Origin of the sequence: Crateriforma spongiae, from assembly GCF_012290005.1 — a bacterium.
Classification (GTDB): domain Bacteria; phylum Planctomycetota; class Planctomycetia; order Pirellulales; family Pirellulaceae; genus Crateriforma; species Crateriforma spongiae.
Genome location: NZ_JAAXMS010000003.1, coordinates 461,373 through 692,058, shown reverse-complemented (window position 1 = coordinate 692,058; position 230,686 = coordinate 461,373). Strand labels below are relative to the sequence as shown.

The window sequence follows — 230,686 nt, the reverse complement described above, 5'->3', positions numbered from 1 at the left end:
CCGAAGCAGTTGGCGGCGTGGTCGTGATGCGATACGGCGAAAATCCTCGAGTCGTCATCGACCGCGTGAAAGCCAAGATCGCCGCGATAACGCCATCGCTACAAGGAGTGACCATTCATGGCGTCTACGATCGCAGCGGACTGATCGACGAGACGATGGCGACGCTGACGCATGCGTTACGCGACGAGATCATCATCACGGCGATCATCATCCTCTTGTTTCTATTGCACATCCGCAGCAGTTTCGTTGTCGCGATCTGTTTGCCGGCAGCCGTGCTGATGTCGTTCATCGCGATGCGGTTCGTCGGCGTCGGAGCGAACATCATGTCGCTGGCGGGGATCGCGATCGCGATCGGCACGATGGTCGACATGGCGATCATTGTTTCGGAGAACATCTACCAGCATCTTTCGGATTGGGAGTCTGGTAGCGAAGAGGCTCGGATCAAACAACCTCGCACGGAAGTCGTCTACGAAGCGACGGTCGAAGTCGCACCGGCCGTCGTGACCGCCGTGGCGACAACCATTGTCAGTTTCTTGCCGGTCTTCTTTTTGACCGGTCGCGATTACAAGCTGTTCTCTCCGCTGGCTTACACCAAGACATTTGCGATCGCTGCAGCGATGATCGCGGCCGTCACGATTGTGCCCGCTTTGTGCCGATTGATGTTGCGGAGCAGCGTGCGTCGAAAATCGACCGCGATGGTTGCCGCGTTGTCGCTCTCCGGATTGCTCGGTGCCGCGTCCCATTTCTTGTGGGGGTCACGACTCGCAGAGCGATTCGGCTTGGAAACCTGGATCGTGACCACCGTCGCCGCAGTGATCGGATTCGTTGCCGGTTGGCAATTGCTGCGAGAACGAATTCGGCCAATCGAAGAGATTCCTTCCAGCCGCTTCGTTCGTTGGATTTACGCAGCCCGATTGCGATACGCCCTGAACCACAAAGCGGTTGCGCTTTCGTTTCCGTTGATGCTGTTGATCATCGGCGTGGGTGCCTACGTCGGAATGCCAACCGTGCTCCGTCCGGTCGAAAAGTTCGCCAACTTGTTCGGTGCCGATCTGAATGACTTTCCCGGCTACGTCGATGCCAAGCATGTTTTTACGGGGTTGCAGAGCGACGACTGGATCGCGCTCGACGAAGGAAGCTGGTTCTACATGCCGACGCTGTACCCGGCAGCCAGTTTCTCGCAAGCGATGCAAGTGTTGCAGACGCAAGATGTTTTGATCGGCCAGATTCCCGAAGTCAAAGATGTGCTTGGCAAGATCGGTCGCGTCGAATCGGCACTCGACCCCGCGCCGGCCGCGATGGTCGAAACCTATGTGATGCTCAAACCCGAAAGCGAGTGGCGAGAAGGCGTCACGGCTCGCGACGTGTGGGACGAAATCAACCGAGTCGCCACGTTGCCCGGTGTCACGCCCGCGTCGGCGTTACAACCGATCGAGGGCCGAGTCGTGATGTTGCAGTCTGGCATCAAGGCACCGATGGCCATTCGAGTTTACGGCAACGAACTCGACGAGTTGGCTGACGCGGCCATGAATGTCTCCGCTGAGCTGAAGAAGTCGCCGCTGATCAACGCCGGCACCGTCAATCCCGATATCGTGCTTGGCAAACCCTACGTCGAGTTCACCGTCGATCGTGAGGCGGCATCGCGGTACGGGATGAGTTCGTCGATGGTGAACCAAGTCATCGAGACCGCACTCGGCGGGATGAACTTAATCAAGACCGTTGAAGGACGTGAGCGTTATCCAGTGCGGCTCCGTTACAACCGCGACCTCCGCGAACAGATCGACGGCCTGAAACGCTTACCCGTCGTCACACATTCGGGGGCGGTCGTACCGCTCGAAGAACTCGCGACGCTGGAAACGACTTGGGGTCCGGGTGCGATCAACAGTGAGAATGGCCGACTGGTCGCTCACGTTTCTTTCATGACCAATGGCAGCAAGGGCGATTTGGAATCGGTCTCCGCCATCGAAGAACAGCTCCGCGCGGCACAGGCGCTGCCTCCGTCCGACACGAATCGGTTATCGCTGCCAGCGGGATACTCTCTCGAGGCCGTTGGTAGCTTCCGAAATCAGATCGAAGCCAACCGGCGTCTGATGTGGATCATTCCGATGGTGATCTGCATCAATCTGATGTTGCTTTACATGGAGTTCCGAAACCTCTCGATTTCGCTTGCCGTGTTCTCCGGTATCCCCGTCGCCTTCGCCGGCGGCATGATTGCAGTGGCAACGATGGGCGTCGAACTCAATACGGCAGTTTGGGTTGGCTTCATCGCGTTATTCGGACTAGCCGTCGACGATGGCGTGGTGATGGCGACCTACATCCATCAACTGCTGAAGAAACGTAAAGTCGAAACGGTCGAAGATATCCGCAACACAGTCTACGAAGCTGGACTGAAACGCATTCGACCTTGCATGATGACAACGGTGACGACGCTTGCCGCGTTGATTCCAGTGTTAATTGCGACAGGCCGTGGTGCTGACGTCGCCCGAGCGATGGCGATTCCCGTGTTCGGTGGCATGTTAGCTGAACCGTTCACGTCGTTTATTGTGCCGACGCTCTATTGCGGCTACCTGGAATTGAAAATGCGTTTCGGATTTCAAGACGAGCTTTGGGAAGGCACCGAAGCGATGCCGGAGGAGGAACTCATGAAAGCGGCATAAAACTTTTCGTTTGACCGTGAAGGAATTCACGACTCAGGCATCCAATCAATCAACCTCACCAAGATCGACGGACCCAACGGACGGTGTCCTGAAACTTTACAACGGAGTTCTCCCATGAAACGAACACTCATCATCACCGCTTTCTCACTCGCGATGTCCACATCGGGCGTGTTTGGGCAGACGATTCAATCGCAGCACAATCACGCAGGGCACAACCACGTGATGCCCGGCATGACGCAGGCTCGCGAAGCGACGCAAGCAGGGCCGCATGGCGGCAGTTTGAAACAAACCGGCAACCTGCAAATCGAAACGATTGTTTCACAAGGCGGGCTGCAAATGTTCGTCTATGACCGCGCTGGTCAGCCGGTTTCGGTTGACCGGGGACGCGGTGCCGTTTCGGTACGAGTCGAAGGCAATGCGAAACGCTATCGCTACGACCTGTTACCCGATGGCAAAGGAGCGTTGACTGCTCCTGTGAACTTGTCGCAAATCGCTGGTCGACAGATTGACGTCGATGTGCAATTGGTCGGTATTGCGGCCAGCACAATCTCTTTCAACGAAGTCGCCACCGTTCCGGCCAGCGAGCAACAACTGGCAGCCGCGGCGATCGCACGACAAAAAATCTGTCCCGTCAGCGGCAAACCGCTCGGCAGCATGGGTGATCCTGTCTCCGTCGATGTCAACGGACAGAAGCTCTACGTTTGCTGTGCAGGCTGTGTGAACGCGGTCAAGTCGGACCCGGCTAAGTATGCCGCCGGTCGCCCGCAGATCACGGTCACCACAGCGACCCAAGCCGATGCAGCAGCCATTGCCGCCCAGAAGGTTTGTCCCGTGATGGATGAACCGCTTGGTGGAATGGGAACGCCGATCAAGGTGATGGTTGGTGACAAGCCGATCTATCTGTGCTGCAAGGGATGCATCAAGAAGATTCAGGCCGAGCCAGCCAAGTATCTGGCGATGATTTATGGCAACGGCACGCAAAGCAGTGGCCAGCCTGCTGCCACGACGACGGCAAAGATCACTGTCTCGACCTCAACCCAAGCCGACGCAGCGGCCATTGCGGCCCAGAAGACCTGCCCCGTCATGGATGAACCACTTGGTGGCATGGGTATACCGATCAAGGTGATGGTCGGCGATAAGCCGATCTATCTGTGCTGCAAAGGATGCATCAAGAAGATTCAGGCCGAGCCAGCAAAGTATTTGGCAATGGTTTACGGAAGCGGTAATCAAGCGTCCGTTCCCGCAGGTACCGAACAAGTTCGGGAAGGCATTTTCAAAGTGGTTGCTGACGATGCACCTTTCATCGCGGCCCAAAAAAAGTGTCCCGTGATGGACGAGCCGCTTGATGCGATGGGTGGACCGTACAAAGTCAATGCGGATGGCAAAGCAATCTACATCTGTTGCCCTGGATGCGCGAAGAAGATTGCGGCCGAGCCGCAAAAGTGGTTGGCTGTTCTGAAGTCTCAAGGAGTCGATGCTCCATTGATTCGTTAACTAAGTCGGGAGCGAGAACTGCTCGCTTCCGATCTGACTCACGCGGGGGCGGTGTCGCGGCTGAATCACGCAAGTGATGACGTCACCACGCCGTCCCTGCCTTTTTGTTTTCAACTTACGACAAGGACGTCGTCATGAAATCGCTATGGAAATATTGCGCAACCGCAGCGCTCGTTTTGCCCCTCTCGCTATCCGCCGGATGCCATTCGCTGCCCTGGGTGGGCAATCGAAAAGACGAACCGGCAATGACCGCTCAGCAGTACGCCGAGCAAGCTGCCGCCAACATTCAATACGACACGGCGATTGATTTCGACACTGACTACCAACCGCCCGCAGCAAATGCGTTCACAACCGGTCCCACTTCAGTTTCGCAGCGTCCCTCATCAGGCGGCGAAAGCTGTTGCCACTAACGCGGGAGCGCGCTCTACCATGAAGTCTAACTCCACACGCTCGATACGTTGGTTGGCGTATCGAGTAGTCCGGCGTTTTGCGATCGCGAACGTCAGTCACTTCTATCAGTCGCCGATCGACACGATGCCGCGAACGCCAACGCCTGACAGCTACACGATTGGTTCGTGTTCATCCAAACGGCTACGAGAACACGCATCCGAGTTGGATTACGCAATCCCAGAGCGGGACTTGGAAATACTGGACGCCGGTGCAGCCAAATGCTTTGCAGCCTTTCAAGCCGAGTCACTCGCCGGGTTCGCTTGGGTCGCCTTTGGAAACATACCCGGTGAAATGAACCACGACGGCAAGCCCGAAACTGGTCTGCCAATCCAACTCTCCGACGAAGCCGCTTTCGTATTCCAAGTCCTGGTGCTTCCTGCCTACCGAGGACGACGACTGTACGCGGCGATCTTGAGTAGAATGGCCGACGAATTGCAACGCGACGGCATCCGACACCTGGTGCTGACGACCGAAGGATCGAACCACAACGCCCTGCGAGCGGTCGAGCGAATGCAATTCCAAAAAGTCGGCCAAGCATCGTTCTTTCGCATCGGACCACTCAGTCGATCAACCTACCCGACGCTTTCAAAAGATGTTGGATTCACAATCGGACGATATCTCGGCGACGATACCGCAGCCCATTCAAGTTAACTGAGCCACCAACAGCGTGGTGTCATCGAAGGCCTTGCGCCCCTTGCGGAACGTTTCGATGGACGACTCAAACGCTTCAACCAGTTCCCGAGCGTTGCAGCGTTTGACCGTGTTCATCAACTGCTCAATCCGCTCGGTTCCGTACTGTTCTTCACTCGGGTCAAACGCTTCAGTCACTCCGTCGCTAACAATGACTAAACGGGCCGCATCACCGAGCTGGATTGTATCTTCGTTGTATTGGGTATCCTCTTCGACGCCCAAGATCAGGTCGCCCACATTCAATCGCACCGGTGTTTCGCGTCCAATCTGCAAGAACGGAAATTCATGGCCTGCATTGGCGTAGGTCAGTTGTCGCCTTTTTGGGTCAACGACCAGTAGCGTCATCGTCGCAAAGTGTCCCATCATCACGTACTCGCAGTATCGCTCGTTGACATCTGTCAGAATCTGGGCAGGGCTGGACGATTTCTTTGCCGCTTCCGACACAAACGCCTTCAACAATGTCGCCGCCATCGCGGCCGGCACGCCATGACCCGACACATCCGCGACGCAAAGTAGATATTGTCCATCAGACAATGGAATCACGTCGTAGTAGTCACCGCCAACATCGTCGGCCGGCTCGAACAATTCGGCGACGTCGATTCCAACCAATCCATTCACCGTCGGTCGTAAGTTCTGTTGAATTTGACGCGCCTTTTCCATGTGAACGCGATGGTCGCGCTGAGCGTGATCCAAAGCCTCGGTCATCGAATTGATTTGATCGGCGAGATAACTCAGTTCTCGACAGCTTCGCGTACGAGCAATCACGCTTAGGTCTCCAGTGGCAACACTCTGCAACGCCGAAACAAAGCCTTGGATTGGTTTGGCGATCAATTGCCGTAATACCGCGCTGACCACGAAGGCCGTAATCCCTCCCAGCAATAGGACTCCGAACATTTGGATTAACAACGAGCGGCGTGTTGCGCCCACAACGGCTGAACGTTTCTCTGAAATGTAGACGGTGCCCGCTGGTCCAGTAAAAGACCCAACAACGAGCGCGCCGGTGGCATTTGATCTGGCGAGGGTTGAATCAGCAGCCGACCGCATTGCCAGGAGCATTTCGTCGGAAGCATGCCCATGCGAGACAGCCTGGTACGGAAGCCCTCGCCAATCCGCAGCAATATGGTGACCGGGCGAATCGTCGGTATTCATTCGAGCGCAGACATTGTCGACCAGATTTTGAATCGCCTCGCCGCCGTGGGATTCAGCGACCAACAGTGATTCGTACATCGTTTTAGCTTCTTCGGTCAGCGCGATTTGCTTCTCATGCAAATGCCGATCTATCCGCACGCGGTAGTCAACGACAAGAAACAGAACGACAAATCCAAAGAGAATCGCATTGACGAGGACAAGCAGTTGCCGGCTGATCGGCAACTGATGCCATCGGTATTTGAACGCTTCCATCACGGCAACCTAACAGAGAAAAGCCGGGCGAGTTTCTTAGGCTCGTCCGGCCGATATGGGATCGAACGGAATCAGAAGCGATTAGCTGAAATCAGCCGATTTTGCTTCCGTTGCACTTACCGATCCTTTTCCGCAGCAGGCCGCACCGACGCTGCAGCAGTACGCTCGCTTTGCACAACAGGCCGATTTACCCGTTGTGCTGGCGACGTCGCCGGTTGCTGCGTTCGTTCCAGCGTGCTTCCCACAGCATCGTGCGTTTACCGAACAGCAATAGGCACGCTTGGCACAGCAGGTGGGTTGAGAAGTTGCCCTTGTCACTTCGTCAGTGGTTGCTGTCGTTTCCGCTTGTTTTCCACAGCACGCCGCTTGGACGGTGCAGCAGTATGCATGCTTGGCACAACACGTCGGCTCAGCCGATGCGGCGGTGCCAACATCACCAGCAGGGACCAGCGAAACGGCAAACAAAACAGCAGAGAATACAGTCGCTAACATTTTGGAAACTCCAGGATTGATGGCGCGGCCGACATCGACATGCACCGATTGGGAAACAGAAACATCTTCGTTTTTTGAATTGGGTCTGGCTTCGCAGGTCGAAGCAGAGCCAACCGCTAAATCTGAAGACGAACGTGCCAATCAATCAGAGAGTTGGGACGGACAAAAGAATCCGGCCGACCAAAGGCGACCGATTCGGTCTTCCAACTGATCCGCGAGAAGTCGCTGCGATCCAAGCCGCGAGGCGACGGATCGTCGCCAGAAGTTCGCGGCGGCAACCAGACTGTCGTCTCACACGAAGCCATTGCAGGGCATTCGTGCAAAGGATCACTGTCACAGCAGCCGTGCCCGACCGGCCGCGGCTGGCAGCACACATGAGAGCAAGGCTTCGCGTCGTGTGATCCTGCCCGAGCGGCCGGCGAGGACGCCAACAGCACCGCGATTACTGCAAAAGCAGCAAACAATCGAGAGGCAGGGTTGGTGTGACGACGGTTCATGGCGGACAGTTCCAAGAGCTTTCAAAGGACTCCCACTGAGGGAATCTCTTCTTTGATGCTATTTGGATGCACGGTCCCGACGTTTCTTCACGACTTTCTGAAAAAGATGGGGAGTCTGGAAGGTGGGAGCCTAAACAAGGATGCGTCGCTTCTTCACTGACACCTCCGCCACGCCCAGCTTTCCCTCACTCGCCGTACTTCCGAAAGACCGTCATCAACTCTTCGATCTTCTCGTCGCGGTCCTTGGCACTGCCACTCTTGATCGCCTCGCTGACGCAGGATCGGATGTGCTGCTCCAAGACGATTTGGCCGACTTTGTTAAGTGCTCCCGTCGCGGCGGACAACTGCATCAGGATATCCACGCAGTATTCCTCATCCTCGATCATACGACCAACCGCTTCGACTTGTCCGATGACACGTCGAAGTCGGTTGTTGAGCTTCTTCTTCTCGTCGTCGGACAGCATTCGTGGAGACTTTTGGATAGGCTGGCTTTTCAAGAAGCCAGATTTTAGCGTGATAGGTCGATCGTCGTTAGATGGGTATTGATCGGCTCCTCTAGAAGCGAAAGCCTGCTTTGCAACAGGTTAGGTGAGTTTAGCGGCACGCAATCTCAACGCATTCGCGATCACGGACACACTGCTAAAACTCATCGCTGCCGCTGCAATCATGGGGCTGAGCAACACGCCGAAGATCGGATACAGCAACCCAGCTGCGACCGGAATTCCCAGGGTGTTGTAGATGAAAGCGAAAAACAAGTTCTGACGAATGTTGCTCATCGTTTTGCGGCTCAAGTTCGCCGCCGCAGCCACACCGCGAAGATCGCCACCGACGAGCGTGACACCAGCTGACTCAATCGCAACCCCCGTCCCGGTGCCCATCGCGATGCCAACGTTCGCTTCGGCAAGTGCAGGAGCGTCGTTGATCCCATCGCCACACATCGCAACTGTCTTGCCTTCCTGCTTTAGCTTGCGAACGAAATCATGCTTTTCCTCGGGCGAAACCCCAGCATGAAATTCGTCGATGCCCAGTTTCGACGCGACGGCTTTCGCGGTCGGTTCGGCATCGCCGGTCAACATCACCACTCTCAACCCCAGTTCATGCAACGTCTTTAGCGCTGCAGGCGTGCTTTGCTTGATCGGGTCAGTTATGGCGAGAATTGCCGCCAGTTTGTTGTCGATCGCCACGAACACAACCGTCGCACCTTCGGCCTGATGCGATCCCGCTTTGTCTCGCCCCGCATCGACGCCCTCGATGCCTTGTTCGTCCAACAAGTCAGCCTTGCCAATCAACACATCATGATCATCGACGCGAGCGCGAACGCCACCACCGGTGATACTATTGAATTCACTCGCCTCCACAAGCTGCAACTCATCCGCCTTCGCTCGGCGAACGACCGCCTGAGCCAACGGATGCTCGCTCTGTGCTTCGACAGCAGAAGCTAACGTCAATACATCGTTCTCATTCCAGTCAGCAAACGTCTCGACACCCGTCACTTCCGGTCGTCCCTGCGTCAGTGTGCCTGTCTTGTCGACAACAATCGTGTCAACCTTCTCCATGACTTCAAGAACTTCAGCGTTCTTGATCAGCACGCCTTCCTTCGCTCCTCGGCCGACACCCACCATCACGGACATCGGCGTCGCCAGTCCCAACGCACAAGGGCAAGCGATGATCAACACCGCAACGGCCGCTACGAACGCATGAGCCAGTTGCGGCTCTGGACCAAACACCGCCCAGCCGACGAACGCGAGAATCGAACAAACGATCACTGCCGGCACAAAGTATCGCGCGACCACATCGACCAGTTTCTGAATCGGGGCGCGACTTCGCTGAGCCTCGGCAACCATTTGCACGATTCGGTTCAGGACCGTGTCGCCGCCAACACCGACGGCTTCCATCACGAGCGCACCGGTCTGATTCAAAGTTCCGCCCGTGATTTCGTCACCTTCTACCTTCTTCACCGGCATCGGCTCGCCCGTCAACATTGACTCATCGACGCTGCTCGACCCGCTAAGAACTTTCCCATCGACCGGAACTTTCTCGCCAGGACGAACTCGCAGCCGATCGCCCTTGTGGACCGAATCGAGCGAGACATCTTCCTCGCCATCGTCCGTGATTCGGTGTGCCGTATCGGGAGCAAGCTTCATGAGTTCCCGAATCGCTCCGCCCGTCTGCTGTCGTGCTCGCAGTTCCAATACCTGCCCGAGCAACACCAAGGTGATGATCACTGCCGCCGCTTCAAAATAGAGAGGTGGAGCACCGTTCTCGAAGAAGGCTTCTGGAATCACACCAGGAAGCAGCACGACAACTAAACTGAACAGATACGCCGCCAATGTTCCCACGGCGATCAACGAGAACATGTTCAAGTTCATCGTGCGAAACGACTTGGCTCCGCGAACCAACAAGGGCCATCCGCACCAGAACACAACTGGCGTCGCCAGAGCTAACTGCACCCAGCCAAACACCGTCTGGCTCATCCAATCCGCGACCCGCAATCCGACCATCGGCCCCATCGCGATCACGAGCAATGGCACCGATAACGCAACGCCAACCCAAAAGCGACGTTTCATGTCGGCGTATTGTTTATCTTCACCCTCTTCATCCAACGAGACGACCTTCGGCTCCAAGTCCATCCCACAAATCGGGCAGTCGCCGGGGCCGACCTGCTCGATTTCAGGGTGCATAGGGCAGGTGTAGATCGCCGTCGGGTCTGCGGGCGCATCGCTCGCCTTGGTCGATGAGTGACCACTGCAGCACGAAGACGTGTCCGAGGTTTCCTCGATCTGTACCGCTGCGCCGCCACCGCAACAAGACGAACCGCCTGATGCCTCTTTCTGTGATCGCTTTGCCAGCACGCCTGCAGGATCATCTTGGAACTTTTTCAAGCATCCGTCGCTGCAAAAAACGTAGTTCTTGCCACCAACCTCAGCCGATCGTGGACTATCCGCCGAAACGGTCATTCCACAAACCGGGTCGATCTGCGTTGACGGATCGGCGACCGGCAAGGACGTCTCGTGTTTCTTGTCGTGGTCCATGATTTCTCCAGGCTGTCAAAAAGTCATCCTTCAATATACCCCATAGTGGTATGCAAGTTGCATACCGCTAATGCAGCGGCAAAGGGGCCGCATTAGCAAAATTCCAAAGGAGAAACGAATGAGTACCGCAACCGCATCCATGAAAGAGTGCATCGAAAACTGCCAAGAGTGCCAAACGACCTGTGCTGACATGCTGACCAGTCATTGCCTGTCCGAAGGTGGCGACCACGTCGAGCAAACGCACGTCAAGCTGATGCTCGACTGCATCGCGGCCTGTGTCGCCTGCGTCGACTTCATGAGCCGCCATAGCGATCACCATGCGCACTACTGCAAAGCTTGCGCAGCGATTTGCAAGGCCTGCGCCGACAGTTGCGACAAAGTTGGCAACATGGACAAATGCGTCCAATGCTGCCGCAAGTGCCACGAAAGCTGTTCGTCGATGGCATCGTAGCACCAGCCGAAATCCCAAAACGCAAAAACGCCGACTCCCCGATGTGGGACGCCGGCGTTTTGTTTATTGCCTTGGTAGAGTAACGCTATTCGTTTTCGTCAACGGTCGGCGGTCACTCGTCGAGGATGCCTGGATAGCTCGGCCAATCGTCGCCCCAGTCTCCGGGATGAACGACGGGATAATCGGGCATACCAGGATAGGCTTCGCCGGGGTGACCTGACTGAAGGTTGTCTGGCGCAGAGTAACCCGGCGGGACGTGATAGGGATGGTCCGGCGGCAGTCGCGGCCAGACGTGAATCGGCGGCGGTGACTCGATCACGACCGGTTCTTCGGGTGGCGGCGGCCAAGGGTAATCGTTCGGCCACCAAGGTGGGCGTGGGCCAGGGTCGGGAGTGCCTGGCGGATAGTCGTCGGGCCACACCGGCGGCGGTGGCGATGGCGGCGGAGTGAGAATGATTGGACCGTCGTCGTCTTCCTCGGGATCGTAGGGCGGTTCGCTGCCGGGCGGATCAAACGGCGGGACAAAGGGATACGGCGGCATTTCCGGATAGTCGGAAGGATACGTCATTGCAGGGCACTCCGTTGCAGAGGATCGGGATGGAAGAATGCGGTGCGTTTGCTGGGGCACAAGCCGCACTGCGGAATGGATTTGGTTTCGATGAAGGTTTGCAGTTCTTCATCCGTGGCAGTTGCTGAACACGCTTGGTAGTCGCGGAAGAGTTGCCACTGAGACAGATCGTGAAGGCGCAGTTTGGATTCGAGCTTGGCGAAGTAGGCGAGCGCAGGACATTTCCAAAGCTTGCCCTCGTAGAGCTGCGTGCAAGTTTTTTGCATGCAGACTTTGAACGCGGCGTTGGGCTTGGAGTTGAACGGCATTGGCTTGCCATTCGTCACCTTGTATTGACGCATCCAGCCGCGGTGCGATTGTCGTATCTTGATGCGAATGCCGGGGAACTGTTCTCGCCAGCGCCAAACGAGGTGTTTGACGTCGCGGAATCGTTTGACATATTCATCGTGTATTCCGTGCTGGCTGACTTCGAGTCGACAGTTCGTTTCCACGAGCACTTTCGGCAGTTCGGGAAACTGATGCAGGAAGAACCCGTTGGATACCAACATCAAGTCGCTGTCCCAATGCTGCCTAGCGAGCTTGATGTGTTCCAAAATGGCGGGATTCAATAGAGGCTCGCCGCCGAGCAACGCGAACCGAGTCGGCTTCAGCCGATGCGACCATTTCTGGTAGTCGGCATCGGCTTGCTCGATCGTGGGCATCGCGCCGGGCAAATGATGGTCGCTGTAGTGGCTGCATTGCTGGCAGGACAGATTGCAACCGTGGGCCAAGTGATACTCAAGTGCCGGCAAGTTGTGGCGTTGCATTGGCGTCCTCCTTAACGCGAAGTCGAAAGCGCCGGGCGTTGACGCCAAGCTGCAACAGAAAACGGGTTAGCACCAAATGCGACGAACCGGTCTCGGTATGACTGAACAACCGTCGATCCAATTGGTGTGGTTCGTCTGACCATTGACCAGTGACAATCAAATCTGGATAGATGGCCAGCAGGTTCGCGGCGAGTTGTGGAGTGAAGATCGGCCCGATGTCATATTCAGCCGGTGGATCATTTCCCCATCGTTGAATCAGATCTTGCGTTTCAGCATTGCCCGGAAATGGCAGTTCTGGTGGTACGCGACGTTGCCAATGACAGGCATCAATGTGAGCTTTTGAGCGACCAACAAAATGGTAGACGTAGGATTGCATGACCGGATTGATGGCCCAGGCAGGCGAGTAGACCATGCTGACGTTGAAATCGGGCGGCAAGAATTTGATGTAGCCCGGATGGTCGTTGTAAAGTTGGTTGACGATCAACGACTCGTCGGTGGCCTGATCGCTGGCACCCCACGTCGGAATCAAATGCCTAATGATGCGAGCGAACATCGGGCCATACATTTCTGAGCCATACAGATAGAGTCCACCGTTCGGATGAAGCCATGTCGGTGCCGGCGGCACACCGCATCGCTTCGCCCAAATCTCTTGCGCCCGCTGCTGCCAACCGCCATTGTCGATGCGATTGTTTGCAGACTGACGCTCGGCAACCATTCCAAATTGCTTCGGCGTCAACAAATCAAACGGCGAAGGACAGTCCGATCGGATCAACATGTCATTGTCGAGTTGCAGCACGTGCGCCGGCCCCGCTTTTTGATGCACGTGATCGCAGACAAACATCTTCTGCCAGAATGGATGCACCGGTTGAAGGTGCTCGTCAATCCAAAGCACTTCCGCATCCCATCGTTTCGCGGCAGCCTCACAGCTTTCGCGCACATTTTGCGATGCTCGCCGTGGTGGCAAGTCGAGGACCGCGATCACTCGTTTCATTTCCATATGACTTTCTCCAATCCGTGTTTGTCCAATCCGGCCTTCAGGAACTCCGGTCGCCGTCGTTGATAGCCGGGCGGGTCAACGTGCTCATGTTTGAACGAGTGATTTAGATCGACTGCGACGTTCATGCCGGCGATCTTTGCTCGCCAAAAGAAGTCCCAGTGCTCTTCGACCTTGAGTGACTCGTCCCAGCGGATCGCTTGCAGGATGTCGCGATAGGCGACAAAGCAGTTGCCGACGTAATGGCACCAGCGAATCGAACGCCGCTGTCGGTAGCTGCCGAAGGCAATCCGCAGCGTTCTGCCGTCGACACGCAACATGCGAGGACGTTCGTCGTTGTTGCTGAGCGCCGCCAGTAGATCGAGATCGTGATGTTTATTGAGCGTCGCGATCAGCTCTGGCAATCGCGTTTGATTCGTCACGAGATGATCGTCATCGGCGAAGACAACGACCGGCGTGTCGCCAGAATTGAGCAATCTGTTGCGACCGGCGGAAAGGCCGATGTCGTATTTGGTCTCGATCAGTCGATCGACCATGGCAGCTTCGTCTGGACAAACGGCCGAGAATCGCAGTTCCGGTTTACCGTCATCGAGGACGTGGATCAGCGGACGGTGATCACCATAGTGGTCGTAGATGCTGCGAACGAGCTCCGCACAGCAATGCGGGCGATGGATCGTCTTGATGCAGAAAGTGGCTTGATTACGCACGGACGATTTGACCTCCTGGATATCGCAATGAATGGAAACCGTGTTTGCGAAGGCCCATCGCACGGAACTTGGCTCTGCCCCGCAGGTCACGATAGCCAGTGCCGGCGACATGGGCGTGGACGACGGAGCAATCGGTGGCGACCGCGATTTGCAGATTGGCGAGGTGACTCGCTCGGTAGAAGAACTCCCAGTGCTCGTAGGTCTTCAGGGCTTCATCCCAACGGAGCGTAGCGATCGTTTCCTTGCGAGCGAGGAATGCGTTGCTGACCATGTCGCACCAGGCAACAGTGCCAACACGCTTCTTTTCGCCGCGGTGCATCCAGATGCGTTTGCCGTTCATCAGCGGCGAAAGCATCGTGGGTCGACCGCCTCCACCTTGTCGGACGGCGAGAATGTCGAGTTCGTTCGTCGTGAAGTACTCGCAAACGCGGTCGATGTGAAAATCCGCCGTAACGACGTGATCGTCGTCGAGCAGAAAGATGTACTCGGTCTGCGCAGCATCGATCGCCGCATTGCGTCCGACTCCGACGCCCACATCGTGCCGATCCAGGTTGATGACCGTGCAATGCTTGGCGGTTTCGGGATACTTCGCACTGAAGCGAAGCTCTGGGCGACCATCGTCGACGACGACGATCGTTGGGTCGACGATATGATCGCGCAGCGACTGGACCAGCCGATGGCACGACCAAGGCCGGTGAATCGTCTTGATGCAGAACGTGATGTCTGCCGTTGAAATACTTTTTGCCATGATGCTTACCCAAACTTCCGGAGATCTGGATTGACGTGTTCGATCGCAGACTGGATTTCATCCGGAGTCGGCGTGATGCCGAGAAACTCGATCAGATTGCCAATCACTTCCTCGGGATACGTCACCAACTCGGCAAACTCGATCTTGAACACCGGCACGTCGGGATGGTCTGCGATGAAGTTGTCTCGGTGGTCGCGGAGACTGCGTTGAAGTACCTCACAGTCCTCGTCGTTCGCCGCGAACCATTGGCCACGATGTTTCTCGCTACGATTCTGCAGCGAACGAATGGACGCTTCGATGTCTCGTTCGACGGAGATGATTCGCAGTGAATCGGCCAGCCCGGCGTGAAGGTGATTCACGAAGCGACATAGATGCGGATACTTCGCGCCGGCGACTGTCTTGTCGCGATTGGCTTCCGATTTGCGACTGACGATCCACGACTTGAGCATTTGAGTCAGTTGGTCGTCGCTAACATTCGGGTCCGTCGCCGGGAAACGCATCACCTTTTCACAAAGCTGTGCCAGCCCAACTGCCTCGCCGCCTCCGGTCGCCTCGTAGCCACCGAGTTGGTTACCCATGTGAACGCCCAGGTGATGCATCACCATTGCGACACACGACGTGCCGGCGCGGTGCGGTCCAAGCACCGCAAAGAACGGTGCGTCCGAATGGTCAGCGTTCTTGGCGTCATTGAAGAACCGAGTTTGACTCCACTTCCGTCCGCAGATGTTTGATTTGGTCGGTAGTTGTCCAACGAGCCAGCGATCGGGCGTGTAAACCGCGATAGATTCCTTTTGGATGTTCTTACCTTGCACGAGTGCTTGGTAGCGTCGCTGGATCAAACGACCGAGGTGGTGGTCGATGTGATGTTTGGTGTGCCAGTCGTTCCAAGTCAAATGGCGATAGAGTGTTTTCATCGCCTCGCGTCCTCGCACCATAAACGCGTGCGTGCGATTCACGTTGTAAGGTCGGTAGACGTGTTCGCTGACCTTGTGCGGCGGGTTCTTGCCGGCGTATAAATGTTGGCCGCCGAGATACGCCATGCCCCAGTCAGCCGGCAATTCCGCAGTGAACTGCTGCAGTCGTTCGCAAAAGTCATCGCCGAAACCGGCGTCGTCTTCAAAGACGACATACGAGTCGATGTGTTCGAGCAAACACTTTTCGAGAATCAGTAAGTGAGATCGGTAGCACCCCCACGCTCCGTTCCCAGCCCGCCACTGCGGGGGCGTGGCCACGCGCCGGCCGTCGATCGCGGCAAATCGTTCGGGTTCGGGGAAAGGCCACGGATCGGGAAGCTGCCGCATCCAGTCACGCAGCCGATCATCGCGTCGATCGAGGTTCATCAAGAAGCAACGTTCAACGATCGAATTCGTCCTCCGGATCGTCTTGGTCTGGTTCGGGTGCCCCTTCGGGGAACTTTCGCTCGTACTTGCGGATGGCAGTGCTGACGAGACTGCGGGCGACTGTTGATGTAAACCTTCCATGCGGGAGTCCTCTTGCTTGGGCTTCTTCGAGTAACCAATCGACGATCGTGTCAATGTTTCGGCGGCATCCATCGGCACCCCAGTCGTTCATCGTGTCGACGCGGGTTTCGCAGTTGCACGTTTCGCTCGGCTTGGCAAACCAAGCGATCATCTTTTTCAGTTCGTTGCCGGGGCCTGGCCGGTAGCTGCTCATCTTCAACGTCGCCGGCATCAGATCGTCGTCCGGCATGTAGTTGCGAAGCAGTGCTTCCAACTCGGTGATGTCTTGTTTGCGCCGCTTCTTGTTGACCAATGCCATGCCGATCGTGACGACGTTGATCGCGCACGGGTTGTCGTTGGTTTGGCATGCGTTACAGGCGGCCGGAGTCGTTTGCACGCGGCATCCAGCGAGTTGGCACGCCACTTCGCATTGGTTGTCAGGTGTCAGATGTGGGCAATGCATCATGCTGTCATCCCCGCTACTGCTCCATCGAATGAACCAGACGAACTCGGTGGATCGCCAGGGTCTTCACAATCACTGCTCACCAATTCCCAACCGCACGACCAAATCCAGGTGCTGTTGCAAGGTTCACTTGATCCACTGCTGTCTTCGGAAGGTTCCTCGGTTGAATCGCTTTCGCTCGGCCGATCGGAGCCGTCGCTGCTATCGGACGCACGTTCGCTGGGTCGATCGGAGCCGTCGCTGGGTGGGTCTGAGCCGGATGTCGAGTCGTTGCTTTCGGATGGTTGATCGCTATCGCTTCCAGATGAATCACCGACGCTAGGATCGTCGCTCGCACTTGGCCGATCACTGTCAGAGCCTTCTGAGCCCGAATCACTCGTCGACCGCGATGTTGAATCGGATTCAGAGACGCTGGATGATGTAGGCACGCTGGTGGAGTCATCACTTCGTGAGTCACTCCCGGATTCCGACCCGCTCGTTGATCGTGAATCGGAAGCAGATCCGCTGCGGCTATCTGATTCGGATGCACTTGTGCTGCCTGACCCTGATTCACTGCCTGATGCAGAACCACTTTGGCTTTCGCTGGCGGAGGCGCTGTCCGAGTACGATGCTGAAGCACTCGCTGAGTAGCTTTGTGAGTCCGAACTTCGGTCGATGCTTGATTCGCTTTGGGATTCACTTTGGGATTCGCTTCCCGACTCGCTTGCCGATTGCGATGTGGAATCGGACGTTGATTGCGATTGGGATTCCGATTCGGAACCGCTTGATTCAGAGTCGCTTTGGCTGCTTGTCGACGAATTCCAACTGTACGAAGGCGCACTCTCCGATCCGGACTCGCTACGTGATTCACTTTCGGATGTGCTTGATTCAGACTGGCTGGATTCAGATGTCGATGATTCGCTAGCGGAAGACACACTCTCGGATGCGGACGATTGCGAACTGCTAATGGATGGCGTGCTGGTTGATTCACTCGATTGTGAGGCGGACGAATCGCTCGACGAACCTGAGTCGCTTGAATGTGAATCGCTCGACGAAGACGCACTTGCCGATGAACTGGACGCGGACGCACTTGGCATGCTGATCGACGTACTGGAATCACTCGATTCGCTTGTCGATGAGTCGCTGGACTGGGAATTGGACGAACTATTTGACGAATCACTCGATCCGGACGACGACCCATCGGAGCTTGATGAACCACTGACGCTGGGCAGACTGGTCGAATCGCTCGAGTCACTGGACTCGCTGTTGGATGAATCGCTTGATTGAGAAATTGATGAACTTCCGGATGAATCGCTCGATGCTGACGATGAACCATCGGAGCTGGATGAACTGCTTACGCTCGGCAGACTTGTCGATGTGCTTGAATCGCTACTGTCCGACGAATCGCTCGATTGACTACTGCTGTCGCTGCTCGATGAAGACTTTGAACTGTCGCTCGATTCGCTGCTGCTAGACGTAGATGAACTGAGGGAGGAATCGCTGCTGTCGGATGACGACGAGTCGGAGGAAGAATCGCTGCTCGAAGATGACTTTGACGAAGACGACGAACTGCCGGAACTGCTGCTCGATGATGAACCACTGCTTGAAGACGACGAAGACGACGGGCTGCCGGTCGATGAGGAGGAGGATCCGCTGCTAGACGAACTAGTACCAGAGGAACTGCTGCCGGATGACGACAGTGAACTGCTGGAACTCGACGACATGCTCGATGAGCTTGAGCTGCTCATGCTCGAACTACTCGACGAGCCACTGCTGCTTGATGAGCTTCCCGATGACGAGGATGAAGATGATGACGAGGGCGACGATGAAGAACTGCTCGAAGAAGAATCGCTGCTAGAACTGCTGCTGGAACCTGAACTCGACGAACTGCTGGAGCTTGATGAGCTGCTCGAGCTACTGCTGCCATCGCAGCAACGGCAACCAATCGTCAAGTACGCCGATGTGTCTTCGTGAAAGTGGCAGACGATCTGTTGGCTCGCCAGCAACGCGTAGTCGCACACGTTGTAAACCGAGACGGCAGGGCCAATCGGTTTCCATCCGCCATCAAATCGAAGTTCACGAGCCGTTCCCCACGACTTTGCTTTGATACGTTTTGCGGGTTTGCAGAGAAGCGTTTGCTTTGGCGGGTCGATCACCCAGGATCGCTGACCGTCGAACTGAACTTCCAAGTATTGCTTTGGCGAATCGGCGATCGGTCCGCGAATACGCTGCGCCGAGTGATTCCGAGCGGTGATTCGTACTGTGCCCCCAGCCGGATCGGTGACCGCTTCGATCTCGCCCGCTTTATCGAGTTGATAGAGGTCGCAGTCCGCACTGCCCGTCCGCATTCCTCGGCGACCAGCGATACCGCCGGTCGGAACCTCGACAAGGTAAACCGGATCAGCAGGCCGCCCGACACGAACGACTGCCCATTGGTCACCGAGTTGGTTAAGGTCACGTCGCCACAGAATCTGTGCCGATCCATCTGGTTTCGATTGCAGCGTGTCACCGGCCGATTCGCCAACGTCTGCAAACTTATGCCAAGTCTTGACGACGTTGACTCGCGCGGCCACCACGCCATCGAACACCACGCGGCCGACCTTGTCTTCCGCGATCGGTTCGATGGCGACCCCAACGCGACCTGTGTGTTCATCCTCGGTCGGGCGCACGCACTCGATCGTTGCGTCGCGAACAAAGCGGGCCAGTTCCATTGGCCCGACGGTCGGATCGGTCAGCGGCGACTCAAAGCCGACGATTCCGCCAATCGGAACCGTGGTTGCCGATAGGTTGTGAACGCGAACGGTTGCGGCGTTTCGCAGATGCGTGCGAGGACCACCTCCTCCTGGCAGCCGATTGCGATGAGAGGCTTCGGCAGCAACAAGCAATCGGTTGTATTCAGCGGCGGTGATCGCAAACTGATCGCCTGGTTTTACGCGTCGGGTCACTAGCTGATCCCCAACACGTTGAAGTTTCCTCCGTGATAGACCTGTTCAACGTACGCTGCCTCAGGAACTTGCAGCACGCGATCGCCGACCACTTTCTCGCCGTGTTTAACCCACAAGTAGTCCCAACCCTGCTTGCTGATCCCGGAGATGTTTCCAACCGTCATCGCGAACTCGTTCGGACGAGCGGCGAAGTGGTAAGTCACATCGACCCAGTTCTGCTCATCCTCGCCTCCTTCGCCACCGAGAAACAACGCTTCGCCAGGAGAGAAGATTGACCACGCTGTCGAATTCACTCGGCCGGTCATCGACACCATCGCAAGCAGATAAGCCGTCGAGACGAACTCAAACTTCTTGCGAACGGAGAACTCAAACGCTGGAACCGTGATGTCGACTCCGGAAACGCCAGAATCGCTGACGCCGATCGCTCCGTGATAGACGGGAGCCGCGATCCCCGGCGCGGAGTAGATGCCTCGAGTCTGCAATGACTGATTCAGATGGGTTGTCGCTCCCGTTGTACTGAATGAAACCGGATCGAGCTTGGTCTTGTTGATCGTGACGCTGACCAGAGCATGCTTTTGGTTGATGAACTCCGAGTCGATTTGCAGATACGGGATCAGCTCCTTGTGATTCGCTTTGTAGTACTGATACAAAGCACTCGCAGCTGCGGCCGGATCGACAGCCCCGCCATTCGTCGCAACATAAGAAGTGAAGTCGGAGTGTGATTTACCGCGTGAGGCCTTTTCGGAAAGAGCCGCGACCTCGAAGTCGTATCCACCAGTAGATATTGACATCAGCTAAACACCAATCCTCCCGACTGCGAACGCTCAACAAGGCGTCGAGTGTTCTCAGCGGTTTGGATGATTGCACGTTTCATGTCCTCGCTAAATTCGCCACCGGACGTCGCAGGTAATTGCAATTGCGAAGTGCTGTTTGTGATCGCAGAGTCAAACGCCGCAAGTGAACGTCCAACGGAAGCGAATGCTTCGGTAATCGCGGCAACGTCCAGCGTCGGTGAGGATTCCAGATCAGTCGGCTCGGACTGATTCATAGGCTCTGGCAGATCGAACGGGACATCGACTGGGTTCTCGGCGATGACCTTGTTGTCTTGCTCGCCGCTCACGATCGGATCGTCGGCTTGTTCAGGCTCCAACCTCAACTGCGGCGCAACGATGACTTCTACGAAATCGTTCTCAGCGGCAATCGGCTCCAGCTTCTTGAGTGGCTCAGGAGCCCGTTGCGGAATCGTCGAAGCTCCACTGCCGAGCCCCAAACCTCTCGCATCAAAATTGCCGGCGACTTCGGTTCGATCAGTTTCGGGACCGTCAGCGAACTGATCCATCGCTGCCTGAGCGTTTGGGTTCAGGTCGAGACGTAGGTCTTTCGCGTTGGGGGGCTGCAACTCGGGATCGTCGATGCCGGGGAGATCGACCTTGGGAATGTCGACTGAACCGGGCTCAGGTATCTTGGGCGGAGCGACTGGTGGTTCCGGCGGAGCGGCCTCGTCGGGTTTCGGCTCAGCATCGGAAGGGGCCGTCGCGTTGTTGGCTCGTTGCACCGCAGCATCGAACTCGGCCTGCGCGGTTGCGATTTGATCGTCGCGTTCCTTGTTGCGATCTTCAAGGGTTGGTCGCCCAGCCTCGCGTGCCGCTTTCGCTTCCGCTCGCATTTGATCGAGCGTCCGTTGCACCCCGACGGTCGTGTCGTCGATGATTTGTTGGCGATTGTTCTGCGCCGCATCGTTTTCGCGGAGCTGTTGTTCCTTGGATTGATCGACAACCGCGTTCTTTGCGTCGGTCTCATCGTCGATCGCCCGCATGTCGGCGTCGATGTCTTGACCTTCGCGAGCCTTGCGTCGCGCTTCGAGTTGTGCGGCGATGCCCTTTTGCATTTCTACGCGGTTGGCTTCGATCTGCTCCTTGCGTTTGGACCGGCGACGCTGGCGCTCGATGATCGCCTGCTGGCGTTGTCGTTCCTCGGCAGAATCGGCCGCTCGAGTGTCAGCGTCAATTTTCGCCATTTCGACGTCGACATTGATGTCGTCGTCGAACAGGCCTTTGAGCTTGATCCAAGCTTTCTTCAAGAATCCGACGGTCGAGTTCCACATTGACTTCACTTGACCAACGAACACGGTCCATGTGTCGGCAAGATAATCGACGGTTTCAACCCAAGCGTTCTCAACGCCGGCCAATGCGTTGATGAGCACTCCGCCGATCTGCACCGATACGTCGCCGGCGATGTCAACGAGTTCGTGAAGTTTTAGGAATCCCTTCTTAAGAAACCCAATTGTGTTGTTCCAACCCTTCTGCACGGCGGACGTGAGGATCGTCCAACCGTCTGCCATGAATCCGAGCGTGCTGTTCCATACGCCAGCGAGCCCGGACAAGGCACCAATGAGAACATCCCCGATCGCATAGGCGGAGTCGGCCCACACGTCTGAGATATATTGAGTGAAGTCCGCCCAGATACCTTTGATGTAGCTCGTTCCTTTGACCCATTGGAGTTTCAAGTAGGTCCACAGCACATCGGTCGCCGCAGTGATGTCACCAGCAGCTAGCGCGTTGGCGATAGCACCAAAGGCGGCGAGCGTGTCGGCTTTGAGTGTTTCAAATAGACCTTTCAGATACTCGACTGCTTGGCCGGCGATTCCTGTGGAGTAGAGGAAGTAGCCACCAAGCGCTGCAACCGCCGCGACAACAAGGCCAAGCGGTGTGAACAACATTCCGACCGCCGAGACGATGACGCCGATGGCACCACCGATGAATGAGAAAATGGTTGCGAGCCCACCAACCGCGAACGACGCAACGGCAGCGAACGAACCAAGAGCGAACAATGCCGCGCCGATCGTGAAGATGGCGATGGCACTCGCAGCGGCAATCTTGACGATCTTCTGATTCTTGTTGATCCACTCGATCACACCTGACGCGGCGCGGCTGAAGGCTTGCACCATCGTGGTGACGCTGCCTTCGAGTGATTCACCGATCGCAATCGCCACGCCCTCGATGGAAGACTTCAGGATTCGGAACGCTCCGCCGAGTCCGCCTTCCATTTCCTCAGCAGTCTTGCCTGCGATCCCGCCAGCCTTTTGCAGCTCGGAATACAACTCGCGGGTATCGGCCACGCTCTTTCCAATCGAACTGGCAGCGGTGATGCCCAGCAGCCCGAACACCTCGTTCAGTTTCTCAGCCTTTTCGGCCGTTCCCATCTTCTCGGTTGCAGCAGCGACTTCGCCGAGAATGTCGACGAGTGATCGGGCATTGCCTTTCGCATCCTTGGTCGTGACGCCAAATGTGGTTTTGAATTTCTCCGATTCGGCGGCACTGATCGTCAGCAAACGACGCATCGCATTACCGGCCGATGAACCCTGGATACCCATATTGCCGAGCGTACCGAGGATCGCGAGTGTCTCTTCGAGACTCATGTTCGCATCGGCAGCGACGGGGCCGGCATAGGACAAAGCCTCGCCAAGAGATTCCACCGTGTTGAACGACTTGTTCGCCGCGGCGGTCAGGCCATCCGCAACCCGCGTTGCTTCGCCGGCTTCCATTCCGAACTGACGAATCGTCGCTGCCATGATGCCGGACGCCTGCGTCGCATCAGTTCCCGTCGCACGGGCCATGTTCATCACGGCCGCCGTCATCTTCTCGATCTGCTCCGGCTTGAATCCGGCGCGACCGAGTTCGGTCATCAGCGAGGCGACTTCGCTGGCAGAGTAACTGGTGGTTGCTCCGAGCTTCTTTGCCGTATTGCGAAGCGATTCAAGCTGCGATCCAGTCGCTTGTGTGATCGCGGCGACGCCTCGCATGGCATCGTCGAAGTTGGAGAAGATTGCGACGCTACCGGCCAATGGTGTTGCGGCAGCCGCGCCGAGTCCCATCAGTTTGGTGCCGAGCAACCGCGTTGACGCACCGAATGATTCCAATCGCTTTTGAGCGGATCGAAGACCTTTGACGAATGCTGAATCCTTGGTCAGCAATTCGACGTAGGCGGATCCGGCTCGGACTTGGGACATGGAGACTCGTTCTCACGGGGCTGGAAGACTGCGCCGAGTAGATGGGCGACTTGTTCAACAGTGGCTTTCACTGGAACCGGTCGAGTGACCGTGTAGGGATTGAAGTCATCGGGCTTAAACGGTTTTCGACGACGTTTGCGATCGCGATTGATCTCGGCCGTCAGTGCCATGACGCTCGATGCGATGTGCCAATCGTGCTGGCGTTTCGCTTCGGCCATTTGGACGAGTTGCCGAAGCGTCAGTGGTCCGGGGTCGACTCCGATGATGCCGGCGAGTCGGATGATGAGTCGCTCGATGTCTGCACCGCGAGCTTGCGTTCCAGGTCCTCCACAATCCGGTCCACCAGATTGGGATCGTCCAGTCGCTTCTCGATCGCTTCCAATCCCCGCGTCTCGATCATCTTCTGCTTGTCGGCCGCCTTCCGCAGAAGGCGGCGGCGGGACTCCGGGAAATACGCGACCAACGCATCCACCAATGCCTTGCAGGCTTCGTCGATCGAGTCGCCCGCCAGTCCCTCGGCGAACGCTTCGTCGTCAACGTCTTGTTGATCGGCTTGCGGTTTGCAGATCGCGAACAACACATCACCGAGCAACAACGGATCGCTGGAAAGTCGCGTGACAAGGTCGCCGTCGATCGCGTCCAGCAATCGCACGTCGGTGAGTGCCTTCACGCGGCGAAGCGTCGTATTGTCGATGTCAACGATCCAGACACGACCACGACGATCAATGAATTTCTGCATGGAGTTCCGTTCCGAGGATTACTTAGGGCGTTCCGCCACCAACGTTCATGCCGCTGCCAGACGAAGATTGGGTTGGCTTCAAGGTGACGTCGGCCGACACCACTTCTTCGAGGTTTTGATTGACATTGAAGTTCATGACTTCACAGGTCAGTGTCAGCGAACCACCAGCATCCGAAATGCCAACGTCAGTCGGCGTTCCGCTACTCCACAGTCCTTGCAGCATCCCAAACGCGGTGTCGCCGTTCTTGTTGAGCACCGTGAATTCGATCGACGCGTCTTTTAGAGTGCCGACTGTGGCTCGCCAGCCGTTGTTGTCACGAGTCGATGCGTCGGCTTCGGCCTTCTCGAGATTGACCGTCAAATCCTTGACGTTCTTGATCTCGGCACCGTCGATCGTCAGGACGGCATCGAGACCGAGTTTCACTTCTGCTGACATGTTTCGATTCCATCCGTGGTCGAGAGACTATTTGACCGAGTCACGCCAGAACTTTGGCAGGCGTGCTTGATTGGCAATGAGGGCAGGTTTCATGAACGGGCGTGCGGGATAGCGGCGTGGTTTACTGGCTCCGCGGCGTTCGTTCTCTTCTTCTATTAGTCGTGTGGCTCGGCTGGCTTGGGCGATCGTTAGCAGTTTGATGCGGGCAAACTTGCCGGGCTGTTTTGCACGGATCGGCCCGAATTCGCCAACGCGAAACCGATGGCGTTTCAGTTTGCGTCGCTTGGTGACAACGCCTCCGAACTCATGCAGGTTCCACAGCCGGCCGGCAATCTCGTTGACTGGGCCAATGACTGCCTCGCCGCGATCCCGATTGACTTCGTAGCGAAGCACACGACGTAGCATTCCAGTCGGTGAACTGGGCGGCGATCCTGGGTTGGATGGTTTCTTGCGTTTGCGGATCGATCGTTTGGCGGTCATCCGGATGGTGCCGGCCGCATGATTCATGCTTTTGAAGGTCGCTTGGTTGACCTTCTTTTTCAGTTGGGCCGGTGTGAATCGCACGCGAGCCCTGATGTGCATCATTTCGCCAGCTCAAACGTCAACGTCAGTAGGCTCGTGAATTGATTGAACTGGGTCCAGTGCTCGGAGGAGTACAGGACTGAGTTCTCGACCTTAACGCAGCGGGCTGCCACGAACGAATTGAGTCGTTTGAGCCTGAAGTAGTCGGCCAGTTCTTCGACAAAGAACACCAATGGGTCAATTTCCTTGGCATCGCCCTTGCTGAACTTCTTTTGGACGGCGACGTCGATCGTGGCATGGTATTTGTTCGATCCTCGATCGAGCGGGAGGTATTCCACCTCGCGAGGCACAACCGTGACTCGCAGTTCCTTCATGTCCTCGAGATCGAAGTTGGGAACGTAGAGTCGCTGAGCGGAGAGGTTGGTCTTGCTAAAGTCGCCGGTGTTGATTTCCGCGACGACGCTTTCGGCAATTTGAATGACGGTTGCAGGCGTTGCTGTCATGTGATCGTGTCAACCAGTTTGGTGTGGATGCGGAGTTTGACGCGGAATGGATCGCTGTATCGCCAAGGTGGCTCGTTGCCAATTGACATCAGCTCGTAAACGAATGTCGTGTCACCGTCGGTTTCGAGGATGCGATCGCCGCGGCGAGGCCAGGTGCCGATGTCGGATTGCAGCAAGTCCTTCGTGTTAATCAGAAAGTCTCGAACTTGAGCACGCGTGATGACGCCTTCGCCGTCGTCCTGTTCGTATTCTGATTTGCCAATCGTGGCGGACAGTTCGACGGAAACTTCGTCACGCTGGTACACCACGTCTCGCGAGGCATGTTTGGTCAGCTTTGCAGCTAACCAAGACTGGCCTCGATGCAGCATGTCACTCACGATTTACGGGGCTTCGATGCTGCTGTCGTTTTGGTCTGAAACAAGACGGTTGCCTTTGCGCCAAGCTCTTCACGCCAGGCTTCATCAGCTCGACGTTGATATTCGTCAGCGATCGCCTCTGCTTCTTCGCTAAGCTGCTGTTGCCGAAAGTTCGCTGGCCGTGTGAAGGACTGAACGAAGTTCGGGGTCGATGCGTCGCGATCTCGCTTTTTCGCCGGCAAAATCGCAAACGCGACCAAGACCAGGACGACGACGGTTGCAATTCCAAGAATCATGAGTTTTACAGGCCTCGTTTGATGAGAATGAATCCGAGCAACAGAACCGCCACAAAGATCAACGCGAGGGTGGCCAATTCACCGGCTCCCGCCCAAATCAATGCGTTGCGACCACTAGAGTCTCGGTCGAAGAGTCGATCGCGGTCGCCGTCACGATCCCGATCGAACGGCCGCCAAGTGTTGTCGACGGGTTCGATAGGGCAGTAACCATCGGGGCAGTCTTCGGACGAAAGCTGCATCGTTGGTGAGATCGCAGCGTCCCAGGAATAGCCTCGCGTCTTTAGCGCGCCGGTTCGTTGGGCCTGCCGCGTTTGTTGATAGAGTTCGTATCCGTGACGCAGATCGTCGAAGAGTTCACGAGCAGTTGACGGCAACATGGTGTGACCGGCCGCATGAACATGCCCGCCTGTCGAGTCCTGGAATAGCACCACAGGGAATTGATTTGCCGGGACAATGTCCGCATATCGCGTTCGATACAGTGCATTGGATTCAGTGTAGACCTGAAATGCACACTTCGATTTCAACTTCACCAGGTTTGGGTCCGTGTTGAACCAGTCAAGCAGACGCTGGCTTTTGGCGTCACTGGCAACGAACAAGGCGATTTGATAGCGATTCTTCGCTTGTTCGGGCGGCGTCACGGGTCGCGTGCTGCTCGACGCGGGGGTGACGATGATCGGAGCTGGAACCGTTGGAGCTGTTGGCACCACACGATAGGGCTGCACAATTCGATGCGGCTCCGCAGCGGGAATCGTGTTCGGCGGACAGGGCGGGCAGTAACCAGACTGCTGTTTCAGCTCGCCCTGTGCTTCCAAGTTGACACGCGAAGGTTGCGGCAACTGTTGGATTCGCGATCCAACCTCGCTTGTGGGCCGCGCCGGCGGCAAACGCCAGGAATCGCTCGTGTTAGCCGCCGGTGTTCGGTGCAACGCCGTGAACACCGCTCCGAGCATCACCGCATGCAGCACTGCGACTACAATCAGGCCGACGCTCAGCCGGATTCGGATTTCATCTTTCATCAATGACCTCGTAGCTTCGGTAGGGCAAGGAACTGGCGGGGTCTTCCATCACCGTCAGGGCGAACCCGCCGTAGCCGGCCCAAAGACGCACGAACTGTTCACGCGGTGTGAGTTCAAATCGGCCGGGATAGTTGTTGTCGAGAATGGCTGCGTATTGCCGGCCGTCGCGATTGACCCAGCCGACGAAGGTGCAGCAGTGAGCCGGCTTCCACCACAGAATCGCACCGCGCCGCGTCGCCGTTGCCCAGTCAAGGAAACGAGGATCCGCTTTGACGGTGTAGCTGTAGTCGATGTCCGCAGCATCAAGTCGGTTTCGCAATCGTGAATCCCATTCACCGTCGCTGTAGGTTGCTCGCCAACGCTCGCCGAGTTCAAACTCGTTGAGCCAACGAAGGTGATTCACCAGCGATGCGTGAACACAGCTACCTTGGTTGAGACGCCCCGTCCAATTTCGTTGATGCAACTGAGTGGGGAGATTGGCGATCGGTTGTTCGGGCGGAGGTGCCGGAAGCGAGCGGACTTGAACATCGCCCTCCGGCAAACAGCCCGTGCAAATCAGCAGCAAGCATGCGACGACAAGCGTGCGCAGTTTCGCTTCCATGCGAGGACCTCGTGTTGGGGTGGTTACTGAAGCAGTTTCACTTTGACGGTCAGTGAACTCGGTGGCGCGTCTTCAACCGCGATGCCGATCATCGAGTGTGCGTAAGCGTTTTTGATGACGTGGTGACTGATCTTGGACCAGTAAAGAATGGTGCCGGCGGGAATGTTGGTTGTCGGGTCTTTGACCACATCGAATACGCCAGCAACGGTGATGCTGCCGCGAGAGTTGGCACAGATGCCGAACTTGGCGACGCCGACCAGCTTGCCAAGGACAACGACATTGCCGGCCGGAATCTCAACGTCGGTGACGATCGGGACCGTCACGCCGTCGTGGACGTAGATCGCCCCGACGGGTGCGATGATGGGGTTGCTCACAGGTGGTCATCACTGGCTCAGGCGAACGCGAACGAAGTTGTCGGTCGGCGCGGCGTCAGCAATGACCTTGCCGAGCAACACCGATCCATCGGGCACTTCAGTGACGATGCCGTCGGTGGTTGCGTAAATCTTTTGTCCAGCGGTGTAGGTCTCCGCATCAGCCGGGTCCTTGGGCATGTCGAACACGCCTTCCACAGCGATCGAGCCGAGCACATCGGCTTTCAGATCACGTTTGGTGATGCCTACCAAATCACCTTGAATGACGATTGATCCAACAGGGACATCGACATCGGGTGTAAAGTCGACTTGTTTTCCGTCGTGAATGAATTGAGCTTGCATGGGACTTTGTGTTTACGGTGAAAGAAGAAGGTCAACGTCAGCAGGCGATTACTCGCCGGCGACTTTCACAGCGGCTCGGTGGTCTTGGCTGTTGACACCAAAGTCGATGTAAGACCGGAAGCCCATGCCAAGCGTGTTCGGAGGCATCTCGACTCGCTCGATGATCGGCGTTCGACGACCGTTCAGAAACACGATCTCGAACGCTGGCAGCACCTGCGGATTGGCGAAGAGATACCACGCGGCAGCACTGGCACCGGGGTAGTAGCTGTCCGACAGATGTGGCGTGCTGATGATCCGGTACTTGTTGCGGTGAGGGTTGTCGACAGGAATTTTCGTCGGCGACCCTTGCGCGTCGATCATTAACTGCGACGAACCCATCAATAGTTCAGCTTCAGTTTCCAACTCCACCGGCACAACCAAGTACTCAGGCCGGATGTTAATCGGCTTTTGATCTTTGGGCTTGCCGCCAGGACCAGCTTTCTGCTTGCGGAAGGTTGTCTTGGCAACGGTCAGTGCATCCGGGCCGAACTTAGTGTCCGCTCCCTGCAGCAAGTTGGCGTTGGCGGACGAGAAGAAGCCAGCGTTCTTGAGCAGCAGCGTGAAGAACAAGTCGTCGATGGACTCCGCACCCGATCGTCCCATTTGCCGCGGGATATCCATGAACGCTGACAGGTCATCGTTGATGATGTCGTGCCGGGTCAGCGTGAGGATCTGACCGTAGGTGTCAGCCTTGTTCGAGTACTTCTGTTCGGACAGTTTGCCGTGTTTCAATTCGCCATCGGGAGCAACCTGTTCAAAGCCGCCAGTGCCAAGCAAACGGTATCGAGCCACTTCCTTAAAGTCGGTGACCGTTCCGACGCTGCAAAGATCGAAGGCGGCGATCGGCGTGTTTTGATAGGCCGCCAGCAGCGTCTTGTTCATGACGTTTTCCATGATGCTGGGTAAGCTCATGGAACTGAAACCGGCACGAATGGTTGCCGTTCCGTCGCCAAAGACGCGAGGCACGTCGATGCCTTCCATGCGAGCGCACTCGGCGACGAGTTCACGTAAGCCAATGTGACGTAGCGGGTTGGCGGCGTCGAGCGTCTTTTCGCCATAGCTGGCCAGCAGCGTCTTCTCTTCGATGCCGACCGACAGGCAGGCGGCAGCCTCAAGGACCTCGCGACTGTATCGTCGTGAGTTTTGCGTCTGTTCGGGAGCCTTGGGGCGTTCGCTTCTCAGCACGGCGAGTTCCGTTTTGGTAGTGGACCAGCCTTGCTCAATCGCGTCGGCTTCAATATCGGCGTGATTGCCCGCACAGACTTTGCGAATGCCGGCGATGCGACGAGATTCCGCAGCGGCCTCGGCACGCATGTCGCTGACCGGTGAGGTGGTCGCTGTTTTGGTTTCGGTCTTTGGCTTCGTGCTCATATTCAAACTTGCGTTGACGGGTTCGAGATCGTCGGTGGGATCGGTTTCGGCATCGTCTGGCTCGTCGGCGTCAGCCAAGCCGGCCGCGACGCGAGCCTCGGTGTCGTCGTCAGCACCCAAAGCGACGAACGAAACCTCGCCCAGCGTGGACTTACGAGCGACATAGACCGGCCCTTTGAACTCGCGGCCGTTGGCGTTGGCTGTCTTGCCTTCAGGAATGAAAACAACCTTGTCGGCACTCGCCCCCAGCGATGCTTGCCATGGAAAACCGTTCTCACTAGTCGCGATTACTTCCTGAGCCGTCGCACCAACGCCCGAGATCACGCCGGCGACTTCGAGCGACTTGTCGGTGATCGCGATGTCGTCGGTGTGTCCGACAATGCTTCCCCGATCGTGGTCTTTCAAAATCGGTCGCGACTTGCGAGTCACTCGCATGCCAGCCAAGTCGACGACGACTGGATAAGGCCAGCCGCCCAATCGCATCGCGCCACCCGTGTAAGCCGTCATCGAGAACTTACGTAGCGAAGGCTTGCCTTCTTCCGGCGTTTCGGCCGCGGCGAGCGTGATCGTTGCCGCATCATCACAAACGATTCGCAACGAACTCGGGACGGATTCGGCGTCGGCTTCAAGCGGCGCGTGCTGTGTCTTCGGCATTGTCTTCCGTGACCTTGGTTGAGGGTTTGGGTTGAATTTCATCGCTGGCCGACAGACCAAGCTCACGCATCAGCGACACTTCTTTGGCACGCTGTTTGAGTTCCGTCTCCCAATCACGCCCCTGCCGCGCAAATTCGATGGCCAGAGTCGTCGTATGATTCGAGAGACGGATCTTTTGGGCGTTGGCTTCTTTGGCGGGATCGACGTGCTCGTGCCCGTCCCAAAACCATTGATGCTCGAACGTGGAGTCGAGCGTGCGAAGCGAATTGGGCAGATAGCCCTCGATGAGAATGGCTTCGCGAAGCCAAGCAATCAAAACGCGATCCAGAACGACGCGAGCAAGTTGCGTTTGCTCAACACGGATCGACTTGAAGTAGGTTTGGTGATCGAGACGCCCACTCGCGTAGTTGTATCCCGAGGAATTCCCTGCGGCGACATTGAACGGCATGTTCAAGCAACGAGCGATCTCATTGAGAATCTCTTTCTTGAACTCGGCGTAGGTGGTCGAAGGTTGCTCCGACTTCATTTGAGCCATCTTCCATCCGCCAGGCATCGTGAGCAGCATTCGCTTTTCAAGTTCGATTGGCTCGAACGGTTCGGCAGCGTCGGCTTCGCCATTGGCCGGCGCGTCGGTGTAGAGGATGCCGGCAAAGTCAGCCGCAGTTTCGGCAGCGGCAAGTACGGCAAGCGTGAAGCGGCGTAGTTGTGCGAATAGAGGCAGTGCCGGCGTGATGTCAGGGATGCCGCGAATCTGCCCCGGACGATCGCAGCGGAAGTAGTGAAGCACCGCGGATGCCGGCACCGTGTCGAATTCTTCGTCGATCGTGAACGTGACATCGCCAGGATGTTCGCGAAGCACGTCGTAGCTGAGCGGGTTTCCGTCGACATCAAACTGAATGCCGTCGATGTAGCGAGAGCGGTCTGCAACCAACGTCGGCGAAGCCACTTGGTCGGCTTCGATCAACCGCACGTCGAGCTTCACGGTTGAGTCAACTCGTTCGTTGCTGGTCAGCAAACCAAACGATTCGCCATCCGAAACGCGGGCGAGCCGCATCGTCCGCAGCTTTTCGGCCAATCCAACTGCTTCGGCCCAGGCGAAGAACTCTTGTTCAACAAAGCGATTTGCAGCGTCATCCGCTGTCAACATTTGCAAACGCGGCCCGGTGCCAACCACGTCATTGGCGAGGGTCAGCGTGATCCCGCGAGCGTAGCTGTTGTTGGCGACCTCGTATCGCGACCGATTGCGAAGGGTTCGCCTCACATCGGGGCTATTCGCTGCAGCTGACGACAAACCATCGGCTCGCGCCCAATGTTTCATGTTGTCGAGCGTGGTATTCGCGGCGTCGTACTTCGCACGAAGCCGCGAAAAGAAGGGCTGCCGGGGCGAGCGTCCCGGCGCGGATGAAGAGCGGGAAGCTCCGCCGCGCCATGCTTGCTCGATAATCCCTGACAACATCTTCAACATCCGTGTTGTAATCCTATTGCCGTCCCCGGCAGCCCTGTGCTCATCGCGAACCGAAAAGAAAGATCAGCCAGCCGAAGGCGGCACGATCTTGTTAAAACGCAAACCGCGATTGGGTTTGCGAACCGCGTCCTTGCCAGCGAGATGCTTGTCCGCAGCAATCTGCTCCGTCAGCTTGTGCTGCTCAACCGACCCCGCATCCCCCGAAGCCTTCGCAGGCCCCGCAGCGTTCTCACGGATTACATCTTTCAACTCTTCAGGCATGGCTTGCGTTTGATTAGAAACATTGCTTCATCCCTGGTTACCTATGCCGTGGGAGGCGAGACTTGTACGCGAATATTCAGAAAGGCTTGATTTAGTTCCGTTTTCGTTTTTGCAGCTCTTTGAAACTGACTCGCTCGCGTCGGCGGATTGGTTCCACATCGGTGCCAAACAACAGCGAGCCTTGCATCGAAGCGGCGACGGCACAACCAACGAGGCAGTCGAGCCAGTGGTTGTCGGGCTGTTCGGGTCGGGCTTTCCATTCGTCAACAGTCCGACCGCGGCCCTCGGTTTTGATGAAGTACTCTGCAGTAATTTGTTCGGCGAACATGCGATGCGTTTCGGCCTGGTTTCCGTAAACGGACAAGCAACCACGATCGCCCATTGCGACCGCGAGTCTCGCGTGAGTGAACGACTTCCACCAGTTCGTGTCGTAAATGATGTGTCGGATTGCACGTTTCCCGTGGACGCTGGGGATTCGCCAGTTCAAACCAACGCGGTCGCCGGGGCGGCGTTTGTATTCGCTGAATGGATTCGAGGACGCACCGACGAATCGACCATGCGAAGGCAATAGGATCGAAGCGTGTGGGCTTTGCCGGCAGAATTGATAGACCACATTCGTCGAGTGTCCCCAGTTGGCATCAATCAAGCACCTGCCAATCTTCATTGCCGCGCCATCGTCGCGTTGCCATTCACGGCCGAGTAAATCTTCGGTGAGTGATGCAAGGCCGGCGTAGATACTGCCTTCGAGTCCCGTGCCATCCGCGGCGGTTGCCAGCGTGTGGCGTGCATCGCGAAGCGTGTAATACGCTCGGCTTTGATCAGGGTACGCTCCATAGTCGAGAACGTAGCCCGTGAAATCGTCTTCCCAGGCGGCGACCACATAGAACAAAAGCTTTTGCTGCACGTCAATGAACGCGGTGAGATGGTTCGCCGAAATCGGAACGCAGCGTCGTTCGAGTCCGTTGATTTTGCCAGCGACCTGCTCGGCCGTGAGTTGGTCGGCATCGACGCGTTCTTCCGGCAATGGTTCGTTTTGATATTCGGCGAAGAAGGCGGCTTCGTCTTGTAGTTTCAAATTCATCGCGTGCTGAATCGCCGACAGTTCGTCGTGGTTGAAACGTTCCTTCCAGGCAACGTCGGCACCTTCGTCCATTGCATCGCGGTTTTGACGATAGAACTCGGTGCCGGCCGCGCCTCCGTCGCCGGCGCGCAAACCCTCGGCACGGATTTCTGCGTAGCGTTCCCATAGCGTTTCATTTGTTGGAAATGAGTTCACCATTCGCGTTCGCGCACCGTTCCATTCCGGATGTTTGTCGCGATCGAGAATGTTGTCGGCCATGTCGCCGGGACGAATGACCGTGCAGGGCATGATGCCCGAGATCTTTTTACCTGGGCCGGCGAGTCCGAGCACCGCGCCGGCGAGGATCGCTTCGCGGTTGGCACATTGCGAAAGCGAACGAGCCGACTCGTCCGTTTGCGGGTCATCGAGCACGACCAACGAAGGTCGAACCGTTCGTCCATCGGGCCGCTTGAACTTCATTCCACGAATGCGTCCGGTCAGGCCGGCAACTTTGATGATCGCACCGCTCGCTTTGCTGTTAGCGATGGTTGGCAGGACAACTTCTTTCGCCGTCCATCCAATTTGCGTGCGTTTGCCTTGATAGAGCTGCCCGTTGGCTCGGTTTGAGATTCCGTCCAACGCCTGAATTGGAAAGCAGACTTCCGGGTAGTCGGCCAACAAAATTTCATTGGCATCGAGTTCCGTTTTGATGGAGTCGAGCATGTCGCATGCGTGGCCTTCGTCGCTGCCGATCAAACATACGAAATCTCGGTAACCGTTTAGCACTGCCCAGATGCACGCAACCTCGGCCAGCGAACTTTTTCCACTACCGCGAGCCATCGCGAGTGAGAACAGACCACCACGAACGACCGCTTCTTCGATGCGCTCAATCACCTTCAAGTGATCCGGCGACCATTGCAGATGAAACGTCAGCGAGAAATAGGCTTCGCAAAAGTATCGAAAACTACTGGCGGCCTTCGCTTTTCGCCGCGGATCCTCGATCACTGGCAAGTCACCGATGTCGCGACCGGCCAATGCGATCGCTGCATTGCGGGCGCGGGCTTTGTCTTTGACCTTGCCGTACGGATCCTCGTCGGCCGGCGGTTTCGGACGGTGGCGTTCTTCGACTAGCCAAGCGGTAAACCGGAGAAGGTCAACGTGCGTTCCGTCTCCGATGCGATTGCCAGCTCGCGTTCGATAGCGATAGAGCTGGCGTTCGTTAATCACCTCACCGAGCGGCGTGCTATTGAGCGTTCGGCAGCACTCGCTCGGTTTCATTCGTCGCGGGTCAGTCGCCACGGTGTATCTCCTGTAAAAGCCAAGCGGTGTAGACGACCAAGTTGATCGTGCCGTCAACGTTTGTCGGTGCACCGGCTTCTAGGTCGGCGGCGATTTGTTTCTCTGGAACGCGCTGGCGGTACGCGTTGCTCAACAACTTTGAAAGTTGCTCGACCGAAAGTTTCGTGGGGTCAACATTCTCTCGTTTGCCTTCCATGACGGGATCCGTGGGTTGGTTCGCGACTCGCCGCACACGTCGGCGACTGTCGCGTTTGTTTGCATGTTTGGCATCGTCGGCCGCATGTTTGGGCCGGCGACGTTGGGCCAGAAGTGGCGGCGTGTGCGGGTGAAAAGAAACCTGGGAATTACTGAAACATTACTTCCGGACTTCGCTTGAGGTATCTCGAAACGCATGGCTCATGTGTGTCAACGAAACGAATTACACGCCTTTTGGAGACACACGAATGAACGCCAACGACATCGCCTTCGGTATCGAAATCGAAACCCACATGCCCGGCACCGACCGCACGCCGATCGGCGGATACCACAACGGGTTGCCGGTCGCTTGGCTGCCCGCGGGTTGGAAAGCAGAACGCGACGGCAGCATCCGCACGCCGGCCGGACGCAAACCATGCGAGTTCGTATCGCCGGTCCTTCGCGGCTACGAAGGACTCGCCAACGTAGAGACCGCGGTGGACGCGATCAAAGAACGCGGCGCGCGGGTCAACGAATCTTGCGGCCTGCACGTAACGGTTTCCTGGAACGGCGACGCCGCGGCTTTGGCCCGACTGATTTCGCTGATAGCGAACCACGAACGAGCCATTTACGCTTCGACCGGCACCAAGCGCCGCGAACGAACCCACTGGGCGAAACAAATCAAAAGCTACGGCAACAAGGACGCCGCGAAGACCCGCTGCGAACGAGACCGCTACCACCTTTTGAATTTGACGCACTTGGCCGCCGGCCGAAACCGGATCGAGATTCGCGCCTTCGCCGGAACGCTCAACAAAACGAAACTGATCGGATACATCCAGATGATTTTGGGCTTGGTAGAAATCGCCCTCAATACAAAACGCTGCAGCGGATGGGACTACGCCAAGAAGCCTGGCACGAAGAGTTGCTGGGACCGACCGGATGCCGGCCACGGCGAAACGGAACTCAACCGGCTCTTCTACCGCCTCGGTTGGACCAAGGGTTGGTACAAGGGCGAGCTTCGCAACAAACGCTTCGGCGAGCTTTCCTCCGCCGAACAAACATGCGATTGGAAGCCGGTCAAAAAGAAACTTCTTGAGTTGGCCCGCAAATACGACCAAGCGGTCTAACGGCTGACGACCTTCCACCCCACGAACGTCGCGATGTATCTCGCGGCGTTTCTTTGGTTTTACGGGGGCACGTGTACATCGTGTCGCGTCAACGGCGTATGTGACTAATAGCGGGCCACTGGTTTGCATCGCGACACACGCCGCAGTTTCGGGCCACGTCGGCGAGATCGAGAAACATTCAAAAGGACAGCGAATTACTGGCTGGATTCGCTTGATGTGTTTTGAAACGCACGGCTCATGTGTGGTCATACGAAACGGTTTTCCACTCACCCCAACGGAGACACAAACATGACCATCGACCAACTGATCGGATTGCTCGAAGAGTACCGCGACGTACATGGGCCGGACGCCGAAGTGCGTTTGATGACGCAAGAGAACTGGCCTTTTGAAAACCGCATTGCCGGAATCACCAGCGGCGCGGAGATGAACGAAGCGAGCGAAGACGACCCCAGCGAATACTTCGATGACCAAGACGTCGCCGAAGACGCGATCGTCTACATCGTCGAAGGAGGCCAGATCTGCTACGGCAGCAAACGGGCCTGGGAAACGTGCCGCGATTGCTAAACGCGGCAAGCGAAAGCGAGTTCGGGAAACATTCAAAGACTTTCCCGAACTCTGCTTGCTGTGTCTGAAACCGCATGGCTCATGTGTGTCAACGCAGACGCATTTCCCCTTTCCAACAACGGAGACCCAACCATGGCAAAGAACACCGCTCGAGCCGAAGACGCTTACACCACCGCGCATGTCCGGGCTTTGACCTTGCTCGAAGACCTTCACCAAATCGTCGAAGACATGCCTGCCCCCGATACCGACCATCCCATCAATTGGGAACACGTCGGTTCGCTGCAACACCTTTGCGAACGGCTCAAGGAATTGAAAGATTTCGTTGCTCCCGCCGGCGAATAGATTCCCACCCGCATCCTTTCGGCCTCGCTCGCCAGCGCGGCCGTTTCTCGTTGAATTGCCGCCGACGTTGGCCCGTGTCGCGCACCGTTGCCGACAAGCGGCAAACCATGCCGACATCTCTTTACGGCCAACAAACGCGAACGACGGCGAAGTTGGAAAACATCGTAAAAGACTGCGAATTGCTGCCGAACTTCGCTTGAGGTGTTTCCAAATGCATGGCTCATGTGTGTTAACGCCAAACGGCAAAACGATTTGAAACCCCTTTTCACGAGAGACAAGACCATGGCCATGAACGAAACGCAAAAAGCGAAAGTCGCCGCCCTTCGCACAGAGATGCGAAAGCTCGACCCCGAAACGTATCAGGAAATTCGCCAGTCGTACTACAAGATCGCCGAGGAGCTTCGCCCCTTGGTCGACGCCCTTGAAAAGGCCGACGCGGAACTGGGACCGGACGGCCCGCTTTTGGAAGAGCACTACATCTTTTGCGAGATGCTCGACCGGCTCAATAAGAGCCTTCTCGGCGGGGTGGTTAACCCGCCGGCCGCACAACGACCGCCGCGGACGGAACCGCGGCGCGACTCGCAAGGACGGAAGCCGAAACGCACACGGGCGTTGTCGCGGGTGGTTCCCGCGGCCTGACGATGGCAGCCAACCACGAACGAAACCCAAACGGAGAACGAACGATGCAGAAAACAGACGTAAAGATCGGCGGCGAGTATTTCGCTACTGTGACCAACAAAAAGGTGACCGTGCGAATCGACGCGGAAAACCGTAACGGAGGCTGGGACGCGACCAATCTTTCGACGGGTAAGAAAGTGCGAATCAAGACGGCCGGCCGGTTGAAGGGATCGGCGCGGGCTACTGAGACGCCGGCAACGGAAACGCGGGTCAGGAAACGAGTCGCGAAAAGGACGGAGGAAACCACTGGCGGCGAAAAGAAGCTCTCGTGCGTGAAAGCGGCGTTGAAGGTCCTGGCTGATAGCGGGGAACCGATGAACGCGCAAGAGATGATCGCCGCGATGACCGAAGCTGGGTTGTGGGAAAGCCCTGGCGGAAAGACGCCGCACGCGACGCTGTACTCCGCGATCCTCCGCGACATGAAACGCGGCGATGATAGCCGCTTCGTCAAAACAGAACGCGGTCGGTTCACGGCGAGAGCATAGGGCGAAGCGATGAAGTACATTTGCGACGTCCGCCAGGTCGCCGACTTGGCTGAAGGAGAAACCGCACCGCCGGAACCCGACATGGGTTACGAACTGCGGCCGATCGCCGGCGACAACTTTGAAGCCGGCGTCGTGGAATATTTGGTCCGCCGCGGAGACGCGATCTTGGCTAGGACGACGGCCGGCGAAGAGTTCGCGGTCACGGGCAAGAACGCCCACGTTTTGGTGCCGCTCGGCTTTTAGGCCGAACGCCGCCGACGACGCCCGACGTTGGCAACGTGCGGGCGTTTCGTCGTGACGGCCGTAACCACGCGGCGCACCCGAGTCACGCGAGACGCGGCAACGTCGTGGCCCAACGCACTCCGGCGAAAAACATGTTGAAGTTTTGGAATGTTTCGTGGACTTCGCTTGATGTGTCGGCAAACCCATGGCTCATGTGTGGTTGTACGAACGGTTTTCAAACAACACGAACGGAGAAACGAAATGAAGATGCAACCGCAGCGAATGCGATCGGTTGTCTTATTCGCCGATGAACGGCGAATCGAAGTCGAAGAACCACTACCAGTGCAAACGATCGTCACCGATGCGAAACGCGCCGGCGCGGCGAAGGTTGAACTCGAAAACGGCACCGAAATCTATCTCAACGAGAAAGGAGACCAACAATGAGCAAGGTTCAAACGCTTAACGCTCAGCCAATCCAACCCGCACCGGCTTACGAAAACGCTCACCAGATTGCCCGCGATCTCTTGCAACACATCGAGTTGCAACTCGACCGAATGATTCGGCCGGACAACAAGGCGTTGCGATGGACACACGTACGAGCGTTGAACTTGGTCAACGCTCAACTTTCGGAAGTCGCTGCTTTGCTCGACGAAACCAACAACGCTCGCAACTAGGAATCAAAACGATGAAAACAAATCTCAAGGCGGGCGATCGCGTGCGGCTGCTTTCGATGACCGACGACCCCGATCCGATTCCCGCCGGCACCACCGGAACGGTGGTCGGCGTCTATCCGCATAGCGATTGGACTCAAGTCGATGTTGATTGGGCGGGCGGCCGGTCGCTGATGCTTTCCATTCCTCCGGACGTCGTCGAGCGACTGCCGGCCGACACAACGAACTAAGGAGCAACCACCATGTCCACACGAGCGACGATCGCCGTCCACCGCCCCGACCGAACGTATGCAGCGGTCTACCTTCACTACGACGGTTACCCCGAACACACCGGAGAAATTCTGATGCAAAGCTACCAAACTCAAACCGCCGCCGAGGAACTCGTCTCCCATGGCGACTTGCGATGTCTGAATCGCGAGACCGGCGAGGCCGAACAATTCTCAGACGGCGATCCGCCGGCCAAGTTGCCGACCAATGACTCGCTGATTGATTTCGCGAGGAATTGCGGCGCTCGATTTGTCTATGTCTTTGACGACGGAGCTTGGTCCTGCAAGGAACTCTAGTCACCGCATGTTCTCCTCACGTTTGCCAACGGGGATCGGCGATTCGCCGGTCCGTTCGAGGATCGCTTTCTTGCCGGTGAAGCGTTGGTAGCGATCAACGATCACGTCGCAGTACGGCGGATCGAGTTCCATCAAGAATGCCTTGCGCCCCGTCTGCTCCGCGCCGATCAGCGTCGAGCCACTGCCGCCAAACAAGTCGAGCACGTTCTCGCGTTTCCGCGACGAGTATTGCATCGCCAAAACCGCGAGTTCGGCGGGCTTGCCAGTGAGGTGTTCGAGCTTCTGCGGAGCGATCTTCTTGACGTGCCACAGGTCCGTCGCGTTGTTTGGCCCAAAGAATTTGTGACCAGCACCTTCTTTCCATCCATAGAACGCCCATTCATGTGCCCCCATGAAGTCTTTGCGGGTCATCACGGGGTGTTGCTTGTCCCAGATGATGGCCTGGGAAAAATACAAACCGGCTGCGGCCAGGACCGGCGGGTAGTTGGCGATGTTGGAGAAGCCACCCCAGATGTAAAAGCAACGGCCGGGTTCGAGCACGCGAGTGATGTTGCCAAACCACGCTTTCAACAATCGGTCGAACTCTTCGTCGGACACAAAGTCATTCGCAAGCGGCCGATCCTTGGCCCGCATCTTCTTCGGGCCTTCCTTCGTCTGGCCCTTGCCAGCCTCGAACGACGAATTGCCGGCCGCGATCGCATTCTTGCTGCGAGGTTCCACCTTCACGTTGTACGGTGGATCGGTATTGCAAAGGTGAATCTTCGCGCCGGAGAGCAGACGATCGAGGTCTTCGACGCTGGTCGAGTCACCACACATCAGTCGATGGTCGCCGAGGATCCAAATGTCGCCGCGCTGCGTGATCGCTTCGTCTGGCGGTTCGGGGATGTCGTCTGGATCCGTCAAACCCTGCGTTACACCGGGATCGAGCAGCTTGGCGAGTTCATCATCGTCGAAACCGAGCAACTCAACATCAAAACCTGATTCTTGTAATCCGCCGATTTCAAAGGGCAACAGGTCGTAGTCCCACTGCGCGTTCTCGCCAGTCCGGTTGTCGGCGATCCGGTACGCTTTTACCGCTTCAGGTTCGAGGTCCGTCGCGATGTGAACGGGGACTTCGGCGAGTCCGAGTTTTTTCGCCGCCTTGAACCGTGTATGGCCGACGATAATGACACCGTCGGTATCGACCACGATCGGCTGGCGAAACCCGAACTCGTTGATCGAGAGGATGACGGCATCAACGGCGTCGTCATTGATGCGAGGATTGTTCTCGTAAGGCTTGATTCGATCAAGCGACCACATTTCGACCTGCATGTTTGCCCTTCCAAGGCGAGAGAATGAAACGGGAAGGGTTGGGTCGGTCGTTGGTTTGATGGGTGGTTGGTTGGGGATCCGATGCGTTCGGACGGACGTGAATTTTCGTTCGGACAGCCGAAACTAACTGTGCCTAATAAGGCTGCTGTTCCCGCGGCCCTGACCAGAGAACGGATCGGCCGGGAGTACCTACGCGTTGAGAAGCGTCATGAATGAATCCGTCAGACAGCCCCCTCATGCGTGCAAACGTGTATCGCGGGCGAGTGGGACTGACACGCTGACGCATTAGGAGAGAGAGTGTTTTTATTCGTATATCGTTGGGTTTCCGCGTACCAAAACCGTCAGCTAATCCGTCAGTTTGACTCTCTGACGTTTGCTGACAGATTCGATCATTCCAGGCCTAAATCGTTCGCATTGGTCGCCAACACGTCAGAATCGTCCGCATCATCGCTGACGGATTGGCTGACGGATTGTTTGGGCAGATCGGGCACCGTGGTGAGGCGATAGCCCGACGCCGGTTTGGTTCGCGTTTCGATCGTGACCGGTTCGATGTCTTCTTGCTGCATCAGCGTTTGTACGATTTGATCGAAGTCGCTTGCCTTCAACGTCATCGAACGCATCATTTCACGGCGAGCCATGGTGTAGTTGGGTCGGTCGGCGAGACGTTTTTTGAATTTCAAGCACTCGGCGTGAAACGGGTTCTCGGCGACGTGAACGGATGCGAGGTAGAGTTGCCGGCGGGTTTGGTGCAGTGAAAACTCGCTGGCCCAACGCACGGCATCAATCGAAATCATCGGCTGCAGATGGTTTTCGCTGACCGCGTAGATCAACGCCAGCTTTTTGGCATGCTCGCACGTCCGACTCCATGCGGCACGAGCCACCTCGTCCCCAGCGTCGTCGGCCTTGTCGTATTCCACCTCGGTTTGTTCACGCAACTGCGTAATCGCGTCCTCCGCTTCCGGCGTGAACGCTACACGCAGCGGTTTGGGATGGAACTTCATGAAATTGCCAGTGCCCGGCTCGAAATCCGCCCACCACTTCGCGATCTCCAAAACCTCCTCGGGAACGTCTCTTGCCGATCCGGGCGTTTGCCCTTTGCCACGCTTGCCGACGTCGATGATATTCAGCCGGGCAAAGAAGCCGTTGGTCAACATTCGCTTCGATAACGACTCGTAGAAGTATTGAGGCGTCGCAGTGCCGAACAACGTCAGGTGGGGCTGATCGACATGGATTGCCTCTTTCTGGTTTGCTTTCACGCGGATCGGATAGACATCGCCAGCGGATGTGTAGAGCGTCAACAAAATGTTCGGAATCGACTCGCGGCTGTTTTCTCGGTCGAGATTGATCTGCCGCAAAACACCGTCCATTTCATCGTTCTGAAACAACATGCGTCCGCTGCGAACCAGGGCGTCCTGGATTCCTTCGCCCGACGCGAACTTGTCACCGATCGAAGTCGCCTCGCCAATCTGGAAAAGGACTTGCGAGTTGACCTTTCGAGGGAATTCTTTACCGGTTCCGCTACCGGCGAGCGCGAGCAGGTAGAGATTCGTACGAAGATCACCGGCCGTGGCGACTTTGCGACCGGCCAGAAACGACTGCAACGCCATCGCGCCGCAAAAGGCAAGGCCGATATTCGGGTAAGGCGCGTTGGCGAGCGAGAAGTCCATGACGCGGCGAACGAATCCGGGAACTTCAAACAGCCGCTCGGGCAACATCCCAGGATCCGCGATTCCCGTGAACTTGGACGATGGCTTTGCGTCTTCGGAAACCGTCATCTTCGGTTTCGTCATGAACCCAGACAGATCGACTTCGCTTGCCGTTTCGATCGGACCGTCATCGCGGAGCCAACCAAACGGCCGGTCGTGAGATTTGATGGCGGCTTGGTTGATTTTGTGTTGGAGTTCGCGATCGGACCAGGGCGGCGAACATCGTGGGTTGTAGTCCGCAGCGAGAATCGCCAGGGCACGATCCGGTTCGATGCCAAAACCGTGAACCAGCGCGGTCGCGGCGGCGAACGTTTGCGAGTGACCGCTGCTGCCCGCAATCGCCGGCGGCATGGCGTTCAAGTAGGCAATGGCTCGGGTTTCGACATCGTTGCCCGCGTGGCGTAGGCTTCCAGCCTGCGATGTTACAGGGTTCACAAGCCGGATGCTTACGCCACGTTTGACGATCACGGCGTCAGCCAGAGCTTTCACGCACGCAGCCAACATGGGCGCAGGAACGGTTGCGGGTTCATTGTCGAGGACATCGTAAGGTTCGCCTTCGGGATGGATGCTGGGGCCGACAACGGTTTGAGTTCCGGTGGATCGCAGCTCGACGATCATCGAACCGTCGTTGGGGTCTTGGTGCTTTTCCGTGGTCGCGCCAGCCGCGATGTACCAACGGTGCGAACGGGGTGCCGACGGCCGGCCAGTTACTGCCACAGTCGGTGGCAGATATTGATCGGCCAGTTCGATCGCTTCGGGACAATCGAGATCGACGTCCACGATCCAACCGGATGGCTCGCCAAGAATGATGCCGATATTGCTGTTCTCGGGAAACGCTTCGGGCTTCAATCGCAACTTTGTCCAGTCACGGCGCGACGGCGACTTTGACCGAGGGCGCAGCGGCACGCAGTACCAGCCACGTTGTCGATAGATCGCAACTTGCTCCCGCGCATCGGCCATCAAAACGGTGCCTCTTCCAGTGCCGCGTTTGGAATGTCACCAAGGGTCTGCTTGATGATGCGGTCGTATTTCTGGCCTGAGATCGAGCGGACCGAGAGTGTTTCGGTCGCCGCGAGAAGCCCCGAGCCGGCAATATCAACCGCTTCGTCCGCATTCGATGGGCAGGGATCGAGACAGCGCTCACTCCACCAAGCTTCGGCTTTGCGACGTGCGTAGCCAGAGTGCTCGATACAGATGAACTCGCTTTGCCAACGTTCGAGGCCGATCATGTAGTCAACGCGCAGGCATCGTGGTGCGTCTTCGTCGGCGTCTCGCTTACGATGCACGCGATAGATGATGTCTTGAACGTCGTACTCGGTGTCGGTCACTTCGCCAGACAATACTCCGGCCTCGCTTGCCTCGGCATCATGAGCTTCTCGCTCGGGTGGCGGGAACGGATGACCGCACTCGGGACAATTCGCATAACCACATGCGACCAAGGCGTGACATTTCTCGCATTCTTTTGCAGGTGGGCATTGGTCCGGCCGTTTGGCTTTGTCTTTCGGCTTGATCTGGTCGATCGGTCCGTGGCGTTCAATGTTGCCGCCAAAGTCGAGGACCAGGCAGTTTTCCTTGCCGGGATGCAAGCGAAAGCCGCGGCCGACGCATTGATAAAGCAAGCCAGGCGACATCGTGGGACGCAGCATCACCACGCAATCGACTCGCGGTGCGTCGAAACCGGTGGTGAGCACGTTTACGTTGCAGAGAAAGCGTAGCGGTTCGGTTTCGATCAACGATGTTGGGGCATCGCCACGGAAGCGGGCCAACAGTTCGTCTCGTTCGCCCGCTGGTGTTTCGCCGGTCACGAAACCGCACTCGATGCCGTGATTTTCCCGCAACACTTCAACGACACGCCGCCCGTGTGCGACGGACGACGCAAAGATCAACACTGCCCGGCGATCGGCCGTCAGTTCAACGATCTCGCCACACGCGGCCGACACGAGGGCGTCGTCGTTGACCAAAGACTCCACTTCTTCGCTGACGAACTCGCCGGCCCGAAGATGCAGTCCGCCGAAGTCGGCACGATTTACGCCGGCCTTAGAAATGAGCGGACTCAGGTATCCGTCACGGATCAGTTCCTTGATACCGATCTCGTAACAGACTTGATTTAAGAAATGCTCAGGCGAGCAGATCATGCCGGAGTCGAGGCGGAATGGCGTGGCAGTCAGGCCAATAACGCGAACGTGCGGATTGATGACTTTGCAGTCGGCCAGGAACTGCCGGTACATGCCGTCGCCCTTCTTTGAGATCAGATGGGCTTCATCGACCACGATCAGATCAAACGGATCAAGGTCACACGCTCGCTTGTAGATACTTTGTATGCCGGCGACCAGAACGGGAGTGTTCGTGTCGCGTTTCTTGAGGCCGGCCGAATACAGTCCGACCTTAATATCGGGACACAACCGACGAACCTTGTCGGCATTCTGTTCGAGCAGCTCTTTGACGTGCGCCAAGATCAGTACGCGACCATTCCATTGCCCAACGGCATCAGATGCGATTTTGGCCAGCACGAGACTCTTGCCCGCACCCGTCGGCAAAACCGCGACGGGATTGTCGTCGCGGTTTCGCAGGTGATCGTAGACCGCATCGACGGCGGCTTGCTGATAGGACCGCAGTTTCATCACATCAACTCCCCGTTGTGCCGTTTGCTACCTCGTTCGATTGGCATCGCCGGTGGCAGCAGGTCATTGATGAAAGTGCAACTCTCGCAGATGCGATTGCCAGGCCCGGTGGAAACAAAGGCCTCGTCGCAACGCAAGCATGAGCGAAAGCCGGCTTTCCCGATCGGTGCCGGGATGCGTTGAATCACAACTTCGGCGTTGCCCGCTTTCGGTGCCGGTTCCCGTTTCTCGATCGTCAATCGCACGATCTGGCTATCGTCCTCGTACGCACCGCCCCACTGCATCGAGTCCAACATCGCCTTCAAACAGTTGTCGACATCACGCCGGCGTCGATCGGGCGGATGGACGACGATGTCGACGATCAAGTCGCCCGTCAGCGTTTCGATGTTCTTGCGATTCAGAAGCGAGCTGACGGCCGCTCGATACTTTCGGCCTTCCTTGCTGATCAACACGCGATTGCCAACGTGTCGCCAGTAATGATTGACCGAAGGCGGATAGGGCAACGTGAGTCGGATCATGGTGGCTTACTTCGATGTTCAATGAGCGAATAAAAACACCCAGCCAACAATCCAATGCTGACTGGGTGCCGTTCCTTGGAAGCTGTCGGGCGGTTAACGCTTCCAAGGCGGGGACGCGGACTGGTCATCCGAACCGCTGACTTGTGAGGCGGCGATCGGCTGGGCAACAGCGTCCTTCTTCGAGTATCCCTTCACTTCGTTCTGCAACTCGCCGGTGTCGTTACGGCGTTTGACTCGCACATGAATCACGCATGGCAAGTTGTGTAAGTCCGCCGAGTCGGTTGGCACCAAGACGCCAACCGACCGGCAGATCGCAGACAACTCCCGCCGGGCGATTTCCACCGCGGTCGCGTTGGGGTTGTCGAGGTTGAGACGCACCCAGAGAAGACGGTTTGCGTACTCGCCCTCCACGATCTGAAACGTCAACTGCAGATAGTTGCCCGTGCCAGATTTCGTGGGTTTCATTTCGCTGTCGGTGATGACGGCGACGTACTTGCCAGAAGGGATCGGTTCGAGATCGTCGGCTGGTTCGACGGTGTTGGCATCAAAGCCGTTGAGGTTTGCCATGGTAAGTCTGTGGTCCTTCGTTTGGAGTCTGTAGAAAGAGAATTGGTTGAGTCAATTACTTGGCCGACATCGCTGCCACGAACGCCGCCCACGAGAGCGGCAATTCTTCAGCGATGCCGTAACGATTCTTGGCAACGCAACTGGGCGATCCGTAAGCACGAACGACGCGTTCGCCACCGTCTTTGCCGATCGCGTGAGCGATGGTGCGTTTGCGGTTGAAACCTCCGTCTTCGCTCTGCGTGCGCATCTTTCGCGTCGCGAACAGCACGGCGTCGCACCACTCTTTCACGAGGGCAGCGGCGTGCTTGTGCAGTCGCGGCGAATAGCGGTCGTAGGGCGAGGATTCGGGATCCTCGAACCGCTCGACCTTGGAATGGGCGATCAAGACCGTCACCATGCCACGCGATCGCAGCACATTGAGCAGGTCGAGCACTTCACGCCACAGGGAGAGGGCGTGCATGTAACCGCGAGCGTACCCGCCATCGACCTTTTCAATCGACTCGACGGCGTACTGCTGACAGAGTTTGTCCCAGACGAGACGCTCCAGCCAATCGAGCGAGTCGATCACGACGGATTCGTAATCGTGCTTCTCGTTGACGAGCGTCTTCAGGGCTGCGATCACGTCATCGAATTTCGTCGCCAGCGGAAAGCGATCGCATTCGATTTCGTCGAGGCCGTCTTCAGTTTGAATGAAGATCGGCTTGGGGGCTTCGCTGCCGAAGGTCGACTTGCCGATGCCTTCGACACCGTAGAGCAAGACACGAGGCGGCTTCGATTGCCGGCCAGACTGAATGGTTTCGAGTAAGTTGGTCATGGGTTGGATGGTTCCTTCGCTAAATGTTTGGGATGGCTGGAATTACAGAGTTGGGATCGCTTCGATGTCGAAATTGCCATCGCGATCGCTGGTCACGAGGTAGTGTTTGAAATCAATCTGGGCGACGAATCGTTGGTTGGTGCCCAGTTGCTTGCGGAGCGATTTGCACGCCCCGGTGAAATCTCGTGACGCTTCGTTAAAGCGGTCGGCCGATCGCAAGTAACGGCCGACCGCCAATGAAAGCGCCACGCGGCGTTCGATGTCCAAATCACTCATTCGCTAACCTGGTGGATGGGAGGTTTGATGTTCCGACGACCCGTTGGCCGCCCCTGGTTACCTATGCCGTGAATTGGTCGCCCTGTACGCCAATCTCAGAAATTGGCCACGCCGTACTTCTTCAAATGCTTGGCGATCTCGGCACGCACCGTGTTGAACCGCCGACGCGGCAAACCAAACTTTTCCATCGTGCTGCTCATCGAATGACAACGCAGGTACTCGCAAACCCGCCGTAATTCCGCAGGCATTTTCTGCAGCGCGACCTCCATAGCGTCCGCTTCGTCGATCGCCGTGAATGGATCGCTGTAAGACGACTGGTTTCGCCGGACCTGGTCCTCGTCACAGATTTCGCCGCCCAGAGTCGCGAAAGTCTCATCCACCGTGTCGACGGGCGTCTCAAACGATTGCATTTGCACGCCATCTTCGATCGGATGCCGTTTGTGGCGTTTCCTCGATCGCAACAGCTCTCGCACGCCCGAGTTGATGACTCGATTGATGAACGTGTTCACCTTCGATCGCGACGGGTCGAAACAGTCAGCCTTTTGGATCAAGTACATCAGCAACTCTTGAGCGATGTCTTCGGCGTCACAGTCGCTGAATTCCGGTCGGCGATGGAGTTGCTCGGCCTTGATCCGCGCCGTCTTCATCGCAAAGTCGTTGAGAATCTCCTCGCCAAGCCGTTTGCCTTCCGCTTGAGTATTCGCACTCATGGTTGTCTCCGGCTGGAGGCATCCCGTGATGCGAGCGATTCGCACAGACCGCAAAGAAGCTGCGTCGCGACAAGCCATGTCACGAAAAAACCGCAGGCGGCCGGCGAGGTTCGTTCGTCACGTCCTCACAGCGAAGACGTGCCGCGACTTCTCAAGTCGCCGAGCGACATTTGGAGTCGCTAAGAAAAGTTTTTAGACACCGATACGGTTGTCGCCCTCTTGATCACGGTCCTCGCGCGATGACCGCGTTGATCCGGATCGCTGACGCTTTTGAACGTCGCGAAACGGACTGGGGTCGTCGTTCCACCAATGCTCCATGACAACTCTTCCGCCAGATGATTCAACCGCAGAAAACCCGACCGCTTGAAAAAACAGCAAGAGGCGAAGATTGGATTCCTCGACCGTGACTTTGATTCGCGTACGACGTTCTCGGGTCAATCTCGATCGCAGCTCGGAAATCAATTGCCGCCCAAATGAACCCAATTGAACCTCTGGTTTGATAATGATCCGTTCCAACTCGACATGCTGCTTGTGGAGTTGATAGACCATGGAACCGACAACCACGGGCTTGCGGCGGCCGACGCGAGGCAACTCAATCACCATGGCGACTGTATTTCGTTGGCTCAGGCGACTTTTGTAGTCGTCTTTGCTCCACGGAGCACAGGTTGCCGCAACATCAATCGCCACAACATCTTTCAAATCTCGATTGATCATCCAACGCACGTGCCCGTCGATCGGCGTTTTTGATGGTGACGGCTTGGACCGCCGTGCGATCATCGGTCGCGTCACCGGGAAATCAATATGCAACGCCGAAGCGATTCCTTGTACTTCCGCGGCCGATAGCCGGATTCCGCGTTCTTGCTTTAACGCTTTTTGGATTCGGTTTCTGAGAGTCATCGTTGTCCTAAGGCTTAAAGTGTTGTTTGTTAGCTCTTGTGGTTGCTTATGCAGCGAGCTTGTTTCCAGATAGTTCACACCAACCAGTCGATTTCGGACGGCGGTGAATAGATCGGACAAACACCGCGACTGAGGTGCGCTCGTAAATGATCTGCCAGCGGTTTCAATTCCGTGTCGAGTACATCAAGTGTTCGCTTGATACCGACCGAAACCGATTGGCTCACTTTCTTGATGTCGCCAACTTCGCGAGGTTTGCCACCCTTGCCCAATACCGATGCAAAGTGCAGGGCCAACTGGTCCTGTTCGGATTGCAGCTTTTCCAGCCATCCCAAGTCATGGTTCGCTTTCGCTTCGGCGATCTCGTCCAGCAGTTCGTGGTACCGACCCCGACACTCTTCCACCGCCGCTTCGTCCGTCAATTCGCCGGACGATCCAATCAGCTGTCGCTCGTCGATCCCGATGCGACTGGCCAACAACGTGACCGCCGGTACCGCTCGATGCGGCGTCGCCAACAGCCGAGCGATGTAGAGTGGTCCGACATTGTTCTCGAGGTAGGTCTCCTGCCCCTCGAACCGCACCACCCACATCTGGCCTTTGCGATAGAACGCATTTCCCAGCGGCACACTCGACAATGGCAAGACCTGTGCAAAACGCTCCGGTCGCGACTGGACCCGTTTCGAGCGAATAGCGAAAGCTTCAGTGATGCTCAGTCTTCCCGCGAAACCCTCGCCGGGAAGCTCATCGCCAATCAAAATCATTCGTGACGCACCACTCCGGTCTGCCAGACGCGATGCTGATCGGGTCGTCGTCAAAACAATCGGAAACGATTCACCACCAACTTGCACCTCGCCAATTCTCCACGCCACACCCGGTAACAGTGTTTCCGCCGGGCCGCCGTCCGGCATCGCCGAGGCAAACAATTCCGCGATCGCCCGACCGTCAATCGACCATTGCCGCAATCGCTCTTTCTCAACCAAGTCTGCGCCGTCGAAAGGGCACGCTTCGTAAAACTCAACCCCAGTTGGTCGCGGAACACGAACCACATCGTGGACATTGCATTGTCCGCAACTTGCATGCAGCGACATCGACGGCTCGGCCGGCACCAACACGCCGGATCGAACTAGGTCGTCGGGATCGCAACCGCCCAGTAATCGAAGCGTGTCGCAATCCACCAACGGTTCATCGCCTCGGTCAAGCAACCGAAACAGCGTCACAATCGCTCGCAAGGTCGATCCCCCACTGACGAAGGTACTTTTCAGCCAACAAGCGATCTCGCGTCGCCAACGATTTGATGGTGCTACGGTTGGGCCGCGTGATTGAGAGGTTGAACTCGTGACCGTTTTCCATCAGGAATCGCAGGTCGACGCGCTCGAGATGCATGATCGACCGCGGCAAGTTGTCTTGCCGGATGTATCGTTCGATCATGCGTTGAAAACTCGATGGTCCGAAGTCGACGTTCGGATTGAAGTGCAACTTTTCTTTTGAGCCGAGAATCAACACACGAGCCGCCGCAATCACGACCGAGCGAACAGCGTCCTCGGGATCAGTCGGAAACCGAAACTTCGGATCCAACAGGATCCCCAGCGAGAATGGCTCGGCGTTGGGATCTTCCGGCGGCAATTCGATCCCCAGGAACTCGCGAGCAAAGATCTTTTGCAGCGGACCGATTGTCGGTTTTCCACCGAGCGCGTACACGTCGAGAACGTGATTCGCTTCGTCGTAGGCAAATACGTTTTCAAACACATGCGTTTCACAAACCCGCTTGAACGCGTTGCCGCCGTCGATCAGCTTCATGAACGTTTTGCGATAGTCGTCCAGGCTCGCGAAGACATAGTGCAGGTTCTCGCAGCGCAGCAAGTACTCGGCCACGCATTGCCGGCCGCGACCCTGATGAGCCGAATAGAACGCTGACAAGGCACCAGAGAACGACTTCATGTGCTGGGGCGAGGTTCGAGGTTTCGCCGACGGAAGGTTGATTCGCCGCTGGGACGATCGCCCGCCAATCACGCGGTCGGCTGCCGCGAAGCGCGCGGCCACTTGCCAGACCTCCGGCTTCGACAGATAGGTCAGCATCGCGACGTCGTACCGGCTATCGAACCGTTCTAGTTCCGCAAGGAAATCGTCTTCGCCAATTTGGATGGCTTGTTGAAAGATCGAACGTTGTCCCGACTCCGTGGCCATCGAATGCAAGTCACGCAGTAGCAATTCGATCTTCTGTCTCGTCGGCTCCTCCAGCGACTGATACGCCTGAAAGATCGGTTCCACGTCCGTTTCGATCGCCTCGGACCAATTCACGTCGATCGGAATCTTCAGCCCGCCAAACATTTCCTCCAGCAAACCGTTGGAAGTCTGCCGCAGGACATTCCGCGGATTAAACCCAGCTAATGACATCGTCTTTTCACCCTCCCGGAAACATACCGTACACTACACACTAAACAATGAATCAAAAACGAATGCCTCCGATTAGGAGGCATGAACAAACCCTCAAAGCTGCCTACTCAGCGAACAAACCCAGATACTCCAATTGAATCCGCATCGCCTCGTCCGACACCGCGAATTGATCCGCCAGCGATTCACAGAACACCTCACGCATCAAACGGATCGGATCCGGCTGGACCTCGATCCCATCGGCGTCGATCAAGAAACGAATCGGCTCGATCGTCGGCACGAGTTCTCGAAGCCGGCAGTCGCAAATCGGATCATCGCTGCCGGTTAGCATTCGCCACGCCGGCCTGAGCAACCATTCGGGCATCAGTAAACAACCAGCGAACTCATCGGCTTGTCGTTCGATCAAGGGACGAGCGTGATCCTTGCGACAAATCACGTCCGGCATTTCCTCGTCACCGTACAAGACCGCATGTCCGGCTTCGTCCAGGAACAAAAACCGGTGTAACTGCCAGTGTGCGATTTCATGGCCGAGCGTGAAGTGATAGCGACCGAGAAGATCGGGAAAGCGATCTGGATTCAGCGCGTCGTCGATCAGGATGTGCTGTCGCGAGAACCAGATCGCACCATGAACGCGACCACCAAGTTGGCTCTGGAGATCCGAGAAGCCAAAAGTCAGCGGCAACACCGAGGTCGCGACATCTTCGATTTCGATGGGAGGTTTCGTGATCGGCCCGAATCGTTTCGCGTACTCCGCCAGCACCGCGTCGGCCTCGGCAGCGATCTGGCGAGACGACAGCGGCGGCACTTCGATTCCCTGTGCCCACAAATCAACGACCATCGTCACTTCCCCCGCTTTTTCATTTTACGAATCTGTTCTTTGATGATTTCAAATTGTTTCGGTGAAAGCCCAGTCGCCAACCGCATCAGCTCGGGCATGTCTTTTGGGTGTTGTCGGACCATGACATCCACGTCATCCGGCACGCGATCAGCCAGCCGAATCCATTCGTCGGGATCCTCGCCCAACAACTCGGCGATCTTCGTGACACGATCCGCCGTTGGCGGTGCAAAGTGATCCTGCTCGACCTGTGACAAATACGTCGCCGAAACGCCGATCATCTCCGCGAATTTGCGCAACGTGATCTTCTTCGCCGTTCGCTTCTCGCGCAGCACCGCGCCAAACGACTTCGCACCACGAGCCTTTTTCATCGCGCAGGCCTCCCTGCCGAATCGTCGCCCGAAATCCACTGCATCCAAAGCATGGCAATCTCCATCAACCACTTTCTCCTCCAGAAACCCGCAAAAACACGAGCCCCCAACCCTCAATGTATATCGTGAACTAAACCCTGCAATCATCATATCCCGTGTCCCCAAACCCGGACAATCCCCCAATTCGCAATTTTGCTAGCAAAAACGCCGGCCCGGATCATTGAAGTCAACGCGTGTGACACGTTTGGTCACGGCTAGGCATTTTTTACCTAGGACTACGGATTGCGTCTTTTAGCAACTCGTTGGCTTTTGCGTTTCGCACCAAGATCCGCCTTGCCCTTCTTGGACAGCCCACTTGGGCTCAATCGCTCGCCAGGGATCTTTACGATAAGGATCGAACGAGGTTGCGATTCATTTGCTCTTGTCATCTGAATCACTTTGAAGAGATCCGAAAGGTGCATAGCAGCACCACCGCGGTCAGTTTGGTCGAGAACCAGCATGAACCCGAGTCGAGATGACGTGTTCTGGTAGTCAAACGTTTGACCAGCATACGCTGCGGTGAGCCCATCAAACGAACAATCAATGGATTCACGCTTAACCTCCACAACTAGCTTTTCCGCACCAAGTTGAACGTAAACATCAGCGCGGCCACCGCCGACATTTGTTACCTCAATCTTTGTGCCGGGAACACAGGAAGTAAGAAATTGAACGAAGTCACGCTGCAACTCAAATTCGAGAGGCTTTTTCCCGTCGTCCGACTTGAACAGATATTTCAATGCGGGCTCATCCCCCTTGGTCCACTCCAAACGCGTTGATGCGAAACCCGTCAACCAGAGCGTGATACTGTTGCAAAGATCACGGACATCTGGATTTCCTTGATAGTCAGGATGAACCTCAATCGACTTAATGCAATTGCAAAGCACAGAAACTTGGGCAGAAGTGAAGCTTCGCTGCCACGTTCCCAACGTGCTCATAAAGACTTCGCCAAGCCGCTTCTGATCGTCGCATGAAAGACGAGTTTGAGCAAGAAAATTCGCAACAGCCTGACCCTGCATACGGGCAGAGTGCAAGACACGAGGCTGGTTGTTGCCTATCGCATCCGCTACCTGAGTTAACAATTCAGATACCGCGGCAGCATCCTTATGTGATTGATTTTGACGAAGCCACGTTTTGAGTACATGTGCAAAACTGGCGTTATCACTAATACAGCCGACGATTCGAGGCTGGATCAACGACTCAATTCCACCCAATTCATTTCGTCGAAGGATAGCTCGACTCGCCCGATAAATGGGCATTAGTTCATTCTCGATGATCGCCGCCGGCTCAAACCAACCAGGCTCGGAGAGCGACGTATCCAATGACATTAGCTTGTCTACCAGTTTCTGCCACAGAATTGATTCAGCGGTTCGCGCACGCAACCAGGGTGGGTCTGATTCAGAGCGGTGGTAGAGATTCAACGCGACTAAATGCTGAGCCAATTGGGTGGTTGCCGAGTCTGATTGTCGAACTTCCTGCAACTCGTAGAAGTCAATCAGAATTTGCAGGCAAAGTGCGTACATCACGGCATCCGGCCGCTCGCCGGGTGACTTCTCCGCTGCGACAAACAACTTACGTGCGTGAGTGAATTCATTTTTTGCATCGGTCGGCGACACACACGCCATTCCGCTCGCAAATGAAGACATTGCTAATTCAAACGTTGCCTCGTCCGCCGATTCTGGGATCGTGGAACATAATTCCAAAATCGATTTGAGTGACTCGTCAGGCCAAAACGAATGCACTACTCCAACGATCTTCGCAAACCATCGGGAGAAAACTGGTGACGCTAGAACATCGACTTTCAGCAGTGTGTCGATAAATCCGTGCCTGCGTCTCGGATCAACAGCAACCAATCGAAGACCACCATCCAACGCTGCCGCGCGACCGATCGCTTCAAGATCGACGTCGAGAACCTTCACTCGGTAACAGTCGAAGAGCGAATCTGCGAGCTCCGAATTTGGTTCCGTGCAAGCGTCGAGGACGTTCACACAGTCGCGAAGAACAACTCCGTTGGTGCAAGCCTTCACTGCATCAACGATCAACTTTTCTCCGTCACTGCTCTGGCAATAATCTGCGTCAGTTGCGACTGCAAAAACAACTTCCGCTAAGAAAGGGGACCTAGATAGGCTTTCTCTTGCACGAACCAAAGATTCGATTCCACCAATCGAAGCGAGGCTAGGCGTACGTCCAAGTTCGAGGTCCGCAACGATCGTTCGCTCGAAGGCGTGAAGCTGTTTTACCAAAGGTAATCATCTCCAAGAGCCTGCCGAACACGGCTTTCGTCTACTCGACTCCGAATCGCCTTTGACGCAACCGAAGCAACGAATACCTGAAGATGCTTAATTTCGTCAGCTAGATCCACCAGCCCACCAATCAATTGCTCCAAGTCCTCTAGCGCTATCTCTTGTGCAGCGGGAGAATCCACGAGCAACAATCCAGGATACCTTCCTACACCAAGCTCTTCGCCGACCTTGAGCATTGAGAGAATCGCTGCCACCTTAAGCCGCAGTTGTTCACCAGCTGTAACCTTGCTGTAAGACGTCGTTGACTCGCCCCGCTCAAGCAAGAGCGTCATGTTTCCTCTCAATGTTGCCGAGGTCAACGATGTCATGCCGAAGCGATTGGCATACTGGACGATGCCCTCACTAACCTTTGTCAAAACTTCTGCTTGAACTTCCTTGACTAGCTTTTCTGTCTCGTCAGCAACCGCATTCAATACCAACAGGTCCATATTCTCAGGTGAATCCTTCGGCAAATTTGCTGAAGCTTCTTCGATTCTGGCTTCTAGTATCGCGATCTCGGTCTTTAAATTGCCACGGTTGCTAGGTTTCGATAGCTTCCGGCTCTCCGACGCGATATCCGCTTCGCAAGCCTCAATGGAATGTTCTAGTTCCGTGCGCTGAGCTACCAGTTCTTTGGAGGACTTGCGTGCCACTGTGCGAGCCTTTTTCGACGCCGCCATTCGATCCTTGAGCTGTTTCTGAATCTCCGCGGTGGGAACATCCGCATGCACTTGCTCTCCGCAAACCGCACATTCATTGCTTTCATGCTCCTGCTTCTTCCGTGCATCGGGAATGGCATGATCGCATCTCGGGCAACAACTCGGGTCCAAAGACCGAAACACGAAATCTGCCGCATTGCCATCGACAAACAATTGATACTCGCGACGATCATCTGCAAACATTTGCTCCGCTTTTTCCAAAGTTGCCAGAGTTGCCTTGGCTTGAAGCGAAAGTTGCCGCAACTCTTCAACAAGATTTTCATGTTGATGCCGAAGCCTCCTAATCTTGTCGGTCGTTGTGTCTAAATCTGGAAGTTTTGACAGTTGCTTTTGTTTCGCCATCAGCTCGGACTCAAGGACCTCGATCCGATTTTGCGTTTCTTGTTTTGCATTCTTGAGAACTTGGTCGGAGGCAGCGACTTTACGGGTCATTTCGCTCTGCGCAGCCTTTGTGGCCGCTAATGTTGAAACCCAGGGAACACCGAGATACATCTGCATCATTCGGAATGGTAAGCCCGTTGCAGGGGGGATCTCACCGACCAGGGTTGTGTAGTCCGTGCCGATAAACATCGCGCTGCTCAAAGCTTGCCAGCCATGCAACACCGTTTTGCCACCGAACTCTCCGACCTTTCGGTGAACAGCAACGCTATCCATGCGGAATTCATGCATGAAAAAGCTGGCCATCACCGAACCAAACTCATCATCGCTCTGAAAGCCGTTTACACGTCGCTTTTTTCCTCCCTTGCTGTATCGGCTTAGCTTGCCATGAACACCTTCCGTGCACTTAACTTCAATCTCAAATAGAACATCGTCGAGCTCAAACTTGAGACTCGCCTCTGTAAGCCAGGATCGCACATCTGTCTGCAAGTTCGATGGCTCGCAACCTCTCAACAGCCAACGAACAACTTCCAGGATCGACGACTTGCCTCTCAGATTTTTCTCGGTGAGACAGGCGTAGATACCCGCATCCAGATCTCCCCACGCGAAGTCAATTTTTGCATGATTGTGCCTCTCATCTTTAACACCGACAAACCGGATTTCCTTCAGAACCAAGGTCTTTGGCGTCTGTAGAACTGGTGACGCTTCGATGCGGTACTCAGCTAAGACTTGTTCGACAACGGAAATTTCAACGTCAGCGCGGTTCGCTATCGCCTCCTTCCAAGCTTGAATCTTTACAGATTTCTTCATTTTGATCCCCCGGACGCTGGCGCACCCTGCAGAACATTCATGCGGCGACGAACATCGTCGGTGATGGATGGAATGACGCCTCCCTTTTTTGTCGTCGCATACTCCAATCGCTCATACTGGCGAGCCTTGAGCGCCGCGCCATTTCGTCCATTAGCAATCAGGCTCACCAACTCAGCACGCTGCCGATACCATTTTAAGGGTGGGGCGGTCTTTTCAATTGACCTACACAATGCGGTCGCGGCAGGCATGATCAGGTAGTCGGTTTCAAGTATTTTCTCGACTGTATTCCGACCACCGATAAGTATTAGGTCGCGAGAACGAAGTACGGACAGAGCATCGTCCATATTCTCGTAGGCTCCGAAATGCCAACGAATCATCGGGAAATTGCGGATGTCTGGCTCGTCGTTCTTAAATATTTCACGGGCCTTTTCCAGCCACTTCTCGTCACCATCGTTCTCGAATCGCTCCAAGAGTTCATCCGCCAGATAGTCCGGGTATCTCATCCAAAAGTCGAATGCGCATAACCGAGTGTTCCCGATGAAGACCAAGCTTTCGTTGGCAGACGATTTTTTGACAGGCACCTCGCCACCTGCCACGAGCAAATAGAGAAGCCGAATGGCATCCAGATGCGACTGACGATATTGAATGTCATTGACTCCGTAAGAATGGTGAGTTTGCGTCGGGTTAGTAGTATCGCGGATCGCGGATCGCCACGAAAGATGGCGAACGCTAGATCGCTAACGTCCGGCGATTGCACACGGAGACGCATGAGGTGAAAGGGCAGCGACGCCCTGGTGTGGAGTCGTGTGGCGAGCTGCTAGAATGGCGACCTTTGGCGATGTTGAACAACGACCACTTTCCGGAGCGTTAATCAGTTCGAGGCTCGCCGTTTCGATTTCCAATAGCGGCGATGTGCGGGGGCGCAATGACTCCAGACGATTTTGTTGAGCGATGGAAGAAATCTGGCGGGGCCGAGATGGCCAATTCGCAGCTCTTCCTGACCGAGCTGTGTGATCTGCTGGGCGTTCCCCATCCTGACGGAACCACCACCGACACGTCGGCGAACAATTACGTCTTTGAAAAGGCCGTCGAATTTAACAACGGCGACGGCACGGTCAGCAAGGGCCGCGTTGATCTATTTAAAGCCAGTTGCTTCGTGCTGGAATCCAAGCAGGGAAGCGAACGCAAAGCGGCCGAGGCTGCTGAAGCCTTGGCAACCAAGACAAGGACAATAAAGAAGCTCGCCGGCACGGCCGCACGCGGCACACCGGCATGGGACCGGGCCATGAAGGCCGCCTACAAGCAGGCCAAGGGTTACGCTGAAGCGATTCCCAACGAATGGCCACCCTTTTTGGTCGTCGTGGACGTCGGATTTTGCTTCGATATCTACGCTGACTTCTCCGGCACCGGCAAGAGCTACGTTCCGTTTCCCGATCCCCGCGGTTACCGCGTTCATTTGGATCGGCTACGGGACGAGCGAATTCGCGGGTTGCTGACCGCGATCTGGACCGATCCACACTCCCTGGATCCGAGCAAGATCTCGGCCAAGGTCACGCGAGAGATCGCCGAGCGACTGGCCAAGCTCGCCAAGAGTCTCGAGGCCGACCACGAACCCGAAGTCGTTGCCGGATTCTTGATGCGATGCCTGTTCACGATGTTTGCCGAGGACGTCGAACTGCTACGTCCCGACTCGTTCACGGAATTACTGCTCAGCCTTCGTACCGAACCACAGAACTTCAAGCCGATGGCCGAAGCGTTGTGGGAGTCGATGGACACAGGAACGTTTTCGACGATCCTGCGAGAGAAGGTCAAACAGTTCAACGGCAAGTTCTTCAAAGATAAGACCGCGTTACCGCTCAACCACGATCAAGTCGAGCTGTTGGTCGAAGCGGCCCAGTACCGCTGGGAAGAAGTCGAACCGGCGATCTTCGGCACCCTGCTCGAACGCGCCCTCGATCCGGTCGAGCGACACAAATTGGGCGCGCACTACACGCCACGGGCTTACGTCGAACGTTTGGTCATGCCCACGGTGATCGAGCCGCTGCGCCAGCAATGGGACGCGACCTACGCGGCGGCCAGCCAATTGGATGAAGAAGGCAAGCGGGCGGACGCTCGCAAGTTGCTGCGAGAATTTCATGGCCAGCTTTGCGAAACGCGAGTACTCGATCCGGCGTGTGGGAGCGGCAACTTTCTGTACGTCGCGATGGAACTGATGAAACGGCTCGAAGGCGAAGTGCTCAACACACTGCGCGAGTTTGACGAGGCGGTCTTGCCCGGACTGACGATCGACCCGCACCAATTCCTCGGTATCGAAGTTAATCCCCGAGCGGCGGCGCTGGCCGAGTTGGTGCTTTGGATCGGTTCGATCCAGTGGTACAAGCGAACCCGCGACACGGTGAACATCCCCGAGCCGATCTTGAAGGACTACGGCAACATCGAGTGCCGGGACGCGGTGATGGCATGGGACTCCATCGAACCGGTCGTCGATGATGATGGCAACCCCGTCACCCGCTGGGATGGACGAACGACCAAACCGCATCATGTCACGGGAGAAGAAGTCCCCGACGAGGACGCCCGAGTCCAAGAGGTACGATACATCAACCCGAAGAAAGCGGAGTGGCCGGAAACGGATTACATCGTCGGCAATCCACCATTTATTGGTGGTTGGAAATTGCGTGAGGCAAAGGGCGACGGATATGTCAAAGCGATTTGGGAAGTGTTCGAGGATATTCCTCCTAAGGCCGACTATGTAATGTTTTGGTGGGACATGTGCGGCGAGTTGGCATGCAAACGCTTAATTCGGCGTTTTGGACTTATTACAACTAACAGCATACGCCAGGTATTTCAAAGACGTGTTATCGAAAAGTTTACCCTGGCAAAGAATCCGGTTCATTTGCTCTTTGCGGTTCCCGACCACCCTTGGGTAGACAGCGAATCAAGTGCGGCCGTTCGCATCGCCATGACAATCGCTTCGCCGGACCAAGAACCTCCGCTACTAGCATCCGTTGATGAATCTGGTGAGATTGCGGAAATTTCCGTGCGTTCAGTCGACGCAATAAACTCAAACCTGACAGCTGGCGCAAACACATCGCTAGCAGTCCAGCTTGAGGCGAACGACAAGGTTTCATCACCGGGCGTTCAGCTCTACGGAGCTGGATTCATCTTGAAGCAGGAAGAGAGCGATCGGCTGTTGGCACAATCCAAGCAGAACGAGACCGTTATTCATCCCTATGTCAACGGCAAAGACTTGATGCAACGGTCGCGAGACGTAATGGTGATTGACTTTTTTGGTTTCGACAGCAAACAGGCTCGCGACCAATTTCCCGCAGTTCTGCAAATAGTTGTCGACCGCGTGAAACCAGACCGGGACCAAAACCGACGCCCCGCAATACGCGACAAGTGGTGGCGGTTTGGCTGGGAGCGGCCTGTCCTTAGAAAGGCGTTACAGGATCTGCCTCGATTCATAACGACGCCCGAAACATCAAAGCACCGGCTGTTCTTTTTTCTGTCTGCAGATGTTCGTCCTGACAACATGCTCATCAACATCGCGAGCGATGAACCCCATGTACTCGGTGTTTTATCAAGCAAAATTCACGTCTGCTGGGCACTCGCCGCTGGCGGCCGGCTTGGGGTAGGCAATGACCCACGCTACAACAAAACCCGCTGCTTCGAGACGTTCCCATTCCCAGTCACAGACGACGCCTCACGAAAACGCATCGGCGATCTTGCCGAGCAGCTTGACGCTCATCGGAAGCGACAACAGGAACAACATCCGAAGCTGACGATGACTGGCATGTACAACGTGCTGGAAAAGTTGCGGGCCGGTGAGACGCTGACGGCGAAAGAGAAAACGATTCACGAGCAAGGTATCGTGTCGGTGCTGAAGCAAATTCACGACGACTTGGACGCCGCCGTGTTCGACGCTTACGGATGGCCTCACGATTTAGACGACGAAGCAATCTTGCAGCGACTGGTCGACCTGAATCACGAGCGAGCCGACGAAGAATCACGAGGTATGGTCCGCTGGCTACGTCCGGACTTTCAAAATCCAGACGGCGCGACTCAAACCGCCTTCGCCGGCGATGGCAAAACGAAGCGAACCAAGAAGGCCACTGCCACCAAGGTCAAGAAACAGCCCTGGCCCAAAACGCTGCCTGACCGCATGGTGGCGATCCAGTCCGCGCTACAACAACACGCCGCCCCCGCGGATGCCAAAGAAGTCGCCGCCTACTACACCCGCGCCAACAAGTCCCAAGTCACCGAACTCCTCGAAACCCTCGCCGCCGTCGGCAACGTCCGCCAACTCGACGATGGACGCTACGTCGCAGCAAATTAAACGATGAGTGAAATCGAGAGGCGTATAAACATGACTGATCGCGAGTTGACTTGGATTGGCAAGGCGAAGCGTCTTATCGCAAGGTATCTCTTCGTCGTTCTATCGGTGCTGACCTTCTGTTTGATCGGATGGAAAGTCGATCAAATCCGTTTGCTGATCAAGGACACCCTCTCGACAAACCTCCTCATCGGAATCGCAACCGGCCTACTGATCATGTGGGGAGTGTTGTTGATCGTCCAGTTCTTGCTGCGTGCGCCGGAAATCTCGCCGGTTGACCGAGCAGTCGCGAAGATTCCTGAAGGTCTGCGGAAGCCCTTAATTTTTCCAACGCGGTGGGTTTTCGACGTTTCCACGCAGGGTTTGTTCTGGATGGCAAAACGCGGGCGAAAGTTCAGTGGAGGTTTTTGGGCATGGGCCATCAATCTGACCGTTTTATGTATTGGTCTCGTGGTCGCTTTCTTTTGCCCCCTTTCTCCGTCGTGGACGTGGTTCCTTGATTCAGTTTGGCCTATGCCTGGCGGATTCTTCCGCATGGTGGGCTTGCTAGCGGCGATGGTTGCGTTATGGCTTGGGTTCGGAACTCGGGTGGGATCCGACAAGGTCCTCGACAAGGATGAACACGCCAACGAGACGACGCAGCGTCGCGTTCGAGTTTGGCGAAGAACCGGCGAAGTCCTGTCCGTTTTGCTTATCCTGACCGTCATTCTCGAAGTGTTATGGATTGCCGTTGAGTTGTTCAGTAGCGTTTCCATGACGGTCTACACCGTTTGGGCTTTCTTCTCACTGGCATTCGCCGGCATTCTGATTGCGGCACTATTGGACTACTTGCATCGAAATACGCAATTGCCGTGGCGACTGATGGCGTTGGTACTAGCATTCGGAGTCGCCAGTTTGTCGAGTCAGGTAGACCTCGGTCCGGCAGACATCCCTGACAATGACGGAGCGTTACGATCAGCGGTGTCCGAACAATGGGTTGACGCGGCACTGGATCGCTTATCGCAAGAGCCTGATGGACCAGTAATTGTTGTCACCGCAAGCGGAGGTGGTTCACGCGCAGCGTTGGTCGCTGCCTTGTCACTGGAAATCATCGAGAACGAATTTCATCAGGACGGTCAAAAACCAGCCTGCCTATGGCTGGGCAGCGGGGTTTCCGGCGGTACCCTTGCGCTAGCTGCACACTACTATCCGTCGACTTGGCAATCCACGACTCAAGATGCCGTGACACGAGACTACCTTGGTCCGATCTTTCGCGGGTTTATCACGCCGTTCGCAAATCGTGGGGAATCGTTGACCGCCTACTGGGATCGAAGTTTCCCGTGGGCATCCATTGATCAAGCCGCCACCGACTCGACCAAGCCGTTGTTGGTGATGGGGGTGGCGGACATCGATACTGGACGCCGCGTGATGGTGGGTTTTCCGAGGCTACCTGACGACTGGTACCATCGCTACCGGCTGGTTGAAACGAAGGATGGCCCTCGCTGGCAGCTTTCGGAGGATGATCACGAACCTTACAGCCTATCAACGCTTCAAAGCGATGGGATTCATCCGAATGTTCGGTTGACCCGAGGCGTCCGAATGTCGTCGTCGTTTCCGTTTGGCTTTGAACCAACGCGACTTCCCGTCGATGTACCAGAACCCAATGACGAAGCGGTCGACCAAGTCCACTTTCTCGACGGAGGAATGGTCGACAACACCGGTGTCGATTCTGTACTCGCGATCCTGTCAAAGATCGATGACCTGGAGACTGAGAAAGGTCGAATGCTAAGGCAGGAACTACGACGCCGCGGCATCTTCCTGATCGAGATTGATGCGGGAGCGGGATCGGGCGATGTGACAAAGTCCGGTCCGGCAAGCCGAATCACTCAACCTTTTGGAGGATACAATCGCGGCGTGTACTCCGCAGCGAAACGAGCCCGAGATCGAAACGTCGCCGCGTTGAAGCTTCGCTTTGGAGACGCTTTTACGACCGAACCAATCAAGTCGTATCCAGAAAGCGATCAGGTTGATGAAATCATGACAACACTGGCGTTGCCTAAAAAGGACGTCCAGCGTTTGATTAACTCGTTTACAGAACCAAAAAAGATTGAGGAGATTCGCAAGGTACTTCTCCAGCGTTATTCGACGTTGGCAGGCCGCAATGAATAACATGAGGACAAATCTGTTTGGGCCTTTGGGCGCAAAGTCGCTCCGCAAATCTGTTGGAGTGCAGACAATCTTCGGTCAAGGTTGCGAGAGTAAGTGTTGAGAGTGCCGCATTGAAAAAAGAAATGAACCTCTGGTTTGAGAGACTAGGTGTCATATCGCTCTCGCTGCTGTTCATCGCTGCCGGCGTCAATCACTTTTTGTCGCCGAGCGTGTACTTGAAGATCATGCCGGACTATCTGCCTTGGCCGTTGGCTTTGGTTTTTGTCTCGGGGTTCTTTGAGGTGCTTGGTGGGGTTGGCTTGGCGGTGCCACGACTGCGGCGAGCGGCGGGGTGGGGATTGATTGCGCTGCTTGTTGCAGTTTTGCCAGCGAACGTGGACATGCTGATCCACGCGGACCAGTTTCCGGCGATCCCGGTTTGGGCGCTGGTTGCACGCTTGCCGTTGCAAGGTGTGCTGATCGCTTGGGTTTGGTGGGCGGCGGTGAAATCGCAATGAGATTCGTGTCTCCCAGTTATTCTCAGTGTCTCTAAATCACATGACCCGGCAAACGGTGTTTGGGCTCCGTTTCGGTGGGTCACTACGAAGTGGGTGATTGGAAACATCGCGTTTTGCAGGGGCAAACGCTGTTCTCAACTGGACCGAAAGGGAGGTCGCTACGGCTCCTAACCCAAACCGGCTAAGACACAGAGAACGTAAGAGTTCTGGCCCAGAAACCGAAATCCGGCCGCGAGTGCCGGCCAGAGTGTTCTCAGGATTCTGAGACGACTAAGAAACCGCCGCCGCGAACATTGACGCAAGTGGTTGCGGGATAACGGGATAAAACGAAAAAAGCCGATGCGGAGCACGCATCGGCTTTTCGTTTACCGTTGGGTCGGAAAGTGTTCCAACCTTTCAGAGAAGTTGCGGGAGCCGGATTCGAACCGACGACCTCGAGGTTATGAGCCTCGCGAGCTACCGGGCTGCTCCATCCCGCACAAGGAATATCGCAGGATCTTCACGGTTTGCCAAGGGCCGCCGAAGCCGTCGAAGCCAACTAGCTGGGAAAAAGTTTTAACCCTTCAAAGTCAGCCACCGACCGATCGCCGATGAAGCATCCGTCGCATGCAAACGAGAGTCACCTAGCGCTTGCAACGGTCGGTTGATGGAGCGATGCACAGTGCAGTGCACCCAACCCCCAAGCCAGGTCAAAACAGTCCACCGGATCGATTTGGCAAGTCGGCAAAGCGCCGCGCAGGATGTCCAACGCATGAGCGTCGGCTTCGCGGTCACGGAACGTCGGCATCAAGATTCGGTCGGGGCCGAGTCGCAAAAAGTTGCAGTAGCTTTGCGGCACCGCTTGCCCATCGATGAAACGAGGAGCAGGCATCGGTAGATCGATCACCGTCACGGCGGGTTCGGTTTGGCGCCCCCAAGTGATCAGTTGCCGGCGGATCTTTTGCAGCGACAACTGACTGGGGCCATGCCGATGATCGGCCGTCGCGACAACCACCGTGTGCGGATCCAAGAAGCGAGCCAATTGATCGATATGACCATCGGTATCGTCACCGGAAATCGGGGGAGCGATTGCGTCTTCGCCCGAAGATTCTTTGCGGCCGATTTCGCCCGATCCACATTCGCTGGGATCAGCTTCGCCCAGCCAAACGATTTCGGTCACGCCGAGGGTTCGATAAAGTTCTTCGGCGATCGCTTCCTTCGACATGCCGGGGTTACGCGTCGGCCCGACCAGAGTGGTTTCGCACACCAACAACCGACCGTTGCCATCGGTTTCCAACGCGCCGCCTTCGGCGCACAACGTCGATTCGATCAAACGCGCCGACACTTGGTCGGCGATTCGGGGACCGGCGGCGGCGTCGCGTCGAAAGTGTTCGTATTTACCGCCCCACGCGTTGAACCGAAAACGGACGGCGGCTAGCGGGACCGCAGCATCGCGAGTGTCGCCGCTTGGTGGCGTTGCCGAGTCATTGCCTGATGTCGCGGCGGAGGGATTAGGAGGCAAGACAAAGACGGGTCCGTAATCGCGAATCCAGCAATCGTCGGTGGGCGTTTCCAGAAACCGGATCTCCTTCAACGTCTGAGATTCCGACGAAGTATCTTGGTCGACTTGTCGGCGGATCAAGCCAGAGGCCGAGGGCACCAACGACTTGTCAGCAACGATCCACACCGGATGGGTGCGAGCAATTTCGACGGCCAAGCGGGCAAAGAAGGGCGGAACGTTTTCAAAACGCCCCGGCCAAGTGTCCGTTTTGTGTGGCCACGCCAGCCAGATCGCTGACGCGGGGTGCCATTCGGCGGGCATGCGCCCGGGCAGTTGCACCGCGGTCTACTCCATCGCGATTTCTTCTTTGACTCGTTGGATGAAGTGGGGCGACTTACCGCCCTTGCTGAGTTCTTCGGCGCGTTTTTCGGCTTCGTCCCGCTGGTCGAATTCGAACACGGCGACCCGTTTCAGGTTTTGGCTGAAGACGCCCCAGTACAGCTTCATGCGGACATCGGCCGCGGCCTTCTTCGTTTTCCGCGAGCTGCTTTTTTTCTTTTGTCTCTTTTCAGCAGTTTCCTGCTCCGTGGCGAGTGCTCGGGCGGCGAGTTCTTGGCGGCTTACGACCGAACGTGGCATCGAGAGGGGTCGGGGTTAAAAGGGAAGAAGGCGTTGGGGGACAAACCGCAGAAAATAGCACTTCAGGCGAACGTTTGTCACGGGGGAGAATCGCCTCGGGCGGGCAACAAGACGGTAAAAACGCGGTTTCGGGTCGACTTTCGGAGCCGATCCCGGGGACCACGGGCGGTCGGCCGGTGGCGGCGGATGTGGGGAATCGGGGGGCGTGGGGATCGATTCCCGGTCGATTGGCGAAAAAGGATCGCTATTCGCGGCGGCCAATTCCCTTTATGCTTGGGATACCTCAAAGAGAGTTAAGCTGCTGGCGGATGGAGAGATGTCAGCGGCCGCCGACGTGTTCGGCGTGCTGGGTATTCCCAGTGCAGCCGGAATTTGCCCCGATGGGGGCCCGATTCCGGCCGGCGATCACGGGTCCATCGCGTCCCGTGGTGAAAGCACTGTGACGGTCGGCACGGCGGGCGCTGAAAACGGTCGCGGGCCCGTCGATCGGCGGAACGAAGCATTTCGTCATTTCTTCGTCCGGGGCCCCGTGCGTCGGCGGGATCGTCCAGTGGTGCAGGATACATTCGTCGGAGCGATCACAGCATGCAAATCAGCGTATCGGCACGTCATGGGAGTCTTCAGCCGGGCGATCAGGAATTGATCGAAGAAAAGGCCGGCCGCCTGCGTCGACTTTACGACCGTGTCAGCGCGATCGAGGTGACCGTCGAACTGGTCAACCTGGACAAGCCCGCTATCGAAATCCGTGCCTCGGTCGAACAAGCTGACGACTGCGTGGCAACCGCCGAAGCCAGCAACGTCTTGGCGGCATTGGATTTGGTGATCCCCAAGGTGGAACAGCAGCTGAGGAAACTGAAAGACAAACGCACCGGTCATCGAGCCACCGGACACAAACACATCGAAAACCCTTCCACCGCAGCGGAAGACTGATCGTCCGGCCCCGTCCCGTCCCAGTGATGTGGCGGTGCCTACCTTCAATTTTTCAGTCGCGTCGGTCACCCCTGGTCGACCGACGCCCTGCGATCCGCTGCCGTGAATCACCTTCCATAAAGGAACCCGCTTTCCATGAAGTTCTCTGACTTTATCAAGACATCCGCGATCCGCGCGGAGTTGGCCAGCGAAACCAAGCAAACCGTCATTGAGGAATTGGTTCAATCGCTGCAAGAGGCCGGCGAAATCGACGCCGACCAACGCGACGACATCATCGCCGCGATCATGAAACGTGAAGAATTGGGCAGCACCGGCATCGGCCGCGGCGTTGCCGTCCCGCACACCAAGCACCCCAGCGTGCAAAAGCTGGTCGGAACCGTCGGCGTCAGCCCCGGTGGTGTCGATTTCGATTCACTGGACGGCGAACCCGTTCAACTTTTCTTTCTGCTGATCAGCCCGCCCGAACGCCCCGGCGATCACTTGCGTGCCTTGGAGAACATCTCTCGACAATTGCGTGATGAAACCTTCTGTCGTTTCCTGAAGCAAAGCAAGACTGCCGAAGATATCCAGCAACTGCTGCAGGAAGCAGACGACAATCAATTTGCCGCAGGCTAATGAATACCAGCCCTTTGGAGCGGACCGTCACCGTCGTCAATCCGCAAGGTTTGCACGCTCGTCCGGCCGACATGATTGTTCGTGCGGCCAACAAGTACACGTGCAATATCTTGATCGGCAAGTCGGGTGAATTGGTGGACTGCAAGAGCATCTTGTCGCTGTTGACCTTGGGCGCCACCCAGGGCACCGAGTTGTCGATTTCGGCACAAGGCGACGATGCCGCTGCGGCGATCCAAGAGATCAGTGCTCTGTTCGAAAACGGCTTCGAAGAAATGAAGCAGTTGCAGGACGCTGAGCATCCCGCCGAACCTTGAATGGTCGAACCTTGAAAAGCCGAGCCATCAAACGCCGGATCGTAGACCGTCCCGGAACGCGTGCCGCGCCGAACGCCCACATGCCGAGCCACTAGGAATCGAACCCTGGAACTACGACTGTTTGCCCGGCGACGGATCGCCGTACGAGCTGTTGCACCGGAGTCGGGGCACGGTTCACACTTTGCCGCCGGCCTTGGGAGTCTCCGATCCGACGTCAACGCAGCATTCCGCGTGGAGCGATCGATTCGGCACGTTGGTTTCCTTCGCGGCCGATACCCGATCAACTTCCAGACGCGGGCCGACTTTTCAGACGACGACCAACGCCCGAAGCCGAACATTCAAACACCGCGGCCGAGCCTCAGCGGCGTCGATCGTCAACGAGGCGAATGGAGCGTTGACCGGCAAGACGTAAGAAATCGGAATGTCGAACTTCGTTGCCGACCCAAGTTGCCCCCATCGCCCCACCAAGAACGTCCGATCCGACGAAGCAATGCCGCGGTTCAATCCGACCGGTAGCGTCACCAACAAAACAAGACACCGGGCCCTGGCCCGGACCAAACAACCAACCAATACAAGCCAAAACGAGCCTACGGAATGAGCCGCTGATGGTGCGAATCGAATCGTTCACGCAGTGAACGGCGGTGACGTGCGGGTCCATTGATCTGCATCGCCTTCGGACACCAACGTTGTGAACGTGTTCGCCGACGGAAAAACCCGTCACGCACCCGTCACGGCTTGTCGACTGATGATGGTCGAGCTGCAAGGAATTCCCGTTGCGCCGGGTGTTGCCATCGGACCAGCCTTGGTGCTGAACGCCGAAGGATACAGCATCCCGCGTTGTCATATCGCGGCCAGCGACGCGGCTGCCGAACAGATGCGGCTGCGCGTGGCCATCGAGGAGGTTTCGAAACAAATCGAAGCCAATCGAATGCAGACTGCTGCCGTTGCGGGTGAAGAAACCGGTGACATCTTTTCGGCCCAACTGCAGATGCTGCATGATCCGCGGCTGAACGCCGAACTGACCAAGCGGATCGCGTTCCAACGTCACAGCGCCGCTTATGCGGTCAGTCGCGTGCTGCATAATTACGCGACCGCACTGCGACGGCTGGACAACCCACTGTTGGCCGAACGAGCGCAAGATGTGTTGGACATCGAACGCCAATTGTTGACCGAGTTGGGAGCGGCAACGCGTCGGCCGTTGGAGGACCTAAGCGAATCGGCCATCGTGTTGTGCCACATGCTGACGCCCAGCGAAACGGCCAGCCTGGATCGCCAACACGTGTTGGGTTTCTGTACCGAAACCGGTGGCCCCGGCGGGCACACGGCAATCGTGGCCAAGGGATTGGAATTACCCGCGGTGGTCGGCATCGGACCTTTCTTGGACAAGATCAGCGACCAAAGCTTGGTGATCGTCGACGGCGACCATGGCCGCTTGATCGTCGATCCCGACGAAGAAACCGTCGCTCGTTATCGCCGCCGCAACGAAGAACGTCGGGACTTGGCCCAGCGTTTGTCAGAACTGCGGTCGCTGCCGGCCGAGACGTCCGACGGCGTCCGAATCCGCTTGAGTGCGAACATTGAATTTCCGCACGAGGCCGCATCGTGTTTGGAACGTGGGGCCGATGGCATCGGTTTGTACCGGACGGAGTTTCTGTACCTATCCAGTGCCGAAGAACCCAGCGAAGAAGATCACTACGAGGCGTACAGCCAGGTGATCCGCGAAATGGATGGCCGCCCGGTCGTCATTCGCACCTTGGACTTGGGTGCGGACAAAATGGGGCGGCACCCGCAAGTGGATCGTGAAAACAATCCCTTCCTGGGGCTCCGCAGCATCCGTTTGTCACTGCGTCACCTGGACCTTTTTCGCCCACAGTTGCGGGCGATTCTTCGTGCCGCGGTCCACGGCGATGTCCGCGTGATGTTCCCGTTGATCACGACTTTGGCAGAACTGCGGCAAGCCAAAATGCTGCTCAGTACGGTCGCCGAAGACTTGGCCGTATCCGGCGTCCCGTTCCGCAGCGACATTCCGATCGGCATGATGGTCGAAGTGCCCGCGGCCGTTTTGATGCTGGACCGATTTGTCCGCGAAGTCGATTTCCTAAGCATCGGCACCAACGATCTGGCACAGTACACCTTGGCCGTCGATCGCAGCAACGAATACGTGGCCGAACTGTATCAATCGACCGATCCTTCGGTCTTGTCGCTGATTCGCCGCAGCGTCGAAATCGCCAACGCCAACGACACCCCGTTGGCCGTGTGCGGTGAAATGAGCAGCAACCCCGCGCGGGCGTTGCTGTTGTTGGGCCTGGGCATCCGAAACCTGAGCGTTCCGCCGTCGTCGTTGCCGCGGGTCAAAAAGGCGATCCGCAGCGTGTCGATCGAAGAATGCCAAGCGATCGCCGAACGCGTGATGACGTTCGAAGCGGCCCGGGACGTCGATCTGTATTTGATCGGCCGTTTGCGTGAACTCGTTCCGGAATTGGTGGTCAGTTGATGCGCGTCCGCTATCGCATTCGTTTCGCCAAAGTCGGCTTGCTGCGTTGGATCAGCCATCGGGACTTGGCAACCTTGTGGGAACGGTTGGCCCGCCGTGTGCGTTTGCCGCTGTCGATGACCGAGGGCTTTCACCCCAAACCGCGGATCGGATTCCCATCGGCTTTGGCGTTGGGCATCGAAAGCCTGGACGAAGTCGTTGAAATCGAATTGACCGAATCTCCGGCACCGACCGATTTGTTGGCGGTGCTGGCCGGCGACCGGCAACCGGGTTTGCTGATCCGCAGCGTCGCGCGGCTTCCCGAAGGTTTCGGCAAGGCGCGTCTGCAGAGTGCCGATTATGTGATCACGATTCCCGCCGATGCCGATCTGGCGGCGGTCGAATCATCGATCCAGCGTTTGAAAGACGAGCCTCATGTTTCGGTCCAGCGGAAACAGAAAACCGTGACCGCGGATCTGTCCCAACAAGTCCCCGTGATGCAGCTGTGCGATGCAAGTGAATCACACGACCGCGTGGCAGCCGATCCCCAATTCGAACACCAACAGCGTTTGCACTTGTCGATGAACAGCGTCGACGGCGCCGCGTTGAAACCAGGCGATGTCCTGGAATTGATGAATGTCCAACACTGGATCCCCGCCGGATCCACCATCACCCGCACGCGAGTCGTGCTGGTCAAAGACTTTACACCCGACGATCCCGACCAATACGCGGTGGCCACACCGCCGGGATCCGACCACGAAACACTGAAACCGTCGGCGTCCATGTAAGCATTCGTTGACCCCAAAGTTTTTCTTTGGCGATTCGCCTTGGCGGTTGAATCAAACACGAATGCCGACATCCAGCCGGCCCAACACCGAACGAGGTGAACCAACGATGACGACCAAAATGTTGATCAACGTTTTGCAGCCCGAAGAAAGCCGCATTGCCATTTTGAAGGACAATCGGCTGGAAGAGCTGTACATGGAACGCAAGAGCGTCGAAGCATTTGCGGGCAACATCTATCGGGGCAAAATCGTCAACCTTGAACCCAGCATCCAAGCGGCCTTCGTCGACTTTGGCGTCGGACGCAACGGCTTTCTGCACATCAGCGATGTCGAACCGCAATACTTTCGCCAAGGCGGTTACGACCCCGAAGAAATCATGCGGGAATCGGACGAAATGGCCGAAGCGTCCGCACGCCGCGCACGTGAATCGGGCCGTGGCGGCAAACGAGTCTTCAAGGGTGGTCGCCCCCGCGTGAAGCCGCCGATCCAAGAGATCTTCAAACGTGGCGACGAAGTCCTGGTCCAGGTGATCAAGGAAGGCATCGGAACCAAAGGCCCCACGCTTAGCACCTACATCAGCATCCCCGGCCGCTATCTGGTGTTGATGCCGGCGCTCGGCCGCGTCGGTGTCAGCCGCAAAATCGAAGACGAAGACGATCGCAAACGATTGAAGCGATGCCTGTTGTCACTGAACCCGCCCAAAGGCCTGGGCTTCATCGTCCGGACCGCCGGCGCGGGACGCAAGGAACAGGAACTGCAACGCGACTTGGAATACCTGTTGCGATTGTGGAAAGCGATCGTCCGCCGCGTGAAGAACAAGAAGGATCCCGGTGAGATTTACGCCGAAAGTGATCTGATCATTCGTACCATCCGCGACATTTTCAGTGACGAGATCGACGAAATCGTCATCGACGAAAAAGAAAGCTACGACCAAGCACGTGACTTTCTAAAGATGGTGATGCCGCGGGTGGCCGATCGGCTGAGCCTGTACGAGGGACGGGAACCGTTGTTCCACAAGTACAAGCTGGAAGAGGAGATTGTCCAAATCAATCAGCGGCAGGTTCCGTTGCCCGACGGCGGTAGCATCGTGATCGATCCCACCGAAGCGTTGGTGGCGATCGACGTGAACAGCGGTAATTTTCGTGGCAACGATTCGGCCGAAGAAAACGCGTTCCGCTTGAACTTGTCAGCGGCCAAGGAAATCGCTCGCCAATTGCGTTTGCGTGACCTTGGTGGTGTGATCGTCAACGACTTCATCGACATGCGAAAGGAAAGCCATCGCCGCAAAGTCGAACGCGCTTTGCGTGACGCGATGTCCGAGGACAAGGCGCGGACCAAAATCTTACGAACCAGCCCGTTCGGTTTGATCGAAATGACACGCCAGCGGATTCGTCCGGGCTTGAAGCGAACCATCTATCAAGATTGCCCGTGTTGCCAGGGACGCGGATTGGTCAAAACCGCCGAAAGCATGTCGATCGAAGTCATCCGCATGTTGGCCCTGGCCGTCAAGAACGAGCACATCAACCGTGTCACCGTTCGGGTGAACGATACCGTTGCTGCGTACTTGAACAACAAGAAACGTCGCGAAGTGACCGAGATGGAAGATTCCGGCAAGATGACCGTGCAAATCTTGGGCAGCGAAGGCCTGTTCCCCGAACACTTGGAACTGGACTGCCGCGACGAACACGGCAACCGCGTCGAAATCGACGCTTAGAAATTCTTTCGACGTCGATGTCTCGGTCACAGGTTTGGATTCGACCAAGTTCACAGCCAGGTCGATTCCCCGTGACCGAGACGATCACGGCGTGCTGCTAAAACAACCGATTGACACCGTTCAGGGCCGCCACGCGATACGCTTCGGCCATCGTCGGATAGTTGAACGTCGTTTCGATGAAGTAGTTGATCGTGTTGTGTTCACCCGGCTGATTCATGATCGCTTGGCCGATGTGAATGATTTCCGAAGCGTTGGCACCGAAGCAGTGCACGCCCAGGATTTCACGCGTGTCGCGATGGAACAACAGTTTCAACATGCCGGTGGTGCTGCCGGTGATCTGGGCCCTTGCCAGGCTGCGGAACTGTGCTTGGCCGACTTCATAGGGAATACAAGCTTCGGTCAACTCACGCTCATTTCGTCCGACCGAACTGATTTCCGGGCTGGTATAGATTCCCGTCGGAATGTCGTGAACCCGCAGGTTTCCGTCCGCGGTTCCCAACAAATGCATCGCGGCGGCACGGCCTTGGGTGTACGCGGCGCTGGCCAGTGACGGCATTCCGATCACATCACCGACGGCATAGATGTGCGGCAGCACGGTCTGGAACTGTTCATTCACATCGATTTGGCCACGGCGGTTGGCTTCGATCGGAATGTTGTCCAGTCCCAAGTCATCGGTATTGCCTTGGCGGCCGTTGGCCCACAGCAAGACGTCGGTCTTCAAACGCTTGCCACTTTTCAGGGTCAAGATCACGCCATCGTCTTGCGGATCGATCGAATCCATGGACTCGTTGTGACGGATGATGACGCCCTGGTCACGCAAGTGATAGGAAAGTGCATCGATGATTTCGTCGTCCAAGAATTCCAGCAATTTGGAACGCGAGTTGACCAGGTTGACTTTGATTCCTAGGTTCCGAAACATCGACGCGTATTCGGTGCCGATGACACCGGCACCGTAGACCGTGATCGAATCGGGACGTTCTTCCAGATCCAAAATCGTGTCGCTGTCAAAGACGCGCGGGTGATCAAAATCGACGCCCGGCGGACGCCAGGGTCGGGTGCCGGTGGCGACGACAAAAAACTTGGATCGGATCAGTTCGCCGTCATCGACTTGCACGGTGTGTTCGTCGACGAACCGGCATTGGCCACGGTGTACCGGAACGTGATTGCGGTCGTAAAACGACTGCCGCATGCTGACCTGTTTGCCGATGATCGACTGGGTGCCCCGTTGCAATTGGGCCATCGACGGGCTGACGTTCACCCCCATTTCCCGCAGCACCGGGTTGCGCAACGATCGCATCGTGCTGGTCACCGCGTAACGCAGGGCTTTGCTGGGGATGGTGCCCCAGTGGGTGCAGCCGCCGCCGATCTGTCGGTACCGTTCGGCCACGCCGACCCGCAAACCGCCCTTGGCCGCCTGCATCGCGGCGCCCTCGCCGCCGGGGCCGGTCCCGATCACAAACAGATCGTAGTGAAAGTTCGATGTAGTCATTGTGTCGGTCGATCCCTGCTTTCATCGCCAAAAGTCCAAACGAGTCGACGTACTGGGTACGCCGGTGCCCAAGGTTTTACGATACCCCGAGACAGCGTCCAGACCGTGCTGCGGCATCGCCCGGGGTCCGCAACGGGCATCGGAACCACATTAATGCGATTTTGCGGGCCCGTGGGACCAAAGAATCCCCCAACAGTTCGCTGTTTCGATCATCCTGGCGTTTGCGGTACGATCTGCCGGTAATCGTACCGCTGGTGACCCTACCGTTCTGACCGCCTGATTTTTGGCCGAGCCCCAAAGCCTTGCTACAAATCCAAGACCTGCGAAAGTCGTTCGGTTCGACCCGCGCGGTCGACGGGGTGACGTTTACGATGGGCGAAGGCCGGCGGGTCGCGTTATTGGGACCCAACGGTGCGGGCAAAACCACCACGATACGCTGTATCTCCGGTCGGACCCGGCCCGATTCGGGTTCGATCACGCTTTCAGGTCGACCAATCGACGAAGCCGGAGTCCGCGACGGGATCGGATTGGTTCCTCAAGACATCGCCGTGTATGGCGATCTGTCCGCGAAGCAGAACTTCTACACGTTCGGTCGATTCCACGGACTGCGTGGTGACAAACTGGCCGACCGGATTGACTGGGCACTCCACTGGACAGGCCTGGACGGCCGCGCCGACGAATTGGTGGCGGGATTTTCCGGTGGCATGAAACGACGTGTCAATCTGGCGTGCGGTGTGTTGCATCGGCCGCACCTGATTCTTCTGGACGAACCGACCGTGGGCGTGGATCCGCAAAGTCGTCATCGAATATTTTCAATGCTGAACGATTTGAATGCGGCCGGAACGTCGATTTTGTTGACGACCCATCATTTGGACGAAGCCCAGTCACAAAGCGACAAAATCGTCATCGTCGACCAGGGCCGCGTCGTCGCCGAAGGCAATTTTGATCAACTGGTGGCTCAAACCGTCGGTCCCCAGCGTCTGGTCCGTCTGCGTGTCGACCAGGCATCGCAATCACCGCCACCGCCGCACCACAGGGACCTGGGAAGCGGACCGCAGCATCAACGGGAAACGGTGACCGCCGGTGCACGCCGATTCGCAACGTTGACCGCAAAGATTGATGATGTCGGCCGTGAATTGCCCGGCGTTCTTGAATCCGCAAGGCAACAAGGCTTTGCCATTCACGACGTCGAAGTCCAAGCCCCGACTCTGCACGACGTTTTTTTGCATCTGACCGGACACGATTTGCGAGATTGACACGCGGCCATGATTTGGACGGTCATCCAAACCGGTTTTCGTCGACTGGTCCACAACCGTGTGGAACTGGTGATGACGTTCATCGTGCCGATCGCATTCTTCAGCATCTTCGCTGTGATTTTCGGACGCGGCATGGGCACCACGCCAAGAATCAAGGCGGTGGTGGTCGATGAAGTCGAATCCGAGACAAGTCAGGCCATTGCATCGGAGATCCGTGATAGCCCAGGACTTCGCTTGATGCAACAAGGCGAACAAGTCCTGACCCGACAGGATGCGCAGGACTTGGTACGCGGCGGCAGCGTCACGATTGCGATCGTCCTGACCGGAACCGACGCCGAGATCCGTGCGGATTTATTGGCCGACACTTCAGATCAAGTGGCACCACAAGTTGTCAACGCCTTGGTCACCCGAACGCTGATGGTCCATGCGGCCGGATCATCCGGCATGTCCGTGATGGCCGCATCAGCCATGGGATCCGCGTCCAGCGACGATGTGGATGAAAGTGCCGAACAAAGCACGACGTGGGTCAGTGACGTCAACGCCAAGCCGGCCGCCGCCATGGCCGACGTTCAAGTCGTGGACGTAATGAAATCAGGAAAATCCAATCCGGTCGTCAGCATGTACGCGGCAGGCATCGCGGTGATGTTTTTGCTGTTCGGTGCCGCGGGCGCCGGCGGTGCGATGCTGGAAGAGAAGGAAAACCAAACCCTTGATCGTTTGCTAAGCACACGTTTGTCGATGGACCAATTGTTGCTGGGCAAGTGGTTCTATCAAACGATGCTGGGAATGGTCCAAGTCAGCGTGATGTTTATCTGGGCAATGATCGTCTTCGGCGTCGACCTTTGGCGTCACCTGGACGGATTCATCGTCATGACATGTGTGACCTCTGCCGCGGCCGCGGCCTTCGGTTTGGCTTTGGCAACACTTTGTCGTTCCCGAGGCCAACTGAATGGGTTGTCAGTCATCTTGATTCTGACGATGAGTGCGTTGGGCGGATCGATGGTGCCGCGTTACGTGATGAGCGATTCATTGCGTCAGGCCGGGTTGTGGACCTTCAATGCGTGGGCACTGGACGGTTTTGACAAGGTCTTTTGGCGTGACCTGCCGGTATCCACACTCGCCCCACAGTTGGTTGTTTTGTTGGCTTGCACCTTTGGTTTCTTAATGCTGGCTCGACTGTTGGCCATCCGCTGGGAAACGGAATAACGTTTGGCAACCGGCGGAGAATGTCGGTGGGCACACGTGCGGACTAGCGGTGACCGACCGATAGAGTGGCCACCTTCATCGCTTATGTTTGGATACGCCTGTGTTATCCTGGTGGACCGGCGTGGTGCGATTCACCGATGTCTGAATCGCGTCTTTTGAACCACGACCAAAGCAATCCGCCCAAAAACTTTGGCCCCCGAATCAGCATGAAAAACCAACTTGGTATCCACGTTGCCTTTGCTTGTTTGTTGTTGTCGCTGACGATCAATGTATCCGCTCGGGGCGATGAGCCTGCGTCTGTCGCCGATGCGACCAGCGAAGAAGGATTCGTCACCCTCTTCGATGGACAATCCTTGGACGGTTGGACCGGCGCGGTTGACGGTTACGAGGTGGTTGATGGGGCGATCCAGTGCAAAGCCAAGCACGGCGGAAACCTTTACACCAAGGAAGTGTACGGGGACTTTGTGGTCCGATTGGAATTCCAGTTGCCGCCACGGGGAAACAATGGTCTGGCCATTCGTTTTCCGGGAAAGGGTGATCCCGCCTACGTCGGCATGTGTGAATTGCAGGTACTGGACAACACGCATCCCGATTATGCCAACTTGGACGATCGACAGTTCCACGGCAGCGCCTATGGCATGGCGGCAGCCAAACGTGGCGCGTTGAAGCCGGTTGGTCAGTGGAACGAACAAGAAGTCACCGTGATCGGACCCACCATTCGTGTCGTGTTGAATGGCCAAGAGATCCTGAACACGGATTTGTCGAAGATCGATGAATACTTGGCCGACCGTCCGCACCCCGGCAAGGATCGTGTAGAGGGTCACTTTGGTTTTGCCGGCCACGGCGATGCGGTCAAGTTTCGAAACGTCCGTATCAAATCGCTGTAGGCCCAGGGGTCCCCATGTGTCCCGCAACGCTTAGGCGGGCCGCAGCCTTTGAACGTCGCCCGATCCCAACGTCAGAATCGTATCCTGAGTCTGGACACGAAGGTGGCCGGTGGGATCGATTCCCAAGCATCGGCCGGTCATCGGTTCATTACCGCGCGTGAACCGGATCAGTTGGCCGGACAGCCAGCATCGACTGCGAAATTCGCCCAGCACTGACTCCGGTGCATTCTCTAGTTCGGATAGCGTCGACAAGATTCCGGACACGATCGGAAACAGCACGTCATAGCGTTTGATGGGACGCCCGACGTGCTGGCTGAGCGAGATCGCGGGGGGAACATCAGGACCGACGAAATCCGGCGCACTGGACACGTTCAAGCCGACGCCCACGATGACGCGACGTTTGCCCGATGGTGTGGGCGTCGATTCCTGGACCGCTTCGCACAAAATGCCGCCCAGTTTGGAATCCCCAAGAATCAAATCATTGGGCCATTTCAAACGCAACATCAGGGGAGCGAATTCGAAATCGATCGCCCGTGCGATTCCGACACCCACCGCCAATGGCAATGTTTCCATCGTTCCCGCTTCGACGACCAGGCTGAACGTCAGCGTGCCATCATCGCTTTCCCACTGACGTCCCATTCGGCCGCGACCGCCGGTTTGCTGGTCAGCCAGCACCAAGCGAGGCAGTTGGGACGAATCCATCGCTTCGCTGCGGACTTGGTGAATGGCCAGCGTGTTGGTCGATGCCGTTTCCGGCAAATACACAGCCGTGGCGCAAACCTGTTCATCCAGCAAGCGTTTGACAGCGACTTTTCCAGACGGATCAATTTCCGATTGCATGGGCTTGGGCAAAAAACGAAGGACATAAAACACAGCGAGGCAGACGTCGCATCAAAACGAAGCGGCGACGACCACCGCCCATGATCGGGCGGTCGCCAAGCCAGTGGGTGGCCGGCCAAAGACAAGAGCATTCATCGATCACTGCCAAACGCTTGCCAGACTGATGCCAAGACTCCCAGCATCACGGCGCCCAGGATTGCCAATGTCGTGTACCGCCACAATGGGCGAATGGACGTGTTCCAGGATGCCGATTCAAGCGGACCGGTGCCGCCGTGGTTCGCGCGAACGTATTCGTCGTAATCGAAATCGTCGTCCCAATCTTCGGCCCCCCATTCTTCGCCTTCGACGGCATCGTCATCCCATGGGTCATCAAGATCATTCATCGAAATTTGGCGTGGCGCCAACCAACTGCTGGCTTGGGAGTATTCATCTCGACGGCCGCTTGGCCATCTTTCCAGAGACAAAACGAGATCGCTGGAGGGATCAGCGGCAAATTAACATCCCTGTGCCGTCGCGCGATGACAAAATGGCGCACTGCGGCGAGGGTTGAGCACACGGGTGTTCGACATGCCGAAAACCGCTTCGCGAAGTATAAAACGAAAGGAAAACAATCGAGATTTTTCCGTGTTTTTTTGACGCCCAGCCGTAATTTGGGGCCATGAATGGACGCTAATAGAAAGTGTGGATCATCCGTGCCAGCAGGCGGCAGCACTCCTGATCAACCAACATTTGAGGAAACAGGGCAACAAGACTTTCAACCGATCCAACGTATGGGCATCGTGCGGACCACTACTGTCCGGATGAATGGCGTTGGTCGGGTTAGGTGGCAAAGTGGGTACCAACACGTTGTTTTTGGTCGCAGCCGTTCGCGACCAAGCCGATGCAGTGGCGGCAAGCTGTGAATCGGCTCAGTGGGCGCTTCAATTCTGTACCGGGCCGAGTGAGTACGCGTGTGTTCGCGACGCATCGCACCCCAGTTGTGCGGTGATCTTTGAAAGCCAGGGGATCCCCCCAAGCTTCCTGTCGCTTCGTGACATCGCCGACGAAGTTCCGATCCCATGGCTGGTTCTGACCGACCGTCCCGATATGGCGGTGGCGACCAAGTGGATGCGGTGCGGTGCGATGGATGTCTTCCCAATCGACGTGGGAACATTGACTTTGCGAGCGGCAATTGAAAATGCGATGCGAGTCGACGCTGAAAAGGCAGGCCTGAATCGCCGCATGGCCGATGCCAAAGCCGCGTATGCAACGCTGTCTCCACGCCAACGCGAGATCGTTCACTTGGTGCTGGAAGGTCGGCAGAACAAATGGATCGCCAACAGTTTGGAAATCAGCAAGCGGACCGTCGAACTGGACCGGGCCACGGTGCTGGCCAAACTGAACGTGGAAAATGCTGTGGAATTGGCTCGACTGGTGACCGAATTGCGTTGCCATGAGCAATGGGGTGGCTGCGTGCATTGTCGGATCGACCCGGGCACCAGCAAGGTGGCCGGACCACATTGGCAACACACCTCTGACAATCAACCACAAGCGGTTGCCGAATCGCCCTATCGAAGCAGCAGTGATCCAACAGCGTAAGATCGCCACAGTGCGGTCCCGCGTGTGCCGACCACTTCGACCGACCGCGAGACATGCTCCATGCGCGATTGGCCGGCGAAAACTAGCCGGCCGCACAATGGGTGGCGTCTGCATTGCGACGCAGCGCCCGCAAGATGCGATGCTGTGCGACGCGCAATCCGCCCAGCGTCATTCCCAGGTCTTCTGCAACCACCGCCTGGGGTTCTTCGCACAGGACGACGCGGCGAAACGCATCCAGGTTGCGTTTGCTGAACCGATCGCCCAAGGCGTCCAAATACTGCTGGACCAACTCGGTTTCGTACTGTCGGTCCCACCGCGAAGACAACTCGCTGCGATGGTCTTCCAGCTGGTCAGCGATCGACGACAAATCCGCCACCAGTGCACAATCGTGTCGCCGATCGCGTGAGGCCCACAAACGTCGCATGCGATTGGCGGTCACCCGGCGCAGCCAACGTGGAAAACAGGTTTCATCGCCCGAATCAACGAAGGTCTCGATTTCCGAATGCACGGTCGTCAGAACTTCCTGACGGATGTCCAACGCGTCGGCGGACTGGACACCGGCTTGTTCCAACCAAGCCAGAATCATCCGGTCGTAGGTCTCGATGAACACCTGCCAAGCCAAGTCGCTGTCGTGGCGGAGCAGCCGCTGGATTTTTCGAAACTTCGTCTCCACAGACACACGCGGCCCCCGAATCATTCACAACCGTACACTTTGAACCAATGCTCAGACCCGACCAATGACCGGCATTCCGCCACTAGGGGCATGCAGGGTGCCATGGACACCCACACCTGAGCTTCAAGCAATTATCCCCAAGATTCAACGCTCATTTTGCACCTAACCGCATTTGGCAAACCTGCTTTCTCGTCCGATGTTTGGTCATGGGCAAGGCAAACAGACTGTTTGTGGGGTAACGATCTAATCATCGCGAGGTGGCAAGACTTGACCGGGGCACGTCAGGTCGATGATTCGCGATGGACGATTTCCCAGCCCGCGCGGGGCCACGGCGCGGGCTGGGATTTTTTTTGCGCCGGTGCCGTTCTTGATCGCAGCCCCCGCAGAGTTTTGCGCAGGCCCCGCAGCCAAGGTCCTCAACCGTTTGGCGAGTGCGTTTCGTCGGATCCGGTGATCGGATTGCGGTGAACGCGACGACGCCTAGACTGACGGAATGAAAATTCCTCAGTCGCGGCAACGTGGTTCGTTGGGCGCGAACATGACGCCGATGATCGACGTGGTCTTTCTGTTGATCATTTTCTTCCTCGTGTCCAGCCATTTGGCACGACGCGAAAGCCGTTTGCCGATGGACTTGCCCGGTGCGCAGACGTCGGCCGATGCCGATCCCCAGCGAGCCGCTCTGACCATCAATGTCGACCAAGCGGGCCGCGTCGTCGTCCACGGGGTCGCGGTCAACCCCGATGACCTGCTGGCAATTTTGAACGATCATCTTCGCCGCAATGAATCCGATGCCGCGGTCCGTATTCGAGCTCATCGCTTCGCCGCGTATCGTTCCGTCGAACCGGTGTTGCGGACTGTCGCCGACACAGGCATCCACGATGTGCGACTGTCAGTTCAAAAGTCACGTGTCGGGGGATCAGCGCGATGAAGGTTCCCGCCGCCAGCGAAGCAACATCATTGGAGGTCAAGATGACGCCGATGATCGATGTCGTGTTCTTGTTGCTGGTGTTTTTTGTCTGGACCAGCAGTTTCGAAAAGCCCGAATTCGATCTACCCAGTTCAATTGTTCAACCGCCGCAAGGAACCAGTGAAGTCCAAACCGCCGATCAACCGGTGGAATCCTTTGATGAAATCGTTGTCCGGTTGATCGAATCATCCGGCATCATGCAAATCCGCATGAACGGGCAAGCGATCGATTCCGCGGACCAATTGCATCAGCGATTGGCGGAAATTCTGGCACTGGACGTGGAACCGTCGGTGGTGATCGACCCGGACGGCAGCATCACCATGGACGATGCGGTGCATATCTATGACGTCGCGCGGTCGGCAGGAGCGGCAAGAGTACTGTTTGCCACCGATGACGCATCGGACAACGCCGTGTCGCCGCAGGTTGCACCGTGATTTCCAGCACACTGAATTGCACAAGTCACCTGTCGCACCACAACACTTTGCCAACTAGTCGTTGCACCGGAGCCTCCACTGGGTCCCGGGTGCGAATTTGGTGTGCGATGGTGCTGGCCACAATGATGGCTGTGGTTTCACCGTCGCTGTCCGCTGCCGCCCAAGACGGGCCGGTCGGTCGCTGGTCGACTGTTCGTTCGGCCGACGTTGCCGATCGAATGATCCAAGCGTCCGCGTTGGACGAGGCTCTTGGGTGGTGCATGCGAAATCGAGGCCAGTTGGCACCGCAAAGCGACGCGGGGGTCTGGTGGCTGGCCAAATCGATTGAGGTCCAAGCGTTGATCTTGCGCCGTGATGCGGAAGATCCGTCATCGATGATTCAAAGCGTGATTGAACCGGCCGAGTCGTTTCTGCGGGCATATCCAGATCATTCGCGACGCTGGTTCTTGCGGTGGTCCATCTGGACGGCTCGTCGAACCGTCGCGGAATCGACCGTTCTGGACGCGATCCAGCGGCGGGGTGACGAATCGTTGGTCGATCGTGCGATGCGATTGATGCTGGACGTCGAACGCGGGCTGGACGAATTGGCAAGCCGTGTCGACGACGCCGTCCAAGACCGGCGACAATTGCTGCAGCGGTTGACGCCGCCGGGCGACGATAGGCGTGACGCGATGATTCAAGATTTGTTGCAGTTGCGACAGCGAATCGGCATCGCGCGTGTCTCCGGTGCACTCCTGCGTACCGAGCTGTTTGATCCCCAGAGCCGAGATTTTGTGGGCAGTGCCGCCACCGCCGTGCGTTTGGCCGCCGACGCCGCCGCGGGCTTGCCCGAAGGCTCGGAGGCTCGAAACGCGATGGAACGATTATGGACAGAATCGCTATTGCGAGCCGGACGTTTGGACGAAGCCCGACGCCGACTGGAATCGATGGACGGTCGATCATCCGATCCACAATGGATGGCGTTGGACATTCGCCTGGCGATTGCCGAAGGCAACCTCAGCAGTGCCCTTGGCGACTTGAAAACGTTTTACGGCGGCACGCCAAGTTCCGCGTCATCGTCCATCGCAATGGATGGCGCACGCTTGCGATACTTGATGGCGTTGTCGGAGTCCTCCGATGCACCAACGGATTCGGCCGCCGCAATTACCTGGTGGGTCGATGCGATCGGACAGCGACACGGAAAGTTCGCACGCCGTCGAGCCGAATCCTTGTTGCTGGCCGATGCCGGTGACGATCCGGGGTCGATCGCCTCACGTGTCGAACTGTTGGCGATTTCTGGCCGCGATCACCTTCGGTCCGGGCGATATGGCGAAGCGGCCGAAAGCCTTCGTGCCGCGGCAACGCGAGCGCCGGCGGCCAAGCTGGCTTCGCAATACGCCATCCAAGCGGCCGTCGCCTATCAGCAAGCCGGTGACACAAACGCGGGTGCACGGTTGCTAGGCGACATCGCCGAGAAGCACCACGAGTACAGCCAGGCTCCCGCATTGGCGCTGCAGGCGATCGTGTTGCAAAGCGAAGCCGATCCCGCCATCGCTACGCAAACGTTGATCACGGAATTGCGGTCGATGGTGACGTCATGGCCTGGATCGTCACAGGCGGTGTCCGCCAAGCAGTGGGCACGCACGGTCCTTGAACGGAACGGGCAGCCTTGGCGGGCCGTCGATGTCCTGGCGTGGAATCCGCCGCAACACTGGGTGCCCGATGAAATCAGACAAGCCGCACAGATCGGCGTGCGTGCCCTTTCCAACGGCACGGAACCATCGAGCCCGACTCCGGTGCAAGACGTTGTTTCGAAACTTTTGGAATCAACCGATGCACCGGAGTGGTCCGACGAAGACGCTGTCGCGGCCTTGGCCGAATGTCTGGTCCTATTCGCCGACATGTCGGATCTGAGAAAGGTGACGCAGGAAACGAAGGTGTCGCTGGATGGTTTGCGGCCGCCCTTGGATGTTTTCCTGCGATTGCGACAAGGTGGAAAGTCCGCGTCCATGCCACCGCCGGATGACGCGGACTTGGCCAAAGCCATGGCGTGGCGACTGATGCGGGACGCCAAAGACCGTCGGGGAATGCGTCGGCATGTCGCGGGTCAGCTAATCCAGTGGCCGACACTATCGCCGGACGATTTCGCCGCCGCCGAACGATTGATCTGGCTCGGCCGCAGCGATGAAGCGATCGCACTGTACGACGCCATGCTGTCATCATCGCCGGGTGGAATCGCCGTACTGCGACGTGCCGCATCCGACTTGTCCGATAGCCGCCGGGGAGACGACTGGAAAGAGGCGGTCAAGCTTTGGGATCGGCTGGCCTCCGGCGTTCCTCAGGGAAGCGATGCTTGGTACCAAGCACGACTGAGGGCCGCCAAACTGTATCGGTTGTCCGGACGTGCGAGCGAGGCGGACAAGCGGGCACGCTATGTCTTACTGACTCGTCCGCCGAATGACTCAAAATTGAAACAAGCTTTCCGGGCTTTGGTGCTGACCGAAGCGTCCGACAAGGCAGACAAGTAGAAGGCGGTCGTGAAGCAAGCAGTGATGTCTGACCTGTTTCGATCTTTTGCCGACGAGGGACGGTTCGTGATTTTGTATCACGACGTCGGGCCGAATCTATCCCGAACCAACCGTTCGCACTTTGACTGGATGTTCGCCGGCGTCGACGGTTTGGTGACGTTCGCGGTCGTGCCCGAACCATGGGAACAGGCACTGGCCGAAAGAGTCGAACTTTCGCAGACCGACGTCGGTTCGGATCGTGGTGCGGTTCGACGAGGTCGGTGGACACCGGGAATGCGTCCGGTTCCCGACAAGCCACTGGCAATCACGGCGACCCGGTTACCCGACCATCGTGATAAGTACCTGGACTACGAGGGCTTGGTCTCGGGAAATCGCGGCAGCGTCCGCCGTGTCGATTCGGGATTCTTTCGTCAGCGTCCCGCTGGCGCATGCCTGGACATTGCGTTTGATGACTGTCCGTCAATGCGACACGCACATGCTCTTGCACCGGAGACGACGTACCGACGCCGCTTGTCGTTTTCGCCGTTGCCGCAAAGTCCGTCGTCGCTATTGGCGGAGGCAGCCGATCAGCGGATCTGCGACTTGGATTTTTCCGAGGGAATCAACAACGCCTGGCGTCTGGAATTGGGATCCGGCTGATAGGACACGAAACGGTGGATGCTGGTCTTAGGACGATAATCGGTCTTGGCCGATTCGCCCGAACGTCCGGCCAAGCTGATCTGCCCTTGTCCCAACTGGATCGATTCCACCAGAACCGGGCGGATGGCAAATTCGGGATGTTCACCGGGGATCGCCAGCAGGGCGACCGGGCCGGTTTCGGTCATGTCCCACTGAATATCAATGTCGCCGACGGCAGCCTCGCGGCTGATACGATCCAAGAAATGCCCCCAGGGGATCGACAGCGCACCGGCCCGCAAATCTTCCAGACGAATGGCCAACATGTTGGGTTGTTCGGTCAATTCCACGCTGACTTGGCAGGACACGACCGTGTCAATCCGCCGGTTTTTCAATCGTGCCGCGGCCAACATTCGTCCGTCTTCGATCGCAACACGAGGCTCTGACAGCCCCCGTTGTAACCAGTGCGGAAAACTCTTGGGCAGTTCCTCGGCCAGCCAAGCATTGATTTCTTCATTGGAAAACGTCGCGTGCCAGGCACCGGGTTGTTGAGCGGCGTCTTGCAAACGTTGAACGTTTTGGTTCATCCGCCTGGCGGCTTGCACCCGGTCCTGGGCCGCGACGCTTTCATCGCTGCGCTGAGTCGCCAAGCGATAAAATTCTGGGACCTGTTGGGTTTGGCGGATCGCCCACCACGCCCACGCGCCGGCCAGCACGGCGATGATCACACAAGCCGCGGCGAATCGCCGAAACCATTTTCGCATTCAACAAACTCCGCTGCGGACCGGTGCCGATCGCGTCGCCATCAACGACGCCTGACCATGTGCACTAGGGATGGATGTCGGTCGCCCCGATCCGCACCGCGGAATCAGAACCGTAATTGTTGTGGCAGCCAACTGCGAATCCGACCGGTCATGCCTTGATCAGATTCACTGGAATCGGCATCAACGGGACGAATCGCCTGGTCGCGTTTCGATGTGGACGATTTCATTTCCGATCCCGATCGCCCCCGCACAAATGCGGGCTCCAGCGAATCAGCATCCAAACGCAAACCGGCGTGGTCATCCAACAACAATTGGGACCACTGATTTTGTAGAAGTCGGGCGGCGTGTGTCAAATTTTCTTGACGGACTCCGTCGATGGCCAGGAACGCCAAACGCTGTAATTCGTCTCTTTCGGGCCGCAACGGAAACCACTGTTGCAGTTTCAGGTCGTCGATCCAGACTTTGCCGGAATCCAGTGAATCGATCGCCAATCGCAACTGCCGAGCGTCCCGTGGAATGTCCGCAACGGTCAACAAATGCTGTTGATGGCTCCACGCCGAATCGGCTTTCAATCGGATCGTTTGTGACCGACGGAACGCTTGGCCACCGGCGTGACCTTCCAACGTGGTACGCAATCGCAGCGGTGGTTGGTTCGATTTGCCTAGCCCGCGCAGCGACGCGGTGACCGTCAGGCGACCGGTCAAGGGTGCCGCGATCGCGTCGCTGATGACCCATGTCCGATTGTTCGATCCAGGTGGATTGGTCAGGCACAATGACCGATCGCCCCCCGCCGGATTCTTGTCATCCAACAGAACCGCGCCTTCGGGAAATTGGGAATGCACCCAGCCGATCAGCCCCAATTGGCCGACGGATTCGAAATCACCGTTTGCCAGACGACAATCACCCTGGGGATGAGTTTGATCGGCCAACTGATCCAGCAAGCCCATCCGCTGAATCACTCGAGTCACGTCGTGCTGAACCGCTTCGGCCAAAGATTTCCCGCCGACCGGAACGACGCGAACGAATCGTGGCACCGGAGACTTTGTTGACCAAGCGACCGCCGTCCACTGCCCGGGGCCCAACCGGAATCTCGTTCCTTCGGGTTCACGATCGCGAGATTCCTGAACAGCCGTGTCGTCGCTGTTTTTGGATTTCCCGGTCGCTTGGATGTACGCATCGACCGGCCAAGGAGCCAGATTGCCCAGCGTCAAAAAGTCGGGATGTTTGGTGGAAGCCACCGAAGGGGAATTTGCGCCAGTGTCGTCAATGGGTTCCTTGCCGCCGTGCATGCCACCGACGCTGTGTGCGCGTGCAATCACGTAATCATGATGCGAATCAGCGGCCGCCAGCAATGTTCCATCGCCGGTGGGCAGGGCAGTGAAACGCCGCAACGTGGCCCAAATGCGATCATCCGACGGCAAAAAATCGGGTGTCACGTGCAGCAAAACGACGTCGGGGTCCAGGCGAGCGATCCCCATCTGAAGGTCGCGCCACACCGCTTCACCCATCGCCGTGGGTTGCCCGAGGTCATGGGGCGGTTGCCCACACCACAGCGCGATCGGTCGGTCGTGTTGATGATCGACCCGTTCGCGGCGGGGACATCGCAACCGACTGGCAACCGTATAAGCATCTCGCCCCATCGCGTAGACATCCACCGTATGCAGTGATGCGGTTGACGATGTCTTTGACGACACCCAAGTCGCCCAACCGGAATCCTGAACAGGCTCCGGCGCAACCTGTTGTTCGCCCTGATCCACGGACGCCGGTGCTGGTGATTGCGTCGTCTGATGATCGGACGTCCTATCGGCCGTCAACAAATGACCTTCGGCGTATCGACACCCGCTGGATTCCAGCACGGAATTCAGGATTCGTCGGGGATGCGGCAACAGCGAATCCGAAACGACCACGCCATCGATGTTCATCGTGCGCACAAACTCGCGGCACCGCTGGGCGGCAACCCAGTCCTTTTGGGCCTGGCAGGTGGCATCGACAAATTCATCCTGCAGGGATCGCCAATCGACATCGCCGGTCCATCGCGCCGACCAGTCCGGGGACGATACCGCCAGATAGACTTGCCGACCGCCCCCGCTGTTCTTCGTACGATTCTGGTTGTTGGTCGCGGAAGGAATGTTGGTCGATTCCAATTCAACCGAGCGAATGAGCACGTCGCCCGGACCATCGTTGGTCACCGTCAAACGAAAGGTGTCACCGGCACCATGCACCAGCATGCTGGTTTCTTCCCACCGATCAGCATCGGGATCCAAACCATCGGCCGCGCGATCACCGCTGGCGATAACGCGACAAACCGCGGCATCGCTTGCGCCCGCCTGCTCCGCTGCAACCGTCAGCACGGATCCAATCGGTCCGGTGTGACGAATCCGAACACGATAAAGTCGGCGGCGTTCGGGTCCGTTTCGCCCCAACAACTGCCGAGGGTCCAGCTGCCGTGCATGAACCAGTTGCCGAGGATCGACCAACTGGCGAGGATCCAACCGATTGGACCCTGCGTACAGTTCCAGCTGAATTGACTGAGTGGCTTTCAACTTGGCCGCCAAGGAATCTCCCTTGCCCACCGCAGGCAAATTCAACAGCGGGTTGGGCGTCATCCCTGGCAAATGTGGCAAGGCCGAACCAGTGATGGGGTTGGACTTAGGCATCCAGCGGTTGAAAGGACGCAGGGGGTCGCCGCCCGCCCGAATCGCATCCTCGTTACGCCACGTCACCGCGGCAATCGCTTCATCGGAAAGCTTGTCGCCGTTCCATGCATCGGAGTGTTCGGTTTCAACATCGGACGCGTCGTCATTGGTTTCCGGCAACACGACCAAGGTCAGCCGCGTCATCGGCATCAACTCGGTCGCTTTGCGGAATCGATTCCAAGCCGAATCGACAATGTCGGTCAACTGAATCCGCAATTCGTAAACGCCGGCTAGTAAATCATCGGGCAGGTCCACGGTGATCGTTTCGGTGGATCCCTGATCATCCCAAACCGACGTCGCAGTTTGTCGATCCACGTCACGAGTCGGTTGAACCGACAGCAGTCGTGCGATGAAGCGAACCGCTTGTCCGGTGGTCGCATCACTTCGCGTTGCTTGAATTTGAATTTGGGATGCGGTGCCCGGCTTCAGAAACACAGGCGCCGCGATCGAAACGGGTGCGTCATCGATGACCAGCGACCAAGTCGGCCCGGGGGTCGGCCCTGGCGCAGGGGCATCGTCTTGAGACGATTCATCGGCCCCCACCGTGGACCACAGCAGGGTGCCCAGCAGCAGTGCACCGGCGCAGACGCCGCGCCCGATCGACATCCCAGACCACTCGGGTCGTCGGTTGTGATCAGTACAAGCGTTGCGATTCGGTTGGTTGGCCGAATGCGATCGGCGAAGACATCCTTGTCCGTTCATCCATCGCGCAGGTCGGTTCTCCGGCGGGCTTCCGTGAAAGCGGCCTGGGGCTGCCGGCGGGCTTCAGGCCATCACAAACGGTCGCAGGGTATCTGAACTTCTGTCTTCGGGTAAACAGCGAATCGGCGACGGTTGGCCTAAGATGTCGTGCCTTCTTGCGTCCCCCCTTCCTTGCACACGCGTTGCCGAGCCCCTCCGACATGCCGTTTTCCCGTTCCAGACGTCCCGCGCGCTTCATCGCGCCGCTGATCCTGTTTTATTGTTTCGTCGTCGCAGCGGCCCGCCCACTTGGCGCCCAATCGGCCACCGAATCGCAGGCGGACCGGTTGAATGTGGTGTTCATCCTGTGCGACGACCACCGCTTCGATTGTCTGGGCGCCGCCGGTCATCCGTTTTTACAAACGCCCCATTTGGACGCCCTGGCCGATTCGGGGACTCGATTGACGTCAGCGTACGTCACCACGTCGCTTTGTTCGCCCAGTCGGGCATCAATTCTGACCGGCCAGTACGCCCACAATCACCACGTGATCGACAACTATCACGAAGTCGATCCGAATCTGCGTTTTTTTCCCCAGGACCTGCAAGCCGCCGGGTACCAGACCGCCTTCATCGGCAAATGGCACATGGGTGGCGACGACGACCAGCCCCAACGCGGGTTCGACCACTGGGTTTCCTTCAAAGGGCAGGGGACTTACTGGCCGGACGGCCATGGCACGACACGTGAAGTGCCCCAGACGACCTATGACGGCCTGAACGTCAACGGCCAACGTGTGAAGCAAAACGGTTACATCACGGACGAACTGACTGATTACGCGGAAGATTGGTTGAATCAGTTGGATCCCGACCGGCCTTTCTTTCTGTACCTCAGTCACAAAGCGGTCCACGCGGACTTTGTGCCGGCGGATCGCCACCGTGGACGCTACGACGACCAACCCTTGCCGATCACCATCCCCAGTGACGAAACGTTGCACCGGGGTGGCATCCCAATGTGGGTGCGGAATCAACGCAACAGTCGGCACGGCGCGGACTTCGGATACAACCTGGCCGATTTTGATCCCGCGGTTTACTACCGGCGGTACTGCGAATCTCTATTGGCGGTGGACGATGGTGTCGGACGTTTGATGCAATGTTTGCGTTCCATCGACGCGGCAGACAACACCCTGGTGATTTACATGGGCGACAACGGATTTCAATTCGGCGACCACGGCCTGATCGACAAACGCACCGCGTACGAAGCGTCGGCGAAGGTTCCTCTGTTGTTCCATGCACCGGGACGTGTGCCGGCGGGCAAAGAGTTTGACGGGTTGGTCGCGGGCATTGATATCGCGCCGACGATTTTGGAAGCGACCGAATCGAAACCAATGACCTCGATCGACGGAACCAGTTTCTGGAAACCGTTGTGCCAAGCGGACGCTTCGCCTTTGGCCGACCGGACGTTGTTGTACGAGTACTATTGGGAACGCAACTATCCTCACACACCCACACTGCATGCGGTTTTTGGCGGCCGATACAAATACATCCGCTGTCATGGACTGTGGGACAAGGATGAACTGTATGACTTGCAAACGGACCCTGACGAACTGGTCAACCTAATTGATGCACCGGAGCACCAGAACCGCGTCGCGAAAATGAACCGACGCCTTTGGGAAATGCTGGAACAGACCGACGGGATGGAAGTTCCATTGCTGGAAGACCGGGGACCACGTTTCCCATGGCGTCATCCCGACAAGACGGACGCGGCCGAATTTCACGACGATTATTTTCACCGCAGCGAGCCGCCGCGCAGGCCTTGATGTCGGGCGTGAGCCGGTTCGGCCGTGCCGATGGCCGACCGTTTCTCGATTGAGTGGGAACCGAGCCCACCAGTGTCGGATCCCCCGATGGCGGACGGCTGTTTTGCATCGAATTGGCCCAACGCGAGGTCGGTGCCCAAAAACCGCACCCACGAAAATCGGATTTTACGGAAAAATCGCAACCTTTAGGCCAGATTCCCAAATGAAGAATCGCCGAGTTTCACGGACTCGGCGGCCATTTCGGGGGAGGCTTCAGCCGGGGATCAGGGAATTCGCCGATTGACACCCGGCCGGCTTCTCTGCAGTCTGTTCCGCCACTTGGCCCGCGAACGCCACTTGCGCCCCCGCACCATCGACACCGCCGATCGAACGACGGGATCTTGGAACGGGGTTTGCGAAATCGCCTTGGACGCCAGTCGCCCGACTGACACCATGGCATGGGGGATGCGGGCCTGGCGTCATCTTTTTCGTCCGGTGTCCGGCGGCATCACCGCCGGACCGATGGTCGGCGAAGGTGGCTTTGTGAACTCGACGCGAGAGACTGCATGTCTTCTGACGCCAACCGCAATCGATCTGAACGAATCCGCGTGTTTCGCGAGTCAACGCCGATGGTGTTGCCCAGCGTTTTGAACGCGGATTTTGGAGATCTGGGCGGTGAACTCCAGCGATTGACCGATGCCGGTGCCCGGGCGCTTCACCTGGACGTGATGGACGGTCACTTTGTGCCCAACCTGACCTTCGGGATGCCGATCGTCGAAGGCTTGCGACGCCACACCGATTTGCCGCTGGACGTGCATCTGATGATCAGCGATCCGCTGCGTTACGCAGCGCCGATGGTCGACGCGGGCGCGGACATGCTGACCTTTCACGTCGAAGCGGTCGACGATCCGGTGGCTGCGGCCCAGACCATTGCCGACCTTGGCGTCGCGGTCGGGGTCGCGATCAATCCGGACGCGTCGATGGACCAATTGGAACCGTGTTTGGACCACGTCGACATGGTTTTGATCATGAGCGTCCAAGCCGGCTTTGGCGGACAAGCCTTCAACCCCATCGCGTTGGAACGCCTTCGTTCGCTTCGCAACCGATACCCGGATTTGTTGCTGGAAGCCGACGGTGGCATCAAAGCGTCCAACATTGCCGAGGTTCGTGCGGCAGGTTGCGATTGCTTCGTCGTCGGATCGGCGATCTTGAAAAGCGACGACTATGGCAAAGCGATCGACGAACTGAATGACCAGATCGCTGCGGCAAATCCGTCCGGTGCAGACGTCAGTCCAGGACAGGAGGCCACACGATGATGTTGTTGTCACGCGCCCCGCAGCGGGCCCAAGTCCTGCTGATCCGCCCCGGTTCCACCGAATTTGATGAACAGGGTCGCATCAAAGGCAGCCTGGACATTCCGCTTAGCAAATCGGGCAAGCGAGAAGTGGCGTCGATGGCGTCCGAGTTGTCCAACCTGAACGTCGGTGTGATCTATGCATCACCCTGCCGGTCCGCTCAACAGACGGCAAAGCGGTTGGCCGAAGGCCGCGACGTGCGGGTCAAGACGATCGAATGCTTGCGTAACATCGACCACGGTTTGTGGCACGGAAAGTTGATCGAGGAAGTCCGCCGCAACCAACCGCGGGTCTATCGCGCCGGCCAGGAATCCCCTGACGATTTCTGTCCCCCGGAAGGCGAACCCATCTCGATGGCCAAGGAACGGGTTCGCAAGGGAATCCGAAAACTGATCCGTCGTCCCGGGGGCTGCGTGATCGCGATGATCGTCCCCGATCCGCTGGCGACGTTGGTCGAAAGTTGCCTGCGCGGCGAACAGTTGAGCAATCTGTGGCAAGCCGAAACGCGGGCCGCCGACTGGACGCTGATCGAAACCACCACCGCGTGACCCGGACCCGGCCCGGCACCGACGGGCCGAAAATCCGCTGGAACCGTTAAATCCGTTCCCTGGGGTGGGAATTCACTGGCCGACGGCATTGCTTGGTACCGGATTTGATCGGTCGCGGCCACGATCGTGTTTGCAGACCGAATACACTGCATCGCACGGTTCAACACCGCTGTTGGTTTCGTCGGTTCGATTCGGACCGATTCGACGGCCGCGGGTACTTTCGCCGCGGATCGGCGTTCGAACTGTGACAAGCCGCCGCACCTTTGACTTTTCGGGGTGACTCTTCTGGGGCCGAACGCGATGCGACAATCGTGGGGATGCCTTGGTGGACGTTACCAAGGGTTTCGCCGCCGATGATTCGATTGCCTTCATCACCGTTTTCACATCCATCCGCGCCAGGCGGCCGTCGTGTTTTGACGGCGGCGTCGATCTGTTTGGCTTGGTTTGTTTTCGCCAGCGTGGATGTTCAGGTTGTCCGGGCCGATGACGCCGATTCCATGCAGCGTCCGGAGATGTGTGACCGGATCGACGCCCGCATCGAATCGGTGTGGACCGATTGGGAAATGCGTCCTTCGGCCGAAGCGGATGACGCGACGTGGTGCCGTCGTGTGTTTCTGGATTTGATCGGCCGGATCCCTTCGGTCGCCGAACTGGAAGCTTTCACCGACGATCGATCACCGCAGAAGCACGTCGCACTGGTCCAACGGTTGTTGCACGACGATCGGTACACCGCGGAGTACGCGAATCACTGGGCAGGCATTTGGACCAACCTGCTGATCGGACGCAGCGGCGGGATGGACCGCCGATCGTTGACCGACCGCAGCGGCATGCAAAAGTACCTGCGTGATTCGTTCGCGGGAAACCGGACCTACGACAAGATCGTGTTCGACTTGATCACCGCGACCGGGACCACCAAGCCCGGCACCGAGAACTTCAACGGTGCGGTGAACTTTCTGGTTGATAAAGTCAACGCCGAAAAGGGAACGCTGGCAACCAGCAGCACGTCCCGCATCTTCCTTGGCCAACAAGTCCAGTGCACACAGTGCCACAATCACCCGTTCAATCAGTGGAAACAACAGAAGTTCTGGGAATTCAATTCCTTCTTTCGGCAAACGCGAGCCTTGCGGCGATTCCAGTCGGGAACCCGCGACATCGATCACGCCGAATTGATCGACCAAGACTTCGCCGGCGAAGCGGGTGATCCGGATGATGCGTTGGTGTTTTATGAATTGCGAAACGGCTTGACCAAGGTCGCGTATCCGGTGTTCACCGACGGGACCGAGGTGGACGTCAGCGGATTCGTCAGCGACGTGAATCGGCGACAGGAACTGGCGCGGCTGATGCTGCAAAGCGAGTTTCTGGACAAGATGATCGTCAATCGGATGTGGGCGCACTTCTTGGGCTACGGTTTCACTCGACCGATTGACGATCTTGGGCCGCACAACCCGCCGACCCATCCGGAGTTGCTGGATGAACTGGCTGCGGAATTTCGCCGAAGCAGTTACGACCTGAAGAAACTGCAGGCTTGGATCACACTCAGTCGGCCCTATCGCTTGTCGGCCACCAAGAACGCGACGAACGAATTGGACGATCCGTCGATCGGCGAGACGCCCAAGTTTTCGCGTTTCTATCTACGTCAGATGTCCGCCGAGCAACTGTATCAATCACTGTTGACGGCGACCGGTGCAACCCCCGAAGGCAGCTACGAAGAACAGGAACAACAACGACGACGTTGGCTGCAGCAATTCGTCGTTGCTTTCGGTACCGACGAAGGCGATGAAGCGACGACGTTCAACGGATCGATCCCGCAGGCGTTGATGTTGTTCAACGGTGAATTAACGCGGCGAGCCACCAAGACCGAGACGGGCGGATTTCTGGATCGGTTGACCCGCACATCGAAGTCACCGCGTGAATCGGTACGCCGATTGTTCTTGGCGGGTCTGGCACGACAACCGACTGCACCGGAGATCCGCATCGCGGCCAAGCTGATGGCGGCCCGGGGCGGCGACCAGAAAGAAATGCTGGGCGACATGTGGTGGGCCATTTTGAACAGCAACGAATTCATCATGCAACATTGACGACGACGCCCGCATATCAAAGCAACGTTTGACTTTTCTTCTTTTGGGAAACGGACCATGTTCTTCACCACTCCGACGGGAATGACACGGCGGCACTTCATCAGCCACCTGGCCGGCTCATCCGCTATGGCCGCTTCGGCGATGACGCTGGGAAGCGCGATCGGTGCCAACGCTGACAGCCTGCGGAAGAACCGCAAGTCGGCGATCCTGTTATGGATGGGTGGCGGTCCGTCGACGATCGACTTGTGGGACTTGAAACCCGGCGCACCGACCGGCGGTCCCTTCAAACCGATCGGAACGACCGGCGATGTGCAGATCTGTGAACACTTGCCCAAGGTCGCCCAGCAGATGCAGCATCTGTCGATCGTCCGCAGCATGTCCACCCGCGAAGCGGACCACAATCGCGGCCGGTATTACATGCACACCGGTTTCGTTCCCAACCCGAACATTGAACACCCGACCTATGGCAGCGTCATTTCACACGAATTGATGCACCAGAGACCGGAATTGGAAATCCCCCCCTTCGTTTCGGTCGGCGGCAGTAGCGGCGGTCCGGGATTTTTGGGCATGGCTTGGTCGCCGTTTTCAGTGACCAGCGATGGTCGCGTTAGGAACTTGGAAATGCGGCTGGACGACCAGCGTTTGCGCCAACGTGTCGCGGCGTTGGATTTGATCGAAAGCGGATTCATTCGACGAACTCGTGACACGCCGGCTGGTGAACACGCCAAGGTCTTGGACAAAACCGTCGCGTTGATGACCAGCGACCAGATGAAAGCGTTTGACGTCGACAGCGAACCCGAGGCGATGAAGGAACGCTACGGGACCAACCGTTTCGGCCAAGGCTGTTTGCTGGCCCGTCGGTTGGTCGAAGCCGGCGTGCCGTTTGTGGAGGTCGACTTGGGCGGCTGGGATAATCACCAGGGGATCCATGCGACCCTGCGCGATCAACGCTTGCCGGTGTTGGACCAGGCGATGAGTGCGTTGGTCGAAGACCTGAACCAGCGTGGCATGTGGCAAGACACGGTGGTCCTGTGGATGGGCGAATTCGGGCGAACGCCTCGGATCAATCAAAACGCCGGACGCGATCACTTTGCCAGGGCTTGGTCCTGTGTCGTCGGGGGCGGTTCGTTGCGAGGCGGTATCGCAGTCGGGCAAACGAATGCGGACGGAACCGCGGTGGACACCGAGCCGTATAGCAGCGAAGACTTAATGTCGACCGTTTGCCACGGCCTGGGAATTTCCACCGACAAGACCTTCACCAGCAAAAACGGCAGGCCGATGAAGATTGCCGGGGGTGGTAAACTGATTACCGAACTGACGGCTTAGCGAAGCGGATCGCCACTGCGGCACCACCGATGGGGCACGCAGACGATCGCCGCGGGGCCCTGACGGAAGGAAACGGTTTCGCCCAAGCCGCTTGGTAACGACTGACTTCGCCCCGCTGTGAAAGCTTGATGCCCGGATCGGATGACCCGCCCGCCGCGTCGACCGATCCGGATGGTCGCCCTGTGACGCCACAGGTCCCGTCCGACGAATCGGCCGACGACGCGAATTTGACGCCCGCCCAGCTGATCCAACGCCACCAACGTGGCGTCTGGCGGTACCTGCGCATGCTGGGGTGCGACGAAGCCACGGCGGATGATTTGACGCAGGACACATTCCTGCGAGTACTGCGGCGGAAAAACTTCGTTCAACACAATGATTCCGCGACCGCCGGCTATCTGCGTCGTACCGCCTACAACTTGCTGATTTCCCAGCATCGTAAGACCGGGCGGATGCGAACGGTGGGTGATTCGGTGGTTCTGGATGAGGCCTGGCAACGCTGGGCCGGAAAGGATTTGACCGGTGACGCCGCAACCGATGCGTTGCGGCAGTGTTTGAAACAATTGACCGATCGTGCCCAGATGGCGTTGAGGATGCGGTTTGCCGAACAGGCCAGCCGGATCGAAATCGGCGACGCCTTGGGGATCACCGATCACGGCGCGCGAAACTTGATGCAGCGGGCCAAGAAACAACTACGTGATTGCGTCGACCAACGTCTGAATCAGACCGAGTCCGACACCTGAACCATGAACGCGACGAACCCAAACGACCGCGAATTCGACGACGGCGACGAAGGCCAGGACTTGGTCTTGGACGGGTTGCTGCGCGAAATCCTGAACAACAGTGATCCGCCCGATCTGTCGTCAAAGATTCTGCGTCGACTGAGCCAGGAAACCGAAAACGTCCAACCACCTCCGGTCGTTCGGCGTGACCGAGTTTCAAAAGTAGAAAACGATGGCTCGGATGCGCCGCAAGATCCGCGCCCGGTGGTCCAGCCCTCTGGTGGGCCCGATGCGTCGGGTTCCAGAACAACGTTGGCCGTGGTGATGACCTTGGCCGCTTCGTTGTTGCTTGCCTTGGCCTGGTACGGCTGGGACACGCGACCGACCGGTGACGCCCCCTCGGTGGCAGAAAAGCCTGTGGGTCCCGACAGGGACACCGTGGCCGCCGATAACGAACCGGGGCAGGGCGATGCATTCAAACAGAATGATGCACCGGAGCCCCCCGATCAATTTGCGGCGACGCCGGATCGACCGACAGATTCGGCTTTGGCCGATGCGTCCCCCGACAACTTGCCGAGCGTCAAAACGCTTCACGACGGCAGCGATGGCTCCGGTGCAACCACCCGCAACAACCCAGGTAACACCGCGGTGGCGGTGCAGCGGATCGAACGTTGGTTGGAATCGCAACGACCGCCGGCGTTGAACGTCGCGGTGGTTGATGATCTGCTGGACGACCAGTTTGAACGCTACTGGACATCGCTTGGCGTCACACCGACGCCACAGCGAAGCGATCAACAATGGGCCCAATTTGTACGCGACCGCTTGAATGTGGATCTGGATCCTTCGTTACACGACGATGCGGACCGGATTCGACAGGTGCTGATGGGTTCCGACCAGTCCAGGACGGTCGCACGTCAATTGTTGGACGATTGGACCGATGGCGGCTTGCAAAGTGTGGGAACACAAAAGCGACAAGCGTTGATTCAGTCGCTGGCTGAAGTGATCCGCGACGGTGACAACGCGGCGGTGTGGTTGGCAGACCTGATGGGCGGACAGCATCCCGATTCGGCCGCATTCGCCAAAGCAATGTCACGGGGCGGCCCACACGCGATGGTGGGACGATTCGCATCGTTATCGATGGGTCGCGATGTCCGTTGTTTACGTTGTCATGACGCGTTGGTCGACACCGGTGCGGCGCAACAAGAATACTGGGCATTTGCCGGTCTGATTCGCAATCGTCCATCCAGCGACGCCGATTCGCCGGTCTTCTTCGACGCGACCGACGGACGACGGGTGATGACCCGACCAGGCGCAGTGATCCGCTGGGTGGTCGGTGACACTTGGCCGGCACCAACCGCTTCACGCGGCGGTGATGGCAATCGCGAAGTTCTTGATTTGGACGGTCGAATCGAACAACGAACGCGGTGGGCCCAATCGTTGACGCGTTCACCCGCGGTTGCCGATGGTCTGGTCAACGCGATCTGGGAATCGGTTTATCAACGTCCGCTGCAGGGCAGTTTGGTCGATGTCGACAGTGCACCGATGGACGCGACTTTGGGCCAGATCGAACAAACGTTGGTTGCCGATCTGTGGGCCAACCAGTTCGATTTGGCTCGTACCATCGCGCTGGTCGTCGCTTCGCCGCCGGCCGATCGGACCACTGCCGCGTCGTTATCGACCGACCAACCATGGACAATCGATCCGGCCGACGATCAAGCCTATGCGGCCTTTGCGGCTTCGCGGGCGGCGGTCAGTCGGATCTCGATGCGCAAGCGTGGCGAATTGGTGATGGCGACCGGCGGCGGATTGCTGCGGATCGAAAACGACCAAGTCGTCTTGGCACAGGGTCTTCACTCGGGTGCCGCCAACGATGACGGCCTTTCGGCGCGGGAACAGTTGCGTCAGTTACAGATGCGTGATTTTCCGGTTCGCGAAGACACGTATCCCGTCGCCTGGTTGGCCAGCGTGGCCGATGCCGATTCGCGTCTGGACCACCTGTGCTTCCTGGCGGGTTGGGACGACGTGCCGCCGCTGGTTTCCGAAGCAGATCGTTCAATGCGTGACGGCAAGATCCCGGAAAAGCTGCGTCTGCACCGTCTGTGGTGGATGATCCAGCCTTGATTCCTGATGGTCGTCAGCGGGCATCGGCCGGGTCAGTCCGTGGGGGACGAATCGCGGTGACGATTGCACTACACTGATGGTGCACGGCGCGGGGAAGTCCGCGCCAGAAACACCCCGCCGGATTGACACCGTTCGGCCCGCTTTTCGATCTGATCTTGACGCCATGGGAATCCGATTTGCCTGCCATCATTGTGGCAAGGGACTGAACATCAAGAACGAATTGGCGGGAAAACGAGGCGTTTGTCCGGAGTGCAAGAAGCGATTTCGGATCCCTTTGTCCGACGCTGATTTTTCGATCTCCGTTGATACCGGCGATGACGAGGCCAGCGACGACACCGGTCAAAAGCCACCGGTCCAGCCCGCCGTGACCGCGCCGATCGCGGATTCGTTGCTGGACGATCCGGACGCGGCTTGGTACGTACGTCCGGCCGAAGGAGGTCAGTACGGGCCGGCAACCAGCGAAACATTGGCCCAGTGGATCGACGATGGTCGCGTGGCTCATGACGCCTTGGTTTGGCGTGACGGTTGGCCCCAGTGGCGACCGGCCCCTGAAGCGTTTCCCGAACGAGTGGACAAATTGCCCCTGGCGTCGCAAGCAGTCGACGCCCGCACCGAGGCGGCCGCCGACGCAGGCAACGCAGAACCCGCGGCGATCGATACCGACCAAGTCGCCCCCATCGATGGCACCGGCGACGCGATCCAATTGGCCGGCGATCCCGCGATCGGCGCGACTCGTGGCAAACGGACGGACCGGCGTGGGGTTTCAATCGGCATGCTGGCCGGCGTGTGCGTGGCGCTGGTCGCCGTCTTGATCTATATCGTCACCCGCTAGTCACCATCATTCCGATCTGCTGGTCACCGCGCGACCACGATGAACCCGCCGATCTTTGACGGCAAACGTGGTCGTCTGGACAAAAAGCCCGTGCCATCGGCGGCGATTCGGTGCACCTGATCGACGGTCCAACCGGCCTGGTGAACGGCCGCCGTGATTTCAGTTTGTGAAAACCGGTGCAAGAACATCTGGCTGAGCCCGCGATAGGCATAAACGTGATCGCCGAACTCCAGATCCTTCCGGGTCCAGGACTTCACCGCCGAAGCCAGCCAGCGACGCATCCCACCGGGTTCGGCAAACCAAGCCGCACGATGGTGGACATGCACCACCAACCGGCCTCCGTCGCGGGTCATCCGGCGGGCATGCTTCAGTACGGCGTTTCGATTGGCGTGTCCCTGAATCATGCCCAGCGTGCTGAACATGCAGATGGTGTGGTCGACCGAATCGTCGGCCAGCGCCCCCATTTCGACCAGGTTGGCTTGGACCGGATCGATGCGTCCGATCGGTAAATCGGGCTGTGAATCCGTCGGAATCTCTTGTGCGACTCGCCGCATCAGGTTCTGCAGCATCGGTCGGCTCAGGTCGATCGCGACCACGTCGTAACCGCGTCGGGCCAGCGGAATCGCCGATCGGCCGGTCCCGCATCCCAAATCGGCGATCCGACAGCCTGCGGTTTCGCGTCGCGGGAACAATTCCGCCAGGAATTCATCATCTAAGTGGCACAGCGGTGTATCGGCCACAAACGCGTCGTAATGGTCGGCGATCGTCCGCTGATGAAGATACTGCCAGGTTCCCGGGGCCACGCCGCGCGGTCGTCGCCACTGTGGCGGCGTCGGATCGGGCGGGGGCTGTTTCAAGTCGGTCATGCTTTCCTATAATCCCGCTCCGTGAACGACGTGTCAGCGGTCTTCCTACGACCGTCTGCATCATGGTCCCCACAGAATCTATTCCACCGCCGGCCTGGGGTCTGTAGCGACTTTGGCTTGGCTGATGTCCCAAGAGAGAACAGAAAGAGACGAACCGTGGCAGTTAAAGTCGGAATCAATGGTTTTGGTCGTATCGGCCGGATGGTGTTTCGTTCGTCGGTCACCCGCGACGATATCGAAGTGGTCGCGATCAACGACTTGTTGGACGTTGATTACTTGGCCTACATGCTGCAATACGACTCGGTTCACGGCCCGTTCAAGGGCGAGGTCGCTGTCGACGGCGACGCCCTGGTCGTCAACGGCAAAAAGATCCGCATCACCGCCGAAACGGATCCCGCCCAACTGAAATGGGGCGACGCGGGTGTCGACGTCGTCGTCGAATCGACCGGTATTTTCTTGACCGCGGATTCCGCACAAGGCCACTTGGACGCTGGTGCCAAGAAGGTGGTGATGTCGGCACCGTCCAAGGACGACACCCCGATGTTCGTCATGGGCGTCAACGACGACAGCTATGCCGGCCAAAAGTTCGTTTCCAACGCTTCGTGCACGACCAACTGCTTGGCACCGCTGGCCAAGGTCTTGAACGACAGCTTCGGCATCAAGCGTGGTTTGATGACCACCGTTCACGCCGCCACCGCGACCCAAAAGACCGTCGACGGACCGTCGAAGAAAGACTGGCGCGGCGGCCGCGGCATCTTGGAAAACATCATCCCGTCCAGCACCGGTGCGGCCAAAGCCGTCGGCAAGGTCATTCCGGAATTGAACGGCAAGCTGACCGGCATGGCTTTCCGCGTTCCCACCAGCGACGTTTCGGTCGTCGACCTGACCGTCGAACTGGAAAAGGAAACCACCTATGAGGACATCTGCAAGGCAATGAAGGCAGCCGCCGATGGCCCGATGAAGGGTGTCCTGGGTTACACCGAAGACAAGGTCGTTTCGACCGACTTCCGTGGCGAAGCTCGCACTTCGGTCTTCGACGCCGGCGCCGGAATCCAACTGGATGGCACCTTCGTCAAGGTCGTCTCCTGGTACGACAACGAATGGGGCTACAGCAACAAGGTGCTGGACTTGGTCGCGAAGATCAGCGAGTAATCGCCGACCGGCCGGCGAGTGATTCGGACACGAATCGCTTCACCGCACCTTTGTCAAACATGCCACGCAGCGGGCCCGCCGAACCATCGGCGCGGCCCGCTGCTTTTTTTATGCCTTTCCCAGTCTTGCCCGCGGCCGGCAATGACACGTGTTTGCACAGCGGCGTCTCGGTTTCCTGTCGAGACCTGGCAATCTTCCTATCCAGACATGGCAATCTCGCATTGACCGCCGCGTCGGCTGCTTGGTAGTTGGACATGAGCGAAATTCAAAATTTTCTTTCATTCCAGCGCCGCACCCGGCAAATTGATCGCTAACACGCCGTCGCCGCCCCACCCGTTCACGCCGCCATCGAGCGCCGCGGCGTTTCGATTGTTGCCCATCGTGTTGCTGTCGATCTGCATCGCAACACTGGGCGGTTGCCGCAGCCGTGCGAAGCAGGACTTGTACGTCCAAAAGCTGACCAGCGAGGTCCGATTGCTGGAAGATCAGCTGTACCAGGCTGATTACGAGAACCAAGTTCTGGCCGAAAAGCTGAAGCGGGAACGAGAACGACGCGAACGAACACGATCGACTGCCAACGCCGAATCACGTTCGACCTACCGAAACCCACCAACCGAACTGGCCCAACCGCGGACGACCACGCCCCGCGTCGAATCGACGGATTCGCCGCCGGAGCCGATCGCCGACCAGCGACCGAATGCCGATCCGGTCCCCGATGCGATTGAACCGGCCGATACCGCTATTCCACCTGCCGATTCGCCCAAGGCCGATGCCACCAACCGCGTGTTGCCACCGGTGGGCGACGACAGCGGCATGCCCGATTTGGACGACCTGGATGATCCGAGTGCTTGGATTGACGAGGGCGAAGTCATTCCACCCGGTGTCGGCGATCTGGAAACCAACGGGGCACCCAATGAATTGCCGGCCCCGGCCGACGACACCGGTACACCCGACATCGGCGAGGCGATGCCGCCCAGCGAGCCGGAACCGCCGGGCAAGTTTGATCTGCAGATCCCGCCCATCGAACCCGGTGAAATCCTGCCGCCACCGACTCCAGGAACCCCCGCCGAAGATCCGCCGGGCAAGGTGCCGTTGCCCGATTCGCTGAAAGAACTGGGCGTTCGATCCGATGCCTCGCCGATCAAGCTGTCGCTTCACCGCGGCTTTTCCGGTCCACACCAGTTCGGCGACGAAGACCACCCGGCCGACCAACCTGCCAACGGCATGCTGCTGACGGTGACGGCCACTGACCTTTCGGACCGACCGCTGGATCTGGCCGAATTCGACATCGACGCCAAGTTAAACGTGGTTGCGATCGACCCGACCGAATCGGATGAGCTTTCCGTTTTGGCGAAATGGGAATTTGATCCTGCCGAAGTCCGCGGGCTGGTTAGTCGGGTTCCCGTCAGCGGCCTGCGAATCCCCGTCATGTGGGACGACGTCCCACCGTCGGTCAGCGAAGTGGTCATCCAAGCAACCCTGGCGACCAATGACGACAAACTGTCATGCGAAGGTGTCGTGCGTCTGGACAAGCCCGCCGGTGCGAACGGTTGGATGCCCCGGGGGGACGATGTCCAGCGTGTGAAGACGGCAATGGCCGACGAATCCGACGCAGATGCGGATTCAGCAAACTCAACGATTCGCTGAATCGGTCCAACGGTACAGACGCAGCGAATTCAAATCGCGCACGACGACCAGGTCGTCACGCACTGCCAGGTGAGCCCAAGCGTCGGTAGCGACTTGCGCTGTATCCACCACGCGAAACTCGTCCGACGTCGGTTCGATCAAACGCAGAACGCCGTCATTGGCAAGCGACAAGATTTGCCGATCATTGTGAACCAAGCTGCAGTAGTCGCCGATCGGACGCGACGTCCAACGAATGCTGCCGTCTTGTAAATCCAAGCAAGTGAACCGCTGGTTCTTCAAATGCAGATACACGTTGCCGTCAATCACGACGGGCGATGACATGTAACCCTGCGTCTTTTGACTCCAAACCTCGTTGACCGTCCAGCCGTCTGGATCATCGTTGGCGATCTGAAAAAGGTGGCTGCGTCCGCTGTGGGCGGCGGTAAAGATTCGGTCGCCGATCACAAGCGGCGTCAAGATATTCATTCCCCGAAACGCCTCCACCGGCGTCTTCCAAAGCACGGTCCCATCGTCGGGATCCACGCCGCACAACTCCAGTCGTGTTTGCACCACCAACTGTTTCTTGCCCGCGATCACCGCCATGACCGGACTGGAAAACGCGCCACTGGACATCATGTCCGACGAACCGCCCAAGACCGTCCACAGGACTCGCCCGGTGGCCAAGTCCACCTTAATCAGCCCACCGCCGGACTGCACATAAACGACGTCCCCGTCAATCAGTGGAGAGCAAACCGCACCGAAAGGTTGCAGGGGCGTACCCTCGCTGGCAGGCAAGTCGTTCCTCCAATTCTCTTGTCCGGTCTGCGGATCCAACGAAACCAACACGTCCCGCATCCCCAGAATCACCAAATGACCGGGAACGCACGCGGGGGTGGAACGAATCCAATCACCGTTCTTGGCGGCAAAGAACGGGACCGCCATATGACCTTCCCAGCGACGGTTCCAAACCATTTGCCCGTCGGACAACCGATACGCCGTGACCTGTTCATACTTGCGGTCAATGGTTTCGGTGGTGAAGACCAGATCATCCAGCAACACCGGCCCGCTGTAGCTGGGTGAATGATCTTTGGACCATTGCAATTGCAACCTGCCGTCCAGCTTGTCCGGCCACGACGATCCCGGGATGCGTCCATCGCGATCGGGGCCACGCCACTGGTTCCAGACGCTTGCACCGGAGCCCGTTTGATCCCCGGTTGTCGTGACAGCGGAGTCCGCCGCTGACGCCGAACCAGCGTCTCGCATCGAAGCAAACAACACGGCCCCCAAAACCAACGCAGCGTGAATGATTCGATTCAAAGCAGTCTTCTCCCCGATGCAGTGTCGGGCGACGCATGCGTCGCTCGACGCACTGTGATAACGACAGCCCAAAAGCTCGGTAACTCTAGCCGTCGGTCAATCCGCTCAGTTTGCATCCGAGACTTCGGGTGTACCGGTCGGCAATTCCTTCAAGCCCAAGTGGGTCTTTAGGAAATCGATGGTGTACGCCTGGACGTCGGGATCGTCCATGATGAATGAATGCAGCAGGGGAAACGTCTGGGTGTCGGCTGCCCCGGGCAAATAAGCTTCTTCGACGCTGACGACAAAGTCACCGGCGCCCTCGGTCAACGGGTTTTGGATGGCTTCATCGGACAAGTCTCCCGCGACGATTGCGAAGGGGAACGGCGGAATGGCCAAGTGCTTTTCTAGTTTTTCAAATTCCGGCCCCAACTCCATGCCGCCCTGGCCGGTCACGATGCCGAACACACCCGTTTGCGCCAATCGCTTGGCAATGATCGCGCCCTGGTTGGGCGGCCCCAGCATGACCATCGCCTTGCAGCGTGGCAGCAAATGGTCCGGATCGCCGGACGCTTGCAGATCGGCAATCAAGTGCCGCACAACAATGTTCCCCATGCTGTGGCCGACAAAGGCGATCGGCCGATCCTTGGGCAGCGACCGCAGCGTATCGGCCAATGCCGCGGCGTGTTCGGCGACGCCGCCCCGAGTGCTGGCGTAGCTGTAGGTCACCGCGTCCAACTGTTCGTCTTTCTCGATCGCGTCTTCCAAGCCCATCATCGACCGGTGGCTGCGAAACAATCCGTGCAGCAACATCACGACTGGTTTGCCGCCGGCGTCCGACGTGACCGCGGGCTTCAATGGGCACAGCTGATCCAAGACGGCTTCACAGGCCTCGCGGCTGCCCCAAGCCCGCCGAACGTCTTTCTGGTCCAACAGCCGCCAGTGCTTGGTCAACACGTTCTGCTGAATCCGGTATTCTTCCCGGTGAACGTGGTCGGTCCAAAATTGTGAACCCCCGGCCGTTTTCAATGGCACATTCCACATGGATTTGGGTGCCGGTTGGTCTTCGGATGACACCTCGGTCTCCTGAGCGTCGGAACGTACCTGCAAAACGCAATTTTGAATCACAGCGGCGGCCGTGATTGCGGCAGCAAATGATGCCAGCTGGACGGCTGATTTTATAGAACGCATGGCGAACGCGATGATGGGTGGCAAGTGATTTGCAACGTCGAATCCAGGGGGATCCACCGAAGCGAGAATTTCGGCAACTGAAACAGAACCGAACATCCCGCCGGAACATAGAGCCCGCCCGCGGCCCCGATCTTCGCCCCAGAACCGAAATTTTTGATTCGCGGCTTTGCATCCCCCCCTTAGCCCGAGGGCAGGGAAGCACCATTTTTGTAAAAGATCCATCACCATGAACAAGCCCGCCGACGCGATTGATCCCGTTTGCGGCATGACCGTTGATCCCGACGGAGCGCCGCACCGACATCATCAGGGCACCGATTATTACTTCTGTTGTCCAGGCTGTGCGGAAAAATTCGCATCGGATCCTGAAGGCACGTTGCGACGACGGCGTGAAAAGGACGCGGCCAAGGCCCAGAATCACGGGGCATGTTGCGGCGGCGGCAATGCCGGGCTGCCCGTGCTGCAAATCGGTGGCGACAGCACCCCTGGCGTCTCCGGCGGTGATCCGGACGCCGTTTATATCTGTCCGATGCACCCCGAGATCGAACAGGTCGGGTTCGGCGATTGTCCGATTTGCGGAATGGACTTGGAACCCAAACAGGTGCAAGTCGCCGGCGATGTTGCCGATGATCCCCAGTACCAAAACATGCGACGTCGTTTCTGGATCGGCGTCGCCTTGTCGATCCCACTGCTGATCTTGTCGATGGGCCCGATGATCGGCATACCGATCACCCAATGGGTTTCGCCGCGTGTGGGCGGTTGGATGCAATGGGCATTAGCAACGCCGATTGTTTTTGGATGCGGCTGGCCGCTGCTCGTTCGTGGCGTCAAGTCGTTCCAAGGTTGGAACCTGAACATGTTTTCGCTGATTGCGGTGGGCACCCTTGCCGCATACGCATTTAGCACGGTCGCCTTGATTGCGCCGGCATTGATTCCCGATGCGTTCCGTTCCGGAGACGGCCTGCCGCTGTATTTTGAATCGGCTGCGGTCATCATCACCCTGGTTCTGATGGGCCAAGTCCTGGAACTGCGTGCCAGAGGTCGCACCGGAGATGCCATTCGCCAGTTGATGGAACTGACACCCGACACGGCACACCGAATGGACGACGGTGGCAACGAAACCGACGTGTCACTTGACGAAGTTCGTCAGGGGGACCGATTGCGGATTCGACCTGGCGAAAAAATCCCCGTCGATGGCGAAGTGGTCGATGGCCAAAGCCACGTCGATGAATCCATGATCTCCGGCGAACCGATTCCGGTAATGAAGCAGACCGGCGATTCGTTGACCGGCGGCACCTTGAACCAGTCGGGCGCATTGACGATGACGGCGACCAATGTCGGCGATGAAACCGTGCTCAGCCAAATCGTTCAAATGGTGGCCCAAGCCCAACGAAGCCAGGCTCCGATTCAACGACTTGTCGACAAAGTTGCCCAGTACTTCGTTCCCGCCGTCATCGTTTCCGCGGTGATCGCCTTCATCGCTTGGTGGGCTTTGGGACCGGAACCAACCTTGGCACATGCGTTTGTTGCCGCCGTGGCCGTGCTGATCATTGCCTGCCCCTGTGCGTTGGGCCTGGCGACACCAATGTCCGTGATGGTCGGTGTTGGTCGTGGTGCCAAAGAAGGCGTCTTGATCAAGGATGCCGAAGCGATCGAAGTGATGGAGAAAGTCGACACCATCGTGGTGGACAAAACAGGCACGCTAACGGCCGGTCGTCCGGAGGTCACAGCCGTTCGAAGCATCAGCGACGATGCACCGGAAAGCTGGATGCAGCTGGCGGCGATCGCCGAATCGTCCAGCGAACACCCGCTGGGGCGGGCCATCGTCAGGCGCGCCGCCGACGAACCGTTGTCGACGCCCGAGACCTTTGAAAGTACCACGGGCCGTGGTGTCACCGCACAACACGATGGTCAGGTGATTCGCGTGGGGCAACCGGATTGGCTGTCCGACAACGGCATCGACGTTCCCGAGAAAGCCACCGCGATGATGGCCGAATTGCAGTCCGATGGTGCGACCGCAGTGCTGGTGGCAGTCGACGATGTCGTCCACGGTGTGATCGGGATCACCGATCCGATCAAGCCGTCGACCGAAGATGCGATTGCGACTTTGCATGGTTCCGGCAAACGGATTGTGATGATGACCGGCGACGCCCGGAGGACCGCTCAAGCGGTCGGCGAAGCACTCGGGATCGATCAAATCCATGCAGGTGTCACACCACAGCAAAAGCATGACCTTGTCCGCGACATGCAGCGTGACGGTCACGTCGTGGCCATGGCCGGTGATGGGATCAACGACGCCCCGGCTTTGGCGGCGGCCGACGTGGGCATTGCCATGGGAACCGGCGCGGGGGTCGCGATCGATTCGGCCAAGATCACGCTGGTCAGCGGTGATTTGCGAGGCATCGCCGCTGCGGAAACGCTAAGCCGAAAAACCATGGCCAACATCCGCCAGAACCTGTTCTTTGCGTTCGTCTACAACGCGGTCGGCGTTCCAATCGCTGGCGGCTTGCTCTATCCCTTGCTCGGTTGGATGCTAAGCCCGATGATTGCCGCCGCGGCGATGAGTTTCAGCAGTGTGTCAGTGATCGCCAACGCCCTTCGGCTTCGCAACCTTCGCTTACAAATGGACCGAGGAAACGAGTGAACGTTTCGGAATTTCTGGACCAACACTTTCATCATTTCAACGCCCGCGAAACCGTCCAGGCGGCACGCGTCTATCGTGACTTTGTCCGGCCTGATGGTGGTGGCGGAAAGATGATGGTGACTCTGGCCGGTGCCATGTCCACCGGTGAAATTGGTCGTTCTTTGGCCGAGATGATTCGCCAGAACAAGGTGCACGCCATCACGTGCACCGCCGCCAATCTGGAAGAAGACGTCTTCAACTTGGTCGCCCACGACGAATATCGGATTGTCGAAGATTGGCGAGCCTTGTCGGTCCAGGACGAGGTCAAACTGCGCGACGAAGGATTCAATCGCGTGACCGACACATGTATTCCCGAAACCGTGATGCGGCACCTGGAAGCGCGACTGTTGCAGTTATGGCAAAAGGCCGCCGACGAAGGTGAATCGCACAGTCCGGCCTGGTACATGATGGAAGTGCTGCGGGACGAAACCCTGAAAGAACACTATCAGATCCCAGTGGAAAACAGTTGGCTGATGGCCGCCATGCAAGCCGGCATTCCCGTCTTCGTTCCGGGATTTGAAGACAGCACGCTGGGCAACATTTTTGCCGCACGCGTCTATGAGAAGAAAGTCGCCCGGCATGACGTGTATTGGTCCGGCACACGCCAGATGGAAGCTCTGATCCAGTGGTACCAGGATACCGCGGTCGACAGCCCGATCGGCTTCTTCCAAATTGGCGGCGGCATTGCAGGTGACTTTCCGATCTGTGTCGTACCGCTGCTGATCCAAGACTTGAAGCTGGACATTCCTTTGTGGGCGTACTTCTGCCAAATCAGTGATGCGGTGACCAGCTATGGCGGCTACAGCGGCGCGGTGCCGAACGAAAAAATCACTTGGTACAAACTGGAACCGGAAGCCCCCAAATTCATGATCCAAAGCGACGCATCGATTGTGGCACCGCTGATGTTCGCCTACGTCCTAGGCTGGTAGATCGACCTGGGCAAATTGATCGACTGGCGACGCCCCAAAGGTGACGTTCAATGCTGATCCAAGGTCAATACCAAAGCGGATCACTGGTGTTTCCCGGCAGCTTCAATCCCGTCCACGACGGCCACTTGGCGATGGCGGACGTGGCGTCACGCAGGTACGCCGTGACGGTTCAGCCGGAAATTTCCATTGCCAATGTCGACAAGCCGGACATTGACGATGCGGATCTGCAACGCCGCCTGGCTCGGGTGCAACGAATCGGAATCCCCTTGGTCACCCGCGCGGCACGTTTTTTTGAAAAGGCCGCCTGTTTTCCTGGGTGCCGTTTCATCATCGGTGCCGATACGGCACTTCGGTTGAACGATCCGGCCTATGCCAACCATTGTCCCCGCCAACGCGACGATTGCATTGCGAAGATCCAACGCCATGGGTGCCGGTTTGTCGTGTTCGGGCGGTTGATCGGACACACGTTTCAAGACGCGACAACGTTACCGCTGTGTCAAAACCTATTGGCCATCTGTGATTTGGTTCCCGAATCAGATTTTCGCATCGACATCAGCAGCACGCAGTTGCGGTCGACGTGGCCTGATCAATCACCGCCTTAGCCACCTTACCGGCCTGTCCGATCAGCGGTGCAATGCCGACGCCACGCAGTGCGTTGCTGCATAAGTGCAGTCCGGGAATCCTGGCAATATCGGCATCGATCGTGGCGACTCGATCCAGATGTCCAATTTCGTATTGCGGCATTGCCTTGTTCCAGCGAACCACCGTTTGATGCACCGGAGTCCCCGACAATCCAACCAGATCCCTCAGCTCATCAGTGGCCAGTTGAACCAAGTCCGCGTCATCACGCTGCAGCAAATCGCTTTGCAACATGCCGCCGACAAAAACGCGAACGATCACATGATCGGGCGGACAACGACCGGCGAACTTTTCGCTGGCAAAGCTGGCGGCCAGAATGTTCCGATTCTCGATCGCCGGCATGACCAGACCAAAGGTGGGTGGCAACCCGGGCATGTCTTCACGACGCACCACCATGACAACGATTCCCGCGGACGCCGAAACGATCGACGCCAGCTGATCCGATGCGGCGGGCGCCAGATCGGCGATCAGATTCGCGGTGTGTGATGCCGGCGTCGCGACAACGACTTGGTCAAAGCTTTGCACCGAAGCATCAGCCAGTTGCAAATCAAAACCGCCACGTTCATTGCAATCAATACGGTTGACCGCGGCGTTAGTACGCACCGACGTGGGCGGCAATGAATCGGCCAACAGGTCGATCAAGCCTTGCATGCCGAATCGAAACGCACGGAATTTTTCATAACGTGCGCCGCTGCTGGTGGCTTCGACGCCATCGCGTCCCCCGAACCGACGACGCAGTGTCGCGGCGGTCAACGATCCATGTTGACGGACCATCGCGTGGATCGGGGCCATCGTCGCACGCATGCTCAACCGTTCCACGTCGGCGGTGTAGATCCCGGCGACCAACGGCTGGACGATCCGCTGTAGCAATTCGTCCCCGAATCGTCGGCGGACGAATGACGCCACGCTTTCATCATCCTCCGAATCTGGTTCACGAATGCAGGGTTCGGCCAGCAGACGTAGTTTGCCCTGCGGCGAAAGCAATGGCGTGGTGACCATGGAACGCAAACGCGTGGGCCGCATCAGCACGAATCCCTCGGGAATGCTGCGCAGACGTCCTTGGTGGACGATCATCGCGCCGCGACCGGCCGTCTTCGGATGGATCAAGCGATCGGACGCGTCCAAACGATCGATCAAATCCAGCGCCGACGATGGTTCGGTCGCCAGCATATCGGCACCGCGATCCAGGTGGATGGTCCCCAGATCAGCATGTTCCAACGTGGACGTGCCGATGACACCGCCCACGCGATCAGAACTTTCAAAAAGACAGGCATCGATCTCCGGTGCATCCAGCCGCAACCACGCCGAGGTCGCCAAGCCGGCCAAACCGCCACCGATGACCGCAATTCGAGTTTGACGAATCACCGGCCGTATTCATCCCCATACTCGTCGCCATACATCTCTTCTTCTTCGCCGTACCCGTAATCCTCTTCGCCATAGCCATAGCCGTAATCGTTGCTTTGTCGACCGCCCAGATCGATGCCCAAGTCTTTGGGGATCATTTGCCCCAGCGTTTCCGCCCCGGCGATCAAAGATTCCATGGCCACATGGAACTCCTTGGCCGTGCCGGCATCGCGCAGCGGTTGCAGGAACGGCCCGGCGACTCCGCTGACCATTGCCGACACGCCGCCGCCACCGACGCTGCCGTCGTCGGTTTCGTCCAGCTTCGCCTGCCATTGTTCGACTTGTTTGTCCCAGTCTTTGGCCAAACTGGACGGCAACCAGAAACCGTCGACCTTTTCCAAATCGAACTGGACCTTTTGCTTTTCGCTGATGACTTGGGTGACCGTGACCTTGCCATCCTTGCCTTCATCAAACGTCATTTCCGGTACACCGCCGGACGCCGAATCATCCATCAGCGGGTGCAAATAGGCCGCCATGGCCGTGTCGTAATCTGCCAACCACTTTCCAAAGGGTTGGGTTTTCAAGTCTTCCAGCTTCAGCGTTTGTGGATCGAAACCGGACCGCATCATATTGGCGGCTGCCAAGGCCATTTCACGAAGCTGTGCCTTGGTTTCCGGCGACACACTTTCAAAGCGTGGGTGCGAAAACAACCAATTTTGACGGGTCACGATCGTGTCACCCACTTGATGAATCGTGGACGTGACCGCATCGAAAGCCGACGGGTCCAGTTTTCCAGCGGCCTGGGCAATGATCTTTTCCAGATCTTTGCGGTACAGGGGCGGCAATGATTCGAACAGCACGCGGATGTGACCGGCCTGCAGTTGGGCAACCATGTGGTTGAACGCTTCTTCGGCGGAAACGTTGCGTGGCGGAGGTTGATACGCCGGCGCCGGGTCGGGCTCGGGCAGTGGTTCGGGAGCCGGGGCCGCGGCGATTTCCGCTTGCTGTTGCAACTGCTGGATCGAAGCATCGCGATTCTGATCCAGTTCGGCCGCCAAGTCGTCCGCTTGGATACGGCTGTCTGACCGCAGGTCTTCCATTTTGACGGTGACGCGGCGCCCCCCACTGGTTTCCAGCACCACGTTGTCGCCCCAACGTCCGATCATGCGGGCTTCGATCGAACTGGTACCTTCAAGATTGGTCCAGGTTTCCGCCGACAATGGGCCGGCCATCACGACGGCCAAAGCGACCGACATCAGGGATCGACGGCCCAAGTGACCGATCGGTTGGTGAGTTTTGTAGGCGGCGCGGAAGCCGATTTTTGTGGTCTTCATGTCCGGACCATCAGAAAAGTGATGCGGGAAAAATTGGCGATCAGAAACGTCGGCGATGGGGATCGCGGCGACGCCCCCAGTTTAAGTCGCGACGTGATCGCTTGTCAGGGATTGTCAGGACTTCTTTGACGATGGGTTTCCCAAGCGAATCGCACTGCAAAACGCCTGGGAGGATCGCCCGGGACATCGAATCGTGGCAAACGGACGAGGAAGATTGACGAAAATTCCAGATACACGATCCCATACCGGGCGGATCGACGCGGCAGCGTGATGACGCGTTGTCGCAAACCTTTCTGGTCCGGGGCCGATGCAGTACAAACGATTCTTTCGCGCACCTTCGACGGCTGCCCGACGTTCGTGGTCAAACTGACACGACAATCGTGTCAGCAAATCCCACCGCCCCAGCCGTCGATGTTAAAACGGTCGCATCCCAAACCGATCGCCAAACGCCCGCGAGCCCCGACGTCGGGGCCGGCATCCATCCAGCGTTAAGAACCACGAGAACAGCATGTCCAGCGAACATATCGACCTGAGCAATACGATCGCTTTGATTTTGGGTGGAGGCCGTGGGACGCGTTTGTTCCCGCTAACAAAAATTCGTGCCAAACCGGCCGTGCCGTTGGCCGCAAAGTATCGGCTGATCGATATCCCGATCAGCAACTGCATCAACAGCGGTCTGAATCGGGCTTACGTGTTGACTCAGTTTCTGTCGGAAAGTTTGCACCGGCACCTGCGGCAAACCTACACGTTCGACATTTTCAGCGGCGGTTTTGTCGAACTCTTGGCCGCACAGCAAACCGTCAGCGAAGGCACCGATTGGTACCAGGGCACCGCCGATGCGGTGCGCAAGAACTTGGTGCACCTGCGAGAAAGCTGGATCGAACACATTTTGATTCTGTCCGGCGACCAACTGTATCGCATGGACTTTCGCGACATGATGAAGACGCACATCGACAGCGGCGCCGATGCGACCATCGCCGCAATTCCGGTGGACCGCAAGGATGCTTCGGCACTGGGCATCATGCAGGTCGATGACAGCGGACGAGTCCGCGGCTTTGTCGAAAAACCGCAAACCGACGAAGAACTGGCCAAAGTCAAAATGGATCCGGCTTGGATCGAAGCCCGCGGGATCCCCGCTCAAGGTCGCGAATGTCTGGCCAGCATGGGCCTGTACATCTTCAACAAATCGGTGATGGTCGACTTGTTGGAAAGCAGCACCCACGAAGATTTCGGTAAAGAAGTTTTCCCCGCCGCATTGGATTCGCACAAAGTCAACGTGCACCTGTTCGACGGATACTGGGAAGACATCGGAACGATCCGCGCGTTTTACGAAGCTAACCTGAGCCTGGCCGGAAAGAACCCGCCCTTCGACTTGCGGGACCGAAACGCACCGATCTACAGTCGGCCACGATTCTTGCCGCCGACGATCATGGGTGACGCCAAGATCCACAACAGCCTGATCGCCGACGGATGCCACATCGGCAACAACGTGACGATCGAAAACAGCGTCATCGGTTTGCGAACCGTCGTCGGTGACAACGTGACGATCCGTGACAGCGTCGTCATGGGAGCCGACTTCATTGAACGACGCCAAGGTCCACGCGATGGCATGTTGCCGGTCGGTATCGGCGCCAACAGCCAGATCAGTGGCGCGATCTTGGACAAGAACTGTCGGATCGGGGAAAACGTCGTGATCGAAAACGCCAGCAAGGTCGACTATCACGGCGAGGATGACGCCTTCCAAGTCCGTGACGGCATCTCCATCGTCATCAAAGATGCCCAGATCGAGTCAGGGTTTCGGTTCTAAGAAATCCAACGCCGCATGACCTCGCCGTTCGCGTGCCTTCTTCCCGGAGGGCACGCGATGATCTTTCACCACCGAACCTGTTTCCTTCCAATTCGTGAAATTGTCATCCATGAGTTCCCAACCGTGTCGCTGGGGTTTTCTGGGCGCCGCCGCCATCGCAAGAAAGAACTGGAAAGCCATCCGACTTAGCGGCAACGGCGTCATCACTGCGGTTGCCAGCCGGAGTGCCCAAAGGGCGGCCGATTTCATTGCCCAGTGCGAAGCCGAAGTGCCGCAAAGCGTCACTGCCGAAGCGGTCGAAGGTTACGACGCGTTGCTGCAACGCGACGACATCGACGCGGTCTATGTCCCGTTGCCCACCGGTATCCGCAAGCCGTGGGTCTTGAAAGCCGCTGCGGCGGGCAAGCACGTCTTGTGCGAAAAACCGGTCGCGGTCCATGGCGATGACGTCGCCGAAATGATCCAAGCTTGCCAAGACGCGGGCGTGCAATTCATGGACGGCGTGATGTTTGATCACAGCACGCGGTTGGCCGGAATTCAAGATTCACTGCGTCCCGGTGGCCCGGTCGGCAACGTGCGCCGTATTCAAACCCATTTTTCCTTCAACGGCGGTGACGATTTTGTGGGCGCCAACATTCGCGCCGACGCCGAACTGGAACCGCACGGCTGCTTGGGTGATCTGGGCTGGTACTGCATCCGGTTCACGCTGTTCGTCACCGGTGGCCGGATGCCCGAATCGGTTTCGGCCCGTACGTTGACGCCGATCGGCCAGGGCAGCGCCAAAGTACCGGGCGAATTTTCTGCGGAAATGCGTTTCGACGATCAAACCAGCGCCGCGTTCTACTGTTCATTCTTGACGGCAAACCAACAAACGGCACTGGTCAGCGGCGATCGCGGTTACGTGGCGGTGGACGATTTTGTGTTGCCGTTTTACGACGGCTCGCTGCATTGGACCGAAAACCGACACGATTTGCAGGTGGACAATTGCCGTTGGAATTTTCGTCGTGTCAGCGACGGACGGCGTGTTGACGAGTTCGCCGGCGGCGAACCGGACGCCCAAGAAGTTCGGATGGTTCGACATCTGGGCGATATCGCCCTGTCGGGGCAACTAGAATCACACTGGCCTGAGATCAGTTTAAAGACCCAACGCGTTCTGGATGCCTGTCGGCAAAGTGCGGCGGAACAGGGTGCGGTTGTACCTATCGAGAGTTCTTGAAATCGCCATTTTGGCCGTTTCATAAGGCTCTGGACGGTTTTAGACTGTTCCCAGCCCCCCCACGTCGGCGACATCGGATGGTCCGCCGACGCCCGGTGACCATCCTAGAATCGTGATGGCTCTCCTCGGGCATGGGGGACCGCAGCGCAACAGCCCGAACCGTTTCGTCACGATCGCCCACTGGAATGTGCCCCCATGGCGGGACCGAGCCAGTCCGACTTTTTGCCGCCACAGTCATCCGAAACGGTGACCCGGGGCCAATTGCGCAAGGACACGCGTCGTTCATCGCCACTGGACCGTCACCAACCGCCGCCGTGGAAGGAAGGCGACCGGCTGGGCAGTTTCATCCTGCGTGAATGCTTGGGACGCGGCAGCAGCGGTTGCGTTTATCGGGTATCGGAAATCGGCGGTGGCGAACGGACGCTGGCGCTGAAACTGTTGTTGCCCGGCAGCCCCGAAGACCTGGTCCGCAACAAGTGCGGGTTCCGGCGGATGCAGAACATCCAGCACCCGGGGCTGGTGCGGGTCCACCGCATGCACCGCTTGGACGACTTCATCGGCTTGTCGATGCAGGAAGTCGACGGTGTGACGTTGTACCACTACGTCGGCGAACTGTTGAATTTGCCGGTCGAACAGCGTTGGCAACGGCTGCTGGAACTGACCCGCGATTACGCATCCGCACTCGCGGCGATGCACCATGTGGGACTGGTCCATCGGGACATCAAGCCGCGAAACCTGATGGTCGACAACCAGGGACGCGGCCGCATCGTCGACTACGGCTTGGTCGGTACATTCGACCCACAAGAAGACCCCAACGGATTCCGGCATTACTACGTCGGCAGCCCGAACTACATGGCACCGGAAACCTGCTGGGATCGCTACTACATGCCGGCCGGTGATGTTTTCAGTTTGGGCCTGTCGATCGTCCAGGTGGCACGCAGTATCGAATCGGCGGGACGAGACGACGAAAACGACTTGCCCCGCAGCGACAGTTCGCGGGACCAGGACGGCCAATTGATCCGGGGCGCGATTCAAAGCATGGGGACCTCCATTCCCCAGTTGTTGCGTGATGCTTGTGCCGAAATGCTGGAATTGGATCCGGCCGAACGCCCCAGTGCGCTGATGATTTCACGGCTGGGCCAGCCTCCCAAAGTCAACTTGATGGCATTGGGACATGAAGAATTTTCGAGCCGACCGCTGGAATGCGACCAGATTCGCGCTTGGATTCGATGCATCGCCAGCGGCGGATCCGGGCGATTGCATATCTGTGGCGATAGCGGCATGGGTAAATCCGCGCTGCTCGACCGCGTCTTGGAAGCCTTCCCAAAGTACGGCTGGATCCAAGTTTTTCGGGCGAAGTGTTTGCCGCGCGAAGGGCAACCGCTGCAAGCATTTGACACGATCGTCGATGAGATCGTGGGCCGTTTCATGAAATCCGATCGCGAGCCGATTCGGATGGACTTGGCCAGTACTTCGGTGCTGCACGAAGCGTTTCCGGTGCTGGCCAGCATGATCAAGCCGGACGATACGATTGCGCCCCCGCCGCATGATTCCCAGCGTCTGAACGCCCTTCAAGCCGGCGTACGACTGACACAAGAACTGTCGTCCCTAGGCCCTTTGATCCTGATCATTGACGACGTCCATCGTGCCGATCGTGACAGCCTGAATTTGCTGGATGACCTGCAGGCGTCCGGTTTGGATTCGTTCGGAATCATCACGGTTTCTCGGACACCGGATCGACTGCAGCACCGTGCCGCCGATGCCACGATTCAGCTGGAACCGCTGAACGATCGGACCGCCCATCAATGGCTATGCGAAGTCAATGATCGCTGGGCGTTGGGGTTGCCGGACGACGTCATTCGACACTGGGTGTCGGTGTGCGGCGGTTGCCCACTGGACCTTCAAATGGTCGCCGATGAATTGAAACCCGGCGGCGTGCTGTCGTCCCCCGGCAACCTGTCGGGCGACCTGGGCATCGGACGCATGCGATTGTGGCGACGCCGCATCGACCAACTATCAACCGAGGCCCAGCAGGTCTTGGAATGGATCTGTGTTGCGGGCCAGGGCGTCACCTATCGCGAACTGGGCCAACTGAGCGGGCTGGGCGAAGCGGTGGACGTGGTGATTTCGGAATTGTCGCACCAGCGTTTGGTCTTGGATGACACGCAACCGACGGCCAGCGATGACAACGACGACGAACAAGGATCTGGGGGCGGTTCCGTCCGCGCGATCCACTGCAGCGTGGCCGAAGGCGTCATGGCCACGATGACCGGGAAACGAAAATTGGCGGTGCATCGCCAGTGGGCAGAACTGCTGATCGCTCGCCGTGACGCCGATTCGCTGGCCGGCCGCATCGCCGGACACCTGCTGGACGCGGAATTGCCCGGCGAAGCCGTCCCCTATGCGTTGAAGGCGGCCGAAGATGCCGAGCGTCGTGTGGCGATGACCGAAGCGGCACGGTGGCGGGAAAGGGTCTTGTCCGAACTGAGCGGGACAGAGCTTCAACAACAGCTTCGCGAAGTCGCACGCTGCTTCGACGCCGCCGATCGCCCCGCTGATTCGGGACGCTATTTCCAACAGTTGGCCGATCTGCTGGACGATTCGCCGGAAAAGACCGACCTGGAAATGATCGCGCTGGTCCAGTTCGTCCGCAGTGGTCAGCTGGGACGATTCCGACAGCGATTGGCCGACCTGAGCCGTTGCACCGGATTGCCCGCCCCCAAGTCGGCCTGGAAATCCAAGCTGGCCGTTTTGTACCGAGCCGTTCGCCTTAGCCTGGGCGGTTTTCAATTCGGTGACCTGCCGCCCCAAGACGCGGCAGCCCCATCCACCGATGGCCCCGATAACGGGTCACCGGATCAACGGCCACAGGATTCCACACTGAACACGCCGGACACCGAAGATCTACGCTTACGATGCTCGGTCGAACTCACCCGCCCGCTTTCGATGCTGGACAACGGCTTGGCGACGGAATTGGGGTTAGCGGCAACCGAAGTGGCGTACCGATCCGGCAGCGAAGCCCAGCGGTTGCACATGGCCGTGGGATCCGCCGTCTTTGGTTCCTATCAGCCGGGCCGAATGCGAGCCCGCAGCCGTCAACTGCTGGAAGAAATCCGCCCGCGTTTCGAAGCCTGTCACGACGAAAAATTGTGGGGCGACTTCCATAGCGCCTGGGGATATCACCATTTGCTGCAGTGTGACTGGGCGTCCGCAATCGGCCCGATGCAGCAATCCGCGATCCACTACGAACGATCGGGACAGCGGTGCGGATTCGAATTGTTCCATACCAAGTGGGGCATCATCTGGTCGCTGTTGAAGACCGGCGATGTCGAAGCCATGCGGGCGCTGGCCTATCAGATGCGTGACGACGCCAACCGGCGGAATGACCGATTCGGATGGCTGGTGTCCACAGGTGGGCTTTCACTGGCGGCTTGGCTGGCCGACGACGACATGAACGGAGTGTCGGAAATCCAAAAACTGACCCGCCGATCCATTCATGAACTGGGGCCACAGTGGATCGACGCGTTCGATTGGATCAGTGCAATAACACGCGACAGCTATCTGGGTTTGTGGGATCGAGTCGCCCAGTGTGATTCCGGGCCCCAAAACCGCTGGATCCGGCGTTTGGCCAAACGCTTTGAATTGCTGTCGGTCTTGAAGGATGAATTTGTCCTGCGTGGCCTTTTCGAATCCTGGAAGGATCGGAGGGATGACGACGGCCCATCCGCCGGCCAAACCAGACTAGTCGAACGAAAACTGTCACGCCGTTTGGCAAAGATGGGCGGCCAGTCGTCGGGTTACGCCGGCCTGATTACGGATCTGTTCCGCGGCAAACTTGCCGCTTGCAGCCAACAGCCCGACGCGATCGATATCTTGTCAAACGCGGCCGACCAGGCGGATCAGTTGAACCTACTGCCCTATCGCTTGGTGGCCGAAGACTGGATCCGCTTCTGCCACCACAACCAAAAGGGCACGGCACTGGTCAAGCACCTTCGAGACCAAGGCGTCGTTCGCCCGGAAAACTTCAGCCGTCTGTTCGATTAACGGCCAGCATCGACAGAATTCCCCGGGTTTGGCGCAGCAAAACGCCCGCGAGATCGATCATCACGCGGGCCGGTGCCGGTTCGCTTTGTGGGCAAACGTTGCTCGTTGCCCCCGAATTTGCTGGATCCCACATTCGAAAGGCCCGCCCCGGCAACACACGACGTTGCGAATCCGGAGCGTGACCAACCGAACAAATCGTCGACGCGGAAAATCAACAACGGGTCGCTTCGGCGCCCCGGTCGATCATCAGCCTTCGACTTCGATGCCCATGCTGCGAGCGGTGCCTTCGATCATCCGTGCGGCCTGATCAACGCTGCGTGCGTTCAAGTCGGCCATCTTCTTGGTGGCAATCTCTTCGCACTGAGCACGGGTCACCTTCGCGACCTTGTCCTTGTTGGGGACGCCACTGCCCTTCGCGATTCCGGCGGCTTGCTTCAGCAGCGACGCGGCCGGCGGGCTTTTGGTAACGAATTCAAAGCTACGGTCGTTGTACACGGTCACGATCACGGGGATCGGGGTACCGTTGTACTCTTTGGTGCGATCGTTGAACTGTTGGACGAACTGTCCCAAGTTCACGCCGAACTTACCCAACGATGTACCGACGGGCGGCGCGGGGGTCGCTTGACCGCCGGGGACTTGGAACTTGGCTTGACCGGTAACTTGTTTGGCCATGTTTGGTTAGCTCTTCGCGACGTGACTGACTGATTGGCTATTTGCGAGTGTAATGATTGTTTGTCGGGGCAAGATTGCGACGATTGCCGGCGGCGGAAACGACCGCTTCCAACGGGGCATCCCGCGACTTGCCTCAGCTTCTTACAGCGGTTCGACTTGCCAGTGATCCAGTTCCATCGGAACACTGCGTCCGAAAATATTGATGATCACTGTGACGCGACCGTTGGCTTCGTCCACGCCATCAACATCGCCTTCTTGGTTCTCGAAGTTGCCTTCCTTGACGCGAACTCGGTCGCCGACCTTGAAGGGAATCGACGTCTTGATGGTCGGTTCTTCTTCGTCTTCCTCGGCCGTACGGTTGATGAACCGCTCAACGTCTTCCGGTTCCATCGGCATCGGTTTGCCGGCGGCCCCGGTGAAATCGCTGATGCCGGCGGTCTCACGCACCAAGAACCACGTGTCATCGTTGATGATCATGTGGGCCATGACGTAGCCGGGCAGCAGCTTTCGTTTGGTGATTCGGCGTTTGCCATCGCGGGTGAACGTGGCCACGTCTTCGGTGGGCACGACGATGTCGCCAAAATACTCTTCCATCCCTTCCATCTTGACGCGTTTTCGCAGCGCGTCGGCGATCGAATCTTCGCGATTGAACGCAACCTTCAAGATGTACCAATCCATCAAAGGCTGGACATCACCGATCGGGGATTCGATTTTCTTTTCGGCTTCGGACTTTTGCGGGGCTGGTGCGGCTGGCGGCAATTCGGGAGCAGCTGGCTCCGGCGTTGCGGCATCGGCGACCGGAGCATCAGCCGCCGGCGTCGCCTGGTCCGCGCCGTCGTCTTCGACGCGATCGACCAGATCATCCAGGTCGCGAGGTTGGTCGTCGGACGATTCGTTTGGGGGGACAGACATGCCGGAATAGATTACAGACGGAATATGATTTCAAAAGACCTGGGTGGGTCCGGGATCGCAAAAGCCCGGTAATTTCAGCTGGTGACGCCCAGAACGTTAAAGAACCACTGCCAAAGCACGTCGAACAAGAACAACGTGGTGGCCAGGAAGAAGATCGTAAAGATGACCACGATCGACGCGCGGATCAGTTCATCCTTGCTGGGCCAACTGACCTTGTTCATCTCCGCTTCGACGGCGATCAAAAAGTCGGCGAAACGGGGCCAGTTTACCAGGCGAAAACCGAACCACAGGCCGGAAACCAAAACCACCCCCGGAACGACGGTGGGCCAGTAAGACCCGGCCGTCATCATTGACTTCATCGTCGAATTCAGTTGCCAGGCTCCCAGCCCGACGATCACCCAGATCGCCAGCGCGGTCGCTTGGCGGACGATCCGTCCTTGCGTGGGCTTGTAAACCGACGCTTGGAACAGTTCGCTGATCAGAGGACTGTTGTTGGCTTGGGCGATATCGCGGGACATGCATCCGCTCCCTGGGAAAGCCGTTGCGTAGTGATGTGGCGATGGTGGGTCCGAATCGCCGGACACGTCCTTGCTGACGACGAAAATCCTTGCTGACGACGAAAATGTTTCGACTTGGCGACGATTCTTGTGTGGCGGCGAACGGTCAGGGTTTCGGCACTGGATGACACGAACCGATCGCGTCGTCCATCTTCGTAAATTTGATTGGTGCAAATGGTGGGCTCGCATGCGGGGTACACCGCACGAACCCTGGTTCCGCATACCGGATGGAACGAAAATCGGACCGGAACCATAAGCCGGAACGAGTTTTCGCATCGGCGGGCCACATAAACGCAGGCCCGCAAGCCGGACGGCGGGTGGGCACCGGCCGTCTGGAACAGACGCCGGCACGTATCAGCAGGGGCGGAGGGACTCGAACTCTCAACCGCTGGTTTTGGAAACCAGTGCTCTAACCAATTGAGCTACACCCCTGGGTGAATCCAATGGAATGCCAACATTCCGCATCAGATTCGATCGGCCGAAGGGCCGTTTGTTCGCGGCGGTGCGTCCATCGCTGGACGAACGTTTGCGTGCAATGCCAGGATTGCGGATCGCAAAAACCTTGAACGCCCATCGGATACCGGGCGTCCAAGGTTAACCGTTGGATCAAGATTCCGGAAGCGTTGCCGTGATCGGCCTCGTCTTCCGACGCCCCGATCTACTCGACGATCTTGGTCACGACACCACTACCGACGGTACGGCCGCCTTCGCGAATCGCGAAGCGAACACCGTCGTCCATGGCGATCGGCTTGTGCAATTCGACGGTGACCTTGACGTTGTCGCCGGGCATGCACATTTCGGCGTCGACCAAGTTGGCCGTTCCGGTGACATCGGTCGTACGGAAGTAGAACTGCGGGCGGTAACCGCTGAAGAACGGGGTGTGACGTCCACCTTCGTCCTTGCTCAGGCAGTAAACTTCCGCTTCAAACTTCATGTGCGGCGTGATGCTGCCCGGCTTGGCCAAGACCTGACCACGCTGGATTTCTTCACGCTTCACACCACGCAGCAGGCATCCGACGTTGTCGCCGGCGCGGCCTTCTTCCATTTCCTTGCGGAACATCTCGACGCCGGTGCAGGTCGTCTTGGTGGGTTCATCGGTCAGACCGATGATGCTGACTTCTTCGCCCACCTTGATGACGCCACGTTCGATCCGGCCGGTAGCAACCGTACCACGACCTTCGATCGAGAAGACGTCTTCGATGGCCATCAGGAACGGCTTGTCTTCTTCACGAGCCGGTTCCGGGATGAATTCATCCAGGGCGTCCATCAATTCGCTGATGCACTTGCTGGCTTCCGGATCGTCGGGCTTGTTGTAAGCCGGCAGAGCCGAACCACGCACGACCGGGACATCGTCGCCGGGGAACTTGTACTTGGTCAGCAATTCGCGGACTTCCAGCTCGACCAGTTCCAACAACTCTTCGTCGTCGACCAAGTCGCACTTGTTCAAGAACACCACGATGTAGGGCACGTCGACCTGACGGGCCAACAGCACGTGTTCCTTGGTTTGCGGCATCGGGCCGTCGGCGGCCGACACGACCAGGATGGCACCGTCCATTTGGGCGGCACCGGTGATCATGTTCTTGACGAAGTCGGCGTGGCCGGGGCAGTCAATGTGAGCGTAGTGACGCTTGTCGGTCTCGTATTCGACGTGAGCAACCGCGATGGTCACCGTCTTGGTCGCGTCACGAACGGTACCGCCCTTGGCGATATCCGAATAGCCTTTCGCTTCGGCCAAGCCCTTGGCGGCTTGGACGGCGAGAATGGCGCCAGTCGTCGTCGTTTTACCGTGGTCAATGTGGCCAATCGTCCCAACGTTAACGTGGGGTTTGGTCCTTTCGAATTTGTCCTTAGCCATTCTGGTTCACCTGCGATCACGATCGTTCACACCACTATCACCGCCGAGATACGCTCAGTGGTAATCCTCCCGAATGCTGTCCGTGTTCACACCCACGGGGTCGTCAGCAAACGTTCGGCCGTGCGAGACCGCTTAATTCTGTCTATCTCTGTCGAAACGAAACAAAACGTACATCCGGCGACGGCGTGTCGACAGCGGCACCGGCCTATTCAAAGCCAGCTCCGCCGTGACCCGGTCGGTCACCATCAAGAGCTGCTGATGGGATTTGAACCCATGACCTCATCCTTACCAAGGAGGCGCTCTACCCCTGAGCTACAGCAGCATGTTTCGGCGTTCGATGCACCGCCGCTCGCGCGACTCCGCCAATCCTTCGCCCAGACAACCGGACCGAGCAAATAACCTCGGACGTCCGGTGGGCAAATCGGCGGAACCGATCGATCGAAATACACCTGGGCCAAAGCGGGTGAAGGGAATCGAACCCTCGTATTCAGCTTGGAAGGCTGCTGCACTACCATTGTGCTACACCCGCGATTTGCAACCACAAGCCGGACAACCGGCCAGGGCCACTTGCCCCCGTCGCTGGGCATCAACCGGCATCGAAAGAATCGACACGACAGACGACGCAATCACCGACGGGCTCATTCAGTGGGGGCTGCAGGATTCGAACCTGCGTAGGCATAGCCAACGGATTTACAGTCCGTCTCCTTTAACCACTCGGACAAACCCCCAAATTGTTCAAATCGAATTGATGGTTTCTTCTCGGTTACTACCCGTCTAATTCCATATGTTTTCGGTTCTAGTTTCCGACGTCTTTTTTTGGGTCTACAACCGGCCAGAGCCGAATCGCGTGGACGTTGCCGTCGCGCAAAGGCCGGGCCAGCGGCCACCAGCGTCTGTCGTTGTTGTAGAGCCAGCGGAGGGATTCGAACCCACGACCGGCTGATTACAAATCAGCTGCTCTGCCAACTGAGCTACGCTGGCCTTGTAGAAAGGGCAGAGTGTAGCGATCCGGCCCGGGGCGACAAGACGGAATTGGCCCCTGTGACTTCAATTCCGGTTGGTTTTTTGGGCGAATATTTCAACCCCGGTTCTAGAACGACACTTTCAGACCGTCTTGGGCGATCATCAGTTCGCCATAAAACGTTTTTCGGATTTTCTCCGAGTCCACCGGATCGACGCTTTCGTCCAGCGGGTTGATGTGGGTCAACAGCAACCGTTGCGGACGAATCAACGCGGCCAGTTCGGCAATCCGGCTGGTCCAACTGTGTCCGGTTTTCTCAGCCCACTGGCGATGCGTGTCTCGAAAATAGCATTCGTGGACCATCAGATCCGGCACCGACGCCGCTGCTCCGACACCCGAATCCGCCGGCAGACCGCCCGCCATGTCGGAATCGCCACCGAACCAGGCGATGTCCTGTGGGTCAGTCAGCCCCGACGTGTCGGTGGCATAAACCAAACGCTTGGCCTGGCACGACGCGACCGCCGGCCAGTCCAGCCGATAGGCGACCGAACCGCCGGGATGCGGCTGGCGACGCCAAGATACCGTCGCACCGGCGGCGGAAAATTCGGGGGTTTCGTCGATCGGCACCCACTGAACGTCCAAAGGAGCGGGAAAAATCAAATCCGCGAACAAATGGGTCTGGATGGCGTCCAGCTTGGCCGCCTCACCGAAAACACGCACCTGATCCACCGGCCGTCCGGCGACGGAACGACAATGCAAAACATCCAGCAAGAAAGTCAGACCGGCGATGTGGTCCAAATGGGCGTGGCTGATCAAGATGTCCAGATGATCCGTCTCGATCAATTCGGTCAGCCGAAACAGGCCCGTGCCGGCATCCAATACCAATCCACACTGGGGCACGCAGTAACAAGACGTATGCCGGGACCGGTTGGGGTGATACCCGGCGGTCCCCAGACAGTGAAAATCCATCGGCTTATCAGTCGCCCCAGCGAAATACCTAAATTGCAACACCGCCACGACGGCCCGGCCGAACACGACCGACCAGTCTAGCATGCCCCGGGGCCGGTTCGACCTGACGCCGGCCCGACGAGCTCTCATTCACGGTAGTCGCTGGCCGACGCCGGGGCGAAGCCCGATTTGCAGCAGCATTTTTGAAAATGCTTTGCTAAAGTGGCTGACTTGTCGATTCCCAACGATCCGTCCGAGTGTCCATGGCCACAGCGAGTCCGAATTTGTCTTCGACGCCCCGAACGCCTGACGCGTCCGTCGATCCGCCCAGCATGCCGCGAAAACGAGGCGTCCCGGAAGGCCTTTGGCTGAAGTGCCCGGGGTGCGGAGGATCAATCTACAAAAAGGAAATCCAGCAACGGCAGAACGTCTGCCCGAAGTGCGAACACCATTTCTATGTGTCCGCCAGCGAGCGGATCGAACAAGTGCTTGACGAAGGCACGTTCGAGCCGATGAACGACCAAGTTCGATCGGTCGACCCGCTGGAATTTGCCGACCGCCGCCCCTATTCCGACCGACTGGTCAGCGAACAGAAACGAACCGGGCTGTCCGATGCGGTGGTCACCGGCACGGGCATGGTCCGGGCACGTCGCGTCGCGTTTGCCGTCACCGACAGCGCATTCATCATGGGCAGCATGGGTAGTGCGGTTGGCGAGCGATTGGCCCGCCTGGTCGAACACGCCACCGCCCACAATCTGCCCCTGATCATCGTCAGCGGTTCCGGCGGTGGTGCGCGAATGCACGAAGGCATCCTGTCACTGATGCAGATGGCCAAGGTCACCGCGGCGCTGGCCAAGTACGACGAAGCCGGCGGCCTGTTCATCAGTGTCCTGACAAACCCGACGATGGGCGGTGTGGCGGCCAGCTTTGCGTCGTTGGGCGATTTGGTATTCGCCGAACCCAAAGCGTTGATCGGATTTGCCGGGCCGCGAACGATCAAAGCGACCATCGGGATCGAACTTCCTCCGGGATTTCAGACCAGCGAATTTCTGCTGGAACACGGCTACATCGACCGCATCGTCGAACGAAAGAACCTGAAAACGGAAATCGCGCGGGCGATCGACTACTGCGGCAAGTAGGCTGGCCGCGACTGATAGATCCGAATCCATTCTTGGCACCAGAATCAACGCTATGGGTCTGTTTGATTCCATCCGGAACGCTTTCGGTTCCTCTCAAAAGCACCAGGTCATCGACGTCGACACCCGCTATGAGCGGATGCGGACGAGTGCCGTGGGCACCATGAGTTCCTTCTACGTCGCCAAGGACCACAAGACGGATCGGATGGTCGGCGTCAAATTGCTGGATGTCGAGAAACACGACCAGTTTGAAGCACGGTTCAAAGGGCTCAAGAAGCCGGGCGAAGCGGAAATCGCCCTTTCGATGCATCATCCCAAGATCGTCGAAACCTACGAAGCCGGGGTCACGCCCAAGGGGCAACCGGTGATCATCATGGAGTACATCGAGGGGCCGAGCCTGCAACAAATCATCGTCAAAAAGCAGCGACACCTGATTGCCGGCATCGAAACGACGTTGATTCGCGACATGGCCGAATCGCTGAAATACGTCCACGACCAGGGATACATCCACCGAGACATCTGTCCACGGAATTACATTTGCTTGCCCGACATGAGCGGACTGAAGCTGATCGATTTTGGTTTGACGGTCCCCGCAACGCCGCCGTTCATGGCACCGGGAAACCGGACCGGGACGCCGTTGTACATGTCGCCCGAAATTGTGCGGCGTCGGCCGACGGATAAACGGGTCGACATCTTTTCGCTGGGCGTCACGTGTTACTGCCTGTGCACGATGCAGCACCCCTGGCAGGGCGAAGTCGTCACCGGCAAAGCGGCGTTGCAGCACGACACCACCGAACCCACGCCGATCCTGGAACGTGCCCCCGACCTAGACCCCAAACTGGCACGTCTGATCATGCACGCCTTGCAACCCAGCGTCGAAAAGCGGGTCCAATCGATCGACCAATTCTTGGCCACCCTTCGCACCATCGCGGCCTGAACCTTCCAACGAACAACGCTGACGCCGCGTTTCTCAAAAGGGGCCACCCAATTTATTTGCCTTTCCGGCCTCCGATGCGTACGATCGGTTGACTCGACTGACAAACAGGGAATGGATTGATGCCTCGAAAACCACGCTACGAAGTCGCGGATCCTGCCCAGGTACAAGTCTTTCACGCGGTACAACGCTGCGTCCGCCGGGCGTTTTTGTGCGGTGAAGACCCGCTGACTGGCCAATCCTTCGAACACCGGCGGCGGTGGATTCGGGATCGTTTGGAGTTCTTGGCCGGAATCTTCGGTATCGATTGCTTGACCTATTCGGTCATGAGCAACCATTTGCATTTGGTGCTTCGCAGCCGTCCGGACGTTGTCGCTGCGTGGAGCGACCAGGAAGTGGCCGATCGATGGCTGCGACTGTTCCCCATTCGCCGGCGTCCGGATGGTTCAGCCGAACCGCCGACGGAGGCGGACATCGCGGCGCTGGTGAATCAAACGGAAGTCTTGGCCGAACGTCGAAGACGACTGTCCGATGTCAGTTGGTGGATGCGGTGCATTGCCGAGTTCATCGCCAGACGCGCCAACCGCGAAGATGAATGCACGGGCCGGTTTTGGGAGGGGCGGTACCGGCTGCAAAGTCTGCTGGACGAAGCGAGCCTGCTGGCTTGTGCGGCCTATGTGGATTTGAATCCGGTGCGTGCAGCGATTGCCGAAACACCCGAAACGAGCCCTTACACCGGAGCGAAAGACCGCATCGATGACCTGCCCCGGCAACCGAGTCGATTGCGGCCAAGCATGCACGAGTGGGAGCGAAGTCGCCGCCGCCGACACAGTGGATGGATGAGCCCGGTGGAGATCAACGAGGCGAAAGATCCGGTCGGCCCCTGTATTGAGAATTCGGGACGGCGGGCAAGTTCGAAAGGTTTCTTAGGGATTTCACTGGTTCGATACTTGGAGTTGCTCGACTGGACCGGTCGGCAACTTCGGTCAGATAAGCCGGGAGCGATTCCAAAACACTTGGCTCCGATTCTGTCACGCATCGGAGTCGACACTCGGGGTTGGTGTGATGTGGTTCGCCGCTTTGGCCGCGTCTTCAAGCGTGCGGCGGGGACGCCGGAAAGTCTCGCACGCGAAGCAGTGCGGTGCGGACAGCACTGGTTGTGCGCCCCGGATAACCCACTGGGGCTCTGTTCCGACTAGCGGCACGGCGACGCCCGCTCTCCGCGGAGCAGCTAGCGCACTCGGATTCCGCTCTCCATGTAGGCAGCGAAAGGTGAGACTGCGCAACCGATCCGCTTCTAAACCGCCGCACCGGCTCATCCCTTTACTGTAGGTGCGAAAAATCCGGCGTCCCGGTCGAGCATCCCCTCCAGCCAACTGCTTCCGCGACGCCGCCCGCAGCCTCTTTCAGCCCCACTACCGAAAAACGCCACGCAATGGCAGCCACAGCATGACTATGCTTCGTTCAATTAATGGGTGGCCCTTATTATGCTATTAGCGCGAAAAGTCCGGCGTCCCGGTCGCCCATCCCCTCCAGCCAACCGCTCCCCCGACGCCACCCGCAGCTCCTTAGCCCCCCTACCGAAAAACGCCTCACAATGGCAGAGCAGCATGAACGTGCTTCGTAAATTTAATGGGTGGCCCCTATTAAGACTATTAAGACTGCTGCACCGGCCGGGGGATAGATGCCGCGACAACTGGTCTGTTCGGCAAAAACGGCCCGCGACCGTTTCAAGCTAGGCAAGCTTGGCTTTTCGGGTTGAATTCGTTGACACGAAAATTTCGCCGTAATTATACTCCCTGTGGATGCACGGCCCCCGCAGCAATTGCGTGGCGGGCCGCCGATCAGTCTTTTCTGCCCCCACCGCCAATTCTTTGCTCGGAACCCATTCCTCATGAATCTTCTCGGGAAGGCGCTGACGTTCGCCGTGTTTGCCTTGAGCATTGTGTTCATGGTCGTCGGGCTTGCCGTCAACGCATCACACCGCAACTGGCGCGACGTCGTGCTGGGCCCTGGCGGCTTGAAACAGCAAATCGAAACCGTTGAAACCACCAACGACCAACTTCGCGATTCGGCTCAGCGAACCCAAGCGGCTTTGGACCGCGAACGTGCCGCCCGTCGCACCGCTCTGGCCGCCTTGCAGACTCAGCTGAACCAACTGCAACAGGAATTGGTCCAAAGTGCGGCCGACGTGGAAGCCTTGCGTGCGGCCAATACGGAACTGACTCAACTGGACCGCTCGCGTGCGGCCGACTTGGAAGCCAAGACCGAAGAAATCACTCGACTGCGGGCCGCTCTGGTCAAGGAACGCGAGGACCGCGACACCCTGTTCGCTAAATCGCTCGAGCTGACCGACTTGCTGAACCGCGCCCGAGGCACCGTCCAAAACCAAAAGCAACGCAACGACCAGCTTCGCACCCAAGTCACTCGTTTGCAGGAAGTGGTCGAAGCCAAGGGCATTGACGTCAACGCACCGCTGGACGGCGCCCCGCCGGAACGAAACGGTGTGGTCTTGGTCGTCAACCGGCCTCGCAAACAAGTCGAAGTCAGCATCGGCAGCGACGACGGCCTGCGTCAGGGACACCTGCTTGACGTGACACGAAACGGATCGTTCGTCACCCGCCTGCGTGTCGGCTACACCGAACCGGACCGTGCCGTCGCCGAAATCTTGTCTGACTACAGCAACCGAACCATCCAAGAGGGCGACCGTGTCGACACTACCTACGAATGAGCCGCCACGGAAACAGCCACCGAACGTTTACACGGTGATGCTGATCCTGAGCACCGTCTTCATGCTGATTGCCGTCGTCGCCATGCTGATCGAAGCAGGTCGCTGGGCTCCCGATTACTGGAACACACGGACGGCACAACCCAGCGTGATGCATATCGAAGCCGACACGGGATCGCTTTTCCGCGGTTAGCCGGCGAACGCATCGGGCAAACGCACCAGCAAACAAACGTACGGGTAAGATCAGCCATCGGCTGAAGCCATGCGGGTGAGCTTACCCTGAGACGGCGAAACACAAAACTTGTAGCAGGCGACCTTGCCCCCAAGGTTGCCTGTTTTGGTTTTGTAGGCATCCACAGACGCGGACGGGCGAGCTCACAACGTCAAGACGCCCGCAGCTTTTCTGCCTCAGCCTCCAGCGCCGCGATCTCTTCTTCCAACGCTTTGGTTTCTTCTGGATCATCAGCCTGCTGCTTCGAACCGGCCAATCTCGGGCGCAGTGCGCTCAGCTTTTTCTTGATGACTTCCAGTCGTTTCTTGGCTTTCTTATCCATCTCGATTCGTTTCGTGGTTGAGCCGGTTGAGAATCCGAATTCAGAACATGGGGTTCGCATGCGAGCGCAAGGCGGCGGCGCGTCGACGGTCAAAACTCCATCAACGCAACGGCAAAGTGGACGACCAAAACCCACAAGGTCGTCCAAAGCACGGTCGCAGTGATCGCATCGCTGACGTCAGCGGCGGACTGCTTGGATCGCAGGCCTTGATAGTAGCTGATCACCGCGGTGCCCACACCGCACGCGGCGTTCTTTCCGAAAACCCAACTCGCCCCCTTCGGCCAAATAGCGTCTTGCCCGCGAAGATTTCGAAAGAAATGCTGGTCCCAAAAGTAGGACGGGATGTCGGAATGAGTGGCGGTGAACGTCACCATGCTGATCAACCGCGCGGCAAAAAACGCGATCCACTCCAACACGGGTGTGGCCACCAGAAAGGCCACCAAAATTGGAACCAACAAATAGGCCTGCGGCCGAACACCCAGCGTCCGCATCGCGTCGACCTGGCCGCCGTATCGTTTGACGCCCACGTCGGCTGCGACCGCGGCACCACAGCGAGCCGCCACCAGGATCGTCGCCAACACGGGCACCAAAATTCGATACAACGCAAACCCGATCGACGCCAACAATTCGTCGATCAACAACGGTTGCGTGTACAGTCGAAACGGCAGAAAGCGAAACGTGAAATAGGTCGTCGTGAACCCGGCGATTAAACCGGCAATGGCCAAGTACACGCACGCCGACGGGCCGCCCACCAATCGCAAGTAATGCATGAAGAATCGTCCCGCCCATTTCCATCGTGGGAAAATTGGCAACACATCGACGGGCAATCGCAGCGCACTGATCAATGCATCGGAGCTGGCCAACAGAAATGCGTCTAGCTGTTCGATCAAACGGCGTCCCATCGACCACCCACGTTTGACCGCTGCTTGTTCCGGCGCTGTTGCCGTCGCCGGGTCGGCTGCCACAGGATGCATCCACTGGCGAATCTGCGACCACTGATCGCGTGGGACGGAAACCAGCTGCTTTCGCCGGTTGTCCAAGAAAACGACTTCGTCCGCGATCGGAATCAGCGTCTGATAATCATGCGTAACGACCACGCTGGTCCGGTGATGAATCTGCTGAGTCTGGCGAATCAACGAAGCCACCTTCGCACCGCTGGCCGCATCCAGTCCTGATGTCGGTTCGTCGTACAGGATCACTTCAGGATCGGAGGCCAACGTCCGCGCGATGGCCAGTCGCTGTTTCTGCCCACCGCTAAGTCCGGCAACGGGAACCTCCGCCGGGACCCCCAATTCCGCCAACCAACCGGCCGCATCCTGTTCAGGCGGTCGATGCCGATCGCCCCGATGGTCCATCGCAAACTGGACATTGGCGGTCGGCGACAGTTCATCGAACAACGCAAACTGTTGAAACACCACGCCCACGCGCCGACGCAAAGGCGACAGTGCGGCGCCCAGGCGGGCCGGCCCCTTCGATCCGGAATCGATGTCTTGATGCTCCGCGATGTCAGCCGCAATGTCGGCTGACCAACGCACGACGGAACCGTCACGCGGCAACAAGCCGGCCAGAATCCGCAGCAACACCGACTTTCCGGCACCACTGCCACCGACCACGACCAGCAGTTTCCCCGGCTCCAGATCCAACCGAGCGTCATCCAGCAACCGGCGACCGGCCACGTCCACGCAAAGCCGTTCCAGATGCACGGGTCCCCCGGCCGATCGCACGTCAGCCGAGGTTGGGTCGCCGTTGGACTGGGGATCATTTACAGACGTCATGCGGGCAGCTTACCGGATCGGTCACCTACGTTGTCAGACCACAGTCCGGCGCGACCGGCACCGCGACCGGCGAACCTGTTTGGCAATCAGGGTTTAGCGATCGACGCCGGCGCAGTAGACTGCGCCGGTTACGCAAAACCGATTGATTTGTTGCTGAAAGGACGCCTGAATTGTTTGTCGCTGCTTCGACGGAATGTTGGCCGGCTGATGACCTGCAAACCAGCATCGAGACGCTCCAGGACCTGGATTTTAGCGCGATCGAGATCGCCATCCACGAGTCCGGCGCGCACACTCGCCCCAGCGAAATCCTGGCTGATCCGGACCGCGGAATCCAATTGCTTCGGTACACCCACCGGCTGGACATCTCCGGTTACAGCATCGAATTGGACAGCACAGGTGACCAGCACTACGACGACTTCCACGATCTGTGCCGGATCGCCAAGGCCACCAAGGTCGTCAATTTGACCGTGCCGTCGGCGGAACTGGGCACGCCTTTCAATGAAGAAGTCGAACACCTTCAGCGGCTGGTCAGCATCGCGGAAACCGAGGGCGTACGTGTCGCGGTCCGCAGCCAATTGGGCTGCCTCAGCGAAGACCCCGACACCTTGATGGTGCTTTGCAACAACGTCGATGGCCTGGGCATCACCCTGGACCCCAGCGTCTACATTGCCGGTCCGGCCAAAGGCAAGTCGCTGGACAAGATCCTGAAGTTTGTCATCAACACGCACCTCCGAGACACCCGCCCGGATGCATTCCAAGTCAGCGTGGGGCAGGGCGAAATCGACTACGGAAAACTGGTCACCCAGTTGGAACGTGAAAAATACGATCGTGCTTTGACGATCCACATGGCGCCCCAGGAAGACTTGGATCATCGCGTCGAATTGCGAAAGCTTCGTCGATTGTTGGAAACGTTGATTTAGCAACCGTGAAAATACCGGCAACTAGGCGACCGGATCGGTGGCAATTGCCGGCGACTTGGCCGCAACAACTCAGCGACCGCTTGCGGCAACGCGGCGAAACGCCCGAACTGTCGCGACGCTATCGTTCGATCGCGGCCGTGCCACTTGCCTATGGTCGCCACCGCGGCCCCGCACCGGTCCGTGCACGACGTGCCGCGGTGCTGGTGGGTATCTACGAAGATGTGTCTGGTATCAATGGTGTGTCGAGTGCCGAAGGTTTGCACGGCGGATCGATGTCGCAGAAAGCTGCGGCGGATGCCCTGGTCGTTCCGGATGCCCATCAACCGCTCACATCGCTCCGCCACATGCGTGTCTTGTTGACGCGGCGTCCCAGTCTGTTGAAGCATCACGGCGGGCAAATTTGCTTTCCCGGGGGGCGGGTGGAATCGGGTGAAGACACCCGCGAAGCCGCCTTGCGGGAATTCGCCGAAGAACTAGGTCGTCCCGCTTTGGTCCGCCAGTGGATCGGACGTCTGGCATGCCAATATGTCTATGCCAGCGACAACCGGGTCACTCCCTGGGTCGCGTGGTTACACAAAGATCCCACCCCCTGGTGCCCCGACCCGGCCGAAGTTGATGAGGTACTGGATTTGCCGCTGGAAACACTTCTGCGGCAGGTCGTCGCGGGAAACCTGTCACGACACACCGAAATACGATCCGTCCGTCGGGGCGAACATCGCGTTGGTCATTTGCAGTTCCGCACGCCGGCGTTTGCACACGGCGAACACAAGGTTTGGGGTGCCACAGCGATGATTCTGGACGAATTGGCTCAGCACTTGCTTACCTTGTCAGACGTTCCGGTCGGACCGGCAAATTGACAGCGGGTGTCGCCATCCTACAATTCGGCCGTCTGTGCAAGGCGTCGCCGACCGGATGCGACACGCCCCACCCGCCGATGGATCACCGTCGATCAGTCCTTGTGAACGATTCCCGCGATCCCGACCGATTCCCCGTTTAACTATCCGTACAAAACGAGAGACCACTGTCATGGCTTCCGATGCTGTCAAAGAATTCACCGACGACAATTTCGACTCCGAAGTGCTGCAATCGGACCAACCCGTCTTGGTCGACTTCTGGGCACCCTGGTGCGGCCCTTGCCGTCAAATCGCTCCCATGATCGATGAACTGGCCGGCGAAAACCCGTCGGTCAAGATCGGCAAGATCAACATCGACGATAATCCCGGCGCCGCCCAGCGTTTCGGCATCAACAGCATCCCGACGCTGTTGGTTTTCAAAGGCGGCGAAGTCAGCGAGAGCTTTGTCGGCGTTCGCCCCAAGGCCGCTCTGCAAGAAGCCCTGGATTCGGCGGCAACGTCCTGATCCCAAGGGGACGCCTTTTGGCATCTGATTAACGCAACAGGCCGCATGCGAATCATCGCACGCGGCCTGTTTTCGTTGATCTTTCAAACGGGGCAGTCAAATCCGCCCGCCCAAACGGCGATTCGGTTCGACCGCAGCCCCGGTTCGTTTAGGCGGCCTTCTTGGCTTCGGCCGACTGATAAAACTGACCGATCACTTCGACGACTCGGTTTTGTTCTTCTACGGTCAGCGACGGGAAAATCGGCAGGTTCAAGATCTCGCGGCTGGCCCGCTCGGTCTCGCTCAAATCACCGGCTTTGAAGCCGATATTTTCAAAGCACTCTTGCTGGTGCATCGGCACCGGGTAATAGATTTCCGACCCCACGCCGTTGTCGGCCAAGTGCTGGCGGACTTCGTCGCGTCGCCCGTCGGCGATGCGGATCGAATACTGGTTCCAGACCGAGAAAGCGTTCTCATCGATCACCGGCAAAGTGACCGGACCGTCTTCGACCAAACCAGCTTCGCGGAACAAGTGGTGGTACCGCGTGGCGTTGGTGCGACGGCCTTCGACGGCCTGGGGCAAGTGATTCATCTTCACCCGCAAAACAGCAGCCTGGAACGTGTCCAAGCGGCTGTTGATGCCCACCACCTTGTGATAATAGCGGGGTCGCATGCCGTGGCCGGCGAACAAACGCAGCCGATCCGCGAACGCTTCGTCATTGGTCGTCAGCATGCCGCCGTCGCCCATGCCGCCCAAGTTCTTGGTCGGATAGAAGCTGAAACAGCCCACGGTCCCCCAGCTGCCGGCGGGACGCGAATGATAGGCCGCACCGATCGACTGGGCGGCGTCTTCGACCACGGGGATGTCATGTTCGGCGGCGACCTGACAGATCCGGTCGATGCGAGCACACTGTCCGAACAGGTGCACGGGAATGATGGCTGCCGTCTTGGGCCCGATCAGCGAATCCAGCTGATCGACATCCATGTTGTAGGTGTCCGGATCGATGTCGATGAAGACCGGCGTGGCGCCCAGTCGCGTGATGCAGCTGACCGAGGCGAAAAAGGTAAAGCTGGGAACGATCACTTCGTCGCCCGGGCCGATGTTCAAAGCCATCAGGGACAACAGCAACGCGTCACTGCCGGAGGCACAACCGACGGCAAATTGGGCCTGGCTGTATTTGGCGACTTCCGATTCCAGTTCGACCACATCGGGGCCGAACAGAAAGCGTCCGGAATCCAGGACGCCGGCCAGGGCGCTCATGAATTCTTCACGATACGGGCGATTGTCGCGGTTGACGTCCAACAGCGGAACAGAATTCGGGCCTGGCATGGTTCGATGACCTTCCTTGGATGAATGCAGAAGCTCGGCCGCCTTGCCGAGTTGAACACTGACAGGACAAGTTGTTAGACGCGGCCGGAGTGTGGGTCAATAGAAGAAAAATGGCCCCCGGACCGTGCGACGGATCCCTGGCCGTCGCGTCCACTGGATCCGAGCGTTGGCCGCCCCGTTTTGGGGCCGACCCGGCGGATCCGCCACAGGGGCTCTTGCGTTTCCCCAACGGTCATGCAAGATAAAAAACCACGCCGAAGCAGTGATATCGGGTCCGGCGTCCCACACCTCCACCCCGCCCCTGACCGGCCAACCGACGGGCTCCGATCGGTCCGCGCCCGGAGTCCGGGATAGTTCGTCGCACCTTTGCCCTTCCAATCTGGGCAAAGCTTTGCGATATTTCTGCTTCAAACGCCTCGCCCGAGCCGCATCAACAACACAATTGTCCAGGCCCGCGACATCGATCTTCCGGGGCGCCTTGTATTAAATCGCGACGCGAATCGTCTGACGCGTCGAATCCGGAACACGTCGAATCCCATCGCCGGCGCCAGTAGAGGTTTAGAAGAGTATGAAATTGGAGAAGGTTCGCAACATCGGGATCAGTGCCCACATTGACTCCGGCAAAACCACCCTCAGTGAGCGGATCCTGTTTTACACCGGCCGCATTCACAAGATTGAAGAAGTCCGCGGGGACGGCGACGGCGCGACCATGGACCACATGGAGCTGGAGCAAGAACGTGGAATCACGATCACCAGTGCCGCGACCAGCGTCGAATACAAAGATCACGCGATCAACCTGATCGACACCCCCGGCCACGTCGACTTCACCGTCGAAGTGGAACGTTCGCTGCGTGTTCTCGACGGTGCCGTCTTGGTTCTGTGTGCCGTCGGCGGCGTGCAAAGCCAGTCGATCACCGTCGACCGACAAATGAAACGTTACAGCGTCCCGCGTTTGGCGTTCATCAACAAGATGGACCGTACCGGGTCGAACCCCCGTCGTGTCGTCGAACAACTGCGTGAAAAGCTGGGCGCCGACGCGTTCCTGATGCAGATCCCGATCGGCATCGAAGACAACTTCCGTGGCGTCGTCGACCTGATCGAAATGGTCGCCTACACCTTCGAAGGCGATCAGGGCGAAAAGGTTGTCACCAGCGATATCCCGGATGACCTGAAAGACGAAGCCGAAGAACAACGCATGCACATGCTGGATTCGCTGTCCAACTACAGCGATGAAGTCATGGAACTGCTGCTCAGCGAAGAAGAAGTCCCCAAGGACATGATCTATCGCGTGACCCGTGACGCCGTCTTGAACGGTGCCACCCCGGTCTACATGGGCACGGCGTTCAAGAACAAAGGCGTTCAGCCGTTGTTGGACGCGGTCACCCAATACCTGCCCAGCCCGCTGGATCGCGAAGTCAAAGGCCGTGACCCGTCGGACGAAGAAAAGCGAATCGATCTGAAACCCGATCCGGAAGCTCCGTTCGTCGGCATGGCTTTCAAGATCGTCGACGATCCGTTCGGCCAACTGACCTTCATGCGGATCTATCAGGGCACGATCGAAAAAGGCGGCACCTACGTGAACCAGCGGACCGGTCGCAAAGAACGGTTCAGCCGCATCGTTCGCATGCACAGCGACAAGCGAGAAGAAATCGACAAGGCGACCGCCGGCGACATCATCGCCGTCATGGGCATCGATTCGGCCAGTGGTGACACCTACAGCATCGAACGTGATTTCTGCACGCTGGAATCCATGTTCGTCCCCGAACCGGTCATCAAGATTGCCGTGACGCCCACCAGCCGCAGCGACGGCGACAAGATGGGCAAGGCACTGCAGCGGTTCCGCAAGGAAGACCCCACCTTCCGCGTCGAAACCGACGAAGAAACCAACGAGATCCTGATCTCCGGCATGGGTGAACTGCACCTGGAGGTTTACATCGAACGGATCCGCCGCGAATACGGCGTGGAAATCGAAGTCGGTGCCCCCAAGGTCAGCTACCGCGAAAGCCCGACCAAGATTGTCGAATTCAATTACAAGCACAAGAAGCAAACCGGTGGTAGCGGTCAATACGCTCACATCGTTGGCAAGCTGTCACCGATCGAATCGGACAGCGAAGACAGCTTTGAATTCGAAGATCACGTCGTCGGTGGTCGTATTCCCAAGCAATACATCCCGGCGATTCAAAAGGGATTTGTCGACAGCCTGGGCAAAGGCCCGGTCGCCGAATACCCGGTGGTCGGCACCCGGATCGACTTGGACGACGGCAGCTACCACGAAGTCGACTCCTCGGAAAAGGCGTTCTACACCGCCGCACAAGGTTGCTTCCGCGAATACTTCAAGCAAGCATCGCCGAAGCTGCTCGAGCCGATCATGAACGTCGAAATCGAATGCCCCGAGGATTTTCAAGGGACCGTCGTGGGTGACGTCATCCGCCGCCGCGGTGTGATGACCAGCACCGACGTCGTCGACGGCAACAGCATCATCCAAGCCGAAATCCCGCTGGCCGAGACCTTCGGTTACGCCACCGACCTGCGCAGCATGACGCAAGGCCAAGGATCGTTCAGCATGGAATTGGCCAAGTACAGCCAAGTGCCGTCAAACATCCAAGAAGAAATCATCGCGGCCAAGAAAGAAATGTTGGCAGCCGCCAAGTAAACGACTTGCCCATCAAACATCACGAAAAGCCTCGCCGATCACCGGCGGGGCTTTTTTTGTGACTCGATTCGAACCTGAAAGCACAGCCTCCCTCTTCGTCCACCGGGCAAATCGCTTCACTTCGCAGCCGGCATCCCGACACCCGATTCACGCCACGCCATTGAAAAGCCACACGGTTCAAGCCGAACCTGCCAGGCCCTTCAAACCGCCCGGTTCTATCAAGCCCTCGATTGCCGGATGGCCATAGTCAGCCGCCCCGGTGTACACCCGCAAATTGTGGGCTCGGCGATAGACGCCACGGTGATGAGTGTGCCCACATAACACCTCCAAATTCATCCGGGGACGTCGCGCTGCGACGTCATCCAAGCACTCGCCCACTCGGCCACACACAAAGTAGGGCGCCCATTGATCGTCAGCGATTCGGCCTTCATACCAACAGCTTTCGCGATAGGGCGGAACATGTGTGGCCACCCAAACGGTCACTGCCGCGTCGGGCACTTGCATCAGCTTTTGACGCAAACGATCCGCTGATTCATCGCCCTGGGCCCGCAGCGTTGCCAAACGATCATCGGTGGTGCGACCGCGCAGGTCATCGATCTGTTGAAAATCTTGCAAGCGGATTGGGCTGGTCCGCGCGTCCCCGATCACTCCGTCGCCCCAACCGTCTTCACCCACCAAGTAAACATCATCGGCCAGTCGGATCGGTTCGCTGTCGGTCAGATAGACCAGCCGCGAGGATTCGCGAGCCGCCTGGACCGCACGACGCCGTGTCTGGGCGACGGATCCGCCATAGAAATCATGATTGCCCAGGACAAAGTAAATCGGGCACGTCACGCCCGTCGTCAGACGATCCAGTTGAAACCATCCGTCGTCACCATCGCTGATGTCACCGGTGATCAGCAAAGCGGTGGGATCAGACGATCGCAACGCATCGCACCACGGGTCCCAACGACTGGCCGGCACATGATTCAAGTGTGGGTCGGTGATCCAAGCGATGCGAAACAATGCACATTCATCAAATGCGGACACGGGCAGCCGAAACAATGATGCCGCCACGATAGATCGCCCCGAACATTACCAGTCGGCCAGCGGCCCATCATCGTTTTGACAGATATGGCGATACTGGGCATCACAAAACGTGTCCGTCATCCCGGCCAAGTATTCACCGATGACACGGGGCACGCTGTGGTGTTCACATCGTTCACGGAATCGCAACGGCAACCGTCCCGGTGACGCCAACAACGTGTCGAACAATCGACGCAAGCGGTCGCCCGCCGATCGTCGCACATCCATCAACCGCGGATGCCGATAGACGGCGTCGAACAAGAAGGACTCCAGTTCACTACGTTCTCGGGCGATCACATCACTGTGATGGACACGAATCCCTTCGCTGCTGATGTCTTCGGCACGATAGCCCGACAACGGTCGCAAACGTTCTAAAGCACCGTGCAACAAATCGCTGACTTGCAGATCGATCAATTCATGAACCAATGACTGACGCACATACTTGCGTTGAATCTGGCTGCCTGCATCGGCGATACGATCCAGCGAGCGTCGCACGATGGCCAACTCGGAAAGCTCTTCGATCGTCAGCAAACCCATCTGCAGCGCGTCGTCCACGTCGTGTGCGTCATAGGCAATGCTGTCGGCCAGATCAACGATCTGAACTTCCAGCAACGGTGCCCGTCCGACGGCGGCTTCGGCCTTGTGGGCTCGCACGTCTTGTCCGGCCAGCGTTTCACGGCACAGATTCAATCCGGCAAAGTCTTGATAGCGCTGTTCCAATTCCTCGACGATCGTCAACGCGAATTGGTTGTGCGAAAAACCGCCGACGTCTTCCAGGCATTCCGCCAACACGTCTTCGCCACAATGACCATAGGGCGGGTGGCCGATGTCGTGCATCAAGGCCAACGCCTCGGTCAAGTCTTCATTCAATCGCAACACTCGGGCGATCGTGCGGGCAACCGACGCGACTTCGAACGTGTGTGTCAAACGCGTGCGGTGATAGACGCCCATTTCGCCGGTGAAGACTTGCATCTTTCCGGCCAAGCGTCGAAACGCGCTGCTGTGTAGTATCCGGTCCCGGTCACGGCTGAACGGACCCCGGTACGAATGCCCGTATTCATCGTGAACGCGTCCCGCGGTGTCACGGCTGTGCATCGCATAACTGGCCAGCAACAGGTGTTCGCGGTCGGCGTACCGGCTGAGGTCAATCATCGGCGTGGCTTCGTGCGACAGTGACATTGCGATCGGTTTCGAGGCGGATGAGGCAAGCGTGTGGGTCGATACGACGACCCCAATGCGGTGGATTTCGCGTCATGCCAGGGCCACCACCGGCCATCGGCGGTACCGCAGCCCTGCCTAGCGGCAGCAACTGGAGCCCAGCCGAGCGGCAGTAACTGGATCCCTGCCAAGCGGCAGCAACTGGAAACCCGCCAAACGGCAGAAACTGGGGCCCTGCGTTCAAGGATAGGACGTGTTTTGGGGCGCGTCGATCGCAATTTGCCCGCCACACGGACGGCGGCATCCACCCCCGCAACGGCGGACGAGGCCTCCATGTGCCTTTCACAATCGCCCACGCACCACCAAGCCCGGCATGGGGAATGCACGCCCAAGCTACCCACTGCCATAAGATTCGGTCATCATCGTCGACTTGCCGACCGTTCGCGTCTTTCCCGCTTTCGTTGCGACCAGCCTTGCCGAAATCCAAGTCCTCCGCCCCCGCCAAGCCGACGTCCCGCTCATCCAACCGTCGCCAAACGGGCGCCCGCAAGTCGTCCGGCCGCAAGCCCCGTTCGAAATCGGCCGGCCCCGCCAAGACCGACGCGATCCGTATCCGCGGAGCCCGCGTCCACAACCTGCGGTCGATCGACGTCGACTTGCCCCATCACGCGATCACGGTGATCACCGGGGTTTCGGGCAGCGGAAAGAGCTCGTTGGCTTTCGACACCCTGTTTGCCGAGGGACAGCGACAATACATCGACAGCCTGTCGGCGTATTCGCGTCAATTCTTGGACCAGATCCCGCGGCCTGACCTGGACAGCATTGACGGTCTGGCACCCACACTTTCGATCGACCAAAAAGCGGGCACCACCGGTTCACGCAGCACCGTCGCGACGATCACCGAAATCTATGACTACCTGCGATTGCTATTCGCCCGGATCGGTGTCGCCCACTGCGTGCAATGCGGCAGCGCGGTGTCGCAACTATCACCCGACGCGATCCTGAAGCGACTGGCCGATCGCCCCGAAGGGACACGCATGATGCTGTTAAGCCCGATGGTCCGTGGACGAAAGGGTGCCCATCGGGATGTGTTCGAAGCCATCCAGAAAGCCGGCTTGGTTCGCGCCCGCGTCGATGGCGAAGTCCACCCCATTGACGAAGTCCCCTCGCTTTCGGTCCGCAAGGATCACACGATCGAAGCGGTGGTGGATCGCCTGGTCATCCGCGAAGGCATTGAATCACGTTTGCACGATTCGGTGGAATTGTCACTGCGGTTGGGCAACGGCAGCCTGGTCGCGCTGACCGAAAACGAATCCAAGTCGTGGGATGAAGAACTCTTCAACACGTCGATGTCCTGCACAGGATGCGGAACCAGTTTCGCCGAGATCGAACCACGAACGTTCAGCTTCAACAGCCCCTACGGCGCATGCCCGACCTGCGACGGCCTGGGCGAAATTGTCGTACGCGAAGGCAAGCGTTCCGATGCGACCCGCATCACCGCCATTTGCCCGGAGTGCGACGGCGCACGAATCGGACCGGTCGGGCGTGGTGTCAAAATCGCCGACGTGAACATCGCCGAATTGACCGCGATGCCGCTGGATCAATCGCTGGATTGGTTCGGCAAACTGCACCAGCGTTTGGCCGGACATGGCGACGAGACGCTGGAACAAAAGATCGCCCATCCGATCGTGGATGAAGTCCAACGTCGGATCGGATTCCTGCAAAACGTCGGCGTCGACTACCTAACACTCGACCGACGCGGCGACACGCTTAGCGGTGGTGAACTTCAACGCGTACGCCTGGCCACCAGCATCGGCAGCGGGCTGGTCGGCGTCTGTTACGTCTTGGATGAACCGTCGATCGGATTGCATCCAGCCGATCACGGCCGACTGATCGATGCGATCATCCAGTTGCGTGATCAAGGCAACACGATCGTGATCGTTGAACACGACGAAGCCACCATTCGCGGCGCGGATCACCTGATCGACATCGGTCCGGGTGCGGGCACCGCCGGCGGTGAACTGATCGCCAGCGGAACCCCGGACGCCGTGTCTCGTGATCCCAAAAGCTTGACCGGTGCTTACCTGCGCGGCGATTCCCGGATTCCCATCCCCACGACACGCCGCGACTGTGGCCAAGCCAAACAATTGGTGCTTCACAAAGCGGCCACGCACAACCTGAGGAACGTCACCGTATCAATCCCGCTGGGTTGCCTGGTCGGTATCAGCGGCGTTTCCGGCAGCGGCAAGAGTTCGCTGATCAATGACACGCTGTATCCGGCCGTCGCCCAGGCACTGGGATTGGTGACCGATCCACCGGGGCCTTACCAACGCCTGGAAGGTGCCGAAGCCATCGACAAACTGATCGCGATCGACCAAGCCCCCATCGGCCGGTCACCGCGGAGTTGCCCGGCAACCTACAGCGGTGTGATGGATGAACTTCGCAAAGTGTTCGCCACCACGCGGCAAGCGAAATCGTTGGGCTTCGCGGCCAACCGGTTCAGCTTCAATTCATCCGCCGGTCGCTGTGACCTGTGTGGCGGCTTGGGGATGGAAAAGATCGAGATGAATTTCTTAAGCGATCTTTATGTCACCTGCAGTCGATGCGCGGGCAAACGATTCAATCGCCAGACGCTACAAGTGCGTTTCAAAGGACACAACATCGCCGACGTTTTGGATCTGACCATCGACCAGGCGGCGGAGTTGTTCGAAAACATCCCGAAACCCTATCGACAATTACGTTCGCTGCAGGATGTCGGTCTCGGCTATTTGCACCTTGGACAATCCAGCACCACGTTAAGCGGTGGCGAAGCCCAGCGAATCAAGTTGGGGACCGAATTGTCACGACCGGCCACCGGTCAAACGCTGTACGTCATGGATGAACCGACGACGGGATTGCACTTTGACGACGTCGCGCGTTTGGTCGGCGTGATGCAACGCTTGGTCGATGCGGGCAACACCGTGCTAGTGATCGAACACCAATTCGATTTATTGGCCGCGTGTGACCACATCATCGACCTTGGACCGACTGGCGGTTTGGGCGGTGGCAACATTGTGGCAACGGGTACGCCCGAAAGCATTGCCGAAGACACCAACACGCCAAGCGGTGCCGCGATGGCGCACGCACTTGAATCGGCAGGCCGTTGAACCGTGACGCGCCAACGACAAAATCGCCAAGCGAATTCACCAGCCGTATTCAGGATTGCTGGTATCGAAGTCCATTTCGGACAACCCCACATTCACCTGGATATCTTCGAAGGTGTAGGATTCCAACAGTGGTGCGTCGTCTTGACCCTCGCTCGGCCATCCAAAACTTTGATACTTCAGAATCAGACTGCGCTGTTGGTCGATGAAGATTTCCGCCAGTGAAAAATCATCAACCCGGCCGGATGGCTTGGAACGGTTGACCTGAATCAGCGTCGCAGTTTGATCGTCAAAGGGCACGTCTTCCTGAATGACGACGGACACATTCGGATCGCCCAAATCGGCCTGACCGCGTTCGTGCAACAGTTCGACCATTCGTGTTTGGCCCAGTTCACTGATCGGGTAACGTTGCCCCTGCATCGCCAGCGCACCGTTGGGATCCAGCGGTGGAATGGGAACCAATCCCAGCATGCCGGTTTCCTTGACCCACAGTTTGCCGTTGGTCAGATCTTCCGCCCAAATGACTTGACGTCCACTGTCGCTGCCGGGTTCCAAGAACTTCAAATACACCCGCATCGGCGCCCCTGGTCGTCCGCCACGGTGGCGTGTTTGAACCTTCATGAACATTTTGGACACCGGGCTTAGCACGCCGTTGGCGTCACGTTCCTGCTTGACGAATGTTGCGGTGTAATCGTCGACGTTGGCGACCAAGGACTCTTTCGCCTGGGCGGCCATTTCCAACACGTCCTGCAGGGTAGCTTCAGCAGCCGAATCCTGGTCGATCAAAACGGACGTCGGCGCCGCATCCGTCTGCACACTCTGTTGTCCCTCGGGCCAGAACAACAGCACCGTTGTGACCACCACAAAAACGCCAGTGGCCAGGATCCATGTTTTTCTTTTCGACATACGTTTGACGCAAGTGATAAGCGTCCAACGGCGAACCGGTTGGCCGTGGACGTTGTTGGTTGCCAATACGAAAAAGCTGGAGACACCCTCGTGGGATGCCTCCAGCTTTCATCATTTTACTCGTTCCGCCAATACGGTCGACGATGCTTAGAAGTCACCGCCGGCTTGTTTGGCCGCCTGACCGGCTTGGATTCCAGCACCGACGGCTTTCAGCACGCCTTCGCCGACAACCAGGTTTGCCTTTTGGCCGCTGGGAATCGAATTTGCCGTGAACTCGACCTGACCCGATAGGTTTTCGTTGGTCAGGGATTGCACCATGGCATCGATCACCGGATTCGATTCGATCGAACGCACGTACTTCAAGATCGGCAACATCAAGATGCGTCCTTGCGACAACGCTTCACCAGCGGCTTGATTCGTGGCTCCTGAATCGATCAGTTCTTTGGCCAAATCGACGCTGGCATCTCCGATGGCCACATAGACCGCTTCATCGGCGGTCCCCACGTAAACCTTCAGCACGTCGCCGAGCACTTTACGCGCTTCGTCTTCGCTTTCCGGAACGTCGGCTTCGATCAAGTGGATTGTCACGCCACCGTACTCGGACATGTCGAACTTGAATCGCGGCGTGTTCGGCTTGCCTTCCAACTTCGCCGCCAAGTCTTTGACGACTTGGGCCGCTTCATCGCCGTCGGAAACGAACGTTCCCATGGCGAATTGCAAGGATCCCGTGTCGGCCAACAGAACACCGCCGGCGTCGGTCTTGCCTTCGGCGATCGAATCCATGACCAAACCGGCAACCGCGTCAATCAATTCGTTGACGTCGGCCATTTCGTCTTCGTTCAGTTCGTCGGATTGTTCCAACGCCTTTTTGACCATGGTGACCGAACCGCTGATGCTATCGCGACTCTGTTCCACCAAGGCCGGACCCAGCGAAGCGGCACCGTGGAAATAGGCGGCGGCATCGTCACGAATCACGCTGGCAAAGCGCGACGGGATCGGCTGTTGGTCGCTGTACATCGCACTCAACTTGCTGCCATCAACGGCGACAAATCGAGAATCAAATTCCAGCTGTTTGGCTTCGACGTTGGTATTCCAGCCGACAAACAATTCTTCGGTGTCTTCGATCAACTGTTCCAGCTGATCCAGAGTCGATTCGGCGTACGCGGCGGACTCATCATCACTGCCGCCTTGTCGTTCCATGGCTTGTTCGAAGCCCTGACGCAGTTGTCCGATCAACATCGCACGAACGTTGGCGGGGACCAGTTGCATCTTCAGCTGAACCGCCAAGTCATAATTGTTGCCCATGCCGGCGAACAAAGTGGTCGGATCATTCGGGACGGTCGACAGCATTTCGCGTTTGCGGGACACGATCGCCCAGTCACCACTTTGCTTGATGTAGATCACGGTTCCCGCGACGCTGATCACGTAGGTCCCGTCATCCAGTTCGTCGAAACCGCCGGTTTGTGCCTCAACCGTTTTCAGCACGGTGCGGACGTCTTTGGTCGGAATCAGGGCGACCGGTTCGGGAGCGCCGTTGACCAAGGGCAACGTGATGGCGATCGGCTGGGTGGTGTCCACGCCGTTGGTGAACATTGCACTCATGCCCAAAAAGATCCCGGCGGCCTGTGGCTGGCCCACGGCGGACGCCAGGTACTGCACGTCCTTTTGCAGCTTGCTGACGCTGCCGAGCGTCAAGACGACCACCGGCTCGGAAACCTGACCGCCGGCGGCCGGGTTGGACGATGGCGCCAGTTGCTCTTGGGCTTGCGCAATGCTGCCGGCGGTCGGGACCGCGGCGACAAGCATCGCTACAACAGCCGCACGCAGTGAAAGCGTCCGGAAAAGGGAACTCATCGGTTTTTCATCCTTAGATGTCGGGACTTCAGAACTGGAAAACTCATTTTTGCCGTCGCACCCGTGCAAATTCAGGTCCACAGCGTTCTAAACAGTTTTACCCCTGGTACGGCTCGCCGGTTTCAGCGGCCGCCGGAAATTCAAATTTTGATCGGTGAATTGTTTCGACAGGAAACCACCCGGACTCGGGCGCCGCTATCGGACACCTGGTGGTCCAGCCGTCGAAAACGCTGATGCCGGTCCGGTAACGACCGCCTTTGAGAAGTGGGCACCACCGCCACGATGCCGGGGCGCAGGATTTCGATCGGATTCAGGCCACGCCGTCGGACCCGATCAGCCGCAAGAAACGCGGCAAAAACTGACGAAGCGCCCGGCTGCGGTGGCTCAGTGCCTGTTTGACCACCCAGTCCAGTTGCCCGAACGTTTGATGGTATTCACGCAACTGAAAGATCGGGTCGTAACCGAACCCGCCCTGACCGTGCCGCTCGGTAATGATCCGGCCACGACAGATGCCTTCGGCCGTCAGGCGGACCGCACCGTCGGGGTCCGAAAGACAGAAGGAACTGGTGTAGTGGGCCGACCGACGCTCCGGTGGAACCCCCTGCAACGCATCCAATAACTTATTCAAATTCGCCTCGTCGTCTTGTGCCGGACCTGCATAGCGGGCCGAGAATACACCCGGGGCCCCATCCAAAGCGTCCACGGACAAGCCGCTGTCTTCGCCCAAGACCCAGACGCCAAGGTGCTTCGCTTGCTGGCAAGCTTTCTTGGCAGCGTTTTCGGCAAATGTCGTCCCGTCTTCGACCACATCGATCGGGTCGGGGAAATCCGCCAGCGTTTTCAGCCGTACACGATCGGCGGGCATCATGCGTTGGATTTCGACAAGCTTCTTTTGATTGCCGGTTCCTAAGACCAGTTCGAACATCAATGAATCAACCGTCGATTCGGAACTTACGGACGGACGTGTCGGTCGAACCGGCGTGGACGCTGCCCGGTGGGCGAGCCCCGCTTGCATCCCTGTGGCCCTGATCTCGAGCTAGAAAAACTCGAGCCCAAAAAATTTGGCTTGGATCAAGAGCCATGCTGGGTTGTTTTTGACCGACGTCGGCCGGCCAGTCTATCGACTGAACGCGCGGCTGTAGAGGCTGCGTTTGGACGGCTTGGGAACGGCGATCGGCACCGGCTGGACATCGAACGGGATGTTCGCGACGTGATTGGCGGCCGTCTGGTTGTTCTGTTTCAGCTTGCCGGATTGAGCCAGTTGGCGATTGACGTCTTCGGACACGTTGAACGCCCGATACTTGTCCATCACCTGACGAATCTCGCGTGCGTATTCAAACGTCCCGTCGGGCAGTTCACGCCCCAGGTTATCAAAACCGCCGATCGTCACGATCGATTTGTCACGGTCATGGAACTGAAACGCTTGGACGCCCTGTTTCCGCAACTCCGTCACCATCTTGCCCGCGTCAATGGCGCACTTGTCCAGACGTTCGGGGCTGGGGGTAAAGTTCTGTTCGAATTTCCCGTTGGCGATCAAGCCGAACCCTTGGAACGTTCGCACAACGACGGTGTATTTCGCTTCGCACTGCAGCAAGCTATGCGGCATGTCCTTGTTCAAGCTTTCGACGAACGAATCGACACGTGGCGATTGAAAGTACTCCGGCGGCAACATCGGGTTGCGAGTCATGAAAGCGGTCGACATCGGACCGGCTTCGTTGTCGCGGGATTCAAGCAGCTTTTGGTGAACCGCTTTGATCGCCGTCACCGGATTCATCAAATTCGTTTCCTCCGCCATCACCTGCTGATCGTTGAAGATCGCCGGCGTCGCGGACTTGATTTGACGCAAGTGTTTCTCCGCATTGGGGTGCTCCAAATCGTCATACTCGCCCACCAAGACGGCGTAGGCTTCGTATTCGTAAGGATTGGCGTAGCGAACCCGTCGCGTTTCGTGCGGCTTGGCTTTGGGTCCATCGGTGAAGTCAAATTTTTCCTTGTACACGAACGTCGGCAGGTTCATGCTGCTGCTGAGCTCGCCGGCCAAGCGTTCGGCTTTCTCTTGGCTGTTGGGGCCCACGAATGTATGAGCCAGAATCATCCAAGGCCCATCTTCCACCGCCAACGCACGACCATTGGCGGCCGTTTCAATCGGCTTGGCGGATTTGTTGAACATCCGCGACAAGAACTTGGGAGGTTCGGCGACGGCCGGCATCGCGGTCGCGATCAACAGGATCATCATCGATCCGGTGGGACGGTTCATGAATCTGCTTTCCGGTGACGGGGGGGGGAGGGTGACGGTGAAGCGTTCGCCTTGACCGCCGTCACGCCGATGCGTGGTGGGCGGCCCGAACAGCGGACATAGCAAAACCGTCCAATCGGGCGAAAGACGGCTTGGAAAAATCACGGCGACCTGGAATTCGCCGGCCTCGCCGAGCCGCCCAAACGCCGTCTTGGCGCCGCAGATTTTGGTCGCATCGAACATCACGCCGGTGGATCGGGGGGCGTCCTAATTTCTATTGCCCCCGATAGGGAACACCCGCTACGCTGCCGCCGGCGTGAACCGGAATTGCGCCGATTGCCCCCACCGAATGAACCGCCATGGAAGGATTGTCTGCGATGGTTCGCTTCCGATTTTGTGACTCCGGCGCGCCCCGCTGCGCCGTGACGTCCATCGCCAGCCATTGGATTTTCGGCCTCGGAATGATCGTGCTGATGAGTCCGATCGTCGCCGGCACGGCCCTTGCCGAAGAAGCCCAGTGGATCTGGACCAGCGGCACGCAAGTCTCCGATGCCATTCCGCCCGGCGAAACATGCTACATCCGCAAAGCCATCAACCTGCGTGTGGCGGCCGAAGCGATCATCGAAATCACCGCGGACGATGAATATGCATTGTTCGTCAATGGCCACAGCATCGGCCAGGGCGAATCGTCCCGTGACATGCAGCAATACGATGTCAGCCAATACATGGACGTCGGTCGCAACATGGTGGCGGTCGCCGTGACCAACCGCACCGGCACCACGGCAGCCTTGGCAGCTCGGGTCAGCGTCCGCCCAGAAAACTCCGACCAGTGGTACACCTTCAGCACCGATGATTCTTGGCTGACCAGCATCGAAGCGGAACAGAACTGGCAATCCGCCGTCTACAACGATCGGTCTTGGACGCCCGCCAGTATGTTCGGGCCCTTGGGCGATACCGCCCCGTTTGATCAAAGCCAAGACGTCGTTGCCGAAGCCGAAGTGGAACGCAAAGAACGGTTCCAAATTCAAAAAGGTTTCGGCGTCCAACGCATCCTGAAAGACGACAGCATCGGCAGCGTCATTTCGATGGCCTTCAACGAGTTCGGCCACCTGTTGCTGTCTCGTGAAAACGGCCCGCTGTTGTTGGTCCACGACAAAGACGATGACGGCATTCCGGAAAACGTTCGAACCTATTGTGATGAAGTCCGAAATTGCCAAGGCATCTTGCCGCTAAACGGCGACGTCTATGTGACCGGCCAAGGCCCCGACGGCTGGGCGTTGTATCACCTGCAAGACTTGGATCGAAACGGTTCGCTGGAAGAAATCGAAACGGTTTTGAAGTTCGCCGGCAAAGGCGGCGAATACGGCCCGCATGCCTTGCGTCTGGGCCCGGACGGCATGATCTATATCTCGATCGGTGGCCAAGCCCAAATCAAAGGGCGAACGGGCAAAGGCGAAACGCTGATCAATGTTTATGAGGGTGACCTGCTGCCACGCTATCAAGATCCCGGTGGTCATGCCCGTGGCGTTAAAGCCCCCGGGGGCACCCTAGTTCGAACCACCACCGATGGCAGCGTGGTGGAACGCGTCGCCGGCGGCATCCGCAACGCCTATGACTTCGTCTTTCATCCCTCCGGCGCTCTGCTTGTGCACGATTCGGATATGGAAGCCGACGTGAACACCCCGTGGTACCGCCCGACCGCATTGTTCGACGTGACCGAAGGCGGCGAATTGGGTTGGCGTCCGGGATGGGCCAAGTGGCCGAATCACTACTATGACCGTCTGCCGAATTTGCTGGACACCGGTCGTGCCAGCCCCACCGGCGCCGTCACCTACGAACACTACATGTTCCCGATTCGCTATCACAACACGGTGTTTTTGGCCGATTGGTCAGGCGGACGAATTTTAAGCGTCCGGCTGAAACCGCGAGGTGCCAGCTACATCGCCGACAGCGAAGTCTTCCTACAGGGTTCGCCGTTGAACGTCACCGATGTGGATGTCGGTCCCGATGGCGCGCTGTACTTCTGCACCGGCGGTCGGAAAACTGCGGGCGCGGTCTATCGCGTGATCTACAAAGGCGAAATTCCTGATCGGATGAAACAATTGGGCACTGGCATCGCCGCCGCCGTCCGCCAGCCTCAACTGGATGCCGCTTGGACGCGTCAAGAAATTGCCGCGATCAAACGTGATCTGGGTGAAGATTGGGCGGCCCAAGTCGCCGGTGTCGCCTACAGCGATGACAATCCACCCCACTATCGCGTCCGCGCCCTGAACTTGATGGAACTGTATGGTCCGACACCCAACGAAGCTCTGTTGATTCAGCTAAGCCAGACGGCGGCCGAATCGGTTCGTGCAAAATCGGCAACCCTGTTGGGACTGCATCCCAGCGACCGAGCCGCCGAACGCTTGGAAGAAATGCTGACCGACGACGACCTGATGGTTCGACGTGCGGCTTGCGAAGCAATCCTACGCAGCGACCAAATTCCCGAATCGGCCGAAAACGTGCTGCCGCTGTTGGCCAGTGACGACCGAACCCTGGCATTCGTCGGTCGACGCGTCCTGGAACGCATCCCCACCGACGTCTGGGCTGACGATGTCTTGGCGTCCGACGACCGACGTGTCGCTTTGGTCGGCATGCTGGCTTTGGTCATTGCCGAACCTACCGAAGCCAACGCGTTGGACGTGATCGATCGGGTCAACGTGATGATGGACGGATTCCTCAGTGATGCCGACTTCATTGACCTGCTGCGATTGGCCCAAGTCGCATTGCATCGCGGCCAAATCGACCCCGCGCAAGTCCCGGAATTGGCCACACGTGTCGCCCAAGAATTCCCGGCCGGTGAATCACGCATCAATTACGAAGTGATCCGCCTGGCGGGTTACCTGCAATGCAGTGATGTGGTTCCGCGTGCCTTGGAATACCTGACCTCCGATGCGGATAGCGATGACAAGACACTGGTCGCGATGAGTCTGCAGTTCATCGAACATCCGTGGACCGCACGCCAGCGATTTGAATTGCTGAAGTACTTCGAAAACGCCGCCAACGACGTCCAGTCCGGTGCGTTGTCGATGTACATGATGCATGCGACTCGTGACTTCGCACGCACGCTGTTGGCCGAAGACATCGACGCAATCTTGGAACAAGGTGCAACATGGCGAAATGCAGCATTGGCGGCGATCTATCAACTGAAACGACCGATCGGTGCCGACACCGCCCAGACCCTGATCGGCTTGTACGAAGACTTGGCTGACGACGAACGCAACGGCGAAGTCGAACGCCGTCTGCGAACCGGTGTCGTTGCCATGCTGGCGACCTGTCCCGACGACGTGGCGCAAAACTATCTGCGACAGCTGTGGCGTGACGAACCGAACCGACGCAATATCCTGGCCATGGCTTTGGCCCAACACCCCGACGGTGACAATTGGGATTACCTGATCCGCAGCCTGGGCATCGTCGAAGACGCAGCCGCCAACGAAGTCATCAACGCTTTGCAAAAGGTTCCGTTGGCCACCGACGATCCGATGGCTTTGCGACAGCTGATCCTGATGGGTCTGCGGTTCGAATCGACCGGTCGCGATTTCGAACTTGTCGAAAAACTGCTGGAACACTGGACGGGTCTGCAGCGTCCCGAAGACGCGAAAAAGGAAATGCGTCCTTGGCAAAAATGGTACGCCAAGACCTATCCGGATCGTCCGCTGGCCGAATTGCCAAAGAAAGATCTGTCACGTTGGGACTTTGACCAACTGGTGGCCGTGCTGAACAGCAATGACAGCACCGACGCGGATCCACACATGGGTGCGGAAATTTTTGCCTCGCAAGCCTGTGCCAGTTGCCACACGGTGGGCGACAGCGGGGAATCGGTCGGCCCCGATTTGACCAACATTTCGCGGCGATTCACTCGACGCGAAATTGTGGAATCGATCCTGTACCCGTCGCACATCGTGGGACGTGACTTTGCGTGCAAGAAAGTGGTCACGCTGCAGGGCGACGTCTACATCGGCATGGTCACCGAACAACGCGACGGCGGTCTTCAGATCCGCGACAGCAACAACGAAGTCGCGATCGTCGAAGCCGACCAAGTCGACCAGATCTTGCCCAGCAGTATCAGCATCATGCCCAGCGGCTTGTTGGACGATCTGTCACTGCAAGAAATCAAAGATCTGATGTCGTACCTGGGTGTCGTTGAACCGGTGGATGTCGCCAGCCGACCGTAACCGGCGATCGCATCACGGGACATCGGCGCGTCCGATGTAATCTTTCACCCGCTGTCCCAACACGGGCAGCGGGATGGAACCGGCCCCCAGAACGACGTCGTGAAATTCACGCACGTCAAATGAATCGCCCAAAGCCTCTTCGGCCTGATGCCGCAAATCGGTGATGTACAGTTCGCCGACCTTGTACGCCAGCGCCTGACCCGGCCAACCGATGTAACGATCGACTTCGGCCACCACGTTGTGCTCCGACAACGCGGTGTTGGCCTTCATGTATTCGATTGCCCGCTGTCGGGACCATCCCAGGGCGTGAATCCCCGTGTCGACGACCAGACGGCTGGCCCGCCACGCTTCCATGCTTAATCGGCCAAAGTCCTGGTACGGATCCTGGTAGAAGCCGATCTCTTTGCCCAATCGCTCGCTGTACAACGCCCAGCCTTCGATGAACGCCGTGAAGCCGCTTTGTTTTCGGATCGGATGCAGCCCATCCAATTCCGCCTGCAAAGCCAATTGCAGGTGGTGCCCGGGAACCGCTTCGTGCAACGACAACGCTTCCAATTGATAAAGCGGCCGGGCGGGCAGGTTGTACGTGTTGACATAGTAAAAACCGCCTCGTGAACCGTCGGTGGCCGGTGGCCAGTAATACGCCGATGTCGTTTGCGGCGCAACGAAGGCTGGAATTTCGCGAATGCCATAGGGGATCCTTGGCAGTCGACCGAAAATTTCGGGCAAACGTCCGTCGGCACGTTTCAAGACATACGCGACTTCCTTCATCAGTTGTTCCGGCGTCTCTGCATAGAACTCCGGTGCAGTCCGTAGATGCGTCAAGAATTCCGGCAATTCCCCGTCGAAGCCCACATTCACGCGGATCGCATCCATCTCTTTGCGAATCCGTGCGTTCTCTCGAATGCCCGTCTGATGCAATTCGGTTGCCGTCATGGGCAACGTCGTGAACTTCAAGATCTGGCTGGCGTAAAACTCCCGCCCGTTGGGCAATGCATACGCGGCCACGCTGCCACGGCACGCCGGAACGTATTGGTTTCGCAGAAACGCCGCGAATCGGCGATACGCCGGAACGACGGTTGATTCGATCGCCTGGATGATTTGCAGCCGCAGCGTTTGCCAGCGTTCCGGATCCAGTCGTTCGATCGACTCCGGCGTGATGTTGGTTAAAAACAGCGACTGTTCGGCACCATCCACCACATGGGCTTCCGCCTGGGAAACGCTGTCCCGCATGATAATCGCCGGCTGTGTCAGTCCGGCGTCCATGCCCGCCTTCAGCAACGTGATCTGCTGATCGGTGTAACGTCCAAAGTCGTTCAAACGGGCGATGTAGTTTTCGAAATCCTGCGCCGACTTTAAATTCATTGTTCGCGCAAGTTCGGGAAAGCTAATGTGGAAGCCTTCTCGATTGTTGATCGGCATCAAATGCGTTTGAAAGCGATAGTCATCCCGCTGACGACTCAATCTCCGGTGCAACAAATCGTGATCGATTGCGTCTTGCCGGTTCAGCGATTGCGGATCGATGTTTTCCAAACGCCCTAAGAACTCCGCCCGTTTTTCAAATCGACGCTCGATCGCCTGGATCGAATCATCGGCCAAGCGATCTTGGCCCCGCGGATCTCCCACGTCGGTGGCCAACATCGGCGATTCATCCAGTTCAAACTCCCAAACGTCGTCCATCAAACGCCGCAGCGTTGGATCGGCGGGGCCAGCGGTGCTGACAGTCGGCGGATCGGATGATTTCGGGGAAGCTGTTTGTCCACATAGATCAGGTGACAGCGGACAAACGGCGATCAACACCGCTGCAATGACAGACGGCACGTTTCTGCGAAGCTTCATCAATGGTCTCGTCCAACGGCTGACAGGGCCGACCCCACCCGGAGTCGTTTCCGATCCAGCTTATCGCAGCACGCAAAAAGACGTCAGAGTTCGCCGAAACGTTTTCGCCGGACGGGGGATCAGAGGGCCAAAACCCATCCAGGCTGGTCCACGCCGATTTCAATCCCGCCGGGTGATTGGATTTTCGGAACCCTGCTGAATTGAATGTGTCCGATCCCGGACCGCCAAACGGATCCGACCGATTGCATTCCGAACCGTCGAAAGGCGCGCATCGACGGCTGATTGGTCCAATCGATCGACGCCATCAGGTGATCCACATCGATCGTGCGTGAGTCCAATGCTTGGCTGCACATCGCGGCAATCAAACGACGGCCACGGTGCTGTGGATCGGTCGATGCGTTGAAGATGTATCCCACACGATTGGGCAATTCCAACGTCGTTCCCAAGTGGACTGAACGGCTGAAGTTCTCCTCGCTGGGAACGCGGCCGGTCACGATCCACATCGACGACGCTACTTCGTCGCCACGCCGCATCCGCACCTGAATTCGATCCCCCTGCGGCAGCACTTCACAATGATAGCCGTCAGGAATCCCGTGGACGTTCGCGTCAATTCGATGCACATGCATCAGGTTCGTGACCTCCAACAGTCCCATCCGCACCGCGATGCGATAGCCTAATTTGGTTGCGTTTTCAAACATGGGGCGTTTCTTGGCACATTCAAAGCAAAGGATTCCGTGCGGCGGTCTGCAACCTACTTCACGACTGCACCGCGACTGCGACAATCAGCCACAAGCGTGTGACTTTTTGTCACGTCCGATGTTGGTCAAATAGACTTTGTCATCTGTACCGGTGCTGCGGATCGTTCCTAATGCGCCAGGTTCCGTGCAGGGGAACCTTACCTAACCGCGATCGACATGACGATTCGAAGATGAAAGCTTTGGTTTTGCATCAATTACAGACTCCGCTGACGCTGCAAGAGCGTCCGGACCTTGATCCGCCGGCCGACGGCGTGGTGGTCTGCGTAAAAGCGGCGTCGCTGAACCGGCGGGATCATTGGATCACCCAGGGCATGTACCCCGGCATCCAGTTGCCAGTGGTCTTGGGGTCCGACGCGTCAGGTGTGGTGATCAAAACAGGGGCTCGTGTCGGGAACTATTGGCAAAACCGCGCGGTGATCATCAATCCCGGCCAGCAATGGGGTGATAACCCTGCCTTCCAAGCCGACGACTTTCATATCACCGGGATGCCCAGCGACGGGGCTTTCGCAACGCAGATGGTTGTCCCCGTGAGCCAGCTTCACGAAAAACCGCTGCATTTGGATTGGCGGCAAGCTTCCGCCCTGCCGTTGTCCGGCGTGACGGCGTTTCGTGCGCTCTTTACCCAAGGCAAAGCCGAAAAGGGATCGCGGGTTTTGATCACGGGCATCGGCGGTGGCGTCGCGTCCTTCGCGTTGCAGTTTGCGGTTGCCGCGGGCGCCGAAGCCTGGGTCACGTCATCGTCCCCGCTGAAAATCGACCAGGCGATCGCCTTGGGGGCCAACGGCGGATTCAACTACAAGGACGACGCTTGGCCGCAACGCGCGATCCAAGATGCGGGTCAGTTCGATCTGATCATCGATGGCGCCGGCGGACCGGGCTACGCCGACCTGCTGAAAGTCGCCGCGTCCGGCGGCACCATCGTCAGCTACGGCGCAACAACAGGTGCACCGGACAAGTTGGATTTGTTCAAGGTCTTTTGGAAGCAGTTGCGTCTGCAAGGATCAACGATGGGCTCCCCCACCGACTTTGAAAACATGATCGCTTTTGTGGAACGACACCAAATCGTGCCAGTGATCGATGAAGTGTGTCCGCTGGAAGAAGGCAACTTGGCGTTGGAACGCATGCAGTCTTCCCGCCAGTTCGGCAAGATCGTTTTGTCGATGGATCCCGGCGTCGACGCCACACTGTGATTGTCCGCCACATTGATTGCTTCATCCCAACGGCGACAACGACACAATGTCGCGCCATTCGGGGATGATGTGATCAGCGACGGACTTCACCATAATGGGTCCTTCGAATTCAAATCTTCAATGCGTCCCTATGCCCCAAGCCCATCGCTTGCTGCGACGACTTGGCGTGACGCATCTCCCCAATCAACTCGATCACCGACGATGGCGTTTCAGTTCACGCGTAATTGCCCACCGAATCATTTCACCGCCATTGTTCGTGCTGGCTCTCTAGCCTTCGTTCTGGTGTGCCTGTCCGGAAATACGTTGGCTCAGAATCGTCCGTCAACCGCATCGGCCGATGTTCCAGCGGAAATCGAAGATGCATCGATCACACAGATCAACAAACTGGATCCACGCAGCAGCTATTGGCCTTTGCCTCCCGACGCAGCCCCGACTTTGCAATACGCCGATTCCCCTTGGGTGAAATCATTGAACGGGACTTGGCATTTTCACTGGTCCGCCGATCCAAAGGGGCGCGCAACCGACTTTGTCGACGATCCGGCCAGTGTGGATGGTTGGGCCGAGCGGATCAAAGTCCCCGCGACTTGGGAACGTGAAGGTTACGGGACGCCGCTTTACGTCAACATCAAGTATCCGTTCCACGTCGACCCGCCCAGGGTCATGGGTGAACCCGATCCACAGTTCACGTCCCACGACGAACGCAATCCCGTGGGCACCTATGCCCGCAAGTTCCGAGTGCCCGACGATTGGACGGACGACATGCGAATCATCCTGCACTTCGGCGGCGTACGTTCGGCAATGTTTGTTTGGGTCAACGGAACCCAAGTGGGCTATTCCGAGGGGTCAAGACTGCCGGCGGAATTTGACATCACCGATCACGTGCACGAAGGCGACAACCGATTGGTGGTGCAGGTCTACAAGTTCAGCGACGCGTCGTACTTGGAAGACCAAGACTTTTGGCGTTTAAGCGGAATCTATCGTGATGTGTTTTTGTGTGCCGTTCCGCGACACGGCTTGTGGGACGTGTATGCAAAGCCCAGCGTCGACCTTGAAACCGAGACCGGATTTGCAAGTCTACAGTTCGTCGCATTGCCCGATTCGAACCTGGACGTTCGCACGCGCTGGCTTGATCCAGAAGGTCGTGAAATCGCCGTCGGCAATCAGGTTCGCATTGAAGATGTTCAGCTGTGGTCTCCCGACCATCCAGCGATATACACCGCCGATGTACAGGTGGATTCCAATCACAAAACCATCCAGCGGTTCTATTTGCCGGTCGGGTTTCGACACTTGGGTATCGACAACGGCATCCTGAAACTCAACGGTACGCCGTTAAAAATCCGAGGCGTGAATCGCCACGAATTTGATCCCGTCACTGGCTACGTCATGACGCCGGAACTGATGCGGCAAGACGCGAAGTTGATGAAACAAGCCAACATCAACTTTGTCCGCACCGCCCACTATCCTCATGACCCGCGTTGGTATCGCATTTGCGACGAGATGGGATTGATGTTGATGGATGAAGCGAACGTGGAATCACACGGTTTAAGCTATCACAAGCGGGTCTTGCCCGGCGATCAACCCGACTGGTCCGATGCCGTTGACCAGCGGATGCGGCGCATGGTCGTCCGTGACCGCCAACACCCCAGCGTGATGATGTGGTCACTGGGCAACGAAGCGGGCTATGGGAATGCGTTCACGCGAATGTACAAGACTTGCCGCGAACACGATCCGGAAAAGCGTTTGATTCAATACGCCGACATGAATCTGGCTGCTGACGTTGACAGCCAGACCTACCCCGACATCCAGTGGCTGCAGGACCACGTCGCCGGCAAAGCCAAACGGAAAAGTGAACGCGGCAAACCATCGTCGGCGGAACAACACGGTCCGTATCCTTCATCACGCCCCTTCTTGATGAATGAATACGCACATGCGATGGGAAACAGCGTCGGGAATTTGGCCGACTACTGGGAAACCATTCACCAGCATCCGATGTTGGTTGGCGGCTTCATCTGGGACTGGGTCGATCAAGCGTTGTATGCCGAACCAGATGATCCCAACAGCGGCTTTCGCTATGGCGGTGACTTCGGCGATTTCCCGAACGACAGCAACTTCTGCATCAATGGCCTGATCGGAGCCGACCGTCGCCCGCGTCCTCACTATTGGGAAGTCCAGAAGGTTTATCAGAACGTTCGTTTTGATGACTGGAAACCATCGGCGTCAACGATCACGGTTCACAACGATTTTGCGTCGAACAACTTGAATGACTTCCAATGGCGTTTCGTCATCTTTCGCAACGGACATCCATGGAAAGACGGCCGTTTGTCGGCTCCCGACGTTTCCGCAGGCCGGAGCGGTTCCGTCGACCTCAGCCCCATCACCGCGGTCTTGGATTCGATCGGTGACAGCGTGAACGAATACCATTTGCGAATCAACGTTGTCCAGTCTTCAGCCACCACATGGGCACCCGCCGATCACGTCGTTGCCTGGCAAATGTACGCCGTGCCGGGGCAACCGTCTTGCACCCCGACCTTGGAATTCGCCAACGGCAAGACGGAATCCGACGACCTGGGCATCACGGTATCTAACGACAGTGCGTCGTTTCATGTCGATGCCACAACGGGACGGATCGATCATTGGATTGTCGGCCAGGAAACGTTGTTGCGGGATCCCATGCGTTGGCACTTCACACGCGTGTGGACCGACAACGATCTGGGCTGGAAAGCCGACGCCAAGATGGCCGCTTGGGCCGACGCCGAAGAATCGATCAACGTCACCGAACTAACGGTTTCCACCGACGACGGAATACCAGTGGTCAAGGTGTCTGCGGAACTGCTGGATGGGCAGATTCAACTACGGAGTCAGTACAAGATGACCGAATCCGGTGGCATCGCAGCGACGTTTCGGTATCACCCGGTATCCAATCAAGCCATTGTTGATCCGGCACGTCTTGGGCATCAGCTATCCATTCCTTCGCAGTTCGGTCACATCGAATGGTTCGGTGGCGGCCCCCATGAAAACCACTGGGACCGAAAAACGTCCGCTGCTTTGGGGCGATACCGATCGACGATCGCGGACTGGGTGACACCATACGTACGCCCACAAGAAAACTCCAATCGTGGGGACGTCCGGCAAATTCAATTCGTCGCCGACGACGGCCGTACCATTGAATTTCAGGCAACCCACGGCCAACCACTATCGGTTTCCGCTTGGCCGTACACCGAAGATGACCTTCGCCGGGCCCAGCACAACGATGAATTGCCGATCCGGGACACCATCACGATTAACCTTGATCACCGACAAATGGGTGTTGGTGGTGACAATTCTTGGGGGTTGCCCGTGAACAAGCCCTATCGCATTGATCCGATGCGGACATACGAATGGGGATTCGTGATGACGCTGCAACAGCCTTCACCCTAACGAAGCACCAATGGCCGAACGGGCCGACAATTCATCAACCAATCGGCGTGATGTAGTATCGGTTCGAAACGCCTTCGATGTCGTGATGATAGTAAAAGCAATCTTGGTCGGCCTGTTCGACGGCGTCGATCAGTTGTGGCAACTCTTCTTGAGTCACGATGGTCCGGACCATTGCAAACGGTTCGCCACTGTGTCCACCCACGCCCGACTGGACGGTATAGGTTCGGTGCTGGCTGGTGTTTCGAATGGATTCGCCGACGGCGTTGTCGTTGCGTGTGATGATGACCAGCATCGTGATTTTGAATTTCTTGTACAAGTTGTTCAGCGTTTCGGTCGACGCAAAGATGTAGATGCAGGTGTACATCAATGTGTTGATAACCGATTCGACTTGGCCGTTCTTTAGCAAGTCCATCAGCATCCCAAACGCCGTCGAAGCAACCGCAGCCAGAACCGCGATCGAACCAACCGGACGCAAGTATTTCATCGCCAGATAGGCGGCCAAGACGTCTTCATCACCGGTCGAACCACGACGCTGAAAGGCCATGGCTTTTGCCACACCGGCAAGCAACCCTCCGAAGATGACCAAAATGATTCGCTCATTCTGGGGCTCAGGCTGGGCAAACTTCAATTCGGGCAGAATCGCCAAACACCCCACCACCGTCGCCACGACCAACAACGAACGGGCGGCAAACATCCAACTGACTTTTGCAAACGCGAAAGTCAAAACACAGGCTTGAAAGATCAAATACAACACGATGAACAGCGTGTAGCTGTCAAAGTAGTACGAGAACGCCGTGGCAACGCCCTCGGTTCCCGTCAAAATGACCTTCGACGGCAACACGAAATATTTCAACGCCACCGCATACAACAAGCCGGAAATCACCAGCCAAATGAAATCAATCGATTGACGCAACACGGATGTCTATTTTCCCTAGCAACGGGTCTGGTCGATCAGCAACAACACCGGGCCAGACGCGCTGCGGAAACACTTGCCATGCGGCGTCTTACCCAACGTCAATCGTTTCCCATCTCCGTGACTTCGTCCAGAGACTCATTCAAGACTCGCGCCGGCCGGACGAAAGAGATCCCCTGCATGTTGTCAGTGTCGATCATCACCGCTTCGACAACGGGACTGTTGACCAGTGACCCGGATGTCCACTGCACGATAAAGCTTGCTCCGCTGCCACCAGAGGTGTCTTTCCGCTCGATCACGAAATCGGTCGACGCCAGCGGGGCAAGACGCAAGGGTTTTTCCAAAAGTTGGCGACGACGTTTCCCGGTGGAATCAAAGTAGTCCACGCGGGTCACCACGATATCGTTTCGCTCGTCTGTGTTTCGAACCGATAGCGTGACCGCCAACAACCGCGGCTTGGCATCTTGGTGATAAACATGCGAATACGCCGGAACATACAGCGTTTGGCCTTGAACCGGATGCCAAGGCAATTCGACCAATTCCGTCCGCGCATGGTCGCGTCCACCCGGCTCCAGAGACTGGATTTCTGATTCCAACGCCTCGAAACGCAGCTCCAGAAAAGCCCAAAAAATCACCAGCGGGATTACGATCGCCAGCAAGATCAGGTATTTCACGAATCGAACGAACTTGTCGCTGTCAGATTCTGTGGACATGGTTGCTGGTGCTTGTCCGGTGGGCGATGCAAATCGAACCGACGCCGGTTCTTGAACCAAGGAACTTATCGAATCGCTGCTACACGTTGTCAATGCCGCTAGCGGACGATGATCCGCCCGACAACGTGCCGTGTCGTCGTTCGGTCATTCCGCCACGGCGTACAAAACACCCGCGTCCCAGTGCAGCGAAAGCCCTGTCGCATCGCTAGATCGTATCCGCGTTTGTGACAATGACGGCGACTGGTCGGCACCGGCCAAGCGGACCATTGCGATCCGCTGGCCAGGCCGCGGATGAAAATCGTCAGCCAATTGAAGCTGGATGGTTCCTGCAAGCGACACTTTGCCTTTGACGATCAATGGTGCCGGGGTGTCGGTACCCACATTCATCTGGATCCGACTGTTGGTCCCGATGGATAGATCACCGTGGATTTTGATCGATTCATCGATCTGCAAATCGCCGTTCAGAATAACATCAGCCGCCAAGACCCCGCTGCCTTTGATCCGGGCCGACCGCTGCACGTCGATCGTTCGGCGTGAATGAACGCTGCCGCCGTCTAATCGCAAAACGGAATGCTTGCCAAGCCGCAATTCATTGCGGGCGTTCAATCGTCGCCCCGACGAAATCGCCAACACCTGTGGTGCCGTCGACGTCCCTTCGACGTGCAGCGCCAACACGTTGGCGTCCTCATCGACCGTGACCGTTTGTTTTGCTGCCGATGCATTGACAATCTTCGCAATCCAGGACGCCTGCGGTGCACCGGAATCATGGATGTACTGAATCCCGTCGTTCTCGTACACATAATCGGACCATCGACCGGCATCATCGAATGCGCCGTTCCCTTTACCCGTCCATTCGTGATAGGTGACTGCAAATCCTTTGGGTTCGGTCACGCGTTCCAGCAACAGATCGCGTCGAAGTTGCTCAACCAAGTCCGAATGCTCCGACAACACATCGGTCGTTTCGCCGGGATCGCGCTGCAGGTCAAACAATTGATACTGTTCCGGACCTTTTCGTCTGACCCTGCGGATCAACTTATAACGACCTTGGATGATCGATTGTCCATCGGACGCCTCGTGAATCAGGAAAGGACGCTGGCGTGGGGACGGCCGACCGGTCAATTTCGAAACCAACGACACGCCATCGATTCCCAATGGTGGCGTCGTCCCCGCCAACTGACAAAACGTCGGCAACCAGTCGGTCACGTCGACCACGTCGTCGACGCTGGTACCCGGTCGGAGATGCCCCGAGGCGTGAATCGCGTCGGGCCATCGAACCAACAAGGGCACACGAATTCCGCCCTCAGCGATCGAGCCTTTGGATCCCGACAATCCGCCGTTGGCGTCCAGTTCTTTCAAGTTGTTTCCACGTGGGCCACCGTTGTCCGACTGAAAGATGACCAACGTCTGTGCGGCAATCGAATCGGAATCATCGCCGTCACCATTGGGATCATCCAACGCATCCAACAGGTTGCCGATGTGGGCATCGATTCGAGTCACCATTGCCGCCCACTGAACCGTTTGCCGTGACAAAGCATTGAAGTTCGGATCGTCACGATATTCGGAATCCCATTCGGGTAATTGTTCGATTTCACCAAAGGGCGCATGCGGGATCTGACAAGCCAAGAGCCCAAAAAACGGCTGACCGCTTTCCTGGTATCGTGCGGCACCACGCCGAACAAAATCCAAAGCCGCAAACGCATAGTGGTCGTCGCAATAGGACGGATCGGGATAGCCCGGATCTGATTGACGAGCCGGCAAGGACGGAAAACTCGTTTGGCGATAAGCATCCAACCGGTTGGGAACCAGCGTCAGTCCGCCCATAACATTCACGTCTTCGGAAGTCTTCCAAAGTGTGGGCTGGAAAAACGTGTGGGCACGGACGTGATGCAATTCCGCAAGCACGTCTTGGTAGCCGTGCGATGTCGGAAGTGTCTGTACGTTGACGATTCGCGGATCTTGCTGATCTTTCGATCCGCCATAGCCCCACTTTCCCCAATACCCGGTTGCATAGCCGGACCGTGACAGGCATTCACCGATGGTGATGTCGTCGCGGCGGATCGCCTTCTTGGCGTTATCCGGGTCATTGCGATCGGCAAACGTGTGGCCTTGGTGAAAACCGGTCTGCTGCGACGATCGTGCGGGCGAACAAACGTGACACCCATAGGCACGCGAAAAATTGACTCCCTCGCGTGCCAGTCGATCCAGACTGGGCGTGCGAACGTAGGGCAGCCCCTGATCTCGACGTGCGAACTGGCCGTTGGGTCCGATGGATCCCCACCCCATGTCGTCCACGTACAGATACAAGATGTTTGGACGCTTCGCATCGCCATCTGCGGCGACGCCACCGTTGGGCATCCAGAACACCGCGAAAGCGCAGACAAGCAGGAACGTTCGCATGATCGACACCCGAGAATCAAAACCGGACCACTGAACACGCGCCCGACTTCGAAATCAAAATCATCGGACGTCGCAGACGAATCGCCGATTCTAACCCGGTGTCATGCACGTCTGTGGCAGCAAAAAAACAGAACGATCGTTGTGCTAGGTTTCAGCGATTGTCGGTCGGCGGCACACGAAACTGATCGAAACGTTCGGCCGACCAAGCTTCTTCCTCTGGACGCAGCATGAACAACGGTCGTTCTAAACCGACTTCCCAGTCGAACAGCTTTTGAAACAGTTCTCGCACCTTGTCCGGATGTTTCGCCGCCAAGTCATTTTGTTCGCCTGGATCGTTGGCCAAATCGAATAGCTGTGCCGGACGATCAGGAAACCGCATCAATTTCCAATCCCCATCGCGAATCGTGCCTCGTGTTTCCTTTTTCCAGTACAGGGTCTGATGAGGCCTGCCCTGTTTTTTACCCTGCAAGTACGGCAACAAGTTCACGCCGTCCAGTCCATCGATCGATTCAGGGTCGCCGCCCGCCGCGGCCACGAACGTCGGCAGCAAATCCAACGTGATGGCCGGATCATTGAACGTCTCACCCGCCGGGACTTTTCCAGGCCAGGCGATCAAACCGGGGACACGTATGCCGCCTTCCAGATGCGTTGCCTTAACGCCGGCGAAAGGAAAGTTATTGGACGCATTTTTATCGCTGGGTCCGCCATTGTCGTTGCTGAACACGATCAAGGTGTTCTGGGACAAACCCAGGTCTTCCAATTGCTTCATGATCTGGCCGCAAGCCCGATCCATCGAAAGGTTCATCTGCGCAAGTGTGCGGCGATCGCCCGAAAGTTCGGGGAATGCATCGCGATCACGTCGGTCGGCCTGCAATGGCAAGTGCACCGCGTTGAAAGACACAAAAGCAAAGAATGGGCGGTCTTGGTTTTCACGAATGAAATCACACGTCGCATCGGCCAGAACGTCGGTCAGATAATCCTTAGGTTCTTGGTACTGCGCGAACTGACGCTCCAACAGATTTTCGCGTTGCGCCCTATCCGGATTCGGGTATGCGAAAAAGCTTCGTGCGCCGCCACGAAACCCAACGAACGTGTCGAACCCACGACGCAGCGGGTGATAACGATCGGCATAACCCAAATGCCACTTACCGAAAATGCCGGTGCGATAGCCTTGCTGTTGCAGCACTTGCCCCAACGTCGGAATCGTGGTTGGCATCCCCATCTCGGCATCCAGCTGTTGACTGCTGGGGCTCATCACCGGTGGCACATTGTTTTCTTCGAAACCGAATCGCTGCTGATATCGACCGGTCATCAAACCAGCCCGCGACGGACCGCACACCGATGCCGACACATAGAACTGTGTCAATCGCGTTCCCGATTCCGCCAACCGATCCAGGTTCGGCGTCTGCATCACCACGCTGTCGTGAAATCCGAAATCGGCATACCCGGCATCGTCAGAAAACAGCAGGATGATATTCGGTTTTGTTTCCGCGCCCGAAACGAACGTCGCAGACAAAACCAAACCGGTAACCACAAAAGCTTGAATCAAACGCATGGATGTGACCTGGATTAAAAAATGAATCATTGCGTACCGTGAACTTTTCTATTCCTGGATCGTCGGTGACGTAATCTCGAAGCGAAACTGGTAATTGCCCGATGGCATCGTTTGCTGGGCCAATGGGCGAGCCCGCATGCCCCCCAAACCGGTTTGGGAATGATCGATATTCAGCGTGTAAAAGCCTTGCGGCTTCAATTCATAGGTGTGCTTGGCCGCATCAACATCGTCGCGGGCAAAGGCTGACACACTGAAATTGAAAGTCTGGTCGGCGTCCATTCGCAGCACCGGTGCCTTGTCGGCGGCACCAAATTCAACCCAGCGAACTCCCATACGGTTCCCGGATTCCTGCGGCATGGTATAGCGATAGGACATTTCGTCGGTCGGCAACTGATAGCGACCAACTTTCGCACTCCGCTGACGGTCGGGGTACGCTTCCCAAGGACCTTGGCCAAAATATTCCGTCTGTTGATACTCCGGCGGGATTCCCATCGCGGCGCCGAATCGAATCAATTCCGGCAACTTGGGATCTGCATCCAAGTCCATTTCAACCCGGACGCGTCCGCCGGGATAAAATCGATAGACCATCGCCAGCTTGATCGGCTGTTCGGTGCCATAGGTGACTTCAACGGCAACGCCGCCGGCACCAGCGTCTTCACCAGCACCGTCATCCGGCTCGGCAAGCCAGCACGATTTGACTTGAAGGTTTTCGTCCAATTGCCACCAAACGCGACTGTTTTGCTCCAGCCGGCGGAATCGCCGATCGTTGTCGGTCAGGGCACGCCGAAAGTTGGGTCGCAGTGGCTGACGCAGAACCTGATTTCCGTCAATGATCAGCGTTGTCAAATACCCTGTCTTCTTCGACACGGCCGCACGCAACCGGTCGCCGAAGATCTGAATCCGATCCTGCAGTTCGATCGTATCTAGCGTCCCGTTGTCTGCGACCGTCTGATCGGTCATCGCTGCAGCGTCTTGCAACAAGATCTGTTCGTACGCGACCTCGAAACCGGGGTCGCACCACGCACGAGCGGACGTTTCATGTGCGCTGAATCGAACCCAGTACTCCGATGATGCATCCCATTGGTCCCGTTCCAGATTCACATGCACCACTTGATCGGCCCCCGGTTCAACGTCCAAGGTGTCCAGGCGGCCCGATGAAACCACCACGCCATCGCGTTGAAATTGCCACCGAAATTCGTATCGCTTCAGATTGGTGAATGCCAATCGATTGACCAGACGGAATTTCCCGGAATCCTTGTCAACCAGTTCGAACGCAACGGGCTGGAACACATACTTGCATTCATACGCATGCGGTTTTGGCGTACGGTTCGATGCAAAGACACCGTTCAAGCAGAAGTTGCCGTCGTTCGGGACATCGCCGTAGTCACCACCGTAAGCGAAATACGACTGGCCCGATTCCGCGTCAGTCTTCTCAAGTCCTTGATCGATCATGTCCCAGATATACCCGCCGATCAGATTCGGATTGGACCGGATTACATCCCAATAATCGCCCAGCGTTCCGACCGAATTGCCCATCGCGTGCAAGTATTCGCAGTAGATAATCGGTCGATCCAACCGCGGGTCGTCCGCCATATTTTTGACCTGTTCGTACTGCGGGTACATGCGGCTGATCACATCCACGTACGGCGGATCATTGGGATTGGCCATACTTGGAAAGGTTTGCGATTTGTATCCGGCCCCCGGCTGGTGATCGGGATCGGTCGGATCCCCCTGAGCCCCCTCGTAATGAATGAATCGCGACGGATCAAAGTCTTTGATCCACCCCGCGGCCGCGGCGAACGCAGGCCCACACCCTGATTCGTTACCCATCGACCAACTGATCACACAAGGATGGTTCTTGTCCCGCTGGACCATTCGGCTGATTCGACTAAGGATCGGCATCGTCCAAGACGTTTGCTGCGGGATGTAGCTTCCCAGATGGTGACATTCGATGTTGGCTTCATCCATGACGTAGATGCCATGCTTGTCACACAGATCGTAGAAGTAAGGATCATTCGGATAATGTGACGTTCGCACCGCGTTGAAGTTGAACTGTTTCATCAGCATCACGTCGCGCAAATAATCCTCGCGACGCAACGCCTTTCCGAATCGCGGATTGTGGTCGTGACGGTTGACGCCCATGATTTTGACCACTTGGCCGTTGACCAATAACTGATTTTGGTCGTCGAACTCGATCGTGCGGAAACCAACCTTTTGCGTCCGCACTTCGGCGACATCGCCGCCGGGTCCCACGACCTCCAGCAACACTTGGTACAGATTTGGCGTCTCGGCGGTCCACTTCTTCACGTCGGGGATGTCAGTGGCCAGCAATCCGAATTCGTTGACGTCGCGTGGCGCCCAACGCTCATTGACAATCGCACCGACGGGAATCTCCATTCCGTCAGCGACGACGTCCTTGGTCTGTGCGTCATACAACGAAGCCCGGACTTTCCAGCCGTCCAAATCGGCATCCGGGTCCTTCAACCAAATCCTTGGGCGAATCTTCAGGGTGCCGTCTTGGTATTGATCATCCAACGTCGCCCGGGCGTCGATATCGCTGAGTGACACCGCCGGTTGTGCCAACAACATGACGTCGCGATGAATCCCGCTAAGCCGCCACATGTCCTGGTCTTCCAGATAGCTGCCGTCGCTCCACCGAAACACTTGGACCGCTAACCGATTTCGACCGGGCGCTAGATATTCGGTGATGTCAAATTCTGCGGCCAGGCGACTGCCCTGGCTGTAGCCCACCCTCTGGCCATTGACCCAGACGTAGAACGCCGACGAAACGCCACCAAAGTGCAACACCACACTGTGGCCGGACCATTCGCCGGGGACTTCGAAATCGCGAAAGTAGCTGCCGACCGGATTGTCACGATAAATCCGTGGCGGCAGCGGTGGCATCGGCCCCTTCCAATCAAACTTCAGATCGGGATTCAGGATTCCCGGCGTGAACGGATAGGTGATGTTGGTGTAAATCGGCTGTCCGAAACCTTGGAGTTCCCAATTGGCCGGCACCGCAATGCTCGCCCAATCCCCACCCTGAAAATCTGTGGCATAGAAGTCCAAAGGACGCTGATTGACATTGCCGGCGTAGTGGAACTTCCAGGTCCCGTTAAGCGAAACCATCCTGGACCGACCACGATCCTGTGACAACGCATCATCCGCCGAAGCGTAGGAGTAACTAGCCACACGTGCCGGCAACTTGCCACGTTCGAAGACGGTTTCGTTTTCCCAATCGGGCTGCGACGCATGAAGCGATACGAAAACAATGGCCAGGCGAAGGCTGGCGACGAAGCGAAGCATGCGAAGTTTTCCGATCACGGATCAATGAAACGGTTGCGCAGGGACACCATACCAAACGTCGTTTGCATGGCCATCAAATGGTTCCATGCCAACGAAGTTTGCTGGATTCCGTTTTACAGCGGCATGATAATTGGTCTGCCCACCAGGCGGCTTACTGGTGAAACAACGACTAACGCCAAACGATCGGCATCCACACTGTCATCTCGCTTAGTCCCCGGTTGGACCAAGCGTGATAGGGAACAAACCGGGCTTCGTATTCCTGCCACTGCGATTCATCCAAAACGCGATACATCGAACGATTGTCTTCCGATCGCAACAGAACCGTGCCACGCAACGCCGTCACGTTGCCCAATTCGCTGATCCCGGGTTCCAGTTTCCATTCGATATCGGAGGGAACGTTGACGTCCAAAATGCTGGTGTCTTTGGGAAGGTCGGGGGATTCGATGCAGTAGACCACGGGGCCTCGCTGGACCGCGGCCTGATTACGAACCTCTTCGATCCGCGGGTGCCCGACCATCAACCGGGCCTGCATCGGCAAGTCCAACTCGATGACATCCCCCGGTTTCCACTTTCGGGTCAGAACCGCGAACTGTCCCGCCACCGGAACCACGTCCGCCGCGGTTCCGTTGATTCGCAACTGGGCCGCATCGGCCCAGTCCGGGATACGCAAGTGAACGTCAAAGGCGTCCGACTTGCACTGCTGGACAGTGATCTTGATCGCCCCGTCCCACGGATAAGCGGTTTCCTGTCGCAAGCGAAGCGTCGAACCATCGCACAAACGCGTCTCCAGTTCGTTGGCCCCGTACAGATTCACGGCCACCCCGTTTTCCGGCAAGCTGTAGGCCCAGGATGAAAGCTTGGCGATCGTTCGCACCAGATTCGGTGGGCAACAGAAGCATTTCAGATAAGGCTGTCGATCAGGCGTTTCGGTGTTCAGTGCGGAATAGTCACGAGCGCCATGAATCGACCGCAACGGGTTGGAATAAAAGTATTGCCGACCATCGACACTGATGCCTGACAAGCCACTGTTCAGCATCACCAGTTCCATGATGTCCGCGTACTTGGATTCGCCATGAATCCCCAGCATTCGATGGCTGAACATCGCGTTGCAAAGGTTTGCGCAGGTTTCGTTGTACGCCGTCAAGTTGGGCATCACGTATTCGCCGGCGAATGCCTCGTGGACCGCGTCACCCCGGCTTGATGCCCCGTGGTGGGTTTGGCCACAGGCACCGGTGATGTACATCTTTTTATGAACCACGTTTTCCCACAGCCGATCCAGAGCTTCGACCAAAGCTCGTTCACCGGTTTCGGCATAGACGTCCGCGGCACCGGCGTAGAAATACAAGGCCAATACCGCGTGGCCGACCGCTTCGGTTTCCTTCCGCAACGGTTTTCGTTCCTGGACCATATCGCCGATCGTCGAATGCCGGACGGATGGACCGGGTTCGACGCGTGATCGACCACGCATGTTGATGAAGATCTCGGCCAACCGCAGATACCGCTTGTCACCGGTGGTGCGATAAAGTTCCACCAGCCCCATGATCTGTGTTTGATTGAAACCGAATCGTGCCAGCCGTTCAGGCTGTGGCTGGAACGTTTCGTACAGATGATCGGCGTGCTTGATCGCGATGTCCAGAAAGTTTCGCTTCCCTGTCACGCGATGGTGAATACACGCGCTGGTCAGCAAGTGCCCGCTGTTATAAAGCTCGTGGTAATTGCGTGCCGTCCAGGGCTCCGGTGCACCAAGTTGGATCTGCGTCGACAGGTAGCCGTTATCAAGCTGAGCTTTCCCGATGACATCGATGATCTCGTCCAGTTCGACCAAGATCTTTTCGTCACGGTTGATGGCGTACACGTAAACGGCCGACTCCATCCATTTGTAAAAGTCGCCGTCATGCCAGTGCATGCCTTGATGCGGGCCATCCTTTAGCCCCGCGGCAATCTTGAAATTGTTGTAGGCGTGACCGACATCGCCTTTCAACAAACTGCCCATGTGAGGCACCATGACGTCCTGACACAACTGGAACTTCTCTGCCCAAAACCCATCGGTCCATCGACAATCCCCAATACCGATGCTGCGAAACGTGACGTGGGGGCTGGATGAATTGTCGATGACGCCTGCCTGATCGGCTCGGACGATCGATGCACCGATGATCAGCGAAACAATCAAAGCGGAAAATCGCACGGTTGGTCTCCGCAGGTGGGATGAAGCGGTGGGAAGGTGTTCGATCGGCCGAACGCTCGGGCCAGTCTCACATGAATTCGATTCGTCGGCGGTCTGTCGCTGTGGCGTTCACCGTCAGCGAACACGGGGCCGCGTCAATGTCCCATAGGGATTGAATGCAGGCACCTCGTCCTGACGCGACCAGCGATGCCTGTGACAATACGCCACCTGGATGGGAAACCACAATTCGCGGCCCAAACCAAAGAAACGGCAGCATCGCTACGGTACGATGGACCAACCACCGTGCTTCCAGCGTCCATGGCTTGACGCATTTCGTGGCCATGCGGGAAAGTGCCGTGAACAACCCTTGCCAAGAGCACCAGCAATCGTGGAAACAGGACATCGTTCATCGATACCTTCACTTTTTCGCGGAAGCCTTTGCCCTTGAGACCGCCGACGATTTCGCCCGGTGGGGACGGCATCCGTGTGCCGTTGACCGATGCGACTCCGGCGACACTGACGCGAGGGTACTGCGACACGTTTGAAACAGCGGCCCAGGGGCAGGTCGGACCATCCCGTTTTGCGAGACCACCGGTTGTCGATGACGACTTTGCACCGGCGAGTGGCCCGCAACGGGCCGGTACGGTGGCGATCGATACCACTGGCCTTATTTGTATTACAATAACAGCAAGCACCCCCTGTCAACAGGCTGCGGCATGGAAATTCCCCGAATGCGACGAAATCTCTGCGGGCAAGTCGTCCACGATTTGGGATTCAAGATTCTGGCCGGGCAGGTCAAACCGGGCGAAGCTTTGCCGCAGGAGCCCACGCTGTGCGAACAATTGGGCGTCAGCCGAACCGTCGTCCGCGAAGCGATCAAATCACTGGCGGCCAAGGGCTTGGTCGAATCACGCCCGAAACGTGGAACGATTGTCCGTCCCGCCGCTGACTGGAATTACCTTGATTCCGAAGTCCTGGCCTGGCACGCCAGCGCCGACGGTGACGGCCAGCACCTGCGTTTCCTGACGGAGTTTCGGCTGACCGTCGAACCCGCCGCCGCGGCCCTGGCCGCCAAACGTGCCAGTGAAGATGAACTGAATCGGATACGCGCGGCCCTTGAAAAGATGGCCGCGAACACCGACAGCGTCGAAGCTTTCAAGGAAGCCGATTTGACGTTCCATACCGAAATCTTGCACGCCACGGGCAACCCCTTTTTCTCGCCCGTCGCCGGCGCGATCGCGATTTCATTGGCGACCAGTTTGAAGGTCACCAACCGAAAACCGGCCGATAACCCCGCATCGGTGCCGCTGCACCGTGACGTGATGGATGCCATCTGTCGACGTGATGCCGACGCGGCCCGCGAGGCAATGCACCGGTTGTTGGCAGACGCCAAACGACGGATTGAAATCGCCGGCGACGCAACCAACGGCATACCATCCGCCTGATCACCATCGCTGATCTCTCCGTCGGGTTTCTATCGAATTTCATTGACGGATAAACGACCAATCCGTCGTCACGGCAACCAAGGGATCGCGGTTTGGCGATTGTCGCCCGGTTGTTCAGGTCGCGGCACAAGACGTGCATCAATGGCAGCGTTCCCGTTCCCGACCGCTGCGCCGCAAAAGCCCGATGTTCCGTTTGTTCCTGGCAATCACCGTTCAATTCTGCAGCGTCGCCGCGCTGGGAACCGCCCTGGCGCAGGTTCAAGATCCACCGGTCGACGAACCCACTAGCGTGGATGCATCGACCAAAGTTTCTTCGGTTGCCGTCAATGATGTCACCGATGACCGGGCGATCGAGAAACGTCTGCGTGCGGTGTTCCAGGCATCCGGTTGGTTTGATGATCTTGACGTTGAATCACGCAACGGCGTGATCACCATCGCCGGGATCGCTGACAATGATCGGCATCGTGACTGGGCCGGCGACATTGCGCGTCGCACCGAAGACGTCGTGGCGGTCATCAACCAATTGGATGTCCGCGAAGAATTCAGTTGGAAGTCCAGTGGCCAGGTAATCAACGCAAGTCTGGATTCGCTGCGCAAGGAAACGCTCAGCCGGTCGCCGTTATTGCTAGCCGCAGTGATCGTTCTATTGCTGACCGCTGCGGCATCCAAGCTATGCCAAGCCATCGAACAACGCATCCTGGAATCGCGTGGAATACGTTCCAGCCTGAAAGACCTGATCTATCAACTGTCATCGATCGGCATCTGGATCATTGGTCTCTTGGTGGCCACGATCATTGCCTTTCCCGGCATGACGCCAACGCGCGCCCTGACGACATTGGGGCTGGGGACCGTGGCGATCGGGTTTGCCTTCAAAGACATCTTTGAAAATTTCTTCGCGGGAATTCTGATCCTGTGGCGTTACCCGTTTGACCGCGGCGATTACATCACGTGCGAAGAAACCACCGGCAAAGTGGAACAGATCACCGTTCGCAACACGATGATTCGAAAGCTGGATGGCGAATTAGCGGTCATCCCCAACGGCCATTTGTTCAAAAACAAAGTGGATGTGTTGACCAGCCAACCACAGCGACGCGTTCGAATCATCTGCGGCGTTGCCTATGGCGAAGATGTCGACCAGGCACGGGAGGTGATCCGCGAGGCCGTTCAATCGTGCGACACGGTGCGAGGCATTCGCACGGTCGAAGTGTTCGCCAACGAATTCGCTAACTCCAGCATCAATTTCGAAGTCGCGTGGTGGACCGGTGCCAAGCCGATCGACATTCGCCGCAGTCGTGACCAAGTCGTCGCTGCAATCAAGCGGTCGCTGGACGAAGCGAATATCGAGATTCCATTCCCCTATCGCACGCTGACCTTCAAAGACGATCGCATCGCCGCTTCCCTGGTCGGCATGTCAGGGCTAAGCACTCCGGACTCCGGTGCAAGCACCTGACCCATGATTCCGTCGGCGCAAAAAAAGATGCGGCAGCAGGGACCCGGTGCGATCACCTGCTGCCGCTTCCCCTGCAATGGATCAGCGTCCAAATTCGTTGGGCCAGACAGACTTAACTGCTGCAACCGACCAGTTCGTCGGCGGCCGAACTGAGTTGCGAAATGACCACGTTTTGCTCTTCGACCGATGCCGCGACGCCGGTGGTGTTGTCGCTGACCTCGCCGACGCTGTTGGCGATACATTCGATAGCCGAAACCACTTGGCCGATGCTGAACTGAATCGTTTCGACATTCTTGCGGATCTCCGACGTCGCCTTGCCGGTCTGATTGGCCAGTTCTTTGACCTCACTGGCAACCACGGCGAAGCCGCGTCCTGATTCACCGGCACGTGCGGCTTCGATCGTCGCATTGAGGGCCAACAGATTCGTTTGGTCGGCCAAATCTTGAATCGTGTCGATGATTTCGCCGATCGTTTCGCTGCTGCAATTCAAGTCCTTGACCAAGTCGGTCGCGTTCTTGGTGTTCACATCGGCGTCTTTGGCCAACCCGGCGGTGCGAGTGATTCGCTCGCTTATCTCTGCGATCGCCTGTGACATTTCCGAAACGCTGCTGGCGATGGAGTTGCCCAACGATTCTGATTGATTCTTGGAATGAACCTGATCGGTGATGTCGCTGACGTTCTTCACCACACGGGTCACCTTTCCGTCGTTATCAAAGACGGGGTTGTAGGCGCCGCTGAGCCAAATTTCTTGACCGTGCTTGTTCACACGGCGGAATTCACCTTGCTGGAATTCCCCCCGAGCCAGACGTTCCCAGAAACGTGCATATTCCGCGGTCGCGGCATCTTCGGCCGGCATGAACATGCGATGATGTTTGCCGCGGATCTCTTCCAGCGAGTATCCGGTGGTTTGCAAGAACAGCGAATTGGCGTGCAGGATCGTACCGTCCGGCTTGAATTCAATCATTGCCTGTGAACGGTTCTGGATGTCGGCTTGGATCATCCGCGCCTTCGTAACGTCGGTCGCCAATTTGATAATCTTGATGACCTGTCCCGAGTCGTTCAGAACCGGATTGTACGTGGCTTGAATCCAGATCTCGCGACCGCCGCGACCGTAACGCTGGAACAGATCGCTGTGGAAGTTTCCGGCACGAAGCTTTTCCCAGAACTGACGGTATTCTTCGGACCCGGCGTATTCGCTGTCGACAAACATCCGGTGATGCTTGCCCTGGATTTCCGACAGGGTGTATCCCACCGTGTCCAGGAAGTTCTTGTTGGCCTTCAGGATGGTTCCGTCCGGTTCGAATTCGATCACCGCTTGCGAACGGTGCAACGAACTCATGATCTGAGACAGATCAACAAACTGATCGGCGTCGATGTCCAACGTCGCAGTGGTGGAATCCATCATGTCCGCCTGCGATACGTTTTCGCTTGCGCCGTTGGACCAGTTCAACAATTTCATCTTTCACCCTTGTGTCTAACGCACCCAGCCGACGCAATTCCGCGTCCCCCGATGCTTGCCTGCACTGTCACTGCTGGGACCCTTGGTCGACAAATCGTCGCGGTCAAATCGTTTTGACGGCGAAGCCCAACTTTTCAAAAAAGACCCAGTGGCAAGTTGAAAACCGAGCCAACGCAAAGCACCAAAACGCTCGCTTTGAGCATGTGGTAGAATTCGCCTCCCCGGCGGTAACGGTCGACGTCCGGTAGACTCATTTTCTGGTGGCCGCCCCGTTTCATTCATGTTGTTCCTTAGGCCCTATCCCATGTTGCACCGACAAATGCCGCGGATCCTGGCGTGCCTTTGCTTGACCGGCCTGGCCGCGTTGTCCCCCGCCCAAGCCCAAAGTGTTCGGCCACGGATTTCGTTGTCAGCAGTACTCGATCGCGACGACTCGGATTCCGATGGAGCGGTGACCGCTACGGAATTCAGTGGCCCCAAAGCATTGTTTCGGCGACTGGACACCAACGGTGACGGCAAGATCGACAAGGCGGACTTTGCCGACAATGACCGAACCCCGTCGGCGCGAAAGCATCGCTCGATTCCTGGCACACGTTTGGTGAAAGACGTGGTCTTTGGCCAGGGGGGCGACCGCGACTTGAAGCTTCACCTGGTGCTGCCCGACCCGCCGGCCGATTCGCCGACGCCGCTGATCGTCTGGATCCACGGCGGTGGATGGATGGGGGGAAACAAGGAAGGTGGCGTGGGGCGTCTTTCCCGCTGGGTCAAAGAAGGCTTTGCCGGCGCGACGATTGAATACCGTCTGACCGGCGAGGCAGCCTTTCCGGCGCAGATTCATGACTGTAAGTGCGCCATCCGTTTCTTGCGTGCCCATGCGGATAAGTACAACCTGGATCCGAATCGAATCGCCGTAGCGGGCAGTTCCGCCGGCGGTCACTTGGTCGCATTGCTGGGGACGTCCGGCGGAGTCAAGGATCTGGAAGGCGACGGCGGTTGGAACGACCAGCGCAGCGACGTCCAAGCGGTCATCGATCTGTACGGCCCCACCGACTTTCAAATCTTCGTGACCACCCCGGGCTATGAAAGCCACAACCGCGATCAATCACCGGAATCGCGTCTATTGGGAGGTGGAATCGTGACCGAAAATCCCGAAGGCATCCGCCGTGTCAATCCCATCACCTACATCGATCCCAAAGATCCGCCTTTCTTGATCATTCACGGGTCGGCCGATCGCGTGGTCCCGGCCAACCAAAGTGAAGCCCTGCACGCGGCGCTGAAAAAGTCCGGCGTCAAATCAAAGCTGCACATCATCGACGGGGCGGGCCATGGCGGCGCCGGCTTCGGTGAACCCAAAATCCAAGAAATGCAAATGCAGTTCTTGCGGGACACGTTGTTGAAGACTCAACGCGCCGACGACACGCCTGCCGATTCGGATGGCGCCGATGTGGACTCCCCGTCGAAAGACCGTTGACATCCGGTCGGGTGGTTTGCTGCGTCTGCAACGTGGTTGCTGTATTCTGTCAGACCGAAATGTTTGACAGGCTGTCTATCGGGATTCGCAACGATGAAACGCAAGTTTGGGCTGGTGGTTTTGGTGGTCGCATTGGCGGGATGCCGACCGAGTACCACGACGACATCGACGGACGCTGACGGCACATCGGTTCCGGGTGAAAGCGGCAAGCCACGCGTCGCTTTGATCATGAAATCGTTGGCCAACGAGTTCTTTTCCACGATGGCCGACGGAGCACAGTCGCATCAAGAAGAGCACGCCGATGACTACGCGTTGATTGTGAACGGAATCAAAGACGAACGTGACCTTAGCCGCCAAGTCGCCTTGGTCGAAGAAATGGTCAGCAGCAACGTCGACGCGATCGTGATCGCCCCGGCGGATTCCAAAGCACTGGTCCCCGCACTGCGACGTGCCCAACAGGCCGGTGTGGTGGTCGTCAACATCGACAATCGATTGGACGCGGACGTGTTGAAGACCGAAGGCATCACGATCCCCTTTGTCGGCCCCGAAAACCGTGCCGGCGCAAAGAAGGTCGGCCAGTACCTGGCCCAAAAGCTAAACGAGGGCGATCAAGTGTTGGTGCTGGAAGGCATCCGAACCTCCTTCAACGCCCAACAGCGCCGCGAGGGCTTTGAACTGGCGATGTCCGAAGCGGGTATCGACATCGTGGACAGCCAATCGGCCGAGTGGGAAATGAGCAAGGCCAACACGATCGCATCGTCCATGCTGAGCGAACATCCGAATGCCAAAGCTATCTTGGCTGCCAACGACAGCATGGCGTTGGGTGCCGTCGCCGCGGTCCGCAGTGCGGGGCGATCCGATGACGTGATGATCGTCGGTTTTGACAACATCAGTGCCGTCCAACAAGCAATCATCGATGGAAAGATCTTGGCCACCGCTGACCAGCATGGTGACCAGTTGGCCGTCTTTGGGATCGAAGCCGCGCTGCAAATGCTGCAAGACCCCGACACCAAACCGGAAGACGTCGAAACGCCCGTCGATTTGATCCACCAACAAACGCTGACGCCGTGATGACGTCTTCGCCGGACTTGTTCACGGCCAAGGGGCTGTGCAAACGCTACGGCCGCGTGACCGTTTTGGATGACTGTGATGTCGCGATTCGCGGGGGAGAAATCCATGCGTTGCTGGGCGCCAACGGCGCGGGCAAAAGCACGCTAGTGCGAATGATGGCGGGGCTGTTGGAACCAACCGCCGGCAGCATGCAATTGGATTCGATCGACTACGCGCCCAACAGCAAACGCGATGCGGAAATTGCCGGCGTCGAAATTGTCCAACAAGAATTGAACCTGATCGCGACCCTTTCGGTCGCCGAAAACTTGATGCTGGCGCGTCTGCCGTCGATCGGTGGTGTGATCCGGCGTGGACCGTTGAAGGATCGTGCCAGGGCGGCACTGGATCGCGTCGGCTTGAACGATGTTCCGGTGGACACACCGGTCGCGAAACTGGGGGTCGGCAAACAACAAATGGTGGAGATCGCCGCCGCGCTGGATCGACAATGTCGCATCTTGATCTTGGACGAACCGACCGCCGCGTTAAGTGCTGCTGAATCGGAAACCTTGTTTCGTTGGTTGAACAAACTGCGCGACGAAGGCGTGGGCATCGTTTACATCAGCCATCGTTTGGACGAAGTCGCGCGACTTGCCGACCGGATCACCGTGCTGCGTGACGGGCGAAAAATCGGCACCTTCGACGCGGTGGAATGTTCGACCGATCGCATGGTGGAATTGATGAGCGGCGATAGCGGCTCGGGCGATTCCGCCTTGCATCCGTCGCGACGACAAGTCGACACAGTACTGCGTGTCGACGCATTGACCGGCGGCCCCGTCGATCACGTTTCATTCAATGTTAACCGCGGCGAACGTTTGGGGATCGCCGGGTTGGTCGGATCGGGCCGGACGGAACTGTTGCGGTTGATTTTCGGTGCCGATGTCGCCATGTCGGGCAACATCCACTTACGCGATGATGCCACGGCGTACCGATTTCATCATCCGCGTCAGGCGGTCGCCGCTGGCATTGCGATGGTCACCGAAGACCGGAAAGACAACGGTCTGTTGCTGTCGAAATCGATCCAGTTCAACACGACTTTGGCATCGCTTCGGCATCGCTTTGCGAACGCTGGAATGGTCCGCGGCCGAATCGAACGATCCGCCACACAAACACAGTGTGACCAGCTGGATATTCGTTGCAGCACGATCGATCAATGTGTGGGAACGCTTAGCGGCGGCAATCAGCAAAAGGTGGCGATCGCCAAATGGTTGGTCCGCGATGCCGATGTCTTTCTGTTTGATGAACCCACACGTGGCATCGACGTTGCCGCCCGACGCAGAATCTATCGGCTGATCGATACGCTGGCCAAAGACGGCAAAGGTGTCGTGATTGTCAGCAGTGACCTGGAGGAACTTTTGGAAACTTGTGATCGAATCGCCGTCATGTCGGACGGACAATTGGTGGAGACCTTTGAACGCAACGATTGGTCGCATGATCGAATCATGCAAGCCGCGTTTTCCGGATATCGAACCCAGGAGACCGGGGCATGATGCCGAAACACGTTCGCAATGTGCTGGTCCAGTACGGTGGCCTGTTGGCCGTCTTGGCGGTGATCGTCGCGGTGTTCAGCTTTCAAAGCCAGAATTTTTTCCAACATTCCACGTTGGTTTCCATCGCCAACCAAATCCCCGATTTAACCTTCATCGCGGTCGGCATGACGCTGGTGCTGATTGTCGGCGGAATCGATTTGTCGGTTGGTTCGTTGCTGGCACTTTCATCGGCGGTCTTGGGTTCGCTGATGGTCGACCATCAATGGTCTTTGGGAACCGCCGCCGTGCTGTGCCTGGCCACCGGCGCCGCTTGTGGATTGGTCAACGGTGCGATCGCAATTGGTTTTCGGATCCCGTCGTTCATCGTCACGCTCGGGATGTTGGAAATGGCTCGCGGGGCGACCAAAGTGGTGACGGATTCGCAAACGAAATATATCGGATCAGCCGTTGAAGCCATCGGACAACCGCTGCCGGGCTTGTTGTTATCACCGGCATTCCTGGCCGCACTGGCTTGCGTCGCTGCGGGTCAATTCTTACTGACCCGAACGGTGTTTGGTCGGTATTGTGTGGCGATCGGAACCAATGAAGAAGCAGTGCGAATGTCGGGCATCCGCACCGCGCCCTATGCGATGACCGTCTTTGTCATCAGCGGGCTGATGTGCGGCATGGCGGCGCTCGCCCAAACATCACGTCTGTCATCGGCCGACCCCAACGCCGCGATCGGTATCGAATTATCGGCCATCGCCGCATGCGTCATCGGAGGCACCAGTTTGATGGGCGGTCGCGGCAGCGTGATCAGTTCATTCATCGGGGTGCTGATCATCGCTGTTCTGCAAACGGGGCTGGCACAGATCGGCGTCTCTGATGCCAACAAACAAATCATCACCGGTGCCGTGATCGTCATCGCCGTCTTGTTGGATGCCCTGCGTTCGCGGTGGGACCCGACGCGACCCTAAGGCAACCTTCGGTCAGACCTCTGCACCAATCTTTCGCCAGACCTTCCGTTCTTCCCCCCTTCCAGCCCCCATCCCACCATGAATCGAATCATTCCGCACCTGGCAACCGTGCTGTTGATGGCGTTGCCGATCGCCTTCGCCCCTCTGCAAGCCGCGGCGAACGACGCTAAACCCAATGTGATCGTCATCATGACGGACGATCAGGGCTATGGTGAGTTTTCGTGCCATGGAAACCCCATCGTTCAAACCACCAACATCGACAAGTTGGCATCACAAAGCATTCGCTTGACCGACTTTCATGTCGCCCCGATGTGCACGCCGACACGGGGTCAATTGATGACGGGCTTGGATGCATTCCGCAATGCGGCCATCAACGTCAGCAGCGGACGCACCCTGCTGCGACACGATGCAAAAACCATCGCCGACGTGTTTGGTGACGCCGGATATCGGACCGGCATCTTTGGCAAGTGGCACCTGGGCGACAACTATCCGTTCCGTCCCGAAGATCGCGGGTTTGATGAAGCCATTTGGTTTCCGTCGTCACACATCAACAGTGTCCCCGATTACTGGGACAACGATTACTTCGATGACGTCTATATCCACAATGGAAAGCGTGAACGTTACGACGGTTACTGCACCGACGTGTTCTTTGATGAAGCCCAGAAGTGGATCGGTCAAAAAGACGACCAGCCGTTTTTCGCCTACATCGCGACCAACGCGGCTCACTGGCCATGGTTTGTTCCCGACGAATATCGCCAACCGATCCGTGACGCGATCAAGCGTCATCCCGAGGTCGTTCAACACCTGTCGGAAACGAAGATTGAATCCTTGGTCAGCTTTCTGGCGATGGGCGCCAACATCGATGACAACGTTGGTGGTTTGGACCGTTTCCTGGCGGAAAAGGGGTTGCTGGAAAACACGATCGTCGTCTTCTTGACGGACAACGGCAGCACGATGGGGCCGGACTATTTCAATGCCGGCATGCGGGGCAAGAAAACACAACTGTGGGAAGGCGGCCATCGTGTGCCTTGCTTCATCCGCTGGCCCGATGGCCCGATCGCAGCCCCCAAGGACTTCGACGAACTTTGTCAGGTACAAGACTTGTTGCCAACGCTGGCAGACTTGGCCGGTATCGCCAACATTCCCGACGACTTGGACGGCATCAGTTTGGCGCCGCTGATTCGCGGCCAGCGTGAATCACTCGACGATCGTATGCTGGTGATGAACTACAGTCGAATGCCGACGTTCAAGGTCAAATTCACCAATGGTAACCCCGCCGTGCCGCAAAAAAACGGTGCCGGCGTGTTATGGAAACAATGGCGTTTGTTGGAAAACCGCCAACTGTTCAACGTCGATTCGGATCCCCATCAAGACCGTAACGTTGCCGCGAAACATCCCAAATTGGTCGCCAGAATGCGATCACATTTGAACCAGTGGTGGGATGGCGTGAAGGACGATGTCAACACACCACAACGGGTCGTGATCGGCAGTGATCAGGAAAACCCCATGATGTTGACTGCCTGTGAATGGTTGGACGTTTTCGTCGATCAGCAAATTCAGGTGCGTCATGCAGTGCTGAAAGATGGCGTATGGCATTTGAACGTCGCTGAAGCCGGGACGTATCAGTTGGAACTGCGGCGTTGGCCACGCGAATCGCAACTGCCCCTGCAAGCCGGAGTGGACGAAACGCCGGTGACCGATGGTGTGTTTCCGGCTGGTCAGTCATTGCCCATTGAAGCGGCAATTTTGAGGGTCGGCGATTCGGAGACGAAGCTTTCACCCGATGCAAACGGCCAGTCCTTCACAACGACCGTCGAATTGGATGAAGGACCGCTTTTGCTGCAAGCAACGTTCGTCGATGCCCAAGGCGATTCCATCTGTGGTGCCTACTATGTCTACGTCAACCGCATGACGCCGGCATCGCGGTGATGGTCGCTTTCTTGGCGGGTGGTGGATATTGATCGGCCGCCCGCCTGCTAATCTTTGTCGACTTTTTCAAGCTCGCGATTCTTCAGTAGCGGCAACGCATGGGCCTCTCCCCATGCTTTCAAGGCATACAGAATCGGCTCCAGGGATTTCCCTTCTTCGGTCAATTCGTATTCAACACGTGGCGGGACTTCCGCGTACACGATGCGGTTGATCAAGCCGACGTCTTCCAATTCGCGAAGCTGTTTCGTCAGCATGCGTTGGGTCACGCAGCCGATTTTGCGTTTCAGTTCACTGAACCGCAGGCGGCCGTCCAGCAAGTAGAAAAGCACGATCCCTTTCCACTTGCCGCCGATCAATTCCAGCGTTGCTTCAACGGGACAAGCCGGCAACACATAGCTGGAGTGCCGCGATTTCCCATTAGTATCCATTGTGTGCCTACGTGCCGTAAATGTGCGTTCTTGCCTGACAACGACTTACACATACTATCAGTGCGTACTCACAAAGCGAGTGCGTTTTTGCGTCGATCGATCTGCCGATTCAGGAAGCGTTGAAGGAAGAAGCCTATCAGCTTTACCAGGCGACCAGCCGAACTCCCGCGATCCGCCGTTTCACTCAGGCGGATGAGACCGGTGTCCAAAACAGCGTGGAGAACCAACGCAACTGGAACCAGATCGTTTTGGCCATTCAAGAAATCCTATAGCTCATTCAACAGATCGTTCATCAGATTGCATTGATTAGGAAACCAGCTATGAAAGCCATGATCATTCAGTCCTATGGTGAAGACGCCGTATTTGAATCTGCCGACGTGGAAACGCCGTCGGTCAAACCCGGACATGTACTCGTCAAAATTGCGGCGTCCAGTGTCAACACGGTCGACACGATGATCCGGAAAATGGGCAAGGACTTGCCATTGTCGCCCGACACTCCGGCGATCCTGGGGATGGACTTTGCCGGAGTCGTCGAAGCGGTCGGCGATGGCGTCAACGGATATCAGGTCGGCGACGAAGTCTACGGTTGCGCCGGTGGCTTGGCGGACCTGCCGGGAACCTTGGCGGAATACATCGTCGCTGACGCCGACTTGATCGCGCTAAAGGCGAAGAATCTCTCGATGGCGCAAGCCGCCGCATTACCGTTGGTCGCGATCACGGCCTACGAAGGCCTCAAACGTGCCGGTACAGGTCCGAATCAAAAGGTTTTGGTCCACGGCGGTTCGGGCGGTGTGGGCCACGTGGCCATTCAGTTGGCCAAGCATTTCGGCGCCGACGTGTATTCCACCGGTGGAGGTGACAAACAACTGGCTTTGATCGAAAAGCTGGGTGCAACCGCGATCAACTACAAATCCGAATCAGTCCAACAGTACGTCGACGAGCACACCGGAGGTGACGGCTTTGACGTCGTGTTTGATTCGGTGGGCGGTGCAAACCTGACCAAGTCATTCGAAGCGGCGCGATTGAACGGCCAGATCGCCACGACGGTATCGATGATCGAATTGGACCTGACCCCGGCCCACTTCAAGGGCCTGTCATTGCACGTGGTCTTCATGCTGATCCCGATGCTTCACAACTATCGCCGGTCGGACCACGCGGAGATATTGGCCAACGTCACACGTATCGCCGAAGCAGGCAATCTGACACCCGTCTTGGATGAAGAAAAGTTCTCGCTGAACGACGCGGGCGCGGCTCATGCACGGTTGGAAAGCGGAAAGGGCATGGGCAAGGTCGTGATTGAAAACTGATCGGCCCCGGTTCTTTCGGTCAACGATCAGGAACAACCTCTTCGGATCACCCGGGCCACGCGTCGTTCGATCGTCACCCATCCGGCCCAGACGCATGCGGCAATAGACCACCTAAATATGCGGACAGGTCGTTTTAATTTTGGCAACCTGACGCGTCGGGTTGCCATTTGTCGCCAAACTCCTGTCCGCCCGCTCAGTGAAGCTCGGCCCGTTCGTTGGCGCCATAAACCGCGTCGCGAAACGCTTTGTGCAGTCCCACTTGGTCAAACGGACGTAGTTGCACGAATAGAACGGCGGTTAGATCGTTGGCCGGGTCGACCCAAAACAAAGTGCTGGCCGCACCGTCCCAGAAGAATTCACCCACGACGCCAAAATTCTCCTCCGCGGATGCTGGCGGACGAACACGAACGGCGAAATCGATTCCAAACCCCACTTGTCCCTTTCCCGGCAACCAAGACTTGTCGTCAACGTCGTCGGGCAAATGATCCGTTGCCATCAAACGCACGGTTTCAGGCTTCAGGATTCGAACGCCGTCCAGTTCCCCCTCGTTTTGCAGCATCCGTGCGAATCGCATGTAGTCATCGATGGTTGCCGTCAGCCCCCAACCGCCCGGCGTCAACGCCCATGGTTGGGTATTGAACGAAAACGCTTCTTCATCACTTTGGCGGGTCAATTTGCCCGTCGCATTGTCACGTAAATAGACCGCCGCCATGCGATGTTGGTCGGCCTTGGGGACGCGATAGCGTGTCTGATTCATTTTCAGCGGATCAAGAATGTGTTGCCGCAGGTAATCTTCAAACGCCATTCCCGACAATCGTTCGACCAAGCGTGCTTGGATGTCGACCGATGGACCGTACGCCCATTTCTGTCCGGGGTGAAACCACAGCGGGATCTCACTGAACTTCTGTGCGACGTCTGCCAACGTGTGATCACGGTGAAACGGATCCGCCTTCTCCAGCAACGGACCGACCATTGGCAACCCGTTTCCGTTGGCAAGTCCGGATGTGTGGCGTGTCAAATCACGAATCGTCATCGGACGTTTGGGGGACTGAAGGATCAGATCACCGTTGTCATCCGTTCCCGTGGCAACTTTCAAGTCGGCAAAAGCGGGCAGGAACTTGGCGACCGGATCATCCAGTTGAAATCGGCCTTCTTCATACAGTTGCATCAGGGCGACACCGGTCACCGGTTTGGTCATGGAGAAGATTTGAACGATGGTGTCCCGAGCCATCGGGCGATCGTGGAGCGTGTCCGCCATGCCGAATGCGTTGAAGTAGGCCTCGCCACCGTTCTCATAGATCAACGCAGAAACTCCTGCGATGCTCCCCTCATCCACCAGCGATTGCAGGGTCTGATCGATCCGAACTTTGGCATCCGAATCAATCAAAGGCTTTTCGTTGCGTGACGGAGTTTGGATGTACCTGATATCCCGTTCCCGATTCGATTCCGCCGCACCCTCGTGCGTTTCCAAAGCTCTCCTTCCCTCGATCGAAGCAATGCCTGACTCGATACCCAAATCACTAATTTCCGAAGTGGAAATATCGGTCAGCGCGACGGTTTCAGGTTTCAATGGTTCCGCGGCCACAGCGGAATTCGAAAGCGGAACGAGCGACGCAAGGAGAACGACACAAGTAAGCAGACGGCTCATCGGAAAGATGCCTTGAAAAGCGGAATCAACGGCGATGACGATTGACCCTGGACCGCGAACGAATCCCTGATGTTGGGAGAATCACGCAGTGGGGTTTGGGCCGCCGATTCTAGTCGATTTGCAGAAGCCGATCGTCTTTCCCCTTTTTCCGGACAGCACGCCGTCGCGATCGCGTCTGCAAAATTGACGCACTGACTTTACGGCCAGCGCGGTTGCGTTCACCGTTGGCTGTAAACTGTTGACGGTTTTCCCGCTTCGCTTGGGTGCCCCGCAAAGTCGGTCGACCGGGGCGGCCCGATGCAATTGGCAATTCATCCCGTTCTTGGCAACACCCAACCCCTAGGCATAGGAAATGGAATTGACGTCCCGCCAACGGATTCAAAATTCGATTCGCGGTCAGGCAACGGATTGCGTTGCCGTTGGCCCCTACATGTACGACGTTGCGGTCGCATTTTCAGGCGTTGTGTTGCGCGATTTCTACACCAACGCCGACGTGATGACCAAAGCCCAATTGGCTTTGCACGAAGCGCTGGATCAAGATGTGATCGCGGTCGGCGCGGACAACTGCTACATCGCCGAAGGCTTTGGTTGCAAGACCACGCGCGAACGCGATGAACTGCCGGCGATCACCGAATCGCCTGCCAAGACGCTGGACGAAGTGTTCAGGATCGAACCGCTTGATCCGTACCAAGACGGCCGGATGCCGGTCATGATCGACGCCATCAAACAAGTTCGCGACGCGGTGGGTGATTCTGTGGCGATTCGATCGCCGGGGACTGGGCCCTTCGCGTTGGCATCGTACTTGATCGGATCGCAAACTTGGCTGTACGAAGTCGGCATGCTGGAAGCCGGATTGACCGAGGGAACCGAGGACGCGATTCGCCACGCGCTGGACGTGGCTGCTGAATCCTTGATTCGGTTCGGCAAAGCATGCTGGGACGCCGGTGCTGACATCATTCACTGCGGTGATTCGCTGGCATCATGCGACATGATTTCGCCATCGACGTACGAACGGTTCGCGCTGCCATACGAGCAAAAGGTCTTCCAAGCCTGGCAGGATCATGGCATCACAGGAAGCCTGCTTCACATTTGTGGTGACAGCACGCGAGTGCTGGACATGTATGCCAAATCGGGTGCCGCGATCGTCGAAGTTGACAATATGGTGGACCTGTCCGTCGCCAAAGAAATCGTCGGCGACCGGGTCGCGTTGATGGGAAACGTGCACACGATCAACGATTTGCTGCAGGGCACACCCAAAAGCGTCGAAGAAGCATCCCGGCGTTGCATCGACAGCGTCGGCGGCGGCAATCACTTCATCTTGGGATCCGGATGCATTGTTCCCCGCGACACGCCGATTGAAAACTTACAAGCGATGGTTCGCATCGCCCGAAGCACTCATCCGACCGCCGGCGAAGCTACGCCGGCGTGACGATCGATCGAACCAGCGTCACGGCGGCACTGGCGTTTTCGCTGTAGCCGTCGGCGCCGATGGAATCGGCAAACTGTTGGGTCACCGGTGCACCACCCACGATGATCTTGCACGTCTGGCTGATGTCGGAATCACGCAGCGCACTGACCACATCCTTCATCTGCGTCATGGTGGTCGTCAGCAATGCTGATACCGCGACGACATCCGCTTTCTGTTCAACGGCTTTGGAAATGAAAGCCTCCGCCGCAACGTCGACGCCCAAATCGAACACTTCGAAACCACCGCCTTCCAGCATCGAACCGACCAAGCCTTTGCCGATGTCATGCAAGTCGCCTTTGACGGTGCCGATGACCACACGACCAACCGGTTCGACGCCACGTTCGGACAACAGCGGCCGAATCAATGCCAGCGCCCCCTTCATCGCTCGCGCGGCGATCAATAGTTCAGGGACATAAAACTCACGCTTCTCAAATCGCCGCCCCGCTTCGTCCATCGCCGGGATCATGTCTTGGTTGATCAAGTCATTGGGATCGACGCCGTCGGCCAATGCGGCCTGCGTCAACTTGACGCTGCCGTCGGCGTCGCCGGTCAAAATGGCTTCGTACAATGGGCTGCCGTTTGCACCAGATTCAGACATCAAAACTTCCTTCGACCTGCTTGCGTTTCTCGGTGAGGTTCACTGCATGACCGCGTCGGATTGTTAACATAGCATGTCGTCGTTCTCCCTACGTAACATTGATCGCCAGGACCATGGGATGAGTGTCAAATCGCCACACCGTTTCCTACAGATGGAACCGGTGACGGTGGCCCAAGTCGACGAACCGATCGACGTTGCCGAAGTCTTGCGTTACTTGGGCTATCCCGCCGGGTACACGCCAAGCGGTTCGGTCGCGGAGATGCTGGAACACTGGATCGACCAAGCCGAACAGGCCGCGTCGCCTTGCGCGGTCTATGTCGTTCTGCCGGTCATTCACAAAGACAAGCGTTCGTTGATCGTCGACACGTCGACCGGCAAGATCGAATTTTCGGGTGCGATCGGCAGCTTTCTCGGAGTGTCGGAATTGATCGTCGCCTTCATCGCGACAGCCGGCCCCCGCATCGTTGAACTCGCCAGCGACCTTTTGACACAGGGCGACGACCTGGCCACTTTGATCGTCAATTCGGTGGGTGCCGAACGAGCCGAAGCAGCGGAGACCGAAGCCGTTCGCAGGGCTTGCGATCCCGTCGGCGACATCGGCTTCGCCGCCACGTTGCCCTACAGTCCCGGTTACTGCGGCATGAAGTTGACCGAACAACAAAAACTGTTTTCGATCTTCGGCAACCAGACCGCGGGTGTCCAACTTCACGAAAGCTGTTTGATGACGCCCATCAAGTCGGTGTCGGGACTCGTCGGATTGGGGCCAAGCGAATCGGTCCGCATCGAAGGCACGCCGTGTGATCGTTGCGAGTTGAAGAACTGCAACATGCGACGCTGAGAATTGGATGCGACAATCTGGTCCGCCCAATCAAGGCCATTCAGGGTTTTGGACCGTCGCCAGCATGCATACTGTTGACATCGATCATTGGTGGCACAGTCGACATCGTTTTTTGTGCCGCCATGTCACAGTTACGGCATGTGTCGCATGGGTCCATTTCACCGCGACGGCGGACGATCAGAACGCAATCTGAGGGCGAGTCTAATGAGCACCAGCACCCATCTTTCGGTCGGCGGAAAAGAGCTCGTGCATGCTGCGATCAGCGGCCAACGAACGGATCGCGCCCCTTGGGTTCCCTTTGTGGGATGCCACGCCGGTGCCTTGATGGGCGTCGGTGCGGACGAATACCTGAAGTCCGCCGACTTGATGCATCGTGGCGTCAATCTGGCAATCGATCGGTACCAAGCCGACGGAATTCCGGTGGCGTTTGATCTGCAGATCGAAGCCGAGGCGTTGGGCTGTGAATTGCGTTGGTCAACGGACACCCCGCCCGCCGTTGTCGACCATCCGCTGGCCCAGGACACGCCCCTGGATCAATTGAAGATTCCCGGCCCGGACGAAGGCCGCATCCCCATCGTCTTGGACGCCACCCGTCGGTTGCGTGCGGACCATCCGGACACCGCACTTTATGGTCTGGTGACCGGCCCATTCACGTTGGCTTTGCACCTGCAGGGCACCGACATTTTCATGCGGATGTTTGACGATCCGGAATCTGTGCAACGCTTGCTAAAGTTCTGCAGTGATGTCGCGATCGCGATGAGCCGGTATTACATCGAAGCGGGCTGTGATGTGATCGCCATTGTCGATCCCATGACCAGCCAAATCGGTCCCGACCAATTCAAACAATTTGTGACCCCGTATGCCAAACCTGTGTTCGAATCGATTCGGACATCCGGCGGCCTCAGTTCGTTCTTCGTCTGTGGACACGCACAACAGAACGTCGAAGCGATGTGTCAGTGTGGGCCGGACAACGTGTGTGTCGACGAAAACATCCCACTGGATTTTGTCCGTGACACCTGCCGGGACAACCAAGCCAGCTTTGGCGGAAATCTGCAATTGACGACCGTCCTGTTGCTGGGCAGCCCCGAAGACGCTGAAAAGAATGCGGTGGAATGCTTGAAAGTTGGCGACAACACCGGCTTTGTGCTGGCCCCCGGATGCGATCTGCCTTATGCGACCCCGCCGGAAAACCTGGAAGCGGTCGGTCAACTGGTTCGCGACACGTATCGCCAAGAAGCCGTGATGGCCATGTCGGAAAGCGCTGATGTCCAAGACATCCCTGACATGTCCGGTTATGGGCAGGGCGATCATGTCATCGTCGATATCATCACATTGGATTCGGAATCATGTGCACCCTGTCAGTACATGGTGGAAGCCGTTGAAAAGATTGCTCCTGATTTTGATGGAATCGTTCGTTGGCGTGAACACAAAATCAAAACGCCCGAAGCGATTCGCTTCATGACCAGTTTGTCGGTCAAAAACATCCCGACGATTTGCATCGACGGCGATATCGCATTTGTGTCGCGGATCCCACCCAAAGACGAATTGTCCGCCGCGATCCAAAAACGCATCAATCAGAAAGCACGACTTCGCATTCGACGTCGTCAGTGTGAAATTCACGTCTTGGGCCAGAATGACGGCGACACCATTGCGATGAAAGATGCGGTGGATCAGGCGGTGCTTGAAACCGGCGCCGACGTTTCGGTTCATTTGGTGACCGATCCGCTGGAATTCATTCGATTCGGCGTCGAACCCGATGAAACGCCGGCGTTGGTCACCACGGGACACCAAGTCGTGTCGACGGAACGTGTCCCCGACAGCATGGCGATCAAACAATGGGTTCAATCGCTGCAATGAAAAAGATTCCCGTCTATTTGATCACCGGCTGCCTCGGGGCGGGCAAAACAACGCTATTGAACCATTGGCTGGCCGGCCCCGAGTTGAAATCCAAGCGGATCGCATTGCTGATCAATGAATTCGGCGAATTGGGCGTCGACGGGCAACTACTGCCCGATGATGCCGGGACGGTCTTTGAACTGAACCGCGGAAGCCTGTTTTGCGCCTGCATCCGATCGGACTTCGAAGCGACGATGCATGCGATCGCAGATCAGGTTCGCCCGGACTTGGTGATTACCGAGGCAACCGGAATGGCACAAACCAGCGACCTGTTCAGCTTCATTGAAACGCCGGCGACTCGTGAGCGATTTGAAATCGCCTGCAACGTTTGCGTCATCGACGCGTTGAACTTCACCAAAGTATTGCCAACGTTAAAGGCGGTTGCATCCCAGGCGATGTGGGCTGACGGATTGGTCATCAACAAGTCCGATGGATTGAACACCGATCAAGTTGGCAAACTGACATCGCTGTTAAAAGACTTGAACCCTCGTGCAAAGCAGATCCGATTCGGCAGTAAACACTTCGGCTGGCCGTTTGTTGAATCTTTGCATCACGTTGCCTGCACAGATGCGCCGTTGCAGGCACCGCCGGCCGAAGTAGTCGCCTGTACGATCAGCGGACATGATTTTGACCGAGCGGCGTTTCAAACCGGGGTTGAACAAATCCGGGGCCGGCTATTAAGGATGAAAGGGATCGTCAATTTTGGTGATGGTCCCCGCTTGGTGGAATCTGTTTTTGACAGCGTGACCGAACGCCCCTACACGGCGAAAAACCCGCGTTACGGACTGACCGTCATCGGATGGAAAATCACCGCCGACGAAATCCGTTCCGCCCTGCACCCCGCCGTCACGCCCCCGGTGGTCACGATCGGCTTGCAGTAACAATGGCATCGACCATCGGCCAATGTCACTTTGCTTCGCAGATGATTTCCAAGTCGTCGATGTCGACCGTTGAATTCACGTCGGCTTGGCTGACGAAGCCCACCCAGTCCAGCGTTTTCCACGTGCTGGTAACGATGGGCAGGTTGTTAAATGTCCGCGCCGGTACGCCATCGCCTTTGACGGTGACCGCCCAAGTTCCAGCGTTATCGCCCAGCTTCGCCGTCACATCGACTTGGATCCATTGTCCCGTGGGAATCTTCATCAGTTCCTTCGTCGGCGTTCGAAGTCGGCCGTTTTCAAACCACAGACTCGGTCCCGTCTGATATCGCTGCGATGCGTCCCGCCATTCATGTTGAAAAACAGCGGCATCATCCATGCGAACCCAGAACCGACAGCGTGTGGTTCCATCGACATGGTGCGGCGACACCACCATCATCGGGTAATACCGTTGACGTTGCCCCGGGGTATCGGTCAGACGCAGCACTTTCTTCCCGCTGGGGGAATCATCAACGTCAACCACCGCGACCCCGCCCAGTTTTTCATCAACGCTGGTCCGAGATTTGATCGGCAGCTTGCCGCTTTCAAAATCTTCGTGCAATTCCAGCGGCGGCGGTTCCGGCGGATGGCCCATCGAAGGCATCGGCAGGGACTTGGCAAGGCTTCGCCATTCTTCATCGCCGTACACGCCCGCCTTGGTCCAATCGAACGGTTGAAATCCAATCCGCTTCGCCGCGGTGGTATCGATGAAGTGAAAATCGTCGTTCTGTGGATCCGCAAATCGCGGGTCCGCGACGACCGACGTCTTGCTACGGTCACCCGGCGTGATGTCGACTTGCCTGTTGGGATTCCAATAAAGGTTTCGCTGCACGGTGACTTTGTCGTCGCCCCATTGGCCATGGAACAAGTCACCCGATTCGAACAATACGACGTTTTGCTCGAAGGTGAATGACCGATGATCTTCAACCTTGCTGCGTCGGACTTGATACTCCCGGCCAAACGCAAAGATGTTGTTGCGGATCCGATTATCGCGCCCGTAGTGCTGGTGGTATCCACCGGACTTGGTGCGATAGACCAAGTTATTTTCCAACAAAATATTCGAACTGCCTTCGTCATTGTACAAGCCCCAACCGCCGTATCCCCATGATTCGATGTCATGGATGACGTTACCGCTAAGCACGGTCCCTTCGGACGGCCCCAATGTATAGATACCGCCCATGTCGCTTAGATAGCCTTGGCCCAGATGATGGATATGGTTCATTCGGATCTGGTTGCGTTTCGCCAGGCTTTCCGCATAGCCCCAACGCCATCCGACGGAGATCCCCGTGTAATAAAAATCGGCAATTTCGTTGTGTGTGACCTGGTTGTCACCGCTTTGTCCGATCCATATCCCGACCGCACAAGGAAAGGTGTGCCCGCCGTCATAGACAATGTTGTTGTCGACGGTGATGTGGCTCGTCCGTTCCGATTCATTCGCCGCGATGGCGGTTTCACCAATTCGGATGCCTCCGGCCCCCAAGTCGTGGATCAAACATCGCTGAACCAAACCGTCACGACAGCCCTGACGAAACCAGATGCCGTAGCCACCGACATGGCCAATTTCACAATCACGAAAGACCACGCCGTGGGCACCATCGATTTGCACGGCGGCTTCGATCGGCGATGCAGCTTGTGACGGTTCGAAACCCTCTGGCGGCGACGTCCATCCGCTGTTTTGAAACGTGATGCCGCGGAATTCCAAGTCGCGGACGAATCGGGCATTCGCCGGGTCACCCTGGATGACCAAAATCTTTTCACAAGCCGGAGCGATCACCTCTGCGTGCTGCATCGATTCGCCTTCGCGAGGCAGATAGCTCAACACACCCTCCGGCGACAAAAACCATTCCCCCGGTTCGTCCAACGCGGCGAGAAAGTTTTCCAGATGATATCCCGTGTTGTGAGTGAGCGGATTCCAAGATTTCATCTCGCGTCCGCTGGATACCAATCGGCCGGCCAGCGGATCAGCACGATCCAAATAGCGTCGCGTTGTGTCCCACTTGTGAAACGCTACGAATTGGACTCGACGTATCTCTTCGGCGCTCAAGCCGGCCAGCCCCTCCGTTTCACCCGGGCGAACATGTAACGTTTGTCGAAACCGACCATTTTGGTCCTCCGGTTGTTGATCGACTCGCAAAAGGTAATGAAAGAACTGATCCGGTTCTCTGGCTCGTACCGCGCGCCGACCGTTGATCCAAAGTTGTTCGAAGTGCCAGTCGCGAGGAACCTTCGTCGACCAGACACCGTTGGCTCCTTGGGTCCAATGACTGGTGATCCGTCGCCCCGCCGAGACAATCGGCTTGGCATCGGTGTCGGCTTCGTAGACGACGTTGCCATCGCCGTGACCAAACACGATGGGCTGTTCAATCGAATAAACCCCGTCGGCGATCAAAACTCGGAATGCTTGATCGGGCATTCGGCTGCGTTGTCGACGGATTTCATTCCTGGCGTCAGCGACCGATCGCAGTGGCCCGTCGGGCGAGACCCGAAGCACCGACTGTGCGCATGCACGGGGCCCCAACAAGCTGCCCATCAAAACGACACCGACGGCAAGCGACGACGTCATACGTTGGCATGCGTTTGCGGGCTTCGATGTCACGCACATGATTGGTTTCCTAGCCTCGTTGTTTTGTCGAACCGGATGCATTGAAAACAAATTCACTCGGCAAGCTCGTAAAACAATGTTTTGTATTCCGGTCCGATTTCGAATCGGATCATCGTTCCCGACGCCTTGCCCGAGATCCGTCGCACTCGGTGGCCCTTGGCATTCAAGGCGTACAAACTTCTGGCCTTTTGATCAGCGGGAATCGACAGGATTGCGGGAACGCCGTTGACGACCGTCGGGCCGTGGCCCCAATTCTGGCCCACCGTCGTGCGATCGTCGTTCCATCCCATGTCCTGATTTTCGCCGTTGGAAACAACGGTCAACAGAATGGAGGACGACGATTCTAGATGCCGGTCATCACGACTGGTTGCCACCAAGACGGCGTAGTCTCGCTCGGTTTCACCGAACTGCAGGCCCCAAGTCCCGATCTTGAACGCTTGCCCGCCGACCAACCCCCAAGCGCATCGTGTCTTCGGCGTATCGATCAACACATGTGCGGATGACGCGCTGCGTGCATCCCAACTCACCGAACCATCGGGCGTCACCAAGCGTTTGCGTTCCGGACGTTGCAAATCCTGGACGGACGGAACGGTGACCGTAGGGTGCGCATCCGGATCGACCGTCATGCCGACGCGATATTGCATCGCCAACGCGCCTCCGCGATCCGCATCTTCCGGGGAAACTGCAACTTGCTGCCCCAGCGACGATAGATCCCCGCGTCGATACAGATTCGCAAGCGCCGCAGTCAGTGCGATCTTGGTGGGTTGGCCATTCAAATCAAAGTAGCCCAGAATCGCATCGGTATCCCAACGGTCGTTGGAGCTGTGATAGTTGAAGAAGAACACCGCGTCCCAATCCTGAAGACTGGCGATCATTGCCGCCGCGGGGATCGCATCCGCGGCAAAAAAACCAGGTTCGCCAGCATTCCATTCGCTGAACGTGAACGGTTTGTCGTGCATCCGCCAAGCCGTTCGCATCAACAAGTTGTTTCGCGGCCATTGATTGTGAAATGGAAACGCGACCATTGTTTCGTTTTGAACCGTCCAGTTGCTTCCATCCCAAGGTCGGCCGGGGAAAATTGGATGGTGCCAATACGCATGCATATCGGCAAAGTCGGCAATCGTTGCCGTAATCTCAGGTGGTTGATAGTTGGCTTGCGTGGTCGTGATTGGAACTCGGACGCCAATTTCTTCGCGAAGCAATTGCTTGGCTTCGCTGTAAAAGCATTTTTCCAGATCCAACATGAACTGACGAAAGTCACGACGCGACTGAAGTGACCAATCAAACTTGGGCAGATCAACGTTCGCGTTTTCCAACGATTGCCCCAGGGGCACGGACACCGAACCGCTACCCTGCACCAGGCGAACGTTCTTCAGTTCGATCGCCGTCCTGTCTCCGCCCAAATCGAACGACAATCGCACGCCTTCGTCGACCGTCTGCGGAGCCTGGAAGCGAAACTGAAAGTCGTCCCAGTCCTGGCGAACGTTCAATCCTTGAACCAACCCCAGCGGTGTCCACTCACCCTCGATCGTCTTGGCGACGTTCATACCGACACTACGTGGCCGATCGGACCGTGCCTGAAACGTCAGCCGATAAAAGCTGTCCTTGGTCACACCGAACGTCTTGCCGGTCAGTTGTTGGTGCCAGCCCTGTTCCGCGACCGCTTGAGGCACCAGACGTAACACGGCATCGTCGCCGTCCATCCGGATCAGCGCCCGGATCGGCGATTTCCCGTTGTTGTCCGATAGATTCCAAGGCGAAATGTCGCCATCGGCCCACACCTGCGAATTCACTAGCACGCGTGTCGCCGTAGACCCTTCACTGGCCCAAGCGTCCCGAAGCGTTCCGGTTTGTCCATATTTTTGTTTCAGCCATCCATTCCACCGGTCCGTCAGTGCGGATCGATAGGGCTCCGGTGCATTCAGCAGTGCGCCAGGCCCCGCCAAGGAAAACTTATTTTCATTGGCAATTTCAATCATAGCGATCGCGGGATCATCCGCTCGCCGAAGTTTGCGATACGGATTCACGTGCCCCAAGTATTCGCGACAAAAATTCCAAAATGCGTTTTGAATCTCAGGCTGAAAGTGCAACGCGTGTTTGTCGTGCATCAAATAGTGCTCGCTGCCTAACGATGCCATCCCCAACTGACGGCTGACCGAGCGTCCCACATGCAAATTCAGATTCGCGTAAATTCCGTGTTCATGAAGTTTGGCTAAGAAATAGTCCAGCCGATCCACCTGCTGCGGATCCCAGCGTCCATCTTTGGTGAACAAGCCTCGTGGCGATGTTGATGTTTCGTGGTGATGGATGCGTACCCCGTTGATACCGATCTTCGCCAAGTGGGCGGCGACGCGATCGGCATCTTCATGCGTTGGAAAGATGGCGCCGAAACACAGATTGACGCCCCAGATCTTCAGACGCCCCGATTCGGTTGCGAAGTGCCCGTCGACGATTCGTACGAACCCATCATCACCAGCGGGGGTTGGTGAAAGCATCGAAAAATCAGTTGCCGATTCTTCCGCATCAAAGCCGGAAATGACAAACGGAAATCGATCGCTTTGAAACGACTGCCCGCGACAAATGGACGCTGCCATGGACACGCCCATGAGGACAATTAGCAACACCGATCGAAAACGTTGCAAAAGCATGATTCCAAACTCAACAGAGGGTGCCGGGCGGGGGTAAGCCAAGTCGCAGCTGGTCGTTCGCAAAATCGCTGGACGACTCACCTGCGAACGTCGAAAATGAACCGTCACTGACCTAGATGTTTGGACGCCCAATTTACCGCAGAGGTTAGCCAAGATGTCCGTTCCGAATTGCGAGAAATGCCGACTGCGTGCCAAGTACGATGCCAACCCGACTTCGCTGCTCGGACGCCTATGGCGATGGCACGCCAACTGGTGTCCGGGATGGAAGAAGTACATGATGTCGCGGACACCGGAAGTGCGTGAATCCATTGCCAAAAAGTACGACATGAAGCGTTTCCTGCAGCAACCCTAGCCGGCCGGTACTTGGTTTCTGTCGGGTCCGCATATCGCCTGTCTCATCGATCGGGCCGCCAAAGCATTGGAGAGTCTGGGCAAGAACGTCAGAACAGCGATGCGGTCGGTCTTTTTACGTTCTTTTCGCGCTGCCTTTGGATCCGAAGAGTCTCTAGATTCCTGGGGCGCCCAATCGCATCGCCAACTCAATCCGAAGGCCGAATGATGCCCAGCCGAATCTTTGACAAGAAAACGATGTCGGCCAAAGTCTTTCTTTGGGGACTGATCGGATCGATCATCGTGGGGGCCGTGCTGGGGATCGCGTTCGTCTTGCGCGACTCGTGGGGCTGGTTTGAAATCCAAGTGATGCTGACGACGGTCGTGGTTGCCGTTGCCAGTTTGTGTGGCTTGGCTTGCGATCTGTCTCGCACGCCCAAAGGCTTGAACGTGCTGCCAAGGTCCGGCATGACATTGTCGATTCTCGCGGCGGGATTGCTGCTGGTGGGAATCTGGGGCGAAATGGAATCAACCGAATTTTGGAAGACAACGATATGCGTCGTCATCCTGGGCGTCGCCACCGTTCACGTGTGCTTGCTATCGATCGCAAAGTTGGCCCGGCGTTTCGATTGGATTCGATTCATCGGCACCCAAGTGGTGTTCGGGTTTGCTTTGTTGCTGTGCGGTGTGATCATCGCCGAAGTCGATTCACCCGGTGTTTGGCGATTGATTGCCGCGATATCAATCGCCATCGGTGCGTTCAGTCTGTCCGTTCCAATTTTGCACCGTATCAGCAGACTCGACCGGTCCACCGAAGACCTGACGACTCCCGTTGAAACACGAAATTTGGCAGCGATCGATGAAGAGATAGATCGTCTGCAGAATCGTATCGCTGATTTGCGTCGACTCCGTGAATCCATCAATCACGTCGAATCGACATCCACCGAGTTGCCCCCTGACGCGGCTTTCCCACAAGAACGACCGGCGACGGAAATTGCATCGCGTTAGTTCGCCTCTCAAGATTCACTGACCACGCACCATCATTCCCGCTTGGTCGCCCCTGACCAAACACAGAACGCTCACTGGGGTCCCCTGAGTGTTGCAGACAATTGCATCAATTCACGCATGACCGGTTGGTTGGCGGAGACGCTTAGGCCACGTGAACCAACGGGCGAAATTTGACATTTACCGCCCAGTGCTTCCCACTGCTCCGGCGCCACCGTTGTGTGAATGACTTGCAGCAACGATCGCACATTGGTGCCCGCTCCGAAAGCTTGCAGGCTGAATTGACTGTCTTGCCTAGATCTCTCGGCGGCCTCTTGAGTAGTGATCGTCAACGTGTCGTTTTGTTGAAGCCATGTGCACCCAACCGATGCCAGGAACACGTCCAATGCATCTTTTGCAGAACAGCGATCGACACCGGTTCTGATCTTTACATCCGCCGACAACCCAATGGCGGACAGTGCGTCGACGTCAACACGGGGCGATCGACCGATTTGCGGGCCCAGACTGTCGGCGAATTGCGTCAGCGACACGATTGGCCCCACCACGTCGATCATTTGTTGATCCAACGGATGTAGGTACCGCGTGGTAATCAGCCGCACCGGTAACCGTGTTTGAATCATGTGTTGCACATGCCCCGATTGCCGAACGATGGCGCGAGTCCCCAGAATCGAAATGCTTCCCGGTCCACCCAAAGATTCCCAGGATGATGGTTCCAGATCTGAAAATCGTTTGACAACACTGGCGGAATCATTTGATCCGGTGAAGTAGACCGCCGTTTGCAACAGGCCGTCACGACTTTTACCGCTTCCGATGACCAACATCGTTCGGCGCGCCTGCCACGTCATCTCCAGCGGCTTCAGGATCGCATACAGTTGTTCCGCGACGGTTGCCCCCTTGGGGACAGTGCCGATTTTCTGCCGCTCCGTCACTCCGCTTCGATTCAAAGCAAGCACATCGACGTAAACGGGGCAGGGCAGACGTGAAAAGAAATCCGCCAAGGTGTCATCGGCTGAAACGGCAACCGCCTTTCCATGCAGCGTCCTCAGGATTTGCTGTTCGATGGCCGCGGGGTCATCGGCCGACGTTTTGCCCGACCCATCGGACGATGATTCGGAATTGGCCGACTTGCCCGCAATGGTTTTTAGGTACCGTTGATCGGCGGCACTCAACCGTTCGATTGGAACCCGGATTTCCTTGCCCGTTTCGGTCCGCAACTGAACGGATTCACCATCGCTTGATACAAGCGTCGCCGTCACCGAAAACTTTCCAGTGCTGTCGCGCCAAACATGCGATTCATCAGCCTCCACCGCTGAATGGCACAGCGACAACAAGCATATAAGAATTGGACATACGCAATATCCTACTGCTGGTCCACGGCTGAAGCTCATTTGCATGGCCCTGTTTTTTGTTCGCATGAGAGACCCCGGCCATCACTGAGTCGCCGAAGGCCCCCTCAATCGCAATGTGAGGCCCCCTCACTTGGTAGTCTGCGGTCGTTCATCCGGCACCTTTGGCGATCAATAACACCGCCACGAATGCCAAGCCGACCGCCACCATCGTTCGAAATCCACCGGCGGAAAGCCGGGTGCTGAACCGCTTGCCGATCGCGATCCCCAGCAACGCGGCAGGAATCAGCAACAACGCTTCGATCGTCGACTGGCGGCTGATCTCGGTGGAAACCAACAGGCCAAGAATTTTGAAAACCGACAGTGCCAACAAAAACTGGTTCACAAATGCCTTGAACTGTTCCTGGTCCCAATCTCTTTGCAGTGCATAGGCGACCACGGGCGGTCCGGGCATGGTGACCGCCCCCATCAGGAAACCCGACGCCACGCCGATGCCGGTCGCACCCCCGGCATCCTTTCGATCATTAGCAACATTCGATGAACCGCCGGTCGATTGTGGTGCGGTCGAATCCGCACGATTCCGCGACGCTTTTCGATTGTGAAACGAGTACCCGATCATCAGAAGCAAAGCGACGCCCGTTCCCCGCGTCAACCAATCAAGATTGATCGAATGGAACAGCCACAGTCCCAATGGCAAACCGATCAAAGCACCGGCCAAAGCGAATAGGAGCGGACGCCAGACGACGCCTTTTCGATAGGCCCAAACGGTTCCCATCTGAACTGGGACCGCACACAAACTGACCAACAAATGCGTTTGGCGGGCATCAATGACCAGCGGCATCAAGCCGATGGCAACGATGCCGAACCCAAATCCGATCCCGCTGTGCACGAAGCCTGCCGCAAAAGCGATCAACGCCACAACCGCGATCACGATCACCCAGCCATTGCCGATGTCATTCAAGTTTGGGTTGTCCATTGGTTTAGAGATACCGTTCCCAACAGACACCGGACGGGTCGTCATGGATGTCTCGGCCGACGTCGGATCGTCCGCCTGCAACGGGGTAGCGCCGCAAGTGACGATCATCACCATCGCCAATGCGAACAGTGTTCGGAAAATTCTTGTCGTGGTGTTCATGCAAAGAAGTGGATTGTCAGATTCAGTTGGAAGCGGTCTGGGGTTCGTCGATGCCGAAGGCTTGAGCGCGAATCGCTTGCATATCGCCATCGATCACGTTGTCCGCGAAGGATTGATAAGAGCGGCTGATCATCTGTGCCAAAGGACCGACCCATGCATGAAACGCTTCGCCATCAAGCGCATCCAAAATGGCATCAGCGACCTGGGTTACGGGGGTCGCAAAGTCTCCGAATCCTGCCGACGCTCCCATGTCCGTTTGTGTCGGGCCGGGATGAACACTGATCACCCGCGTGCCCTGTTGTCCCAGCAGGTCACGTAACCCTTGAGTGATTGAGTAACTGGCCGCTTTCGACGCGCAGTACGTCGCAAAGTTTGCTGACGCTTTGACCGATGCGACACTGTTCAGTTGGACAAAGACTCCGCCGCCGTTCTGTTTCAAAACGGGTGCGAATGCCTGGGCCACACGCATCAATCCATACACGTTGATCTCCATCTCCGCTTGCAAAGCATCGATGGCGTCCCTATCCAACGCCGACTTCATCTGCATGATCCCCGCGTTATTGAAAACGACATCGACATCCGTTGCGATGGCAGCGGCTTCGCCGATGCTGTCGGGATCATTCAGGTCCATGCGGACTGCGATAACACGGTCGCCGTGCTGAGAAGTCAGGGGTGCGACGGATTGTGGATGACGCACGGCGGCGTAAATCTTTTTGGCGTCTCGTCGGATCGCCTGGTCCAAAATTTCTTTACCGATGCCACGGTTGGCACCGGTGATCAGCAGGGTCTGGTTGCGAATGTTGTCGGGCATCAGATCTCGAATCGTTTGGTGATTAGGATGAACGGATCGCTTCGGTCGTTTCTTATCCCGGCATATCACCGTGACGACACATCAAAACCGCCTTCGTTGCGGACATAAATCAGACAACCGTCGTCGGTATGGACCCTGTGCGATGCCTTTTCTTGTGATCCGAAATAGCTGCCCGGTGTTAAGGCTTGGTCGCCCCGCTGATCAGAAAGCGAAAGCGTCAAATCACCTTGGATGACCACGGCACGAAAGGTGGAATCGTCACTCAACCGTCCGCGAAAACCCGCGGGCAGTTTCAACAGCGACGCGTTGACGTTGCCTTCGGTTGTATCGCCCCACAGCAGCGACAATTCGGGACCATCGCCGGGCTTTTTGGTTTCGTCAGAATGATCAATCCAATCGCTGGCGGTTGCGTCCAGCCAAACACGATTGGTGGCGTCCAGGTTGAGCGGCCGCTGCCCGTTGTCGAACGACTCTTTCGGCGGCTTCACCAGATACGGTCCCGACTGGATCTCCAGGAACGCAACGCTGGCACCCCGTGCAGCCGTGATATGCACTTCGCCCGCGGGTTGCATCCAATAAGAACCTGCCGGCATCCACATCGGTGCGGCATCGGGATCGTCGTTGTGCAGCGCACCGGCAATCACGACACCGCGATAAGTGATGTTGTGGATGTGCGGCGGGGAAGAAAACCCGTCGACAAATTTGACCAAGAATCCAGACGCACCGTCTTTTGTTTGATCTCCCCAAAGCGTTCCCGCCTTAGGGGCTTTGTCACCGCGTGCCGGATTCAAAGGCTGCCAGACAACGTCCGATGTCAAAACAACCTCTGTTGTATGGCCGGAATCGTCGGCTGGCGAGTTCCCGGCACCGATGGTGGCAATCCCAACAGCGATCAGAATGCGGGCAACGTGTGGTCCAGGTGTTAACTTCATCGTGATTTCTCCGTTGGAACAGGTTTCGTGTTTCGAGCCCCGATTCACTGTTCAGTGCGAAACCCGGACCCGAATTCCATCAGAAAAATCAAGAAGAAAGATTGGGCCGACCCCGCGGCCCGAAAAGCCCATGGGAATTGAACGAGACCGTAGATGGCCGCGCGATTGAAGTTGCCCTCACGCGTCGGAAACGCCAAACGGAGTGGTCGCTATTGCATTTCCGCCTGCAACCAGGCCCGGGCGTAGGCCCAGTACCGTTCCGCCGTCGCCGTGGAAACGTCCAACGCTGCGGCAGATTCTTTGATCGTCAAACCGGCGAAGAACTTCAGCTTGACCAACTCCGCTTTCACCGGATCTTGATCCTGCAGCTTTTCCAATGCCTCGTCCAACGCGATCAGTTTCTCAGGTTGCGATGCCGCCGGATGATTCCATGTATCCAGTTCAATCCTCGCTCGCCCGCCACCACGTTTCTGCGCATTCGCGGCCCGCGCGTGTTCGATCAAGATACGACGCATCGCTTCGGCGGCGGCCGCAAAGAAGTGCCCGCGCGAGTTCCACTTTTTCTGATCGCCGTCTTCATCGCCGGCGATCCGCATCCAAGCTTCGTGGACAAGCGCGGTCGCCTGTAATGAATGATCGGGACGCTCTTGAATCAGCCTGGCCGCGGCAAGCTTTCGCAGTTCGTCATACACCAAAGGCAACAAATCATTCGCCGCCGTTGCATCGCCCGATTCCAGCGAATCAAGAATCTCGGTGATCTGTTTCAAGGAACTGCTCTTAAACCACGAGACGGTCGATACAAGGCGCCCATGCTATGATCCCAAAATCATACACCGCTAAGACGACGCCTGTTCCAAACCGACGGCGATCTTCATCGCATCATTGGCGGCATCGGATTCACCGCTGGCGACGAACGCATCAGCCAAGCTTCGCCAAATGCCGGCAACATTTGGACGTAGCGCCGTGCACCGCATGTAGTAACGAATGGCATGTTCAAAGCGTCCTTCGTTCATCAGCGTCGTTGCATATTCAAAGTTCAGCATCAAATCGGCCGGGTGCTGCATCAACGCGTAACGCTGAATTTCTTCGGATCGTTCCACGTTACCAAGCGAACGATACGATTCCGCAAGCCATGAAAGCTTTCGCGGACACTTTTTGGCCAGATTGCTACGCCGAACCACTTCTTCCAAAGCCGATTCGTCGGGCGGCCCCGGTGAATAGATGACCTTTCGAATCGCAACCCTCAACGGATCCGGGTCGGCAATCGACATGGCGTCTGTCCAATCCCGACGCTGCGATTCGGTCAATTCGGGGCCTCCCAAATCAGCGGCACGTTGTCGGGCGGCGATCCACAATTCCAAGGCGTCAACCAATTGAACGCTGGACGGGTCTTCCGCCATACGGAGTCCCAGTTGTTCGGCAGGCACACGATCGACATCGTATCCACGATCACGCAAAATCCGCCGCAATTCTTCTTCCATCGTCAACCAACTTGCCAAGTCCCGCTGCGTGCCGCGAGCGATCAACAAGTTTTCCATGGACAAAGCAAACTGGCGGTCCTTCTGGACCGATCGATAGTGCCGAAGAAATGCGTCGGCCCTCTGCATCGATTCATCACCGACACTCGATTCGGTTGCCAACAATTGCACCTGATCCGCCAAATACTGGGCGCTGGTCCAGCGGTCGTCGGCCGGGGATGCTCCCGTCAACGCGGTCAGCGCCGTGCTGGCTTGCGCAACCGCACCGGCCAAACGATGCTGGTCTTGCTCGCGTACAGCTCGTGCCTGGGATTGCTGTAGCCAAACCACCGAACCGATGGTCGCCACAGTGATCGCCAATAAAGCCGCCGACGTGACGCGCCGTCGATGCCGGACAAGGAACTTCTTTGCGCGATAGGAAAGTGACGGCGGTCCCGCCAGCACCGGTTGGTTGGTTAGCGCACGCCGAATGTCGGTTGCCAAGTCACTGGCGGAGTCATAGCGGCGACGGCGGTCCTTTTCCAAGCCCTTCATCACGATCCAATCCAAATCACCTTGGATCTCGCGTGACAATCGATCAGGGCTGATGCTGCGATGCTTCGCCAAGACGGTCAGCTTTTGCCCGGATGAACTGAGACGTTTGCTCGGTTTGACCGGTTCTTCTTCGCGGATCATCCGCTGCAATTCTTGGTACCCCGCCTGGCGAAGCGATTCCGCTTGCAGTGGCGTTGTACCGGTCATCAGTTCGTACAACAGAACCGCCAGCGAATAGACATCACTGCGTGTATCGACATCCAAGCCGCTGATTTCCGCCTGCTCGGGACTCATGTATTGAGGCGTCCCGACCATCATTCCGTATTGAGTGAACAGTGTTTTTTCGGTCAGGCGTTGGTGCAAAGCTTTGGCGACCCCGAAGTCGATCACCTTTGCGACAGGCCGACCATCATGCAACGTGACCATCACATTGGACGGCTTGATGTCACGGTGAATGACACCTTTTTGGTGTGCGTGGTGAACCGCGTTGCAGACGGATACGAATAGCTCCAGACGCTCGGATGTCGACAGAGCGTTGGCGTCACAAAACTCCGTAATCGGTACCCCTTTAACCAGTTCCATCACAAAATAGGGACGATCACCGTCGGTGATCGCACCGCCGTCAAAGACTTTGGCGATGTTCGGATGGTCCATCATCGCCAGGGCTTGCCGTTCGGCTTCGAAGCGAGCCACGACGGCTTTGGAATCCATCCCCGGCTTGATGACCTTTAGTGCGACTTGACGCCGAATCGGTTGTCGCTGTTCGGCCATGAACACCACGCCAAAACCGCCTTCGCCCAACTTTTGCAGCAGGCGATAGGGCCCGATGTCTTGGCCCGCGTCGACGCTGGAGGATTGTTCTAAGGTTTCGCGGGGATTCAGATCCAAAAATCCGTCGTCGTTGTCGTGGGCGGCAAGCAATTTCTCCAAACGCCCCCGCAGCATCGCATCGTCCTTGCAAGCCTGGCGCAAATAGTCCGCACGCAGGGACTCCGGCAATTCAATTGCCCGTGCGAAAATGGACTCTTCGGTGTTCATGCGTCAGCGTTGATGCTTCGGTGTTCATGCGGTGCGGCACAGGGCGACGGATCAGATGGGTGGAAAGCCCCGGTTCAGGGCCGTCTCCCGGGATCTCCACCAAACACAGTGCGTCAAAGCCCTTCGGTCTCCATCACCGATTCCCAAAGTTTTTCAAAGCCGCGTCACCGACCACGACAACGGTGGCCCTGCCGTTGTCGTCGGTTCGAAACCAGACACGGCTATTTCTTGCGGTTCTTGGGCTTTTTGGTGAACGGAATCTCGGGCCGCTTCATCGTGCTGTCGGGTTCGCGAAAGACCCAAGGTTCCCACATCTCACGAACCTCTCGCCATTGTTCCAGCGTTCGTGTGGGGTACCAGCCTGGCACGCCGTACGTTTTGAAATCGTAGTCGTCGGCGTGATCCTGGACCCACTGCCCAACGGTCGCTGTGGGACGCTGATCGGGAAAAACGCCTTTGGCACGGAACGCGTCGGAGACGCCGGTGTCGTGGATCACATCGTTTCGCCAATTCGTCAGTTCCGCCAATAGCTCGGCTTTCACATCCGCATATTCAGGATCGTCCGCGACGTTGTGGACCTCATGCGGATCCTTGCGAAGATCAAACAACTCAACCGCAGGTTTGTGGGGCGACATGAACGCAGCCTGTTCTGGCGTCAGCTTTCCTTCCAAACTCAGCACGTTCATTTCGGCCAACGGCGGATAAGCACCTTCCTTGTAAAAGCTGAATTGGCAATAGGCCCGATCGGGCATCAAGTTCAAAATCAGTTTGAAATCCTTGGAACGAATCGACCGCATCGAATCGTGGGTGTCGTCCATCTTGTCCCGCGCAGCGAACGTGTAGCGTCGATTTTTGACGTCATCGCTGAACAGACTTTTGCCATGCAGCGGCACCGGCGATTTGACCCCGGCGGCTTCCAAGACCGTGGCACAAATATCAATCGACATGACCAAATCGTCATTGACCTGCCCCGGTTCTACTTTGCCTGGCCAACGCATGATCATCGGGATACGGGTGCCTTCGTCGTACAGGAATTGTTTGCCACGAATATGACAACGTCCATGATCGCCGATGAAAAAGACGATCGTGTTGTCTGCCAATCCTTCGTCCTGCAGTCGCTTGAGCAACGCGCCGACTTCGCGATCGACCAACTGCATCTGCTCCAGGCCATTGGCCCAGTCACGGCGTATGAAAGGCGTGTCGGGATAATAGGGCGGCAGTTCGACATCTTTGATATCGATCGGACGCTGGGGATCACGCTTCCACGCACGGTGGGTTCCCCCGAACGTGATCCGAGCGAAAAAGGGCTGATCGGGTTCGCGGTCCTTCCAGTCGACGCCCATGAACAGTTCGGACTTTTGATCCGGCAGAAAATTGCAATCCGTCTTCCAGCTCATCAGACACGTGTAGTAACCCGCGTCGGCCAACAAATGTGGGATCGGCCGAATGCCGTGTGGCAACGGCTTCTTGTCTTCGGTGCGGTGTTGATGCGCGCCGATGTAGTTTTGGTGGAAACCGGTCATCATCGCCGACCGCGACGTTGAACAGACCGGCGACGTTGTGAACGCTCGCTCGTATCGAATCCCCTCCGATGCCAGTTGGTCGACGTGAGGCGTGTAAATCCCCTTGGTGCCATAGCACGACAGATCGGGGCTCCAATCTTCGATCGTGATCCACAAAATGTTGGGACGCGATTGGTTAGCAGCGTTTGCGATCGGCGTTGCAACAGATAACAACAAGACGCCGAGCAAGAATGCGAATCGAAATTTCATGGATCCGTACGATATCCTTCAGTGGTCAGGGACGGGGCGGGGTGACGTCCATCGGTGGCAAAAACCGAGCTGGGCGTCGAGTTCACGACACTCAATCTCCCGGACGCCAACACCGAACATCCGCCGATGGTTTGACGGGGCATTTTGACGGGGCATGACGCCCATCGAATTCGGCATCTGGCGTGGTCCGCGTCATTGCCAGTCGAATGAGGCAGATCTATCTTTCATCAGCAAGCAAACAATCGGCTGAACAACGGCGGCCTCGTCAGGGTAGCCTTCCAATCAGCGTTATTGGCGAAACATGCCAGGCGGAATGAACTATTCTAGCCAGCGTTCGTCACGGAAATCAGACCGCGACCTAAAAAGGAACCGGACGGGGAATCAACCGCCGTCCCTGCGTACAGAAACGACGTCTGGCTTTCGCCCCGTTCCAGAGTCTTGCTCCCACCAAAAACCACGCCTCAAGCCCAAGATCGGCCCCACATGCCCCGATACCAAATGTCCCAGCGATTCACGAGTTTGTTTCTCGAAATCTGCGTTGTAACGTTTCCGACGTTGTCACTTCTGTGCGGATGGACGGCTTTGGCCGGCGTCGGCTTTTGCTTCGACACCCCATTGGCCGCAGCAGACGAATTGAATGCATCAGCTGAATCCGACGGCATTCGTACGCTGTTGTTCGAAGACGATTTTGAACGAAATGAATCGCAGGAACAAACCGACGAACTGGGCAACGGTTGGGGGACCAACAGCGACAAGCGAGCGGGCGGAAACAAACAGGTCGACCTGGGCGATGGGACCATGTTCATTTTCCGACACAAGACCGCCGACCACGGCGTGTCAGTAACGCACCCGGCCGAATTCAAAGACTGTCAGATCCGATTGCGATTCCGCTTGGATAACAAAGCCGACGATTTCGGGATCGATATCGCCGACATGGGGTTTCCCGATGTGCATGCCGGACACATCTGCAAAGTCAACTTCCGCCCACAGGAGGTGGAGATTCTGGACTTCAAAAACGGGCGAATGAAGAAGTCGTATCGTGACGCTGCCAAGGCCGGTACGGCAACCGCCGAACAAAAGGCGGCCGTCAAACAGTACGAACGCAAATGGAAACATTCCATCACTTTGGAACAGTGGCATGATGCCGCTATAACGATTCGCGGCAACACACTTTCCGTTCAGTTGGACGGCAAAATGATCGGCACCTTTACGTCGGACGGCTTTGATCATCCAACCAAAGACATGATTCGCTTTTCGGCGCGTCGCGAAGCACGTGTTGATGACGTCAAGGTTTACTCGCTTGCCCCGTAGATCAGGCTCATCATCGTCTTGAAGCCTTCACCACACGAACTGTCCTGTCCCTGACAAGCGAATTCTTGAAAGTCCGATTGATGCCGTTCCCCCATCGTTCACTGCTCGTTCTTGGTTGGCTGGTGGCAGCCATGTCCTACCAGGGCCACGAATCGCAAGCCCAGACCAGCAGGAATAACTTGCCCTTCACCGCACAGCCCACCGAGAAGTGGAAAATTCGGTGGGACCGATCCGATGACTTCAACGGCGACAGCGTTGACTGGCGAAAGTGGAATGCGTCGCCCGAAAACTTCGGCGCATGGGTCTGGGACAACGACAACAAGATCAGCGTTGCGGACGGCACCGTGCGTCTGACGATGCGAAAGCTAGACGAACCGGTCACCGTCGGACGACGGGCGCCGACGCCGTACACGTCTGGCATGCTGAAGTCGCACGTCAAGGGAACCTACGGCTACTACGAGGCTCGCATCAAAGGTGCCCCGTTGTTTCCGGGTGTGTGCCCGGCGTTCTGGCTGTACAGCAAAATCGACGACACGATCTTGGGCGAAGGAGAAACACGGTACAGTGAAATCGATATCGTCGAACTGACCCAACGTGGCGACCGCTTGGAAGGCAATGAAAGGGTCGCCGACTTCAACTTGCACGCGATTCTGTCCAACGGCAAACAGGGAATCGTGGGACGCAGTTGGCAACGCCCGAACGATGCCCGATTCAAAGCCGACCAGGCGAACGAATGGAAGTTGCCATTTGACCCTCGTGATGACTTCCACATCTATGGGTGTGATGTAACACCGGAAACGATCACTTGGTTTGTCGACGGACAACAGGTCGGCCAAAAACCCAATCGCTATTGGCATCGCGAAATGAACGTGGCAATTTCGTTGGGGCTGCGGCCACCCTATTCCATTTACACGCCCAAGGGTTTCGTCCCATCCGATGTCGATGCCACCGATGCCTTTCCGACCAGCATGGAAGTCGACTATGTGCGGGTTTGGCAACGAATTCCCTGATTGACTTGCGTCGAATCATTCCCTGGAAAACGAGTCGCGTTGCAGCATCGGACGACATCCGGCCCGGGCAATGACGGGTTCATCACATTGCAGTAAACGGCGATTTCGAATCTTAAAATGGCCCCAATCACGGCGTGCGACTAGCGTATACTTCGCCCAGACATGCCATGTTCACAGCGATCGGCCACCTGTGTGTTTCCACGCCGGATAGCCGATTCTCATCGTCACGTTTCGTTCCAAAGTTGGACAAACCGCGTGGTGAGATGATTTCCGGCAAAGGCAATCGAGCTCATGGCTATCACGCTGCGCACGTAGATTTTTGAAGCAATGATAAGGACCAAGCCATGAACGCGACGAAGCCCCATTCGACCCTCTGGATCGTCGCGGCTGCCTTGGCTGCGATCCAAGCGATCCAGGCCAGCGCCGAAGATTCGCCTTGGACACGTGACAACCGAATCGCCATCAGTGCGGATGGCAACCCGCATGCGGATGCCGATGACGTGGGCGCCACACCGCTGACCATGGCGGTGTTGGCCAAAGCGGGACTGCAAGACAATCTGGTGCACTTCGATTTCAACAACTTCTTGGAGTACGAGCGAATCGATCCCGAAGAAAATCGCATGTGGCAAAGTGCGATGGGCGCACAGGCACGCTTTGGATTCGATCGCAATCGCTTCTTCGATGCCGCAATCGAACCGAATCATGCCATCGAACACTTGACCAGTGTCATCAACGAATCAACCGCAAATGATCCGCTGTATTTAATCGCGGCGGGGCCGATGGAGTTGATCTATCGCGCATTGGAGGCCGCCGACGCGGAGGCCAGAAAGCACGTCAAGATTGTGTCACATCACGACTACAACGAATATTTCAAACCGCGGTTGTGGCATCGCAACTGGAACGACATTCAGCGACTGGTTCCCGAAATCGGCTACCTTCGGATCAAAGACCAGAACGGCAGCAAGGGACAAGGCCTGAAGGGGTCGTCCAATGATGATTTCCGGTGGCTGAAGGACCACACGGACTCCAAGCTGAATTGGGTCTATGATCGAATCGCCGCGGGAAAACCAGATGTTTCCGATGCGGGGATGCTGACTTGGCTGATCGGGATTAACGGAACAGACACGGTGGTCTCCATCGCGGAAATGAAGGATTGGTTCGGCACAGATTCCATTGCCGTCAGCGGCGATCCCCAAACGCCCGCCGACGCGCCGGCCGGCGTGACCCCCGATGTCGTCCCGCCCCAAGGACTAAGCATCTTTAAGGAAGTGGACGGAAAGCTGGTCATCGAAGCCGAGAGCGTACCGCTGACCGACGATTGGGTGATGGAGACCAGCGAATCCGACTTCAGTGGCGACGGATACATTCGTTGGATGCCGTCATGGATTCACAAGATCAGCCACCAGCACCAAGGCGTGCTGATGTATCGGTTGCGAATCACCAATGCCGGCGAATACCGAATGGCTTTGCGTTCGTCTCACAAGGGCGCTCCCGAGCGTGACAAGTGGAATGACTGTTGGACACTGATGGGGTTGAATCCGGTTCACCCATACGGAATCACCCGCAAGACTTATCATGCCATCAATCAAGAATCATTCGACAGTGGAACGGGATTCACCTGGCACACCACGCATGACAACTATGGCTCCGTTGCCAAGTCGGATGGTCACTTTTCGACCCCCGTCTATCAACTTGACCAAGGTGACCACTATTTTTGGATCTGCGGCCGTTCGGGCGGTTATCGCATCGACAAAATTCATTTCTTCAAACAAGGTATCGATGGTTTCAAGGACGACACCGAACCGGCCACTCCGATCATTGCGGTCAACCATGACCAAAGTGAACCGCAGCGATGATGATCACGTCGTCATTGCAATGACACGGAAATGACGCCCGGGCTTTCCGCGGTCAATCGGAAGGTTCCGTTCAGCTTGACGCCATCCTTGGCCAGGGTGATACGGTAGTCACCGCGAAAGCCTCGGAAGCTGACGCGGCCCCGTTCATCGACGTCACAACGTTCCGATGTCCGCCACTGGTGGTTGACCAATTGGTTCAAGGTTTCGTAGGCGGGTTTGGGATTCAGCTGTTCGTCCAATAGCCCGCTGGGCATCCCACGCCAAGCCTTTTCGTCCGAGATGCTCCACCAAACGATTGCTTCCACCTTCGGATGGCTGAAAGCGATCGTGTAAAACTCCCGCAGGCTTTCCGCCTGCTGTCGTTCACCGTCAGCGGTACTGGGAATCGCCGGATCGGGTTCACGATTGCGTCGAGCTCTTTCGACAGCAGCCTCCTGTTGCTGTACCTGCCGCCAATCGCTGAGCGGTTCACAGCTGACGATCGAAACCTCCGTCAAATGGATCGGCTTCTTGTACTGCGCAAATCGCTGCAGCATATTCCACAATTGTTGCGGTGTGATCACATCAGGCTTCTTGTGCATGTGGGTTTGAATCCCGATCGCACTGAAGTCCACACAATGGTCTAGGCAATACCGAATCTGGTCGTGGTACTGTGGATCGTCGTGGCGAAAGTGATTCAACAGAAAGTACCCGTTGGGCTGAACTTGACGCACCGCACTGACGATCTTCTGCGTACAAGGACCTGGTCCGCCCAATGATTCCACCCAACGCCTCGCACCGTTTTCCGCTGGCTTCAATCGGATCCCAGGGGTTTCGTTATATAAGTCCCACTGATCGACCTGCGTATAATTGCTCGCCAGCATGCGAACGTGATCCATGACATAGCGATCAATCTTCTCCACACTGGGTTCTTGTTCGACAAAGGCCGGCAAGGTGTTGTGCCACATCATCGGGTGACCCTTGGTCGTCATGCCTCGTTCCCGAGCAAACCGCATCGCTTTCTCGGTGTGCTCGTTCAGCATCCACGTGCCAGGCTGTCGTTCGTGTTGACTCCAGTAAAACGGCAGGGTGGCATAGTTGAACACTTGGAAAAACCGCTTCAGATAGGTTTCGAATTCAGGCCGATCGTGATAGACCCTGGCTGCCCCCAAAAACCCGCCAAAATGGAATTCGTGCCCCGTCTGTTCGATCGTCGCCGTCACTCCTGCCGGGGCCTGCATTCCGTCGGGCAGGGTGATTTCGACAACGGCATCGCTCATCCGGTGTTGCCGAATTCTCTTTTCCGCCCTCTCCAAATCCCACGCGGGTTCGTTTGCGTTGCAAAGCATCGCCATGAACGCGACACCTGCGACTGCGTGAACAACGATCTTCACGTCAGGCCTTTCGAAACTCAATACAGCAAAAAGTGCGCAGCGACAGAATCCGATTGGTTCGCAGCATTCCGCCGCGCGTTTTCAAGCTCCACGCCGATGGCAAGTCAATGAACTTTTACCGCGCGTCCCAGTCGGGCAATTCGTCCAAGGTGATCATCAGCGGATGATTGAATGTCTTGTCGACCCAGTCTTTCGGATTCAATCGATGATCGGCCCACCATGGCAGGCAGTACAACCACTTCGGTCCCGCCTGGGCCATTGCGTCTGGATCGGGGATACCCGCGCCCTCGCTGAAGGCCAGCATTTTGCCGGGCGTCACCTTGCTCATGATCTCGAAGGCCTTCGCATAGGATGACTCCTGCGGCAGTTTCCATCCGTAGTGTTCGCTGGGATAGATATCGATCCCCGAAATGTCGACGTACTGGTCGCCAGGGTAATATCGCTTTCGATGTTCAATCGCTTCGACGGGATCGGCCGGATCCGCCCCAGCACATTTGACGCCCGCGTTATAAACCCAGATCAGGTTGTCCAACTTTCGTTCTTTGACGTAGGAGTCAAAGATCATCCGATAAAGTTCCGCGGTGTTTTCCGGAGTCTCCGCGTCGGTCCACCAGAACCATCCTCCATCGATTTCGTGCAGCGGACGAAACAGGATAGGCACCCCGGCGTCTTCGAAGACCTGCAAATAGTCGCCATGACGCCGCAGATCTTCCATGACAGCCTTGTATTCCGGTGTGCCGGGTGTCGTCCCGGCCTTCATGTCGAAAGGCCCAGTGCCCTTGGGCGGGTTCACCCAAGCGGTGCCATCCTTTTTCGCTGGATTCTTCCAGTGGAACGTCATCGTTATGATGGTGCCCTGTTTGGCTCGCTGTAGGATCGGTTCGATCTTCGCATCCATAACCTTGGTATAGCTCTTGCCCCACGTCGGACTGTTCCATCCGCACAGGTCGTAGTTCACAACCGCCGGACGTTTACCGCTGATCTGGATTGCTTTCTCCGTTTCCCGATCGCCGTTCATCCCGACCAAGACACGATCGCGGTAGATCGTTTCCAAGTAATTCAATACCGCACGGGCCTTGTCATTCAGGTTCGGATTGACCGGTTCGATCGCAGCAGCGGTCTGCACCCAAATGACCAGCAAAGCGGGAAGCAACAGGTGACGCAGACAAACAGTTCCAATCATCGTTCGAATCCTAAGTGGCTCATGTTCCCAGATAGCGCTGTTTCGTTAAGTGTCCCGTTTGAAATACTTTGCCCGATTCAATCATCCCAGTGGCGATCGACGATCGCTTGAATCCCAGGGTACGCCGAATCCGTTTCGTTCAATTCCGCACGCTGTTTCCTCAATTCATCTTTCAGTTCCTGGATGACCTCTCGGTATGCCGGATCATCGTACCGGTTGTCCAATTCATGGGGATCGTTCTTCAGGTCGTAAAATTCCCAAGCCGCAGGCGTTTCATCCGCGATTCCGTGGTACTGAGTGGCCCAGTAGTACTTTCCGAAATCAGATTCAGGCAGATAGTGTTTTCCGTAGTAGAAGATCAGCTTGTGATCTTTGGAACGGATCCCAAAGTGGGCGGGGACATAGTGGTGGATAATGTGCATCCAATATCGATAGTAGGTCCCGGTCCGCCATCCCGACTCTTCACCGCCCCGCAGCGTGTTGACAAAGCTTCGGCCTTGCATGTAGTCCGGCGATTGACCGCCCGCTAATTCGATCATCGTCGGTGCAAAATCGGTATTGTTGATCAACAGATCCGACACGGTGCCGCCGCGGATCATCTGAGGGCAGTGAATGATCAGAGGCATCCGCATCGATTCATCGTACATCCACCGTTTGTCTTGCAGATCGTGCTCACCCAGCATCATGCCTTGGTCGCCCGTGTAGATAATGACGGTGTTTTCCCATAGACCGACAGATTTCAAGTGATCGAACAGTCGTCCCAGATTGTCGTCGACGCCTTTGACACATCGCAGATACGCTTTCAGGTATTTTTGATAGCCACGGTGTGCTGATTCGGGCCCCGCGAACTTGGATTCCAATAACATGTCGTTGTAGTTGCGGTACTGGTGACGATCGGAAATCGACGTCCCGATGTAGCTTTCCAGTGCGTCATCCTTCCCTCGCGTTCCGATCGAACCCCAATTCGGTTGATAGTACAAACTGGACGGCTCCGGAATCTCCGTCGCGGCCAGATATTCTTCGTATCGAGGCGCATATTCGAACATATCGTGTGGCGCCTTGTAGTGATGCATCAGAAAGAATGGCTTGGACTTATCCAGACTGTCGATGTACTCGATCGCCACGTCGGTGATCACATCGGTGGAATGGCCATTGCTGCTGACCCGGTTGTAGGGCCAAGGGCCTTTGCCCTTTTCATGAAAATCGGGGTCGAAATATTTCCCCTGTCCGGGCAGCACTTTGTAGTAATCAAAGACGACCGGTTCGGTATGCAAATGCCATTTCCCGATCACGGCGGTGCTGTAGCCGAGACGTCGTAGCTCTTGCGGCAAGTACTGTTTTTCGGGATCCAGAGGGATATCCAGATCCAAAACGCCATTGGTTTGCGGATATTGACCGGTGATGATCGACGCGCGACTGGGCGTGCAGATCGAGTTGTTACAAAACACGTTTTCAAACCGGATGCCACGGTCGGCCAAACGGTCCAGATTTGGCGTCGGATTCAGTTCCGACAACCGTCCGCCATACGCACCAATCGCATGCGCCGCATGATCATCGGACATGATGAAGATGATGTTCGGCGGACGTTGGGCCGACGCAGATTGAAACATTGCTGCGATCGCCAAGACGATCAATGCGGATCTCATTCGAATGAACCTTCGGTGTCTATATTTTCTGGATGTGCTTCGGGTTGAATGTTGGCATCGTTGACGCGCCGTCGCATCTGAAGGAGCAGGGGAACAAACCATGAGGTGGTGTCGTGATTGACGAACGACGCTTTGCAACCCGCCGACAGTCGGTTCTTCGTGCAAATTCGAACGAACAAGACCGAAAGCAATCGTAACAAGAATCGCCATGGATTGACCCTGACGCAGGTCCATACGCGACAACAGACCGCTGCCCCACCCGCAGGTCCTGGTTGGCGAATCTCAGGTGGTGTCGCCGCAAGGGATACAATGCGTTTCTGCGCCGAATCGACGCACCTTGGCGAACGGCCGTCTAGCGGTGGCGGCGTCACACGGAATACCCCCAGGAATCTTCAACATGCGCTGGCTTTTGTTTGCGGTCACCTTTGTCGGATGCAACTTCGGCACGCTGGACGCTTCGGAAAAACCCAACATCTTGTTCATCGCGATCGATGATCTGAACGATTGGCTGGGCTGCTACGAAGGGCATCCGCAGGCCCAAACACCACACATCGATGCGTTGGCCGCACGCGGCGTCACCTTTACCAACGCCCATTGCCAAGCACCGATCTGTAATCCTTCCCGCGTCAGCATGTTTTTGGGAAAGCGGCCTTCGACCACCGGGATGTACTTCCTGGGGCCGAACTTTCGTTCCGTGGCACCGACACGAGACGAAACAACCATGTTTCAGACGTTTCGAAGGCATGGGTTTTACGTCACCACGCGGGGCAAGATTTTTCATGGGAAAGCAGACCCCGCATCGTTCGACCACATCGAACGGACGAAAGGATGGCGGCGTGGCGACCAGAAGCTGAACTACACCGTGCCGGGTTCCCATCCGCTGTGGGACTGGGGCCAAGTCGATGTCCCCGACGAACAACAGCGGGATTACCAGACCGCGGCTTGGGCCGCCCGGCAATTGGGTGAACTGGCCGATCGCGATCAACGGTTCTTACTGGCCGTTGGATTCCATCTTCCTCACGTTCCCGTTTATGCGTCCAAAAAATGGTTCGATCTGTACCCGATTGATGAAGTCCGATTGCCCGCAACAACGAACAGCGACGTTGATGACCTACCCGAAATTGCAAAGCAGTTGACGTTGAACCCGACCGCGCCGCGACATCGTTGGATGGTCGAAAATGACCAGTGGAAAATCGCGGTCCAGTCGTACCTGGCGGCGAACAGTTTCGTTGATTCCTTGGTGGGCATGCTGGTCGATTCCCTTGACGCCAGTGGCGCCGCCGACAATACCATCGTGGTGCTTTGGAGCGACCACGGGTTCCACCTGGGCGAAAAACTACGCTGGGCCAAGCGAAGTCTGTGGGAAGAAACGACACGAGTCCCGCTGATCATCACCGGACCAGACACCTGCCGTGATCGCCGCTGCGGCCGACCGGTTGGACTGATCGATGTCTACCCAACGCTGCTGGAAATGTGCGGACTGCCGATGGTCGATGGCTTGGAAGGCATCAGTTTGCGGCCGTTGCTACAGAACCCCGATGCCACCTGGGATCGACCTGCCATCTGCACGTTCGGCCCGAACAACCATTCGATTCGCGGCGAACATCTTCGATACACCGTTTACGCCGACGGCAGCCGCGAGTTGTACGATCACCGCGTGGATCCCAACGAATGGCAAAACCTGATCGCCGACGGCCAGGTCCCCAAGGCTTATCAAGCGGCCGTCGAAAACCTTTCGCGATGGATCCCGAAAACCAATGCCGAACCGCTGCCCGGCAGCACCGGTTCGGATTCACCGCTGTACTCCGAATGAAAATGCGGGCGGCACTTTCGATCCTCGGATGGCGTTTTGAAATCACTTCTTCAGGGAAACCTGAATGGGATCGCCTTCGGTTTCAAGGTTCGGCGTCGCCAGCGTATCGAGCACATCCTGGCCCGCCTTCACGATGAAACGTTTGCCCTTGGGGGCATGCGGCGTGAACGATTTGCCGACGGCACGGACGGTGTACAGCACTTCGTTGGTATCGGCGTCGGATAACTGCACGATGGGATCGGCAACATCGAACAGCAGCGTACGCCGGGGCTCCCAGGATGGAGGGTTGTAGTTGTCGAACTGGGAAATGGTTCGCGGCCACCCCGGATACTGCTGGGCGTCGGACGACGTGATGTCGACGTTGCGCGGCCAGCATTCCATGGTGATCATTCGCGTCTTGGTATTCAGCCGCACCACGCCGAACCCTGCCGCACGTGTGTTTAGCAAGTTTCCAGCGGGTTTCTTGTCCGGATTGGCCGCCGCATAGTTGGTCACCTTGTTGGCAAAGCCGTCTTCTTGGTCTCCGGTGTAATCCGGCGTTCCGGGTTCGCGATTGGCACCGGGCGTCAGCGGATCCCACCAGCGAAGATAGAGATTGGCGATCGACGGGACACAGAACGACCAAACCGCGTCGCGGTGTTCGTCGATTCCATGGTGAAAGATGGTCGCCAAGTGTTGGTCGCCCGCCAGATGAAACGCAAACGCTTTGCGCAAGGCGTCCAACGCACGATTGCGTCCCGTTTGCGGCCAGCCATTGGAATCCATGTCCGCATGCAACCGACCGCTGGCCGATCCGTGAATGTGGGCGCCGCCACAAAAAATGGTTTGCGACAATGCGACCTTCATGTCAGCGTTTCGCCAATCTTTCGACCAACGGTCAAGAAAGTTCAGTTGTCGCTGGCCCAACAGGACCGCACCGTCAACATCAACGCTGGCCGGATCGTAATCAGGGTTTCGAATATGATCGGGGCGCGGACCTTGCTTCGGCACACGTCCGGCGGGTCCCGTTTTGAACTTCCGATCTTCCAAGATGGCAAAGTCGACGTTGCCCCAGTTCAAGTTGGTGAAATAGACGCCGATGCCTTGCCCAATCGGTTTCGGATCAACCGGATCCGGCAGATGGCTGGTCTGTGCCCGTTCGACTTCCTTGACGTAAACGGCCGGCTTCGCATAGCCGCCATCGGATGCACCGCTGAGCGTGGAGATCTTTCCGCTTTCGCCCCACAAATTCGGCTGGCCCACGTCATGGTCATCGGGCAACGTCACGGTCGGTCGGTCTTTGATGATCTGGCCGAAATCTCGTCCGAATTTCAGCCAAGCGGCCAAGTGCCGGTTGTGGTCATAGACTTGGTCGCCGGAAAAGAACAACAGATCCGCGTCGATTCGATTGACGTTGTCGATCAAATCTTGACGTGAAATGTCGCCGCCGTGCGCCGGTGCAATGGAGTTGCCCGTAAAAGCCGCGATCACAATCTCATCTTCGTCGACGGGATTCTTTCGAATCTTGCCTTCGTACTTGGCCTTGGTTCCGTGCAGCACCCGATAGTTTGCATCTTGGGTGTCGTCCCAATCGTCGACCCGCATCGTGGCGGTCCATCCGGGCAGAATCACATCGGCACGATCCACTTCCACCCATTGATTGTCCTTCTGGATCTCCAAACGAACGGTCTTGGGTTGGTCGTCCGATAGTGGATAAAGCTGGGCGGTCAGCTTCAGCGTCTGGTCGCTGACGGTGTACAAGGCAAAACAGATCGCATCTTTTTCAGCAACTTGGGGGATACTCAAATCGATGCGATTTCGCCGATTCGAATTCTGCTGTGCCTGGACCGTGTTCCCGGCAAGCGTCATAAGAACAAGCAACGAAAACGGAATCAGCGGCTTCATACATTTTCCTCGACGTCACGTTCGTCCACGGAATCGCGCCGTTTCCAAAGTACGAACAGATACAGCGGTATCAAAAAGTGCGGTGCCCGCAAAACGGCATCGTGAACATACTGGTCGGCGCCCCAGTAGTTCAGATCCCACGACATCCCGGCAACGGGGCGTGCCAGTGAGGTTAGGAATCCCCATAGGACAGCGTAGCCGACCGCAAGCCGGCGTACAGGTGGAACAAACACGGCAAAACAGACGACAAAATCAAGCACCCCGGCTAGATGCAGTAGTGCCGTCGCCGATTCGTATTCCACGCCAAAAACCAGCGTGATCATAGCATAGAAGTTTCCGGGGGTCGGCCACCATCCGACGGCATAGCTCCCGTGGCCGGCAAAGGTCGTCACCACAGCAAGCATCGCCATGGCCACCGTCACCCGGTGTCGCACTCCCAACGCAAGCGCCGTTGCCAATAAAACCGGCGAAAGAATTTGGCCACCGTGTTCGACCAACATGGGCAGCTGGTACTGCGATGCGACATACTTGGCATAACTCAAGATCAGCAGCATCACACTAGCGACAGCCAGTCCCCCCCACTGAACGTAAGACCGTCGCCCGGCGGTCAGAGTGAGCGGCGTTACCGCAAGATAGATCCAGCCGATTCGTCCCAGCCAACGTTGAACCCAACCATCATCCGCACCGCTTCCGACAAACTGATCCCAGTCGATCCCAAATCGACTGGCCAGGTCATAGGTGGCGTCCTGCCACAACAAGACGCCATAGGGTCCTTCCCAATACAGATGCACCCATGTCCAGCCGGCCAGACATAAAAACGCCGACGCACGCAGAATCCACAACAGCACGGCATCCGAGCCTTTTCGATCATCCGACATCGCCGACCGCACCTTACGCTTCCCAATCATTCACCACCCGGTGGTGAAAAGTTCCGGGGAACCTCCCCCGTCAAAGAATTCAGAAACTGGACGATCGCATCGCATTCCGAATTCGTCAATGTTCGGTCCAACTGGACTTTGGCCATCACCCGAACCGCTTGCGACAGGTCGTCGACCGATCCGTCATGAAAGTACGGCGCAGTGGCCGTGATGTTCCGCAACATCGGAACACGAAAACGATACCGGTCTTCTGGCTGTTTGGTTTTCGCATACAGGCCTTCGTCGACTTTCGTTGATCCGGTTGCCGTCCAGTAGTCGCCGAACACACCAAACACCGCCATCTGTCGACCTCCCAACAGAAGCCCGGAATGACAATCCACACATCCGATATCCATGAACAGCGTCAAACCTTTGCGTGGTGTCGTCTTCAACGCGTTTTCATCACCCGATAGATAGCGATCAAAATCTGCCGGGGTGGTCAGTGTTTTTTCATACGCCGCAACGGCTCGTCCGAACTGATCGGTCAGCGAAGCATCGTCGCCATCGCCAAACACGTTCTTCAGCTGCGTCGCATATCCAAGTTCGACCAATCGTGCTTCGGCTGATTCTTCGTCGTCATGCCCCAGTGATCCGGTCAACGACCCGCTGGCTTGGACCTGCAGCGACGGCCGATCGGCAAGCCAGCGAAGTTCATCTTGATACGCCGCGTTGAACACCGTCTGCGAGTTCCGCTTGGTCAGGTCCCCCTTGGCTCGCTTCGAAAAACGTCGCGGATCGGCACCGCCGCTTTCGGGCAAGTGACAACTGCCACAGGAGACTTGTCCGCCCATCGAAATTTGCGTGTCCCAAAACAACGCGCGGCCAAGTTCGACTTTTGCGGACGAAACCAACGTCGCATCCGGCGCCGGCACGATGCCGAAGTGCGACTGTGCTCGGTCCAAGAGATCGTCCGCACGAAGGTTCGGACCGGCAAAGAGAAAGACCAGCATGACGACCGCGATACCGATCGAGCCGTTCCGCGATGATCGACCGATCGGCACAGACCACGAATCACCTTGGAATCCGGCGAAACCGATCGATTGTCGCAATGACACGTTTCCGCTCCAGTGGCGAAAGGGAATCGAAAAAGATCCGAGTCGATCGAATCCATGGTTCACGGATTGCAAAGCACCTCGGCAAGAATGATGCGAAACAGTCTAACCAAGCTGGACGTCCCATACCCGACACGATCAGACACCATCAAACCACCTGTTGTTGGGCGAACGCGCCGAAACCCAGGCGTCGCATTCACATTGCCCGCGATGGCCCAGATTCGCTAGCTTGCGTGTGGACAACCACACCTTCATGACGATGCCGGGCTGAACATTGTTTTCCCTAAGAATGACCATCCCATTTACGGCGACAACGCGATCCTCGATCAGCCGGTATATCCGCAGAAGCAGACGATGGTGTGAATTCGCGCTCATTCTGCTACTGGCGATCATCTGTACCTGCCCAGTCGCATCGGTTCAGGCCTGTCCGTTTTGCTCCGCGCTCGCACCAACGATCAGCGATGACCTGAAAGGAGCTTCCGCTGCGGTGATCGCCCGTTGCGAATCGGTGACCGAACAGCCCGATGGATTCTATGTGTGCCGTCTGCATATCGACGAGGTCATCAAGGGCGAACCGAGCCTGAAAGACAAATCGGTCGAAGTCGACACCATCGAGAAGATCTCGGCCAAAGGAACGTTCTGGCTGTTGGGTTACGGCCAAGATTCGATCGACTGGGTTGCCCCGACGGCGATCTCGACCAGCGCAGTGCCCTACCTTCGCGAGCTAGAGAGTCTGGCGGATGAAGGGCCCCAGCGTTTGGAGCACTTCCTACGTTACCTGCGTCACGACAACGAACTCGTTTCCGACGACGCCTATAACGAATTCGCCGAAGCTTCGATGAAGGACATCGCGTCATTGAAGGCAAAGCTTGATCGCACCTGGGTCCTGCAACAGCTTCGCGACACTTCCATTTCGCGGCATCGTCGCCGTTTGTTTTGGACACTGCTCGGACACTGCGGAACAGCGGACGACGCTCGCCTGTTTGACGAACTACTTCGCGTCCGTGCCAGCGATCCGACGTTTGACCCGGGCATGGATGCGGCCATCGCCTGCCTGATCACACTTGGCGGCGAATCCGCTTTGGTTGAAATCGAAAAAGACTACTTGGCGAACCCAGACGTCGATTACTCCGAAGCCTTTGCCGCCATCAGCGCGATACGTGTTCACGGCACCGACCTGTCGGTCCTGCGGCGTGATCGGCTGGCGCAGTCACTGCGAATCGTGCTGCAACAGCCGGATTTATCCGATCTTGTGATTCCCGATCTGGCCCGATGGGAAGACTGGTCGGCGATCGATCGCGTCGCCGAATTGTTCGAATCCACGACGGATGAATCCAGCTTTATCAAACCCAAGGTGGTTCAATACTTAAAAGCGTGTCCCTTGCCCGCTGCGGCGACCAAGTTGGATCGACTTCGACGACTCGATCCTGATGCCGTGCGTGCCGCGGAAGAATCAATGATGTTCTATTCCGGACTGGCAACGCTGCCGGTTCCCCCACCCGACGAATCTGACGACGCGGTTGAATCCCGATAGAGTTCAGCCGCACGAGCAACCGGATGAACAGCAACCGCCTTTCTTGGATGAAACCGGCAAAGAGTACCCGCCCGAAATGACGCGGCGAACGGGTTGGCCCGTTTCAGGATGCCGGGTCAACGGTTCATCAGCCATCGACTGCATGATTTCGAAACGCAACGGCTTTTCCTGCTCGCTTGCGGCAAGGGTCTCATAGACATAAATCGGCATCAAATCATCCTTTTGGGTGAACGCAACAACGGCGTGAACACTGTAACTGCGCCGAATGCATCACTTGCAATCGTTGCAAATTCCACGCAGCAGGATCTCGGCAACCTCGCCCACCTTGTCACTTTCACGCAGACTGCTTGTGGTCAATTGCAAGTTCGCCAAACAGGAAACGGTTCCGCAAGCGGTGCACAGGAAATGGGGATGCGAATCCGTTGCCGTTTCTCCGGGACGCACTCTTTCGAATCGATAGACGTGATCCCCCAATTCTGTACGGCGCAGCAGACCGACGTCGGTTAGGTCGATTAGGTTTCGAAAGATCGTCGCCCTGTCGAAGCCGGCCTCGTCCAACTCATCCGCAACATCGGCGTGCGTCATCGGAAAGATCGCCTGACGCAACATTCGAAGCGTCGCCACCCTGGACGGCGTCGCACGCAAGCCCGCTGCGCGAATGTCGTCCTGAATCGACTTGGCCTTTGCAGAAGAAGTACCCATATCGCTTCACCATCACGAAGACACATCGCGTGTCGGGCGTCACCGCACACGCAGCACGCCGAATGCACCGAAGAAACGTCCGGCGGGCAACATGGTGGAAACAGCCAGGTGCCTACAGAAACAGCAGGGGCCTGCGATCGCCACAGCGTGCCTGTGTTTTCACGTATTCCGATCTGGCGCCCTGCCCCCCGACGTCGATCAACGATTGCAACGGTGGCGGGGAAACCCACGGTGCACTTGAAAGTCCATCAACGGTCGCCCACCCAAGGCATGGATCCCATGCAAAACGAAACCCCAGGTTATCGCCAACCAGATGCTTTTGCAACCTCTTTGCACGTGATATCTTGTCGCAAAACAGTCCGCCGGTACAAAATCCTGCGAGAGAACTTCGAGGCCCGGGCAGCAGTTGTCGCGACGGCTTTCGGCATCGCAGACCACTGGCCCTGACTCCACGGTGCATTTCCACCAAACAAACTGATTCTGGAGACGACCATGAAGATTGCCTGTTCGCTGCTGACCCTGCTGATCGTCGTTGCGTTTGCGGGCTGCGGGCCAACCGACACCTCCAGCGGAGATGCAGCCACGCACAGTTCGGGGCACGACGATCACGATGGCCACGATCACGATGGTCACGATCACGATGGTCACGATCACGATGGTCACGATCACGATGGTCACGATCACGATGGTCACGATCAGCCGGAATCGCTCGGCGAAGCGGTCGAACACATCCAAGAGATGGGCGAAACGATCATCACCGCGTTCGAAAGTGGCGACGCGGAAGACGCCCACCACGAGCTGCACGAAATCGGACACGCGATCGAATGCCTGCCGGGACTCGCCCAGAAGGCGGACCTAACAAGCGAGCAAAAAGACGCGATCAATAACGCCACCGAAGCCCTAATGGACGCCTTCGGGGAGCTCGACGGGACCCTGCACGGCGGCGACGACGTCGAAATCGACGACATCTCCAAACAGATTTCCGACCAAATCGAAAAACTGAAATCGATGCCGGCATCGTAGACCACACGGGACGTCGGAACGCTTGGCTTCACACGAAAACCAGCACTCACCCCAGTTCCACCGGGTCGCCGCCAGCCCGGGGCGGTGAACCACCGCGTGAGAAATCTTCCAAAAGCCTCTTTTGCAACTGAGTTGCATTTGCTACGCTTTTGCCAGTCTGATTCAATCGACTCCAGGGAGCTTCATTCATGTGGTTCAGTGCGATGGTTTGTACGGTCGCCTTGGTGACCATGTTTCATTGGGGCGCCGTCGCTCGGGGCCAAAGCGTTCCGCCGCAACGTCCGGCGCCGCAGGTCGTTGCGGTCGACACGTTTGTGGCCGAGGCGCTGGCGCACCACTGGGCGGGCGCACCGATCCCGACACTATTCGGTGAAACGGAAGAGTCCTGCCGGACGATCGCCAAGCGGGCCTGGTCGATGCGCGACGCCAGCTTTCTGGTGTACCACAGTCGCCGGCTTAACCCGACCGCTCGGATGTACTGCGAACGCCTGCAGGTCCAGGGCGTTCGGTTGGTCGACTTGAAAGACCTGGGTGTCCCGGTGGCGCTCGATGGCCTGCGGCAACCGGCCATCCGCTTGGTCGACCACGCAACGTCTTCGCAGGCAAGCGTCGTACTGCGGGCAAGTTTAAACACCCTTCCGATGTCCAGCGAGGAAAGCCGATGAGCGATGCGTCGAAACGTTTACCCGTGACCGTCTTGTCGGGATTCTTGGGTGCCGGAAAGACGACGCTGTTGAATCATGTATTGGCCAACCGCAAGGGGATGCGAGTGGCCGTGATTGTCAATGACATGAGCGAAGTCAACATCGACGCGGCGCTCGTTCGCGATGGCGGGGCCGACTTGTCGCGAACCGACGAGCAGTTGGTGGAAATGAGCAACGGCTGCATTTGCTGCACGCTGCGAGAGGACTTGTTGATCGAGGTGTCTCGGTTGGCTCGGGAAGGCCGGTTCGATTACTTGTTGATCGAATCGACCGGCATCAGTGAACCCATGCCCGTGGCCGAGACCTTCACCTTTGAAGACGAAGACGGCAACAGCCTGTCCAGCGTTGCAGAATTGGACACGATGGTGACCGTGGTCGATGCCGGCAACTTCTTCAAAGACTTTGGATCTTGGGATGACCTGTCCGACCGGCGTCTCGGGGTCAGCGAAGACGACCAGCGAAACATTGTCGACTTGTTGGTCGACCAGATCGAGTTTGCCAACGTCATCATCATCAACAAGATCGATCTGCTGTCGGCCTATGACGTCGAACAATTGGAACAAGTCATTCGCCGATTGAACCCGAACGCGAAAATCCTGCGTTCCCGCGAGAGTCGTGTCCCGCTGGAAGAAGTGATGGGGACGGGGCGCTTTGAACTTAGCGAAGCGGAATCTTCGCCCGGCTGGCTGGAAGTTCCTCGAGGACAAGAACAGACCGAAACCGAAGAATACGGCATCAGCCATTTCGTCTATCGACGCGACCGACCATTCCATCCCCAGCGTCTGTCCACAGCGATGAACGAAGGATTCGGATCGGGTCAACCGCTGGACGGCGTCCTGCGAAGCAAAGGCTTGATGTGGATCGCGTCCCGAAACGACTGGGCGTACGACTGGTCTCATGCCGGCTGTTCGATCCGCATGGATCCCGCCGGGTATTGGTGGGCCGCGGCACCAGCCGATGAGTGGCCGGAAGAAGAAGAAATCATTGCGGAAATCAAGTCGAAGATCGTCGGCACCTACGGGGACCGCCATCAAGAACTGGTCTTTATCGGCCATGCGATGGACAAGAATCGCATCATCGAGGCCCTGGACGAATGCCTGCTTGGCGACGACGAGTTCGCCCAGGGCCCCGAAGCCTGGGCCGAGTACGACGACCCGTTTCCGCAGATCGAGTTACAGACCGACGAAGAAGAATCCTTGGAGACGTGGCGGTGAGCAGTGAGTTGTTTGTGATTGATCCGGCGCCCGCCGGTGGGGCCGAACCGGTTGCGAAATCCGGGTGGTCCGGTTGGAGCGACTGGGCCGGAATGGTTGCGTCGGTGGGGTGCGCGATTCACTGTGCCGCGATGCCGTTTGTGATCGCCTACCTGCCCGCACTAGGACTTAGCTTCCTGGCCGATGAAGCGTTCCACCAATGGATGGCCGTCGGTTGTTTCGCGATTGCATTGACCGCGTTCGTTCCGGGCTTGCGGAAACACGGCCGCTTGACGCCGGTGGTGATCGGCAGCGTCGGCTTGGTGATGATTTCGGTCGCCGCATTCGGATTCGCCGGCGATTGCTGTGCGGCGTGCGAAGGAGCGACAACCGCATCGACGGTGGCCCCGACGGATCCGGCGTCCGGGGTCAACGCCGTCGTTTCGTCAGACGATTGCACTGAAGCTTGCTGTCCACACTGCGCTGCGGACGAAAGCTCCACAGCTGAAAGCGACACCGCCGAACAAACGCCTCCATCATCGTCAAGCCAACTGGTTGCCACGTTGGTTCCCTGGATGACGCCGCTGGGCGGTATCGTCTTGGTCTCGGCGCATTTGTTGAATCGACGATTCGGCTGCTCGTGCGGTTGCTGCGAAGACGAAACCGCAGCGGTGACCGCATGATCAAAGCCGTCGCTCAAACACACGATGCCGGGCAACACACATTGGATGTGGTGGTCGTCGGTGGCGGGGCGGCCGGTATCGGCGTCGCTGTCGCACTGATGCACGCCGGGGTGAAAAACTTTGCCGTGCTTGAACGCGGTACAGTCGGTGCCTCGTTTGCCGCTTGGCCGGCGGAGACTCGATTCATCACGCCGTCGTTTCCGACCAATTCGATCGGTATGCTGGACCTGAATTCGATCGCGGTCGGCGTTTCGCCCGCTTTCAGTTTGGAAGTGGAACACCCGACCGGCGAAGAGTACGCGTCACACCTGCGTGGTGTCGCACAGTTTTTCGAGCTTCCCGTTCGCGAGCAAACTGATGTCTTGCGAGTCACCAAAGTCGGCGAAGACTTTCGCGTGGACACGCCCACCGAAACGCTTCGCGCGAAGCACGTCATTTGGGCCGCGGGTGAATTTCAATACCCTCGGCTGAACGGTTTCCCGGGCAGCGAATTCTGTCGACACACGGCAACCATCCCCAGTTATGAGGAATTGGACGGCGACGACTTCATCGTCATCGGTGGCTACGAAAGTGGTGTCGACGCGGCCTATCACCTCGCTTGCTGTGACAAACGTGTTCGGCTGTTCGACAAAGCGTGTCCGTGGAAAGACGAGAGCTCCGACCCCAGCATCGCGCTGTCGACGTATTCGCTGGAACGGATGCGTGAAGATTGGTTCGAACAATTCGTCGAACTCTTTCCGCACACGCCCATCGCCTCGGTCAAGAAATACGACGACGGCTTTGAAGTCAAAGCACTGGACGGCCGCTGGTTTCCGACGTCCACACCGCCGTTGCTTGCCGGCGGGTTCGAAGGCAGTCACCAATTGGTCGCTGACCTTTTCAAGCAACGCGATGACGGCTTTCCCGAGCTGAACGAGAACGACGAATCGACGCTGACCCCGGGGTTGTTCCTGTGTGGTCCCGCGGTCCGTCACGACAACCACGTTTTCTGTTTCATTTACAAATACCGTCAGCGCTTCGCGGTCGTTGCCAAGGCCATTGCGACTTCCCTGGGCTTGCCCGCGGAGGAACTGGAATCCTATCGCAAGTGGGGCATGTACCTGGATGACCTGTCGTGCTGTGGCGAGGAATGCGTTTCATGTTAGGCGAAGCGGTTCGCACTCCAAAGCAGACCGATGACGAACGCGACACGCACACCATCCTGGTTGTCGGTAAAGAGAGCGTTGGAAAGTCACAACTGATTTCCTCGCTGACCGGACGCTCGGCCGGCGAAACGAACTTTCGCGGATCGACCGTCAGGGCGGATCGCTATCGTTCGGGGAACACCGAATTCATTGACACGCCGGGGATCCTGCGGAACTCCGACACCCAGACGACACGACTGGCGCTGGACGCACTCGACCAACAGGAAGTGGTGCTGTTGGTGGCCCAGGCAACCTGTCTAGACCAAGACTTGAGCGATCTGTTGCCCCTGTTGGTTGGGAAACGTCTTGCCATCGTTGTGACCTATTGGGACAAGGTTCAGCCCGGCGAAGCAGCTCTGGAAGCGATCGAACGACTGTCGGCCGACGCCGGCCTTGGTTTCGTGCCCGTCGATGCACGAGAGCTAACGGACCGCGACCGGCAACGAATCATCGAAGCGTTGCGTGATCCACCCAGGCTGGAAAAGGCATCACTCACCGCGCGTGCGGGATGGCGAATCGAGCCCAAGCCCGGATGGATGGAGCACCGGATTGCTGGTCCACTGATCGCCCTGCTGTTCTTGTTTCTGCCGGCACTGGCGACGATCTACATCGCCAATGCGGCTGCTGATTTACTGCACCCGATCATCGCAAGCTGGTTCGAACCCGTCATCGCCGCGGTCAATACAACTTGGCCCAACTGGGCTCGGGTCGTGCTGACGGCACAACAAGGTGAATTCGGCTATGGCCTGTTGAACATGGGCCCCTTTCTTTTGGTTTGGGCTTTCCCGACGGTCTTGATGTTCGCATTGATCTTGGGTGCCTA

General features: G+C 57.4%; 187 protein-coding genes, 6 tRNA genes and 1 other RNA gene (2 of these 194 only partly in view). 89 read left to right on the top strand and 105 right to left on the bottom strand.

What is annotated here, in order from left to right:
• From HFP54_RS10830 to HFP54_RS10815, 4 genes are all read left to right on the top strand, one after another.
• Positions 1 to 2,657, top strand: the 3' portion of a protein-coding gene (locus tag HFP54_RS10830; protein ID WP_168565111.1) for an efflux RND transporter permease subunit. Its footprint begins 859 nt before the window's first position; only the last 2,657 of its 3,516 coding nucleotides appear in the window; its start codon lies beyond the left edge, outside the window; its stop codon occupies positions 2,655 to 2,657.
• Positions 2,658 to 2,771: 114 nt separating this feature from the next.
• A complete protein-coding gene (locus HFP54_RS25570; RefSeq protein ID WP_235951559.1) occupies positions 2,772 to 4,151 on the top strand; it encodes a hypothetical protein in 1,380 nt (459 codons plus the stop codon).
• 134 nt (positions 4,152 to 4,285) lie between these two features.
• Positions 4,286 to 4,561 (top strand): hypothetical protein, encoded by a 276-nt coding sequence (locus HFP54_RS10820; RefSeq protein ID WP_168564766.1) that lies wholly within the window; start codon positions 4,286 to 4,288, stop codon positions 4,559 to 4,561.
• A 19-nt stretch (positions 4,562 to 4,580) separates the two neighbouring features.
• Positions 4,581 to 5,252, top strand: a complete 672-nt coding sequence (locus HFP54_RS10815) for a GNAT family N-acetyltransferase (protein ID WP_168565110.1) — start codon at positions 4,581 to 4,583, stop codon at positions 5,250 to 5,252.
• On the opposite strand, the gene HFP54_RS10810 is transcribed toward HFP54_RS10815, so the two are convergent.
• The 3 genes from HFP54_RS10810 to HFP54_RS10795 form a co-directional block, all read right to left on the bottom strand.
• Entirely contained in the window at positions 5,244 to 6,662 is a 1,419-nt protein-coding gene (locus HFP54_RS10810) for a PP2C family protein-serine/threonine phosphatase (RefSeq protein WP_235951557.1), read from the bottom strand. The two genes, HFP54_RS10815 and HFP54_RS10810, sit on opposite strands and share 9 nt — an antisense overlap.
• Before the next feature lie 1,204 nt (positions 6,663 to 7,866).
• Positions 7,867 to 8,145, bottom strand: a complete 279-nt coding sequence (locus HFP54_RS10800; protein ID WP_007328345.1) for a metal-sensitive transcriptional regulator — start codon at positions 8,143 to 8,145, stop codon at positions 7,867 to 7,869.
• 120 nt (positions 8,146 to 8,265) lie between these two features.
• A complete protein-coding gene (locus HFP54_RS10795; protein WP_168565108.1) occupies positions 8,266 to 10,713 on the bottom strand; it encodes a heavy metal translocating P-type ATPase in 2,448 nt (815 codons plus the stop codon).
• Between the two features lie 70 nt (positions 10,714 to 10,783).
• Here HFP54_RS10795 and HFP54_RS26530 point away from each other — a divergent pair, with 70 nt between their 5' ends.
• Positions 10,784 to 11,164, top strand: coding sequence for a four-helix bundle copper-binding protein (locus HFP54_RS26530; RefSeq protein WP_527249671.1), 381 nt, complete (start codon positions 10,784 to 10,786; stop codon positions 11,162 to 11,164).
• A 112-nt stretch (positions 11,165 to 11,276) separates the two neighbouring features.
• Here the strand turns inward: HFP54_RS26530 and HFP54_RS10785 are convergent, their stop codons facing one another.
• The 7 genes from HFP54_RS10785 to HFP54_RS10755 all read right to left on the bottom strand — a co-directional run bounded on the left by HFP54_RS10785 (position 11,277) and on the right by HFP54_RS10755 (position 16,913).
• A complete protein-coding gene (locus HFP54_RS10785) occupies positions 11,277 to 11,732 on the bottom strand; it encodes a hypothetical protein (RefSeq protein WP_146414950.1) in 456 nt (151 codons plus the stop codon).
• The gene (locus tag HFP54_RS10780) at positions 11,729 to 12,538 is read right to left on the bottom strand and encodes a radical SAM protein (protein ID WP_235951555.1); all 810 of its coding nucleotides are present in this window, start codon (positions 12,536 to 12,538) and stop codon (positions 11,729 to 11,731) included. The genes HFP54_RS10785 and HFP54_RS10780 overlap by 4 nt, the downstream gene beginning before the upstream one ends.
• A complete protein-coding gene (locus tag HFP54_RS10775; protein WP_235951554.1) occupies positions 12,510 to 13,313 on the bottom strand; it encodes a hypothetical protein in 804 nt (267 codons plus the stop codon). The genes HFP54_RS10780 and HFP54_RS10775 overlap by 29 nt, the downstream gene beginning before the upstream one ends.
• A gap of 212 nt (positions 13,314 to 13,525) precedes the next feature.
• On the bottom strand, positions 13,526 to 14,239 hold the full coding sequence (locus HFP54_RS10770; protein ID WP_168565104.1) for a glycosyltransferase: 714 nt from the start codon (positions 14,237 to 14,239) through the stop codon (positions 13,526 to 13,528).
• Positions 14,232 to 14,987 (bottom strand): glycosyltransferase family 2 protein, encoded by a 756-nt coding sequence (locus HFP54_RS26385; RefSeq protein WP_168565103.1) that lies wholly within the window; start codon positions 14,985 to 14,987, stop codon positions 14,232 to 14,234. Before HFP54_RS26385 ends, HFP54_RS10770 begins: the two co-directional genes overlap by 8 nt.
• Positions 14,988 to 14,992: 5 nt before the next feature.
• On the bottom strand, positions 14,993 to 16,327 hold the full coding sequence (locus HFP54_RS10760) for a glycosyltransferase family 25 protein (protein WP_168565102.1): 1,335 nt from the start codon (positions 16,325 to 16,327) through the stop codon (positions 14,993 to 14,995).
• Positions 16,328 to 16,340: 13 nt separating this feature from the next.
• A complete protein-coding gene (locus HFP54_RS10755; protein ID WP_168565101.1) occupies positions 16,341 to 16,913 on the bottom strand; it encodes a hypothetical protein in 573 nt (190 codons plus the stop codon).
• A 651-nt stretch (positions 16,914 to 17,564) separates the two neighbouring features.
• Here HFP54_RS10755 and HFP54_RS10750 point away from each other — a divergent pair.
• Complete coding sequence (locus HFP54_RS10750; protein WP_145295080.1) at positions 17,565 to 18,176, top strand: hypothetical protein; 612 nt, start codon at positions 17,565 to 17,567, stop codon at positions 18,174 to 18,176.
• Positions 18,177 to 18,611: 435 nt separating this feature from the next.
• Entirely contained in the window at positions 18,612 to 18,863 is a 252-nt protein-coding gene (locus HFP54_RS10745) for a hypothetical protein (RefSeq protein ID WP_145295076.1), read from the top strand.
• 970 nt (positions 18,864 to 19,833) lie between these two features.
• Here HFP54_RS10745 and HFP54_RS10740 read toward each other — a convergent pair.
• The 17 genes from HFP54_RS10740 to HFP54_RS10660 form a co-directional block, all read right to left on the bottom strand.
• Positions 19,834 to 20,625 (bottom strand): hypothetical protein, encoded by a 792-nt coding sequence (locus tag HFP54_RS10740; RefSeq protein ID WP_145295074.1) that lies wholly within the window; start codon positions 20,623 to 20,625, stop codon positions 19,834 to 19,836.
• Positions 20,625 to 23,807 (bottom strand): phage tail tape measure protein, encoded by a 3,183-nt coding sequence (locus tag HFP54_RS10735; protein ID WP_168565100.1) that lies wholly within the window; start codon positions 23,805 to 23,807, stop codon positions 20,625 to 20,627. The genes HFP54_RS10740 and HFP54_RS10735 overlap by 1 nt, the downstream gene beginning before the upstream one ends.
• A 274-nt stretch (positions 23,808 to 24,081) precedes the next feature.
• Positions 24,082 to 24,582: a hypothetical protein gene (locus HFP54_RS10730; protein ID WP_145295068.1), complete on the bottom strand. Its 501-nt coding sequence runs from the start codon at positions 24,580 to 24,582 to the stop codon at positions 24,082 to 24,084.
• Between the two features lie 22 nt (positions 24,583 to 24,604).
• Entirely contained in the window at positions 24,605 to 25,018 is a 414-nt protein-coding gene (locus tag HFP54_RS10725; protein WP_146439901.1) for a hypothetical protein, read from the bottom strand.
• A gap of 27 nt (positions 25,019 to 25,045) precedes the next feature.
• Positions 25,046 to 25,603 (bottom strand): hypothetical protein, encoded by a 558-nt coding sequence (locus HFP54_RS10720; protein WP_145295063.1) that lies wholly within the window; start codon positions 25,601 to 25,603, stop codon positions 25,046 to 25,048.
• Positions 25,600 to 26,043: a hypothetical protein gene (locus HFP54_RS10715; RefSeq protein ID WP_145295060.1), complete on the bottom strand. Its 444-nt coding sequence runs from the start codon at positions 26,041 to 26,043 to the stop codon at positions 25,600 to 25,602. Before HFP54_RS10715 ends, HFP54_RS10720 begins: the two co-directional genes overlap by 4 nt.
• Positions 26,040 to 26,411, bottom strand: coding sequence for a hypothetical protein (locus HFP54_RS10710; RefSeq protein ID WP_449252304.1), 372 nt, complete (start codon positions 26,409 to 26,411; stop codon positions 26,040 to 26,042). The genes HFP54_RS10715 and HFP54_RS10710 overlap by 4 nt, the downstream gene beginning before the upstream one ends.
• Positions 26,412 to 26,416: 5 nt before the next feature.
• Positions 26,417 to 26,695, bottom strand: coding sequence for a hypothetical protein (locus HFP54_RS10705; protein WP_145295056.1), 279 nt, complete (start codon positions 26,693 to 26,695; stop codon positions 26,417 to 26,419).
• Between the two features lie 5 nt (positions 26,696 to 26,700).
• Positions 26,701 to 27,711 carry a hypothetical protein gene (locus HFP54_RS10700; protein ID WP_145295053.1) on the bottom strand — a complete coding sequence of 337 codons (1,011 nt, stop codon included), beginning with the start codon at positions 27,709 to 27,711 and terminating at the stop codon, positions 26,701 to 26,703.
• On the bottom strand, positions 27,701 to 28,312 hold the full coding sequence (locus HFP54_RS10695) for a hypothetical protein (protein ID WP_146536989.1): 612 nt from the start codon (positions 28,310 to 28,312) through the stop codon (positions 27,701 to 27,703). Before HFP54_RS10695 ends, HFP54_RS10700 begins: the two co-directional genes overlap by 11 nt.
• 23 nt (positions 28,313 to 28,335) lie before the next feature.
• Positions 28,336 to 28,686: a DUF2190 family protein gene (locus HFP54_RS10690; RefSeq protein WP_168565099.1), complete on the bottom strand. Its 351-nt coding sequence runs from the start codon at positions 28,684 to 28,686 to the stop codon at positions 28,336 to 28,338.
• A gap of 9 nt (positions 28,687 to 28,695) precedes the next feature.
• Positions 28,696 to 29,025: a DUF2190 family protein gene (locus tag HFP54_RS10685; protein WP_168565098.1), complete on the bottom strand. Its 330-nt coding sequence runs from the start codon at positions 29,023 to 29,025 to the stop codon at positions 28,696 to 28,698.
• A 48-nt stretch (positions 29,026 to 29,073) separates the two neighbouring features.
• Positions 29,074 to 30,759 carry a phage major capsid protein gene (locus HFP54_RS10680; RefSeq protein ID WP_206036132.1) on the bottom strand — a complete coding sequence of 562 codons (1,686 nt, stop codon included), beginning with the start codon at positions 30,757 to 30,759 and terminating at the stop codon, positions 29,074 to 29,076.
• Between the two features lie 301 nt (positions 30,760 to 31,060).
• Positions 31,061 to 32,407: a phage portal protein gene (locus tag HFP54_RS10675; protein ID WP_168565096.1), complete on the bottom strand. Its 1,347-nt coding sequence runs from the start codon at positions 32,405 to 32,407 to the stop codon at positions 31,061 to 31,063.
• Between the two features lie 210 nt (positions 32,408 to 32,617).
• Positions 32,618 to 32,815 carry a hypothetical protein gene (locus HFP54_RS10670; RefSeq protein ID WP_145295037.1) on the bottom strand — a complete coding sequence of 66 codons (198 nt, stop codon included), beginning with the start codon at positions 32,813 to 32,815 and terminating at the stop codon, positions 32,618 to 32,620.
• A gap of 91 nt (positions 32,816 to 32,906) precedes the next feature.
• Complete coding sequence (locus HFP54_RS26170; protein ID WP_165701109.1) at positions 32,907 to 35,174, bottom strand: terminase gpA endonuclease subunit; 2,268 nt, start codon at positions 35,172 to 35,174, stop codon at positions 32,907 to 32,909.
• Positions 35,164 to 35,370, bottom strand: a complete 207-nt coding sequence (locus HFP54_RS10660) for a hypothetical protein (RefSeq protein WP_145295031.1) — start codon at positions 35,368 to 35,370, stop codon at positions 35,164 to 35,166. The genes HFP54_RS26170 and HFP54_RS10660 overlap by 11 nt, the downstream gene beginning before the upstream one ends.
• 247 nt (positions 35,371 to 35,617) lie before the next feature.
• Between HFP54_RS10660 and HFP54_RS10655 the strand changes: the two genes are divergently transcribed.
• The 10 genes from HFP54_RS10655 to HFP54_RS10610 all read left to right on the top strand — a co-directional run bounded on the left by HFP54_RS10655 (position 35,618) and on the right by HFP54_RS10610 (position 40,000).
• Complete coding sequence (locus tag HFP54_RS10655; protein ID WP_168565095.1) at positions 35,618 to 36,475, top strand: amidoligase family protein; 858 nt, start codon at positions 35,618 to 35,620, stop codon at positions 36,473 to 36,475.
• Positions 36,476 to 36,763: 288 nt separating this feature from the next.
• Positions 36,764 to 37,039: a hypothetical protein gene (locus HFP54_RS10650; RefSeq protein WP_145295018.1), complete on the top strand. Its 276-nt coding sequence runs from the start codon at positions 36,764 to 36,766 to the stop codon at positions 37,037 to 37,039.
• A 132-nt stretch (positions 37,040 to 37,171) separates the two neighbouring features.
• A complete protein-coding gene (locus HFP54_RS10645; RefSeq protein ID WP_145295015.1) occupies positions 37,172 to 37,381 on the top strand; it encodes a hypothetical protein in 210 nt (69 codons plus the stop codon).
• 592 nt (positions 37,382 to 37,973) lie between these two features.
• Positions 37,974 to 38,035: hammerhead ribozyme type II (locus tag HFP54_RS10640), an RNA gene on the top strand.
• 29 nt (positions 38,036 to 38,064) lie between these two features.
• Entirely contained in the window at positions 38,065 to 38,544 is a 480-nt protein-coding gene (locus tag HFP54_RS10635; protein WP_165701108.1) for a winged helix-turn-helix domain-containing protein, read from the top strand.
• Positions 38,545 to 38,553: 9 nt separating this feature from the next.
• Positions 38,554 to 38,787: a hypothetical protein gene (locus HFP54_RS10630; RefSeq protein WP_145295007.1), complete on the top strand. Its 234-nt coding sequence runs from the start codon at positions 38,554 to 38,556 to the stop codon at positions 38,785 to 38,787.
• Between the two features lie 240 nt (positions 38,788 to 39,027).
• Positions 39,028 to 39,210, top strand: a complete 183-nt coding sequence (locus HFP54_RS10625; RefSeq protein WP_168565094.1) for a hypothetical protein — start codon at positions 39,028 to 39,030, stop codon at positions 39,208 to 39,210.
• A complete protein-coding gene (locus HFP54_RS10620; RefSeq protein WP_145295002.1) occupies positions 39,207 to 39,440 on the top strand; it encodes a hypothetical protein in 234 nt (77 codons plus the stop codon). The genes HFP54_RS10625 and HFP54_RS10620 overlap by 4 nt, the downstream gene beginning before the upstream one ends.
• Before the next feature lie 11 nt (positions 39,441 to 39,451).
• Positions 39,452 to 39,667, top strand: a complete 216-nt coding sequence (locus tag HFP54_RS10615) for a DUF4314 domain-containing protein (RefSeq protein ID WP_145294999.1) — start codon at positions 39,452 to 39,454, stop codon at positions 39,665 to 39,667.
• Positions 39,668 to 39,679: 12 nt separating this feature from the next.
• Positions 39,680 to 40,000: a hypothetical protein gene (locus HFP54_RS10610; RefSeq protein WP_145294996.1), complete on the top strand. Its 321-nt coding sequence runs from the start codon at positions 39,680 to 39,682 to the stop codon at positions 39,998 to 40,000.
• Here the strand turns inward: HFP54_RS10610 and HFP54_RS10605 are convergent, their stop codons facing one another.
• From HFP54_RS10605 to HFP54_RS10530, 16 genes are all read right to left on the bottom strand, one after another.
• Positions 40,001 to 41,311, bottom strand: coding sequence for a DNA modification methylase (locus HFP54_RS10605; protein WP_168565093.1), 1,311 nt, complete (start codon positions 41,309 to 41,311; stop codon positions 40,001 to 40,003). It lies immediately after the preceding gene.
• A gap of 389 nt (positions 41,312 to 41,700) precedes the next feature.
• Positions 41,701 to 43,977 (bottom strand): bifunctional DNA primase/polymerase, encoded by a 2,277-nt coding sequence (locus HFP54_RS10600; RefSeq protein ID WP_168565092.1) that lies wholly within the window; start codon positions 43,975 to 43,977, stop codon positions 41,701 to 41,703.
• Positions 43,977 to 45,638 carry a DEAD/DEAH box helicase gene (locus HFP54_RS10595; RefSeq protein WP_168565091.1) on the bottom strand — a complete coding sequence of 554 codons (1,662 nt, stop codon included), beginning with the start codon at positions 45,636 to 45,638 and terminating at the stop codon, positions 43,977 to 43,979. The genes HFP54_RS10600 and HFP54_RS10595 overlap by 1 nt, the downstream gene beginning before the upstream one ends.
• A complete protein-coding gene (locus HFP54_RS10590; protein ID WP_168565090.1) occupies positions 45,638 to 46,156 on the bottom strand; it encodes a RusA family crossover junction endodeoxyribonuclease in 519 nt (172 codons plus the stop codon). Before HFP54_RS10590 ends, HFP54_RS10595 begins: the two co-directional genes overlap by 1 nt.
• Positions 46,157 to 46,249: 93 nt before the next feature.
• Positions 46,250 to 46,723: a DUF669 domain-containing protein gene (locus HFP54_RS10585; protein ID WP_168565089.1), complete on the bottom strand. Its 474-nt coding sequence runs from the start codon at positions 46,721 to 46,723 to the stop codon at positions 46,250 to 46,252.
• A 55-nt stretch (positions 46,724 to 46,778) separates the two neighbouring features.
• Positions 46,779 to 47,480 (bottom strand): ATP-binding protein, encoded by a 702-nt coding sequence (locus HFP54_RS10580; RefSeq protein WP_206036131.1) that lies wholly within the window; start codon positions 47,478 to 47,480, stop codon positions 46,779 to 46,781.
• Positions 47,481 to 47,579: 99 nt separating this feature from the next.
• Positions 47,580 to 47,813, bottom strand: a complete 234-nt coding sequence (locus HFP54_RS10575; RefSeq protein WP_145294974.1) for a hypothetical protein — start codon at positions 47,811 to 47,813, stop codon at positions 47,580 to 47,582.
• Between the two features lie 95 nt (positions 47,814 to 47,908).
• On the bottom strand, positions 47,909 to 48,523 hold the full coding sequence (locus tag HFP54_RS10570; RefSeq protein WP_168565087.1) for a sigma-70 family RNA polymerase sigma factor: 615 nt from the start codon (positions 48,521 to 48,523) through the stop codon (positions 47,909 to 47,911).
• A gap of 192 nt (positions 48,524 to 48,715) precedes the next feature.
• Positions 48,716 to 49,420 (bottom strand): GNAT family N-acetyltransferase, encoded by a 705-nt coding sequence (locus HFP54_RS10565; protein ID WP_168565086.1) that lies wholly within the window; start codon positions 49,418 to 49,420, stop codon positions 48,716 to 48,718.
• Positions 49,421 to 49,494: 74 nt separating this feature from the next.
• Positions 49,495 to 50,646: a hypothetical protein gene (locus HFP54_RS10560; RefSeq protein ID WP_168565085.1), complete on the bottom strand. Its 1,152-nt coding sequence runs from the start codon at positions 50,644 to 50,646 to the stop codon at positions 49,495 to 49,497.
• Positions 50,612 to 51,811 carry a hypothetical protein gene (locus HFP54_RS10555; protein ID WP_146439931.1) on the bottom strand — a complete coding sequence of 400 codons (1,200 nt, stop codon included), beginning with the start codon at positions 51,809 to 51,811 and terminating at the stop codon, positions 50,612 to 50,614. The genes HFP54_RS10560 and HFP54_RS10555 overlap by 35 nt, the downstream gene beginning before the upstream one ends.
• Before the next feature lie 103 nt (positions 51,812 to 51,914).
• Positions 51,915 to 52,646, bottom strand: a complete 732-nt coding sequence (locus tag HFP54_RS10550; protein WP_168565084.1) for an ImmA/IrrE family metallo-endopeptidase — start codon at positions 52,644 to 52,646, stop codon at positions 51,915 to 51,917.
• Positions 52,647 to 52,648: 2 nt separating this feature from the next.
• A complete protein-coding gene (locus tag HFP54_RS10545) occupies positions 52,649 to 53,014 on the bottom strand; it encodes a helix-turn-helix domain-containing protein (RefSeq protein WP_168565083.1) in 366 nt (121 codons plus the stop codon).
• 275 nt (positions 53,015 to 53,289) lie between these two features.
• The gene (locus tag HFP54_RS10540) at positions 53,290 to 54,969 is read right to left on the bottom strand and encodes a hypothetical protein (RefSeq protein ID WP_168565082.1); all 1,680 of its coding nucleotides are present in this window, start codon (positions 54,967 to 54,969) and stop codon (positions 53,290 to 53,292) included.
• A gap of 317 nt (positions 54,970 to 55,286) precedes the next feature.
• Positions 55,287 to 57,239, bottom strand: a complete 1,953-nt coding sequence (locus HFP54_RS10535) for a coiled-coil domain-containing protein (RefSeq protein WP_168565081.1) — start codon at positions 57,237 to 57,239, stop codon at positions 55,287 to 55,289.
• Positions 57,236 to 57,742: a hypothetical protein gene (locus HFP54_RS10530; RefSeq protein WP_206036130.1), complete on the bottom strand. Its 507-nt coding sequence runs from the start codon at positions 57,740 to 57,742 to the stop codon at positions 57,236 to 57,238. The genes HFP54_RS10535 and HFP54_RS10530 overlap by 4 nt, the downstream gene beginning before the upstream one ends.
• Positions 57,743 to 58,149: 407 nt before the next feature.
• Here HFP54_RS10530 and HFP54_RS10525 point away from each other — a divergent pair, with 407 nt between their 5' ends.
• The 3 genes from HFP54_RS10525 (at position 58,150) to HFP54_RS10515 (ending at position 64,217) form a co-directional block, all read left to right on the top strand.
• Positions 58,150 to 61,575, top strand: coding sequence for a class I SAM-dependent DNA methyltransferase (locus HFP54_RS10525; protein WP_168565080.1), 3,426 nt, complete (start codon positions 58,150 to 58,152; stop codon positions 61,573 to 61,575).
• Positions 61,576 to 62,085: 510 nt separating this feature from the next.
• The gene (locus tag HFP54_RS10520) at positions 62,086 to 63,720 is read left to right on the top strand and encodes a patatin-like phospholipase family protein (RefSeq protein WP_168565079.1); all 1,635 of its coding nucleotides are present in this window, start codon (positions 62,086 to 62,088) and stop codon (positions 63,718 to 63,720) included.
• A gap of 122 nt (positions 63,721 to 63,842) precedes the next feature.
• Entirely contained in the window at positions 63,843 to 64,217 is a 375-nt protein-coding gene (locus tag HFP54_RS10515; protein WP_168565235.1) for a DoxX family protein, read from the top strand.
• A gap of 405 nt (positions 64,218 to 64,622) precedes the next feature.
• On the opposite strand, the gene HFP54_RS10510 is transcribed toward HFP54_RS10515, so the two are convergent.
• From HFP54_RS10510 to HFP54_RS10500, 3 genes are all read right to left on the bottom strand, one after another.
• Positions 64,623 to 64,696: transfer RNA gene (locus tag HFP54_RS10510), tRNA-Met, on the bottom strand.
• A 140-nt stretch (positions 64,697 to 64,836) separates the two neighbouring features.
• On the bottom strand, positions 64,837 to 66,036 hold the full coding sequence (locus HFP54_RS10505) for an agmatine deiminase family protein (RefSeq protein ID WP_315853874.1): 1,200 nt from the start codon (positions 66,034 to 66,036) through the stop codon (positions 64,837 to 64,839).
• A 6-nt stretch (positions 66,037 to 66,042) separates the two neighbouring features.
• Entirely contained in the window at positions 66,043 to 66,336 is a 294-nt protein-coding gene (locus HFP54_RS10500) for a hypothetical protein (RefSeq protein ID WP_145294928.1), read from the bottom strand.
• 585 nt (positions 66,337 to 66,921) lie between these two features.
• On the opposite strand from HFP54_RS10500, the gene hpf reads away from it, so the two are divergent.
• The 6 genes from hpf to HFP54_RS10470 all read left to right on the top strand — a co-directional run bounded on the left by hpf (position 66,922) and on the right by HFP54_RS10470 (position 73,167).
• A complete protein-coding gene (gene hpf, locus HFP54_RS10495) occupies positions 66,922 to 67,266 on the top strand; it encodes a ribosome hibernation-promoting factor, HPF/YfiA family (protein WP_146415067.1) in 345 nt (114 codons plus the stop codon).
• A gap of 135 nt (positions 67,267 to 67,401) precedes the next feature.
• The gene (locus HFP54_RS10490) at positions 67,402 to 67,881 is read left to right on the top strand and encodes a PTS sugar transporter subunit IIA (protein WP_145294923.1); all 480 of its coding nucleotides are present in this window, start codon (positions 67,402 to 67,404) and stop codon (positions 67,879 to 67,881) included.
• Positions 67,881 to 68,195, top strand: coding sequence for an HPr family phosphocarrier protein (locus tag HFP54_RS10485; RefSeq protein ID WP_146415070.1), 315 nt, complete (start codon positions 67,881 to 67,883; stop codon positions 68,193 to 68,195). The genes HFP54_RS10490 and HFP54_RS10485 overlap by 1 nt, the downstream gene beginning before the upstream one ends.
• A 748-nt stretch (positions 68,196 to 68,943) precedes the next feature.
• Entirely contained in the window at positions 68,944 to 70,689 is a 1,746-nt protein-coding gene (ptsP, locus tag HFP54_RS10480) for a phosphoenolpyruvate--protein phosphotransferase (protein WP_146416148.1), read from the top strand.
• Positions 70,689 to 71,456, top strand: a complete 768-nt coding sequence (locus HFP54_RS10475) for a TIGR03936 family radical SAM-associated protein (RefSeq protein WP_146416149.1) — start codon at positions 70,689 to 70,691, stop codon at positions 71,454 to 71,456. The genes ptsP and HFP54_RS10475 overlap by 1 nt, the downstream gene beginning before the upstream one ends.
• A gap of 106 nt (positions 71,457 to 71,562) precedes the next feature.
• On the top strand, positions 71,563 to 73,167 hold the full coding sequence (locus HFP54_RS10470) for an Rne/Rng family ribonuclease (protein ID WP_146416150.1): 1,605 nt from the start codon (positions 71,563 to 71,565) through the stop codon (positions 73,165 to 73,167).
• Positions 73,168 to 73,264: 97 nt separating this feature from the next.
• On the opposite strand, the gene sthA is transcribed toward HFP54_RS10470, so the two are convergent.
• The gene (gene sthA, locus HFP54_RS10465; protein WP_146415072.1) at positions 73,265 to 74,656 is read right to left on the bottom strand and encodes a Si-specific NAD(P)(+) transhydrogenase; all 1,392 of its coding nucleotides are present in this window, start codon (positions 74,654 to 74,656) and stop codon (positions 73,265 to 73,267) included.
• Positions 74,657 to 74,967: 311 nt separating this feature from the next.
• Between sthA and HFP54_RS10460 the strand changes: the two genes are divergently transcribed.
• The 3 genes from HFP54_RS10460 to HFP54_RS10450 all read left to right on the top strand — a co-directional run bounded on the left by HFP54_RS10460 (position 74,968) and on the right by HFP54_RS10450 (position 78,005).
• Positions 74,968 to 75,912, top strand: coding sequence for an ABC transporter ATP-binding protein (locus HFP54_RS10460; RefSeq protein ID WP_413433406.1), 945 nt, complete (start codon positions 74,968 to 74,970; stop codon positions 75,910 to 75,912).
• 9 nt (positions 75,913 to 75,921) lie between these two features.
• Entirely contained in the window at positions 75,922 to 77,118 is a 1,197-nt protein-coding gene (locus tag HFP54_RS10455) for an ABC transporter permease (RefSeq protein WP_168565078.1), read from the top strand.
• Positions 77,119 to 77,324: 206 nt separating this feature from the next.
• On the top strand, positions 77,325 to 78,005 hold the full coding sequence (locus HFP54_RS10450) for a 3-keto-disaccharide hydrolase (RefSeq protein ID WP_235951548.1): 681 nt from the start codon (positions 77,325 to 77,327) through the stop codon (positions 78,003 to 78,005).
• Positions 78,006 to 78,035: 30 nt separating this feature from the next.
• Here HFP54_RS10450 and HFP54_RS10445 read toward each other — a convergent pair whose 3' ends face one another.
• A complete protein-coding gene (locus HFP54_RS10445) occupies positions 78,036 to 78,845 on the bottom strand; it encodes a biotin--[acetyl-CoA-carboxylase] ligase (RefSeq protein ID WP_146415078.1) in 810 nt (269 codons plus the stop codon).
• A 131-nt stretch (positions 78,846 to 78,976) separates the two neighbouring features.
• On the bottom strand, positions 78,977 to 79,228 hold the full coding sequence (locus HFP54_RS10440; protein WP_168565076.1) for a hypothetical protein: 252 nt from the start codon (positions 79,226 to 79,228) through the stop codon (positions 78,977 to 78,979).
• 421 nt (positions 79,229 to 79,649) lie between these two features.
• On the opposite strand from HFP54_RS10440, the gene HFP54_RS10435 reads away from it, so the two are divergent.
• A complete protein-coding gene (locus HFP54_RS10435; protein ID WP_168565075.1) occupies positions 79,650 to 80,423 on the top strand; it encodes a response regulator transcription factor in 774 nt (257 codons plus the stop codon).
• 82 nt (positions 80,424 to 80,505) lie between these two features.
• On the opposite strand, the gene HFP54_RS10430 is transcribed toward HFP54_RS10435, so the two are convergent.
• Positions 80,506 to 81,102: a sigma-70 family RNA polymerase sigma factor gene (locus HFP54_RS10430; protein WP_168565074.1), complete on the bottom strand. Its 597-nt coding sequence runs from the start codon at positions 81,100 to 81,102 to the stop codon at positions 80,506 to 80,508.
• Positions 81,103 to 81,589: 487 nt separating this feature from the next.
• Here HFP54_RS10430 and HFP54_RS10425 point away from each other — a divergent pair, with 487 nt between their 5' ends.
• The 4 genes from HFP54_RS10425 to HFP54_RS10410 all read left to right on the top strand — a co-directional run bounded on the left by HFP54_RS10425 (position 81,590) and on the right by HFP54_RS10410 (position 85,643).
• The gene (locus HFP54_RS10425; protein ID WP_146415085.1) at positions 81,590 to 82,024 is read left to right on the top strand and encodes an ExbD/TolR family protein; all 435 of its coding nucleotides are present in this window, start codon (positions 81,590 to 81,592) and stop codon (positions 82,022 to 82,024) included.
• The gene (locus tag HFP54_RS10420) at positions 82,021 to 82,497 is read left to right on the top strand and encodes an ExbD/TolR family protein (protein ID WP_168565073.1); all 477 of its coding nucleotides are present in this window, start codon (positions 82,021 to 82,023) and stop codon (positions 82,495 to 82,497) included. The genes HFP54_RS10425 and HFP54_RS10420 overlap by 4 nt, the downstream gene beginning before the upstream one ends.
• An 89-nt stretch (positions 82,498 to 82,586) precedes the next feature.
• Complete coding sequence (locus tag HFP54_RS10415) at positions 82,587 to 85,004, top strand: hypothetical protein (protein WP_168565072.1); 2,418 nt, start codon at positions 82,587 to 82,589, stop codon at positions 85,002 to 85,004.
• A gap of 24 nt (positions 85,005 to 85,028) precedes the next feature.
• Entirely contained in the window at positions 85,029 to 85,643 is a 615-nt protein-coding gene (locus tag HFP54_RS10410) for a hypothetical protein (protein ID WP_168565071.1), read from the top strand.
• Here the strand turns inward: HFP54_RS10410 and HFP54_RS10405 are convergent.
• The gene (locus HFP54_RS10405; protein WP_168565070.1) at positions 85,571 to 86,383 is read right to left on the bottom strand and encodes a hypothetical protein; all 813 of its coding nucleotides are present in this window, start codon (positions 86,381 to 86,383) and stop codon (positions 85,571 to 85,573) included. The two genes, HFP54_RS10410 and HFP54_RS10405, sit on opposite strands and share 73 nt — an antisense overlap.
• Before the next feature lie 104 nt (positions 86,384 to 86,487).
• Positions 86,488 to 89,685, bottom strand: a complete 3,198-nt coding sequence (locus HFP54_RS10400) for a hypothetical protein (RefSeq protein WP_168565069.1) — start codon at positions 89,683 to 89,685, stop codon at positions 86,488 to 86,490.
• Between the two features lie 296 nt (positions 89,686 to 89,981).
• Between HFP54_RS10400 and HFP54_RS10395 the strand changes: the two genes are divergently transcribed.
• From HFP54_RS10395 to HFP54_RS10360, 8 genes are all read left to right on the top strand, one after another.
• Positions 89,982 to 91,574, top strand: coding sequence for a sulfatase family protein (locus tag HFP54_RS10395; protein WP_168565068.1), 1,593 nt, complete (start codon positions 89,982 to 89,984; stop codon positions 91,572 to 91,574).
• 545 nt (positions 91,575 to 92,119) lie between these two features.
• Entirely contained in the window at positions 92,120 to 92,869 is a 750-nt protein-coding gene (gene rpe, locus HFP54_RS10390) for a ribulose-phosphate 3-epimerase (protein ID WP_168565067.1), read from the top strand.
• On the top strand, positions 92,866 to 93,456 hold the full coding sequence (locus HFP54_RS10385) for a histidine phosphatase family protein (protein ID WP_235951546.1): 591 nt from the start codon (positions 92,866 to 92,868) through the stop codon (positions 93,454 to 93,456). Before rpe ends, HFP54_RS10385 begins: the two co-directional genes overlap by 4 nt.
• A 497-nt stretch (positions 93,457 to 93,953) precedes the next feature.
• Positions 93,954 to 95,534 (top strand): DUF1549 domain-containing protein, encoded by a 1,581-nt coding sequence (locus HFP54_RS10380; RefSeq protein ID WP_168565232.1) that lies wholly within the window; start codon positions 93,954 to 93,956, stop codon positions 95,532 to 95,534.
• A 57-nt stretch (positions 95,535 to 95,591) separates the two neighbouring features.
• Positions 95,592 to 96,860, top strand: coding sequence for a DUF1501 domain-containing protein (locus HFP54_RS10375; RefSeq protein ID WP_146415100.1), 1,269 nt, complete (start codon positions 95,592 to 95,594; stop codon positions 96,858 to 96,860).
• Between the two features lie 128 nt (positions 96,861 to 96,988).
• The gene (locus tag HFP54_RS10370; protein ID WP_146415102.1) at positions 96,989 to 97,600 is read left to right on the top strand and encodes an RNA polymerase sigma factor; all 612 of its coding nucleotides are present in this window, start codon (positions 96,989 to 96,991) and stop codon (positions 97,598 to 97,600) included.
• 3 nt (positions 97,601 to 97,603) lie between these two features.
• Positions 97,604 to 99,700: a hypothetical protein gene (locus HFP54_RS10365; RefSeq protein ID WP_168565066.1), complete on the top strand. Its 2,097-nt coding sequence runs from the start codon at positions 97,604 to 97,606 to the stop codon at positions 99,698 to 99,700.
• A 163-nt stretch (positions 99,701 to 99,863) separates the two neighbouring features.
• On the top strand, positions 99,864 to 100,532 hold the full coding sequence (locus HFP54_RS10360; RefSeq protein ID WP_168565065.1) for a DUF4339 domain-containing protein: 669 nt from the start codon (positions 99,864 to 99,866) through the stop codon (positions 100,530 to 100,532).
• 23 nt (positions 100,533 to 100,555) lie between these two features.
• Here the strand turns inward: HFP54_RS10360 and HFP54_RS10355 are convergent, their stop codons facing one another.
• On the bottom strand, positions 100,556 to 101,398 hold the full coding sequence (locus HFP54_RS10355) for a class I SAM-dependent methyltransferase (RefSeq protein ID WP_146415108.1): 843 nt from the start codon (positions 101,396 to 101,398) through the stop codon (positions 100,556 to 100,558).
• Between the two features lie 156 nt (positions 101,399 to 101,554).
• Here HFP54_RS10355 and gap point away from each other — a divergent pair, with 156 nt between their 5' ends.
• Positions 101,555 to 102,550 carry a type I glyceraldehyde-3-phosphate dehydrogenase gene (gene gap, locus HFP54_RS10350; protein WP_146415109.1) on the top strand — a complete coding sequence of 332 codons (996 nt, stop codon included), beginning with the start codon at positions 101,555 to 101,557 and terminating at the stop codon, positions 102,548 to 102,550.
• Positions 102,551 to 102,931: 381 nt separating this feature from the next.
• Entirely contained in the window at positions 102,932 to 104,197 is a 1,266-nt protein-coding gene (locus tag HFP54_RS10345; RefSeq protein ID WP_168565064.1) for a hypothetical protein, read from the top strand.
• On the opposite strand, the gene HFP54_RS10340 is transcribed toward HFP54_RS10345, so the two are convergent.
• Together HFP54_RS10340 and HFP54_RS10335 are read right to left on the bottom strand one after the other, a co-directional pair.
• Positions 104,183 to 105,493, bottom strand: coding sequence for a PQQ-binding-like beta-propeller repeat protein (locus HFP54_RS10340; protein WP_235951543.1), 1,311 nt, complete (start codon positions 105,491 to 105,493; stop codon positions 104,183 to 104,185). The genes HFP54_RS10345 and HFP54_RS10340 overlap by 15 nt on opposite strands.
• 105 nt (positions 105,494 to 105,598) lie before the next feature.
• Complete coding sequence (locus tag HFP54_RS10335) at positions 105,599 to 106,516, bottom strand: esterase/lipase family protein (protein ID WP_206036128.1); 918 nt, start codon at positions 106,514 to 106,516, stop codon at positions 105,599 to 105,601.
• A 373-nt stretch (positions 106,517 to 106,889) separates the two neighbouring features.
• Here HFP54_RS10335 and HFP54_RS10330 point away from each other — a divergent pair, with 373 nt between their 5' ends.
• Genes HFP54_RS10330 through HFP54_RS10320 form a run of 3 tightly spaced genes read left to right on the top strand, consistent with a single transcriptional unit; the run spans position 106,890 to position 110,874 of the window.
• Complete coding sequence (locus HFP54_RS10330; RefSeq protein WP_168565062.1) at positions 106,890 to 109,304, top strand: heavy metal translocating P-type ATPase; 2,415 nt, start codon at positions 106,890 to 106,892, stop codon at positions 109,302 to 109,304.
• Positions 109,301 to 110,272 carry a deoxyhypusine synthase family protein gene (locus HFP54_RS10325; protein WP_168565061.1) on the top strand — a complete coding sequence of 324 codons (972 nt, stop codon included), beginning with the start codon at positions 109,301 to 109,303 and terminating at the stop codon, positions 110,270 to 110,272. The genes HFP54_RS10330 and HFP54_RS10325 overlap by 4 nt, the downstream gene beginning before the upstream one ends.
• Before the next feature lie 50 nt (positions 110,273 to 110,322).
• On the top strand, positions 110,323 to 110,874 hold the full coding sequence (locus HFP54_RS10320) for a nucleotidyl transferase family protein (protein ID WP_168565060.1): 552 nt from the start codon (positions 110,323 to 110,325) through the stop codon (positions 110,872 to 110,874).
• Here the strand turns inward: HFP54_RS10320 and hemG are convergent.
• Together hemG and HFP54_RS10310 are read right to left on the bottom strand one after the other, a co-directional pair.
• Positions 110,825 to 112,276 carry a protoporphyrinogen oxidase gene (hemG, locus tag HFP54_RS10315; RefSeq protein WP_315853873.1) on the bottom strand — a complete coding sequence of 484 codons (1,452 nt, stop codon included), beginning with the start codon at positions 112,274 to 112,276 and terminating at the stop codon, positions 110,825 to 110,827. The two genes, HFP54_RS10320 and hemG, sit on opposite strands and share 50 nt — an antisense overlap.
• Complete coding sequence (locus HFP54_RS10310; protein WP_168565059.1) at positions 112,273 to 113,589, bottom strand: hypothetical protein; 1,317 nt, start codon at positions 113,587 to 113,589, stop codon at positions 112,273 to 112,275. The genes hemG and HFP54_RS10310 overlap by 4 nt, the downstream gene beginning before the upstream one ends.
• A 508-nt stretch (positions 113,590 to 114,097) precedes the next feature.
• Here HFP54_RS10310 and HFP54_RS10305 point away from each other — a divergent pair.
• The 3 genes from HFP54_RS10305 to HFP54_RS10295 all read left to right on the top strand — a co-directional run bounded on the left by HFP54_RS10305 (position 114,098) and on the right by HFP54_RS10295 (position 120,656).
• Positions 114,098 to 115,396, top strand: a complete 1,299-nt coding sequence (locus HFP54_RS10305; protein WP_146415122.1) for a glucose-1-phosphate adenylyltransferase — start codon at positions 114,098 to 114,100, stop codon at positions 115,394 to 115,396.
• Between the two features lie 109 nt (positions 115,397 to 115,505).
• Positions 115,506 to 116,612, top strand: coding sequence for a Gfo/Idh/MocA family protein (locus HFP54_RS10300; RefSeq protein WP_146415123.1), 1,107 nt, complete (start codon positions 115,506 to 115,508; stop codon positions 116,610 to 116,612).
• Positions 116,613 to 116,807: 195 nt separating this feature from the next.
• Entirely contained in the window at positions 116,808 to 120,656 is a 3,849-nt protein-coding gene (locus HFP54_RS10295) for a protein kinase domain-containing protein (protein ID WP_168565058.1), read from the top strand.
• A 246-nt stretch (positions 120,657 to 120,902) separates the two neighbouring features.
• On the opposite strand, the gene rplK is transcribed toward HFP54_RS10295, so the two are convergent.
• The 10 genes from rplK to HFP54_RS10245 form a co-directional block, all read right to left on the bottom strand.
• Entirely contained in the window at positions 120,903 to 121,328 is a 426-nt protein-coding gene (gene rplK / locus HFP54_RS10290) for a 50S ribosomal protein L11 (RefSeq protein WP_146415127.1), read from the bottom strand.
• Between the two features lie 141 nt (positions 121,329 to 121,469).
• Positions 121,470 to 122,240: a transcription termination/antitermination protein NusG gene (gene nusG / locus HFP54_RS10285; protein WP_168565057.1), complete on the bottom strand. Its 771-nt coding sequence runs from the start codon at positions 122,238 to 122,240 to the stop codon at positions 121,470 to 121,472.
• 74 nt (positions 122,241 to 122,314) lie between these two features.
• Positions 122,315 to 122,758, bottom strand: a complete 444-nt coding sequence (gene secE, locus HFP54_RS10280) for a preprotein translocase subunit SecE (RefSeq protein ID WP_168565056.1) — start codon at positions 122,756 to 122,758, stop codon at positions 122,315 to 122,317.
• Positions 122,759 to 123,155: 397 nt separating this feature from the next.
• Positions 123,156 to 123,229 (bottom strand) — tRNA-Trp (locus HFP54_RS10275).
• A gap of 226 nt (positions 123,230 to 123,455) precedes the next feature.
• Positions 123,456 to 124,652, bottom strand: coding sequence for an elongation factor Tu (gene tuf / locus HFP54_RS10270; RefSeq protein WP_168565055.1), 1,197 nt, complete (start codon positions 124,650 to 124,652; stop codon positions 123,456 to 123,458).
• A gap of 250 nt (positions 124,653 to 124,902) precedes the next feature.
• Positions 124,903 to 124,974, bottom strand: a tRNA-Thr gene (locus tag HFP54_RS10265).
• Positions 124,975 to 125,110: 136 nt separating this feature from the next.
• Positions 125,111 to 125,181: transfer RNA gene (locus HFP54_RS10260), tRNA-Gly, on the bottom strand.
• A gap of 117 nt (positions 125,182 to 125,298) precedes the next feature.
• Positions 125,299 to 125,380, bottom strand: a tRNA-Tyr gene (locus HFP54_RS10255).
• Positions 125,381 to 125,560: 180 nt separating this feature from the next.
• Positions 125,561 to 125,633: transfer RNA gene (locus HFP54_RS10250), tRNA-Thr, on the bottom strand.
• A gap of 109 nt (positions 125,634 to 125,742) precedes the next feature.
• A complete protein-coding gene (locus tag HFP54_RS10245) occupies positions 125,743 to 126,582 on the bottom strand; it encodes an MBL fold metallo-hydrolase (RefSeq protein WP_146415135.1) in 840 nt (279 codons plus the stop codon).
• A gap of 311 nt (positions 126,583 to 126,893) precedes the next feature.
• Between HFP54_RS10245 and accD the strand changes: the two genes are divergently transcribed.
• From accD to HFP54_RS10220, 5 genes are all read left to right on the top strand, one after another.
• On the top strand, positions 126,894 to 127,700 hold the full coding sequence (gene accD / locus HFP54_RS10240) for an acetyl-CoA carboxylase, carboxyltransferase subunit beta (protein ID WP_235951541.1): 807 nt from the start codon (positions 126,894 to 126,896) through the stop codon (positions 127,698 to 127,700).
• Between the two features lie 52 nt (positions 127,701 to 127,752).
• Complete coding sequence (locus HFP54_RS10235) at positions 127,753 to 128,634, top strand: serine/threonine protein kinase (RefSeq protein WP_168565054.1); 882 nt, start codon at positions 127,753 to 127,755, stop codon at positions 128,632 to 128,634.
• Positions 128,635 to 128,753: 119 nt separating this feature from the next.
• Positions 128,754 to 129,830 (top strand): hypothetical protein, encoded by a 1,077-nt coding sequence (locus HFP54_RS10230; protein ID WP_168565053.1) that lies wholly within the window; start codon positions 128,754 to 128,756, stop codon positions 129,828 to 129,830.
• A 695-nt stretch (positions 129,831 to 130,525) separates the two neighbouring features.
• Positions 130,526 to 131,362 carry a hypothetical protein gene (locus HFP54_RS10225; protein WP_145294809.1) on the top strand — a complete coding sequence of 279 codons (837 nt, stop codon included), beginning with the start codon at positions 130,526 to 130,528 and terminating at the stop codon, positions 131,360 to 131,362.
• Positions 131,340 to 131,552: a hypothetical protein gene (locus HFP54_RS10220; protein WP_168565052.1), complete on the top strand. Its 213-nt coding sequence runs from the start codon at positions 131,340 to 131,342 to the stop codon at positions 131,550 to 131,552. The genes HFP54_RS10225 and HFP54_RS10220 overlap by 23 nt, the downstream gene beginning before the upstream one ends.
• 190 nt (positions 131,553 to 131,742) lie before the next feature.
• On the opposite strand, the gene HFP54_RS10215 is transcribed toward HFP54_RS10220, so the two are convergent.
• Together HFP54_RS10215 and HFP54_RS10210 are read right to left on the bottom strand one after the other, a co-directional pair.
• Positions 131,743 to 131,913 carry a hypothetical protein gene (locus HFP54_RS10215; RefSeq protein WP_168565051.1) on the bottom strand — a complete coding sequence of 57 codons (171 nt, stop codon included), beginning with the start codon at positions 131,911 to 131,913 and terminating at the stop codon, positions 131,743 to 131,745.
• An 89-nt stretch (positions 131,914 to 132,002) separates the two neighbouring features.
• Entirely contained in the window at positions 132,003 to 133,688 is a 1,686-nt protein-coding gene (locus tag HFP54_RS10210; protein WP_168565050.1) for an ABC transporter permease, read from the bottom strand.
• Between the two features lie 170 nt (positions 133,689 to 133,858).
• Here HFP54_RS10210 and HFP54_RS10205 point away from each other — a divergent pair, with 170 nt between their 5' ends.
• The 3 genes from HFP54_RS10205 (at position 133,859) to trxA (ending at position 135,967) form a co-directional block, all read left to right on the top strand.
• Positions 133,859 to 134,608, top strand: a complete 750-nt coding sequence (locus HFP54_RS10205; protein WP_146415147.1) for a sugar phosphate isomerase/epimerase family protein — start codon at positions 133,859 to 133,861, stop codon at positions 134,606 to 134,608.
• 5 nt (positions 134,609 to 134,613) lie between these two features.
• Positions 134,614 to 135,465, top strand: a complete 852-nt coding sequence (locus HFP54_RS26165) for an NUDIX hydrolase (RefSeq protein ID WP_168565049.1) — start codon at positions 134,614 to 134,616, stop codon at positions 135,463 to 135,465.
• A gap of 169 nt (positions 135,466 to 135,634) precedes the next feature.
• Complete coding sequence (gene trxA / locus HFP54_RS10195) at positions 135,635 to 135,967, top strand: thioredoxin (protein ID WP_145294799.1); 333 nt, start codon at positions 135,635 to 135,637, stop codon at positions 135,965 to 135,967.
• A 148-nt stretch (positions 135,968 to 136,115) separates the two neighbouring features.
• Here trxA and HFP54_RS10190 read toward each other — a convergent pair whose 3' ends face one another.
• Positions 136,116 to 137,276 carry a DegT/DnrJ/EryC1/StrS family aminotransferase gene (locus HFP54_RS10190; protein ID WP_168565048.1) on the bottom strand — a complete coding sequence of 387 codons (1,161 nt, stop codon included), beginning with the start codon at positions 137,274 to 137,276 and terminating at the stop codon, positions 136,116 to 136,118.
• 568 nt (positions 137,277 to 137,844) lie between these two features.
• Between HFP54_RS10190 and fusA the strand changes: the two genes are divergently transcribed.
• Positions 137,845 to 139,929, top strand: a complete 2,085-nt coding sequence (gene fusA, locus HFP54_RS10185) for an elongation factor G (protein WP_146415152.1) — start codon at positions 137,845 to 137,847, stop codon at positions 139,927 to 139,929.
• Between the two features lie 177 nt (positions 139,930 to 140,106).
• Here fusA and HFP54_RS10180 read toward each other — a convergent pair whose 3' ends face one another.
• On the bottom strand, positions 140,107 to 140,958 hold the full coding sequence (locus HFP54_RS10180; protein ID WP_315853872.1) for a metallophosphoesterase family protein: 852 nt from the start codon (positions 140,956 to 140,958) through the stop codon (positions 140,107 to 140,109).
• A gap of 45 nt (positions 140,959 to 141,003) precedes the next feature.
• Complete coding sequence (locus HFP54_RS10175) at positions 141,004 to 142,173, bottom strand: dGTP triphosphohydrolase (protein WP_235951540.1); 1,170 nt, start codon at positions 142,171 to 142,173, stop codon at positions 141,004 to 141,006.
• A gap of 584 nt (positions 142,174 to 142,757) precedes the next feature.
• Here HFP54_RS10175 and uvrA point away from each other — a divergent pair.
• Positions 142,758 to 145,298 (top strand): excinuclease ABC subunit UvrA, encoded by a 2,541-nt coding sequence (gene uvrA, locus HFP54_RS10170; protein WP_390657147.1) that lies wholly within the window; start codon positions 142,758 to 142,760, stop codon positions 145,296 to 145,298.
• A 36-nt stretch (positions 145,299 to 145,334) separates the two neighbouring features.
• Here the strand turns inward: uvrA and HFP54_RS10165 are convergent, their stop codons facing one another.
• From HFP54_RS10165 to HFP54_RS10150, 4 genes are all read right to left on the bottom strand, one after another.
• Positions 145,335 to 146,201: a DUF1571 domain-containing protein gene (locus tag HFP54_RS10165; protein ID WP_168565046.1), complete on the bottom strand. Its 867-nt coding sequence runs from the start codon at positions 146,199 to 146,201 to the stop codon at positions 145,335 to 145,337.
• 147 nt (positions 146,202 to 146,348) lie between these two features.
• The gene (locus HFP54_RS10160) at positions 146,349 to 148,055 is read right to left on the bottom strand and encodes a hypothetical protein (RefSeq protein ID WP_146415158.1); all 1,707 of its coding nucleotides are present in this window, start codon (positions 148,053 to 148,055) and stop codon (positions 146,349 to 146,351) included.
• 310 nt (positions 148,056 to 148,365) lie between these two features.
• Positions 148,366 to 148,980 carry an RdgB/HAM1 family non-canonical purine NTP pyrophosphatase gene (rdgB, locus tag HFP54_RS10155; RefSeq protein ID WP_146415160.1) on the bottom strand — a complete coding sequence of 205 codons (615 nt, stop codon included), beginning with the start codon at positions 148,978 to 148,980 and terminating at the stop codon, positions 148,366 to 148,368.
• Positions 148,981 to 149,172: 192 nt separating this feature from the next.
• Positions 149,173 to 150,312, bottom strand: a complete 1,140-nt coding sequence (locus HFP54_RS10150) for a hypothetical protein (RefSeq protein WP_168565045.1) — start codon at positions 150,310 to 150,312, stop codon at positions 149,173 to 149,175.
• 452 nt (positions 150,313 to 150,764) lie between these two features.
• On the opposite strand from HFP54_RS10150, the gene HFP54_RS10145 reads away from it, so the two are divergent.
• On the top strand, positions 150,765 to 154,505 hold the full coding sequence (locus tag HFP54_RS10145) for a DUF7133 domain-containing protein (protein WP_235951538.1): 3,741 nt from the start codon (positions 150,765 to 150,767) through the stop codon (positions 154,503 to 154,505).
• 12 nt (positions 154,506 to 154,517) lie between these two features.
• Here the strand turns inward: HFP54_RS10145 and HFP54_RS10140 are convergent, their stop codons facing one another.
• Together HFP54_RS10140 and HFP54_RS10135 are read right to left on the bottom strand one after the other, a co-directional pair.
• The gene (locus tag HFP54_RS10140; RefSeq protein WP_168565044.1) at positions 154,518 to 156,344 is read right to left on the bottom strand and encodes a DUF885 domain-containing protein; all 1,827 of its coding nucleotides are present in this window, start codon (positions 156,342 to 156,344) and stop codon (positions 154,518 to 154,520) included.
• A 119-nt stretch (positions 156,345 to 156,463) separates the two neighbouring features.
• Positions 156,464 to 157,042 carry a GNAT family N-acetyltransferase gene (locus tag HFP54_RS10135; protein WP_168565043.1) on the bottom strand — a complete coding sequence of 193 codons (579 nt, stop codon included), beginning with the start codon at positions 157,040 to 157,042 and terminating at the stop codon, positions 156,464 to 156,466.
• Between the two features lie 230 nt (positions 157,043 to 157,272).
• On the opposite strand from HFP54_RS10135, the gene HFP54_RS10130 reads away from it, so the two are divergent.
• On the top strand, positions 157,273 to 158,292 hold the full coding sequence (locus HFP54_RS10130) for a quinone oxidoreductase family protein (RefSeq protein ID WP_146415170.1): 1,020 nt from the start codon (positions 157,273 to 157,275) through the stop codon (positions 158,290 to 158,292).
• A gap of 303 nt (positions 158,293 to 158,595) precedes the next feature.
• The gene (locus HFP54_RS10125; RefSeq protein WP_168565042.1) at positions 158,596 to 161,709 is read left to right on the top strand and encodes a glycoside hydrolase family 2 TIM barrel-domain containing protein; all 3,114 of its coding nucleotides are present in this window, start codon (positions 158,596 to 158,598) and stop codon (positions 161,707 to 161,709) included.
• A 34-nt stretch (positions 161,710 to 161,743) separates the two neighbouring features.
• Here HFP54_RS10125 and HFP54_RS10120 read toward each other — a convergent pair whose 3' ends face one another.
• From HFP54_RS10120 to HFP54_RS10095, 6 genes are all read right to left on the bottom strand, one after another.
• Complete coding sequence (locus tag HFP54_RS10120) at positions 161,744 to 162,625, bottom strand: YitT family protein (RefSeq protein WP_146415174.1); 882 nt, start codon at positions 162,623 to 162,625, stop codon at positions 161,744 to 161,746.
• A gap of 98 nt (positions 162,626 to 162,723) precedes the next feature.
• The gene (locus HFP54_RS10115) at positions 162,724 to 163,335 is read right to left on the bottom strand and encodes a DUF3124 domain-containing protein (protein WP_146415176.1); all 612 of its coding nucleotides are present in this window, start codon (positions 163,333 to 163,335) and stop codon (positions 162,724 to 162,726) included.
• Positions 163,336 to 163,479: 144 nt separating this feature from the next.
• On the bottom strand, positions 163,480 to 165,732 hold the full coding sequence (locus tag HFP54_RS10110) for a sulfatase-like hydrolase/transferase (protein ID WP_168565041.1): 2,253 nt from the start codon (positions 165,730 to 165,732) through the stop codon (positions 163,480 to 163,482).
• Positions 165,733 to 165,883: 151 nt separating this feature from the next.
• The gene (locus tag HFP54_RS10105; RefSeq protein ID WP_235951537.1) at positions 165,884 to 167,317 is read right to left on the bottom strand and encodes a sulfatase-like hydrolase/transferase; all 1,434 of its coding nucleotides are present in this window, start codon (positions 167,315 to 167,317) and stop codon (positions 165,884 to 165,886) included.
• An 18-nt stretch (positions 167,318 to 167,335) separates the two neighbouring features.
• Complete coding sequence (locus HFP54_RS10100; protein ID WP_168565039.1) at positions 167,336 to 170,593, bottom strand: glycoside hydrolase family 2 TIM barrel-domain containing protein; 3,258 nt, start codon at positions 170,591 to 170,593, stop codon at positions 167,336 to 167,338.
• A gap of 169 nt (positions 170,594 to 170,762) precedes the next feature.
• Complete coding sequence (locus tag HFP54_RS10095; RefSeq protein ID WP_315853871.1) at positions 170,763 to 172,778, bottom strand: glycoside hydrolase family 127 protein; 2,016 nt, start codon at positions 172,776 to 172,778, stop codon at positions 170,763 to 170,765.
• A 710-nt stretch (positions 172,779 to 173,488) separates the two neighbouring features.
• Between HFP54_RS10095 and HFP54_RS10090 the strand changes: the two genes are divergently transcribed.
• Both HFP54_RS10090 and HFP54_RS10085 read left to right on the top strand, forming a co-directional pair.
• Entirely contained in the window at positions 173,489 to 174,202 is a 714-nt protein-coding gene (locus HFP54_RS10090; RefSeq protein WP_235951536.1) for a FadR/GntR family transcriptional regulator, read from the top strand.
• Positions 174,203 to 174,386: 184 nt separating this feature from the next.
• Positions 174,387 to 175,652 (top strand): mechanosensitive ion channel family protein, encoded by a 1,266-nt coding sequence (locus HFP54_RS10085; RefSeq protein ID WP_168565037.1) that lies wholly within the window; start codon positions 174,387 to 174,389, stop codon positions 175,650 to 175,652.
• A 112-nt stretch (positions 175,653 to 175,764) separates the two neighbouring features.
• Here the strand turns inward: HFP54_RS10085 and HFP54_RS26160 are convergent, their stop codons facing one another.
• Entirely contained in the window at positions 175,765 to 177,111 is a 1,347-nt protein-coding gene (locus HFP54_RS26160; protein ID WP_168565036.1) for a methyl-accepting chemotaxis protein, read from the bottom strand.
• 304 nt (positions 177,112 to 177,415) lie between these two features.
• Here HFP54_RS26160 and HFP54_RS10075 point away from each other — a divergent pair, with 304 nt between their 5' ends.
• The 5 genes from HFP54_RS10075 to HFP54_RS10055 all read left to right on the top strand — a co-directional run bounded on the left by HFP54_RS10075 (position 177,416) and on the right by HFP54_RS10055 (position 184,064).
• Positions 177,416 to 178,582 (top strand): alpha/beta hydrolase fold domain-containing protein, encoded by a 1,167-nt coding sequence (locus HFP54_RS10075; RefSeq protein WP_235951535.1) that lies wholly within the window; start codon positions 177,416 to 177,418, stop codon positions 178,580 to 178,582.
• Between the two features lie 93 nt (positions 178,583 to 178,675).
• Positions 178,676 to 179,653 carry a sugar ABC transporter substrate-binding protein gene (locus tag HFP54_RS10070; protein ID WP_168565035.1) on the top strand — a complete coding sequence of 326 codons (978 nt, stop codon included), beginning with the start codon at positions 178,676 to 178,678 and terminating at the stop codon, positions 179,651 to 179,653.
• Positions 179,653 to 181,179 carry a sugar ABC transporter ATP-binding protein gene (locus HFP54_RS10065; RefSeq protein WP_168565034.1) on the top strand — a complete coding sequence of 509 codons (1,527 nt, stop codon included), beginning with the start codon at positions 179,653 to 179,655 and terminating at the stop codon, positions 181,177 to 181,179. The genes HFP54_RS10070 and HFP54_RS10065 overlap by 1 nt, the downstream gene beginning before the upstream one ends.
• On the top strand, positions 181,176 to 182,135 hold the full coding sequence (locus tag HFP54_RS10060; RefSeq protein WP_146415195.1) for an ABC transporter permease: 960 nt from the start codon (positions 181,176 to 181,178) through the stop codon (positions 182,133 to 182,135). Before HFP54_RS10065 ends, HFP54_RS10060 begins: the two co-directional genes overlap by 4 nt.
• A gap of 78 nt (positions 182,136 to 182,213) precedes the next feature.
• Positions 182,214 to 184,064, top strand: coding sequence for an arylsulfatase (locus HFP54_RS10055; RefSeq protein ID WP_168565033.1), 1,851 nt, complete (start codon positions 182,214 to 182,216; stop codon positions 184,062 to 184,064).
• Positions 184,065 to 184,111: 47 nt separating this feature from the next.
• Here the strand turns inward: HFP54_RS10055 and HFP54_RS10050 are convergent, their stop codons facing one another.
• Positions 184,112 to 184,492: a winged helix-turn-helix transcriptional regulator gene (locus HFP54_RS10050; protein ID WP_146415199.1), complete on the bottom strand. Its 381-nt coding sequence runs from the start codon at positions 184,490 to 184,492 to the stop codon at positions 184,112 to 184,114.
• A 119-nt stretch (positions 184,493 to 184,611) separates the two neighbouring features.
• Between HFP54_RS10050 and HFP54_RS10045 the strand changes: the two genes are divergently transcribed.
• A complete protein-coding gene (locus HFP54_RS10045) occupies positions 184,612 to 184,764 on the top strand; it encodes a hypothetical protein (RefSeq protein WP_197138030.1) in 153 nt (50 codons plus the stop codon).
• A gap of 48 nt (positions 184,765 to 184,812) precedes the next feature.
• On the top strand, positions 184,813 to 185,799 hold the full coding sequence (locus HFP54_RS10040) for a zinc-dependent alcohol dehydrogenase family protein (RefSeq protein ID WP_168565032.1): 987 nt from the start codon (positions 184,813 to 184,815) through the stop codon (positions 185,797 to 185,799).
• A 193-nt stretch (positions 185,800 to 185,992) separates the two neighbouring features.
• Here the strand turns inward: HFP54_RS10040 and HFP54_RS10035 are convergent, their stop codons facing one another.
• Positions 185,993 to 187,447 carry a serine hydrolase domain-containing protein gene (locus tag HFP54_RS10035; protein WP_168565031.1) on the bottom strand — a complete coding sequence of 485 codons (1,455 nt, stop codon included), beginning with the start codon at positions 187,445 to 187,447 and terminating at the stop codon, positions 185,993 to 185,995.
• Between the two features lie 352 nt (positions 187,448 to 187,799).
• Here HFP54_RS10035 and HFP54_RS10030 point away from each other — a divergent pair, with 352 nt between their 5' ends.
• Positions 187,800 to 188,876, top strand: coding sequence for a uroporphyrinogen decarboxylase family protein (locus HFP54_RS10030; protein ID WP_146415205.1), 1,077 nt, complete (start codon positions 187,800 to 187,802; stop codon positions 188,874 to 188,876).
• Here HFP54_RS10030 and HFP54_RS10025 read toward each other — a convergent pair.
• The gene (locus HFP54_RS10025; protein WP_168565030.1) at positions 188,863 to 189,513 is read right to left on the bottom strand and encodes a cobalamin B12-binding domain-containing protein; all 651 of its coding nucleotides are present in this window, start codon (positions 189,511 to 189,513) and stop codon (positions 188,863 to 188,865) included. The genes HFP54_RS10030 and HFP54_RS10025 overlap by 14 nt on opposite strands.
• Positions 189,514 to 189,586: 73 nt before the next feature.
• Here HFP54_RS10025 and HFP54_RS10020 point away from each other — a divergent pair, with 73 nt between their 5' ends.
• The 3 genes from HFP54_RS10020 (at position 189,587) to HFP54_RS10010 (ending at position 193,128) form a co-directional block, all read left to right on the top strand.
• Entirely contained in the window at positions 189,587 to 190,351 is a 765-nt protein-coding gene (locus tag HFP54_RS10020; protein ID WP_168565029.1) for a vitamin B12 dependent-methionine synthase activation domain-containing protein, read from the top strand.
• A 204-nt stretch (positions 190,352 to 190,555) separates the two neighbouring features.
• Positions 190,556 to 192,208, top strand: coding sequence for a uroporphyrinogen decarboxylase family protein (locus HFP54_RS10015; protein WP_168565028.1), 1,653 nt, complete (start codon positions 190,556 to 190,558; stop codon positions 192,206 to 192,208).
• A complete protein-coding gene (locus HFP54_RS10010) occupies positions 192,205 to 193,128 on the top strand; it encodes a CobW family GTP-binding protein (protein ID WP_168565027.1) in 924 nt (307 codons plus the stop codon). Before HFP54_RS10015 ends, HFP54_RS10010 begins: the two co-directional genes overlap by 4 nt.
• 25 nt (positions 193,129 to 193,153) lie before the next feature.
• On the opposite strand, the gene HFP54_RS10005 is transcribed toward HFP54_RS10010, so the two are convergent.
• Together HFP54_RS10005 and HFP54_RS10000 are read right to left on the bottom strand one after the other, a co-directional pair.
• Positions 193,154 to 195,577 (bottom strand): right-handed parallel beta-helix repeat-containing protein, encoded by a 2,424-nt coding sequence (locus HFP54_RS10005; protein ID WP_235951533.1) that lies wholly within the window; start codon positions 195,575 to 195,577, stop codon positions 193,154 to 193,156.
• A 242-nt stretch (positions 195,578 to 195,819) separates the two neighbouring features.
• Positions 195,820 to 198,261 carry a glycoside hydrolase family 5 protein gene (locus tag HFP54_RS10000; RefSeq protein WP_168565026.1) on the bottom strand — a complete coding sequence of 814 codons (2,442 nt, stop codon included), beginning with the start codon at positions 198,259 to 198,261 and terminating at the stop codon, positions 195,820 to 195,822.
• Between the two features lie 307 nt (positions 198,262 to 198,568).
• On the opposite strand from HFP54_RS10000, the gene HFP54_RS09995 reads away from it, so the two are divergent.
• Entirely contained in the window at positions 198,569 to 198,766 is a 198-nt protein-coding gene (locus HFP54_RS09995) for a hypothetical protein (RefSeq protein WP_168565025.1), read from the top strand.
• A 203-nt stretch (positions 198,767 to 198,969) separates the two neighbouring features.
• Positions 198,970 to 199,752 carry a hypothetical protein gene (locus HFP54_RS09990; protein WP_168565024.1) on the top strand — a complete coding sequence of 261 codons (783 nt, stop codon included), beginning with the start codon at positions 198,970 to 198,972 and terminating at the stop codon, positions 199,750 to 199,752.
• A gap of 71 nt (positions 199,753 to 199,823) precedes the next feature.
• On the opposite strand, the gene HFP54_RS09985 is transcribed toward HFP54_RS09990, so the two are convergent.
• The 7 genes from HFP54_RS09985 to HFP54_RS09955 all read right to left on the bottom strand — a co-directional run bounded on the left by HFP54_RS09985 (position 199,824) and on the right by HFP54_RS09955 (position 208,795).
• Positions 199,824 to 201,137: an SHD1 domain-containing protein gene (locus HFP54_RS09985; protein WP_235951530.1), complete on the bottom strand. Its 1,314-nt coding sequence runs from the start codon at positions 201,135 to 201,137 to the stop codon at positions 199,824 to 199,826.
• 109 nt (positions 201,138 to 201,246) lie between these two features.
• Positions 201,247 to 202,230, bottom strand: coding sequence for a sulfite exporter TauE/SafE family protein (locus tag HFP54_RS09980; protein WP_168565022.1), 984 nt, complete (start codon positions 202,228 to 202,230; stop codon positions 201,247 to 201,249).
• Positions 202,231 to 202,252: 22 nt separating this feature from the next.
• Positions 202,253 to 203,041, bottom strand: a complete 789-nt coding sequence (locus HFP54_RS09975) for an SDR family oxidoreductase (protein ID WP_168565021.1) — start codon at positions 203,039 to 203,041, stop codon at positions 202,253 to 202,255.
• Between the two features lie 65 nt (positions 203,042 to 203,106).
• Positions 203,107 to 203,973 (bottom strand): DUF4437 domain-containing protein, encoded by an 867-nt coding sequence (locus HFP54_RS09970; RefSeq protein WP_168565020.1) that lies wholly within the window; start codon positions 203,971 to 203,973, stop codon positions 203,107 to 203,109.
• A 209-nt stretch (positions 203,974 to 204,182) separates the two neighbouring features.
• A complete protein-coding gene (locus HFP54_RS09965; RefSeq protein ID WP_146415227.1) occupies positions 204,183 to 204,740 on the bottom strand; it encodes an ECF-type sigma factor in 558 nt (185 codons plus the stop codon).
• 69 nt (positions 204,741 to 204,809) lie between these two features.
• A complete protein-coding gene (locus tag HFP54_RS09960; RefSeq protein WP_168565019.1) occupies positions 204,810 to 207,023 on the bottom strand; it encodes a serine/threonine-protein kinase in 2,214 nt (737 codons plus the stop codon).
• Positions 207,024 to 207,244: 221 nt separating this feature from the next.
• The gene (locus tag HFP54_RS09955; RefSeq protein WP_168565018.1) at positions 207,245 to 208,795 is read right to left on the bottom strand and encodes a sulfatase family protein; all 1,551 of its coding nucleotides are present in this window, start codon (positions 208,793 to 208,795) and stop codon (positions 207,245 to 207,247) included.
• A 555-nt stretch (positions 208,796 to 209,350) separates the two neighbouring features.
• On the opposite strand from HFP54_RS09955, the gene HFP54_RS09950 reads away from it, so the two are divergent.
• The 3 genes from HFP54_RS09950 (at position 209,351) to HFP54_RS09940 (ending at position 212,972) form a co-directional block, all read left to right on the top strand.
• Positions 209,351 to 210,106 carry a 3-keto-alpha-glucoside-1,2-lyase-like domain-containing protein gene (locus tag HFP54_RS09950; RefSeq protein WP_168565017.1) on the top strand — a complete coding sequence of 252 codons (756 nt, stop codon included), beginning with the start codon at positions 209,351 to 209,353 and terminating at the stop codon, positions 210,104 to 210,106.
• 131 nt (positions 210,107 to 210,237) lie between these two features.
• Positions 210,238 to 211,116 carry a family 16 glycosylhydrolase gene (locus HFP54_RS09945; RefSeq protein ID WP_168565222.1) on the top strand — a complete coding sequence of 293 codons (879 nt, stop codon included), beginning with the start codon at positions 210,238 to 210,240 and terminating at the stop codon, positions 211,114 to 211,116.
• 344 nt (positions 211,117 to 211,460) lie between these two features.
• Positions 211,461 to 212,972: a hypothetical protein gene (locus HFP54_RS09940; protein WP_235951528.1), complete on the top strand. Its 1,512-nt coding sequence runs from the start codon at positions 211,461 to 211,463 to the stop codon at positions 212,970 to 212,972.
• 11 nt (positions 212,973 to 212,983) lie between these two features.
• Here HFP54_RS09940 and HFP54_RS09935 read toward each other — a convergent pair whose 3' ends face one another.
• The 3 genes from HFP54_RS09935 to HFP54_RS09925 all read right to left on the bottom strand — a co-directional run bounded on the left by HFP54_RS09935 (position 212,984) and on the right by HFP54_RS09925 (position 217,174).
• The gene (locus HFP54_RS09935; RefSeq protein WP_168565016.1) at positions 212,984 to 214,345 is read right to left on the bottom strand and encodes an endo-1,4-beta-xylanase; all 1,362 of its coding nucleotides are present in this window, start codon (positions 214,343 to 214,345) and stop codon (positions 212,984 to 212,986) included.
• Positions 214,346 to 214,460: 115 nt separating this feature from the next.
• A complete protein-coding gene (locus HFP54_RS09930; RefSeq protein ID WP_168565015.1) occupies positions 214,461 to 215,528 on the bottom strand; it encodes a glycosyl hydrolase in 1,068 nt (355 codons plus the stop codon).
• A gap of 77 nt (positions 215,529 to 215,605) precedes the next feature.
• Positions 215,606 to 217,174, bottom strand: coding sequence for a sulfatase family protein (locus HFP54_RS09925; protein WP_206036126.1), 1,569 nt, complete (start codon positions 217,172 to 217,174; stop codon positions 215,606 to 215,608).
• Positions 217,175 to 217,571: 397 nt separating this feature from the next.
• On the opposite strand from HFP54_RS09925, the gene HFP54_RS09920 reads away from it, so the two are divergent.
• Entirely contained in the window at positions 217,572 to 218,987 is a 1,416-nt protein-coding gene (locus HFP54_RS09920) for a sulfatase (protein WP_168565014.1), read from the top strand.
• 42 nt (positions 218,988 to 219,029) lie between these two features.
• On the opposite strand, the gene HFP54_RS09915 is transcribed toward HFP54_RS09920, so the two are convergent.
• From HFP54_RS09915 to HFP54_RS09905, 3 genes are read right to left on the bottom strand one after another with little or no spacing between them, the layout of a single operon-like run.
• On the bottom strand, positions 219,030 to 220,871 hold the full coding sequence (locus HFP54_RS09915; RefSeq protein ID WP_168565013.1) for an alkaline phosphatase D family protein: 1,842 nt from the start codon (positions 220,869 to 220,871) through the stop codon (positions 219,030 to 219,032).
• Positions 220,868 to 221,749 (bottom strand): hypothetical protein, encoded by an 882-nt coding sequence (locus HFP54_RS09910; RefSeq protein WP_168565012.1) that lies wholly within the window; start codon positions 221,747 to 221,749, stop codon positions 220,868 to 220,870. The genes HFP54_RS09915 and HFP54_RS09910 overlap by 4 nt, the downstream gene beginning before the upstream one ends.
• Positions 221,750 to 221,775: 26 nt before the next feature.
• Entirely contained in the window at positions 221,776 to 222,843 is a 1,068-nt protein-coding gene (locus HFP54_RS09905) for a cytochrome-c peroxidase (RefSeq protein ID WP_168565011.1), read from the bottom strand.
• A 484-nt stretch (positions 222,844 to 223,327) separates the two neighbouring features.
• Between HFP54_RS09905 and HFP54_RS09900 the strand changes: the two genes are divergently transcribed.
• Positions 223,328 to 224,374, top strand: coding sequence for a hypothetical protein (locus HFP54_RS09900; RefSeq protein WP_168565010.1), 1,047 nt, complete (start codon positions 223,328 to 223,330; stop codon positions 224,372 to 224,374).
• Between the two features lie 3 nt (positions 224,375 to 224,377).
• Here HFP54_RS09900 and HFP54_RS09895 read toward each other — a convergent pair whose 3' ends face one another.
• Both HFP54_RS09895 and HFP54_RS09890 read right to left on the bottom strand, forming a co-directional pair.
• Positions 224,378 to 224,584, bottom strand: coding sequence for an FmdB family zinc ribbon protein (locus HFP54_RS09895; protein ID WP_168565009.1), 207 nt, complete (start codon positions 224,582 to 224,584; stop codon positions 224,378 to 224,380).
• Positions 224,585 to 224,644: 60 nt separating this feature from the next.
• Entirely contained in the window at positions 224,645 to 225,076 is a 432-nt protein-coding gene (locus HFP54_RS09890) for a Fur family transcriptional regulator (protein WP_168565008.1), read from the bottom strand.
• A gap of 492 nt (positions 225,077 to 225,568) precedes the next feature.
• Between HFP54_RS09890 and HFP54_RS09885 the strand changes: the two genes are divergently transcribed.
• From HFP54_RS09885 to HFP54_RS09860, 6 genes are all read left to right on the top strand, one after another.
• Entirely contained in the window at positions 225,569 to 226,099 is a 531-nt protein-coding gene (locus HFP54_RS09885) for a hypothetical protein (protein WP_168564765.1), read from the top strand.
• 188 nt (positions 226,100 to 226,287) lie between these two features.
• Positions 226,288 to 226,764: a hypothetical protein gene (locus tag HFP54_RS09880; protein ID WP_168565007.1), complete on the top strand. Its 477-nt coding sequence runs from the start codon at positions 226,288 to 226,290 to the stop codon at positions 226,762 to 226,764.
• A complete protein-coding gene (gene zigA, locus HFP54_RS09875) occupies positions 226,761 to 228,017 on the top strand; it encodes a zinc metallochaperone GTPase ZigA (protein ID WP_168565006.1) in 1,257 nt (418 codons plus the stop codon). Before HFP54_RS09880 ends, zigA begins: the two co-directional genes overlap by 4 nt.
• Positions 228,014 to 228,679, top strand: a complete 666-nt coding sequence (locus HFP54_RS09870; RefSeq protein WP_315853870.1) for a MerC family mercury resistance protein — start codon at positions 228,014 to 228,016, stop codon at positions 228,677 to 228,679. The genes zigA and HFP54_RS09870 overlap by 4 nt, the downstream gene beginning before the upstream one ends.
• On the top strand, positions 228,676 to 229,824 hold the full coding sequence (locus HFP54_RS09865; protein ID WP_168565005.1) for an NAD(P)/FAD-dependent oxidoreductase: 1,149 nt from the start codon (positions 228,676 to 228,678) through the stop codon (positions 229,822 to 229,824). Before HFP54_RS09870 ends, HFP54_RS09865 begins: the two co-directional genes overlap by 4 nt.
• On the top strand, positions 229,809 to 230,686 hold the 5' portion of the coding sequence (locus HFP54_RS09860; protein WP_206036125.1) for a nucleoside recognition domain-containing protein. 841 nt of this gene lie beyond the right edge of the window; 878 of the gene's 1,719 nt are visible here — the first part of the coding sequence; its start codon is at positions 229,809 to 229,811; its stop codon lies off the right edge, out of view. Before HFP54_RS09865 ends, HFP54_RS09860 begins: the two co-directional genes overlap by 16 nt.

What these genes read in the sequence shown, in the direction of transcription:
- HFP54_RS25570 (WP_235951559.1), top strand. Translation starts at nt 2,772, where the DNA reads ATGAAACGAACACTCATCATCACCGCTTTCTCACTCGCGATGTCCACA.
- HFP54_RS10820 (WP_168564766.1), top strand. Translation starts at nt 4,286, where the DNA reads ATGAAATCGCTATGGAAATATTGCGCAACCGCAGCGCTCGTTTTGCCC.
- HFP54_RS10815 (WP_168565110.1), top strand. Translation starts at nt 4,581, where the DNA reads ATGAAGTCTAACTCCACACGCTCGATACGTTGGTTGGCGTATCGAGTA.
- HFP54_RS10800 (WP_007328345.1), bottom strand. Translation starts at nt 8,145, where the DNA reads ATGCTGTCCGACGACGAGAAGAAGAAGCTCAACAACCGACTTCGACGT.
- HFP54_RS10795 (WP_168565108.1), bottom strand. Translation starts at nt 10,713, where the DNA reads ATGGACCACGACAAGAAACACGAGACGTCCTTGCCGGTCGCCGATCCG.
- HFP54_RS26530 (WP_527249671.1), top strand. Translation starts at nt 10,784, where the DNA reads ATGCAGCGGCAAAGGGGCCGCATTAGCAAAATTCCAAAGGAGAAACGA.
- HFP54_RS10785 (WP_146414950.1), bottom strand. Translation starts at nt 11,732, where the DNA reads ATGACGTATCCTTCCGACTATCCGGAAATGCCGCCGTATCCCTTTGTC.
- HFP54_RS10780 (WP_235951555.1), bottom strand. Translation starts at nt 12,538, where the DNA reads ATGCAACGCCACAACTTGCCGGCACTTGAGTATCACTTGGCCCACGGT.
- HFP54_RS10775 (WP_235951554.1), bottom strand. Translation starts at nt 13,313, where the DNA reads ATGTTGATCCGATCGGACTGTCCTTCGCCGTTTGATTTGTTGACGCCG.
- HFP54_RS26385 (WP_168565103.1), bottom strand. Translation starts at nt 14,987, where the DNA reads ATGGCAAAAAGTATTTCAACGGCAGACATCACGTTCTGCATCAAGACG.
- HFP54_RS10760 (WP_168565102.1), bottom strand. Translation starts at nt 16,327, where the DNA reads ATGAACCTCGATCGACGCGATGATCGGCTGCGTGACTGGATGCGGCAG.
- HFP54_RS10755 (WP_168565101.1), bottom strand. Translation starts at nt 16,913, where the DNA reads ATGATGCATTGCCCACATCTGACACCTGACAACCAATGCGAAGTGGCG.
- HFP54_RS10750 (WP_145295080.1), top strand. Translation starts at nt 17,565, where the DNA reads ATGCTTGATTCGCTTTGGGATTCACTTTGGGATTCGCTTCCCGACTCG.
- HFP54_RS10745 (WP_145295076.1), top strand. Translation starts at nt 18,612, where the DNA reads ATGCTCGATGAGCTTGAGCTGCTCATGCTCGAACTACTCGACGAGCCA.
- HFP54_RS10740 (WP_145295074.1), bottom strand. Translation starts at nt 20,625, where the DNA reads ATGTCAATATCTACTGGTGGATACGACTTCGAGGTCGCGGCTCTTTCC.
- HFP54_RS10730 (WP_145295068.1), bottom strand. Translation starts at nt 24,582, where the DNA reads ATGCAGAAATTCATTGATCGTCGTGGTCGTGTCTGGATCGTTGACATC.
- HFP54_RS10725 (WP_146439901.1), bottom strand. Translation starts at nt 25,018, where the DNA reads ATGTCAGCAGAAGTGAAACTCGGTCTCGATGCCGTCCTGACGATCGAC.
- HFP54_RS10720 (WP_145295063.1), bottom strand. Translation starts at nt 25,603, where the DNA reads ATGATGCACATCAGGGCTCGCGTGCGATTCACACCGGCCCAACTGAAA.
- HFP54_RS10715 (WP_145295060.1), bottom strand. Translation starts at nt 26,043, where the DNA reads ATGACAGCAACGCCTGCAACCGTCATTCAAATTGCCGAAAGCGTCGTC.
- HFP54_RS10710 (WP_449252304.1), bottom strand. Translation starts at nt 26,411, where the DNA reads ATGCTGCATCGAGGCCAGTCTTGGTTAGCTGCAAAGCTGACCAAACAT.
- HFP54_RS10705 (WP_145295056.1), bottom strand. Translation starts at nt 26,695, where the DNA reads ATGATTCTTGGAATTGCAACCGTCGTCGTCCTGGTCTTGGTCGCGTTT.
- HFP54_RS10700 (WP_145295053.1), bottom strand. Translation starts at nt 27,711, where the DNA reads ATGAAAGATGAAATCCGAATCCGGCTGAGCGTCGGCCTGATTGTAGTC.
- HFP54_RS10695 (WP_146536989.1), bottom strand. Translation starts at nt 28,312, where the DNA reads ATGGAAGCGAAACTGCGCACGCTTGTCGTCGCATGCTTGCTGCTGATT.
- HFP54_RS10685 (WP_168565098.1), bottom strand. Translation starts at nt 29,025, where the DNA reads ATGCAAGCTCAATTCATTCACGACGGAAAACAAGTCGACTTTACACCC.
- HFP54_RS10675 (WP_168565096.1), bottom strand. Translation starts at nt 32,407, where the DNA reads ATGAAACATTGGGCGCGAGCCGATGGTTTGTCGTCAGCTGCAGCGAAT.
- HFP54_RS10670 (WP_145295037.1), bottom strand. Translation starts at nt 32,815, where the DNA reads ATGCCTGAAGAGTTGAAAGATGTAATCCGTGAGAACGCTGCGGGGCCT.
- HFP54_RS10660 (WP_145295031.1), bottom strand. Translation starts at nt 35,370, where the DNA reads ATGGAAGGCAAACGAGAGAATGTTGACCCCACGAAACTTTCGGTCGAG.
- HFP54_RS10655 (WP_168565095.1), top strand. Translation starts at nt 35,618, where the DNA reads ATGAACGCCAACGACATCGCCTTCGGTATCGAAATCGAAACCCACATG.
- HFP54_RS10650 (WP_145295018.1), top strand. Translation starts at nt 36,764, where the DNA reads ATGACCATCGACCAACTGATCGGATTGCTCGAAGAGTACCGCGACGTA.
- HFP54_RS10645 (WP_145295015.1), top strand. Translation starts at nt 37,172, where the DNA reads ATGGCAAAGAACACCGCTCGAGCCGAAGACGCTTACACCACCGCGCAT.
- HFP54_RS10635 (WP_165701108.1), top strand. Translation starts at nt 38,065, where the DNA reads ATGCAGAAAACAGACGTAAAGATCGGCGGCGAGTATTTCGCTACTGTG.
- HFP54_RS10630 (WP_145295007.1), top strand. Translation starts at nt 38,554, where the DNA reads ATGAAGTACATTTGCGACGTCCGCCAGGTCGCCGACTTGGCTGAAGGA.
- HFP54_RS10625 (WP_168565094.1), top strand. Translation starts at nt 39,028, where the DNA reads ATGAAGATGCAACCGCAGCGAATGCGATCGGTTGTCTTATTCGCCGAT.
- HFP54_RS10620 (WP_145295002.1), top strand. Translation starts at nt 39,207, where the DNA reads ATGAGCAAGGTTCAAACGCTTAACGCTCAGCCAATCCAACCCGCACCG.
- HFP54_RS10615 (WP_145294999.1), top strand. Translation starts at nt 39,452, where the DNA reads ATGAAAACAAATCTCAAGGCGGGCGATCGCGTGCGGCTGCTTTCGATG.
- HFP54_RS10610 (WP_145294996.1), top strand. Translation starts at nt 39,680, where the DNA reads ATGTCCACACGAGCGACGATCGCCGTCCACCGCCCCGACCGAACGTAT.
- HFP54_RS10605 (WP_168565093.1), bottom strand. Translation starts at nt 41,311, where the DNA reads ATGCAGGTCGAAATGTGGTCGCTTGATCGAATCAAGCCTTACGAGAAC.
- HFP54_RS10600 (WP_168565092.1), bottom strand. Translation starts at nt 43,977, where the DNA reads ATGGCCGATGCGCGGGAGCAAGTTGCGATCTATCGACAACGTGGCTGG.
- HFP54_RS10595 (WP_168565091.1), bottom strand. Translation starts at nt 45,638, where the DNA reads ATGAAACTGCGGTCCTATCAGCAAGCCGCCGTCGATGCGGTCTACGAT.
- HFP54_RS10590 (WP_168565090.1), bottom strand. Translation starts at nt 46,156, where the DNA reads ATGATCCGACTCACGTTGCCCTATCCGCCTTCGGTCAATCATTACTGG.
- HFP54_RS10585 (WP_168565089.1), bottom strand. Translation starts at nt 46,723, where the DNA reads ATGGCAAACCTCAACGGCTTTGATGCCAACACCGTCGAACCAGCCGAC.
- HFP54_RS10575 (WP_145294974.1), bottom strand. Translation starts at nt 47,813, where the DNA reads ATGAGTGATTTGGACATCGAACGCCGCGTGGCGCTTTCATTGGCGGTC.
- HFP54_RS10570 (WP_168565087.1), bottom strand. Translation starts at nt 48,523, where the DNA reads ATGAGTGCGAATACTCAAGCGGAAGGCAAACGGCTTGGCGAGGAGATT.
- HFP54_RS10565 (WP_168565086.1), bottom strand. Translation starts at nt 49,420, where the DNA reads ATGACTCTCAGAAACCGAATCCAAAAAGCGTTAAAGCAAGAACGCGGA.
- HFP54_RS10555 (WP_146439931.1), bottom strand. Translation starts at nt 51,811, where the DNA reads ATGTCATTAGCTGGGTTTAATCCGCGGAATGTCCTGCGGCAGACTTCC.
- HFP54_RS10550 (WP_168565084.1), bottom strand. Translation starts at nt 52,646, where the DNA reads ATGGTCGTTGATTTGTGGGCACAGGGAATCGAAGTGCCGCCGCTGTCG.
- HFP54_RS10545 (WP_168565083.1), bottom strand. Translation starts at nt 53,014, where the DNA reads ATGAAAAAGGCTCGTGGTGCGAAGTCGTTTGGCGCGGTGCTGCGCGAG.
- HFP54_RS10535 (WP_168565081.1), bottom strand. Translation starts at nt 57,239, where the DNA reads ATGAAGAAATCTGTAAAGATTCAAGCTTGGAAGGAGGCGATAGCGAAC.
- HFP54_RS10530 (WP_206036130.1), bottom strand. Translation starts at nt 57,742, where the DNA reads ATGAGATACCCGGACTATCTGGCGGATGAACTCTTGGAGCGATTCGAG.
- HFP54_RS10525 (WP_168565080.1), top strand. Translation starts at nt 58,150, where the DNA reads ATGTGCGGGGGCGCAATGACTCCAGACGATTTTGTTGAGCGATGGAAG.
- HFP54_RS10520 (WP_168565079.1), top strand. Translation starts at nt 62,086, where the DNA reads ATGCCTGGCGGATTCTTCCGCATGGTGGGCTTGCTAGCGGCGATGGTT.
- HFP54_RS10515 (WP_168565235.1), top strand. Translation starts at nt 63,843, where the DNA reads ATGAACCTCTGGTTTGAGAGACTAGGTGTCATATCGCTCTCGCTGCTG.
- HFP54_RS10500 (WP_145294928.1), bottom strand. Translation starts at nt 66,336, where the DNA reads ATGCCACGTTCGGTCGTAAGCCGCCAAGAACTCGCCGCCCGAGCACTC.
- hpf (WP_146415067.1), top strand. Translation starts at nt 66,922, where the DNA reads ATGCAAATCAGCGTATCGGCACGTCATGGGAGTCTTCAGCCGGGCGAT.
- HFP54_RS10490 (WP_145294923.1), top strand. Translation starts at nt 67,402, where the DNA reads ATGAAGTTCTCTGACTTTATCAAGACATCCGCGATCCGCGCGGAGTTG.
- HFP54_RS10485 (WP_146415070.1), top strand. Translation starts at nt 67,881, where the DNA reads ATGAATACCAGCCCTTTGGAGCGGACCGTCACCGTCGTCAATCCGCAA.
- ptsP (WP_146416148.1), top strand. Translation starts at nt 68,944, where the DNA reads ATGGTCGAGCTGCAAGGAATTCCCGTTGCGCCGGGTGTTGCCATCGGA.
- HFP54_RS10475 (WP_146416149.1), top strand. Translation starts at nt 70,689, where the DNA reads ATGCGCGTCCGCTATCGCATTCGTTTCGCCAAAGTCGGCTTGCTGCGT.
- HFP54_RS10470 (WP_146416150.1), top strand. Translation starts at nt 71,563, where the DNA reads ATGACGACCAAAATGTTGATCAACGTTTTGCAGCCCGAAGAAAGCCGC.
- sthA (WP_146415072.1), bottom strand. Translation starts at nt 74,656, where the DNA reads ATGACTACATCGAACTTTCACTACGATCTGTTTGTGATCGGGACCGGC.
- HFP54_RS10455 (WP_168565078.1), top strand. Translation starts at nt 75,922, where the DNA reads ATGATTTGGACGGTCATCCAAACCGGTTTTCGTCGACTGGTCCACAAC.
- HFP54_RS10450 (WP_235951548.1), top strand. Translation starts at nt 77,325, where the DNA reads ATGAAAAACCAACTTGGTATCCACGTTGCCTTTGCTTGTTTGTTGTTG.
- HFP54_RS10445 (WP_146415078.1), bottom strand. Translation starts at nt 78,845, where the DNA reads ATGCAATCGGAAATTGATCCGTCTGGAAAAGTCGCTGTCAAACGCTTG.
- HFP54_RS10440 (WP_168565076.1), bottom strand. Translation starts at nt 79,228, where the DNA reads ATGAATGATCTTGATGACCCATGGGATGACGATGCCGTCGAAGGCGAA.
- HFP54_RS10435 (WP_168565075.1), top strand. Translation starts at nt 79,650, where the DNA reads ATGGCGTTGGTCGGGTTAGGTGGCAAAGTGGGTACCAACACGTTGTTT.
- HFP54_RS10425 (WP_146415085.1), top strand. Translation starts at nt 81,590, where the DNA reads ATGAAAATTCCTCAGTCGCGGCAACGTGGTTCGTTGGGCGCGAACATG.
- HFP54_RS10420 (WP_168565073.1), top strand. Translation starts at nt 82,021, where the DNA reads ATGAAGGTTCCCGCCGCCAGCGAAGCAACATCATTGGAGGTCAAGATG.
- HFP54_RS10410 (WP_168565071.1), top strand. Translation starts at nt 85,029, where the DNA reads ATGTCTGACCTGTTTCGATCTTTTGCCGACGAGGGACGGTTCGTGATT.
- HFP54_RS10405 (WP_168565070.1), bottom strand. Translation starts at nt 86,383, where the DNA reads ATGCGAAAATGGTTTCGGCGATTCGCCGCGGCTTGTGTGATCATCGCC.
- HFP54_RS10400 (WP_168565069.1), bottom strand. Translation starts at nt 89,685, where the DNA reads ATGTCGATCGGGCGCGGCGTCTGCGCCGGTGCACTGCTGCTGGGCACC.
- HFP54_RS10395 (WP_168565068.1), top strand. Translation starts at nt 89,982, where the DNA reads ATGCCGTTTTCCCGTTCCAGACGTCCCGCGCGCTTCATCGCGCCGCTG.
- rpe (WP_168565067.1), top strand. Translation starts at nt 92,120, where the DNA reads ATGTCTTCTGACGCCAACCGCAATCGATCTGAACGAATCCGCGTGTTT.
- HFP54_RS10385 (WP_235951546.1), top strand. Translation starts at nt 92,866, where the DNA reads ATGATGTTGTTGTCACGCGCCCCGCAGCGGGCCCAAGTCCTGCTGATC.
- HFP54_RS10380 (WP_168565232.1), top strand. Translation starts at nt 93,954, where the DNA reads ATGCAGCGTCCGGAGATGTGTGACCGGATCGACGCCCGCATCGAATCG.
- HFP54_RS10375 (WP_146415100.1), top strand. Translation starts at nt 95,592, where the DNA reads ATGTTCTTCACCACTCCGACGGGAATGACACGGCGGCACTTCATCAGC.
- HFP54_RS10370 (WP_146415102.1), top strand. Translation starts at nt 96,989, where the DNA reads ATGCCCGGATCGGATGACCCGCCCGCCGCGTCGACCGATCCGGATGGT.
- HFP54_RS10365 (WP_168565066.1), top strand. Translation starts at nt 97,604, where the DNA reads ATGAACGCGACGAACCCAAACGACCGCGAATTCGACGACGGCGACGAA.
- HFP54_RS10360 (WP_168565065.1), top strand. Translation starts at nt 99,864, where the DNA reads ATGGGAATCCGATTTGCCTGCCATCATTGTGGCAAGGGACTGAACATC.
- HFP54_RS10355 (WP_146415108.1), bottom strand. Translation starts at nt 101,398, where the DNA reads ATGACCGACTTGAAACAGCCCCCGCCCGATCCGACGCCGCCACAGTGG.
- HFP54_RS10335 (WP_206036128.1), bottom strand. Translation starts at nt 106,516, where the DNA reads ATGTGGAATGTGCCATTGAAAACGGCCGGGGGTTCACAATTTTGGACC.
- HFP54_RS10330 (WP_168565062.1), top strand. Translation starts at nt 106,890, where the DNA reads ATGAACAAGCCCGCCGACGCGATTGATCCCGTTTGCGGCATGACCGTT.
- HFP54_RS10320 (WP_168565060.1), top strand. Translation starts at nt 110,323, where the DNA reads ATGCTGATCCAAGGTCAATACCAAAGCGGATCACTGGTGTTTCCCGGC.
- HFP54_RS10310 (WP_168565059.1), bottom strand. Translation starts at nt 113,589, where the DNA reads ATGAAGACCACAAAAATCGGCTTCCGCGCCGCCTACAAAACTCACCAA.
- HFP54_RS10305 (WP_146415122.1), top strand. Translation starts at nt 114,098, where the DNA reads ATGTCCAGCGAACATATCGACCTGAGCAATACGATCGCTTTGATTTTG.
- HFP54_RS10300 (WP_146415123.1), top strand. Translation starts at nt 115,506, where the DNA reads ATGAGTTCCCAACCGTGTCGCTGGGGTTTTCTGGGCGCCGCCGCCATC.
- HFP54_RS10295 (WP_168565058.1), top strand. Translation starts at nt 116,808, where the DNA reads ATGGCGGGACCGAGCCAGTCCGACTTTTTGCCGCCACAGTCATCCGAA.
- rplK (WP_146415127.1), bottom strand. Translation starts at nt 121,328, where the DNA reads ATGGCCAAACAAGTTACCGGTCAAGCCAAGTTCCAAGTCCCCGGCGGT.
- nusG (WP_168565057.1), bottom strand. Translation starts at nt 122,240, where the DNA reads ATGTCTGTCCCCCCAAACGAATCGTCCGACGACCAACCTCGCGACCTG.
- secE (WP_168565056.1), bottom strand. Translation starts at nt 122,758, where the DNA reads ATGTCCCGCGATATCGCCCAAGCCAACAACAGTCCTCTGATCAGCGAA.
- tuf (WP_168565055.1), bottom strand. Translation starts at nt 124,652, where the DNA reads ATGGCTAAGGACAAATTCGAAAGGACCAAACCCCACGTTAACGTTGGG.
- HFP54_RS10245 (WP_146415135.1), bottom strand. Translation starts at nt 126,582, where the DNA reads ATGGATTTTCACTGTCTGGGGACCGCCGGGTATCACCCCAACCGGTCC.
- accD (WP_235951541.1), top strand. Translation starts at nt 126,894, where the DNA reads ATGCCGCGAAAACGAGGCGTCCCGGAAGGCCTTTGGCTGAAGTGCCCG.
- HFP54_RS10235 (WP_168565054.1), top strand. Translation starts at nt 127,753, where the DNA reads ATGGGTCTGTTTGATTCCATCCGGAACGCTTTCGGTTCCTCTCAAAAG.
- HFP54_RS10230 (WP_168565053.1), top strand. Translation starts at nt 128,754, where the DNA reads ATGCCTCGAAAACCACGCTACGAAGTCGCGGATCCTGCCCAGGTACAA.
- HFP54_RS10225 (WP_145294809.1), top strand. Translation starts at nt 130,526, where the DNA reads ATGAATCTTCTCGGGAAGGCGCTGACGTTCGCCGTGTTTGCCTTGAGC.
- HFP54_RS10215 (WP_168565051.1), bottom strand. Translation starts at nt 131,913, where the DNA reads ATGGATAAGAAAGCCAAGAAACGACTGGAAGTCATCAAGAAAAAGCTG.
- HFP54_RS10210 (WP_168565050.1), bottom strand. Translation starts at nt 133,688, where the DNA reads ATGACGTCTGTAAATGATCCCCAGTCCAACGGCGACCCAACCTCGGCT.
- trxA (WP_145294799.1), top strand. Translation starts at nt 135,635, where the DNA reads ATGGCTTCCGATGCTGTCAAAGAATTCACCGACGACAATTTCGACTCC.
- HFP54_RS10190 (WP_168565048.1), bottom strand. Translation starts at nt 137,276, where the DNA reads ATGCCAGGCCCGAATTCTGTTCCGCTGTTGGACGTCAACCGCGACAAT.
- fusA (WP_146415152.1), top strand. Translation starts at nt 137,845, where the DNA reads ATGAAATTGGAGAAGGTTCGCAACATCGGGATCAGTGCCCACATTGAC.
- HFP54_RS10175 (WP_235951540.1), bottom strand. Translation starts at nt 142,173, where the DNA reads ATGTCACTGTCGCACGAAGCCACGCCGATGATTGACCTCAGCCGGTAC.
- HFP54_RS10165 (WP_168565046.1), bottom strand. Translation starts at nt 146,201, where the DNA reads ATGTCGAAAAGAAAAACATGGATCCTGGCCACTGGCGTTTTTGTGGTG.
- HFP54_RS10160 (WP_146415158.1), bottom strand. Translation starts at nt 148,055, where the DNA reads ATGAGTTCCCTTTTCCGGACGCTTTCACTGCGTGCGGCTGTTGTAGCG.
- rdgB (WP_146415160.1), bottom strand. Translation starts at nt 148,980, where the DNA reads ATGTTCGAACTGGTCTTAGGAACCGGCAATCAAAAGAAGCTTGTCGAA.
- HFP54_RS10150 (WP_168565045.1), bottom strand. Translation starts at nt 150,312, where the DNA reads ATGAACCGTCCCACCGGATCGATGATGATCCTGTTGATCGCGACCGCG.
- HFP54_RS10145 (WP_235951538.1), top strand. Translation starts at nt 150,765, where the DNA reads ATGAGTCCGATCGTCGCCGGCACGGCCCTTGCCGAAGAAGCCCAGTGG.
- HFP54_RS10140 (WP_168565044.1), bottom strand. Translation starts at nt 156,344, where the DNA reads ATGAAGCTTCGCAGAAACGTGCCGTCTGTCATTGCAGCGGTGTTGATC.
- HFP54_RS10135 (WP_168565043.1), bottom strand. Translation starts at nt 157,042, where the DNA reads ATGTTTGAAAACGCAACCAAATTAGGCTATCGCATCGCGGTGCGGATG.
- HFP54_RS10130 (WP_146415170.1), top strand. Translation starts at nt 157,273, where the DNA reads ATGAAAGCTTTGGTTTTGCATCAATTACAGACTCCGCTGACGCTGCAA.
- HFP54_RS10115 (WP_146415176.1), bottom strand. Translation starts at nt 163,335, where the DNA reads ATGTCCACAGAATCTGACAGCGACAAGTTCGTTCGATTCGTGAAATAC.
- HFP54_RS10110 (WP_168565041.1), bottom strand. Translation starts at nt 165,732, where the DNA reads ATGCGAACGTTCCTGCTTGTCTGCGCTTTCGCGGTGTTCTGGATGCCC.
- HFP54_RS10105 (WP_235951537.1), bottom strand. Translation starts at nt 167,317, where the DNA reads ATGATTCATTTTTTAATCCAGGTCACATCCATGCGTTTGATTCAAGCT.
- HFP54_RS10100 (WP_168565039.1), bottom strand. Translation starts at nt 170,593, where the DNA reads ATGCTTCGCTTCGTCGCCAGCCTTCGCCTGGCCATTGTTTTCGTATCG.
- HFP54_RS10090 (WP_235951536.1), top strand. Translation starts at nt 173,489, where the DNA reads ATGCGACGAAATCTCTGCGGGCAAGTCGTCCACGATTTGGGATTCAAG.
- HFP54_RS10085 (WP_168565037.1), top strand. Translation starts at nt 174,387, where the DNA reads ATGTTCCGTTTGTTCCTGGCAATCACCGTTCAATTCTGCAGCGTCGCC.
- HFP54_RS26160 (WP_168565036.1), bottom strand. Translation starts at nt 177,111, where the DNA reads ATGAAATTGTTGAACTGGTCCAACGGCGCAAGCGAAAACGTATCGCAG.
- HFP54_RS10075 (WP_235951535.1), top strand. Translation starts at nt 177,416, where the DNA reads ATGTTGCACCGACAAATGCCGCGGATCCTGGCGTGCCTTTGCTTGACC.
- HFP54_RS10070 (WP_168565035.1), top strand. Translation starts at nt 178,676, where the DNA reads ATGAAACGCAAGTTTGGGCTGGTGGTTTTGGTGGTCGCATTGGCGGGA.
- HFP54_RS10065 (WP_168565034.1), top strand. Translation starts at nt 179,653, where the DNA reads ATGACGTCTTCGCCGGACTTGTTCACGGCCAAGGGGCTGTGCAAACGC.
- HFP54_RS10060 (WP_146415195.1), top strand. Translation starts at nt 181,176, where the DNA reads ATGATGCCGAAACACGTTCGCAATGTGCTGGTCCAGTACGGTGGCCTG.
- HFP54_RS10055 (WP_168565033.1), top strand. Translation starts at nt 182,214, where the DNA reads ATGAATCGAATCATTCCGCACCTGGCAACCGTGCTGTTGATGGCGTTG.
- HFP54_RS10050 (WP_146415199.1), bottom strand. Translation starts at nt 184,492, where the DNA reads ATGGATACTAATGGGAAATCGCGGCACTCCAGCTATGTGTTGCCGGCT.
- HFP54_RS10040 (WP_168565032.1), top strand. Translation starts at nt 184,813, where the DNA reads ATGAAAGCCATGATCATTCAGTCCTATGGTGAAGACGCCGTATTTGAA.
- HFP54_RS10035 (WP_168565031.1), bottom strand. Translation starts at nt 187,447, where the DNA reads ATGAGCCGTCTGCTTACTTGTGTCGTTCTCCTTGCGTCGCTCGTTCCG.
- HFP54_RS10030 (WP_146415205.1), top strand. Translation starts at nt 187,800, where the DNA reads ATGGAATTGACGTCCCGCCAACGGATTCAAAATTCGATTCGCGGTCAG.
- HFP54_RS10025 (WP_168565030.1), bottom strand. Translation starts at nt 189,513, where the DNA reads ATGTCTGAATCTGGTGCAAACGGCAGCCCATTGTACGAAGCCATTTTG.
- HFP54_RS10020 (WP_168565029.1), top strand. Translation starts at nt 189,587, where the DNA reads ATGTCGTCGTTCTCCCTACGTAACATTGATCGCCAGGACCATGGGATG.
- HFP54_RS10015 (WP_168565028.1), top strand. Translation starts at nt 190,556, where the DNA reads ATGAGCACCAGCACCCATCTTTCGGTCGGCGGAAAAGAGCTCGTGCAT.
- HFP54_RS10010 (WP_168565027.1), top strand. Translation starts at nt 192,205, where the DNA reads ATGAAAAAGATTCCCGTCTATTTGATCACCGGCTGCCTCGGGGCGGGC.
- HFP54_RS10005 (WP_235951533.1), bottom strand. Translation starts at nt 195,577, where the DNA reads ATGCCCGATCAAGCATTCCGAGTTTTGATCGCCGACGGGGTTTATTCG.
- HFP54_RS10000 (WP_168565026.1), bottom strand. Translation starts at nt 198,261, where the DNA reads ATGCTTTCACCAACCCCCGCTGGTGATGATGGGTTCGTACGAATCGTC.
- HFP54_RS09995 (WP_168565025.1), top strand. Translation starts at nt 198,569, where the DNA reads ATGTCCGTTCCGAATTGCGAGAAATGCCGACTGCGTGCCAAGTACGAT.
- HFP54_RS09990 (WP_168565024.1), top strand. Translation starts at nt 198,970, where the DNA reads ATGATGCCCAGCCGAATCTTTGACAAGAAAACGATGTCGGCCAAAGTC.
- HFP54_RS09985 (WP_235951530.1), bottom strand. Translation starts at nt 201,137, where the DNA reads ATGAGCTTCAGCCGTGGACCAGCAGTAGGATATTGCGTATGTCCAATT.
- HFP54_RS09980 (WP_168565022.1), bottom strand. Translation starts at nt 202,230, where the DNA reads ATGAACACCACGACAAGAATTTTCCGAACACTGTTCGCATTGGCGATG.
- HFP54_RS09975 (WP_168565021.1), bottom strand. Translation starts at nt 203,041, where the DNA reads ATGCCCGACAACATTCGCAACCAGACCCTGCTGATCACCGGTGCCAAC.
- HFP54_RS09970 (WP_168565020.1), bottom strand. Translation starts at nt 203,973, where the DNA reads ATGAAGTTAACACCTGGACCACACGTTGCCCGCATTCTGATCGCTGTT.
- HFP54_RS09960 (WP_168565019.1), bottom strand. Translation starts at nt 207,023, where the DNA reads ATGAACACCGAAGAGTCCATTTTCGCACGGGCAATTGAATTGCCGGAG.
- HFP54_RS09955 (WP_168565018.1), bottom strand. Translation starts at nt 208,795, where the DNA reads ATGAAATTTCGATTCGCATTCTTGCTCGGCGTCTTGTTGTTATCTGTT.
- HFP54_RS09945 (WP_168565222.1), top strand. Translation starts at nt 210,238, where the DNA reads ATGTCCTACCAGGGCCACGAATCGCAAGCCCAGACCAGCAGGAATAAC.
- HFP54_RS09940 (WP_235951528.1), top strand. Translation starts at nt 211,461, where the DNA reads ATGAACGCGACGAAGCCCCATTCGACCCTCTGGATCGTCGCGGCTGCC.
- HFP54_RS09930 (WP_168565015.1), bottom strand. Translation starts at nt 215,528, where the DNA reads ATGATTGGAACTGTTTGTCTGCGTCACCTGTTGCTTCCCGCTTTGCTG.
- HFP54_RS09925 (WP_206036126.1), bottom strand. Translation starts at nt 217,174, where the DNA reads ATGAGATCCGCATTGATCGTCTTGGCGATCGCAGCAATGTTTCAATCT.
- HFP54_RS09920 (WP_168565014.1), top strand. Translation starts at nt 217,572, where the DNA reads ATGCGCTGGCTTTTGTTTGCGGTCACCTTTGTCGGATGCAACTTCGGC.
- HFP54_RS09915 (WP_168565013.1), bottom strand. Translation starts at nt 220,871, where the DNA reads ATGAAGCCGCTGATTCCGTTTTCGTTGCTTGTTCTTATGACGCTTGCC.
- HFP54_RS09910 (WP_168565012.1), bottom strand. Translation starts at nt 221,749, where the DNA reads ATGTCGGATGATCGAAAAGGCTCGGATGCCGTGCTGTTGTGGATTCTG.
- HFP54_RS09895 (WP_168565009.1), bottom strand. Translation starts at nt 224,584, where the DNA reads ATGCCGATTTATGTCTATGAGACCCTTGCCGCAAGCGAGCAGGAAAAG.
- HFP54_RS09890 (WP_168565008.1), bottom strand. Translation starts at nt 225,076, where the DNA reads ATGGGTACTTCTTCTGCAAAGGCCAAGTCGATTCAGGACGACATTCGC.
- HFP54_RS09885 (WP_168564765.1), top strand. Translation starts at nt 225,569, where the DNA reads ATGAAGATTGCCTGTTCGCTGCTGACCCTGCTGATCGTCGTTGCGTTT.
- HFP54_RS09880 (WP_168565007.1), top strand. Translation starts at nt 226,288, where the DNA reads ATGTGGTTCAGTGCGATGGTTTGTACGGTCGCCTTGGTGACCATGTTT.
- zigA (WP_168565006.1), top strand. Translation starts at nt 226,761, where the DNA reads ATGAGCGATGCGTCGAAACGTTTACCCGTGACCGTCTTGTCGGGATTC.
- HFP54_RS09865 (WP_168565005.1), top strand. Translation starts at nt 228,676, where the DNA reads ATGATCAAAGCCGTCGCTCAAACACACGATGCCGGGCAACACACATTG.